This window comes from Kribbella sp. NPDC104218 (assembly GCF_055584105.1).
The window spans coordinates 3,083,311-3,309,775 of record NZ_JBVJMQ010000001.1; the positions used below are offsets into that span (position 1 = coordinate 3,083,311).

At 69.5% G+C, this 226,465-nt stretch carries 204 protein-coding genes (2 of these 204 running past the window's edge); 125 read left to right on the forward strand and 79 right to left on the reverse strand.

Annotated elements, in window-relative coordinates; translation table 11 throughout:
* The 5 genes from ACZ6ZD_RS14500 to ACZ6ZD_RS14520 form a co-directional block, all read right to left on the reverse strand.
* Positions 1-1,161: the 5' portion of a CAP domain-containing protein gene (locus ACZ6ZD_RS14500; protein ID WP_465671967.1), read on the reverse strand. Its footprint begins 414 nt before the window's first position; only the first 1,161 of its 1,575 coding nucleotides appear in the window; it begins with the start codon at positions 1,159-1,161; its stop codon lies off the left edge, out of view.
* Between the two features lie 167 nt (positions 1,162-1,328).
* Positions 1,329-2,306, reverse strand: a complete 978-nt coding sequence (locus ACZ6ZD_RS14505; protein ID WP_465671969.1) for a CAP domain-containing protein — start codon at positions 2,304-2,306, stop codon at positions 1,329-1,331.
* 156 nt (positions 2,307-2,462) lie between these two features.
* Entirely contained in the window at positions 2,463-3,269 is an 807-nt protein-coding gene (locus ACZ6ZD_RS14510; protein ID WP_465671971.1) for a CAP domain-containing protein, read from the reverse strand.
* An 85-nt stretch (positions 3,270-3,354) separates the two neighbouring features.
* Positions 3,355-4,014 carry a GNAT family N-acetyltransferase gene (locus tag ACZ6ZD_RS14515; protein ID WP_465671973.1) on the reverse strand — a complete coding sequence of 220 codons (660 nt, stop codon included), beginning with the start codon at positions 4,012-4,014 and terminating at the stop codon, positions 3,355-3,357.
* Between the two features lie 78 nt (positions 4,015-4,092).
* Positions 4,093-5,220 carry a GNAT family N-acetyltransferase gene (locus ACZ6ZD_RS14520; protein WP_465671975.1) on the reverse strand — a complete coding sequence of 376 codons (1,128 nt, stop codon included), beginning with the start codon at positions 5,218-5,220 and terminating at the stop codon, positions 4,093-4,095.
* A gap of 79 nt (positions 5,221-5,299) precedes the next feature.
* Between ACZ6ZD_RS14520 and ACZ6ZD_RS14525 the strand changes: the two genes are divergently transcribed.
* Positions 5,300-6,112 (forward strand): DeoR/GlpR family DNA-binding transcription regulator, encoded by an 813-nt coding sequence (locus ACZ6ZD_RS14525; protein ID WP_465671977.1) that lies wholly within the window; start codon positions 5,300-5,302, stop codon positions 6,110-6,112.
* The gene (locus ACZ6ZD_RS14530; protein ID WP_465671979.1) at positions 6,109-7,314 is read left to right on the forward strand and encodes an MFS transporter; all 1,206 of its coding nucleotides are present in this window, start codon (positions 6,109-6,111) and stop codon (positions 7,312-7,314) included. The genes ACZ6ZD_RS14525 and ACZ6ZD_RS14530 overlap by 4 nt, the downstream gene beginning before the upstream one ends.
* On the opposite strand, the gene ACZ6ZD_RS14535 is transcribed toward ACZ6ZD_RS14530, so the two are convergent.
* The 3 genes from ACZ6ZD_RS14535 to galT all read right to left on the reverse strand — a co-directional run bounded on the left by ACZ6ZD_RS14535 (position 7,298) and on the right by galT (position 10,392).
* On the reverse strand, positions 7,298-8,110 hold the full coding sequence (locus tag ACZ6ZD_RS14535; protein ID WP_465671981.1) for a M23 family metallopeptidase: 813 nt from the start codon (positions 8,108-8,110) through the stop codon (positions 7,298-7,300). The two genes, ACZ6ZD_RS14530 and ACZ6ZD_RS14535, sit on opposite strands and share 17 nt — an antisense overlap.
* A 111-nt stretch (positions 8,111-8,221) precedes the next feature.
* Positions 8,222-9,349, reverse strand: a complete 1,128-nt coding sequence (gene galK / locus ACZ6ZD_RS14540) for a galactokinase (protein WP_465671983.1) — start codon at positions 9,347-9,349, stop codon at positions 8,222-8,224.
* Positions 9,346-10,392, reverse strand: coding sequence for a galactose-1-phosphate uridylyltransferase (gene galT / locus ACZ6ZD_RS14545; RefSeq protein WP_465671985.1), 1,047 nt, complete (start codon positions 10,390-10,392; stop codon positions 9,346-9,348). Before galT ends, galK begins: the two co-directional genes overlap by 4 nt.
* A gap of 132 nt (positions 10,393-10,524) precedes the next feature.
* Here galT and ACZ6ZD_RS14550 point away from each other — a divergent pair, with 132 nt between their 5' ends.
* A complete protein-coding gene (locus tag ACZ6ZD_RS14550) occupies positions 10,525-11,862 on the forward strand; it encodes a hemolysin family protein (RefSeq protein WP_465671987.1) in 1,338 nt (445 codons plus the stop codon).
* On the opposite strand, the gene ACZ6ZD_RS14555 is transcribed toward ACZ6ZD_RS14550, so the two are convergent.
* The 4 genes from ACZ6ZD_RS14555 to ACZ6ZD_RS14570 form a co-directional block, all read right to left on the reverse strand.
* Positions 11,795-13,087 (reverse strand): MFS transporter, encoded by a 1,293-nt coding sequence (locus tag ACZ6ZD_RS14555; protein WP_465671989.1) that lies wholly within the window; start codon positions 13,085-13,087, stop codon positions 11,795-11,797. The two genes, ACZ6ZD_RS14550 and ACZ6ZD_RS14555, sit on opposite strands and share 68 nt — an antisense overlap.
* A gap of 2 nt (positions 13,088-13,089) precedes the next feature.
* The gene (locus ACZ6ZD_RS14560) at positions 13,090-13,671 is read right to left on the reverse strand and encodes an ArsR/SmtB family transcription factor (protein WP_465671991.1); all 582 of its coding nucleotides are present in this window, start codon (positions 13,669-13,671) and stop codon (positions 13,090-13,092) included.
* A 162-nt stretch (positions 13,672-13,833) separates the two neighbouring features.
* Complete coding sequence (locus ACZ6ZD_RS14565) at positions 13,834-14,676, reverse strand: alpha/beta fold hydrolase (protein WP_465671993.1); 843 nt, start codon at positions 14,674-14,676, stop codon at positions 13,834-13,836.
* 79 nt (positions 14,677-14,755) lie between these two features.
* The gene (locus ACZ6ZD_RS14570; RefSeq protein ID WP_465671995.1) at positions 14,756-15,793 is read right to left on the reverse strand and encodes an N-acetylglucosamine kinase; all 1,038 of its coding nucleotides are present in this window, start codon (positions 15,791-15,793) and stop codon (positions 14,756-14,758) included.
* 208 nt (positions 15,794-16,001) lie between these two features.
* Here ACZ6ZD_RS14570 and ACZ6ZD_RS14575 point away from each other — a divergent pair, with 208 nt between their 5' ends.
* The 5 genes from ACZ6ZD_RS14575 (at position 16,002) to ACZ6ZD_RS14595 (ending at position 21,257) form a co-directional block, all read left to right on the forward strand.
* Positions 16,002-16,790 (forward strand): sugar isomerase domain-containing protein, encoded by a 789-nt coding sequence (locus tag ACZ6ZD_RS14575; protein ID WP_465671997.1) that lies wholly within the window; start codon positions 16,002-16,004, stop codon positions 16,788-16,790.
* Between the two features lie 22 nt (positions 16,791-16,812).
* Positions 16,813-18,234 carry an N-acetylglucosamine/diacetylchitobiose ABC transporter substrate-binding protein gene (ngcE, locus tag ACZ6ZD_RS14580; protein ID WP_465671999.1) on the forward strand — a complete coding sequence of 474 codons (1,422 nt, stop codon included), beginning with the start codon at positions 16,813-16,815 and terminating at the stop codon, positions 18,232-18,234.
* Positions 18,231-19,238 (forward strand): carbohydrate ABC transporter permease, encoded by a 1,008-nt coding sequence (locus ACZ6ZD_RS14585; protein WP_465672001.1) that lies wholly within the window; start codon positions 18,231-18,233, stop codon positions 19,236-19,238. The genes ngcE and ACZ6ZD_RS14585 overlap by 4 nt, the downstream gene beginning before the upstream one ends.
* Positions 19,235-20,101, forward strand: a complete 867-nt coding sequence (locus ACZ6ZD_RS14590; RefSeq protein ID WP_465672003.1) for a carbohydrate ABC transporter permease — start codon at positions 19,235-19,237, stop codon at positions 20,099-20,101. The genes ACZ6ZD_RS14585 and ACZ6ZD_RS14590 overlap by 4 nt, the downstream gene beginning before the upstream one ends.
* A gap of 118 nt (positions 20,102-20,219) precedes the next feature.
* Positions 20,220-21,257 (forward strand): iron-siderophore ABC transporter substrate-binding protein, encoded by a 1,038-nt coding sequence (locus tag ACZ6ZD_RS14595; RefSeq protein ID WP_465672005.1) that lies wholly within the window; start codon positions 20,220-20,222, stop codon positions 21,255-21,257.
* On the opposite strand, the gene ACZ6ZD_RS14600 is transcribed toward ACZ6ZD_RS14595, so the two are convergent.
* A complete protein-coding gene (locus ACZ6ZD_RS14600; protein ID WP_465672007.1) occupies positions 21,254-21,478 on the reverse strand; it encodes a hypothetical protein in 225 nt (74 codons plus the stop codon). The two genes, ACZ6ZD_RS14595 and ACZ6ZD_RS14600, sit on opposite strands and share 4 nt — an antisense overlap.
* 600 nt (positions 21,479-22,078) lie before the next feature.
* Here ACZ6ZD_RS14600 and trpS point away from each other — a divergent pair.
* Genes trpS through ACZ6ZD_RS14615 form a run of 3 tightly spaced genes read left to right on the forward strand, consistent with a single transcriptional unit; the run spans position 22,079 to position 24,724 of the window.
* Positions 22,079-23,128, forward strand: coding sequence for a tryptophan--tRNA ligase (trpS, locus tag ACZ6ZD_RS14605; protein ID WP_465672009.1), 1,050 nt, complete (start codon positions 22,079-22,081; stop codon positions 23,126-23,128).
* Positions 23,125-23,637: a 2'-5' RNA ligase family protein gene (locus ACZ6ZD_RS14610; RefSeq protein WP_465672011.1), complete on the forward strand. Its 513-nt coding sequence runs from the start codon at positions 23,125-23,127 to the stop codon at positions 23,635-23,637. Before trpS ends, ACZ6ZD_RS14610 begins: the two co-directional genes overlap by 4 nt.
* A 28-nt stretch (positions 23,638-23,665) precedes the next feature.
* Positions 23,666-24,724, forward strand: a complete 1,059-nt coding sequence (locus tag ACZ6ZD_RS14615; RefSeq protein WP_465672013.1) for a YihY/virulence factor BrkB family protein — start codon at positions 23,666-23,668, stop codon at positions 24,722-24,724.
* 111 nt (positions 24,725-24,835) lie between these two features.
* Here the strand turns inward: ACZ6ZD_RS14615 and ACZ6ZD_RS14620 are convergent, their stop codons facing one another.
* The 3 genes from ACZ6ZD_RS14620 to ACZ6ZD_RS14630 all read right to left on the reverse strand — a co-directional run bounded on the left by ACZ6ZD_RS14620 (position 24,836) and on the right by ACZ6ZD_RS14630 (position 28,726).
* Entirely contained in the window at positions 24,836-25,939 is a 1,104-nt protein-coding gene (locus ACZ6ZD_RS14620; protein ID WP_465672015.1) for a D-alanyl-D-alanine carboxypeptidase family protein, read from the reverse strand.
* A 67-nt stretch (positions 25,940-26,006) separates the two neighbouring features.
* Positions 26,007-26,948 carry a zinc metalloprotease gene (locus tag ACZ6ZD_RS14625; RefSeq protein WP_465672017.1) on the reverse strand — a complete coding sequence of 314 codons (942 nt, stop codon included), beginning with the start codon at positions 26,946-26,948 and terminating at the stop codon, positions 26,007-26,009.
* 176 nt (positions 26,949-27,124) lie between these two features.
* Positions 27,125-28,726, reverse strand: coding sequence for a M4 family metallopeptidase (locus tag ACZ6ZD_RS14630; protein ID WP_465672019.1), 1,602 nt, complete (start codon positions 28,724-28,726; stop codon positions 27,125-27,127).
* A 246-nt stretch (positions 28,727-28,972) separates the two neighbouring features.
* On the opposite strand from ACZ6ZD_RS14630, the gene ACZ6ZD_RS14635 reads away from it, so the two are divergent.
* From ACZ6ZD_RS14635 to ACZ6ZD_RS14670, 8 genes are all read left to right on the forward strand, one after another.
* Positions 28,973-30,328, forward strand: a complete 1,356-nt coding sequence (locus ACZ6ZD_RS14635; protein ID WP_465672021.1) for a glutamine synthetase family protein — start codon at positions 28,973-28,975, stop codon at positions 30,326-30,328.
* A complete protein-coding gene (locus ACZ6ZD_RS14640) occupies positions 30,309-31,025 on the forward strand; it encodes a gamma-glutamyl-gamma-aminobutyrate hydrolase family protein (RefSeq protein WP_465672023.1) in 717 nt (238 codons plus the stop codon). The genes ACZ6ZD_RS14635 and ACZ6ZD_RS14640 overlap by 20 nt, the downstream gene beginning before the upstream one ends.
* The gene (locus ACZ6ZD_RS14645; RefSeq protein ID WP_465672025.1) at positions 31,022-32,356 is read left to right on the forward strand and encodes an aldehyde dehydrogenase family protein; all 1,335 of its coding nucleotides are present in this window, start codon (positions 31,022-31,024) and stop codon (positions 32,354-32,356) included. The genes ACZ6ZD_RS14640 and ACZ6ZD_RS14645 overlap by 4 nt, the downstream gene beginning before the upstream one ends.
* Positions 32,357-33,136, forward strand: coding sequence for a 3-oxoacyl-ACP reductase (locus tag ACZ6ZD_RS14650; RefSeq protein WP_465672026.1), 780 nt, complete (start codon positions 32,357-32,359; stop codon positions 33,134-33,136).
* Between the two features lie 9 nt (positions 33,137-33,145).
* Entirely contained in the window at positions 33,146-33,865 is a 720-nt protein-coding gene (locus ACZ6ZD_RS14655; protein WP_465672028.1) for a FadR/GntR family transcriptional regulator, read from the forward strand.
* Positions 33,866-33,927: 62 nt separating this feature from the next.
* The gene (locus tag ACZ6ZD_RS14660; protein WP_465672030.1) at positions 33,928-35,451 is read left to right on the forward strand and encodes an amino acid permease; all 1,524 of its coding nucleotides are present in this window, start codon (positions 33,928-33,930) and stop codon (positions 35,449-35,451) included.
* A 197-nt stretch (positions 35,452-35,648) separates the two neighbouring features.
* On the forward strand, positions 35,649-38,405 hold the full coding sequence (locus tag ACZ6ZD_RS14665) for a helix-turn-helix transcriptional regulator (protein WP_465672032.1): 2,757 nt from the start codon (positions 35,649-35,651) through the stop codon (positions 38,403-38,405).
* Between the two features lie 25 nt (positions 38,406-38,430).
* Positions 38,431-38,670: an SCO4848 family membrane protein gene (locus tag ACZ6ZD_RS14670; protein WP_171677868.1), complete on the forward strand. Its 240-nt coding sequence runs from the start codon at positions 38,431-38,433 to the stop codon at positions 38,668-38,670.
* Here ACZ6ZD_RS14670 and ACZ6ZD_RS14675 read toward each other — a convergent pair.
* Complete coding sequence (locus ACZ6ZD_RS14675) at positions 38,642-39,415, reverse strand: AraC family transcriptional regulator (protein WP_465672034.1); 774 nt, start codon at positions 39,413-39,415, stop codon at positions 38,642-38,644. The genes ACZ6ZD_RS14670 and ACZ6ZD_RS14675 overlap by 29 nt on opposite strands.
* 37 nt (positions 39,416-39,452) lie before the next feature.
* Between ACZ6ZD_RS14675 and ACZ6ZD_RS14680 the strand changes: the two genes are divergently transcribed.
* Entirely contained in the window at positions 39,453-40,277 is an 825-nt protein-coding gene (locus ACZ6ZD_RS14680; protein ID WP_465672036.1) for a M55 family metallopeptidase, read from the forward strand.
* Positions 40,278-40,331: 54 nt separating this feature from the next.
* Positions 40,332-40,757, forward strand: a complete 426-nt coding sequence (locus tag ACZ6ZD_RS14685; RefSeq protein ID WP_465672038.1) for a DUF2000 family protein — start codon at positions 40,332-40,334, stop codon at positions 40,755-40,757.
* Here ACZ6ZD_RS14685 and ACZ6ZD_RS14690 read toward each other — a convergent pair.
* The 6 genes from ACZ6ZD_RS14690 to sdhC form a co-directional block, all read right to left on the reverse strand.
* Positions 40,754-41,986 (reverse strand): WD40/YVTN/BNR-like repeat-containing protein, encoded by a 1,233-nt coding sequence (locus ACZ6ZD_RS14690; RefSeq protein ID WP_465672040.1) that lies wholly within the window; start codon positions 41,984-41,986, stop codon positions 40,754-40,756. The genes ACZ6ZD_RS14685 and ACZ6ZD_RS14690 overlap by 4 nt on opposite strands.
* Positions 41,979-42,470 carry an RNA polymerase sigma factor gene (locus ACZ6ZD_RS14695; RefSeq protein ID WP_465672042.1) on the reverse strand — a complete coding sequence of 164 codons (492 nt, stop codon included), beginning with the start codon at positions 42,468-42,470 and terminating at the stop codon, positions 41,979-41,981. Before ACZ6ZD_RS14695 ends, ACZ6ZD_RS14690 begins: the two co-directional genes overlap by 8 nt.
* A 78-nt stretch (positions 42,471-42,548) precedes the next feature.
* Complete coding sequence (locus ACZ6ZD_RS14700) at positions 42,549-43,253, reverse strand: succinate dehydrogenase iron-sulfur subunit (protein ID WP_167217328.1); 705 nt, start codon at positions 43,251-43,253, stop codon at positions 42,549-42,551.
* Positions 43,253-44,995, reverse strand: coding sequence for a succinate dehydrogenase flavoprotein subunit (gene sdhA / locus ACZ6ZD_RS14705; protein ID WP_465672045.1), 1,743 nt, complete (start codon positions 44,993-44,995; stop codon positions 43,253-43,255). Before sdhA ends, ACZ6ZD_RS14700 begins: the two co-directional genes overlap by 1 nt.
* Positions 44,996-45,025: 30 nt before the next feature.
* Entirely contained in the window at positions 45,026-45,481 is a 456-nt protein-coding gene (locus ACZ6ZD_RS14710; RefSeq protein WP_465672047.1) for a succinate dehydrogenase hydrophobic membrane anchor subunit, read from the reverse strand.
* Position 45,482: 1 nt separating this feature from the next.
* Positions 45,483-45,860, reverse strand: a complete 378-nt coding sequence (gene sdhC / locus ACZ6ZD_RS14715) for a succinate dehydrogenase, cytochrome b556 subunit (RefSeq protein ID WP_465672049.1) — start codon at positions 45,858-45,860, stop codon at positions 45,483-45,485.
* A gap of 206 nt (positions 45,861-46,066) precedes the next feature.
* On the opposite strand from sdhC, the gene ACZ6ZD_RS14720 reads away from it, so the two are divergent.
* Positions 46,067-46,882, forward strand: coding sequence for an MBL fold metallo-hydrolase (locus tag ACZ6ZD_RS14720; protein WP_465672051.1), 816 nt, complete (start codon positions 46,067-46,069; stop codon positions 46,880-46,882).
* Positions 46,883-46,975: 93 nt separating this feature from the next.
* On the opposite strand, the gene ACZ6ZD_RS14725 is transcribed toward ACZ6ZD_RS14720, so the two are convergent.
* Together ACZ6ZD_RS14725 and ACZ6ZD_RS14730 are read right to left on the reverse strand one after the other, a co-directional pair.
* Positions 46,976-48,115, reverse strand: a complete 1,140-nt coding sequence (locus tag ACZ6ZD_RS14725) for a glycosyltransferase (protein WP_465672053.1) — start codon at positions 48,113-48,115, stop codon at positions 46,976-46,978.
* Positions 48,112-49,236, reverse strand: a complete 1,125-nt coding sequence (locus tag ACZ6ZD_RS14730; protein WP_465672055.1) for a glycosyltransferase family 4 protein — start codon at positions 49,234-49,236, stop codon at positions 48,112-48,114. The genes ACZ6ZD_RS14725 and ACZ6ZD_RS14730 overlap by 4 nt, the downstream gene beginning before the upstream one ends.
* A 222-nt stretch (positions 49,237-49,458) precedes the next feature.
* Between ACZ6ZD_RS14730 and ACZ6ZD_RS14735 the strand changes: the two genes are divergently transcribed.
* Complete coding sequence (locus ACZ6ZD_RS14735) at positions 49,459-51,039, forward strand: acyl-CoA mutase large subunit family protein (protein ID WP_465672057.1); 1,581 nt, start codon at positions 49,459-49,461, stop codon at positions 51,037-51,039.
* Between the two features lie 119 nt (positions 51,040-51,158).
* Here the strand turns inward: ACZ6ZD_RS14735 and ACZ6ZD_RS14740 are convergent, their stop codons facing one another.
* From ACZ6ZD_RS14740 to ACZ6ZD_RS14750, 3 genes are read right to left on the reverse strand one after another with little or no spacing between them, the layout of a single operon-like run.
* Entirely contained in the window at positions 51,159-51,605 is a 447-nt protein-coding gene (locus tag ACZ6ZD_RS14740; RefSeq protein ID WP_465672059.1) for a hypothetical protein, read from the reverse strand.
* 55 nt (positions 51,606-51,660) lie between these two features.
* Positions 51,661-52,242, reverse strand: coding sequence for a helix-turn-helix domain-containing protein (locus tag ACZ6ZD_RS14745; protein ID WP_465672061.1), 582 nt, complete (start codon positions 52,240-52,242; stop codon positions 51,661-51,663).
* 37 nt (positions 52,243-52,279) lie between these two features.
* Positions 52,280-53,461, reverse strand: coding sequence for an amidohydrolase (locus tag ACZ6ZD_RS14750; protein ID WP_465672063.1), 1,182 nt, complete (start codon positions 53,459-53,461; stop codon positions 52,280-52,282).
* Positions 53,462-53,722: 261 nt separating this feature from the next.
* Between ACZ6ZD_RS14750 and ACZ6ZD_RS14755 the strand changes: the two genes are divergently transcribed.
* The 6 genes from ACZ6ZD_RS14755 to ACZ6ZD_RS14780 all read left to right on the forward strand — a co-directional run bounded on the left by ACZ6ZD_RS14755 (position 53,723) and on the right by ACZ6ZD_RS14780 (position 60,589).
* Entirely contained in the window at positions 53,723-54,802 is a 1,080-nt protein-coding gene (locus tag ACZ6ZD_RS14755) for a BMP family lipoprotein (protein WP_465672065.1), read from the forward strand.
* Positions 54,803-54,892: 90 nt separating this feature from the next.
* Positions 54,893-56,443, forward strand: coding sequence for an ABC transporter ATP-binding protein (locus tag ACZ6ZD_RS14760; protein ID WP_465672067.1), 1,551 nt, complete (start codon positions 54,893-54,895; stop codon positions 56,441-56,443).
* Complete coding sequence (locus ACZ6ZD_RS14765; protein ID WP_465672069.1) at positions 56,444-57,628, forward strand: ABC transporter permease; 1,185 nt, start codon at positions 56,444-56,446, stop codon at positions 57,626-57,628.
* Positions 57,625-58,911, forward strand: coding sequence for an ABC transporter permease (locus tag ACZ6ZD_RS14770; protein WP_465672071.1), 1,287 nt, complete (start codon positions 57,625-57,627; stop codon positions 58,909-58,911). The genes ACZ6ZD_RS14765 and ACZ6ZD_RS14770 overlap by 4 nt, the downstream gene beginning before the upstream one ends.
* Positions 58,912-58,925: 14 nt before the next feature.
* Entirely contained in the window at positions 58,926-59,318 is a 393-nt protein-coding gene (locus ACZ6ZD_RS14775) for a cytidine deaminase (RefSeq protein ID WP_465672073.1), read from the forward strand.
* Entirely contained in the window at positions 59,315-60,589 is a 1,275-nt protein-coding gene (locus tag ACZ6ZD_RS14780) for a thymidine phosphorylase (RefSeq protein WP_465672075.1), read from the forward strand. The genes ACZ6ZD_RS14775 and ACZ6ZD_RS14780 overlap by 4 nt, the downstream gene beginning before the upstream one ends.
* On the opposite strand, the gene ACZ6ZD_RS14785 is transcribed toward ACZ6ZD_RS14780, so the two are convergent.
* From ACZ6ZD_RS14785 to ACZ6ZD_RS14805, 5 genes are all read right to left on the reverse strand, one after another.
* Positions 60,542-61,201, reverse strand: a complete 660-nt coding sequence (locus tag ACZ6ZD_RS14785; RefSeq protein WP_465672077.1) for a DUF998 domain-containing protein — start codon at positions 61,199-61,201, stop codon at positions 60,542-60,544. The two genes, ACZ6ZD_RS14780 and ACZ6ZD_RS14785, sit on opposite strands and share 48 nt — an antisense overlap.
* 76 nt (positions 61,202-61,277) lie before the next feature.
* Positions 61,278-61,916: a hypothetical protein gene (locus tag ACZ6ZD_RS14790; protein ID WP_465672079.1), complete on the reverse strand. Its 639-nt coding sequence runs from the start codon at positions 61,914-61,916 to the stop codon at positions 61,278-61,280.
* A 39-nt stretch (positions 61,917-61,955) separates the two neighbouring features.
* Positions 61,956-62,561 (reverse strand): uridine kinase family protein, encoded by a 606-nt coding sequence (locus tag ACZ6ZD_RS14795; protein WP_465672081.1) that lies wholly within the window; start codon positions 62,559-62,561, stop codon positions 61,956-61,958.
* A gap of 111 nt (positions 62,562-62,672) precedes the next feature.
* Complete coding sequence (locus ACZ6ZD_RS14800; RefSeq protein ID WP_465672083.1) at positions 62,673-63,461, reverse strand: phosphotransferase; 789 nt, start codon at positions 63,459-63,461, stop codon at positions 62,673-62,675.
* Entirely contained in the window at positions 63,454-64,410 is a 957-nt protein-coding gene (locus ACZ6ZD_RS14805) for a sugar-binding transcriptional regulator (protein ID WP_465672085.1), read from the reverse strand. Before ACZ6ZD_RS14805 ends, ACZ6ZD_RS14800 begins: the two co-directional genes overlap by 8 nt.
* Positions 64,411-64,677: 267 nt before the next feature.
* On the opposite strand from ACZ6ZD_RS14805, the gene ACZ6ZD_RS14810 reads away from it, so the two are divergent.
* The 9 genes from ACZ6ZD_RS14810 (at position 64,678) to ACZ6ZD_RS14850 (ending at position 72,747) form a co-directional block, all read left to right on the forward strand.
* Positions 64,678-66,042 (forward strand): ABC transporter substrate-binding protein, encoded by a 1,365-nt coding sequence (locus ACZ6ZD_RS14810; protein WP_465672087.1) that lies wholly within the window; start codon positions 64,678-64,680, stop codon positions 66,040-66,042.
* A 12-nt stretch (positions 66,043-66,054) separates the two neighbouring features.
* Entirely contained in the window at positions 66,055-67,005 is a 951-nt protein-coding gene (locus tag ACZ6ZD_RS14815) for a carbohydrate ABC transporter permease (protein ID WP_465672089.1), read from the forward strand.
* Positions 67,002-67,847, forward strand: a complete 846-nt coding sequence (locus ACZ6ZD_RS14820; protein WP_171677919.1) for a carbohydrate ABC transporter permease — start codon at positions 67,002-67,004, stop codon at positions 67,845-67,847. The genes ACZ6ZD_RS14815 and ACZ6ZD_RS14820 overlap by 4 nt, the downstream gene beginning before the upstream one ends.
* A complete protein-coding gene (locus ACZ6ZD_RS14825; protein ID WP_465672091.1) occupies positions 67,844-69,304 on the forward strand; it encodes a mannitol dehydrogenase family protein in 1,461 nt (486 codons plus the stop codon). Before ACZ6ZD_RS14820 ends, ACZ6ZD_RS14825 begins: the two co-directional genes overlap by 4 nt.
* A 122-nt stretch (positions 69,305-69,426) precedes the next feature.
* A complete protein-coding gene (locus tag ACZ6ZD_RS14830) occupies positions 69,427-70,842 on the forward strand; it encodes an FGGY family carbohydrate kinase (protein WP_465672093.1) in 1,416 nt (471 codons plus the stop codon).
* A gap of 27 nt (positions 70,843-70,869) precedes the next feature.
* The gene (locus ACZ6ZD_RS14835; RefSeq protein ID WP_465672095.1) at positions 70,870-71,292 is read left to right on the forward strand and encodes a hypothetical protein; all 423 of its coding nucleotides are present in this window, start codon (positions 70,870-70,872) and stop codon (positions 71,290-71,292) included.
* Positions 71,282-71,788: a DUF3592 domain-containing protein gene (locus ACZ6ZD_RS14840; protein WP_465672097.1), complete on the forward strand. Its 507-nt coding sequence runs from the start codon at positions 71,282-71,284 to the stop codon at positions 71,786-71,788. Before ACZ6ZD_RS14835 ends, ACZ6ZD_RS14840 begins: the two co-directional genes overlap by 11 nt.
* A gap of 14 nt (positions 71,789-71,802) precedes the next feature.
* Positions 71,803-72,249, forward strand: coding sequence for a DUF3592 domain-containing protein (locus ACZ6ZD_RS14845; protein ID WP_465672099.1), 447 nt, complete (start codon positions 71,803-71,805; stop codon positions 72,247-72,249).
* 93 nt (positions 72,250-72,342) lie between these two features.
* Positions 72,343-72,747 carry a DUF3592 domain-containing protein gene (locus ACZ6ZD_RS14850; RefSeq protein WP_465672101.1) on the forward strand — a complete coding sequence of 135 codons (405 nt, stop codon included), beginning with the start codon at positions 72,343-72,345 and terminating at the stop codon, positions 72,745-72,747.
* A gap of 3 nt (positions 72,748-72,750) precedes the next feature.
* Here the strand turns inward: ACZ6ZD_RS14850 and ACZ6ZD_RS14855 are convergent, their stop codons facing one another.
* Both ACZ6ZD_RS14855 and ACZ6ZD_RS14860 read right to left on the reverse strand, forming a co-directional pair.
* A complete protein-coding gene (locus ACZ6ZD_RS14855; RefSeq protein WP_465672103.1) occupies positions 72,751-74,007 on the reverse strand; it encodes a sensor histidine kinase in 1,257 nt (418 codons plus the stop codon).
* On the reverse strand, positions 74,004-74,699 hold the full coding sequence (locus tag ACZ6ZD_RS14860; protein ID WP_465672105.1) for a response regulator transcription factor: 696 nt from the start codon (positions 74,697-74,699) through the stop codon (positions 74,004-74,006). Before ACZ6ZD_RS14860 ends, ACZ6ZD_RS14855 begins: the two co-directional genes overlap by 4 nt.
* A gap of 125 nt (positions 74,700-74,824) precedes the next feature.
* Between ACZ6ZD_RS14860 and ACZ6ZD_RS14865 the strand changes: the two genes are divergently transcribed.
* The 6 genes from ACZ6ZD_RS14865 to ACZ6ZD_RS14890 all read left to right on the forward strand — a co-directional run bounded on the left by ACZ6ZD_RS14865 (position 74,825) and on the right by ACZ6ZD_RS14890 (position 79,606).
* Entirely contained in the window at positions 74,825-75,094 is a 270-nt protein-coding gene (locus ACZ6ZD_RS14865; protein ID WP_465672107.1) for a hypothetical protein, read from the forward strand.
* Positions 75,091-76,098 carry an AAA family ATPase gene (locus ACZ6ZD_RS14870; RefSeq protein WP_465672109.1) on the forward strand — a complete coding sequence of 336 codons (1,008 nt, stop codon included), beginning with the start codon at positions 75,091-75,093 and terminating at the stop codon, positions 76,096-76,098. Before ACZ6ZD_RS14865 ends, ACZ6ZD_RS14870 begins: the two co-directional genes overlap by 4 nt.
* 2 nt (positions 76,099-76,100) lie before the next feature.
* Complete coding sequence (locus tag ACZ6ZD_RS14875) at positions 76,101-77,039, forward strand: DUF58 domain-containing protein (RefSeq protein ID WP_465672111.1); 939 nt, start codon at positions 76,101-76,103, stop codon at positions 77,037-77,039.
* Positions 77,036-77,974 (forward strand): VWA domain-containing protein, encoded by a 939-nt coding sequence (locus tag ACZ6ZD_RS14880; protein ID WP_465672113.1) that lies wholly within the window; start codon positions 77,036-77,038, stop codon positions 77,972-77,974. The genes ACZ6ZD_RS14875 and ACZ6ZD_RS14880 overlap by 4 nt, the downstream gene beginning before the upstream one ends.
* A gap of 14 nt (positions 77,975-77,988) precedes the next feature.
* On the forward strand, positions 77,989-78,936 hold the full coding sequence (locus ACZ6ZD_RS14885) for a S1C family serine protease (protein ID WP_465672115.1): 948 nt from the start codon (positions 77,989-77,991) through the stop codon (positions 78,934-78,936).
* 190 nt (positions 78,937-79,126) lie between these two features.
* Positions 79,127-79,606: a YkvA family protein gene (locus ACZ6ZD_RS14890; RefSeq protein ID WP_465672117.1), complete on the forward strand. Its 480-nt coding sequence runs from the start codon at positions 79,127-79,129 to the stop codon at positions 79,604-79,606.
* Here ACZ6ZD_RS14890 and ACZ6ZD_RS14895 read toward each other — a convergent pair.
* Both ACZ6ZD_RS14895 and ACZ6ZD_RS14900 read right to left on the reverse strand, forming a co-directional pair.
* Entirely contained in the window at positions 79,536-79,832 is a 297-nt protein-coding gene (locus ACZ6ZD_RS14895; protein WP_465672119.1) for a hypothetical protein, read from the reverse strand. The genes ACZ6ZD_RS14890 and ACZ6ZD_RS14895 overlap by 71 nt on opposite strands.
* The gene (locus ACZ6ZD_RS14900; protein WP_465672121.1) at positions 79,829-80,566 is read right to left on the reverse strand and encodes a sulfite exporter TauE/SafE family protein; all 738 of its coding nucleotides are present in this window, start codon (positions 80,564-80,566) and stop codon (positions 79,829-79,831) included. Before ACZ6ZD_RS14900 ends, ACZ6ZD_RS14895 begins: the two co-directional genes overlap by 4 nt.
* A gap of 88 nt (positions 80,567-80,654) precedes the next feature.
* On the opposite strand from ACZ6ZD_RS14900, the gene ACZ6ZD_RS14905 reads away from it, so the two are divergent.
* From ACZ6ZD_RS14905 to ACZ6ZD_RS14915, 3 genes are all read left to right on the forward strand, one after another.
* Positions 80,655-81,536, forward strand: a complete 882-nt coding sequence (locus tag ACZ6ZD_RS14905; RefSeq protein ID WP_465672123.1) for a LysR family transcriptional regulator — start codon at positions 80,655-80,657, stop codon at positions 81,534-81,536.
* A complete protein-coding gene (locus ACZ6ZD_RS14910) occupies positions 81,533-81,892 on the forward strand; it encodes a hypothetical protein (RefSeq protein ID WP_465672125.1) in 360 nt (119 codons plus the stop codon). Before ACZ6ZD_RS14905 ends, ACZ6ZD_RS14910 begins: the two co-directional genes overlap by 4 nt.
* A 61-nt stretch (positions 81,893-81,953) precedes the next feature.
* Entirely contained in the window at positions 81,954-83,246 is a 1,293-nt protein-coding gene (locus tag ACZ6ZD_RS14915) for a S28 family serine protease (protein WP_465672127.1), read from the forward strand.
* Here ACZ6ZD_RS14915 and ACZ6ZD_RS14920 read toward each other — a convergent pair.
* A complete protein-coding gene (locus tag ACZ6ZD_RS14920) occupies positions 83,233-83,769 on the reverse strand; it encodes an RNA polymerase sigma factor (RefSeq protein ID WP_465672129.1) in 537 nt (178 codons plus the stop codon). The two genes, ACZ6ZD_RS14915 and ACZ6ZD_RS14920, sit on opposite strands and share 14 nt — an antisense overlap.
* Before the next feature lie 47 nt (positions 83,770-83,816).
* Between ACZ6ZD_RS14920 and ACZ6ZD_RS14925 the strand changes: the two genes are divergently transcribed.
* A complete protein-coding gene (locus ACZ6ZD_RS14925; RefSeq protein ID WP_465672131.1) occupies positions 83,817-84,833 on the forward strand; it encodes a serine/threonine-protein kinase in 1,017 nt (338 codons plus the stop codon).
* Positions 84,834-84,877: 44 nt separating this feature from the next.
* On the forward strand, positions 84,878-85,498 hold the full coding sequence (locus ACZ6ZD_RS14930) for a hypothetical protein (RefSeq protein ID WP_465672133.1): 621 nt from the start codon (positions 84,878-84,880) through the stop codon (positions 85,496-85,498).
* 28 nt (positions 85,499-85,526) lie between these two features.
* Here ACZ6ZD_RS14930 and ACZ6ZD_RS14935 read toward each other — a convergent pair whose 3' ends face one another.
* Genes ACZ6ZD_RS14935 through deoC form a run of 3 tightly spaced genes read right to left on the reverse strand, consistent with a single transcriptional unit; the run spans position 85,527 to position 88,788 of the window.
* The gene (locus tag ACZ6ZD_RS14935) at positions 85,527-86,402 is read right to left on the reverse strand and encodes an aldehyde dehydrogenase family protein (RefSeq protein ID WP_465672135.1); all 876 of its coding nucleotides are present in this window, start codon (positions 86,400-86,402) and stop codon (positions 85,527-85,529) included.
* Entirely contained in the window at positions 86,392-87,828 is a 1,437-nt protein-coding gene (locus ACZ6ZD_RS14940) for an aldehyde dehydrogenase family protein (protein WP_465672137.1), read from the reverse strand. Before ACZ6ZD_RS14940 ends, ACZ6ZD_RS14935 begins: the two co-directional genes overlap by 11 nt.
* A gap of 3 nt (positions 87,829-87,831) precedes the next feature.
* Positions 87,832-88,788 carry a deoxyribose-phosphate aldolase gene (deoC, locus tag ACZ6ZD_RS14945; RefSeq protein WP_465672139.1) on the reverse strand — a complete coding sequence of 319 codons (957 nt, stop codon included), beginning with the start codon at positions 88,786-88,788 and terminating at the stop codon, positions 87,832-87,834.
* A gap of 46 nt (positions 88,789-88,834) precedes the next feature.
* Between deoC and ACZ6ZD_RS14950 the strand changes: the two genes are divergently transcribed.
* The 4 genes from ACZ6ZD_RS14950 to ACZ6ZD_RS14965 all read left to right on the forward strand — a co-directional run bounded on the left by ACZ6ZD_RS14950 (position 88,835) and on the right by ACZ6ZD_RS14965 (position 91,952).
* On the forward strand, positions 88,835-89,395 hold the full coding sequence (locus tag ACZ6ZD_RS14950) for a PH domain-containing protein (protein WP_465672141.1): 561 nt from the start codon (positions 88,835-88,837) through the stop codon (positions 89,393-89,395).
* 4 nt (positions 89,396-89,399) lie between these two features.
* Positions 89,400-90,299, forward strand: coding sequence for an alpha/beta hydrolase (locus tag ACZ6ZD_RS14955; protein ID WP_465672143.1), 900 nt, complete (start codon positions 89,400-89,402; stop codon positions 90,297-90,299).
* A gap of 112 nt (positions 90,300-90,411) precedes the next feature.
* The gene (locus ACZ6ZD_RS14960) at positions 90,412-91,338 is read left to right on the forward strand and encodes a neutral zinc metallopeptidase (RefSeq protein WP_465672698.1); all 927 of its coding nucleotides are present in this window, start codon (positions 90,412-90,414) and stop codon (positions 91,336-91,338) included.
* A gap of 167 nt (positions 91,339-91,505) precedes the next feature.
* Entirely contained in the window at positions 91,506-91,952 is a 447-nt protein-coding gene (locus ACZ6ZD_RS14965) for a hypothetical protein (protein WP_171677949.1), read from the forward strand.
* A gap of 1 nt (position 91,953) precedes the next feature.
* Here the strand turns inward: ACZ6ZD_RS14965 and ACZ6ZD_RS14970 are convergent, their stop codons facing one another.
* Both ACZ6ZD_RS14970 and ACZ6ZD_RS14975 read right to left on the reverse strand, forming a co-directional pair.
* Positions 91,954-93,582 carry a phospho-sugar mutase gene (locus tag ACZ6ZD_RS14970; RefSeq protein WP_465672145.1) on the reverse strand — a complete coding sequence of 543 codons (1,629 nt, stop codon included), beginning with the start codon at positions 93,580-93,582 and terminating at the stop codon, positions 91,954-91,956.
* Positions 93,583-93,595: 13 nt separating this feature from the next.
* Positions 93,596-94,057 (reverse strand): gamma-glutamylcyclotransferase, encoded by a 462-nt coding sequence (locus tag ACZ6ZD_RS14975; RefSeq protein WP_171677951.1) that lies wholly within the window; start codon positions 94,055-94,057, stop codon positions 93,596-93,598.
* A 31-nt stretch (positions 94,058-94,088) separates the two neighbouring features.
* Here ACZ6ZD_RS14975 and ACZ6ZD_RS14980 point away from each other — a divergent pair, with 31 nt between their 5' ends.
* The 8 genes from ACZ6ZD_RS14980 (at position 94,089) to ACZ6ZD_RS15015 (ending at position 100,524) form a co-directional block, all read left to right on the forward strand.
* Complete coding sequence (locus tag ACZ6ZD_RS14980; protein WP_465672147.1) at positions 94,089-95,468, forward strand: NAD(P)H-quinone dehydrogenase; 1,380 nt, start codon at positions 94,089-94,091, stop codon at positions 95,466-95,468.
* A gap of 147 nt (positions 95,469-95,615) precedes the next feature.
* A complete protein-coding gene (locus tag ACZ6ZD_RS14985) occupies positions 95,616-96,125 on the forward strand; it encodes a hypothetical protein (protein WP_465672149.1) in 510 nt (169 codons plus the stop codon).
* Between the two features lie 78 nt (positions 96,126-96,203).
* Positions 96,204-96,983, forward strand: coding sequence for an ABC transporter ATP-binding protein (locus ACZ6ZD_RS14990; RefSeq protein WP_465672151.1), 780 nt, complete (start codon positions 96,204-96,206; stop codon positions 96,981-96,983).
* Complete coding sequence (locus ACZ6ZD_RS14995; protein WP_465672153.1) at positions 96,980-98,251, forward strand: hypothetical protein; 1,272 nt, start codon at positions 96,980-96,982, stop codon at positions 98,249-98,251. Before ACZ6ZD_RS14990 ends, ACZ6ZD_RS14995 begins: the two co-directional genes overlap by 4 nt.
* Positions 98,248-98,841: a hypothetical protein gene (locus ACZ6ZD_RS15000; protein ID WP_465672155.1), complete on the forward strand. Its 594-nt coding sequence runs from the start codon at positions 98,248-98,250 to the stop codon at positions 98,839-98,841. The genes ACZ6ZD_RS14995 and ACZ6ZD_RS15000 overlap by 4 nt, the downstream gene beginning before the upstream one ends.
* A gap of 18 nt (positions 98,842-98,859) precedes the next feature.
* A complete protein-coding gene (locus ACZ6ZD_RS15005; RefSeq protein ID WP_465672157.1) occupies positions 98,860-99,216 on the forward strand; it encodes a hypothetical protein in 357 nt (118 codons plus the stop codon).
* A gap of 124 nt (positions 99,217-99,340) precedes the next feature.
* Complete coding sequence (locus ACZ6ZD_RS15010) at positions 99,341-99,676, forward strand: sigma factor-like helix-turn-helix DNA-binding protein (RefSeq protein ID WP_465672159.1); 336 nt, start codon at positions 99,341-99,343, stop codon at positions 99,674-99,676.
* Positions 99,673-100,524 carry a PASTA domain-containing protein gene (locus ACZ6ZD_RS15015; RefSeq protein WP_465672161.1) on the forward strand — a complete coding sequence of 284 codons (852 nt, stop codon included), beginning with the start codon at positions 99,673-99,675 and terminating at the stop codon, positions 100,522-100,524. Before ACZ6ZD_RS15010 ends, ACZ6ZD_RS15015 begins: the two co-directional genes overlap by 4 nt.
* On the opposite strand, the gene ACZ6ZD_RS15020 is transcribed toward ACZ6ZD_RS15015, so the two are convergent.
* Positions 100,525-101,208, reverse strand: coding sequence for a hypothetical protein (locus ACZ6ZD_RS15020; protein ID WP_465672163.1), 684 nt, complete (start codon positions 101,206-101,208; stop codon positions 100,525-100,527).
* A gap of 153 nt (positions 101,209-101,361) precedes the next feature.
* Complete coding sequence (locus ACZ6ZD_RS15025; protein ID WP_465672165.1) at positions 101,362-102,171, reverse strand: hypothetical protein; 810 nt, start codon at positions 102,169-102,171, stop codon at positions 101,362-101,364.
* A gap of 161 nt (positions 102,172-102,332) precedes the next feature.
* Here ACZ6ZD_RS15025 and ACZ6ZD_RS15030 point away from each other — a divergent pair, with 161 nt between their 5' ends.
* From ACZ6ZD_RS15030 to ACZ6ZD_RS15040, 3 genes are all read left to right on the forward strand, one after another.
* Entirely contained in the window at positions 102,333-103,886 is a 1,554-nt protein-coding gene (locus tag ACZ6ZD_RS15030) for an N-acetylmuramoyl-L-alanine amidase (protein WP_465672167.1), read from the forward strand.
* Entirely contained in the window at positions 103,883-105,103 is a 1,221-nt protein-coding gene (locus ACZ6ZD_RS15035; protein ID WP_465672169.1) for a SpoIID/LytB domain-containing protein, read from the forward strand. Before ACZ6ZD_RS15030 ends, ACZ6ZD_RS15035 begins: the two co-directional genes overlap by 4 nt.
* A 77-nt stretch (positions 105,104-105,180) precedes the next feature.
* Positions 105,181-106,356, forward strand: coding sequence for a glycoside hydrolase family 76 protein (locus ACZ6ZD_RS15040; RefSeq protein ID WP_465672171.1), 1,176 nt, complete (start codon positions 105,181-105,183; stop codon positions 106,354-106,356).
* Positions 106,357-106,407: 51 nt separating this feature from the next.
* Here ACZ6ZD_RS15040 and ACZ6ZD_RS15045 read toward each other — a convergent pair whose 3' ends face one another.
* Positions 106,408-107,280: a peptidylprolyl isomerase gene (locus tag ACZ6ZD_RS15045; protein WP_465672173.1), complete on the reverse strand. Its 873-nt coding sequence runs from the start codon at positions 107,278-107,280 to the stop codon at positions 106,408-106,410.
* A gap of 12 nt (positions 107,281-107,292) precedes the next feature.
* Complete coding sequence (locus ACZ6ZD_RS15050) at positions 107,293-109,209, reverse strand: CASTOR/POLLUX-related putative ion channel (RefSeq protein ID WP_465672175.1); 1,917 nt, start codon at positions 109,207-109,209, stop codon at positions 107,293-107,295.
* A 142-nt stretch (positions 109,210-109,351) separates the two neighbouring features.
* Here ACZ6ZD_RS15050 and ACZ6ZD_RS15055 point away from each other — a divergent pair, with 142 nt between their 5' ends.
* Positions 109,352-109,735: a hypothetical protein gene (locus ACZ6ZD_RS15055; RefSeq protein WP_465672177.1), complete on the forward strand. Its 384-nt coding sequence runs from the start codon at positions 109,352-109,354 to the stop codon at positions 109,733-109,735.
* A 45-nt stretch (positions 109,736-109,780) separates the two neighbouring features.
* Here the strand turns inward: ACZ6ZD_RS15055 and ACZ6ZD_RS15060 are convergent, their stop codons facing one another.
* Positions 109,781-111,553: an acetyl/propionyl/methylcrotonyl-CoA carboxylase subunit alpha gene (locus ACZ6ZD_RS15060; RefSeq protein WP_465672179.1), complete on the reverse strand. Its 1,773-nt coding sequence runs from the start codon at positions 111,551-111,553 to the stop codon at positions 109,781-109,783.
* A gap of 152 nt (positions 111,554-111,705) precedes the next feature.
* Here ACZ6ZD_RS15060 and ACZ6ZD_RS15065 point away from each other — a divergent pair, with 152 nt between their 5' ends.
* Positions 111,706-112,635, forward strand: a complete 930-nt coding sequence (locus tag ACZ6ZD_RS15065; protein WP_465672181.1) for an SMP-30/gluconolactonase/LRE family protein — start codon at positions 111,706-111,708, stop codon at positions 112,633-112,635.
* On the forward strand, positions 112,628-114,985 hold the full coding sequence (locus ACZ6ZD_RS15070) for a helix-turn-helix domain-containing protein (protein WP_465672183.1): 2,358 nt from the start codon (positions 112,628-112,630) through the stop codon (positions 114,983-114,985). The genes ACZ6ZD_RS15065 and ACZ6ZD_RS15070 overlap by 8 nt, the downstream gene beginning before the upstream one ends.
* On the opposite strand, the gene ACZ6ZD_RS15075 is transcribed toward ACZ6ZD_RS15070, so the two are convergent.
* Positions 114,972-116,405 (reverse strand): Nramp family divalent metal transporter, encoded by a 1,434-nt coding sequence (locus ACZ6ZD_RS15075; RefSeq protein ID WP_465672185.1) that lies wholly within the window; start codon positions 116,403-116,405, stop codon positions 114,972-114,974. The two genes, ACZ6ZD_RS15070 and ACZ6ZD_RS15075, sit on opposite strands and share 14 nt — an antisense overlap.
* A 174-nt stretch (positions 116,406-116,579) precedes the next feature.
* On the opposite strand from ACZ6ZD_RS15075, the gene ACZ6ZD_RS15080 reads away from it, so the two are divergent.
* A complete protein-coding gene (locus ACZ6ZD_RS15080) occupies positions 116,580-119,306 on the forward strand; it encodes a glycosyltransferase (protein WP_465672187.1) in 2,727 nt (908 codons plus the stop codon).
* 4 nt (positions 119,307-119,310) lie between these two features.
* Positions 119,311-121,752 carry an excinuclease ABC subunit UvrA gene (locus ACZ6ZD_RS15085; protein ID WP_465672189.1) on the forward strand — a complete coding sequence of 814 codons (2,442 nt, stop codon included), beginning with the start codon at positions 119,311-119,313 and terminating at the stop codon, positions 121,750-121,752.
* Here the strand turns inward: ACZ6ZD_RS15085 and ACZ6ZD_RS15090 are convergent.
* A complete protein-coding gene (locus ACZ6ZD_RS15090) occupies positions 121,718-122,161 on the reverse strand; it encodes a YdeI/OmpD-associated family protein (RefSeq protein WP_465672191.1) in 444 nt (147 codons plus the stop codon). The genes ACZ6ZD_RS15085 and ACZ6ZD_RS15090 overlap by 35 nt on opposite strands.
* Positions 122,158-124,305, reverse strand: coding sequence for an MMPL family transporter (locus ACZ6ZD_RS15095; RefSeq protein WP_465672193.1), 2,148 nt, complete (start codon positions 124,303-124,305; stop codon positions 122,158-122,160). The genes ACZ6ZD_RS15090 and ACZ6ZD_RS15095 overlap by 4 nt, the downstream gene beginning before the upstream one ends.
* A gap of 169 nt (positions 124,306-124,474) precedes the next feature.
* Here ACZ6ZD_RS15095 and ACZ6ZD_RS15100 point away from each other — a divergent pair, with 169 nt between their 5' ends.
* From ACZ6ZD_RS15100 to ACZ6ZD_RS15140, 9 genes are read left to right on the forward strand one after another with little or no spacing between them, the layout of a single operon-like run.
* Positions 124,475-125,833 (forward strand): MFS transporter, encoded by a 1,359-nt coding sequence (locus ACZ6ZD_RS15100; protein WP_465672195.1) that lies wholly within the window; start codon positions 124,475-124,477, stop codon positions 125,831-125,833.
* Positions 125,830-127,926 carry a molybdopterin oxidoreductase family protein gene (locus ACZ6ZD_RS15105; protein WP_465672197.1) on the forward strand — a complete coding sequence of 699 codons (2,097 nt, stop codon included), beginning with the start codon at positions 125,830-125,832 and terminating at the stop codon, positions 127,924-127,926. Before ACZ6ZD_RS15100 ends, ACZ6ZD_RS15105 begins: the two co-directional genes overlap by 4 nt.
* A complete protein-coding gene (gene nirB, locus ACZ6ZD_RS15110) occupies positions 127,923-131,726 on the forward strand; it encodes a nitrite reductase large subunit NirB (protein WP_465672199.1) in 3,804 nt (1,267 codons plus the stop codon). The genes ACZ6ZD_RS15105 and nirB overlap by 4 nt, the downstream gene beginning before the upstream one ends.
* Positions 131,723-132,076 carry a nitrite reductase small subunit NirD gene (gene nirD, locus ACZ6ZD_RS15115; RefSeq protein WP_465672201.1) on the forward strand — a complete coding sequence of 118 codons (354 nt, stop codon included), beginning with the start codon at positions 131,723-131,725 and terminating at the stop codon, positions 132,074-132,076. The genes nirB and nirD overlap by 4 nt, the downstream gene beginning before the upstream one ends.
* 31 nt (positions 132,077-132,107) lie before the next feature.
* Entirely contained in the window at positions 132,108-133,193 is a 1,086-nt protein-coding gene (locus ACZ6ZD_RS15120; RefSeq protein WP_465672203.1) for a uroporphyrinogen-III synthase, read from the forward strand.
* Positions 133,190-133,876 (forward strand): sirohydrochlorin chelatase, encoded by a 687-nt coding sequence (locus ACZ6ZD_RS15125; protein WP_465672205.1) that lies wholly within the window; start codon positions 133,190-133,192, stop codon positions 133,874-133,876. Before ACZ6ZD_RS15120 ends, ACZ6ZD_RS15125 begins: the two co-directional genes overlap by 4 nt.
* Before the next feature lie 47 nt (positions 133,877-133,923).
* Positions 133,924-134,526, forward strand: a complete 603-nt coding sequence (locus tag ACZ6ZD_RS15130) for an RNA polymerase sigma factor (protein WP_465672207.1) — start codon at positions 133,924-133,926, stop codon at positions 134,524-134,526.
* The gene (locus ACZ6ZD_RS15135; RefSeq protein WP_465672209.1) at positions 134,519-135,550 is read left to right on the forward strand and encodes a hypothetical protein; all 1,032 of its coding nucleotides are present in this window, start codon (positions 134,519-134,521) and stop codon (positions 135,548-135,550) included. The genes ACZ6ZD_RS15130 and ACZ6ZD_RS15135 overlap by 8 nt, the downstream gene beginning before the upstream one ends.
* Before the next feature lie 57 nt (positions 135,551-135,607).
* Positions 135,608-136,870, forward strand: coding sequence for a hypothetical protein (locus ACZ6ZD_RS15140; protein WP_465672211.1), 1,263 nt, complete (start codon positions 135,608-135,610; stop codon positions 136,868-136,870).
* Here the strand turns inward: ACZ6ZD_RS15140 and ACZ6ZD_RS15145 are convergent.
* Positions 136,838-137,245 carry a MerR family transcriptional regulator gene (locus tag ACZ6ZD_RS15145; RefSeq protein ID WP_465672213.1) on the reverse strand — a complete coding sequence of 136 codons (408 nt, stop codon included), beginning with the start codon at positions 137,243-137,245 and terminating at the stop codon, positions 136,838-136,840. The genes ACZ6ZD_RS15140 and ACZ6ZD_RS15145 overlap by 33 nt on opposite strands.
* 55 nt (positions 137,246-137,300) lie before the next feature.
* Between ACZ6ZD_RS15145 and ACZ6ZD_RS15150 the strand changes: the two genes are divergently transcribed.
* Together ACZ6ZD_RS15150 and ACZ6ZD_RS15155 are read left to right on the forward strand one after the other, a co-directional pair.
* On the forward strand, positions 137,301-138,464 hold the full coding sequence (locus tag ACZ6ZD_RS15150) for an acyl-CoA dehydrogenase family protein (protein ID WP_465672215.1): 1,164 nt from the start codon (positions 137,301-137,303) through the stop codon (positions 138,462-138,464).
* 7 nt (positions 138,465-138,471) lie between these two features.
* A complete protein-coding gene (locus ACZ6ZD_RS15155) occupies positions 138,472-140,001 on the forward strand; it encodes an acyl-CoA carboxylase subunit beta (RefSeq protein ID WP_465672217.1) in 1,530 nt (509 codons plus the stop codon).
* On the opposite strand, the gene ACZ6ZD_RS15160 is transcribed toward ACZ6ZD_RS15155, so the two are convergent.
* Entirely contained in the window at positions 139,998-140,879 is an 882-nt protein-coding gene (locus ACZ6ZD_RS15160; protein ID WP_465672218.1) for a phosphotransferase family protein, read from the reverse strand. The genes ACZ6ZD_RS15155 and ACZ6ZD_RS15160 overlap by 4 nt on opposite strands.
* Positions 140,880-140,902: 23 nt before the next feature.
* Here ACZ6ZD_RS15160 and ACZ6ZD_RS15165 point away from each other — a divergent pair, with 23 nt between their 5' ends.
* The gene (locus tag ACZ6ZD_RS15165; protein WP_465672220.1) at positions 140,903-141,652 is read left to right on the forward strand and encodes an HpcH/HpaI aldolase family protein; all 750 of its coding nucleotides are present in this window, start codon (positions 140,903-140,905) and stop codon (positions 141,650-141,652) included.
* Here the strand turns inward: ACZ6ZD_RS15165 and ACZ6ZD_RS15170 are convergent.
* A complete protein-coding gene (locus ACZ6ZD_RS15170) occupies positions 141,649-142,710 on the reverse strand; it encodes a CobW family GTP-binding protein (RefSeq protein ID WP_465672222.1) in 1,062 nt (353 codons plus the stop codon). The two genes, ACZ6ZD_RS15165 and ACZ6ZD_RS15170, sit on opposite strands and share 4 nt — an antisense overlap.
* Before the next feature lie 114 nt (positions 142,711-142,824).
* Here ACZ6ZD_RS15170 and ACZ6ZD_RS15175 point away from each other — a divergent pair, with 114 nt between their 5' ends.
* The 7 genes from ACZ6ZD_RS15175 (at position 142,825) to ACZ6ZD_RS15205 (ending at position 149,458) form a co-directional block, all read left to right on the forward strand.
* Positions 142,825-143,709 carry a helix-turn-helix domain-containing protein gene (locus ACZ6ZD_RS15175; RefSeq protein ID WP_465672224.1) on the forward strand — a complete coding sequence of 295 codons (885 nt, stop codon included), beginning with the start codon at positions 142,825-142,827 and terminating at the stop codon, positions 143,707-143,709.
* 104 nt (positions 143,710-143,813) lie between these two features.
* Entirely contained in the window at positions 143,814-145,208 is a 1,395-nt protein-coding gene (locus ACZ6ZD_RS15180; protein ID WP_465672226.1) for a proprotein convertase P-domain-containing protein, read from the forward strand.
* A gap of 99 nt (positions 145,209-145,307) precedes the next feature.
* Positions 145,308-146,012, forward strand: coding sequence for a DUF4129 domain-containing protein (locus ACZ6ZD_RS15185; protein ID WP_465672228.1), 705 nt, complete (start codon positions 145,308-145,310; stop codon positions 146,010-146,012).
* Complete coding sequence (locus ACZ6ZD_RS15190; protein WP_465672230.1) at positions 146,009-146,593, forward strand: hypothetical protein; 585 nt, start codon at positions 146,009-146,011, stop codon at positions 146,591-146,593. The genes ACZ6ZD_RS15185 and ACZ6ZD_RS15190 overlap by 4 nt, the downstream gene beginning before the upstream one ends.
* A gap of 6 nt (positions 146,594-146,599) precedes the next feature.
* Complete coding sequence (locus tag ACZ6ZD_RS15195; protein WP_465672232.1) at positions 146,600-147,592, forward strand: AAA family ATPase; 993 nt, start codon at positions 146,600-146,602, stop codon at positions 147,590-147,592.
* 16 nt (positions 147,593-147,608) lie between these two features.
* Positions 147,609-148,913: a DUF58 domain-containing protein gene (locus ACZ6ZD_RS15200; protein WP_465672234.1), complete on the forward strand. Its 1,305-nt coding sequence runs from the start codon at positions 147,609-147,611 to the stop codon at positions 148,911-148,913.
* A complete protein-coding gene (locus ACZ6ZD_RS15205; RefSeq protein WP_465672236.1) occupies positions 148,910-149,458 on the forward strand; it encodes a hypothetical protein in 549 nt (182 codons plus the stop codon). The genes ACZ6ZD_RS15200 and ACZ6ZD_RS15205 overlap by 4 nt, the downstream gene beginning before the upstream one ends.
* Before the next feature lie 2 nt (positions 149,459-149,460).
* Here the strand turns inward: ACZ6ZD_RS15205 and ACZ6ZD_RS15210 are convergent, their stop codons facing one another.
* Entirely contained in the window at positions 149,461-150,006 is a 546-nt protein-coding gene (locus tag ACZ6ZD_RS15210; RefSeq protein WP_465672238.1) for a TetR/AcrR family transcriptional regulator, read from the reverse strand.
* A 56-nt stretch (positions 150,007-150,062) separates the two neighbouring features.
* The gene (locus ACZ6ZD_RS15215; protein WP_465672240.1) at positions 150,063-151,664 is read right to left on the reverse strand and encodes a hypothetical protein; all 1,602 of its coding nucleotides are present in this window, start codon (positions 151,662-151,664) and stop codon (positions 150,063-150,065) included.
* Between the two features lie 211 nt (positions 151,665-151,875).
* On the opposite strand from ACZ6ZD_RS15215, the gene ACZ6ZD_RS15220 reads away from it, so the two are divergent.
* Positions 151,876-153,294 (forward strand): MFS transporter, encoded by a 1,419-nt coding sequence (locus tag ACZ6ZD_RS15220; RefSeq protein WP_465672242.1) that lies wholly within the window; start codon positions 151,876-151,878, stop codon positions 153,292-153,294.
* Here the strand turns inward: ACZ6ZD_RS15220 and ACZ6ZD_RS15225 are convergent.
* Positions 153,280-156,480, reverse strand: coding sequence for a discoidin domain-containing protein (locus ACZ6ZD_RS15225; RefSeq protein ID WP_465672244.1), 3,201 nt, complete (start codon positions 156,478-156,480; stop codon positions 153,280-153,282). The two genes, ACZ6ZD_RS15220 and ACZ6ZD_RS15225, sit on opposite strands and share 15 nt — an antisense overlap.
* A 132-nt stretch (positions 156,481-156,612) precedes the next feature.
* On the opposite strand from ACZ6ZD_RS15225, the gene ACZ6ZD_RS15230 reads away from it, so the two are divergent.
* The 5 genes from ACZ6ZD_RS15230 (at position 156,613) to ACZ6ZD_RS15250 (ending at position 162,753) form a co-directional block, all read left to right on the forward strand.
* Positions 156,613-156,939 (forward strand): MmcQ/YjbR family DNA-binding protein, encoded by a 327-nt coding sequence (locus tag ACZ6ZD_RS15230; protein ID WP_465672246.1) that lies wholly within the window; start codon positions 156,613-156,615, stop codon positions 156,937-156,939.
* A 41-nt stretch (positions 156,940-156,980) separates the two neighbouring features.
* Positions 156,981-158,669, forward strand: coding sequence for a DUF885 domain-containing protein (locus ACZ6ZD_RS15235; RefSeq protein ID WP_465672248.1), 1,689 nt, complete (start codon positions 156,981-156,983; stop codon positions 158,667-158,669).
* Entirely contained in the window at positions 158,666-159,928 is a 1,263-nt protein-coding gene (locus ACZ6ZD_RS15240; protein ID WP_465672250.1) for a Maf family nucleotide pyrophosphatase, read from the forward strand. Before ACZ6ZD_RS15235 ends, ACZ6ZD_RS15240 begins: the two co-directional genes overlap by 4 nt.
* Positions 159,921-161,399 carry a peptidase M16 family protein gene (locus ACZ6ZD_RS15245; protein WP_465672252.1) on the forward strand — a complete coding sequence of 493 codons (1,479 nt, stop codon included), beginning with the start codon at positions 159,921-159,923 and terminating at the stop codon, positions 161,397-161,399. Before ACZ6ZD_RS15240 ends, ACZ6ZD_RS15245 begins: the two co-directional genes overlap by 8 nt.
* 97 nt (positions 161,400-161,496) lie before the next feature.
* Positions 161,497-162,753, forward strand: coding sequence for a hypothetical protein (locus ACZ6ZD_RS15250; protein WP_465672254.1), 1,257 nt, complete (start codon positions 161,497-161,499; stop codon positions 162,751-162,753).
* On the opposite strand, the gene ACZ6ZD_RS15255 is transcribed toward ACZ6ZD_RS15250, so the two are convergent.
* Positions 162,739-162,945: an acyl-CoA carboxylase epsilon subunit gene (locus ACZ6ZD_RS15255; protein WP_465672256.1), complete on the reverse strand. Its 207-nt coding sequence runs from the start codon at positions 162,943-162,945 to the stop codon at positions 162,739-162,741. The genes ACZ6ZD_RS15250 and ACZ6ZD_RS15255 overlap by 15 nt on opposite strands.
* On the reverse strand, positions 162,945-164,522 hold the full coding sequence (locus ACZ6ZD_RS15260; RefSeq protein WP_465672258.1) for an acyl-CoA carboxylase subunit beta: 1,578 nt from the start codon (positions 164,520-164,522) through the stop codon (positions 162,945-162,947). The genes ACZ6ZD_RS15255 and ACZ6ZD_RS15260 overlap by 1 nt, the downstream gene beginning before the upstream one ends.
* 80 nt (positions 164,523-164,602) lie before the next feature.
* Here ACZ6ZD_RS15260 and ACZ6ZD_RS15265 point away from each other — a divergent pair, with 80 nt between their 5' ends.
* Together ACZ6ZD_RS15265 and ACZ6ZD_RS15270 are read left to right on the forward strand one after the other, a co-directional pair.
* The gene (locus tag ACZ6ZD_RS15265) at positions 164,603-165,025 is read left to right on the forward strand and encodes a hypothetical protein (protein ID WP_465672260.1); all 423 of its coding nucleotides are present in this window, start codon (positions 164,603-164,605) and stop codon (positions 165,023-165,025) included.
* A gap of 1 nt (position 165,026) precedes the next feature.
* Entirely contained in the window at positions 165,027-166,046 is a 1,020-nt protein-coding gene (locus ACZ6ZD_RS15270) for a hypothetical protein (RefSeq protein ID WP_465672262.1), read from the forward strand.
* 6 nt (positions 166,047-166,052) lie between these two features.
* Here the strand turns inward: ACZ6ZD_RS15270 and ACZ6ZD_RS15275 are convergent, their stop codons facing one another.
* Positions 166,053-166,532: an SCP2 sterol-binding domain-containing protein gene (locus ACZ6ZD_RS15275; protein WP_465672264.1), complete on the reverse strand. Its 480-nt coding sequence runs from the start codon at positions 166,530-166,532 to the stop codon at positions 166,053-166,055.
* A gap of 72 nt (positions 166,533-166,604) precedes the next feature.
* Here ACZ6ZD_RS15275 and ACZ6ZD_RS15280 point away from each other — a divergent pair, with 72 nt between their 5' ends.
* The 3 genes from ACZ6ZD_RS15280 to ACZ6ZD_RS15290 all read left to right on the forward strand — a co-directional run bounded on the left by ACZ6ZD_RS15280 (position 166,605) and on the right by ACZ6ZD_RS15290 (position 170,774).
* Positions 166,605-167,231, forward strand: a complete 627-nt coding sequence (locus ACZ6ZD_RS15280) for a TetR/AcrR family transcriptional regulator (RefSeq protein WP_465672266.1) — start codon at positions 166,605-166,607, stop codon at positions 167,229-167,231.
* A 100-nt stretch (positions 167,232-167,331) separates the two neighbouring features.
* Positions 167,332-169,959, forward strand: coding sequence for a phosphoenolpyruvate carboxylase (locus ACZ6ZD_RS15285; RefSeq protein ID WP_465672268.1), 2,628 nt, complete (start codon positions 167,332-167,334; stop codon positions 169,957-169,959).
* Positions 169,959-170,774 carry a biotin--[acetyl-CoA-carboxylase] ligase gene (locus ACZ6ZD_RS15290; RefSeq protein ID WP_465672270.1) on the forward strand — a complete coding sequence of 272 codons (816 nt, stop codon included), beginning with the start codon at positions 169,959-169,961 and terminating at the stop codon, positions 170,772-170,774. The genes ACZ6ZD_RS15285 and ACZ6ZD_RS15290 overlap by 1 nt, the downstream gene beginning before the upstream one ends.
* Here the strand turns inward: ACZ6ZD_RS15290 and ACZ6ZD_RS15295 are convergent.
* The 3 genes from ACZ6ZD_RS15295 to ACZ6ZD_RS15305 are packed head-to-tail and all read right to left on the reverse strand — an operon-like array spanning position 170,750 to position 172,767.
* A complete protein-coding gene (locus tag ACZ6ZD_RS15295; protein ID WP_465672272.1) occupies positions 170,750-171,238 on the reverse strand; it encodes a hypothetical protein in 489 nt (162 codons plus the stop codon). The two genes, ACZ6ZD_RS15290 and ACZ6ZD_RS15295, sit on opposite strands and share 25 nt — an antisense overlap.
* 30 nt (positions 171,239-171,268) lie before the next feature.
* Entirely contained in the window at positions 171,269-171,376 is a 108-nt protein-coding gene (locus tag ACZ6ZD_RS15300) for an MFS transporter small subunit (RefSeq protein ID WP_420323406.1), read from the reverse strand.
* On the reverse strand, positions 171,373-172,767 hold the full coding sequence (locus ACZ6ZD_RS15305) for an OFA family MFS transporter (protein WP_465672274.1): 1,395 nt from the start codon (positions 172,765-172,767) through the stop codon (positions 171,373-171,375). The genes ACZ6ZD_RS15300 and ACZ6ZD_RS15305 overlap by 4 nt, the downstream gene beginning before the upstream one ends.
* Before the next feature lie 109 nt (positions 172,768-172,876).
* On the opposite strand from ACZ6ZD_RS15305, the gene ACZ6ZD_RS15310 reads away from it, so the two are divergent.
* Positions 172,877-173,470 carry a PH domain-containing protein gene (locus ACZ6ZD_RS15310; RefSeq protein ID WP_465672276.1) on the forward strand — a complete coding sequence of 198 codons (594 nt, stop codon included), beginning with the start codon at positions 172,877-172,879 and terminating at the stop codon, positions 173,468-173,470.
* Positions 173,471-173,497: 27 nt separating this feature from the next.
* Here ACZ6ZD_RS15310 and ACZ6ZD_RS15315 read toward each other — a convergent pair whose 3' ends face one another.
* The gene (locus ACZ6ZD_RS15315; RefSeq protein WP_465672278.1) at positions 173,498-174,046 is read right to left on the reverse strand and encodes a GtrA family protein; all 549 of its coding nucleotides are present in this window, start codon (positions 174,044-174,046) and stop codon (positions 173,498-173,500) included.
* A gap of 142 nt (positions 174,047-174,188) precedes the next feature.
* Between ACZ6ZD_RS15315 and ACZ6ZD_RS15320 the strand changes: the two genes are divergently transcribed.
* The 3 genes from ACZ6ZD_RS15320 to ACZ6ZD_RS15330 all read left to right on the forward strand — a co-directional run bounded on the left by ACZ6ZD_RS15320 (position 174,189) and on the right by ACZ6ZD_RS15330 (position 177,167).
* Positions 174,189-175,361 carry a 5-(carboxyamino)imidazole ribonucleotide synthase gene (locus ACZ6ZD_RS15320; RefSeq protein WP_465672280.1) on the forward strand — a complete coding sequence of 391 codons (1,173 nt, stop codon included), beginning with the start codon at positions 174,189-174,191 and terminating at the stop codon, positions 175,359-175,361.
* A 27-nt stretch (positions 175,362-175,388) separates the two neighbouring features.
* Positions 175,389-175,874: a 5-(carboxyamino)imidazole ribonucleotide mutase gene (gene purE, locus ACZ6ZD_RS15325; protein WP_465672700.1), complete on the forward strand. Its 486-nt coding sequence runs from the start codon at positions 175,389-175,391 to the stop codon at positions 175,872-175,874.
* Between the two features lie 75 nt (positions 175,875-175,949).
* On the forward strand, positions 175,950-177,167 hold the full coding sequence (locus tag ACZ6ZD_RS15330; protein WP_465672282.1) for an MFS transporter: 1,218 nt from the start codon (positions 175,950-175,952) through the stop codon (positions 177,165-177,167).
* Here ACZ6ZD_RS15330 and ACZ6ZD_RS15335 read toward each other — a convergent pair.
* Positions 177,164-178,501, reverse strand: a complete 1,338-nt coding sequence (locus ACZ6ZD_RS15335) for a UDP-glucose dehydrogenase family protein (RefSeq protein WP_465672284.1) — start codon at positions 178,499-178,501, stop codon at positions 177,164-177,166. The two genes, ACZ6ZD_RS15330 and ACZ6ZD_RS15335, sit on opposite strands and share 4 nt — an antisense overlap.
* A 134-nt stretch (positions 178,502-178,635) precedes the next feature.
* Between ACZ6ZD_RS15335 and ACZ6ZD_RS15340 the strand changes: the two genes are divergently transcribed.
* The 7 genes from ACZ6ZD_RS15340 to ACZ6ZD_RS15370 all read left to right on the forward strand — a co-directional run bounded on the left by ACZ6ZD_RS15340 (position 178,636) and on the right by ACZ6ZD_RS15370 (position 188,826).
* The gene (locus tag ACZ6ZD_RS15340) at positions 178,636-179,799 is read left to right on the forward strand and encodes an acyl-CoA dehydrogenase family protein (protein WP_465672286.1); all 1,164 of its coding nucleotides are present in this window, start codon (positions 178,636-178,638) and stop codon (positions 179,797-179,799) included.
* Between the two features lie 257 nt (positions 179,800-180,056).
* Positions 180,057-181,076, forward strand: a complete 1,020-nt coding sequence (locus ACZ6ZD_RS15345; protein WP_465672288.1) for a hypothetical protein — start codon at positions 180,057-180,059, stop codon at positions 181,074-181,076.
* The gene (locus ACZ6ZD_RS15350; protein ID WP_465672290.1) at positions 181,073-181,966 is read left to right on the forward strand and encodes an alpha/beta hydrolase; all 894 of its coding nucleotides are present in this window, start codon (positions 181,073-181,075) and stop codon (positions 181,964-181,966) included. The genes ACZ6ZD_RS15345 and ACZ6ZD_RS15350 overlap by 4 nt, the downstream gene beginning before the upstream one ends.
* A 68-nt stretch (positions 181,967-182,034) precedes the next feature.
* Positions 182,035-184,629, forward strand: coding sequence for a class III lanthionine synthetase LanKC (lanKC, locus tag ACZ6ZD_RS15355; RefSeq protein ID WP_465672292.1), 2,595 nt, complete (start codon positions 182,035-182,037; stop codon positions 184,627-184,629).
* Between the two features lie 722 nt (positions 184,630-185,351).
* Positions 185,352-186,788, forward strand: a complete 1,437-nt coding sequence (locus ACZ6ZD_RS15360) for a S8 family peptidase (protein ID WP_465672294.1) — start codon at positions 185,352-185,354, stop codon at positions 186,786-186,788.
* A 20-nt stretch (positions 186,789-186,808) separates the two neighbouring features.
* Positions 186,809-187,870 (forward strand): zinc-dependent alcohol dehydrogenase, encoded by a 1,062-nt coding sequence (locus ACZ6ZD_RS15365; protein ID WP_465672702.1) that lies wholly within the window; start codon positions 186,809-186,811, stop codon positions 187,868-187,870.
* Positions 187,871-187,920: 50 nt separating this feature from the next.
* Entirely contained in the window at positions 187,921-188,826 is a 906-nt protein-coding gene (locus ACZ6ZD_RS15370; protein ID WP_465672296.1) for an SAM-dependent methyltransferase, read from the forward strand.
* 6 nt (positions 188,827-188,832) lie between these two features.
* Here ACZ6ZD_RS15370 and ACZ6ZD_RS15375 read toward each other — a convergent pair whose 3' ends face one another.
* Positions 188,833-192,441, reverse strand: coding sequence for a glycoside hydrolase domain-containing protein (locus ACZ6ZD_RS15375; RefSeq protein ID WP_465672298.1), 3,609 nt, complete (start codon positions 192,439-192,441; stop codon positions 188,833-188,835).
* Between the two features lie 83 nt (positions 192,442-192,524).
* A complete protein-coding gene (locus ACZ6ZD_RS15380; protein WP_465672300.1) occupies positions 192,525-193,304 on the reverse strand; it encodes a CPBP family glutamic-type intramembrane protease in 780 nt (259 codons plus the stop codon).
* Positions 193,305-193,380: 76 nt separating this feature from the next.
* Between ACZ6ZD_RS15380 and ACZ6ZD_RS15385 the strand changes: the two genes are divergently transcribed.
* A complete protein-coding gene (locus ACZ6ZD_RS15385) occupies positions 193,381-194,835 on the forward strand; it encodes a purine-cytosine permease family protein (protein ID WP_465672302.1) in 1,455 nt (484 codons plus the stop codon).
* Positions 194,836-194,891: 56 nt separating this feature from the next.
* Here ACZ6ZD_RS15385 and ACZ6ZD_RS15390 read toward each other — a convergent pair whose 3' ends face one another.
* The gene (locus tag ACZ6ZD_RS15390) at positions 194,892-195,026 is read right to left on the reverse strand and encodes a hypothetical protein (protein ID WP_465672304.1); all 135 of its coding nucleotides are present in this window, start codon (positions 195,024-195,026) and stop codon (positions 194,892-194,894) included.
* A gap of 133 nt (positions 195,027-195,159) precedes the next feature.
* Between ACZ6ZD_RS15390 and ACZ6ZD_RS15395 the strand changes: the two genes are divergently transcribed.
* Entirely contained in the window at positions 195,160-195,999 is an 840-nt protein-coding gene (locus tag ACZ6ZD_RS15395; RefSeq protein WP_465672306.1) for a helix-turn-helix transcriptional regulator, read from the forward strand.
* On the opposite strand, the gene ACZ6ZD_RS15400 is transcribed toward ACZ6ZD_RS15395, so the two are convergent.
* Positions 195,994-197,331 (reverse strand): TIGR01777 family oxidoreductase, encoded by a 1,338-nt coding sequence (locus tag ACZ6ZD_RS15400; RefSeq protein WP_465672308.1) that lies wholly within the window; start codon positions 197,329-197,331, stop codon positions 195,994-195,996. The genes ACZ6ZD_RS15395 and ACZ6ZD_RS15400 overlap by 6 nt on opposite strands.
* A gap of 115 nt (positions 197,332-197,446) precedes the next feature.
* On the opposite strand from ACZ6ZD_RS15400, the gene ACZ6ZD_RS15405 reads away from it, so the two are divergent.
* Entirely contained in the window at positions 197,447-197,809 is a 363-nt protein-coding gene (locus ACZ6ZD_RS15405; protein ID WP_465672310.1) for a ribosomal maturation YjgA family protein, read from the forward strand.
* On the opposite strand, the gene ACZ6ZD_RS15410 is transcribed toward ACZ6ZD_RS15405, so the two are convergent.
* Entirely contained in the window at positions 197,776-198,516 is a 741-nt protein-coding gene (locus tag ACZ6ZD_RS15410) for a GntR family transcriptional regulator (protein ID WP_465672312.1), read from the reverse strand. The genes ACZ6ZD_RS15405 and ACZ6ZD_RS15410 overlap by 34 nt on opposite strands.
* A 99-nt stretch (positions 198,517-198,615) precedes the next feature.
* On the opposite strand from ACZ6ZD_RS15410, the gene ACZ6ZD_RS15415 reads away from it, so the two are divergent.
* Genes ACZ6ZD_RS15415 through ACZ6ZD_RS15440 form a run of 6 tightly spaced genes read left to right on the forward strand, consistent with a single transcriptional unit; the run spans position 198,616 to position 205,155 of the window.
* Positions 198,616-199,890 carry an ABC transporter substrate-binding protein gene (locus ACZ6ZD_RS15415; protein WP_465672314.1) on the forward strand — a complete coding sequence of 425 codons (1,275 nt, stop codon included), beginning with the start codon at positions 198,616-198,618 and terminating at the stop codon, positions 199,888-199,890.
* A complete protein-coding gene (locus ACZ6ZD_RS15420; RefSeq protein WP_465672316.1) occupies positions 199,887-200,756 on the forward strand; it encodes a carbohydrate ABC transporter permease in 870 nt (289 codons plus the stop codon). The genes ACZ6ZD_RS15415 and ACZ6ZD_RS15420 overlap by 4 nt, the downstream gene beginning before the upstream one ends.
* The gene (locus ACZ6ZD_RS15425) at positions 200,756-201,598 is read left to right on the forward strand and encodes a carbohydrate ABC transporter permease (protein ID WP_465672318.1); all 843 of its coding nucleotides are present in this window, start codon (positions 200,756-200,758) and stop codon (positions 201,596-201,598) included. The genes ACZ6ZD_RS15420 and ACZ6ZD_RS15425 overlap by 1 nt, the downstream gene beginning before the upstream one ends.
* Entirely contained in the window at positions 201,582-203,246 is a 1,665-nt protein-coding gene (locus ACZ6ZD_RS15430) for a glycoside hydrolase family 9 protein (protein ID WP_465672320.1), read from the forward strand. Before ACZ6ZD_RS15425 ends, ACZ6ZD_RS15430 begins: the two co-directional genes overlap by 17 nt.
* Positions 203,247-203,260: 14 nt before the next feature.
* A complete protein-coding gene (locus tag ACZ6ZD_RS15435) occupies positions 203,261-204,289 on the forward strand; it encodes an SIS domain-containing protein (protein ID WP_465672322.1) in 1,029 nt (342 codons plus the stop codon).
* A complete protein-coding gene (locus tag ACZ6ZD_RS15440; RefSeq protein ID WP_465672324.1) occupies positions 204,286-205,155 on the forward strand; it encodes an N-acetylglucosamine kinase in 870 nt (289 codons plus the stop codon). The genes ACZ6ZD_RS15435 and ACZ6ZD_RS15440 overlap by 4 nt, the downstream gene beginning before the upstream one ends.
* Here the strand turns inward: ACZ6ZD_RS15440 and ACZ6ZD_RS15445 are convergent.
* The 4 genes from ACZ6ZD_RS15445 to ACZ6ZD_RS15460 all read right to left on the reverse strand — a co-directional run bounded on the left by ACZ6ZD_RS15445 (position 205,152) and on the right by ACZ6ZD_RS15460 (position 208,278).
* Positions 205,152-206,957 (reverse strand): ABC transporter ATP-binding protein, encoded by a 1,806-nt coding sequence (locus ACZ6ZD_RS15445; RefSeq protein ID WP_465672326.1) that lies wholly within the window; start codon positions 206,955-206,957, stop codon positions 205,152-205,154. The two genes, ACZ6ZD_RS15440 and ACZ6ZD_RS15445, sit on opposite strands and share 4 nt — an antisense overlap.
* Positions 206,954-207,478 (reverse strand): TlpA family protein disulfide reductase, encoded by a 525-nt coding sequence (locus ACZ6ZD_RS15450; RefSeq protein ID WP_465672328.1) that lies wholly within the window; start codon positions 207,476-207,478, stop codon positions 206,954-206,956. Before ACZ6ZD_RS15450 ends, ACZ6ZD_RS15445 begins: the two co-directional genes overlap by 4 nt.
* A 13-nt stretch (positions 207,479-207,491) precedes the next feature.
* Positions 207,492-208,025 carry a MauE/DoxX family redox-associated membrane protein gene (locus ACZ6ZD_RS15455; RefSeq protein ID WP_465672330.1) on the reverse strand — a complete coding sequence of 178 codons (534 nt, stop codon included), beginning with the start codon at positions 208,023-208,025 and terminating at the stop codon, positions 207,492-207,494.
* A 61-nt stretch (positions 208,026-208,086) separates the two neighbouring features.
* A complete protein-coding gene (locus tag ACZ6ZD_RS15460; protein WP_465672332.1) occupies positions 208,087-208,278 on the reverse strand; it encodes a hypothetical protein in 192 nt (63 codons plus the stop codon).
* Between the two features lie 174 nt (positions 208,279-208,452).
* Here ACZ6ZD_RS15460 and ACZ6ZD_RS15465 point away from each other — a divergent pair, with 174 nt between their 5' ends.
* From ACZ6ZD_RS15465 to ACZ6ZD_RS15475, 3 genes are all read left to right on the forward strand, one after another.
* Complete coding sequence (locus tag ACZ6ZD_RS15465) at positions 208,453-208,938, forward strand: S26 family signal peptidase (protein WP_465672334.1); 486 nt, start codon at positions 208,453-208,455, stop codon at positions 208,936-208,938.
* Between the two features lie 176 nt (positions 208,939-209,114).
* Positions 209,115-209,309: a CsbD family protein gene (locus tag ACZ6ZD_RS15470; protein ID WP_465672336.1), complete on the forward strand. Its 195-nt coding sequence runs from the start codon at positions 209,115-209,117 to the stop codon at positions 209,307-209,309.
* Between the two features lie 72 nt (positions 209,310-209,381).
* Positions 209,382-210,173: a maleylpyruvate isomerase N-terminal domain-containing protein gene (locus tag ACZ6ZD_RS15475; protein WP_465672338.1), complete on the forward strand. Its 792-nt coding sequence runs from the start codon at positions 209,382-209,384 to the stop codon at positions 210,171-210,173.
* 15 nt (positions 210,174-210,188) lie between these two features.
* Here the strand turns inward: ACZ6ZD_RS15475 and ACZ6ZD_RS15480 are convergent, their stop codons facing one another.
* Complete coding sequence (locus ACZ6ZD_RS15480) at positions 210,189-211,718, reverse strand: molybdopterin-dependent oxidoreductase (protein WP_465672340.1); 1,530 nt, start codon at positions 211,716-211,718, stop codon at positions 210,189-210,191.
* A 53-nt stretch (positions 211,719-211,771) separates the two neighbouring features.
* Positions 211,772-215,821, reverse strand: coding sequence for an RICIN domain-containing protein (locus ACZ6ZD_RS15485; RefSeq protein WP_465672342.1), 4,050 nt, complete (start codon positions 215,819-215,821; stop codon positions 211,772-211,774).
* A 184-nt stretch (positions 215,822-216,005) separates the two neighbouring features.
* Here ACZ6ZD_RS15485 and ACZ6ZD_RS15490 point away from each other — a divergent pair, with 184 nt between their 5' ends.
* Positions 216,006-222,323 carry an RHS repeat domain-containing protein gene (locus ACZ6ZD_RS15490; protein WP_465672344.1) on the forward strand — a complete coding sequence of 2,106 codons (6,318 nt, stop codon included), beginning with the start codon at positions 216,006-216,008 and terminating at the stop codon, positions 222,321-222,323.
* A gap of 28 nt (positions 222,324-222,351) precedes the next feature.
* Positions 222,352-222,648, forward strand: a complete 297-nt coding sequence (locus ACZ6ZD_RS15495; RefSeq protein ID WP_465672346.1) for a hypothetical protein — start codon at positions 222,352-222,354, stop codon at positions 222,646-222,648.
* Here the strand turns inward: ACZ6ZD_RS15495 and ACZ6ZD_RS15500 are convergent, their stop codons facing one another.
* From ACZ6ZD_RS15500 to ACZ6ZD_RS15510, 3 genes are all read right to left on the reverse strand, one after another.
* Positions 222,649-223,527: a bile acid:sodium symporter family protein gene (locus ACZ6ZD_RS15500; RefSeq protein WP_465672348.1), complete on the reverse strand. Its 879-nt coding sequence runs from the start codon at positions 223,525-223,527 to the stop codon at positions 222,649-222,651.
* Positions 223,528-223,593: 66 nt separating this feature from the next.
* Positions 223,594-224,691, reverse strand: coding sequence for a VanZ family protein (locus ACZ6ZD_RS15505; protein WP_465672350.1), 1,098 nt, complete (start codon positions 224,689-224,691; stop codon positions 223,594-223,596).
* 34 nt (positions 224,692-224,725) lie between these two features.
* The gene (locus ACZ6ZD_RS15510) at positions 224,726-225,631 is read right to left on the reverse strand and encodes an NADP-dependent oxidoreductase (protein WP_465672352.1); all 906 of its coding nucleotides are present in this window, start codon (positions 225,629-225,631) and stop codon (positions 224,726-224,728) included.
* Positions 225,632-225,683: 52 nt separating this feature from the next.
* Between ACZ6ZD_RS15510 and ACZ6ZD_RS15515 the strand changes: the two genes are divergently transcribed.
* Positions 225,684-226,465, forward strand: the 5' portion of a protein-coding gene (locus ACZ6ZD_RS15515; protein ID WP_465672354.1) for a HEAT repeat domain-containing protein. 22 nt of this gene lie beyond the right edge of the window; only the first 782 of its 804 coding nucleotides appear in the window; its start codon is at positions 225,684-225,686; the stop codon falls past the right edge of the window.

Consider the following 226,465-nt stretch of genomic DNA (forward strand, 5'->3'; position numbering starts at 1 on the left):
GGGGGGTGGGGTTGTCGGGTTCGTGGTTGGGTCGGTGGGGTTGGGGGGCGGCGGGACGGTGGGGTTGGTGCTGGGGCCGCCTGTGGTGGGGGCCGTGGTGGGGCCGCCGGTGGGTGGGGTGGTGGGGGTGACGCCGTCCGTGGGGGTCGCCGTGGGCGTGGCCGACGGCGTGGGCGGGGGAGTCTTGGGTGGGGTGGCCGGTGGGGTGGTGGGGTCGTTGACGGGCCGGGTGGTCGGGGTGCTGTAGCGGTCGTCGGTGCTGGTGACGATCGGGATCGACGAGTCGACCTGGTCCTTGTTCGGCTGGTGGACCAAGAGCCACGTGATCGGCGCGCCGACCAGCAGGACCACGAGCGCGGCTACGCCGACCCGCTTCTTCCCACCCGGCCCCTTCGCAGCCCGAGCCCCGGCCCGCCCGCCGCCGTTCCCAGACCCGCCCCCACTACGCGCGCCAACTCCCGACGTCCGAGGCCCGCCCAACGCAGTACTCCCGGCCCGAACCTCAACCGGCGCACTAGCCCGCGCAGCCGCAGCCGCCGACCGAGCAAACTCCCCAGCATCCGCCGGCACCCCCTCGTCCTCAATCACCCGCCCAACCTCAGGCGCCAACGCACTACTCCCCGCCGTCCCCAAGTACTCCCCGCCACCCCGCACCCCCGCCGTACCCGCGGTCGTGCTGCTGTTCGGCTGTTGGGGTGGGGTGGGGGTGGCCCAGGTGCCTAGGCCGGCTAGGTCTTCGGCGGCGGCTGTGGTGGTGCGGGAGCGGCGGCGGGAGGGTTTGGCGGTGGGTGGGGTGGACCAGTCGGTGGGGTGGGTGGTGGGGGTGGGCATGCCGGGGACCGGGGTCGGGGCGGCGGGCGTGAGGTTGCCCGTCGTCGGTTGGGTGACCCAGCCGCCGGTGGTGGCGGGGCGGGGGGCGTACTGGGGGGTGGTGTCGGAGCGTGGGGCGTCGAGGTGGGTGTCGGCCCAGGCCTGCGGGTCGGTGCGTGGTTGGGCGTTGGCCCAGAACGGGGAGCCGTCGCGCGGTGCGTAGCGGGGCGGCTCGGGCGGTGGCGCCGGGACCTCCGCCTCGGACGGACGGTCGTTGAACCGGGTGCCGCGGGCGGCGCGGGTCGCCTTCCGGCGTGGTTTCTGCCGGCTGCTGCCGGACTCGGACGACATTATGTCGTTGTTCCCTTCACTGTCTCGCCCCCAAGACGTGCCTCATCAAACGCCATGACAAGGACGGATCTACCCGCGGTGACCGGCCGGAAATCGACCGGACGTTGTGGCATCGGAACAACGTCTGCGCCACACTCGGTGTGCTGGGCACAATGACGCCGCAACCGTCAGTTGCGGCCGAAGTCCTGGACCCAGCTGCCGGGGCCCCAGTCCGGTTTCACGCGACCGTCGTCGTACCCGATACCGATGACCGTGAAGCGGCAGTTGAGGATGTTCTTGCGGTGGCCCTCGCTCTTCATCCAGGCGGCCACCACCTTCTGCGGGGTCGGGTAGCCGGCGGCGATGTTCTCGCCCCAGCTGGAGCCGCTGTACCCGGCGGCGCGCATCCGGTCGCCCGGGTCCTGTCCGTCGGGGTTGGTGTGGTCGAGGTAGTGCCGGCGGACCATGTCCGACGCATGCCGGCCGGCCGCCTCGACGAGCGCGCTGTTCAGCCGCAGCGGGCTGCAGCCGGCCTGCTCGCGGTACTCGTTGGTCAGCTCGAGGACCTCGCGCTCCTGCGCGTTCGTCCCGCCGCCACCGGACGGCGGCGGCTCCGGCTCGTTGGTCGGCTCCTGCGTCGGCTGGGTGGGCTGCGTCGTCGTCCGGGTCTTGGTCGGCGTCGGCCGGCTGGGCTTCGGATCGCTCGGGCGCCCGTCCGGCGTCTTGGGGTTGCTCGGGTCGACCGTCACCGTCGTCACGCCGGTGGTCGGCGCGGTCGGGGTGGTCAGGCCGTTCGTCGGGGAGCCGCTCGGCGGCGTGCCGCCCGGGGTGGACGGCGTGGACGTCGTCTCCACGCCGTTGGCGCCGGTGCCGATCACGGCCGTCGTCACCTTGCCGTTGGCCAGGGTCTGGGTGACGGTCTTCAGCGGGCCGGTGCTCGAGTTGCCGACCAGGGAGCCGCCGGAGTTGTCGCGGGTGTCCTCGGAGACGTTCAGGACCTTGGTCGCGTCGTTGACCGTCGAGTTGTCCCGCGACATCAGATAGATGACCGGGCCGATGGCGACCAGGACCGAGAGCGCACTGGCGATCGGGCCGACCAGACCGCGCTTACGCTTCGTCGCGCGTCGGGTACCGCGGTGCCGCCGGGGGGTAGGCGCATCCGTCATGAGTGGGCGAATCCTCTTCGTGTGCGTCGTTCCGAGTACGTCGTTCCCCGCGGTGCTTGCCAGGTCCCCCCTGGTTACCGAACAGCGACCTTAGCCGACACGGGCGGTCACCGTTACAGTTTCGCGACGCGACTTAACACTTCCTGAAGGTTCGCCTCAGCCGCCGAAGTTCTGCACCCAGGATCCCTTACCCCATTCGGGTTTGACCTGTCCGGAGCTGTAACCGACACCGAGCATTGTGTAGTCGCAGTTGAGGATGTTCGCGCGGTGTCCGGGGCTGTTCATCCAGCCTTTCACGACCGCCGCCGGGCTGGTGTAACCGACCGCGATGTTCTCGGCCATCGCGCCGCCCTTGAAACCCGCGGCCTTCATCCGGTCGAACGGCGAGCGCCCGTCCTGGCTGTCGTGCGCGAAGTAGTGCTTGACCACCATGTCGACCGCGTGGCCCTCGGCCGACCTCGTCAGTGCGCTGTTCGCCCGCAGCGGCCCGCACCCCTTCTTCGCGCGCTCGGCGTTCGTGAGTGACAGCACCTGCGCCTCCGGCGCGCCCGAGCCGCTGCTCGGCTTCGGGTCCGGTTTCGGCGTCGCGGTGTGACTCGGCTTCGGCGTGCTCCGGGTCGGCTTCGGCGAACGGGTGCCTTCACGGCTCGCCGTCGTCTTCGAGCGGGTCGGCGTCGCGGACGGCGTCTTGCTCGCGGTCCGGGTCGGCGTCGGAGTGGCCGTCGTCCGCCGCGGAGTCGCCGTCGGTGTCGCTTTCCGTTCCGGAGTGGCCGTCGGCGTGATCGAGACGTCGTCCGTCACGGTCGGCGCGGTCAACGGCTCGGACTGCCCGGTCACCTTCTGACCGCCGTCGAGGTCGCGCAGGACGAACCAGCCGATCCCGGTGAGCAGGACCAGCGCGGACAGGGCGGCAAGCAGGGGACCGGCGACGGCGCGGCGTCGGGACCCCTCATGGTTCGTCATGGTGAGCAGCCTTGCCCACCCCGTGCCGACCTGACTCCACTAACCGGAGTGGCTTAACGCACGTCTGATAGTTCAGGTCGTGTACTTAGGGCCGGGCGGATACGACGTCCGCGATCACTTTCCAGCCCAGGCTGCGATACAGGCGAAGGCCGTCGATCGAGGCGATCAGGATGCCGCGTTTGGCGCCCTGGGCCGCGGCGGTCTCGACCAGCGACGCCATCACGGCACTGCCGAGGCCGCGCCGGCGGTGCGCCGGATCGGTCTCGATCCGGTCGGCGACCGCGTCCGCGCCGACGACCGCCATCCGGCCACTCGACACGACGCCGCCGTGCAGGGTGGCGCGGGTGATGATCAGGTCGGACTCGAGCTCGGTGTGCAGTGCGTACCGCTCGTGCAGTTTGAGGGCCGGCTGCTCGGACAGCTGGATCGTCATCAGCCAGTCCTGCTCCGGCTGCACCTCGAGGCCGAGATCCTCGAGCTGGTCGATCCGGGCCTCCTTGTCGTCGGTGGCCAGGGTGATCCAGCCCGCGCCGCGCTCGTTCCCGGCGGCCCGGGCCAGCTCGGCGGCCCGTTCGACGCGTTCGGGTTTGTCGTCGGCGTCCAGGACGACGTACTCCATGGCGCGGTTGTCCTCACCCGCGCGGACGGTCAGAATGCCGTCGTTGTCGTCCTCCACGGTGGTCCAGCCCCTCGAAACCGACCACCCGGCCTGCCAACGGCGGACGAGCTCCTCACGATCTCTCACCTGTCGATTCAACCAGCCGAATGCCGAGACGGCGAGGGGAACGGTGTCGCCTGACACCAACTCGCCGTCTCGATGTGGTCACGGACGCGGATCATCGGCCAGCAGATCGAACATCACCGAGTCGTCGCGCGGCCGGTCCCGGGTCGGCGCCTCGCCGCGGGCGATGCCGATCCGCCGCATCCCGTTGGCCTCGGCGATGTGCACCGACGCGCCGTTCTCGACGGCGGCGAGGAGGATCAGCCGGTTCCGCCCGAGGCCGCCCTGGTCGATCGGCGTGAAGGCGTGTTCGATCAGCAGCCGGACGGCGCTCGTCATCACCTTCCGGCCGCGGGCCGCTGGGTGCATCCAGTACCCGATCTCGCCGTGGCCCTCGTTCAGCCGGTGGTTCATGTCGTACAGGCTGACGCAACCGAGCAGCTCGTCGGTGACCGAGTCGGCGATCGCGAAGGTGACGCCGGCGCCCGCCGCTGCGGCCGCCTGACGGCTGTCGATGAAGGCCTCCGCGTCGTGCAGCTCGTACGGCGAAGCCAGGTCGGCCAGCCAGTACTGCGTCCGTTCGTCGCTGCACGCCTCCTGCACCCGCTGCGCGTCACTCGGTCGGAGCGACCGCAGCCGGAACGTGCCGCCGTCCAGCTCGGGCACGGCCCACCAGTTGTTCTGCGGCTCGAGCTCCTCGTCGCGGGCGACGGTCGCGACCCAGTCGTCGTACCGGACGCCGCGGGCCAGCCCTTCGCCGGGGACGGTGACGAGGCCGCGGAAGCCGAGCTTCCACGCGACCCGCCGCGAGGCCCAGTTACCGACGTAGGCGCGCCAGATGACCCGCTGCCAGCCGAGGTCGTCGAACGCGTGCCGGATCGCCAGCCGCGCGGCTCGGGTCATCACGCCGCGGCCGCGCACCCAGGGCGCGACCGAGAACCCGATCTCACCGACGCCACCCTCGCCGCCGTGCATGCTGACCGAGCCGCTGAACCGCCCGTCCACCTCGATCGCCCAGGCTCGCTCGTTCCCCGAGCGCCACCCGTTCGGCACCAGCTCGGTCAGGAAGAATTCGGCGTCGGAGCGCTCGTACGGGACCGGGATCACGGTCCAGCGCTGCATGTCCGGATCCTGGCAGAGCGCGTACAGGTCGTCGAAGTCATCGGCACGGTGCGCGCGGAGCCGGACCAGGTCATCGGCCAGCTGCGGCACGTCCTCGGGGAATCGCATGCTCCAGGGTGACAAGGCCTCCCCGCCCGGGCAACGGCATTTCCCTGACAGCATCACGATCTTTGTCTAGTCTTGACCCGTGAATCAGACCGGAGGCGAGCCGCCACGCGGCCGGGGTGGCCAGCTGGCCGCCCAACGGCAGGCCACGATCGTTGCCGAGGTCAACAGTCGGGGCGCCATCACGGTCGCCGAGCTGGTCGAGCGGTTCGGCGTGTCGGACATGACGATCCGCCGCGACCTGGACGCGCTGGACTCCAGCGGCCTGCTGCACAAGGTGCACGGCGGCGCGACGTCGGTGGGGTTGCGCAGCGCGCACGAGCCCGGCTTCGACGCCAAGCTGACCCAGGAGTCCGGCGCCAAACAGGCGATCGCCGCCGAGGCCGCCCACCGCGTCCAGCCCGATTCCGCGATCGGCATCGGCGCCGGGACGACGACGTACGCGCTGGCCCGCCAGCTGCTCCGCGTCGAGAACCTGACCGTCGTGACGAACTCGGCCCGGATCGCCGACGTCTTCCACGGCAACGCCCGCTCGGACCGGACGGTCGTGCTGATCGGCGGCATCCGGACGCCGTCCGACGCGCTGGTCGGCCCGATCGCGACCGCCGCGCTCGGCTCGCTGCACCTCGACCTGCTCTTCCTCGGCGCCCACGGCGTCGACGCCGAACACGGCCTGAGTACGCCGAACCTGATGGAGGCCGAGACCAACCGGTCGTTCATCGCGGCCAGCCGTGAGGTCGTCGTGGTCGCCGACCACACCAAGTGGGGGACGGTCGGGCTGAGCACCTTCGCGACCTGGGCCGATCTCGACGTGATCATCACCGACGACGGCCTGTCCACCCCGGCCCGCAAGGCGATGCGTGACACTGGGTGCGAGCTAGTCATCGCTTCGTGAAGTCCGAGCCGCTGGGGCGGCCCTACTGGGTGTTGTGGGTCGCGGGGGCGGTCTCGTTCCTCGGGAGCGGGATCATGTTCGGCGCGCTGCCGCTGCTGGCCGCGTCGATGAGCCGCGACCCGCGGATCGTCTCGCTGTCCGAGGCGGTCGCGGGCCTGGGCTGGCTGTTGCTCGGGCTGGTCTCCGGCGTGCTGGTCGACCGCTGGCGGCGGACGTCGACGATGTGGATCGTCGACGCGATCCGCGCGGTGATCGCCGGCGGGTTCGCGACCGCCGTCCTGCTCGGTCACGAGAGCATCCCGCTGCTGCTCGTCACCGGTTTCCTGCTCGGCATGCTGGCGCCGTTCTTCGACAACGCGTCGTCCGCGATCATCCCGGACCTGGTCCGGCCGGCCGCGCTCGAACGGGCCAACGGCTACAACCAGGCCGCGCTGCTCCTGCTGTCGAACCTGATCGGCCCGCCGTTCGGCGCGGCCCTGTTCGTGCTGCACAAGGGCCTGCCGATCCTCGTCGACGCGATCTCGTTCGGGCTGGCGGCCGTCCTGGTCTTCGCCGTCCGCCGCGCCGCGCCGGCCCGCGAGCTGTCACCGGACCGCCACCTCGGCCGCGAGCTCAAAGCCGGCCTCGCCTATCTGTGGCGGCACAAACTGCTGCGCTCGATGTGCCTGCTGCTGATGGTCTCGAACGCGGTCGGCTCCGGCATCATCGCGATCCTCGTCCTCTACGTCCTCGATGCGCTGCACCTGCCGGAGGCCTGGTTCGGCTGGCTGGTCGCGATCTACGCCGTCGGCGGCATCGCCGGCGCGGCCCTCGCGCCCGCGCTCGCGCGCCGCTTCTCGACGTCGGTGAACCTGATCGTCTCGATGCTCGTGCTGGCGGTGGCGACCATCGTCTTCGGTCTGTTCGGCACCCTGGCCGCGATCATCCCGGGCGCGATCCTGATGGGGTTCGGCGGCACCTGGTGGAACGTCGTCTCGATCACGCTGCGGCAGCGGATCGTCCCGGCCGAGTTGCTCGGCCGGGTCACCGCCGTCTACCGGATGGTCGCGTTCTGCGCGGCGCCGCTGGGCGCGATCGGCGCGGGTTTCCTTGCCCACCGCACCGACCTGCGGACGCCGTACCTGGTGATGGGCGTGCTGCTGTTCCTCGCGACCCTCGCCTACGCGCCGCTGATCCGGCGCGAGCTCAGGACTTCGCCTTGACCGTGTAGGTCTTGCCGAACAGCTTGTGCGCCTGTTTGAGCCCGATGTTGCCATCGGCCCCGACACTGCCCGGAACGCAGCCGTCCTTCTGGATCTGCCACTTGGTGGCCTCGTTCTTGGTGTCGATGTCGTAGTTGCCGCTCAGCTTGAGGTTCCGGCCGTCCTTCAGCTTGATCCCGTTCAGCACGAACTGCAGCCGCTTCACGCTGTCGGAGTTCGCCGTCCCGAACCGGAGCTTGTCGACGAAGACGAGCCCGGAGGCGAGGACGGTCGCCGCCGCCATCAGCCGCTGCGGCGCGCCCGCGCTGAACACCAGCGACGGCGGGAAGATACAGATCTCGTTGGACGCCGTACCGTCGCCCGGCACACCCTCCTTCGAGCCGATCCCCTTCAGGTAGTCGTACCGGCCGGCCCGGTCGCGGTGGCCCCACATCGCGGCCAGGTGCAGGTGCGGGCCGGTCGCGTTCCCCGAGCTGCCCGAGTCGCCGAGTTTCTGCCCGGCCTTGACCTTCTGCCCTTTCGTCACGTCGATCCCCGGCGACAGATGCTGGTACAGCACCGAGGCCTTCCGGCCGGCGTGCGTGATCCCCAGCAACACCCAGTTGGACGGCGCGCCGGTGACTTGTTTGGGCTTGTTGGTCACGCCGTCGTTGCAGTCCAGGACGACGCCGTCCGCGACCGCGAAGACCGGCGTACCGGTCACCACGGGATAGTCGAACGCCGCGTGCAGACCGCCTTTGGAATAACGCCATCTGGTGCCGACCGTCAGTTTTCCGGCAGGCAAAGGCTGGGCCATCGCCCCCACCCCAATCCCCCTGTAGTCCTTCCCCTTAAGGGGAAAGTACGCCGGGAGAGGGCCCTTGCCCAGACCTCGGAACCGCCTTCGCCCGAACGGGCAGGCGATCAATCAGTTGATTCTCGACGCTCCGTCCGAGGGGGTTGCAGCGAGTGCCGTCGGGGCCGTGAACCCCTGCTCCGCAAAGGCTTTCTCGATCGCGGCGAGGACGGCGCTCGCGTCGTCGGACGGGACCAGCGCGATGATGCAGCCGCCGAATCCGCCGCCGGTCATCCGGGCGCCGATCGCCCCGGCGGCGAGCGCGGTGTCGACGGCGACGTCCAGCTCGGGCACGGTGACCTCGAAGTCGTCGCGCAGCGAGACGTGTGAGGCGGTGAACAGCGGGCCGACGTCCCGCAGTCGGCCGGCCTTGAGCAGCGCGATCGCGTCCTCGGTCCGCTTGATCTCGGTCACCACGTGCCGGACGCGCCGCCGGTCCACCTCGTCGTCGAGTCGCGCGAGCGCGGCGTCCAGGTCGGCGTCCGCGATCGAACGCAACGCCGGGACGCCGAGCTGCGCCGCGGCGTGCTCGCAGCTCTTCCGGCGGGCGGCGTACTCACCGTCGGCATGCCGGTGCGGGGCCTTCACATCGACCACCAGCAGCGTCAGGCCGTCGGCCTCGGGGTCGAACGGGATCTGGTCGAGCGCGCCGGAGCGGATGTCGAAGGCGAGCGCGTGACCGGCCGTGCAGCACATGGACGCCGTCTGGTCCATCAGGCCGACCGGGGCTCCGACGTACTGGTTCTCGGCGCGCTGGGCGAGTTTGGCGACCTCGGCCGGGTCGACCTCGACGTCGACCAGCCCGAGCAGCGCGATCTGGGTCGCGCAGAGCAGCGCCGCGGACGACGACAGCCCCGCGCCGGAGGGCAGGTCGGACTCGAACAGCAGATTCGCCCCGCCGATCGGGTAGCCGGCCTCGCGCAGCACCCAGGCCGCGCCGGCCGGGTACGCCGCCCAGTCGCCGACCGACTTCGGCGCCAGCTCGTCGATCGCGAACTCGATCACGCGCTGGTGCCCGGCCGAGGAGACGGCGATCCGGCCGTCGGCGCGTTTCGACGCCGTCACGACGATCTGGTTCGGCAGCGCGATCGGCAGGACGACGCCGTCGTTGTAGTCGGTGTGCTCGCCGATCAGGTTGACCCGGCCGGGCGCGCGCCAGCGGCCGGCGGGCGGCGTCCCGAAAACGTCCTCGAAGCTCACGAGCCCACCTTTCGCAGGGTCTCGGCCACGTCCTCCGGCCGGGTGTCGCTGATGAAGGCGCCCATCCCGGACTCCGAGCCGGCCAGGTACTTGATCTTGTCGGCAGCGCGGCGGATGGAGAGCACCTCCAGGTGAAGGTAGCCCAGCTCGCGATCGATCCGGACCGGGGCCTGGTGCCAGGCGGCGATATAGGGGAGCGGATCGCCGTACAGGCTGTCGAAGCGGTTCAGGACGTCGAGGTAGAGCTGCGCGAAGTCGTCCCGCTCGCCGATCGAGAGGTCGTCGATCCCGGCCACCTGGCGGTGCGGGTACAGGTGCACCTCGACCGGCCAGCGGGCCGCCTCGGGGACGAACGCCGTCCAGTTGCCGTTCTGCGCGACGACGCGGGCGCCGTCCTTGCGCTCGGCGGCCAGGACGTCGGCGAACAGGTTGCTCCCGGCAACCTGCTGGTGGGCGCGGGCGCGGTCCATCAGCGTCCGCATCCGCGGCGGGATGAACGGGTAGGCGTAGATCTGGCCGTGCGGATGGCTGAGCGTGACGCCGATCTCGCGGCCGCGGTTCTCGAACGGGAACACGTACTGGACGTCGTCCCGGGCGCTCAGGTCGGCGTTCCGGTCCGCCCAGGTGTCGACGACCAGGCGGGCCTGGCCCTGCGAGAGCTGGGTGAACGAGCCGTTGTGGTCGCTGGTGAAGCAGACCACCTCGGTGCGGCCCGGGCCGGCGAACGACGGGAACCGGTTCTCGAAGACGGCCACGTTGTAGTCGTGGTCGGGGATCTCGGTCGCGTTCTCCGGCTTACTGGCGCACAGCGGGCACTGGTCGGCCGGCGGCAGGTACGTCCGGGTGTTGCGGTGCGTGGCGTAGGTGATCACGTCACCGGTCAGCGGGTCCGTCCGCAGGTCGACCTGCGGCTGCGGCGCGGGCAGGCCGCGCGTGTCCGCGAGCGGGACGCGCGCCGGAGCGTCGGCCGGGTCGTAGTAGAAGAGCTCCCGGCCGTCGGACAGCCGGGTATCCGTTCGGCGCGCACCACGCGGTGTGTTCACGCTAATCATCGTAAACCAACAAACTCGAACATGCATCGTGAGACCTGCCACCGGTACTCTTGACGGATGGACGACTACGCCCTACGCCCGCCCTCTCGCCCAAGACCGAGAGGGCTCTAGGAACTCCCAGCTATGAACGACACCCTGCTCAATATCGTCTTGATCCTGGTCTTCGTGCTGATCGGCGGCGTCTTCGCCGCGGCCGAGATGGCCCTGGTCTCGCTGCGTGAGTCGCAGCTGAAGGCCCTGTCGCAGCGCGGCCGCCGCGGCGCGATCGTCGCCAAGGTGGCCGCGAACCCGAACCGCTTCCTGTCCGCCGTGCAGATCGGCGTGACGCTGATGGGCTTCCTGTCCGCGGCGTTCGGCGGCGCGACCCTGGCCGACGCCCTGTCGCCGCACCTGCAGGATCTCGGCCTGCCCGAGGGCGTGGCCGACACCGTCGCCCTGGTGCTGATCACCGTGATGATCTCCTACGTCTCGATCGTGCTCGGCGAGCTCGCGGCCAAGCGGCTGGCGCTGCAGCGGGCCGAGACGTTCGCGCTCGGCCTGGCCCCGCTGGTGGACCGGATCGCCTCGGTCGCCCGCCCGGTGATCTGGCTGCTCTCGAAATCCACCGACCTGGTCGTCCGCGCGCTCGGCGGCGACCCGAACGCGAACCGCGAGGTGATGTCGGACGAGGAGCTGCGCGATGTCATCTCCGCGCACGAGTCGCTCGGGGAGGAGGAGCGCCGGATCGTGGACGACGTCTTCGAGGCCGGCAGCCGCCAGCTCCGCGAGCTGATGCTGCCGCGTACCGAGGTCGACTTCGTCGATGCCGAGATGCCGGCGTACAAGGCGGTCAAGTTCGCCTCCGACCGGCCGCACTCGCGGTACCCGGTGATGAACGGCTCGGCCGACGACATCGTCGGGTTCGTCCACGTCCGGGATCTGTTCGACCCCGCGGTCGCGTCCCGCTCGGTCCGGGTCGGCGACCTGGCCCGCGAGGTGCTGATGCTGCCCGACACCGCGAAACTGCTGCCGACGCTGACCGAGATGCGCCGCCGCAGCACGCACCTCGCGATCGTCCTCGACGAGTACGGCGGCACGGCCGGCATCGTCACGCTGGAGGACCTCGTCGAGGAGCTGATCGGCGACATCCGCGACGAGTACGACGAGGAGTCCGCCGAGACGACCCGCTTCCGCGGCGGTGACATGGAGGTCGACGGCCTGCTCAACCTCGACGACTTCGCCGACGAGACCGGTCTCGAGCTGCCCGACGGCCCCTACGAGACCGTCGGCGGTTTCCTCGCCGCCCAGCTGGGCAAGGTCCCGGCCATCGGCGACGAGGCCCGCGTCGACCATCACACGATCACCGTCAAGGAGATGGACGGACGCCGGGTGGCGCGCGTCCGCGTCCACCGGGTCAGGCCGGAGACGGAAGACCAGCAGCCGGATCTTCCGCTCGAGTCTCCAGCAACCGTCGCCGACTGAGGATCACGACCCCGCCGCCGACGTACCCGAGACCCTGGAAGATCAGCAGCGGGATGATCCCGACCACCTCGCCGAGCAACCCGGCGGCGGCGATCCCGATCAGTACGGTCAGGCCTTTGGCGGCCAGCACGGCGCCGAAGACCCGGCCGCGGGTGCCGTCGGCGGTGAGCCGTTGCAACACGGTCATCATCCCGGCGACCGCGAACGCCCCCGGCAACCCGACCGCGACCATACAAACGAACGCGGGCACCAGGCTGTCCCACAGCAGCGGGTAGCAGAACAGCACCAGATCGATCAGCCCGAACCACAAGGCGCCGACGCCCCACATAGTTGCCGCGCGCAACCGTGTGCCCAGACTCGCGGCCACCAGCCCACCCGCGATCCCGCCCACGGCCTGCGCCGAAACGATCAGCCCGTAAGCCTTCCCGTCCCCGCCGAGCTCACTCGACACGAACGGCGCGAACAAGGTGCTCATCACCCCTTCGCCCAATCCGGTCACCAAGCAGAACACGAAGAGCAGCCGCATCGCCGACCCGCCAACACACAACCGAAGTCCCTCGGCCCACTCCTGCCGCAACCGCACCACCGCTGCCCCCACGCGTCCGCCCTTCCCTCCCCGCATCCGGTCACCCGCCGAGACGCGAGTGGAGCGATGTCGGACAGCACTCAGCAGTGCTGCGGCGACCAGCAAGGCAGCTGTATCCGCGACGGCCAGCAGCGGCAGCCCGCCGGCGGCGGCGAGGAGACCGCCGAGGGCGGCGCCGATGAGGCGGGCGACGTCGCGGATCTGGCTGTTGAGGGCGTTCGCGGTGATCAGCTGATCGCTGGAGACGAGCAGTGGGATGACGGACTGCTCGGCGGGCTGGAAGAACTGTTGCAGGCAGGCCTGGGCGAGGACGGCGGCGTACACGATCCACAGCGCGCTCGCGTCGCGCACGAACAACAGAGGCAGCAGGACGGCCGCGTTCAGCAGGTTCGCGATGATCATCGTGCGGCGCTGGTCCCAGCGGTCGACGAAGACGCCGGCGAGCGACCCGAGCAGGACGGTCGGCGCGAACGACGCGAGCAGCAGACCGCCCGATGCGAGGGTCGAGCCGGTCAATACGTAGACCTGGAAGGCGAGGCCGGTGCGCAGCAGCCAGTCGCCGGTGAGAGAGATCAGCCCGGCGCCCAGCACCAGCCGGTAGTCGCGCTGCCGCGCGAGCACGCCCCACAAGTCCTTCATCGCTACTCCTCCGGCGAGACGGTGACGATCTGGGTGATGGAGACGTGTCGGCTGCCGGGCGGTCGCGTCGTCTTGTCGTCGATCGGCCGCTCGGCGACGTATCGCTTGATCAGCGCGTCGATCTGGTCGGTCAGCTCGGCGAACTCGGCGCCGGTCAGATAGATGCCGCTCTGGCCGATGCCGGCGTTGTCGCGCCAGATCGGCTCCTCGTCGAGGCGCTGCTGCTGCCACTGCCCGAGGGAGTCCAGAGCGCGCTCGGCCAACAGCTGTTCGAGGACGTCGGCCGCTGCGGCGCCCTCCGGCGTCCGGGCGGCGTCCCGCCAGGACTGCGACGTCGACACCAGTCGCCACGGCCGCTCGCGGTTGTCCTTCCCCGGTGCCGGCTCGACGAACTGGTACTTCGCCAACTGCCGCAGGTGATGCGAAGCCAGCGCCTGGCTGATCCCGAGCCGGCGCGCCGCATCCGCCGCCGTCAGCGGACCTTCCCGCCCGAGCAGCGCCTGCAGGTCGAGCCGCACCGGATGCGCCATCGCCCGGATCGCCAACGGGTCGTCGAGCAGCCGCGTTCGCTTCTCCAAAGACATGCTTGGAATATCCGCCGACCAGCAGCAGATGTCAAGCCCTTGCTTGGAATCCCGGCGATGCGCCGACGAACGGGTAGTAGTCGGCGGACGGCTTTCGGTTTGCGCTGGGCGGGGGCGGCGCGGGGGAGCGGGGCGCCACCTTTACCCGTTCGTCGGTCCGGATCAGTCGGTGTGGTCGCGGATCCATTCGAGGGCGGGTTCGGCCTGGGTGAGGATCGAGATGTGGGTTTCGCGGGGGTGTAGGGCGAGGGTGGCGCGGGGGAGGTGTGCGGCGAGCCAGCGGGCGTGGGTGCTGGGGACGATGCGGTCGGCTTCGCCGTGACAGAGCAGGGTGGGGGCTTGGACGGCGGTTGGGTCGCAGCCCCAGGGGCGGACGTACGAGCAGTCGTCGTCGATCAGGCCGTCCGGGCCGGCGGGCATCGATTGGTCGCCGGCGACCGAGCCGAGCCAGCCCCAGGGGCCGTCGAACATGGCCAGGTCGGTCGAGGTGAACTCGAGGTCGTACTCGGGGCCGGAGGTCTCGTGGTGGAGTTTCGCCTCCCGGCCTGCGGCTGCGGCGCGGAGCGAAATCCGGCCGGAGTCGAGCATGCCGTCGTACCAGTCGAGTCCGGCGGCGGCGTACGGCGCGATCGCGGCGAAGGTGGCGACTGCCTCGACCCGCTCGGGGAGCAGTGCGGCCGCGCCGAGCGCGAACGTGCCGCCGCCGGAGTAGCCCATCAGCGCGAAGGTGTCGATCCCGGCGGCATCGACGACCGCGGCCAGGTCGGCCGCGACCGTGGCGACGCCGCGCCCCGGAGCGGCGGTCGAGCCGCCGTAACCCGGGCGGTCGAACGAGATCCAGCGGACGCCGAGCCAGTCGCCGGCCTCGAACAGCGGGACCGGCGGCGTGCCGAGGTTCGGCGTCCCGTGGCACCAGACGACCGCCAGCCGGGCGTCGTCACACGGCGCGCTGTCATAAGTGCGCAGGACGCGCCCGTCCGGCAGCCGGAGGTCGGTCTCGTACATGGTGCTCACCTTAAGAAGAGGAACCTGCCCTGGTGAGCGATACGTCGGAGCCGTCCCGTTCGGCTCGACAACCCGCCCCCTAACTGAGCAGACGGGTGTGGTTACCGCGGGTAGCCAGTGTCGGGTCGAGGACGCCGAGTGCGAGCCAGGTGGCGCCGCTGACGCCGTCCCGGGCGGTCAGGATCTCCCCGTCGAACTGCTGGTGAAAGGCCTCCCTCAGCAACAGACCGACCGGAGATTGTTCACCGGCGACACTGCCGGCCAGCACCAGCGGGGTGTTGTCCTTCGTTGTCCGGATCCTTCCGACCGTTGCTGTGAGCAATTCGGCTGCGCGTTTCACCAGGGCCTGCGCGGTCTGGTCGCCCTGCTCGTACGCCGACACGACCGTGCGGGCCAGCTCGGCCAGCAGGACCGGTGGCCGCCGGTTCACCTCGCGAATCAGCTCGTCACGCACGATGTCGTACCCCTCACGGCGTGCAATCAGGGCCTCGTCGCGGTCCGGCAGCAGTTGCTGCAGAACGGCGTCCTGCAGGAGCCCGAGCGGCTCGCCCAGATCGAACGCGAGCAGCAGACTGCGCACCGCCTCGCGGCCGAGCCAGAACCCCGAGCCGTCATCGCCCAGTAACCATCCGTGACCATCCGCGGTCCGGACCAGTTTGCGGTCTCGGATCAGGCCGGCCGCGCATCCCGTGCCCGCAATCAGCACTGTTCCGTCCGCTTCCGGCGTACCGGATGCGAAAGCGACCTCGATATCGCCGATGAACTCCGGTTCCACGGTCAGGCCGGCGCCGTACCAGGCCGCGTCGAACTCGGCCCGGACGTCCGGCCGGGCCAGCGCCGAGCCGCCGGCCGCGCCGATCACGGCGGCCTTCACAGCGGCCGGATCGACCCCCGCCACGGCGGCCTGCAGGGCCTGACCGAAGTTGGCCGCGGCACTCACCGGATGGCTGATCGGATTTCCCCCGGCGGCGGCCCCTCGGCCGACTACGTTGCCCTCATGGTCCGCGATCACGATCCGGGTGGAGGTGCCGCCGAGATCGCCGCCCAGGACCAGCGAGCCGGCGGGCTTCCAGACCAATGTGTCCACAGGTTCCGGCAGCGGGCGTTCTACCGACATACGCAATGCTCCAAACTGCTCAAAAGAGGCCTTTATGGACATCAGTGGACAAGGTCACACAACGGTCCCGATCTGGGGGCCGGAGTGAGATGAGCCTTGACTTTAGCTGCCACTTGAGAAAAGTTCTGTCCAGCAAACCGCAAACTTGCGCAGTTGTCGGCATGAAGAGTGTCGCAGCGAACACATTATTTAAGGGGTGGGGCCGATCATGGCCAGCAGTGACCAGAGCGGACCGGGGGAGAACATGGCGGTGAGCGCGCAGAGTTTTGTTCACGCGCTGACCCCGATCCTGGCTGCCGTCACCGAGCAGATCGACGGTCCGATCCAGCAGGCGGCCGACCTCTTCGTCACCTCCCTGCGCGCGAACGGCGTCATCCAGGCCTTCGGCTCCGGGCACTCCGAAGCCCTCGCGATGGAGATCGCGGGGCGGGCCGGCGGCCTGATCGCCAGTAACCGGATCGCGTTGCGCGACCTGGTGCTGCTCGGCGGTGAGCCGGCCGAGCTGCTGCGCAGCGCCGAGCTCGAGCGCGACCCGTCGTACTCCCGCAAGCTCTACGAGCTGTCCGCCGCGCGGCCGGGCGATCTGTTCGTGATCGCCTCGAACTCCGGTGTGAACGGCTCGATCGTCGAGCTCGCGAAGGTTGTCAAGGACAACGGTCACCCGCTGGTCGCGATCACCTCGCTGCAGCACACCGCGGGCGTCGACTCCCGGCACCCGTCCGGGAAGAAGCTGATCGACTTCGCCGACGTCGTCCTCGACAACCACGCGCCCTACGGCGACTCCGTACTGGACCTGCCCGGTGGCGGCAAGGTCTGCGCCGTGTCCTCCATCACGGCAGCGCTGATTGCGCAGATGCTGGTCGCGGAAGTGCTCCGCCGGTTGACCGACGCGGGCGAGACCCCGCCGGTCTACCTGTCCGCGAACATCCCGGGCGGCGACGAGCACAACCACGCCCTTGAAGCCCAGTACGCCGGCCGGATCCGGCGTACTGCCTGAAACACACTCGGAAGGCGGGACCATGACCACTCCCAACCCCCTGTCGCGGCGGCTGTTCCTGCAGCGCGCGGCGGTCGGCACCCTGCTCGCCACCGGCGGCAGCACGCTGCTGGCGGCCTGCGCCGGCAGTGGTAGCAGCAACGACAGCGGCAACAGCGGCGGTGGCGCCGACAAGACCGCGGACAACCCGTTCGGGCTGGCGGAGAAGGCGACCGTCGAGGCGATCATCTTCAACGGCGGTTACGGCTACGACTACGTGACGTTCGCGGCCGACATCGCGCAGAAGAAGTGGGCCGGCTCGACGTTCAAGGTCGACCCGTCGACCCAGATCGCCCAGCAACTGCAGCCGCGCTTCGTCGGCGGCAACCCGCCGGACCTGATCGACAACTCCGGCGCGAACCAGATCGGCTTCAACACGATCCTGGACCAGCTGACGCCGCTGGACGACGTCTTCGAGGCCAACAACTACGAGGGCACGAAGATCGCCGACACCCTGTACCCGGGGGCGAAGGTGCCGGGGACCTTCGACGGCAAGTTCGTCGCGATGAACTACGTCCTGACCCTGTACGGCGTCTGGTACTCCGACAGCCTGTTCAAGGAGAACGGCTGGGAGCCGCCGAAGACCTACGAGGGCCTGCTCGAGCTCGGCGCCAAGGCCAAGGCCAAGAACAAGTACCTGTTCGTCTGGGGCAAGGAAGCCGCCACCTACTACCACACGATGGCCGTCGACGGCGCCATCAAGGAGGGCGGCGACGAGGTCCGGCTGGCGCTGGAGAACCTCAAGGAGAACTGCTGGTCGATGCCGCAGTTCCAGGGCATCTTCAAGGCCCTGGAGACGATGGTCAAGAACGGGTACTTCGTGCCCGGTGGCGCCGGTACCCAGTTCACCGCCGCCCAGGCCAAGTGGAGCAACGACCAGCAGGCGCTGCTCTACCCGTCGGGCTCGTGGATCGAGAACGAGATGAAGAAGGCCACCAAGGCCGGCTTCGACATGAAGGGCGTCCCGGAGCCGACGCTGACCGACGCGCCGAAGCTGCCGTACGAGTCGCTGCGCAGCGCGGCCGGCGAGCCGTTCATCATCCCGTCCAAGGGCAAGAACGTTGCCGGTGGCAAGGAGCTGCTCCGGGCCATGCTGTCGAAGGAGGCCGCGACCAACTTCGCCAAGACCCGGCTCGCCCCGACCATCGTCAAGGGCCTGGTCCCGGCCGACGGCTTCGGCTCGACCGCACTGCAGTCGCAGACCGCGATGCTGGACGCGGCCGGCACGAACATCTTCGACTACCAGGTCTTCGGCCTCTACGGCATGAACACCGACCAGCTCGTCGTCTGGAACTCGTTCCTGTCCGGCCAGCTGGACGCCGCCGGCCTGGCCAAGGGTCTGCAGCAGATCACCGACAAGGTGCGCAACGACAGCTCCGTCAAGAAGATCCCGGTCACCAAGTGACCACAACGCACGAGGCCGTGCCGGGTGAGGGTCCGCAGCAGCGGACCGTCACCCGGCGTCGCCGGCCGTTGACCTTCGATCGCGTCAGCTTCATGGTCGTGTTCCTCGGCCTGCCGCTGACGGTCTTCGTGATCTTCGTCGCCTCGCCGTTCGTGCAGGCGTTGTACTACTCGCTGACCGACTGGTCCGGGTTCAGCTCGGGGATGAACTTCGTCGGCCTCGACAACTACGTGAAGCTCTTCAACGACGACATCTTCCTCAAGGCCGTGCGGAACAACGTGCTGCTGGCGATCGTCGTCCCGGTCGTGACGATCGTGCTGGCGCTGACGCTGGCCACCCTGGTCACGATCGGCGGCTCGGGCACCGGGACCGTCCGCGGTCTGAAGAACGCAGGGTTCTACCGGATCATCTCGTTCTTCCCGTACGTGATCCCGGCGATCGTGATCGGTCTGATCTGGGCGCAGGTGTTCACGCCGACCTCCGGCATCCTGGACGCCGTCCTGAATCAGATCGGCCTGACCGGGTTCAAGGACTTCGCCTGGCTCGGTGACGCGCGGACCGCGATGCCGGCCTCGATGTTCGTGATGATCTGGGGCGCCGTCGGCTTCTACATGGTGCTGTTCATCGCCGCCATCCGGGGGATCGACCCCGAGGTGTTCGAGGCGGCCCGGATCGACGGCGCCGGCCGGTTCCGGACCGCGACCCGGATCACCGTGCCGCTGATCCGTGACAACGTGCAGACGGCGTACATCTACCTCGGGATCGCCGCCCTCGACGCGTTCGTCTACATGCAGGCGCTGAACCCCGGCGGTGGCCCGCAGAACTCGACCCTGGTCATGCCCCAGCAGCTGTTCACCACAGCCTTCAGCAAGGGGCAGTTCGGTTACTCGACGGCGATGGGTGTGGTGCTCGCCGCGGTGACGATGCTGTTCGCGCTCATTGTCTTCACGGTGAACGCACTGACCGGTGGCCGTGACCCGCGGAAAGTGAAGGTACGCCGATGACGACACTCGCTGCCGGGCCCCGTTCACGGGGCGCCAAAGAAGGCCGTGGGGTGGCGACGATCGCGCATATCGCGCTGATCATCTGGTCGCTGCTGGTCATCCTGCCGCTGCTGTGGACGCTGCTCTCCTCGTTCAAGTCCACGCAGGAGGTGCTGGGCAACCCGCTGTCGCTGCCGGGCAAGCTGCACTTCGAGAACTACGCCAACGCCTGGACGACGGCCGGGATCGGCCGGTACTTCCTGAACACGGTGATCGTCGTCGGTACCGCACTGGTGCTGGTGATGGTGCTCGGCGCCATGTGCGCCTACGTGCTGGCAAGGTTCACCTTCCCGGGGAACCGGCTGATCTACTACTCGATGCTGGCCGGTCTGACCTTCCCGGTCTTCCTGGCGATCGTGCCGCTGTTCTTCGTCCTGAAGAACCTGGCGCTGCTGAACACGCTGCCCGGGTTGATCATGACCTACGTCGCGTTCGCGCTGCCGTTCACGGTCTTCTTCCTGCACAGCTTCTTCAAGGCGCTGCCGGGGGAGATCTACGAGGCGGCGCAGATCGACGGCGCCGGTGAGTGGCGCTCGTTCTTCGCGGTGATGTTGCCGATGGCCCGGCCCGGGATGGCGTCGGTCGCGATCTTCAACTTCCTCGGGTTGTGGAACCAGTTCCTGCTCCCGGTCGCGCTGAACACCGACTCGGACAACTACGTGCTCTCCCAGGGCATGGCGTCGTTCGCCTCGCAGGCCGGTTACGCGGTGGACTTCGGCGCGTTGTTCGCGGCCGTGATCATCACCGTGGCCCCGGTGCTGGTGGTCTACATCATCTTCCAGCGTCAGCTGCAGGTGTCGGTCACCCAGGGCGGCGTCAAGTAACAGCTCCGCCGTCGGCCTGGATCCGCCGGATCCAGGCCGACAGGTGTGACCAATTCTCACTGAGAGTGAATGGGTTAGCTTAGGGTTTCCTAACCTTTTCACTTCCTGTGAGGTCTCGATGCGCAAGTTCTTGCGCCCTGTGGTGCTGCTCGTCGTCCCGTTGCTCGGTCTGGCCGCTGCCTGTGGCAGTGGTGAACCGACGGACAGCCCGGCCGCGGCGTCGTCCCAGGGCGGCGTCGAGGACGGCGCGTTCCCCGTCACGATCAAGAACAAGTGGGGCGACGCCGTCATCAAGGAGGCGCCGAAGCGCGTCGTCGTGGTCGGTCTGATCGAGCAGGACGCGCTGCTCGCGCTCGGCGTCGCGCCGGTCGGGACGACGGAGTGGTTCGGCGACAAGCCGGGCGCGTTGTTCCCGTGGGCGAAGGAGAAGCTCGGTGACGCGCCGCTGCCGACGGTGCTGTCGGACAAGGACGGCATCCAGTTCGAGAAGGTCGCGGGTCTCGCGCCGGATCTGATCATCGGGCTGTACTCGGGCATCACGGCCGCTGACTACAAGAAGCTCGAGGCGATCGCGCCGACCGTCGCGCAGCCGGCCGACGGCGGCGCCGACTACAGCGTCACCTGGCAGACCGCGACCAAGACCGTCGGCCAGGCGGTCGGCAAGCCGAAGGCGGCCGCCGAGCTGGTCGCCGGGATCGAGAAGAAGTTCGCCGAGACCCGGGCCGCGCACCCCGAGTTCCAGGGCAAGACCGGGCTGATGGCGTCGCCGTGGGAGGGCTACTTCCTCTACGGCCGGCAGGACCCGCGCTCCAAGGTGCTCGCCGACCTCGGCTTCACGCTGCCGCCGGAGATGGACAAGATCGTCGGCGACAAGTTCGGCGCGAACCTGAGCGCCGAGCGGATCGCCCTGGTCGACCAGCAGGTCCTGGTCTGGTTCCCGGCCAAGGACGGCACCGCCAAACTCAAGGCCGACCCGCTGCTGAAGAACCTCAAGGCGCGCGCCGAAGGTCGCGAGATCTTCATCGAGGAGAACTACGACGACGAGTTCTACGGAGCCACCAGCTTCGTCTCCGTCCTCAGCCTCCCCACCGTCCTCGAGCATCTCGTCCCCAAACTCACCGCCGCCCTCGACGGCGACCCCGCCACCACCGCCTAAGGCCACACCACCTCGTCCAGAAAATCCTCCACCGCCGTCGCCACCCGCCCCAGCACGGCGGCCGACGCCGCGAGCCGGCCCGGGACGTACATCCCGTGGCCGGCCCCCGGCACCTCCAACACATAAGGCGTCAACTCCCGCGCCAGCCCGCCGTCCCAAGCCGCATCCGCCGTCCCGCCCACCAACAAGAACGGCGCCCGCGCCCCCCGCAACCCCTCCACCACCCAACCGCTACTCAAAATCGGACTCAACCAAACCCCCGGCACCCCCCAATCCCCCACCACCGCACTCGCATAACCCCCCAAAGACCGCCCAACCACCAAAACCTCCCCACCCGCCGCCCCACCCTCCCCAACCACCGGAGACGGGCCTGGACGAACTACGGCAGACGTGGGACCGCCGGGCCCCACCTCCCCAGGCGCCGCGCGACCCTCCCCAACCACCGGTGAGGGGCTTGGGTGAACTACTTCTTGCGGCCGCCGGCTACCTGACCACTGGGAAAGGTGTTCGGCCGCGACAGCGGACGTGGGACCGCCGGGGCTTGCAAGCCCCGCCAGCGCGAGCTCGACTCGGCTGCAGACCCAGGGGCCGCGCTCGGGTTCGGTGAGGGTGAGGGGCTCGTCGGGGTCGTCCCACCAGATGCGGTGGATGTGGGCCCCACGCCGTTCGGCGGCGTCCGCGGCGTACATCGGTAGCGGCGCGGTCGGGCCGTTCTGGCCGCCGGGGACGATGATGGCGGTGCGGGAGGTCATAGTGCGGACTGTATGGCGCGGGGGCGACCCGGTGTGAGCGAGGACCGGGACGCTGGCAGAATCGGGGGTATGTCCCTCGCTGCGTCTGACCCCTCCGCAGCCGGAACCGAGCGGCGCCCGCGGGTGCTGTCCGGGATCCAGCCGACGGCGGACTCGTTTCACTTCGGCAACTACCTCGGCGCGGTGCGGCAGTGGGTGGCCCTGCAGGACGACCATGAGGCGTTCTACTGCGTGGTCGACCTGCACGCGATCACCGTCGAGTACGAGCCGAAGGCGCTCCGCGAGCGGACGCGGCGGTCGGTCGCCCAGCTGCTGGCGGCCGGGATCGACCCCGAGCGGTCGACGCTCTTCGTCCAGTCGCACGTCCCGGAGCACGCGCAGCTGGGCTGGGTGCTCGGCTGCCTGACCGGCTTCGGCGAGGCCAGCCGGATGACGCAGTTCAAGGACAAGTCCGCCAAGGGCGGCGCGGACCGGGCGACCGTCGGCCTGTTCACGTACCCGATCCTGCAGGCCGCCGACATCCTGATCTACCAGGCCGACCGCGTCCCCGTCGGCGAGGACCAGCGCCAGCACCTGGAGCTGACCCGCGACCTGGCCGGCCGCTTCAACCACCGCTTCGGCAAGACCTTCCGGCTGCCCGAGCCGTACATCGTCAAGGAGACCGCGAAGATCTCCGACCTGCAGGACCCGACCGCCAAGATGAGCAAGTCCAGCTCCTCGCCGGCCGGCATCATCGACCTGCTCGACGACCCGAAGGTGAGCGCGAAGAAGATCCGCTCCGCGGTCACCGACTCCGGCCGGGACGTGATCTTCGACCCGGAGCAGAAGGCCGGCGTCGCCAACCTGCTGACCATCTACTCGGCCCTGACCGGTAAGAAGATCAGCGAGCTCGAGGACGAGTACGCCGGTCGCGGCTACGGCGACTTCAAGAAGGACCTGGCCGACGTCGTCGTCGAGTTCGTCACGCCGTTCCGGGAGAAGACCCTCGGCTACCTCGACGACAAGGCCCAGCTGGACGCGATCATGGCGGCCGGCGCCGAGCGCGCCCGCGCGGTCACCGAGCGGACGCTGACCCGCGTCTACGACCGGCTCGGGTTCGTCCCCGGCAGCCCCCGATGACGACGATCGGCGTCGCGATCCCGATCGCCGAACCCTACGGCTCGGAGCTGCAGAAGCACCGGGCCGAGTTCGGCGACCCGATGGCCGCCTCGATCCCGACCCACGTCACGCTGCTGCCGCCGACCGACATCCCGGACGGCGACCTGGCCGCGATCGACGAGCACCTGCTCGCGGTGGCCGCGCGGTTCCCGCGGTTCCGGATCCGGCTGCGCGGGACGGCGACGTTCCGGCCGATCTCGCCAGTGGTCTTCGTCCCGCTGGCCGAGGGCATCTCCTCGTGCGAGGTCCTGCAGTCGCAGGTCCGCTCCGGGCCGCTGCAGGTCGACCTGCGGTTCCCGTACCACCCGCACGTGACGGTCGCCCACGACCTCGACAAGGCCGCCCTCGACCGCGCGTACGACACGCTGTCGGAGTACGACTGCGCGTTCGACGTCGACGCCTTCAGCCGGTACGAGCACGGCGCGGACGGCGTGTGGCGCCCGCAACGCTCGTTCCCCCTGGCAGGCTGAGCTTCCTGCTTCGGGGTACAGGAGTGTTATGAACATCAAGGCTGTCTGGGCGCGGTTCGCACGGACCCAGATCTGGCGGGCGTGGCAGCGGTACGGCGATCGCCGGGGCAACCGGTTGGCCGGGGCAACGAGTTTCTTCGGCTTCCTGTCGCTGTTCCCGCTGATCGTGCTGGCCGCCGCCGTCACCGGGCCGCTGCTCGGCAGCGGCGCCGTCCAGAGCCTGAAGACGGCGCTGAAGACGAACCTGCCCGGGATCGGCGACAAGATCGACATCGACGCGCTGATCGCCAACGCGGGCACGATCGGCCTCGTCTCCGGCATCTCGCTGCTGTTCACCGGCCTCGGCTGGATCGACTCCCTGCGCGCGTCGATCCGCTCCATGCACGAGCTCGACGATCAGCCCGGGAACGCCGTCCAGCTCAAACTGATCGACCTGGGCGCGCTGATCGGCCTCGGCCTGATCGGCGCCGTCGGCACCGGCGCCTCGTCCATCCTGACCGGCGTCTCCGAGCGCATCGTCGCCGCGGCCGATCTGGACGGCAGCTGGCTGGCCAACTGGGGTCTGGATCTGATCAGCCTGGTCCTGGGTATCGCCGCCGGCGCGCTCCTCTTCGCCTACCTCCAGACAGCCCTCCCGCGGATCGTCCTACCCCGCAAGGTGCTGCTGATCGCTGCCCTGGCCGGCGGAATCCTCTTCTACCTGGCCCAGAAGCTCGGCAACGTCTACGTCAAGCACGTCCTCGGCTCCAACGCCGCCTACGGCGCCCTGGCCCTCCCGCTGGCCCTCCTGGTCTGGATCTACCTGATGACCCGAGTCATCATGCTGATCGCCGCCTGGACCAAAGAAGCCGCCCTGGACGCCGAAGCCCGCGCGGCCTCCGACGAATCCCGCCTCCGGATCGCCGAGGCTCCCATCCCGCCGCACGAGCCGCTCCTCCCCGGCCCGCCCGGCAAGCGCTACAAGGTCGTCCCCATCCCTCAGAAGAAGGCCGACACCGTAGCCGTCACCGCGGGCGCCGTCCTCGGCATCGCCGCCACCACCATCGCCCTCCATCTCACCAAAGCCGCCCGCTCCCTCCGCCGCTGAACACGCGCACGAAGGACAGGACGTAGGCGTCTACGTATAGGCCCGGCTCACGCCTGGAGGTCTGCCCGCCGCGGCTCGGCCCGGCAGGTTCCTCCTGTCGTTCGTGCCGGGCTAGTGGCGGCGTCGGCGGGGACGCTTGAGGAACAGCCCCAGCAGCAGCACCGCGGGCGCGGCCCAGAGCCAGGCGGGGATGCTGAGGAACGAGTTGACCGTACGGACGGGGGTGTCGACGGTGCGGGTGGTGGGGAGCGGGCCAGCGGCTTGGGGTTTGTCGTCGTCGGCGGTCGCGGGCGGCGGGGGCGGCGTGGGCTTGGCGAGTGTGCCGACCGGGGTGAGGTCGTCGTAGTGCTGGAAGGCCCAGGTGAGGAGGGTGGCGGCGTCGGTGGTGATGCCGTGCGGGGAGTCGAGCATGGTGACGACGAGGGTGTGGTTGTTCCGGCGGGCGGCGCCGATGAAGGTGTTGCGGGCGAGAGTGGTGTAGCCGGTCTTGATGCCGAGGGCGCCGTCGTAGCTGAAGAGCAGCTTGTTCTGGTTGGCGACCTGGTAGGTGCCTTTCGTGGCCAGCGGGAAGTTCGTGTACTTCGTGGCCGCGTACTTCGCGAAGTCGGGCCGCTTGAGCCCGGCCTGGGCGAAGAGGGCCAGGTCGTAGGCGCTGGACAACTGCCCGTCGGCGTCCAGCCCGGTCGGGTCCGTGACCCGGGTGTCGAAGGCTCCGAGCTCCTTCGCCTTGGCGTTCATCCGCTGGATCGTCCCCGCGACGCCGCCCTCGTCATGCTCGCAGAGCGCGTTCACGGCATCGTTCCCCGAGGCCAGGAACATGCCCTCGAAGAGCAGATCGACCGTGTACTTCAGCCCCGGCGACACCCCGACCTTGCTGCCGACGATCCCGGCGTCCTCGTCGGTCCCGATCACCCGGTCGGTCTTCTTCAGCCGCGGGAGCAGCACCAGCGCGGTCAGCGTCTTGAGCGTGGACGCCGGCCGCAGCTTCGCGTGCGGCGCCTTCGCGACCAGCACCTCGCCGGTGTCGACATCGGCCACGACGTACGCCGACGACCGGACGACCGGCGGCGTCGCCCCCGCGGCGACCACCGTCGGCTTCGCGGTCAGCAGCGCGCCGCCGACCGGCCCGTGCGGGCTCCGGTCGACGGCAGTCGCTGTCAGCGGCTGCGCGACCACCAGTGCGGTGGTCGCGCAGGCCGTCAGAAGCAAACGCATCGGCGGCACTCTAGACGTCGGAAGGGGCAGGAGTCATCTGACCTGCCGATTCCGGTCAAGCCCAGAATCAGGCTCGGTATGCCGTCCACATGTTGCTGATCCGGGTGCTCTGCCCCGGGGTGAACTGGTTGTAGCAGGAGTCGTAGGAGTAGTCCATGTAGTTGTGGATCGGGTCCACGCCCGGCAGCGAGCAGGAGTTCCGGCCGGTCGGGCACCCGCTTGACGCGCTGCCCTGGGCGGGCGTGTCGGCGACCGAGTCGTTCGTGCTCGTGCAGCCGCCCTGGAAGGTGTGGTAGAGCCCGAACCAGTGCCCGGCCTCGTGGGTCGCGGTCTTGCCGAGGTTGAAGTTCGTCGCCGAGCCGCCCGGCAGCGAGGTGTACTGCACCCGGATGCCGTCGATCCCCGGGTTGCTCGAGTAGTCCCACGGGAAGGTCGCGATCCCGAGGTAGGAGAAGTTGACCAGCCAGATGTTGAGCGCGTTCTTCCCGCCCTTGCGGGTCTGCGACCGGTACGTCGTGCTCTGGCCGTCGGTGTGCCAGGTGCTGTTGTTGTACCGGTACGTCCCGGCCAGCGTGAACGTGAAGCCGGTGTTCGCCGCCTGCGACGACTCGCCGCCGGCGAAGTTCTGGTTCAGCTCGGCGATCTGCTGGGTGATCTGGGCGTTGGTGACGTCACCGCCGCCGGAGTTGTTCCGCATCACGTGCACGTAGACCGGTACGTTCGCCGCGGCCAGCTTGCCCGGCGCGGGCGCCAGACCGCGGGCCCGCTTGGCCTTCAGCAGCTCGGCCGTCTTGGCTTCGATCGAGATCTGCTCGGCCTTCGACAGCTCCCGGTGGTCGGCCCCGTGACCGCCACGGGCCTCCGGGCCGGCGGCCGGCTGAATACACGGGTTCCCGGTCTGGCTGGCCGGCAACTGCGCGGTCGCCGTCCCGCCGAGCGGGCTGAACGCGAGCGCTCCACCGGCGACGAGTACGGCGAGTGCACGGGGACGAGTGATGAAAGATCGCATATAGCGTCCTCCAGAAGATGGGCCGCTATGGGCGGTGCGGCCGAATCCCCCCGATTTTCCGCGTCACTCCGCGATACGCAACCTGTTACCTGACCACGCAGTGCCACGGCACCACCACGCCGTGCCGCCGACCGCCCACCCGGCGAGACCGGGTGGGCGGCGGTCAAATGCTTGGTTCAGCAGGCCGGCTCGCCGGGCTGGGCGCCCAGGCTGACGGCGTTCCAGGCGGCCTTGACCTTGTTGTACTTGGCGCAGGTCGGGTCCAGGTTCTTGGCGGCCTGGAGGGTGTTGACCCGGTACTTGCCGTACGTCATGCCGCTGGTCTTCATCAGCATGGCGTTGTAGAAGATCCGGCCGGCCTCCTGGATGCCGATACCGGTCATCGTGGTGCCGTTACAGGTCGGGCTGACCGGCTGGCCGTTGGTCGGGTTCGAGCCCTCGGCGAGCAGGTAGAACCAGTGGTTCATCGGGCCGGCCGCGGCGTGCACCGAGGTGGGCAGGCTGGTGGACCAGCAGTTCGGGTGGCCGGACACGTTGTTCGGCTTGTACATGTGGCGAATCGGTCCCTGGCCGACCAGGTTGACCTGCTCGCCGACGGTGTAGTCGGGTGCGTCGTTCGGGTTGTTCAGGTAGGCCTCGGTGATCGCGCCCCAGATGTCGGCGACGGCCTCCTGGGTGCGGCCGCCGGAGATGCCGCTCGGGGTCAGGGCGTCGAGGCCGTGGCCGTACTCGTGCGCGACGACGTCGGTCGCGGTGATCCACTGGTTCTGGTTGTTGTAGCCGAAGGTCACGCCGCCCGGGTTGGCCGAGTGGTTCCAGAACGCGTTGACATCCGGCAGCCCGACCTCGGCGTCCGCCCAGCTGCCGCTGCCGTTGAGGCCGTTGCGGCCGTACCAGTTCTTCAGCAGGTCCCACTCGCCCTTGGCGACGTACATGACGTCGACGCAGCCGGAGACCTTGTCGGTCCGGCTGGCGCTGCCCCAGACGTCGTCCGCGTCGGCCATCACGGCGTTGGTGCTGTAGTCGATACACGACAGGCCCGGCCGGGCCGGGTCGGTCATCCGGTAGGTGCCGCCGGAGAGGGTGGTGCCGAAGGAGAGTCCGGTGCGGTTCCAGATGCCGGTTCCGGTACCGGACGCCGTCATCTCGGAGTTGTACGCGACGCGGCCGGTGGTGGCGTCGACGTACACGAGCTCTTGGGTGTCGCCGGTGCCGTGGTCGTGACCGGCGTGCTTGGCCTTACCGGACACCGGGACCCGCCAGGCCAGGATCGGCCGCGGCTGGTCGACCACCAGGACGACGAGCTCCGGCTTGCCGGTCGCCGCGACGCTGGTGAACGAGCCGCGGGCCGCGGTGGTCGCGGCGGCCGCGGCCAGCTTCGGAGTGGTCGAGACGGTGATCGGCGCCTTGGAGGCGACCATCGTGGACAGGACGTTTCCGGCGGCGTCCGTCGAGACGACCGCGTCGCCACCGACCACCGGGAGTCCCTGGTAGGTCTTGTCGTAGTTCACGTAGAACAGGTCCTGGCTGGTGGCGTCGCCGCCCTCGACGACGCCGAGCCGGACGAACTGCTCAGCCGAGCTCTTCTTCAGGCCGAGGGCGTTGACCGCCTTGTCGGCCGCGGCGACGGCGGTCGCGGTGGCGTCCGGCGGGGTGCTCTGCTCGGCGGGGGTCGCGGCAAAGCTGGTATTGGCCAGGCTCGCGCCGACCAGGGCGACGGTCAGACCGCTGGCGGCAGCCAGCCGGACGGCACGCCGATGGGCAGGAAAATTCCTCACGGTGGTGCTCCTCACGGGGCGGTGGGGCGGGAAGCGGGCCGGCCCCCTCACTGGGGCGACCTTGGGGAAAACCATCGGGAATTCCGGTCTACCAAGCAAGGGAAAGTCGCTCTCGGTCTCACTCCGATGACGCACCGCAAGGGTTTGCCTTCGCCCGGACGCCGGGATTCCGCGCCGCCGGCGTTGACACGGCGGCCTAGGATTGACTCAATGGATCGTCGGTAGACCATTGAGTGAGGAGCCGCCGTGACCGGTCTGTTGGGTGTTCAGGAGCTGCGGGACCTGGTGGCGAGCGGCGAGATCGACACCGTGCTGGTGGCGATCACCGACATGCAGGGGCGGCTACAGGGCAAGCGCTGCGGCGGCCGGTACTTCGTCGAGGAGGTGCTCGGCCACGGCACCGAGGGCTGCAACTACCTGCTGGCCGTCGACGTGGACATGAACACCGTCGACGGGTACGCGATGTCGTCCTGGGAGCGCGGGTACGGCGACCTCGTGATGGCCCCCGATCTGGACACCCTCCGCCTGGTCCCCTGGCTGGAGGGGACGGCGATGGTGCTGTGCGACGTGCAGTGGCTCGATCGGACGCCGGTCGTCGCGTCGCCCCGGCAGGTCCTGCGCAAGCAGCTCGACCGGCTCGCCGAGCGCGGCCTGAAGGCGTACGTCGGCACCGAGCTGGAGTTCATCGTCTTCGACGACACCTTCGAGGCCGCGTGGGACAAGCGCTACCAGGGCCTGACTCCGGGCAACCAGTACAACGTCGACTACTCCCTGCTCGGCACCACCCGGGTCGAGCCGCTGCTGCGCGCGATCCGCAACGGCATGACCGGCGCCGGCCTGTACGTCGAGTCGGCCAAGGGCGAGTGCAACCTCGGCCAGCACGAGATCGCGTTCAAGTACGACGAAGCTCTCAAGACCTGCGACAACCACGCGATCTACAAGACCGGAGCGAAGGAGATCGCCTCCCAGCACGGCAAGAGCCTCACGTTCATGGCGAAGTACGACGAACGCGAGGGCAACTCGTGCCACATCCATCTCAGCTTCCGCTCGGACGACGGCGCCGCCGTCCTGGCCGGGGACCGGGAGCACGGCTTCTCGGAGCTGATGGAGCAGTTCATCGCCGGCCAGCTCGCCTGCCTTTCCGAGTTCACCTACCTGCTGGCGCCGAACATCAACTCCTACAAGCGGTTCCAGAAGGGCAGCTTCGCGCCGACCGCGGTCGCGTGGGGTCTCGACAACCGCACCTGCTCGCTGCGGGTGGTCGGCCACGGCCTCTCGCTGCGCGTCGAGAACCGCCTCCCCGGCGGGGACGTGAACCCGTACCTCGCCGTCGCCGCGATCATCGCCGCAGGGCTGCACGGGATCGAGAACGAGCTCGAGCTCGAACCCCTCCTCGAGGGCAACGCCTACGAGTCCGACAAGGAGCACGTCCCGGCCACCCTCCGCGAGGCCGCCGCCCTGTTCACCGGCTCCAAGCTGGCCCGCGAGGCCTTCGGCGACGAGATGGTCGACCACTATGCGAACGCCGCCCGCGTGGAGCTCGACGCGTACGACGCCGCCGTCACCGACTGGGAGCGGATCCGTGGTTTCGAACGCCTCTAAGCCCCGGATCGGTATCACCACCTACCTCGAACCGACCGTTTGGGGAGTGTGGGAGCGCGAGGCCGCGCTGCTGCCCCGCGTCTACCTCGACGCGGTCGCGCGCGCCGGCGGCGTACCGCTGCTGTTGCCGCCGGTCGGCACCGACCCGACCGTCCTCGACGTCCTCGACGGCCTGATCATCGCCGGTGGCTGCGACGTCGACCCCGGGTCGTACGACGCCGTCCCGCACGCGGAGACCGTCGACACCAGGCCGGGCCGGGACGAGCACGAGGCGATCCTGATCCGGGCCGCGCTCGACCGCGACCTGCCGCTGCTCGCGATCTGCCGCGGCCTGCAGATGCTCAACGTGACGCTCGGTGGCACGCTGCACCAACATCTGCCCGATTTGATCACCAGCGACGAGCATCGTCCGTCCCCGGCGGTCTTCGGGCGCACCGAGGTCAAGCTCGAACCGGACAGCCTCACCGCGCGCCTGCTCGGCGACCGCAGCAGCGTGCACTGTTACCACCACCAGGCCCTGGACGCCGTCGCCCCCGCGCTCCGCGTGACCGCCCGCGCCGCGGACGGAACGGTCGAGGCCGCCGAGGTCGACGGGTACGACTTCGCGCTCGGCGTCCAATGGCATCCCGAGGAGAACGCCGAGGACCTGCGGCTGTTCACCGCACTGATCGATGCATCCAGGAGACGGACCGCATGACGTACGACGTGATCAACCCGGCCACCGAGAAGGTCGTCCGTACGATCGAGCTGGCGACCGAGGCGCAGACCGACGAGGCGATCGCCCGGGCCGCGAAAGCCTTTGAAACTTGGCGAAACGTCACGCCCGCCGACCGTGGCCGACTGCTCAGGAGGTTCGCGGACGCCGTTGATGCGGACCTCGAACACCTTGCCGCGCTGGAGGTCGAGAACGCCGGGCACACGATCGGCAACGCGCGCTGGGAGGCCGGCAACGTCCGCGATGTGCTGACCTATTACGCCGCCGCGCCGGAACGCCTGTTCGGCAAGCAGATTCCGGTTGCCGGGGGCATCGATGTCACGTTCCAGGAGCCACTTGGCGTGGTCGGGATCATCGTCCCGTGGAACTTCCCGATGCCGATCGCCGGTTGGGGTTTCGCGCCGGCGCTTGCCGCCGGCAACACTGTGGTCCTGAAGCCCGCTGAGCTGACGCCGCTGACCGCGATCCGGCTCGGTGAGCTGGCCCTGCAAGCGGGCCTGCCCGCGGATGTCTTCCAGGTGCTCCCCGGCGCCGGCCAGGTCGTCGGCCAGCGGTTCGTGACGAACCCGGCCGTCCGGAAGGTCGTTTTCACCGGCTCGACCGCGGTTGGCAAGCAGATCATGGCCGGTTGCGCCGAGCAGGTGAAGCGCGTGACGCTGGAGCTCGGCGGGAAGTCGGCCAATATCGTCTTCGCTGACGCGGATCTGGAGAAGGCGGCGGCCCAGGCGCCGTCCGGCGTCTTCGACAACGCCGGGCAGGACTGCTGCGCGCGATCGCGGATCCTGGTCGAGCGGACGGCGTACGACCGGTTCCTCGAACTGCTCGAACCGGCGGTGAAAGCGTTCCAGGTCGGCGATCCGAGCGACCCGGCGACGGAGATGGGCCCGTTGATCTCGCGGCAGCAGCTCGACCGGGTGGCGTCGTACGTCGAGCGGCCGGCCTTCCAGGGCAGCGCGCCGTCCGGGCCGGGGTTCTGGTTCCCGCCGACCGTGCTCGAACACGTCGTCCCGGCGGAGATCTTCGGGCCGGTGGTCAGCGTGGTCCCGTTCACCGACGAGGCGGACGCCGTCCGGCAGGCCAACGACTCCGAGTACGGCCTGTCCGGCTCGATCTGGACGCGGGACGTCGGTCGCGCGCTCCGCGTCAGCCGGGGCGTCGAGGCCGGCAACCTGTCGGTCAACTCGAACTCGTCGGTGCGGTACTCGACGCCGTTCGGCGGTTACAAGCAGTCCGGGCTCGGCCGTGAGCTCGGACCGGACGCGCTCGACGCGTTCACCGAGACCAAGAACATCTTCATCAGCACGGAGGACTGAATGACGGACGTGAAGGCACACCGGCTCGAGGGTCGCGTCGCGGTGGTGACCGGCGGCGCGAGCGGGATCGGTCTGGCGACGGTACGCCGGTTCGCCGCCGAGGGCGCCAAGGTCGTCGTGGCCGATATCGACCCGGCCACCGGGAAGGCGGCCGCGGACGAGGTCGGCGGGCTGTTCGTCACGGCCGACGTGACCGACAAGACCGCGGTCGACAACCTGTTCCAGCAGGCCTTCGACACCTACGGCAGTGTCGACATCGCGTTCAACAACGCGGGGATCTCGCCGCCCGAGGACGCCTCCATCCTGGACACCGACCTGGAGACCTGGCGCAAACTGCAGGAGGTCAACCTGACCTCGGTGTACCTGTGCTGCAAGGCCGCGATCCCGTTCATGCAGCGGCAGGGCAAGGGGTCGATCATCAACACGGCGTCCTTCGTCGCGGTGATGGGCGCGGCCACCTCGCAGATCGCCTACTCGGCCTCGAAGGGCGGCGTCCTCGCGATGAGCCGCGAGCTGGGCGTCGAGTTCGCCCGGCAGGGGATCCGGATCAACGCGCTCTGCCCGGGGCCGGTGAACACGCCGCTGCTGGAGGAGCTGTTCGCCAAGGACTCCGAGCGTGCGCAGCGCCGGCTCGTGCACGTGCCGATGGGTCGCTTCGGCGAGCCGGAGGAGATCGCCGCCGCGGTCGCCTTCCTGGCCAGCGACGACGCGTCCTTCATCACCGCCAACACGTTCCTCGTCGACGGCGGGATCTCCGGCGCCTACGTGACACCCCTCTAGGCTTGGCTCATGGTTGCCCAGGCAGATGACGCCGTGTTCCGGCCGGTCCGGACCGGTAACCCGTTCGAGGAGACGGTCGAGCGGTTGCTGCAGGCAATCAAGCTGGGCGTGGTCGCACCGGGGGAGCGGCTGCCGGCCGAGCGGGATCTCGCGACCCGCCTGAACGTCAGCCGCGTCACCCTGCGGGAAGCGATCCACGCCCTCACCGAGGCCGGGTACGTCGAGTCCCGGCGCGGCCGCTACGGCGGCACATTCGTCAACGAGCAGCTCCCGAAACCCCGCCGTACGCCGGCCCGCCGGATCGCCCGCGAGCTCGGCGACGGCCTCGAAGACGCCCTCACCCTACGCGCCGCCCTCGAGATCGGCGCCGCCGAAGCCGCCGCGGCCCGCGACCTCTCAGCTGCTGAGATCGACCACCTGCAACGCTGTCTGGCCGACACCGCCACCGCCAACCTCACCGACTACCGCCGCTTCGACTCCCGCCTCCACCTGGCCATCGCCGAAGTCACCGGCTCCCCCTCCCTCACCTCCGCCGTCGCCGACGCCCGCATGCGCCTCAACGAACTCCTAGACGCCATCCCCCTCCTCGCCCGCAACATCACCCACTCCAACGACCAGCACCAAACCATCGTCCAAGCCATCCTCACCAACAACCCACCCGCCGCCCGAGCCGCCATGACCCAACACCTAGCCGGCACCGCCACCCTCCTCCGAGGCTTCCTCACCTGATCCATTGACACTAATGGTCTTCGGGCAGACCATTGGGGGATCTTTCGGCGCGAGGAGGATCCGTGAGCGAGCAGAACACTCCGATGTCCGATGACGAGAAGCGGCTGCATCAGCTGGGGTACGCGCAGGAGTTGTCGCGAACGATGTCGGGGTTCTCGAACTTCGCGGTGTCGTTCACGATCATCTCGATCCTGTCCGGCTGTTTGACGCTGTACGGGTTCGGGCTGAACACCGGCGGCCCGGTGATGATCGTGTGGGGCTGGCCGTTGGTCGGCTTGATGACGTTGTTCGTCGGCCTCGCGATGGCCGAGGTGTGTTCGAGTTATCCGACCGCCGGCGGTTTGTACTACTGGGCGGCGAAACTCGCCCCGTCGAACGGCGCCGCCTGGTCCTGGTTCACCGGGTGGTTCAACTTCCTCGGCCAGGTCGCGGTGACGGCCGGGATCGACTTCGGCGCCGCGTTCTTCCTGAACGCGTTCCTCGACCTGCAGTTCGGCTTCAGCGCCACCCCCGGCCACACGATCCTGCTGTTCGGCATCATCCTGCTCGTCCACGCCCTGCTGAACTCGCTCGGCGTCAAACTCGTCGCGAAACTCAACGACATCAGCGTGTGGTGGCACATCGTCGGCGTCCTGTTCATCGTCGGCGCGCTGGTGATCATCCCCGACAAACACCAGTCGGCCGGTTTCGTCTTCGGCCACTTCGTCAACAACACCGGCTGGGGCTCCACCTTCTACGTCGGCCTGCTCGGTCTGCTGCTCGCGCAGTACACGTTCACCGGGTACGACGCCTCCGCGCACATGACCGAGGAAACGCACGACGCGGCCCGCTCCGGCCCGCGCGGCATCGTGATGTCGATCCTGGTCTCGCTCGGCGCCGGCTGGGTCCTGCTGATCGGCCTGACATTCGCGATCCAGAGCTACGACGGCGCGCTCGGCAGCGAGACCGGCGTCCCGCCCGCGCAGATCTTCATCGACGCGGTCGGCCTGGTCCTCGGCAAGATCCTGCTGCTCGTCGTGATCGGCGCCCAGCTCTTCTGCGGGATGGCGTCGGTGACCGCGAACTCGCGGATGATCTACGCGTTCTCCCGGGACGGCGCGCTGCCCGGCTCGTCGATCTGGCACAAGATCAACAGCAAGACGCGGACGCCGACCAACGCGATCTGGCTCGCCGCCGGCGGCGCGTTCGTCCTCGGTCTGCCGTACCTGTGGAACGCGACGGCGTACGCCGCGGTGACGTCGATCGCGGTCATCGGGCTCTACATCGCCTACGTCCTGCCGACGCTGCTCCGGCTGCTGCAGGGTGACAAGTTCCAGCCCGGCCCGTGGTCACTCGGCCGCTGGAGCCGGCCGGTCGGGATCATCGCGATCACCTGGGTCTGCTTCATCACGATCCTGTTCATGCTGCCGCAGGTCAGCCCGGTCACCGGTAGCACTTTCAACTACACGCCGGTCGCCGTCCTGGTCGTCCTCGGCTTCGCGACCACCTACTGGTTCGTCTCCGCGCGCAAGTGGTTCACCGGCCCCAAGGTCCAGGGCAGCGAGGCCGAGCTGGCCGCCATCGAACGCGACCTCGACGTCATCTAAGTCACTCTCTGTCATCGATTGTGTCGGGTCGCCATCTGGTGCCCCGGCACTGTCGTGCCGCTCCGAGCGCTCTGATCACCCCAGGTTCGGGTGACAGGATGGTGTCGAGACGGTTTCCTCATGTGACACTCGCCGTGTCGGACGGTCTTCGGCTGTTTTAATCAGCAAGGGATAACCTCCGAGGAGCTAAGTGATCGATGACTGACGACGAGCTGGTAGGCCGGGGCGCGCTGGTCGAGCGTGCGCGCAAGCAGCTCGAGACCAGCGGGAGCGTGCTGCTCTACGGTCCGACCGGTATCGGCAAGTCGGCCCTCGGCCGCGCCCTGGTCGCGGACCGGGCCAAAGCCGGCTACCGGGTCCTGAGCGCGGCGCCGTCGCAGAGCGAGGCCGGGCTCCCGTACGTCACTCTCCTCGATCTCCTCTCCAACCAGCTCGAGCTGGCGTGGCAGGTCCTGCCGGACCACCTCCGCCAGCCGCTAGAGGTCGCTCTGCTCAAGGCGAGCGCTCCGGACACCGTCCGCGATGAGCTGGCCGTCCGCCTCGCCGTCCTGCACGTGCTGCGCCGTCTGGCGGCGCAGGGGCCGGTGCTGCTGGTCGTCGACGACATCCAGTGGGTGGACCCGTCCAGCCTGGAGGTGCTCACGTTCTGTGCTCGGCGGCTGTCTGAGGGCGTACACATGCTCTCCACCGAGCAGGTCGCCGACGGAGACCTGCCAGTGATGGCCGAGGCCTGTCCGGAGCCGGTGCTCCAACTCGAAGTGCCGCCGCTGACCGAAACCGACGTACTCAGCCTCCTCCGCCAGCGGCTCTCCAGCCCGCTGCCTGTCCGTACTGCGCGCCGCATCTTCACCGCGAGCGCCGGGAACCCGTTCATGGCGCTGGAGCTCGGCCGCGCCGTCCTGCGGCACCCGCAGGGGGTCTCGCCCAACGACCCGCTCCCGGTGTCGAGCCGGCTCAAGACACTGCTCGGCGACCGCCTGTCCGACCTGAGCGACGGCGCACACGAGCTGTTGCTCCATGCGGCGTCCTCACCCCGTCCCACCACCACTCAGCTCGCGCAGTCCCTCGGCCGCACGATCGAGACCGAGCTGGCCGAGGCCGAGGCGCTGGGCCTGGTCGACATCGCCGCCGAGCGGCTGCGGTTCGCTCACCCGCTACTCCGCGAGTTCGTGTACGCCGAAGCGACCTCAGCGGCCCGTCGGCAGGCGCACGCCCAGCTGGCCGCCGTCGTCGAGGAACCGGTCGAGAACGCGACCCACCGAGCCCTGGCGACCCAGGAGGCGGACGCCGAGCTCGCAGTGGCCATCGAAGCGGCTGCCGCGGTGGCCGCCGGCCGTGGCGCGCCGGGCGCGGCCGCGACGCTGTGGCGGCTGGCTGCCGAGCGGACGCCGAGCAGCCTGCCGGACGACCGCGCGCGCCGCCTGACCAGCGCCGCGGACGACGCCGCAGCCGCCGGGCACCTGGCCGAATCGGCTGACATGGCGCGCCTCGCCGTCCAGGCCGCGACCCAGCCGGGCACCAAGGTGCCTGCCCTGCTGCTCCAGGTGGACGCCGCCTGGCCGGACCGGGATCGCCGGGTCGAGCTGCTGAACGAGGCGTTCGAGGCGGCTCAGGGTGACGACCGGCTCGAGGCGCGGGTGCGGATCATGCTCAGCCACAGCGCGTACTTCGACCGTCGGCTCGAAGATGCCCAGGAGCACGCTCGCGTGGCCGAGGAGCTGGCCCGAGCATCCGGTGACACCGAAGCGCTGGTGGATGCGCTGAGCGCGACGAGCTCGGTCCTGATGGCCTGGGACGCCGGCCAGAGTGCCGACTCGCTCCTGCAGCAGGCTGCCGAGCTGGCTCGCGATCTGCCGCTCACCAAGGCCGTAGTCAACGCGCGGCAGATGGCCGCGATGCAGGAGCTGTTCCGCGGCCGGACAGCAGAGGCGATCACCGCGATCAGCACGCTGGTCGAAGAGGTCCGTGACGGCGGCGCTATGCGCTGGCTCGCCTCGGTGCTCATTTCGGCGACGGCAATCTACGAGCGCAGCGGCCGCGGTGCGGACGCCGTAGCCGCCGGTCACGAGTGCTACCAACTGATGCAGGACATCGGCGAAGAGGCCGAGGTCGGTCTGATCGTCGCGAGCCGTTCGGAGTGGGCCGGCGGTACGGCGGCCATGGCGCGTCAGCTCGCCGACGCCGCGCTGGAGGGGGTCCGGCTGGTCGGCAACGACGAGTGGACCGGTCCGGCGCTGGCTTCGCAGGGCCTGATCGGCGTCCTGACCGGAGACCCGCAGCGCGCGGTCGAGGCGTTCGACGCGATCGCAGAGTCCGGCGAAGCAGCCATGCCGTTCGATCCGGCGATCATCCCCTGGCACGCGGACTACGCCGAAGCGCTGGTCGCCGCCGGCCGCCTGGACGACGCAGCCCTGCTGATCGCCGACATCCGCTCCCGCGCCGAGACACTGGACCGCGCGGTGATGAAAGTCGGCCTAGCGCGCTCCGAAGCCCTCCTGATCGCCAAACAGGGCGACCCGGCCGCAGCCCTCGACCTACTCGACAAAACCATCAGCACAGCCGGCAACCGCGTCTACCCCCTGGACCTGGCCCGCTGCGAACTCACCCGCGGCCGCGTAGCCCGCCAAGCCCGCCGCCGCTCAGTAGCCCGCACAGCCTTCCTGGACGCCATCGAACAGTTCGAGACCTACGGCGCCCCCGCCTGGCGCGAAGTAGCCGAAACCGAACTGGCCCGCCTCGACGTCCCCAGCCGCAGCCGCCAACCCTCCGAACTCACCGACAACGAGCAACAAATCGTCGCCATGGTCCGCGACGGCTCCACCAACCGCGAAATCGCCGCCGCCCTCTACCTCTCCGTCAAAGCCGTAGAGTCCCAACTAACCCGCCTCTACCGCCGCTTCGGCGTAGCCAACCGCACCCAACTCCTCCGCACCGTAGACCGCCCGCACTCCTGATTCGGGGGCGCTCCACAATGGTGGGGTGAAACTTGAGCGGAAGCATGCGGTGGTTTTGTTGGGGATCGCGGTGTGGAACGTGGTGACTTATCTGCGGTTCATCAAGGCGTTGGTGGAGACGCCGGAGGATCGGCCGACGGGGTACTACGTGGCGCACAGCATCTTGATTGTGGTGAACCTCGCGATTGCCGGGGTGTTGGGGACGTGGGGTGTGAAGGCTTACAAGGCGAGCAGGGTCAGCGGCGGGCGAAAGCCGACGGTGTGACGCCGAGGAGGTTGCGGAAGTGGCGGGTCAGGTGGGACTGGTCGTAGAAGCCGGAGAGGGTGGCTGCTTCGGCGGGTGGGCGGCCGGCTAGTAGGTGGCGGCGGGCCAGGTCTACTCGGCGGCCGGTCAGGTAGCGGTGGGGTGGTATGCCGTAGTGGCGGCTGAAGGAGCGGACGAGGTGGACTGGGTGCGCCTGGATGATGCGGGATGCCTCGTCGAGGGTTAGCCCTGCTGGCACTTGGGCGTCTAGTAGGTCGCGGAGTTGTTTGGCGATGCCGGGGTCGCGCTGGTGTGGCGGATCGGTGATGTGGCGGTGCAGGTGTTGCCGGAGGCGCTCTTCGATCAGAGTCAGGCGGCTCTGGGCTTCCAGGTCTTCTGTTCCGTCGACCAGGACGCCGTGCAGTTGGTGGATGCGGTGGCGGAGCGTGGCGTCGGCGTACTCGGGCTGGTCGACGGCTGCGCCGATCAGGTCGGCATCCAGGCGATCGCTCTCCAGGTAGAGGACGCGTTTGCGGAAGCCGCCGGGGCGGACGGAGCGGCCGTCGTGAGCTACGTGCGGTGGCAGTAGGGAGACCTGCGCTTGGGCCAGGCCGTGCTCGCGGTGGTCCAGGTCGTACCGGACGGCGCCTTCGTCGACGATCAGGACCGTCCAGGCGTCGTGGGTGTGGCTTGGGTAGGCGTGTGACGGGAAATGGGCGTGCAGGACCTCGACGACGCCGCTGAGCGCGGGCCGCCATGCCTTCACACTCGGTTGCACACCTCCAGAACATACGCTTCTCGGCGTGAAGGTCTACATCAGCGCAGATATGGAAGGCATCACCGGGCTGGTCGACGCGGAGGACGTGCAGCCGCCGGGCCGCGACTACGAGCGCGGCCGGGTGATGATGACCGAGGACGTGAATGCGGCGATCCGCGGTGCGTACGCGGGTGGTGCGACCGGCGTCCTGGTCAACGACGCGCACGGCCCGATGCGCAACCTGCTGCCGGAGCTGCTCGACCCGCGCGCCGCGCTGATCAAGGGCCGCCCGAAGCCGATGGGCATGATCGAGGGGCTGACGAGCGAGTACCACGCCGTCCTGTGCGTCGGCTTCCACGCCCGGGCCGGCGTCCTCGGCGTCCTCAGCCACAGCTTCATGGGCCACGAGATCGAAGACATCTGGCTCGACGACCGCGTCACCGGCGAGATCGGCTTGTTCCACGCGACCGCGGCGGCGTACGGCGTCCCGGTCGCTCTGCTCACCGGCGACGACACCGCCTGCGCCGAGATGACCGCCTGGGACGACGCCGTCCGCACGGTCGCGGTCAAACACGCCAAAGACCGTTTCGCCGCCCAACTCGTCCCGGTCGCCGAGGCCCGCGCAGCCATTGAGACGGCTGCCTCCGCCGCGCTCGGCGCGCTCCCCATGGTCGCCCCGCAAGGCGAGCACACCCTCGCCGTCCGCTGGCAATCCGCCTCCGTCGCGTCGCACCTGACCGCGATCCCCGGCGTCGCCCGCCGCGACGACCGCACGGTCACGCTGACGGCCGACATGCTCCAGCTCTACCGAGTCTTCAACCTCTTCCTGCGCGTCGCCACCGCGGTCACCTCGAACCCGCCGTACTGCTGAGGGAGGTTCAGAACGTACAAGACCGGCTGGAGGCGGCCGACTGAGGATGAGCGGGTGGACAACGAACCGATTCGCTTCGAGACCAAGATCGCCGTCCTCTTGCGGGAGGACCTCCCGACCTGGCAGCGGCTCAACGTGACCGCGTTCCTGGTGAGCGGGATCGCGGGTACCCACCCCGAGGTCGTCGGGGAGCCGTACGAGGATGCGGACGGCGTCCGCTACCTGCCGATGTTCCGGCAACCGGTGCTCGTCTTCGAGGGCAGCAAGGAATTCATGGCGACCGCTCACCAGCGCGCGCTCCAGCGCGGCGTCGAGCACTCCGTCTTCACTCAGGAACTGTTTGCCACCGGCAATGACCGGGACAACCGCGCCGCCGTCCGGGCGGTCGCCACCGAGGCCCTCGATCTGGTCGGGATCGCCTGCTACGGCCCGAAGAACGCCGTCGACAAGACCCTCAAGGGCGCCCGCATGCACCCCTAGCGCGGCGTGAAGTAGCTCCAGCTCTGGCCGCGGTCGGTGCTGAAGGCGACTCTGGTGAGGGTGGCTGACGGTTTCTCGACGGTGGTGCCGTAGATGAGCATGGTGTTGCCGTCCAAGCCGGCCAGCACGTGTGGCGCGGCTTTGAGCAGGCGGACTTCGCCGTCCGTGATGCTGTAGAGCGACGACACGGTGGCACCGGGGTTGCGGCCGGCCATGAGGACGGTGCCGTCCTCCAGCGCGACCGGCTTCCCATCGATCGCGTACGGCGTTTTCTGGACGACGCGCCAGGTGGTTCCGCCGTCGGTGGAGACCTTGGTCGTCGCCAGCCGGTCCAGTGCGTCGGAGGCCGGCTTCGAGGAGGTCGCGACGACGGTCGCGCCGCTCGGGCTGACCGCCAGCCAGCGGCCCGCGTCGCGGTCGTCGAGCGGTTCGTGCTTCCAGGTCTTTCCGCGGTCGAGAGTCCAGAAGATCGTGTCGAACGACTGGCCGCCGAGGACGTACACGTTGCCGGCCAGATCCCGGACCGGCCGCCCGGGCGTGCCCACGGCGTCCGGGAGCTCCAGGCGGCGCAGGGTCGAGTTTCGCAGGTTCAGGACGGCGAGCAGACCCGGCCGGCCCAGATCCGTCACCACCTCGTCCGAGTCGAAGGTCGGCGACGGCGGCGCGTAGTTCAGCCCGGATTGCAGCGAGCCCTCACTGGCCGTGAGCTTCACGAACATGGCGTCCGTCCAGCCGGGGCTGTCCTGCTCCAAGGTGAGGTCCGACGTGTAGAGGGCGACCGGGTCGCCGGCGACCATCAGCGTTCGCCACGGGTTCGGCCGGGTCGGTGTGAAGGCCATCGCGCCTTCGCTGCCGAGCGCGGCGGCGAAGCGGCACTCGCCTTGCGGGCAGGCGTTCCAGCTGGACACCCAGCGGGTCGGGCCGGTCGCGGCGACCGCCAGCAAGCTCGCGCCGGCGCCCTGGACCAGATCCTCGCCGCTGGCGGGATCCGTTACGGAGTCGGGGCCGGGGGTGTTGAGGCTCGGCTGGGGGGCGATCGGGACTTTGGGGCCGTCTCCGCCGGGGAGGTTGAGGAGCAGGAAGACCATGGCCACGACGGCGGTGACCGCGACCAGCAGCGACGTCCGGCGGCGGGTGCGGCGTCCGGCGGCGCGTCGGGCGAGGGATTCGAAGGGCGGGGCGTCGGTGACTTCCTGGACGGAGAAGGCCAGCTCCTTGAGATCAGACATGATCGACCTCCTCGGCGAGCTCTTGCAGGTACGGCGCGAGCCGGGCCCGGCCGCGAGCCAGGCGGGCCTTGACGGTGCCTTCGGGGATGTTGAGCTGGACGGCGATCTCGCGGGTGGGGAGATCGACGATGTGGTGCAGGGTGATGACTTCGCGCTGGTCCCAGGGCAGGCGGCGGAGTGCCGCGACCAGGGCGACGTGGTCCGGGGAGAGGCCGGGGACGGATTCGGCGGGCGGGCCGTTGCGGCTCATCAGCCGGTGGAAGGTCGAGGCCCGGCGGAACCGGCTGCGGGCGACGTTCAGCGCGACCATCCGCAGCCAGGCCTCGGGGTTGTCCACCTGGGCGAACCGGCGCGGCTTCTCGATCGCGCGGACGAAGGCCTCCTGGACGGCGTCCTCGGCCTCCGCGTGGCTGCCGCACAGGGCGTAGAGCTGGCCGACGAGGCGCCGGTAGCACCCGTCGTACACCTCGCGCAGGTTTTCCATCCGACCCCCAGTCAGCAATCAGCCTCTGCCCCGCACGACTCCTGAGGGGCAGAGGCTGGTTGCCTGATGTGAGCTAGCTCACACGCGACGGAAGATCAGCGCTCGTTTCACTTCCTGGATCGCCTTGGTGACCTCGATCCCGCGCGGGCAGGCGTCGGTGCAGTTGAAAGTCGTCCGGCAGCGCCAGACGCCCTCCTTGTCGTTGAGGATCTCCAGCCGCTGCTCGGTGCCCTCGTCGCGGCTGTCGAAGATGAACCGGTGCGCGCCGACGATCGCCTGTGGGCCGAAGTACTGGCCGTCGGACCAGAACACCGGGCAGGACGTCGTACAGGCCGCGCAGAGGATGCACTTCGTGGTGTCGTCGAAGCGGTCCCGGTCGGCCTGGGACTGGATCCGCTCGCGGGTCGGCTCGTGGCCGCTGGTGACCAGGAACGGCATCACCGAGCGGTACGCGTCGAAGAACGGCTCCATGTCGACGACCAGGTCCTTGAGTACCGGCAGGCCCTTGATGGGCTCGACGGTGATCTCCTTCTCCGGGTTCAGGTCCTTGATCAGGGTCTTGCAGGCCAGCCGGTTCCGGCCGTTGATCCGCATCGCGTCCGAACCGCAGACGCCGTGCGCGCAGGAGCGCCGGAAGGTCAGCGTGCCGTCCTGCTCCCACTTGATCTTGTGCAGCGCGTCCAGGACCCGGTCGGTCGGCTGCAGGGTGACGGCGTACGTCTTCCACTCGGCCTCGTCGACGACCTCGGGGTTGTACCGGAGGATCTTGACCTTGACGTCCATCAGTACTTCCGCTCCATCGGCTTGTAGCGGGTCTGGATCACCGGCTTGTAGTCCAGGCGGATGTTGATGTTGCCCTCGGCATCGAGCTCGCGGTAGGCCATCGTGTGCCGCATGAAGTTCACGTCGTCGCGCTTGTCGTAGTCCTCGCGGAAGTGCCCGCCGCGGGACTCCTTACGGGCCAGCGCGGAGACCACCAGCACCTCGGCCAGGTCGATCAGGAAGCCGAGCTCGACCGCCTCGAGCAGGTCGGTGTTGAACCGTTTGCCCTTGTCCTGCACGGAAACCTGCGCGAACCGCTCCTTGAGCCGCTCGATGTCGACCAGCGCCTGCTTCAGCGAACCCTCGGTCCGGTACACCTGGGCGTTCAGGTCCATGGTGGCCTGCAGGTCGTTGCGGATGGCGGCCACCCGCTCCTCGCCGGTGGCGTTCCGCATCCCCTCGATCAGGTCGACGACGAACGTCTCCGGCGCCTCCGGCAACTCCTCGAAGACGGCGGTCTCGGCGTACTCCGCGGCGGCGATGCCGGCCCGGCGGCCGAAGACGTTGATGTCGAGCAGCGAGTTCGTGCCGAGCCGGTTGGCGCCGTGCACGGATACGCAGGCGACCTCGCCCGCGGCGTACAGGCCGGGGATGACGTCGTCGTTGTTGGCCAGCGCCTCGCCCTTGATGTTGGTCGGGATGCCGCCCATCGCGTAGTGCGCGGTCGGGAAGACCGGGATCTGCTCGGTGTACGGCTCGACGCCCAGGTACGTCCGCGCGAACTCGGTGATGTCCGGCAGTTTGGCGTCGATGTGCGCGGGCTCGAGGTGGGTCAGGTCGAGCATCACGTACGCGCCGTCCGGACCGCAGCCGCGGCCCTCGCGGACCTCGTTGGCCATCGCGCGGGCGACCATGTCGCGCGGCGCGAGGTCCTTCACGGTCGGCGCGTAGCGCTCCATGAAGCGCTCGTTGTCCTTGTTCCGCAGGATTCCGCCCTCACCGCGGGCCGCCTCCGAGAGCAGGACGCCGAGGCCGGCCAGGCCGGTCGGGTGGAACTGGAAGAACTCCATGTCCTCCAGCGGCAGGCCCTTGCGCCAGACGATACCCATCCCGTCGCCGGTCAGCGTGTGCGCGTTGGACGTCGTCCGGAACACCTTGCCGAAACCGCCGGAGGCGAACACGATCGACTTCGCGCTGAAGATGTGCAACTCGCCGGTGGCCAGCTCGTAGGCGACCACGCCGGTCGCCTTACCGGCCACCATCAGCAGGTCCAGGACGTAGAACTCGTTGAAGAACTCGACGTTCTGCTTGATGCATTGCTGGTAGAGCGTCTGCAGGATCATGTGGCCGGTGCGGTCCGCGGCGAAACAGGACCGGCGGACGACGGCCTCGCCGTGGTTGCGGGTGTGCCCGCCGAAGAAGCGCTGGTCGATCTTGCCCTCGGCCGTCCGGTTGAACGGCAGACCCATCTTCTCCAGGTCGAGGACGGCGTCCACGGCCTCGCGGCACATCACCTCGGCGGCGTCCTGGTCGACCAGGAAGTCACCGCCCTTGACGGTGTCGAAGGTGTGCCACTCCCAGTTGTCCTCCTCGACGTTGGCCAGCGCGGCGCACATGCCGCCCTGGGCCGCGCCGGTGTGCGACCGGGTCGGGTAGAGCTTGGTGAGCACCGCCGTCCGGGTCCGCTTGCTGGACTCGAGGGCGGCGCGCATCCCCGCGCCGCCGGCGCCGACGATGACCACGTCGTACTGATGCCGCTGCATCTGTGAACCTCTCCTAAAACTAACGCAGTCCTACTGGCAGACCGACAGCGTGCTGTGCGGGTCCAGGCAGGGATCGAAGGTGAAGATCACCAGGGTGCCGAGGACGACGATCACGATCGAGGCCGTGACCAGCAGACTCTTCAGCCAGAACCGGGTCTGGTCCTTCTCGGCGTAGTCGTTGATGATCGTCCGCATCCCGTTGGTGCCGTGCAGCATCGCCAGCCACAGCATCAGCAGGTCCCAGACCTGCCACAGCGGGCTGGCCCACTTACCGGCGACGAACGCGAAGTCCAGGCCGTTGATCCCGTCGCCGAGCATCAGGTTCGTGAACAGGTGGCCGAGGACCAGGACGACCAGCGCGAGGCCGGACAGCCGCATGAACAGCCAGCTGTAGAGCTCGAAGTTGGTCTGGCCGGAGCGGTTCCGGCCGCCGCCCTTGAGGTTGCGGGCGCGGGAGCTGGAGCGCGGCGCCGCGATGTCGCTCATCTCAGCCTCCGAAGACGTGGGTCAGGTGGCGGGCGACGAACGGGACGAACAGCGCGATCCAGACCACGCCGACGCCGATCATCAGCTTGCGCTGGTTCCGCGGGCCCTTGGCCCAGAAGTCGACCAGGATCAGCCGGATGCCGTTGAACGCGTGGAACAGGATGGCCCCGACCAGGCCGACCTCCATCAGGCCGACGATCGGGTTCTTGTAGGTGCCGATGACCTCGTTGTAGGCCTCCGGCGACACCCGGACCAGCGCGGTGTCGAGAACGTGGACGAGCAGGAAGAAGAAGATTCCCACGCCGGTGATCCGGTGCGCGACCCATGACCACATGCCCTCCCGGCCACGGTAGAGCGTGCCGGCTGGTTTGCTGGGCAAACCGATCCTCCGATCGGATCTCGGATTCGAGAGCCGGTGCGGCTGCCGCGATCTCGGCTCGGCCCGGTCGGAAACCGCGCCGGTTCGATGGTAGTCCCGCCGTTCGGCGGCTTTTGTCCTGACAGGTGTGACATCGCTCTCGCGACCGGTTGACCTCAACCGGTCTTTAACCTCCAGGCTGAAGATCCGAATGAGGGGAGATCACGGTGAGTTTCTGGATCTGTGCAACCTGTGCCGTCGAGCATGCCGAGCAGGTCGAGGTGTGCTTGATCTGCGCGGACGAGCGGCAGTGGGTGCCGTCCGACGGCCAGCACTGGACGACGCTCGACGAGCTGGCCGCTGCGGGGACGACGGTCGCGATCGAGGAGGTCGAGCCGGGCCTGTACGGCGTCACCTCCAAGCCGCCGGTGGGGATCGGCCAGCAGTCGATGCTCGTGACAACGGCCGAGGGCAACCTGCTCTGGGATCCGATCGGCTTCGTGGACGACGCCGCGGTCGCCCGGGTCCGCGAGCTCGGCGACGTGGTGGCGATCGTTGCCAGCCACCCGCACATGTACGGCGTCCAGGTCGAGTGGAGTCACCGGCTGGGCGACGTCCCGGTCTACGTCTCCGAGGCGGACGCCGAGTGGGTCGCCCGGCCGGATGCGGTGATCCGGCCGTGGTCCGGTGAGCTCAACCCGCTGCCCGGCGTCACGCTGATCCAGCCGGGCGGGCATTTCCCGGGGAGCGCGGTCGTGCACTGGGCGGCCGGTGCCGAGGGCAAGGGCGTGATCCTGTCCGGCGACACCATCTTCGCCAACCCGGACCGGACGTCGGTGAGCTTCATGCGCAGCTACCCGAACCGCATCCCGCTGTCCGGCGGCGTCGTCGACCGCGTCGCCCGGGCCGTCGACCGGTTCGAGTTCGACCGGCTCTACAACAACTTCGGCTCGGTCATCCCGGTCGACGCCAAGGCCATCGTCCGCCGCTCCGCCGACCGGCACATGGCCTGGACCAGCGGAGCCAACGACCACCTGACCTGAGCGTCGCTAACGACATGAGGTAGTACGCCGCCGGCGCCGTTCGCACGCTCAGCGCCGCCTGAGCAGCGCCGGATCCGGCGACTACCTCATGTCCTAAGCGGCGAGTCTCGCGCTGGCGAGGCGGTGGTGCAGGGCGAGCATGTGGCGGATGCAGGTCGGCCAGTCGTAGCGTTCGGCGCGTCGACGGGCTGCCGCGCGGCGTCCGGGGAGCTGAGCGAGTTCGAGTACGGCGTCCGCCAGGGCAGCCGGGGTGGCGGGGGCCCAGCGGCCGCAGGAGGCGTCGACCAGCTCACGAGCGCCGCCGGTGTCGGCGGTGACGACCGGCGTCCCGGCGGCGAGCGCCTCCAGGACGGCCAGGCCGAAGGTCTCGCCGGGGCAGACGGACAGTGCGACGTCCGCCTCGGTGAGGTGCCTGGCCAGGTTGCGGCGGCCGTCGACGTACCCGTGGAAGGTGATCGGCGCGTCGCCGGCGATCGCTTCTAGCTCGTCGAGGTGCGGGCCGGAGCCGTAGACGTCCATCCGGAGCGGGACGCCGCGGCGGTGCAGCTCGACCGCGGTCGCGACGGCCAGGTGCGGGCTCTTCTCGCGGGAGAGCCGTCCGGCGTGCACGAGCTTGAGGACGCCGTCGTCCGCCGGCTCGCCGAGCTCGGGGTGGAAGGTGTCCAGGTCGACGCCGAGCGGGATCCGGACCAGGGGAGTGGTGACCTCGTCGAACTCGGCGGCGGCGTACCGGGAGGTGACCACGACGGCGTCGTACGTCCGGCTGAGCAGGCGGTAGAGCGCGCTGACGCCGGTCGCGACGCTCGGCCGGTACTGCGCGCCTTCACCGCCGAGGCTCTTCGGGCGGGCAGTCCGCAGCGAGAGCATCGCGTCCAGCCGCTCATGGCTGAACAGGACCGACCCGATGTCGTTACGCCGCGCCCAGCGGGCCACCGGCAGCAGGGTCGACTTGTCGGAGATCTCGACCGTGGTCGGGCCGAACTTCTCCAGCGTGTCGATCACCTTCCACGGGTCGGTGATGAGTCGGTAGCCGCCGCCGACCTTGGGCGCCTTGATCCGGACGACGGTGCCGAACTCGGTCTCCAGGACGACGTCCCGCTCGCCCGGCGTGATGACGATCCGCTCGGCGCCGGCCGCGACGTACCCCTGGCCGACGTGCTCGATCGCCGTCCGCATCCCGCCGGAGGTCGGGCCGACGAAGTTGGCCAGCTGGGCGATCCGGAGGCCGTTCACGCGACCCGCCGGACGGCCGCGGCTTCGGCCAGGACCTCGGCGTAATGCCGGTCGACCAGGTCGTCGACGACGGCGGGCCAGGTCCGGGTCTGGACCCGCTCCAAGCCCTTCGCCGCCATCCGGGCCCGGGCCTCCGGATGGTCGATCAACGTGCTGACGGCTGCCCGGAGCGAGCCGGGTTTACCCGGTTCGAACAGCAGGCCGTTCTCGCCGGGGTGGATCAGGTCGAGCGGGCCGCCGGCGGCCGGGCCGACCGTGGCGACGCCGGAGGCCTGCGCCTCCTGGATCGTCTGGCAGAACGTCTCGTGCTCACCTGTGTGCACGAACACGTCGAGACCGGCGAAGATCGACGCCAGGTCGGCGCCCCGGCGCATCCCGAGGAAGGTTGCCGTCGGCAACGCGTGCTCCAGGGCCGCGCGATCGGGGCCGTCGCCGACGATGACGAGCCGGCAGCCCAGGTCGGTCAGCTCAGCGAGCCGGCGGACCTTCTTCTCCGCGGCCAGCCGGCCGACGTACCCGACGATCGGCTGACCATCCGGGGAGATCTCCCGGCGCCAGGCCTCGTCACGGTGCTTGGGGTCGAACAGGTCCAGGTTCACGCCGCGGCCCCACAGATGCACCCGCGGGACGCCGCCCTGCACGAGCGCGTTCACCGAGGCGGACGACGGCGCCAGCGTGCGGTCGGCGCGGCCGTGGGTCCGGCGTACCCAGCGCCAGATCCCGCGGTCCGCGGCGGCGAACCAGGGGTACTGCCGGGCGAAACCGGCGATATCGGTCTGGAAGATCGCCACCGTCGGCAGGCCGAGTTTGCGGGCCGCCCGCAGTCCGTAGGCGCCGATGATGAACGGCGACGCGAGATGCACCAGATCCGGCCGGAAATCGGCCATCGCCCGCTCGATCGACGGGTCCGGCAGGCCGACCGGGAACTCCTTGTACCCCGGCGTCCGGAAGCTCCGGGCCCGGATCACCGGGACGTCGCCGTACCGGTCGGGCCCCGGCCCGGGCGCGATGATGAGCAGCTCGTGCCCGCGGGCACGGAGCCGGTCGGCGACGTGGCGAGCCGTGTTCGCCACGCCATTGATCTGCGGCAGGAAGGTCTCGGCAACCATCACGATTCGCACCCTTCGGAGGTTCCGGGTCGCGTGTGAACCCTCGGCGACGACTCCGTGACACGTGGTCGATGCCCTGTCGACGCCTTCAAGGCCGCTTGATGTCTGCCCGGTGACCGGGCGGCGTCGGCGGGCGGCAGCCAGGCGAACAGCGCGTGGTTACGGACCGGTAGTGCTCGATCTCACCCGGGTACTGCATACCTGTGCCGGGGTGGTTCGGCCTACGGTGGTCAGATGAGTCATCGCAGTGAGTCCGGGTTCGAGTTCGCGCCGGTGTACGACGCGGACGCGCTGGCCGGGTTCGACCCGGCGGCGAAGCTGGGTGAGCCGGGGAAGTTCCCGTTCACGCGGGGCGTGTACCCGACGATGTACACCCAGCGGCCGTGGACGATGCGTCAGTACGCCGGGTTCGGGACGGCCGCGGAGTCGAACCAGCGGTACCACCAGCTGATCGAGGCCGGGACGATGGGCCTGTCGGTGGCGTTCGACCTGCCGACCCAGATGGGCTACGACTCCGATGCCCCGATCGCCTCCGGCGAGGTCGGCAAGGTCGGGGTGGCGATCGACTCGATCGACGACATGCGGGTGCTGTTCGACCGGATTCCGCTGGACCAGGTGTCCACCTCGATGACGATCAACGCGCCGGGGTCGGTGCTGTTGCTGCTGTACCAACTGGTCGCCGAGGAGCAGGGCGTCACCGGTGACAAGCTGACCGGGACGATCCAGAACGACGTCCTCAAGGAATACATCGCGCGCGGGACGTACATCTACCCGCCGAAGGAGTCGCTGCGGCTGATCAGCGACATCTTCGCGTACTGCAAGGCGGAGCTGCCGCGCTGGAACACGATCTCGATCTCCGGCTACCACATGGCCGAGGCGGGAGCGACACCCGCGCAGGAGATCGGCTTCACGCTCGCCGACGGGATCGAGTACGTGCGCGCCGCCGTCGCCTCCGGGCTGGACGTCGACGAGTTCGCGCCGCGGCTCTCGTTCTTCTTCGTGGCGCGGACGACGCTGCTCGAGGAGGTGGCCAAGTTCCGCGCCGCCCGGCGGATCTGGGCCCGGGTGATGCGGGACGAGTTCGGCGCCAAGAACCCGAAGTCGATGATGCTGCGCTTCCACACCCAGACGGCCGGCGTCCAGCTGACCGCGCAGCAGCCCGAGGTGAATCTCGTCCGCGTCGCCGTCCAGGGCCTGGCCGCCGTCCTCGGCGGGACGCAGTCGCTGCACACCAACTCGTACGACGAAGCGATCGCCCTGCCCACCGAGAAGGCCGCCCGCCTCGCCCTGCGCACCCAGCAGGTCCTCGCCTACGAGACCGACATCACCGCGACCGTCGACCCCTTCGCCGGCTCCTACGTCGTCGAGGCCCTCACCGACAAGGTCGAAGCCGAGGCCGTCGAGCTGATGAACCAGGTCGAGGAGTACGGCGGCGCCGTCGCCGCCATCGAGAAGGGCTTCCAGAAGCAGGAGATCGAGCAGTCCGCCTACCGCATCTCCCTCGAGATCGACGCCGCCGAACGCGTCGTCGTCGGCATGAACAAGTTCAAGATCGCCGCCGAAGAACCCTACGAACCCCTCCGCGTCGACCCCGCCATCGAAGCCCAGCAAGTAGCCCGCCTCGCCACCCTCCGCGCCACCCGCGACCAGGCCGAAGTCGACGAAGCCCTCGCCGACCTCACCAAAGCCGCCCAAAGCTCCGACAACTGCCTCTACCCCATGAAACGCGCCCTCAAAGCCCGAGCCACCGTAGGCGAAGTCTGCAACACCCTCCGCGCCGTCTGGGGCGTCTACGTCCCAGCCGACACCTTCTAGCCCGAACCCCCACCACTCACCAACTCACCCGACACCATCCACCGGCCGGCTCCCCACGCTCAACCGACCGCCGCCACCAGCTACTCCGCACAGTTGGTGAGTGCGGCAGATCCGCAGGTTCAGCGTTCGATGCCCTCGGCCGGGCCTGATGGGCGACGGGGTGGGATTGCTTCGTGCTGTGTTGGAGGAAGGCTTGGCGTCGGACTGTGGTTCGACAGGAGTCGTTCGGCTCGGGCTGCCAGCAAGCGGAGTTCGCGGCCCGGGTCCGTGCCGTCGAGGATGAACTCCAACGAGTCCTCGTCGGTGTAGTAGCGCGCGACGAGCTGTTCGAGGTCGTCTGCCGAGGCGTTCAGCAGGTTGAGACGCTTGGCGAGCGTGACGATGTCGCCGGAGTCCTTCCTGCGCTGGGCGACAAGTTTGGTGGCCAGCAGGTATTCGTCACTGGCATAAGTGATCCGCAGCCCAGGCGTCTCGCCGTGGTTCAGCGCGCCTTCGGGGAGCGGCGGCATCCAGGCGCTGGCTCGGGTGTTGAGCCAGTCCTCGGGCAGCTTCCGCTGAGCTGCCATCCTGCAGGCCTCGTCGAGTACGACCTCGTCGCGGTGAACTCGTTGGGTGCAGAGCTCATGCTGTGACCAGGTCGCGGGCGGGGACGTAGATGTTGAAGTGGGCCAGGTAGTCCGGGGTCTTGGCGATGATCTCGTCCTGCGTCAGGAACGGGTGTTCGGGGATCCATGGGTCGGGTAGAGGATCGACAGTGCTCCACGTCGGCGGGTCTTGGCCGGCGTCTTCGAACTCATGAGCGGCGAGGACGGCGAGGAGGGTGTCGAATCCGGGATGTCCGGTTGATGCCGGTGCTGCTTCCCAGGCGGCTTCGGAGCCGTCGTGGCGGTTCAGAAGTAGGCGTAGGTGATCGCGGCCTTGAAGCAGCATTCGCCAGGCCCACTCACCGTCACTCGCGTCGCGGATGGCTGTCGCCGTGCCGGGTGCGGTCATGATCCGGTGCGTTCGCGCCGCGTGCAGGGCGTGGGCGATTCGGCCCGCCCGCAGGAAGAACTGCGCCGTGGGCTTGGTCTTCCCCGACCGGTACGTGGAGAAGCGGGATGCGGAGGTGCCGAGGGCCATCGCGAACGCGGCCTGGGACAACCCGCTCTCGGCGAGTGCGTGGTTGAGCCCTGCGACCACCGCTTGACTGTCCCTGTCCATCGCAGCCTCCTGAATTATCTGATCAGATAATACCTGATCAGTCGAGGAGGGCGGTGGAGGTCAGGAGGGTGGTGGCCAGGGAGATGGACTCTTCGGAGGGGTCGAAGGTGGGGGTGTGGAGGTCGCCGGTGGTGTCGAGGGTGGGTGGGCGGACGCCGAGGCGGGCCATGGCGCCGGGGACGTGTTCGAGGTACCAGGCGAAGTCTTCGCCGCCTAGGGACTGGTCGGTGGGGGCGATGGCGCTGGCGCCGAGGGTTTGGGTGGCGGCGTTGCGGAGGGTTTCGATGGCGGCGGGGTCGTTCATGACGGGTGGGACGCCGTGGGTGACCTCGGTGTCGACCTGGATGCCGTAGGGGGCGACCAGCTGGTTGGCCAGTTTGGGGATCAGGTCGGCGGCTTGGCGCCAGGCGTTGACGTCGAGGCAGCGGAGGGTGCCTTCGGCCTCGCCTCTCGAGGGGATGGCGTTGGCGGCGGAGCCGGAGGTGATGCGGCCCCAGACGAGGGACATGCCGGCCCGGGGGTCGACGCGGCGGGAGAGGGCGGCCGGGAGCTCGGTGACGAGGGTGGCCAGGGCGTAGACGAGGTCGCCGGTGAGGTGCGGGCGGGAGGTGTGGCCGCCGGGGCCGCTGAGGCGGACGAGGATGCGGTCGGCCGCGGCGGTGAGCGCGCCGACGCGGAGGCCGATCTGGCCGACCTGGAGGCGCGGGTCGCAGTGGACGCCGTAGATCCGGCGGACGCCGTCCAGTCCGCCGGCGGCGATGACGCCGAGCGCGCCGCCGGGCATCACCTCTTCGGCCGGCTGGAAGATGAGCCGGACTCGCCGATCCAGGACGCCGTCCCGCGCCATCCCGGCCAGGACCAGCCCGGCGCCGACGAGGCCCGCGGTGTGGATGTCGTGGCCGCAGGCGTGCGCGACGCCGTCGATCGTGGAGCGCCACGGCGCCTCGACGCCGTCCGGCACCGGGAGGGCGTCGATATCCGCGCGGAGCGCGACGCAGGAGTCGCCGGAGCCGATGTCGCAGATCAGCCCGGTCCCGGTCGGGAGGATGCGCGGCGAGAGGCCGGCGTCCTTCAACTGGCGCTCCAGGAGCTCCGTCGTCCGGACCTCGTGCCAGCCGAGCTCGGGGTGCGCGTGCAGGTCCCGGCGCAGCTCGACCGTGGTCTCGCGAACCTCCTCGACCCGGGCGAGGACGTCGGCGACCAGCAGCTGATGACTCATGCCCGCGATTGTGACACGAGGCCTGAATCGTTCACTCACCGTCATACCAGTGCCACCAGAGGGCTTGCGCACGGTGACCACTACCAGGCTGACCGTGAGCGTGCCGCAGGAGTTGCGGAAATGTGACGAAAGTGCCGGTCACTTTCCGGTATCGAGGCCAACTTGGCGTTCAAAGAAGCACTGGCCGCACCTATAGTCTGCGGATGGCACGCAGGGGCAGGCGTGTCGGCAAACAGACTGGTACGACGAAGGAGACGTCCGGTGAAGAAGTTCGTGCGGGGAACCGCGATCGTGGGCGTGCTGACGCTCGCCGTGGCGGCTTGTGGCAGCAAGCCGACCGAAAGCGGGTCGGGCGGCGGCTCGGACAACAAGGCCTTCAAGGCGTGCATGGTCTCCGACTCGGGCGGTTTCGACGACAAGTCGTTCAACCAGACGTCGTACAAGGGGCTGCAGGACGCGGTGAAGGCCAAGGGCCTGACCGAGGTCAAGGCGGAGTCGAAGTCGGACAACGACTACCCGACCAACATGACCGCGATGGTCAACGCCAAGTGCAACGTGATCATCTCGGTCGGCTTCAAGCTCGAGGACGCCACCGACGACGCGGCCACCAAGAACCCGGACGTCAAGTTCGCGATCGTGGACTCCGCCCCGGCGAAGCCAATCGCCAACGTCAAGCCGCTCGGCTTCAACACCGCGCAGTCGAGCTTCCAGGCCGGCTACCTGGCCGCGGCGATGTCGAAGTCCGGCAAGGTCGGCACCTTCGGCGGCGTCAAGATCCCGCCGGTGACCATCTTCATGGACGGTTTCGCCGAGGGCGTGAAGTACTACAACAAGCAGAAGTCGAAGAACGTCGCGCTGCTGGGCTGGGACGAGACCAAGCAGGAGGGTCTGTTCACCGGTGACTTCGAGGACAAGGCCAAGGGCCAGAACAACGCCCAGAACCTGATCACCCAGGGCGCCGACATCATCTTCCCGGTCGCCGGTCCGGCGGGTCTGGGCGGTCTGCAGGCGGCCAAGGCCAGCAACGGCAAGGTCAACGCGATCTGGGTCGACACCGACGGCTGCGAGTCCGCCGCCGAGTACTGCTCGGTGCTGCTGACGAGTGTCAAGAAGGGCATGGACGTCGCCGTCCAGGACGCGATCGTCTCCGTCGTCGACAACAAGTTCGACAACTCGCAGTTCATCGGCACGCTGGAGAACGGCGGCACCTCGCTGGCGCCGTTCCACGAGTTCGACTCGAAGATCCCGGCCGAGCTGAAGACCGAGCTGGAGCAGCTCAAGACCGACATCGTCGGCGGCAAGATCACCATCGAGTCCAAGGCGCAGCCGAAGGCGTCCTGAACCACCGCGTAGTACGGTGCGAGCCAGGAAGGCAGACCGACAGGTCACGCCTTCCTGGCTCTCGCTACGAGAGGTCCGAGAGGGAAGCGCATGCATCTCGAGCTGTCCGGCCTGACGAAGAGCTTCGGCTCCCTGGTCGCCAACGATCACATCGACCTGGTCATCGAGCCGGGTGAGATCCACTGCCTGCTCGGTGAGAACGGCGCCGGCAAGAGCACGCTGATGAACATGCTGTACGGGCTGCTGCAGCCCGACTCCGGCGAGATCGTCATCGACGGCCAGAAGGTGACCATCACCTCGCCGAGTGACGCGATCCGGCACGGTATCGGCATGGTCCACCAGCACTTCATGCTGGTCCCGGTGTTCACCGTCGCGGAGAACATCATGCTCGGCCGGGAGAACACCCACCCCGGCGGCGTGCTGGACCGCAAGAAGGCGAACGCGCTCGTCACCGAGCTGTCCGAGCGGTACGGGTTCGAGGTCGACCCGGAGGCGCTGGTCGAGGACATCCCGGTCGGCGTCCAGCAGCGGGTCGAGATCATCAAGGCGCTGACGAACGACGCCAGCGTGCTGATCCTGGACGAGCCGACCGCGGTGCTCACCCCGGCCGAGATCGACGAGCTGATCGCGGTGATGCGCCAGCTCAAGGAGAACGGCACCTCGATCGTCTTCATCACCCACAAACTCAAAGAGGTCAAGGCGATCGCGGACAAGATCACCGTGATCCGCCGCGGCAAGGTGGTCGGCCAGGCCGAGCCGTCGGCCACCGAGGAGCAGCTGGCCGAGCTGATGGTCGGCCGCGCGGTCGACCTGGTCGTCGACAAGGAGCCGGCCCAGCCGCAGGACGCCGTCCTGCAGGTGCGCGGCCTGACCGTGATCGACGAGCGCGGCTTCACCGCCGTGGACGACGTCGACCTGGAGGTCCGGGCCGGTGAGATCCTCGCCGTGGCCGGTGTCCAGGGCAACGGCCAGACCGAGCTCGCCGAGGCGCTGCTCGGGCTGACGCCGATCGCCGCCGGCAGTATCACGCTGAGCGGCGAGGAGCTGACCGGCAAGTCCACCCGGCACCGCCTGGACGCCGGGATCGGCTACGTCCCCGAGGACCGCGGGCACGACGGTTTCGTCGGCTCGTTCACGGTCGCGGAGAACCTCGTCCTGGACCTGTTCCGCAAGGCGCCGTTCGGTAACGGCCTGGCGCTGAACACCGACGAGATCGACAAGAACGCACACGCCCGGGTCGAGGAGTTCGACATCCGCACCCAGGGCATCGACCTGACCGTGTCGTCGCTGTCCGGCGGTAACCAGCAGAAGGTCGTGCTGGCCCGCGAGCTGTCCCGGCCGCTGAAGCTGCTGGTCGCCTCGCAGCCGACCCGCGGCGTGGACGTCGGCTCGATCGAGTTCCTGCACGGCCGGATCGTCCGCGAACGCGACCAGGGCACCGCCGTCCTGATCGTGTCCACCGAGCTGGACGAGATCGCCGCGCTGGCCGACCGGGTCGCGGTGATGTACCGCGGCAAGGTGGTCGGCGTCGTCCCGGCCGACACCCCGCGCGACGAGCTCGGCCTGATGATGGCCGGCGCCTCCAGGACCGAGGCGCACGACGTCGCGATCGAGAACCCGACCACGTTGGGAACCATCTAGATGAGCACAGCAACTGCCACCCCGCCGGTCGCGAAACCGGAGCGGTCCGGGCTGCCGTCGTGGGCGATCCAGGGCCTCGTCTCGGTCAGCGCGATCGTGCTCGCGCTGCTGGTCGGCGCGATCCTGATCATCGTCGGCGACGACGACGTGAAGACCGCGATCGGGTACTTCGGCGCCGCGCCGATGGACACCATCTCGGCCGCCTTCTCCGCGGTCGGCGAGGCCTACAAGGCGCTCGCGGTCGGCGCGCTCGGCGGGATCACCCCGATCAGCGAGTCGCTGACCCAGGCGACGCCGCTGATCTGCGGCGGCCTGGCCGTCTCGCTGGCGTTCCGTACCGGTCTGTTCAACATCGGCGCCCAGGGGCAGCTGATCATGGGCGCGATCCTGGCCGGGTACGTCGGGTTCGCCTGGCACCTGCCGCCGGTCCTGCACCTGGTCGTCGCGATCGTGGCCGGCCTGATCGGCGGCGCGATCTGGGGCGGTGTGGTCGGCCTGCTCAAGGCGCGTACCGGCGCCCATGAGGTGATCGTCACGATCATGCTCAACTACGTCGCCATCTACCTGCTGCAGTGGCTGCTGACGACGTCCACGTTCCAGCGCCCCGGTCGCGCCGACCCGATCTCGCCGATCGTCGACGCGAACGCGCAGTACCCGCAGTTCGGGGACACCCGGCTGCACGTCGGCTTCCTGCTCGCGCTGGTCGCGGCGGTCTTCGTCTGGTGGCTGCTGAACAAGTCGACCATCGGCTTCGAGCTGCGCGCCGTCGGTGCGAACGCCGACGCCTCCAAGACGGCCGGGATGTCGGTCGGCCGCGCGTACGTCGTCGCCATGGTCGTGGCGGGAGCCCTGGCCGGTCTGGCCGGCAGCCAGCAGGTGCTCGGCACCGACCTGCCGCTGACGGACGGCGTTGCGGCGTCCGTCGGGTTCGACGCGATCACGGTCGCGCTGCTCGGCCGCGGGACGCCGCTCGGCACCGTGCTGGCCGGCCTGCTCTTCGGCGCGCTGAACGCGGGCGGTCTGCAGATGCAGCTGATCACGCAGACGCCGCTGACCCTGACGACGGTGCTCCAGGCAACGATCGTGTTGTTCGTCGCCGCGCCCGCGCTGGTCCGCTCGATCTTCCGGTTCCTGCCGAAGGATCGCGGATCCGGCGCCATCCTCGCGAAAGGCTGGAACGGATGAGCGACGTGACGGTTCAGGACACGGTCCCGGCCGCCGCTCCGGCGGCGATCGAGGCCCCGGCCGACCGGGTCCGCCGGTTGCGCGTCGGCGGGCTGATGCTGGTCTTCGCGCTGATCGGTCTCGGCCTGGCGATCTTCACCAAGGGCGGCAAGGCGACCTTCCAGCTCGTCTCCGGCGACCTGGAGAACAACCTGCTCGGTCTGCCCGCGCAGCCGGTCGCGCTGCTGCTCGGCGCGCTCGGCGTGCTGGCCGCGGTCGCCTACGTCCTGCGCCGGGTTCCGCAGAAGTACTCCGGCTGGCTGGCCGTCGTCCTCGGGGTCTGCTTCATCGGCGCGTTCCTGTGCTGGGCCGCGGCGGGCAAGACCTTCCCGCTCGCCAACCAGTTCCAGGGCACGCTGAACTTCGCCACCCCGCTGATCCTCGGCGCGCTCGCCGGTGTGCTGTGTGAGCGGGCCGGCGTCATCAACATCGCGATCGAGGGCCAGTTCCTGGTCGGCGCGTTCACCGCGGCGGTCGTCGCGAGTACGACGGGGAGCGCGGTCGCGGCGCTGATCGCGGCCGCGGTGTCCGGCGTCCTGATGGCGTTGCTGCTCGCGGTGTTCTCGATCAAGTACCTGGTCAACCAGGTCGTGCTCGGCGTCGTGCTGGTCGTGTTCGCGACCGGTGTCACCGGGTTCCTGTTCGATCAGTTCCTGCAGGAGGACGCGGCCAAGCTGAACACGCCGGACGTGCTCTCCGCGGTGAAGATCCCCGGGCTGGGCGACATCCCGTTCATCGGGCCGATCCTGTTCAACCAGACCGCGCTGGTCTACCTGACCTACATCGCGGTCGCCGTCGTCACCTTCGTGCTCTTCCAGACCCGTTGGGGCTTGCGAGTGCGGGCGGTCGGCGAGCACCCGAAGGCGGCCGACACGGTCGGCATCCGGGTCAAGCGGGTCCGGTACTCCGCCGTCCTCTGGGCCGGCGTCCTGGCCGGTCTCGGCGGCGCCTTCTTCACCGTCGGCTACGCCGGTTCCTTCACCAAGGAGATGACCGCCGGTAACGGCTTCATCGCGCTGGCCGCCCTGATCATGGGCCGCTGGCACCCGATCGGCGCCATGGTCGCGGCCCTCTTCTTCGGCTTCGCCACCCAGCTCCAGTCCCAGCTCCAGATCATCCAGACGCCCATCCCCGGCGAGCTGTTGCTGATGGCCCCTTACCTGGCCACCATCATCGCCGTCGCCGGTCTGGTCGGCCGGGTTCGCGCTCCCAAGGCAGATGGCGAACCGTATGTGACCGAATGATGGACACTGGCCGGGTGGATGTCGATTGGAAGCAGCTGCGAGCTGTCGCGGTGGATGCGATGCGCCGTGCCTACGCCCCGTACTCCGGGTACGCCGTAGGCGCGGCCGGGGTCACGGACGACGGCCGAGTCGTTGCCGGGTGCAACGTGGAGAACGCGTCGTACGGGTTGACGTTGTGCGCGGAGTGCGGCCTGGTGTCGGAGTTGCACCGGACCGGCGGCGGCCGCTTGGTCGCGTTCACCTGTGTGGACCACAACGAGGAGTTGCTGACGCCGTGCGGACGGTGCCGGCAGTTGTTGCACGAGCACGGCGGGCCGGAGTTGCGGATCGAGACCGCGACCGGGAGCCGGCCGTTGCGGGAGTTGTTGCCGGATGCGTTCGGCCCTGAGTTCCTGGAGGAGAAGTGAGCTTCGACGCGGTCGACGTGATCCGGACCAAGCGGGATCGCGGTGAGCTGAGCGACGGGCAGATCGACTGGGTGATCGACGCCTACACCCGCGGCGACGTCGCGGACGAGCAGATGTCGTCACTCGCGATGGCGATCCTGCTGAACGGGATGAACCGCCGCGAGATCGCCCGCTGGACGGCGGCGATGATCGCCTCCGGCGAGCGGATGGACTTCGCGAGACTGTCCCGCCCGACCGCCGACAAGCACTCCACCGGCGGCGTCGGCGACAAGATCACGCTGCCGCTGGCGCCCCTGGTCGCGGCCTGCGGCGTCGCCGTCCCGCAGTTGTCCGGGCGCGGCCTCGGCCACACCGGCGGCACGCTCGACAAGCTGGAGTCGATCTCCGGCTGGCGCGCCGCGCTCTCGAACGACGAGATGATGCGCCAGCTCGAGGACGTCGGCGCCGTGATCTGCGCCGCCGGCGACGGCCTCGCCCCGGCCGACAAGAAGCTGTACGCGCTGCGCGACGTGACCGGCACCGTCGAGGCGATCCCGCTGATCGCCAGCTCGATCATGAGCAAGAAGATTGCCGAGGGCACCGGCGCGCTCGTCCTGGACGTGAAGGTCGGCTCCGGCGCCTTCATGAAAGACCTCGCCGACGCCCGCGAACTGGCCGAGACGATGGTTGCGCTCGGCACCGATGCCGGCGTGAAAACCGTTGCCCTGCTCACCGAGATGTCCGTCCCCCTCGGCCTGACCGCCGGCAACGCCCTGGAGGTCCGCGAATCCGTCGAGGTACTGGCGGGCGGCGGCCCGGCCGACGTCGTCGAGCTGACAGTCGCGCTCGCCGTCGAGATGCTGAACGCTGCCGGCGTCACCGACGTCGACCCGGCCGAGAAGCTCCGCGACGGTACGGCGATGGACGCGTGGCGCTCGATGATCGCGGCCCAGGGCGGCGACCCGGACGCCGAGCTCCCAGTCGCCCCCGAACAACATGTCGTGACGGCGTCGGAGTCCGGCGTCCTCTCCAAGCTGGACGCGCTCGCCGTCGGCGTCGCCGCCTGGCGCCTCGGCGCCGGCCGCGCCCGCAAGGAGGACCCGGTGTCCCCGGTCGCCGGGATCGAGCTGCACGCCAAGCCAGGCGACACCATCACCGCCGGCCAGCCCCTACTGACCCTGCACACCGACGACCCAACCCGCTTCGACCGCGCCCTGGAGTCGCTGACCGACGCAGTCGCGGTCTCAGCGTCGTACCAGGCCGGCCCGCTCGTCATCGACCGGATCGGTTAAGAACAAGCGGAAACCGGCCATGGCGAGCCAGATTGGGATGCCGTAGGCGGTTACTCGTTCCATGCCGCCGGTGCCGAGGCCGAGGCCGGTGCCGGTGAAGTGCAGGAACATGGCGGTGAGGCCGAGGAGGCCGAAGGCGAAGCTCCACCAGCGGAGCTTCGCCAGTGGTCCGGTTCGGAGGAGTGGGGCCAGGAGCAGGGCCAGGTTGCCGCAGGTGAAGATGACGAAGGCGCCGCCGACTACGTGGAGGTTCTCGTCCACGTCGGCCGGGAACAGGCCGGCGATCATCCAGCCGATGCCGGTTGCTGTTAGCAACAAGCGGATCAGCCAGCTGCTCACGGTTCGCGGCCAGGCGGCGTACGTCAGGATCGTGCCGAGGATGATCAGTACGCCGCCGGTCGTGAACGACACGTTCATCAAGGTGTGCAGGGGTGAGCAGACGTAGCGGCCGCCGAAGTCGCCGCAGTGCACGTTGCCCAGGTCGCTGATGTTGTTGTCTGCCCAGCTGTACGGCGTCGTCCAGGCGAGCTCGACCAGTGTCATCACCAGGAAGAACTGCACTGCGCCGACGAACCAGCCGACCGCCCCGCTCAAGGTTCCTAATCGCTTCACCTACAGCACGTTATGAACCGAACGGGCGGAGCGAACTACCCCGCAGGCTCCATCACGGGTAGCCCGGACGCGACCCTCAGCTGGATTTGCTGGTGAGTCGAGCCCGCTGCTGGGCGACGAGGGTGGTGATCAGCGCGGTGTCCGGCCGGACGTCAGTGCCGAGGGGAGCTGAGCCGTGGACGGACAGCTCCGCGACGAGCGAGCCGACGACGAAGCTCGCCTCGGCGACGGCCTCGTTCCGCCCGCGGCTGCCGTCGTACCCGGATTGGGTGTCGCTGAGCGCTCCTGGGACACGGAACGGGTGCTTGCGGGCGCTCTGGTACCAGCGACCCTCTTGCAGGGTTTTGGCCTTCGCGGGGCTGGCGGCCTTGAACAGTTGGACGACGTACCGCTGCTTCTTGTCCGGGCTGAGCCGGCTGGCGCGGTAGCCCTCGACGAAACCGGCGTTCAGTAGCAGGGCTCGGTCGAGCGCGGGGTCGGCGGAGTGTTCCGCCAGGAAGCTGGTGGACGTGAACGGGCCGGGGGTGCTCTTGGCGTCGGCGACGTAGCCGCGCGGGAGGACGACGAGCCCGGCCAGCGGGCTCTTGACCGGCGTCACGCTCGGCTTCGGCGGCTCGGCTGGACGCACCGCAGCCCCCGCGTCACTGCCGCAGCCGGTCAGGCCGAGGAGCAGGGCGGTCACAACAGCGGCGATACCTGGCGCCGTGCGGTTCACGTGATCACGCAATCAGGGCCAGGTGAACAGCGGCCGACGTCAGGTTTGTGCTTCGGCCAACAAGGCGTCGATCCGGCGGCGAGCGGCCTTGGGGCGCAGCGGCTCGCACCCGGCCTCGACACAACGCCGAACCACCTGCGGATCGTCACGTAACAACAGCAGACCGCGACGCAGCAGCGTGAACGGCGGTTTGCGGTGCTCGCGCAGGTCACGCTGGAAGCGGCGGAGGAACGTCACCACCCGGTGGTGGTAGACGCAGAACGCGGCCGCCAGCAGGCCGCGATCCCTGAGCGCGCTGGTGATCTGGTCGGCGAAGATGCCCTCGGCAATGATCAGCTGGGCCGCGCCGATACTGAACTCCCGGTGCCCAACCGTCCCGTCGGCGGCGATCTCGTAAATGGGCAGATCCGCGGACCCCGTCGTACAGAGCTCCTCCAGCGCGGCCACTGCGCGCTCACCGTCCCAGGAAGCGGGGTCGTCCCAGTCCACGATGCCGAGCGGCGACCGCGGCATCGCCTCGTCGTCCCCGTCCCGGTAGAAGTCGTCCAACCGGACGACAGGCAGCCCCGTCAGCTCGGCCAACCGAGACTTCCCAGCCCCCGAAGGCCCCGCCAGCAACACCACACGCGCACTCACCCGCCCCATTCTCCGACACGAACAACAGGAGGTACCCCCTGGGGACCGCCCCTCCACCCCGAGCGCCCCGCTCCCGGGCCGCTCTACGCAGCCGACTACGTCCTGTCCTTCGGGCCGTGACTACTGCAACAGGGCGGCCTGGAGGGTTGGGGTTTGGTGGGTGAACCAGGTGTTGGTGCGGGTGGTGAGGTCGGATTCGCCGGTGGTCCAGCGTTGGTGGAACCAGGGGTGGCCGGTTTCGGCGCCGCGGCGGACGTAGTCCATGCACCAGAGGTGGTTGGCGGCTGTGGCTTCGACGAGGCGGAGGCGGTCGGCGTCGTCCAGGCCGTAGGTGTCGGCGAAGCGGCGGAGGCGGCTTAGGGTGTGGCCGCGGCGGGGGTCGTGGATGTCGGCGTCCGGGCGGAGCGGGGCCCAGAGGCGGACGGCGGCGGCGACGTCCCAGAGGGCTGAGCCGGGGCCGGCCAGGTCGAAGTCGATCAGCGCGACCGCGCGGCCGTCGCGGAAGACGATGTTGTCCAGGTTCGGGTCGTTGTGGCTGATCAGGCCGTCGACGTACGCCGGGGGCACGGGCTCGAGCCAGCTGAGCCCGTCGGCCGGGAAGCCGGCCACGGCCGCGTGGTACTCGCGGAGCAGGATCGCCACGCTGTCGAGTGCGGCGTCCGTCATCGCCCAGTCGGGGTACGGCGGTGTCACGGTCTCGCCGGGGACGTAGGAAAGCACTTCCCGGCCCTGCGCGTCCACGTCCAGGAACCGCGGCGCGCCCTCGAACCCGACGTCGTGCAGGTGCCGGAGCACGGCATGGACGGCCGGGCTGCTCGGCCGGATCGGTCGCCGGACCGTGTCGCGCACCCGGACGACCAGGCCGCGGTTGGCGGTACCACCGAGCAGCGGAGTCTCCACCTCATCCATTGTGTGCGTCGAGCAGCGCCCGGGCGAGCGGACTGTGCGTCACCAGGCCGTTCACCAGCCCGCTGCGGACGGCGGCGTGGACGGCGTCCACCTTCGCCAGGCCGTACGGGATCGCGATCACCTCGTCGATCGCGTTCATCTGCTCAGCGTTGATCGCGATCACCCGATCGGTGACCTTGCTCTGCACCGGTACGCCGTTCGCGTCGACGAAGACACCGGAGATGTCGGCAACGACCCCGCGCTTGCGGAGCTGCTCACACGCGGTCTCGTCCATCGCGTCGTACAGCGTGGATTGGCCGGCCGCCCACGAGCCCAGGCCGACGACAGCCTTCGTCACCACGTCGAAGTGACTGATCGCGTCGGCGACCTCGGGCTGTTGCCGCAGGGCGCGCGCGGTGGTCGCGTCCGGCACGACGAGCGGGGCGTAGAAGAGGTACGCCGGACCGCCGGACAGCCGGGCCGTGTGCCGGACGAGCTCGACCGAGTTGGCCTCGACGTCCGGCCGGGTGAGGGCGCCGGTGAGCTGGACGACGGGGACGGTCGCGAGCGAGGTGAGCTGGTCGGTCATCGCCGTCACCGCACGCGCCCAGGCCAGGCCGAGGACGTCGTCCGCGGTGACGATCTCGGTCAGCAGCTCGGCCGCGGCCTTACCCAGCTGGAGTCTGAGCGCGGCCGGGTCGTCCTCGGGGGTGTCGACGACGATCGCGCGGCGCAGGCCGAAGGTCTCCTGCAGCCGCGCGGACAGGTCCAGGTCGACGTTGCCGGGATGGCTGATCTCGATCCGGACCAGACCGCTGCTGCGGGCCTGGTCGAGCAGCCGCGCGACCTTGAACCGGCTGAGCCGGAACTCGTCCGCGATCTCGACCTTGGACCGGCCGTCCACGTAGTACCGGCGCGCGATCGACGCCGTCAGCACCAGCTGTGCCGGTCCGCCCGCGATGGGCTCCATCCCGCCTCCCCATGAATGCGCCGCTCATATGAGCGGGTACCTGCACAGTGTGGCACAACCTCTTGACAGGTCAACCCCCACTCCGCTTCACTCGTGCCCAGTGAGCGGAGGCATGCTCAAATGAGCAAAGGCAAAGGCAACGGCCAACGGCACCGCCTCGCTTCGCTCGGCGGGATGGGAATTCGCGACAGCGCCGGATGTTCGGCGGGATGGGATTCGCGGCCGCGGTGGGTGGTCGGCGGGTGGGTTTCAGCGGAGGAGTGGTTCGTGGTGAGATCGAGTAAGCGGGTCGGAGCGATCGCTGTCGCACTTGTGGTGGGTGCGGCGAGCGGGTGCGCCGGCTGGGGCGGCGGGGCCGGCGGGGGTGGGGCCGACAGCATCAACGTGCTGATGGTGAACAACCCGCAGATGGTCGACCTGCAGCAGCTGACCGCCGACAACTTCACCAAGCAGACCGGGATCAAGGTGAACTTCACCGTGCTGCCCGAGAACGACGTCCGGGACAAGATCAGCCAGGAGTTCTCCAGCCAGGCCGGTCAGTACGACGTCGCGACGCTGAGCAACTTCGAGATCCCGATCTACGCCAAGAGCAAGTGGATCGCGCCGCTGTCCGACCACATCGCGAAGGACGCCGCGTTCGACCAGGACGACATCCTGAAGCCGATGACCGAGTCGCTGTCCGGTGAGGACGGGAAGGTGTACGGCGAACCGTTCTACGGCGAGTCGTCGTTCCTGATGTACCGCAAGGACGTGCTGGAGTCGAAGGGCGTCACGATGCCCGCGAAGCCGACCTGGGCCGAGGTCGCGGACATCGCGGCCAAGGTCGACAAGGCACAGCCCGATATGCGCGGGATCTGCCTGCGCGGCCAGCCCGGCTGGGGGCAGCTGTTCGCGCCGCTCACCACGGTCGTGAACACCTTCGGCGGTACCTGGTTCACCGAAGACTGGCAGGCCCAGGTGAACTCGCCGAAGTTCACCGAGGCGACCAAGTTCTACGTCGACCTGGTCCGCAACCACGGCGAGGCGGGCGCGCCGCAGGCCGGCTTCACCGAGTGCCTGAACAACCTGATCCAGGGCAACGTCGCGATGTGGTACGACGCGACGTCGGCCGCCGGTTCGCTGGAGGCGCCGAACTCGCCGGTCAAGGGGAAGATCGGGTACGCCCCGGCGCCGGTCAAGGAGACCGACTCGTCCGGCTGGCTGTACGCGTGGGCCTGGAGCATCCAGCAGGCCAGCAAGAAACAGGACAACGCCTGGAAGTTCATCTCGTGGGCCTCCAGTAAGGAGTACGAGCAGCTGGTCGGCGAGAAGCTGGGCTGGTCCCGCGTCCCGGCCGGTAAGCGGGCGTCGACGTACGAGAACCCGGCGTACCTGCAGGAGGCCGGCTCCTTCGCCGCGCCGACCAAGGCGGCCATCGAGACCGCGGACCCGCGCAACCCGGGCACGCAGCCGCGGCCCGCGATCGGGATCCAGTTCGTCGACATCCCGGAGTTCCCGGATCTCGGCACCCAGGTCAGTCAGGACGTGAGCTCGGCGATCGCCGGCCGGATGAGCGTCGACGAAGCGCTGAAACGCGGGCAGGTGCTCGCCGACGACGTCGCGGAGCGGTATCGCTCGCGCGCGGCGAAGTGAGGGGAGTGAGCCATGTCCGTTGACACCAAGCCGCCGGCCGCGAAGCCGAAGCACTCGGGCGGTCAGAGCGGTTCGATGATGCGTAAGACCGGCGACTGGGCGCGGCGGGCGCCGCTGCTGCCGGCGCTGATCTTCATGATCGTCGTGACCCAGCTGCCGTTCGTCGTCACGCTGATCACCTCGTTCATGGACTGGAACGCGTACTACCCGGACGAGCGCGGGTTCGCCGGGATCGACAACTTCCGCCGCGTGCTGACCGATGCGAACACCCGGAGCGCGATCTGGGTGACGATCCTGCTGACGGTCGGCGTCGTGCTGATCAGCCTCGTGCTGGGGTTGATGATCGCCCTGCTGCTGGACCGGAAGTTCCGCGGCCGGGGCATCGTCCGGACGATGATGATCACGCCGTTCCTCGTCGTCCCGGTGGCGGCGGCGCTGCTCTGGAAACACGCGCTGTACAACCCGTCGTACGGGCTCTTCAACGGTTTGCTCAAGGGCGTCTTCGGCGAGAACGCACCCCAGCCGGACTGGATCAGCAATCAGCCGTTGTGGTCGATCATCTTCGCGCTGGTCTGGCAGTGGACGCCGTTCATGATGCTGATCCTGCTGGCCGGGCTGCAGAGCCGCCCGCTCGACGTCATCGAAGCGGCCGGGATCGACGGCGCGAGTCAGTGGGACATCTTCCGCTACATGACGCTCCCGCACCTGCGGCAGTACCTGGAGCTGTCGGCGCTGCTCGGCTCGATCTACGTCGTTCAGAACTTCGACGCGGTCTTCACGATCACGTCCGGCGGTCTCGGCACCGCGAACCTGCCCTACACGATCTACCAGACCTTCTACACCGCCCACGACTACGGCCGCGCCTCGGCCGCCGGCGTGATCGTGGTGATCGGCACGATCCTGATCGCGACCTTCGCGCTGCGGTCGGTGTCGTCGCTGTTCCGAGAGGAGACCGGACGATGAGTGGGCAGGTCACGATTGTGACTGGCAAGAAGAATCGGGGCGGCGGGTTCGCGCTGACCGGGCTGGCCTGGGTCGTCGGCCTGCTGTTCGTGATGCCGGTGTTGTGGATGCTGCTGACGTCGTTCCACACCGAGGAGGACGCGGCGAAGAACCCGCCGGACTTCGGGGCGCCGCTGTCGCTGGGCGGGTACAAGGAGTTCTTCGCGACCGGGCCGTGGCCGTCGCTGGCGAACTCGCTGACCGCGAGTGTGCTGTCGACCGCGCTGGTGATCCTGCTGGCGTTCCCGGCGGCGTACGCGCTGTCGATCCGGCCGGTGCGGAAGTGGACGGACGTGCTGTTCTTCTTCCTGTCCACGAAGATGCTGCCGGTGGTGGCCGGTCTGCTGCCGATCTACCTGTTCGCGCAGTCGGTCGGGTTCCTGGACAACATCTGGCTGCTGATCATCTTGTACACCTCGATGAACCTGCCGATCGCGGTCTGGATGCTGCGCAGCTTCCTGTCCGAGGTGCCGACCGAGATCCTCGAAGCGGCCTCGGTGGACGGCGCCTCGCTGACCCGGACGCTGCGTTCCGTGGTCGCGCCGGTGGTGACGCCGGGCATCGCGTCGGCGGCGCTGATCTGCTTCATCTTCAGCTGGAACGAGCTGCTCTTCGCCCGTGTACTCACCGGCACGGTGGCGCAGACGGCGCCGGTGTTCTTGACTGGGTTCGTGACCAGCCAAGGATTGTTCCTCGCCAAGGTGTGCGCCGCCTCGATCGTCGTCTCGCTGCCGGTGCTGATCGCCGGTTTCGCGGCCCAGGACAAGCTCGTCCAGGGGTTGTCGCTGGGGGCGGTCAAGTGACGGCGCTGGCGACCGGCGTACTGGGTGCTCTGGGCAACGAGGTCGCGGCCCCGGCGTACGACCGGACGGCGGTGACGCCGGGGATCGTGCACTTCGGGGTCGGCGGCTTCCACCGCGCCCATCAGGCGATGTACCTGGACGCGCTGATGAACGCCGGCAAGGCCCTCGACTGGGGGATCGTCGGCGTCGGCGTCCTCCCGCAGGACCAGCGGATGGACGACGTCCTGGCCGCGCAGGACCACCTGTACACGCTGGTGGTCAAGCACCCGGACGGGACGCTCGAACCGCGGGTGATCGGCTCGATCGTGGACTACCTGTTCGCGCCGGACGACCCGGACGCCGTCCTCGACCGGATGGTCGACCCGGCCACCCGGATCGTCTCGCTGACGATCACCGAGGGCGGTTACCACGTGAACCAGGTGACCGGGGAGCTGGACACGACCGGTCTCGAGGCCGACCTGGAACCGGACGCGACACCGGGGAGCGCGTTCGGTTTCGTGGTCGAGGCGCTGGCCCGGCGGCGGGCGGCCGGGATCCCGCCGTTCACGGTGATGTCGTGTGACAACATCCCGGGCAACGGGCATGTCGCGCGGAAGATGCTGGCCGCCTTCGCGCGGTTGAAGGATCCGGCGCTGGCCGATCATCTGGAGAACGAGGTCCGGTTCCCGAACTGCATGGTGGACCGGATCACGCCGGTGACGACCGACGGTGATCGGGCCGCGCTGTCGGAGCGGTTCGGGATCGAGGACGGCTGGCCGGTGGTGTGTGAGCCGTTCACGCAGTGGGTGCTCGAGGACGATTTCGGCGGCGAGCGGCCGGCGTACGAGGAGGTCGGCGTCCAGATCGTCGAGGACGTGGAGCCTTATGAGCTGATGAAGCTGCGGCTGCTGAACGCCTCGCACCAGGCGCTCTGCTACCTCGGGTATCTGTCGGGTTACCGGTACGCGCACGAGGTCTGCCAGGACAAGCTGTTCGTGGACTTCCTGCTCGGCTACATGACCGAGGAGGGGTCGCCGACGTTGCCGCCGGTGCCCGGGGTCGATCTGGACGAGTACCGGCACCAGCTGATCGAGCGGTTTGCGAACCCGGAGGTTCGGGACACGCTGGCGCGGCTGTGCGCGGAGAGTTCGGACCGGATCCCGAAGTGGTTGGTGCCGGTCATTCGCGAGCAGCTCGCGGCCGGTCGGGAGATCAAGCGGTCGGCGCTCGTGGTCGCCTCGTGGGCCCGGTACGCCGAAGGCGTCGACGAGCAGGGGGAGCCGATCGAGGTGGTCGACCGGCTCCGCGACAAGCTGATGGCGCGGGCGCAGCAGAACGTCGACGACCCGTTGGCGTTCATCGCCGACCCGGACCTGTTCGCGGATCTCGAGCGGAACGGGCGCTTCGTCGCCGAGTACGCCGCGGCTCTCGACTCGCTACACGAGATCGGCGCGCGAGCAACGCTGGAACGGCTTTAGGCTGGGCGCGGACCGCCACCACCTCACAACTCACTTTCCGGGGCCGGGCTCACGCTCAGCTGAGCCTGAACGCGGAGGTTGTGCAGTGGCTGGGGTCCGCCGTCCAGCGAGAGGGAGCTTGAATGTCCGAGCCGAGGCTGGTGGCCGGGGTGGACTGTTCCACCCAGGCGACCAAGGTTGTGGTGTGCGACGTCGAGACCGGGGCCGTGCTCCGGGAAGGGCGGGCTCCGCATCCGGATGGCACGCAGGTCGACCCCGGCGAGTGGTGGAAGGCGTGGGAGAGCGCGTCGGCCGGGCTGCTCGACGGCGTCGAGGCGATCTCGATCGGCGGTCAGCAGCACGGGATGGTGCTGCTCGACGAGGCCGGCGACGTCGTCCACCCCGCGGTCTTGTGGAACGACACCAGCTCGGCGGAGGCGACCGCTGAGCTGATCGCTGAGCTCGGCGGCCCGGAGGCCTGGGCCGAAGCTGTCGGTTCGGTCCCCGTCGCCTCCTTCACCGTCACCAAGCTCAGGTGGATCCGCGAGGCGGAGGCTGCGAAGCGGGCGGCCGCGGTGGTGCTGCCGCATGACTGGATGACACACCGGCTCGCTGCGGACCGGAGTGGGATCGACGGCATCACGACCGACCGAGGAGACGCTTCTGGCACCGGTTGGTGGTCGCCGGCCACCAACCGTTACCGCGAGGACCTCGTCGTCCGCGCCTTCGGTCGTTCCCTCGCCTTGCCGCGGGTTGCCGGTCCGGGCGAGATCGTCGGGCGGACGGCGTCCGGCGCCGCGCTTGCTGCGGGCACCGGCGACAACGCCGCGGCCGCGCTCGGCCTCGACCTGCAGGTGGGCGACGTCGCGGTTTCGCTCGGTACGAGCGGGACGGCGTTCGCCCGCTCCAGCCACGCGACCGCCGACACCTCCGGCTTCGTGGCCGGCTTCGCCGACGCCACCGGCGAGTACCTCCCGCTGGTCTGCACGCTGAACGCCGCCCGCGTGATGTCCGCGACCGCACAGCTCCTCGGCATGTCACTGGCCGAATTCGACGAAGCCGCGCTGGCGTCGTCCGGCAGTCAGGGTCTCGTCCTGCTCCCGTTCCTGGACGGCGAACGCACGCCCGACCTCCCGCACTCCACCGGCCTCGTCTACGGCCTCACCCGGGCGACCGCCAACCCCGAGACGATGGCCCGCGCCGCCGTCGAAGGCCTCCTCTGCGGCCTGGCCGACGCCGTCGACGCGCTCCGCGCCCAGTCCATCCCCGTCAACCGCATCCACCTCCTCGGCGGCGGCGCCAAGTCCCGCGCCGTCCAAGCCCTGGCCCCCGCCCTCCTCGGCGCCGACGTCATCCTCCCCGACCCCGCCGAGTACGTCGCCCTCGGCGCCGCCCGCCAAGCCGCCTGGGCTCTCACCGGCACCCTCCCCACCTGGCCCGTCCCCACCGCCAAACCCGAGCCCGCCATCCCCCTCGACCCCACCCCCATCCGCACCAACTACGCCCAAGTCCTCACCAACACCCGCCCCCTCCTGGCCACCCCCTACAACGGGAACTGACCGCTACCGGACGACGTCGAAGTCGGCATGACTCACTCGGCCCAGCCCGCCCCGAAGCCTCGCTTCGGCCGCGCGGCGGTGTTGATGCTCGTCCTGCCGCTGCTCATCGCCGTGCCCGCGGCGATCCACGGCGCGGGCAAGCTCGCGCTGATCCTGCGGGCCGAGACCGCCACCGGGGTCGTCGTCTCCGGAGCTCCGGGCCAGAAGACGAAGTCCGTCGACGTCACCTTCACCACCCGCGCCGGCGAAACCGTCGCCGCCGGTCTCACCGCGGCCAACGCGTACGCCAAGGGCGACTCGATCGACCTCGTCTACGACCGCGAGAACCCCACCCGGCTCAAGGACGCCGACATCCCCCTCTGGAGTGACGCCGTCTTTGCCCTCGGCGTCCTCTTCCCCGCCCTCTTCATCATCGACGCCGTCCGCCGGATCCGCCGCCGTGAGCCGTAGACAGGGCCGGGCGAGGAAGAAGCGACGTCGTCAGCGCCGGGCGGAGAACGCGGGAATCCGCCGGCGCCAGGCGCGGGAGCGCCGGCCGCAGCGGGGCTGGGGGTGGAACAAAGAGGGCGCCGTCTTGTTGCTGTGCGCGCTGGTAGTCGTCGGCATCGCCTACTTTGAGGTCAATGACCTGTACTGGCTGCGACACCGCGGCGAAGTCGTCACCGGCACGGTCGTCGATCGCGAGGACGGTCGATCACCCTGGATCGAAGTCCGCTACACCACCCGCGCGGGCGAGACCGTCACCGAGTCGACCTCGAACGCCTACGACGTGAGCAAAATTCGCGTCGGCGCCCAGCTCGACGTCATCTACGATCCCGAGCAACCCGACCGCATGCAAACCGCCGACTTCACCCGCAGCTACGGCTGGCCCGTCATCGGCCTGGGCATCGTCAGCCTCGCCTTCGCCGCCGGTGGCCTCGCCTACCTCCGCGCCGCGCGCTACTGACCAGGGAACTGAGCATGGACGGCGTTCGTCGGACTCGCATGGCGGTGGGGCGGGGAATCAAGCTGGGCGGCGCGATGGCGGTTGCCGTGGTGCTGATCGTCGGCATCGTGTTTGCGCCGGTCTATGACCAGTACTGGTTGCGGCAGCGCGGCGAGGTCGTCACCGGTACGGTCGTCGACCGCCGTGAGACGCGCAACGAGCACTACATCCAGGTCCGCTACACGACGCGTGGCGGCGAGACCCGGATCGAGGAGACCGAACATGACGAAGACCTTCCGGTCGGCGCCCAGGTCGAGATCATCTACGACCCCGAGCAGCCCGACCGTATGCAACCGGCCGCCCGAAGCCTCGATTACTGGTCGCTCGCCGGCATGGGCCTGATCAGCCTCGCCGCCGCTTACGGCGCTTTCGCCTTCCTCCGCGCGATCCGCTTCGGCGCCGGAGATCAACGGGAGCCGTAGCCGGAGGGCCTGTGGGCCGGGTGCGCGCTCGGCGGCGGGGCCTAACGCGGGCGTCCGCGGAACTGAGTGGGGGGTTCGGCCGTCACAGGGGGCGTGGAGCGTAGATGGCGGTTCGGGCTGGCTAGTGGGGTGTTGTTGGCTGGGGCGCTGGCGAGTGTGCTGGCGGCGTGGTTGTGGGTGCACACCCAGCAGGGGCTGCAGGAGCGGGGCGAGACGGTCACGGGCACCGTGGTGAAGGTTGACGACACCGGTAAACACCAGAGCATCGAGGTCCGCTACACGACACGGGACGGCCGGACGATCACCTCGAAGACCCGAAACTTCCGCCAGGCGACCAAGGGCCAACCCATCGAAATCGTCTACGACCCCGAACACCCCAACCGCATCCAGACCGCCGACTGGGGCTACGACACCAAGACCCCGACCTACACCTCCGCCGGCGTCGCCCTCCTGTTCCTACTTGGCTCCATCGCCTCCATGCGCCGCCAGCCGACCTGAGGCTCAGAGGCGGGGGCCTAGGGGGTCGTGGGTGGGTGGGGTGGGGGTACGGCGGATGTCGTCGGTCAGGGAGCGGTCGGGGAGCCAGAGGATGAAGGTGGAGCCGATGCCCAGTTCGGAGTGGAGGGCTACGGTGCCGCCGTGGGATTCGGCGATCTGGCGGACGATGGCGAGGCCTAGGCCGGCTCGGCGTTGGCCGGTGGAGGGGACGGTGGCTGGGGGTTGGGGGCGGCCGGCTCGGTAGAAGCGGTCGAAGACGCGGTCGGCGTCGTCGGCGGCGATGCCGGGGCCTTCGTCGCGGACGGCGATCCAGGCCCAGCCGTTCTGGCTGCCGACGGCCAGGACCAGCTGGCTGCCGCCGCGGGCCAGGCGGACGGCGTTCGAGAGCAGGTTGTCGACCGCGCGGCGGAGGGCGGAGGCGTCGCCGGCTGCGACGGGGCCGGGGGACAACCGTCGGACGACGTTCAGTTCGCGGTCGGCGGCGATGAGTTCGTACTCCTCGGCGGCTTCGCCGGTGATGGCGGCCAGGTCGACGTCGGCGTCGACGAAGGCGGGGGAGGAGCGGCGGGCCGAGGCGAGCAGGTCTTCGACGAGTCGCGTCATGCGCTGGATGGCGCGGCTGACGATGGCGGTCGCCTGCGCGCGGTCCTCGGACGGCGTGTCGTCGTGCGCGAGGACGGCGTCCACGTTCGCCTGGATGACGGCGAGCGGGTTGCGCAGTTCGTGGGAGGCGTCGTCGACGAGCTGGCGCTGCGCGACGAAGGCCGATTCGAGCCGTTCGAGCATGTCGTCGACGGTGTCGCCCAGGTTGCGCAGCTCGTCCCGCGGGCCTTCGAGCGCGATCCGCCGGGACAGGTCGGTGGCCGAGATCTCCTGCGCGGTCGCCGTGATCTGCCGGACCGGCCGGAGCGCCCGCCCGGACAGCCACCACCCCGTCCCGAGGCTGACCACGAACAGCGCGCCCATCCCGGCCACGGAGTACGTGCGCAAGATCTCCAGCGTCTGGAAGTTGACCGCCGATTGGATCGTCGAGATCTCGGCCGCCTCGATCGTCTTCCCCGGTTTGATGTGTACCGTCCCGCTGGAGTCCTTGTAGTACTTGTTGACCACGATCGGGCTCAGCGGCTTCGGATCCAGGTAGGCCTTCAGCGCGAAGTAGACCCCGCCGAGCATCAACGCCGACAACGCGATCAGGACGGCGGAGTACGTCAGCGTCAGCCGGAAGCGGATCGTCTGGGCCCAGCTCGGCAGTCTGCTCACGTTTCCTCACCTCGAAGCCGGTAACCCCGTCCGATCACGGTCTCCAGCACCGGCTCCTCGCCGTCCTGGGTGAGCTTGCGGCGCAACGTCCCGACGGTCACCCGCACACTCTGGGTGAACGGATCCGCGTTCTCGTCCCACACGTGTTCGAGTAGCTCCTCGGCCGACACCACATGCCCCGGCCGCGACATGAGATACCGCAGGACGCCGAACTCCTTCAAGGTCAGCGGGAGCTCGCGGCCGTTCCGCGTCGCCAGGTGCCGGGACGAGTCGAGCACCAGATCGCCCACGTGCAGCTGTGTGCTGCCGTTGGTCACGTCGCGCCGGAGCAGCGCGCGGATCCGCGCGAGCAGCTCGACGAGCGCGAACGGTTTGGTCAGGTAGTCGTCGGCGCCCTCGTCCAGCCCGCGGACCCGGTCGGCCAGCGATGCGCGCGCGGTCAGCATCAGCACCCGCAGCTCCCGCCCCGAGGCGACCTCGATCTCCCCGCGGCGGACGGCGCGGCACAGGTCGAGCCCGCTGGTGTCCGGCAGCGTGATGTCCAGGATCGCCAGGTCGTACGCCGTCGTCGCGAGCTTCTCCACCGCCTCGGCGCCGTTCAGCGCCGTGTCGACGGCATAGCCGGCCCGGCCGAGTCCCGAGCGCAGCGCGCTGACCAGGCCTTCCTCGTCCTCCACCACCAGTAGTCGCACGACACCAAGGTAGCGGGCGGAGCGCGCGCCGCCGTCCTGCTCTTTCGGTGGACTTTCGATCGGCTTTCCGGTCGTTTTCGCACCCAGTTGATGAGGTGGGGACCACTCGACACGAAGGAGCTTTCATGAACATCCCAGGCAAGCGGATCCTCCTCGGTACGGCGGTCGCCGTGGCGGCCCTCGGCGTCGGCGGTTTCGCGTACGCCGCGAACGGCGACCCGGCGCCCGAGCAGGGCTACGTCACCGTCGAGGAAGGCACTCCGCAGCCGAGCAGCGGCGCGCCGCAGCAGAGCGACGGCACGGCGGCGCGGGACGGGCGCGACTGCCCGGACAAGCAGGGCGGCCAGGCACAGCCGACACAGCCGGATCAGAACAGCCCGGCCGGTAACGCATGACCGAGACCCACGTCGCGCGTCCCGGCGTGACGGCCGCTTCCCTCGAACACGCGTTGTTCGAGGTGAAGCGGGTCGTCGTCGGGCAGGACCAGCTGGTCGAGCGGATGCTGGTCGGGTTACTTGCCCAGGGCCACTGTCTGCTGGAAGGCGTGCCCGGGGTCGCCAAGACCCTCGCGGTCCGGACGCTCGCCGAGGTGATCGGCGGCCGGTTCGCCCGGCTGCAGTTCACCCCCGACCTGGTCCCCGGTGACATCATGGGCACCCGGATCTGGCGTCCGTCCACCGAGGGTTTCGACACCGAGCTCGGCCCGATCTTCGCCAACCTGGTGCTCGCCGACGAGATCAACCGCGCGCCCGCCAAGGTGCAGTCGGCGTTGCTGGAGGCAATGGCCGAGAGTCAGGTCAGCATCGGCGGTACCAGCTACCGCCTCCCCGAGCCGTTCCTGGTGCTCGCGACGCAGAACCCGATCGAGTCGGACGGCGTCTACGCGCTGCCCGAGGCGCAGCGGGACCGGTTCCTGCTGAAGATCACCGTCGACTACCCGAGCCCGCTCGAAGAGCTGACGATCCTGCAGCGGATGAGCGCCCGCCGGCCGCACGCGAACGCCGTACTCACGCCCGAGCAGGTCCGGCAGTTGCAGTTGGCAACGGAAGAGGTGTTCGTCCACAACGCCGTGGCCGAGTACGTCGTCCGGCTTGTGCATGCGACCCGGGAGCCGCAGCAGTACGGGCTGGCCGACTTGGCCGGCGTACTGGAGTTCGGCGTCAGCCCGCGGGCGACGCTCGGTCTGGTTGCTGCCGGTCGGGCGCTGGCGCTGCTGCGCGGGCGGGACTACGTACTCCCGGCCGATGTGTACGACGTCGCGATCGACGTGATGGCGCATCGCTTGGTGCTCACCTTCGATGCGCTGGCGGACGGGATCGACCCGCGGTCGGTGATCGCGCGCATCCTGCACACGATCGAGCAGCCGCACGTCGTCCCGTCCGACACCGCGGCGGCCTGATCATGAGCAGCCCTGACCTACTGGCCGGCCGCGAGCGTGCGCTGCGCGCGCTCGAGCTGACCGTGAAGCGGAAGCTGGAAGGCTTCCTGCACGGTGAGATCACCGGGCTGCGCAGCGGGCCCGGCAGCGAGCCGAACGAGGCGCGTCCGTACCAGGCCGGCCAGGACGACGTCCGCCGGATGGACTGGAACGTCACGGCCCGCTCGCTCGACGCACACGTCCGTGCGCCGCTGGCCGAGCGGGAGCTCGAGACCTGGGCCCTGCTCGACGCGTCGGCCAGTATGGACTTCGGGACGGCGCTCAGCGAGAAGCGCGATCTGGCGATCGCGGTGGTCGGAGCCGTCGGTCTGCTCGCCGCCGGACCTGGCAACCGGCTCGGCGTCCGGGTCGCGATCGGCGACGAGCTGCGCAGGCTGCCGGCGGCCGGTGGCGGGGTCCAGCTCCGGCGGTCCCTGCGCACGCTGCTCTCGTTGCCTAGGGCAACACCAGGTGAGTACCCGCGGACCGACCTCGGTCGCGCGCTCACCCGGCTGAACCGCGAGCACCCGCGCCCCGGCCTGCGGGTGGTCGTCTCCGACTTCCACGACGACGGCTGGGCGGATCCGCTCCGCCGGCTGTCCGCCCGGCACGAAGTTCTCGCGGTCGAAGTACTCGACCCACGCGAGCTGGAGCTGCCCGAGGTCGGGCTGCTCACGCTGGTCGATCCGGAGACCGGCCGCCGTCGCGAAGTGCAGACCGGTAGCAAGAAGCTGCGCCGCCGGTACGCCGAAGCGATGGCCGCGCACCGGTCGCGGACCACCCAAGCCATTCGCGGCGCCGGCGCCGCGCACCTGGTGCTGCGCACGGACACGGACTGGGTCCGGGACGTCGCCGCCTTCGCAACAGCCCGCCGTCGGGCCAGTACTCGGCGGCACCCGATTTCGAGGACCGGTATCCGATGAGATTCGAGCAACCCCTGTGGCTCTGGCTGCTGGTGCTGGTTGCGGCGCTGGTCGCCGCGTACCTGGTCGTCCAGCGCCGGCGCACGAAGTACGCCGTCCGGTTCGCCACGCTGCCGATGCTGGAGAAGGTGGCGCCGACTCGGCCTGGTTGGCGCCGGCACGCGCCGGCGGTCGCTTTCCTGGCGGCCCTGACTGTGCTGGCGATCGCGATCGCGCGGCCGGTGGCCGACGTCCGGGTGCCGCGCGAGCGGGCGACGGTGCTGGTGGCGATGGACGTGTCGAACTCGATGGCCGCGACGGATGTCGCGCCGAACCGGTTCGAAGTGGCGAAACAGGCCGCGACCGAGTTCGTGCAGGAGCTGCCCGAGCAGTTCAACGTGGGGCTGGTGTCGTTCGCGCGGACGGCGACCGTGGTCGCGCCGCCGACGACGGATCACGAGGCGACGGTCAACGCGATCAGCAGCCTGCAGCTCAGTAACAGCACCGCGATCGGGGACGCCGTCCTCACCAGCCTGCAAGCCGTCCGCGGGATCGACCCCGAGGACCCGCCGCCCAGCCGGATCGTCCTGATCTCGGACGGCGGCAACACCGCCGGCAGCCCGATCGACGAGGCCGCGGCCGCCGCGGTCGAGGCCGGCGTCCCCGTCTCCACCATCGCCTACGGCACCCCCGAAGGCACCGTGAACCTGGACGGTCGCGACGTCCCCGTCCCGGCCGATACCGAGGCCCTGCAAACCCTCGCCGACGCCACCGACGGCTCCTTCTACTCCGCCGAGAGCGACGAGCAGCTGCGCAACGTCTACTCCGACCTCCAGTCCTCCATCGGCTGGACCACCGAGCCTCGCGAGATCACCAACTGGGTAGCCGGCCTCGCCTTGGCGGTAGCGCTCCTCTCCGCCCTCGCCTCTCTTCTCTGGTTCTCCCGCCTCCCGTAGTAGGAGCCCTCCACATGACCCCACACCTAGGCACCCCCTTCCGTGGCCCCGACTACGTCCCCGGGCCCCCGCCGTCCGGCCCGGTCGAGACCACTCCGCCGCAGTCCGCTCCCGCGGCGTCGTCCACCTTTCCGTTCTCCGTCACCCCGGCCTCCGCTGCGCCACTGGCTCCCCCCTCTCTGGTGGCGCCGGCACCTCAGGCCGGGGTGACGGGTTCCAAACGACGTGTCGGGTTGGTCCTCGGCACGTTGGCCCTCTCGCTGGTGACGGGCGGTCTGGCCGGCGCCGTCACCGGCGGGTGGGATCGCAGTCCGGCCGGGCCGGTGGAGCTGCCGCAGGCGGCGGCTCCGCCCGCCGCGGCGCAGGGGTCCATCTCGGCCGCGGCGGCGAGCGTGCTGCCGGGCGTGGTGTCGGTGCGGGCCGGGCGGGCGACCGGGTCCGGGTTCGCGATCGACCAGGACGGGCACGTGGTCACCAACGCGCACGTGGTGGAAGGAGCGAGCAATGTATCCCTGGTCCTGTCGAACGGCCGCCGGGTCGACGCGGAGGTGCTCGGCGTCGACGCGAACAACGACCTCGCCGTCCTCCGGGTCGCGCCGAGCCAGGCCGAGGGACTGCGTGCGCTCACGCTCGGCCGGTCCGCACAGCTCCGCGTCGGCGACCCGGTCCTGGCCGTCGGTTCACCACTCGGCCTCGAAGGAACCGTGACCGCCGGCATCGTCAGCGCCGTCGACCGCCAGGCCCGCTTCGGCGACAACAACACCCGCCAGACCGCCATCCAGACCGACGCCGCCATCAACCCCGGCAACTCCGGCGGCCCCCTGGTCAACGCGGCCGGCCAGGTCGTCGGCGTCAACACCGCCATCGCCACCCTGGGCGCCTCCCGCTCCGGCAACATCGGCATCGGCTTCGCCATCCCCGTGGACCGCATGACCACCATCGTTCGCGGCCTGATCGACTAAAACACTGTCTCGGTCTCTAAAACACCGTTTTACCCCAGTCCATCCCGGCGGCCGGGCACTTCGCCGGTGGTCAAGTCCCCGGCGGCCGCAGGAGGTGGTTCGTGGTGCCTTCAGCTGCTTGGCGGGAGGCGCGCGTGTGCTTGCTTGCGCGAGGGCGGGGTGGCGGGGTGCGGCGGCTTAGAGTTGGGGGATGGTGTATTTCGGCGGGTTGTTGGCGGTGCTGGGGCTTGGGACGGTGTTGTTCCGGGACGGCGATGTGGTCGGGTTGCCTGCTGTGGGGGTTGGGGTCGGGTTGTTGGTGATCGGCGGTGCGGCTTCGGCGTTCGGGGTGGTTCGGCGGCGGAAGGTCCGGGCGCGGAAGATCGCCAAGGGGGAGCCGGTGCCGGTGGGGGATGTGATCGAGCGGGCGAAGGCGTTGCCGCGGTTGGTGCGGGCGGCTCGGCAGGGGACGTACGGGGAGCTGCCGAAGAGCCGGATGGCGTTGTGGGTGTTCGCGCTGATCTACCTGGTGTCGCCGATCGACATCCTGCCGGACCTGTTGCCGATCATCGGGGTGACCGATGACGCCGGGGTCGTGGTCTGGCTGTTGACGAGTGTTTCTACGGCCGCGGGGTTGTACCTGAATCACGAGCGGAAGCAGCAGCTGGACGACGGGCCAGCCAGTCGGTGACGTCGTCAGCCGCTTCGTCGGGGTGTTCGTAGGCGAAGAGCTGGAGCGGGTCCGCGGGTGCCGCGGGGTCGTCGAGGCGGACGGCGGCGGCGACCAGGAGCTCGGCCGCGGCCAGGACGCGGTGGGCGCGTTCGAGAGCTTCGGCGGGGCAGGCGGTGACGGCCTCCTGGGCCAGGTCGGCCACTTCGCAGGCCTGGTAGGCCATCGCCAGCTGCGCCCTGTTCATCCGAAGGCCCGGACGAAGAAGAGCACGGTCATCGCGACCGCCGTGGTGAGGACCAGCACCCGCAGGACGACGGCCGGCAGCCGGCGCACCAGGTGGGCGCCGACGTACCCGCCGACCATCGCGCCGACGAGCATCGCGAGCAGGTGCCGCGGCTGATCGAGGACTCCGGCCGCGAAGACGAAGATCACCGCCGCGGTCAGGAACACCGCACCGACCTGGATCACCCGCAACGGCGTCCCACGAGCGGTGTCGAGTGACGTCGTCGCCGTCCAGAACGCCAGCATCATGACGCCGACCGCCCCGCCGAAGTACCCGCCGTAGATCGACAGCAGGAACTGCCCGGCCAGGATCACCGCCGGCCCCGGCGCACCCAGGCGGATCGCCCGGTTCAGCTGCTTGCCAAAGGCAAGCACCAGCGTCGCGAACGCGAGCAGCCACGGCACCGCCGCGTCGAACGATGCCGACGGCAACCACAACAGCAACCCCGCCCCGAGCGCCCCGCCGAGCACGCTCGCCAGCGTCAGCCGCAGCGTCGACACCTGCTCGAACACGTGCACCTGCCGCCGGTACACCCACGCGCTGGTCGCGTTCCCCGGTAACAACGCCACCGTCGACGTCGCGTTCGCCAGCACCGGCGGCATCCCGCCCGCGACGAGCGCGGACAGCGCGACGAAGCTCCCGCCCCCACCCACGGCGTTCAGCGCGCCCGCGGCCACACCCGCCAGAAGAATCATCAGCACTCTTCGAGGATCAGCGCTCGCAACAGACTCCACAATGCGCGATCTCCGTAGTCAGCCTAAGGCTCAGGCATAGGCTAGAGCCATGCGGTACGACCTGGACGACCTTCGCCTCTTCACCCACGTCGCGAGCGAAGGCTCGATCACCGGCGGCGCCCGCGTCATGCACCTCAGCCTGCCTTCGGCCAGCGCGCGGGTCAGAGCCCTCGAAGCCCAGGCCGGCGTCCCCCTCCTGATCCGCGAGCGCCGCGGCGTCCGCCTCACCCCGGCCGGCGCCACCTTGGCCCGCCACGCGCGCGAGGTGCTCGCCGAGACCGTCCGCCTGGACAGTGCCGTCGCCTCGTACGCCGTCTCCCGCGCGGAGCCCATCCGCCTGGTCGCCGGCGGCTCGGCGATGCACCTGCTCGTCCCGGCCGCGCTCGCCACCTTCCTGCGCGACCACCCGGAGTACGACGTCAACGTCAAAGAACGCCGTACCAACCGCAGCGTCCGCATCCTCGCCGCCGGTGAGGCCGACCTCGGCGTCATCCTGGACGACGAGCCGACCGCACTCCGCACCGAGCCGCTCGCCGACGACTCGCTCGTCGTGATCGGCCAGGCCGGCGGCGTCCTCGCCGGTCGGGATTCGATCGCGTACGCCGAAGTCGCCGAACACCCGCTCGTCGCCCTCGATCGCGGCACTCCGCTCGCCCTCTGGATGGAGGAGCGCCTCGGCCCGCAGGCGCCCGTCCCGCGCTACCGAACCCTCGTCCCGACCCTGCACACCCTGATCACCCTCGCCAGCGCGGGCGCCGGCCTCGCGATCGTCCCGCGCCGGGCCGTCGACACGATCCCCTCGATCGACATCTGCCCACTCCAGGACGCCTGGTCCACCAGAGCGCACCTGCTCTGCTACGCCGCCCGAGCGCCCGAGGCCGCCCACCTCCTCGCGCAGCACCTGCGCGCGGCGGCTAGCGTGCAGGCATGACCGATATCCCCTTGGCCGCGTACAGCGCGCTGCTGCACAGCGACAACGTCGCCACGGTCTGCCGAGCGCTGAACATGTACCAGGTCGCGGCCGCCTACACCCAGCTGAGCGGCGGCAACCCCCTGGAGGAGCTGGCCGACGACACCCGCCAGGTCGCACTCCAGATCCTCGCTCGCGCACCAGCCCCAGGCGACGCCGACGTACCAGCCGGCTTCGACCACGTGAGCGCCCTCAACGTCCTGACCACTCTCGCCCGACCCGAGGACGCCGAACCTGTCGCCGCGGCCGGGGCCGCCGCCGGCGATCCCCAGATCCATGCGCTCGTCCGGCTGATCCAGGAGAAGCTCGGCGCCTGAGGTTGACAGCTCAGTTAGTCTGATCACGCAGAGTGTCGGCCTGAGCCCGAGGAGTCACCCTATGCGATCGCTGCGGTTCCTGCTCGTGCTCGGGTTCCTGCTCAGCCCGACCGTCCCGGCCACCGCGGCGGACTCCGTCGCCGTCGTCCGCGCCAAGCTGGAGACGATCGCCGGGCTGCGGGTCGAGAGCGGCCGGCTGATGAACGGCCGGCCGTTCTTCGTCCTCCAGTACTCCCAGCCCGCGGACCACGACGAACCCGACGGCGAACGCTTCGAGCAGCGCATCACCTTGTGGCACAAGGGTTTCGACCGCCCGACAGTCCTGCACACCACCGGCTACGAAGGCGTCGCCGGCGCGTTCGCCGCCGAGCCGACCCGCCTCGTCGACGGCAACCAACTCAACGTCGAGCAACGTTTCTTCGCCCGCTCGACCCCGGCGAGCAAGGACTGGTCGACCCTCGACATCCGCCAGGCCGCCACCGACCACCACCGGATCGTCGAAGCCTTCAAGGCTCTGTACGCCGCCAAGTGGCTCTCGACCGGCGCCAGCAAAGGCGGCATGACCTCGGTCTACCACCGCCGCTTCTACCCCGCGGACGTCGATGCCACCATCGCCTATGTCGCACCCCAGGACGTCGTCAACGAGCAAGACACCTACGTCGACTTCATCCAGCAGGCCGGCACCGACGACGCCTGTAACGAGTCCCTCCGCGGCCTGCAGCGCAACGCCCTCTACCGCCGGGCGACGCTCCTCCCGATGCTGGTGAAACGCGGCGAGAAGTACACCTCCGCCTACGGTTCCGCCGACCGCGCCTTCGAGGCGGCCGTCCTGGAGACGCCGTTCAAGTTCTGGCAGTACAAAACCCAAGCGAGCTGCTCGAGGATCCCCGGCCGGACGACGACCGACCAGCAGCTCTTCACGTTCATCGACCAGATCGTCGACTTCTCGTCGTACTCCGATGCCGGGATCGCGCCCTATCAGGCGTACTTCTACCAAGCCTCCGGTCAGCTCAACTGGCCCGATGTCTCGGCCGGGACGACCTGGCTGAAGGGCCTGCTGCACTACCCCGAAGCAGCCGCTGCCCCCGCCACCATCCCGAACCCGCCGCCCCACGACGGCGATGCGATGGCGGACGTCGACGGCTGGGTCAGGTCGGCCGCGACCCGGATCCTGTTCGTCTACGGCGAGAACGACCCCTGGAGCGCGGAGAAGTTCGAGCCCGGCCCAGGCAGCGCGGACTGCCACTGGTTCACCGTCCCGGCCGGCAACCACAGCGCCGCGATCGCCGACCTGCCGGCCGCGCAACGCGCGACCGCGACCGAGCTGCTGAAGCGTTGGGTCAGCGCACCGTGAGCCGCTCGGCGACGGCCTTCCGCGCCTGGTGAATGCGGGCCTTGATCGTCCCGAGCGGTACGTCGAGCTCGTCCGCGATCTCGGCGTACGACAGCGCCCCGAGATCGCGCAGCACCAGCGGCTGCACCAGCTGCGGATGCTTGGCCTCGAGCTGTTCGAGCGCCTCCAGCAGGTCGAGCCGGGAGCCCGCGATGACGGACGTCGTCCGCGGGTCGACCGACTCGGGCAGGTACTCCGTGGTCTGCTCGGCCGAGCGGCGCTTGAGCGAGCGGTAGGTCTGCCGGGCCTGGTTGGTCGCGATGATCGTCACCCAGCCCGCGAAACTGCCGGTGCCCTTGAAGGTGTCCAGCTTGCTCGACACCTGGAACAAGGTGTCCTGGACGGCCTCCTCGGCGTCCTCGCGGTACGGGAGGAACTTCGCGACCCGGCGCTGCACCATCGGCCGGATGGCCTGCAGCAGCTCCGGCATCTCCGAGCGGTCCGCGATCACCCGCGCCGCCAGCGACTCCAGTTCCTCGTTCATCGTGCCCCAGTCCGCAGTGAGCTCATCTTTGGTCGACAATAGCCGGGATGGATGTCATCGGACGGTACAGACTGCGGGACAAGATCGGCGCGGGCGCGTTCGCGACGGTCTGGCGCGGGTACGACGACGACCTCGACGTGGACGTCGCGGTCAAGGTCCTCGCCGACAACTGGGCGTCGCGGGCCGACGTCCGGGAGCGGTTCCTGTCCGAGGCGCGGCTGATGCGCCGGATCTCCAGTGACCGGGTGGTCCGGGTCTTCGACCTCGGCCGGCTGCCCGACGGGCGCCCGTACTTCGTGATGGACTACGTCGGCGGCGGGACACTCGGCGACGTCCTTCGCGGCGGCACGATCGAGCCGGTCGACGCGCTCTGGTGGGGTGCGGATCTGGCCCGGGCGGTCGCCGCCCTGCACAACGAGGGCGTCGTACATCGCGACGTCACCCCGGCGAACCTGCTGCTCCGCGAGAACCAGGGCGTCGAGTCCGGCGGCGGGACGCACCGGATCGTGCTCGCCGACCTCGGCCTGGCCAAGCGCGCGGCCGAGGCCTCCGGGCTCACCCAGGCGGTCGGCACGCCGGCGTACATGGCGCCCGAGCAGGGCCGCGGGGACGGCGGCTTCGACGAACGGGCCGACATCTACGCGATCGGCGCCGTCACCTACGCGCTGCTCACCGGGCATCCGCCGTACTCCGCGGGCTCGATCGGCGACGTGCTGAACCGCGACCCCGAGCTGCCGCCGCCGAGCCTGCGCCCGGTCCTGCACGACGCGGTCGGCGCGCTGGACGACGTCCTGGCCCGGGCGCTCGCCTACAACCCGGTCGACCGCTTCGAGCGGGCCGAGCTACTGGCCGAGCGGCTGGAGGCCGAGGCCTACCGGCTGGAGCAGGAGGCGCCGCTGCGGGCCCAGGAGCGGACGAGCATCACCTCCGACGAGGTGTCCACGACCGTCGCCGCGAACTCGCCCGGACGCCGACGCCGCCGCCTGTGGGTCTGGTTCGCGGTGTCGCTCCCGCTGTTCTTCGTCGCCGCCGGAGCCGGTGGCTGGTACCTGTTCGGTCAGTGAGACGAGGGTCCTCAAGACCCGATCTGACTGCATAGGGTAGCGGCATGGCTACTCACCGCAATGTGTTGATCCTCGGTGCCGCCGTACTCCCACTCGTGACCGGGACTGGTATCGCCGCGGCCGCGCCGGTCGCGAGCTACGCGTGCCGGGCGAACACCAAGTTCGGCAAGCATCTGCTGTCGCTGCGGCAGGGCGTCGACGCGAAAGCGCCCGCGACCGTCAAACCCAACCACCGCTTCTCGATCACCGTCGACCTCAAACCCGGCTCACTGCCCGGTGAGGTCAAAGGCTTCAAACTCAAAGAGGTCCGGGACCTCGCGCTTCGCGTCCCGATCCCGGCCAACTCGTCGTACGTCAGCGCCACGCTGCACGGCGGCTCCGGCCTCAACTCGACGCCGTCCGTCCGCCTCGAAGGCCGGGTCGTGGTCATCTCGGTACCCGGCCCGATCGCCGGCGGCGCCGGCTACCAGCTCCCGACCCTCACGGTCCGCCTCAAGGCCGGCCGCCGCGGCGCCGTCATCGAGACCCGCCTCAAAGGCACGTCGTACGACGACCCGGGGCTGACGCTGACCGCGAAGATCAAGTGGAAGTTCGTCACGATCAACTCCCCGGTCAGCTGCTACCCCGACCCCAACCCGGCCCTCACCCGAACCAGCATCAAGTAGCCGGCCGAGCTCCCGGCGCTGCGGTAGGTCAGACGCCGATCGGGTGCCAGACCGTCTTCAGCTCGAGGTACTGGGTGAGGCGGGACAGGCCTGGCGACTCGGCCCAGTCTTCGTCGGCCGGGCGGCGGACGCGCTTGAGGTTCCCGGCGGCGGCCGCTTCGAGGTCACGGGCCTCGTCGAGGTCGTCGATACCGGCCAGGTCGATCGCGTTCACATCGAGGTGCGAGGCCAGCCAAGGACCGATCTCGGACGCCGAGCCGGTCAGGATGTTGACCACTCCGCCAGGCAGGTCGGACGTCGCCATCACCTCGCCGAGCGTCACCGCGGGCAGCGGGCGCTCGAACGACGAGACCGCGACGACCGTGTTCCCGGAGACGATCGCCGGGGCGATCACCGAGGTCAGGCCGAGCAGGCTGGACTCCTGCGGCGCCAGCACCGCGACCACACCGGTTGCCTCCGGCAACGAGAAGTCGAAGTACGGGCCGGCCACCGGGTTGCTGGATCCGACGACCTGGGCGATCTTGTCCGCCCAGCCGGCGTACCAGACCCAGCGGTCGATCGACGCGTCCACGACCGCGCGGGCCTTGGCGATCGACAACCCCTCGGAGGCGGCGACCTCGGCGCTGAACTGCTCGTGCCGGCCCTCCATCACCTCGGCGATCCGGTACAGGATCTGGCCGCGGTTGTACGCCGTCTTCGCCGACCAGCCGCCGAACGCCTTCCGGGCCGCGACGACGGCGTCCCGGGCGTCCTTGCGGGAGGCCTGGGACGCGTTCGCGAGGAACTTGCCCTTGGCGTTGTTCACCACGTACGACCGGCCGGACTCGCTGCGCGGGAACGCGCCGCCGACGTACAGCTTGTAGGTCTTGCGCACCTCGAGGCGCGCGTTGTCCTTAGTGGGCAAGGTAGGCCTCCAGGCCGTGGCGGCCGCCCTCGCGGCCGTAACCCGACTCCTTGTAGCCGCCGAACGGCGAGGTCGGGTCGAAACGGTTGAACGTGTTGGCCCAGACCACGCCGGCGCGCAGCTGGTTGGCCATCCAGAGGATCCGGGAGCCCTTCTCGGTCCAGATCCCGGCGGACAGGCCGAACGGCGTGTTGTTCGCCTTCTCGACCGCCTCGGCGGGGGTGCGGAAGGTGAGCACCGACAGCACCGGGCCGAAGATCTCCTCGCGGGCGATCCGGTGCGCCTGGGAGACGCCGGTGAAGACGGTCGGCGGGAACCAGTACCCCTGCGCCGGCAGCTCGCAGGCGGGCGACCAGCGCTCGGAGCCCTCCTCCTCGCCGATCTGCGCCAGCTCGCGGATCCGGGCCAGCTGGGCGGCGGAGTTGATCGCGCCGATATCGGTGTTCTTGTCCAGCGGGTCGCCGACCCGCAGCGTCTCCATCCGGCGCTTGAGCCGGCCCAGCACCTCGTCGTACACGCTCTCCTGGACGAGCAGCCGCGATCCCGCGCAGCAGACGTGGCCCTGGTTGAAGAAGATGCCGTTGACGATGCCCTCGATGGTCTGGTCGATCGGGGCGTCCTCGAAGACGATGTTCGCCGCCTTGCCGCCGAGCTCCAGCGTGACCGCCTTGTCGGTACCCGCGACGGACTTCGCGATCGCGCGGCCGACCGCGGTCGAGCCGGTGAAGGCGACCTTGTTCACGTCCGGGTGCTCGACCAGGGCCTGGCCGGTGCGGCCGGCGCCGGTGACGATGTTCACCACGCCGGGCGGCAGATCCGCCTGCTGGCAGATCTCCGCGAACGCGAGCGCGGTCAGCGGCGTCGTCTCGGCCGGCTTCAGCACGACGGTGTTCCCGGCGGCGAGCGCGGGGGCGATCTTCCAGGCCAGCATCAGCAGCGGGAAGTTCCACGGGATGACCTGGCCGGCCACGCCCCACGGCCGTGGCTCCTCGCCGGCGCCGGCGTACTCGAGTTTGTCGGCCCAGCCCGCGTAGTAGAAGAAGTGCGCGGCGACCAGCGGGATGTCGACGTCACGCGACTCCCGGATCGGCTTGCCGTTGTCGAGCGACTCCAGCACCGCGAGCTCCCGCGCGCGCTCCTGGATCAGCCGCGCGATCCGGAACAGGTACTTGGCCCGGTCCCGCCCGGCCATCGGGCCCCAGACCTTCTCGAAGGCCTTCCGGGCCGCGCGAACGGCCTTGTCGACATCGGCCGGACCGGCCTCGCTGACCTCGGCCAGCACCTCCTCGGAGGCGGGGCTGACGGTCTTGAAGGGTTTGCCGTCGGTCGCCTCGACGAAGGCGCCGTTGACGAACAGCCCGTACGACGACTTGATGTCGACGATGGCCCGCGACTCGGGGGCCGGTGCGTACTCGAATCTGCTCATGCCTCAGTCCAGCGTGAAGTAGTCGGGGCCGGGGTAGTGCCCGGTGGCCAGCTTGGTGCGTTGCATCAGCAGGTCGTTCAGCAGACTGGAGGCGCCGAAGCGGAACAGCTCCGGATCCAGCCAGTCGGGGCCGGCGGTCTCGTTGACCGTGACCAGGTACTTGATCGCGTCCTTGGCCGTGCGGATCCCGCCGGCCGGTTTGACGCCGATGTGCAGGCCGGTGGCCTCGTGGTAGTCGCGGACCGCCTCGAGCATCACCAGCGTCACCGGCAGCGTCGCGGCCGGGGAGACCTTGCCGGTCGAGGTCTTGATGAAGTCCGCGCCCGCGAGCATCGCCAGCCAGGACGCGCGCCGGACGTTGTCGTAGGTGACCAGCTCGCCGGTCTCCAGGATCACCTTCAGGTGCGCGTCGCCGGCGGCCTCGCGGATCGCCAGGATCTCGTCGAAGACCAAGCCGTAGCGGCCGGACAGGAACGCGCCGCGGTCGATCACCATGTCGACCTCGTCGGCGCCGGACGCGACGGCGTCCTTGGTGTCCTGGATCTTGATCGCCAGGCTCGAACGCCCGCTGGGGAAGGCGGTTGCCACGCTCGCGACGTTGATACCGGTGCCCTTGAGCTCGTACTTCGCCGTCGCCACCAGGTCCGGGTAGACGCAGACCGCGGCCACCTGCGGGGCGGTCGGATCGGCCGGGTCGGGCCGTTTGGCCTTGGCGCACAGGGCGCGCACCTTGCCCGGGGTGTCCTGGCCCTCCAGCGTGGTCAGGTCGATCATCTGGATCGCCAGGTCGAGCGCGTACGCCTTTGCCGTGGTCTTGATCGACCGCGTGCTCAGCGTGGCGGCCCGGGCCTCGGCGCCGACCTGGTCGACGCCCGGCAGGCCGAGCAGGAACCGGCGCAGCCGGTCCTCGGACGAGGTCACGTCGGCCAGTGTGTCGACCCCGCTGTCGGTTGTTGTCACCCTGGCGAGTCTAGTGCTGTTCCAGGGCCCCCGTTACCTTGTGCACGTGAAGTCGAACGCAGCCGACAGCGAGCGGTACCTGTCCACGTCCAACCGGATCACCGGGGTGATCGTGATGTTCATCGGCGCCCTCGGGCTGCTGGACATCGTGCTCGAATGGCGGACGGTCACCGGTCTGCTGGTCGGCAGCCTGATCGCGATCGCGATGATGCTCACGTACGTCGGGCTGATCCGGCCGTCGGTCACCCTCGGCCGCGAGGACGTCCTGCTGCGTAACCATCTGCGCGACCACCGGATCCCGTGGGCCAAGGTGACCGGGGCCGATATCACCGACATCCTCCGTGTGCACACGGAGAACGACCGGTTCCGGGCGCCCGGTGTCCAGCTGGTGATGCGGGATCTGCGCAAACAGCGGATGGGGCGCGACAAGGCCGCCAGCGAGAACTCGATCTCCCGCGCCGACCTGGTCGTGGACCGGATCGAGACGCATATGAGCCAGTACGGCAAGCAGGCCGGCGGCGAGGTCCGGACGTCGTGGGCCGGGCCCGAGCTGATCGTGATCGGCGTCCTGGCCGTCGTCGCCGTCGTGGCCGCGATCCTGCGCTGACCACGTGGTCGAGCGGCGGACCATCCTGCGCGCCGGTGGCGCCGCGATGGTCGTCGGTGCGACCGCGGGCGTGGTCGGGCTCGAGACCGGGCTGATCCCCGGCCGGGCGCGAGTGCACGACCTGCTCGGGCTCACCGGTCCGGACGGCGTCGTCCCCGAGGTGCCGGCCGGCCCGGCCGTGTCGGGGAGTTTCGAGTCCTTCGGACGCCGGACGACGGTGCGCTACTCGGTGCTCTACCCGGACGGGTACGAGCCGACCGACCCGCTGCCCGTCGTCCTGGTGCTGCACGGGCGTGGCGGTGATCACACGTCCGCGGTGCGCGACCTCGGGATCGACCGCTACCTGACGGCCGCCGTCCGATCCGGGACGCCGCCGTTCGCGCTCGCGACCGTCGACGGCGGCGCCGACACCTACTGGCACCGGCGGGTCACCGACGAGGACCCGGGTTTCATGATCGACCAGGAGTTCCTGCCCCTGCTGGCGAAACGCGGTCTCGACACCGCGCGGTACGGCGTCCTCGGCTGGTCCATGGGCGGGTACGGCGCACTGTTGCTGGCGGCCCTGCGGTCGTGGCAGCGCCGCGTCCGGCCGGGCACCCGGGCCGTGGCGGTCGGCGCGCTCAGCCCGGCGATCTGGCGCTCGTACGCCGACGCCGCACCAGGGGCCTTCGACAACCAAGAGGACTTCGACGGCGGTCAGCTCTTCGGCCGCCGGGTCGGACTCCAAGATGTTGCCGTCCGCATCGATTGCGGACGCGACGACCCGTTCGCCGAGGCCGCCGCCGACCTGCGGCGCGAGCTGCGCGCGGCCGGCGGTCAGCAAGCCGGTGCGCACACGCCCGGTTACTGGCGGCGGATGCTCCCGGCACAGCTGGAGTTCCTCGGCGAAAATCTTCGCGATTAGTGGGAACTGGGACGAAATCGTTGACGTCGGAGTCCGTGTCCAGGTCGGGCGGTGAACCCCCGGCCAGCCCAGGATGGTCCCGACAGTCCCCAAGCTTTCGAGAGTGGAGCTCATGGTCAACCTCTCCCGCACCACCCGGCTCGGCATGGCCGGCGTCGCCGTACTGGCCGGTCTCGCGGTCGTCGCGCCGACCGCCGCGCAGGCCGATGTCACCGGCAACCGGCCGCTGCCGGTCACCGAGAAGGCGGCCGAGTCGGAGCACGCGCACGTCGACGCGGCCCCGGTCGCGCTGGCCGGTTACACCGGCCCGTCCGCGCTGAAGATCGTGCGGTACAACAAGCTCTACAAGACCAAGCCGATCCCGGCCTCGCGCTGCAAGGAGGTCAACGTCTCGATGCGGACGACGGCCGGCGTCCAGCAGTACGTGAACCAGCTCTACAAGTGCATGTACGCCGCGTGGAAGCCGATCCTGGCCCAGGCCGGCGCGAAGTCGACCGCCGGGCCGAAGCTGCACGTCACCACCGCGGCCCGGGCGAACACCCCGTGCGGCGTCGTCCAGCTCAGCCGCGCGTTCTACTGCGAGAACAACATCTACTTCCCGGCGCAGGTCGTGGTGAACTTCTGGAAGACCGCGAGCCCGACGTACGCCCGGGTCTACGCGACCAACACGATGGCGCACGAGTACGGCCACCACATCCAGGAGCAGACCGGCATCATGGACGCGTCCTGGTGGCGGCAGCGCGCAATGAAGACCAACTCCCAGAAGCTCGAGGAGAGCCGCCGGCGCGAGCTGCAGGCCTCCTGCCTGGGGTCGGCCTACATCGGCGCCAACCGGCGCTTCTACCCGATGACGGGCGCGCTCTACAACGAGTGGCGCTGGCTGGTCACCCACTCCGGTGACGTCAAGGGCTACCCGCGCGACCACGGCTCGTTCGCCAACCACGGCTGGTGGTCGGAGCACGGCTTCTTCGCGACCAGCTCGACGACGACCGCGGCCCGCTGCAACAGCTACGAATCCGCGCCGGCGCGGGTCTCCTGATTGCTCCTGATCCGCACGTAACTCAGCCGCCTGGTACGCGTTGCCGTACCAGGCGGCTGTTGCGTTTTGGCGACAACCACACGATCTGCGATCGTGTGGTTACTTGTTTCGGATCCGCACGCCCTACAGTTCTGAGTCGAACGGTCGAACGGCAGGAGTCAAGGACAGTGAACTACGACGAGTTCAACACCGAGTACGCGAAGGTGCTGGACAAGATCAAGAGCGGTCGGGCCACCTGGTCGGAGCTGTCCGGGCATGTCACCCGGCTGCGCCAGGCCACCGGCGGGATCACCGCGCCGGTGGAGCGGACGCAGATCGACAGCGACCTGGCCGCGCTGAGCCAGATGGTCGACATGTCGCGGCGGACCAACGACAAGGAGGACGTCTGGACGGTCACCTCCGAGGCGATCCGCCGGGCGAGCAGCCAGGAGGGTTCGGTCGCCGACCGGATCAGCCGGATCGAGGGCGCGATCAACGACATCACCAGCCTGGCCTCCCGCAACCCCGACGAGCGGGACGCGCTGATGCAGTCGACCAGCACCCTGCGCATCCTGCACTCGTCGCTGCAGGCCTCGTTGCGCGCCGAGCAGGCCGAGGCCGCCGCCGCGCACTGACCTACAGCCCCAGGGCTGTGGAGAGCGCCTGTTTGATACCGGCGAGGTCGTCGGCCGCGGTGGTTCTCGCCGCGGCGACATCCCCGTTCTGCACGGGGACGACGACCTCCAGGTAGCACTTGAGTTTCGGCTCGGTGCCGGACGGACGGACGACGACGCGGGCGCCTTCGGACAGCGTGTACCGAAGGCCGTCCGTCGGCGGCAGCTCCGCCGAACCCTCGGCCAGATCGTCGACCCGGACGACGCCGTGCGTCCCCAGCTCGGTCGGCGGCGTCGCGCGCAGGTTCGCCATCGCGCTCCGGATCAGGCTCAGGTCCTCGACCCGCACCGACAGCTGATCGGTCGCGTGCAGCCCGTACTTCACCGCCAGCTCGTCGAGCAGGTCGACCAGCGTCTTCCCGTCGGCCTTCGCCCGAGCGGCCAGCTCCAGCACCCGAACCAGCGTCGACACGCCGTCCTTGTCCTTCACCGCGGCCGGATCGACGCAGTACCCGAGCGCCTCCTCGTACCCGAACACCAGCTCCGGCACCCGCCCGATCCACTTGAACCCGGTCAGCGTCTCCACGTACCGCACCCCGTACGCCGCCGCGATCTTCCCCAGCAACGACGAAGAAACAATCGAACAAGCCGCCACCCCCTCAGGCCTGCCCGACAGCAAAAACTCCCCCAGCAACGCCCCCAACTCATCCCCCCGCAACATCCGCCAGCCCTCCGGCGTCGGCACGGCGACTGCGCAGCGGTCGGCGTCCGGGTCGTTGGCGACGGCGATGTCGGCGCCGATTGCTCGTGCGAGTTCGAGCGCGGCGTCGATTGCGCCCGGCTCTTCGGGGTTGGGGAAGCTGACGGTGGGGAAGTCGGGGTCGGGGTCGGCCTGGGCGGCGACGACGGCGGGGACGGCGAAGCCGGCGCGGGTGACGGCGTCCTCGGCGAGTAGGCGTCCGACGCCGTGCAGGGGCGTGTAGGCGACGTTGAGGTCGCGCGGGGCATCGGAGGGCACCAGCTCGGCAATGCGGTCCAGATAGGCGTTCAGGAGCTCGTCGCCGATGGTCTGCCAGTCGTCGCCGCGCGGTACCGACGCCAGCGGGCCGACCGCGGCGATGGCCGCCGCGATCTCGGCGTCCGCCGGCGGGACGATCTGCGAGCCGTCGCCGAGGTAGACCTTGTAGCCGTTGTCCTGCGGCGGGTTGTGCGAGGCCGTCACGACGACGCCCGCCACCGCGTTCAGGTGCCGGATACCGAACGCGACCACCGGCGTCGGCGCATGCCGATCCAGCAACACCGCATCCAGCCCCGCACCCCGGATCACCGCGGCCGTGTCCTGCGCGAACACATCGGACTTGTGCCGGGCGTCGTACCCGATCAGCACCGGCCCGTCGGTCAGCCCCTTCGCCTTCAGGTACGCCGCCAGCCCGGCCGCGGCCCGGATCACCACGACCCGGTTCATCCGGTTCGGCCCGGCGCCCACGGCTCCGCGCAGCCCCGCCGTCCCGAACTCCAGCGTCCCGGCGAACCGATCAGCCAGCTCGGCGGTTTCACCCGCCGCCAGCAACGCCGTCAGCTCGGCGCGGGTGTCGGGGTCAGGATCTTCACTCAGCCAAGCCTCGGCGGCGGCACGCAGCTCATCGGTCACTACCGCAGGTTAACTAATGTCCGGACGACTGGCAGGGGCGCGAGCGGATCTCGGCGACGTAGTCGTCGGGGGCGCCGGCGGCTTCGGCCGCCTCGGCGAGGATGCCCAGGTAGCGGGCGGAGGGCAGACCGCCCTCGTAGGCGTTCAGGACGTACATCCAGGCCAGCTGCTCGCCGTCCAGCGTCTGCACCCGGACCTGGATCTTGCGGTAGACGCCCTGGTCGATCCACTCCCACTCGTCCAGGCGCTCGATGTCCTTGGGGTGGATGTCGTAGAGCGCCACGAAGACCTGGTTACCCGGGTCGGCGGCGTCCTCGACGACGGTGGCCATGGCGCCCTCCCAGCCGAGCTCCTCACCGCCGAAGGTGAGGCGCCAGCCGGCGATCCAGCCGGTGCCGCGAAGCGGTGAGTACGGGCACCGCTCGGACATCAGGTTCGGGTCGAGATTCGACGCAAAAGCGGCGTACAGGCTCACGAGAAATCAGGATACGGAACAATAGCCTCTCGTGGCGCGAGTTGTGATCATCGGTGGCGGTCCTGGCGGGTACGAAGCGGCGAGTGCGGCCGCCCAATTGGGAGCGGAGGTGACGGTCGTCGATTCCGACGGAATCGGCGGGTCTGCGGTACTCACCGACTGTGTTCCGAGCAAGACCCTGATCGCCACCGCGGAGCTCATGACCGAGGTGGAGGAGGCGGGTGAGCTCGGCGTCCGGGTGGACGACGGCGACGACGACCCGGCGAACTCCGTCCGCGTCGATCTGTCCGTCGTGAACCGGCGGGTCAAGGCGCTCGCGGCGGCCCAGGGCGAGGGGATCGAGCGCCGGCTCGAGTCCGACAAGATCCGGATCGTCAACGGCCGCGGCCGCCTCGACGGGCCCGAAACCGTCGTCGTCGGCGACGAGCGGCTGAGCGCGGACGTCGTCCTGATCGCCACTGGAGCAAGGCCGCGCGTACTCAAGGGCTCCGAGCCCGACGGCGAGCGGATCCTGACCTGGGAGCAGGTCTACGAGCTGACCGAGCTGCCCGAGCGGCTGATCGTCGTCGGCTCCGGCGTGACCGGCGCCGAGTTCGCCAGCGCGTACGACGCGCTCGGCAGCGACGTCGTCCTGGTGTCGTCCCGGGACCGGGTCCTGCCCGGTGAGGATGCCGACGCGGCCGCCGTCCTGGAGGACGTCTTCAAGCGCCGCGGCCTGACCGTCCTGAGCAAGTCCCGGGCCGAGTCGGTCCAGCGGCGGGGGGACGGCGTCGTGGTCACCCTGACCGACGGCCGCACGGTCGAGGGTTCGCACGCCCTGCTCGCCGTCGGATCGCTCCCCAACACCGACGAAATGGGCCTTGTCGAGTCGGGCGTGTCGCTCACCGACGGCGGCTTCATCCAGGTCGACCGGGTCTCCCGCACCTCCGCCCGCGGCGTCTACGCCGCCGGCGACTGCACCGGCGTCCTGATGCTCGCCTCGGTCGCCGCGATGCAGGGCCGGATCGCGATGGCCCACGCCCTCGGCGACGCCGTCGCCCCCCTCGACCAGTCCACCGTCTCGGCCAACGTCTTCACCGCCCCCGAGATCGCCACCGTCGGCCTCACCCAGGCCGCCCTCGACGCCGGCGGCTCCACCGCCCTGGTCGTCAAGGTCCCGCTCGCCGACAACGCCCGCGCCAAGATGCAGGGCATCCGCGACGGTTTCGTCAAACTCTTCTGCCTCCCCAACACCGGCATCATCGTCGGCGGCGTCGTCGTCGCCCCCCGAGCCTCCGAGCTCATCCACCCCATCGCCCTCGCCGTAGCCGCCCGCCTCACCGTCGACCAGGTAGCCGCCTCCTTCACCGTCTACCCCTCCATCTCCGGCTCCATCGCCGAAGCCGCCCGCCGCCTCCACCTCCGCAACTGAGCGGGCGGCAGCTTTTCAGGCGAAAATTGCACTTTCCTGCAGCTGATCTCCGTGGCTGGGCAGTTCGACAGTGGCCTAGTGTCAAAGGCAATACACCACCGTCGAACTGAAGGGGGAATTGTGAGGCGAATTCTCAACCGATTAGGTTTGATCACACTTGGGGCCGGGCTGCTGATCGGCACCACGGCGGCCGGCGCCGGCGCGTATCAGATCGTCCGGTACTCGGGGCTCTACGTGTACAACGGCTCGACGCTGGTCGGCGAGATCGACTACACGACCAAGACGAACAACAAGTCCGAGAAGGTCGACAACGACCCGCACGGTGACCGGCTCAAGATCACCGCTCCGTACCGGGACCGGGCCTCGGGCAACGGTCGGGCCGTGTACACCCAGGTGAACTGGGCGCGAAACGGTACGTACTGCTACGTCAGCGGGATCGGCGAGGGCGCCCAGGCGAGCTGCGGTTCGGGTTGGACGGGGTACGGCAAGGAGACCAAGTCGACCTATATCCAGGACTCCTCCTGGTGGTTCTCGTACCACCAGCGGGGTTACCACCTGCAGTCCGACAGTATTCGCGGTCAGTTGAAGATCTGCGAGGATGTTTCCCGCGCGACCGACCCGTGTTCGGGTAATCGCTTCCTCGGAATTAGCTACTGAGTCAATAATTGCGCTGTGCGTTCCCGGCTTTCCGGGTGCGCACAGTGCGCTTTTCGCGAACAGATCGGACAAAACCGCGTGCCGCACGACTGGACCACTGTGGGCGTCGAAGATCTCTCGGTCACCTTCGGCGACATCAAGGCGCTGACGCAGGTGAGCCTGCGGATCGGCGACGGCGTCACCGCGCTGCTCGGCGAGAACGGCGCCGGTAAGACGACCCTGCTGCGGGTGCTGACGACCCTGTTGCGTCCGACCGCGGGCAGCGTCCGGATCGACGGCGAGCCGGTCGGCTCGGCCCGGGAGGCGCAGGCCTACCGCCGCCGGATCGGCTACCTGCCGCAGTCGGTGCCGGTGCAGCGCCACCTGACCGTCCGTCAGTACCTGGAGTACTTCGCCTACCTCAAGGAGTGCGAGCCGGCCGCCGCGAAGCGGCAGATCCCGGAGCTGCTCGCCCAGGTCCGCCTGACCGACAAGGCGAAGGCACGGACGCACACCCTGTCCGGCGGGATGCGCCGGCGCCTGGGGCTGGCGGCCGCGCTCCTCGGCGAGCCCCGGGTGCTTCTCCTCGATGAGCCGACCGCCGGGCTCGATCCGGTCCAGCGGATCGACATGCGCGAGCTGATCCAGGCCTGTGGCGTGGATCGCCCGGTCCTGCTCAGCACGCATCTGTCCGAGGACGTCCTGGCGCTGGCCGACCACAGCGTCGTCCTGCACCAGGGCAGCGTGCTCTTCGACGGCACTCTCGACGAATTGGTCGGCAAGGCCCGCTCCGGCGCGGCCGCCGCCGAGGCCCCGACCGCGAACGATGTCGAACGGGCCTTCCTGGCGCTCGTGCGGCCGGGGGTGATCGCCTCGTGACGAGGATCGCCGTCCTGCCCCGGATGTTGTGGTGGACGCCGGTGAAGTACCTGGTCCCGCTGTTGCTCGGGATCGAGGTGGCCGGGGTGCTCGACCGCCGGCCGATGTGGAGCGGTGAGACCGCCTGGGCGATCGACTGGGTGGGCTCGACGGTCCTCCTGGTCGGGCCGGTCGTCGCGGGGATCGGGGTCTGGCGGGCCGTGTCCTCGCGGGCGAAGCTCGGCGAGCTGGTCGACGCCGTCGGACGTCCGTACCGGGCGCAGGCCGCGGAGCTCGTCGGGCTGGTCGGCTGGGCGTGGATCGTGCATCTGCTCGCGGTCGTCGCCGCGCTGGTGATCAGCGTGCGCGCGGGCGCGACCGGCGTCCCTGATCTGTTCCCGCTGTTTCCGCAGTTCCTCCTGCTGGCCGGGTACGCCGGGCTCGGCATGCTGCTCGGCGTCCTGGTGCCGAACAACCTGATGGCCGCGGTCGTCACCGTGTTGTTGCTGGTGGCAACCACGCAGTTCTCGTCCGGCGCACTGCCGGAGGTCTGGGTCCGGGTCGGCGGGGCGACGGCGAGTCTGGCCGGGTTGCGCTACGTGCCGGCCGTCGCGCTCGGGCAGAGCCTGTTGGGTCTGGGGCTGCTCCTGCTCGGCGCCGGCGTCCGGCGGACGATGCTCGGCCGGCTCGATCTCCGGCGGGTGATCGGCGTGCTCGCCGTCCTGCTGACCGTCGGGTCGGCAGGCTGGCTCGCGACCGGGAACCGGACCACGCTCGAAGTCGATCCGCGCCCGGTCGCGCTCACCTGCCTGGGCTCTGCTCCGGTGGTCTGCGTCCGGCCTGAGAACAAGCAGGCGGCCGCGCCGCTGGAGGCGGCCTTCCGTGCGCTGTCGGAGCAGGCGGCCGCCTTCGGCGCGAAGGCGCCGGAGCGCTTCGAGCAGGTCGTCGCCGCGCAGTCCGCCCCGAGCAGCGGTCGCGCGTTCGTGCTGAACCCGGGAACGGTCGTCGGCGACCAGGTCGACCCGACCGTCCTGTCCCGGTACTTCGTCATCAACCGGCGCTGCCTGCTCGGTGACGCGCCGCCGCCGACGGAGCCGATGCGCAGCCTCGAGCTCGTGGCCGACTTCCTGTCGGTCAAGGGCGGGCTGATCGCCGGCGCGAGTGTCGCCGACCCGCGCTTCGACCGGGCCCTGGGCGCGCCGAAGGCCGCGCAGGAGACCTGGGTCCAGGCGGCGCTGACGGCCGGTGACGCCTGCCGCTTCGAGGGTGTCGTGGGGCCGCCTTCGTGATCCTGTACGCGCGGTCCCGCTTGCTCGCGGCTTCGCTGCTGCTGCTCGCGCTCGGCTGGTTGGTGGTCGCCGCCGCCAGCCGTAGCGTGCTGCACGTTCCGTTCGCCCCGGACGTGATCGTCGTGAAGGCCGTTCTGCTCGCGCCGATCCTGCCGGTGCTGATGACCTCGATCACCCTGTCGGCCGGGATGCCGGCGCTCGAGGACGTCCACCCCGAGATGATGCGGCGGCTCCGGCTGGCGCACGGCGCCGTCCTCTGGGCGGCCACCGGTCTGGGCGCGGTCGTGGCGGCGCTCCTCGGCCCCGAGGGCCTGCTCCCCAGCCTGGTGCGCAACGCGGCGATCCTGCTCGGTCTGCTGCTGCTCAGCGTGGTCGTCGTCGAGCCGGAGCTGGCCTGGCTCACCCCGGTCCTGCTGACGGCGGCCTGCTTCTTCGGCGGCACCGATCGCTACGAGGGCACCGCCCACGCGTGGTCGATCCTGACCGTCGACATCGATGGCCGATCGGTACTCATTGCTGCGCTGATCGTCGGGTTCGGCTCGCTAGCGTTCGTGCTGCGAGGCCCGCGCCGGAACAACAACGCCGCCTGACCTGTCTGGAGCTCACTCATGACGACCGTGACATCGCCGACGCGTCCGAAGACCCTTCCGCTGGTGCTCGGCATCCTCGCCCTGCTGGCGGCCGCCGCCGTCGGCTATCTCATCGGCGGCCGCACCACCGACACCGTCGAGCCCGTTCAGTTCACGGGCAAAGTCGCGTCGCTCTACCCCGACGGGAAGGGCGGCTGCGTCCAGGCCACCGCCGGCCAAGGCGTCGAGACCGCTCCCGACGCCAACTGCGGCCCGCTCTACGTCCAAGGCGGCGCACCCGTCCGGATCGGCGACGAGGTCGACGTCCGCCGCGTCACCCTCCGCGGTCCCGACCAGGAAGACTGGTCGGGCCTCATCATCCTGAAACGCACCTAGGCCCCGCGGCCGGAACCATCCGCCGGAGCCAGCCTGTCTTCAAGGGTGTGGGCTCCGGAAGGGATCAGATGGTCGACGACTCCGACTTCACCGCGTACGTCGCGGCGCGGTGGGGTGCGTTGGTGTGCTGCTGGGGTGTAGTGATCCGGAGGCCGAGGATCTGGTGCAGACGGTGCTGGAGCGCTGGACCGGGGAGAAGCCGGTGGCGGTGTTCCCAGAGCGCTCGGTGCCGGACGAGACCGTGGGGGTCGACACCACGGATGCGGTGATGCGGGCGCTCGAGCGATTGGGTCCTGATCAGCGGGCGGCGGTGGTGTTGCGGTACTACGCGCATCTGACCGATGAGCAGGCGGCTGCGGCGCTCGGGGTCGCGGTCGGGACGGTGAAGAGTCGACTGTCGCGGGCCTCGAAGATCCTCGCGGCGGATCCGGGGCTGGCGGAGATGCGAGGGGCACGATGACGGAACCGAACTTGAGCGACGTCCTGGATCGCGCGGTGGCGGACAAGGTCGTCGGGCCGCCGCGGTTCGACGCGATTCGATCGGGGGCGGCGCGGATCCGGCGTCGGCGTCGGGCCGGCGTTGTCGGCGCGGTGGCGGCGGTTGTTGCGGTGGCTGGTGGGACGGCGTTCCTCACCCAACGGCCGGAGGTGACGCAGCCTCCGGTGGCGGCCGATCCGCCGGCCGGTGCGATGCGGCTGGTGGGGATCGGGCAGGTGGCGGTCGCCGTGCCGGCGAACTGGGGGCGGAACGTCTTGGAGTGCGGGACGCCGGTGCGGGACACGGTGGTGGTCGACCTCCGCGCGATGACTTACTGCATGCGGCCGCGGCCCAAGGGGGTCGAGAGCGTCGAGCTCGCCAGTGGGCAGCCGAAGCAGTTCGGGTTCCGGTCCGACGAGGTGGTCGAGATCGGTGGGGTTCGGGCCGAACGACAGCGGACGACGTGTGATTCGGGTGTCCTGAACGGAGACGAGGTCTGCTCCGGAGCGGTCTACTTCCCGACCCTCGACGTGACTGTGCGGGCGGCGTCCAGTACGGATGCCGCCGAGGTGGACCGGCTGCTCGCGCGGGTCAGCGTGGTCACCGACGTGGTCGGCGTCCCCGAACCGCGTTTCGAGGATGCGAAGAATCCGGCGTTCCGCTCCGTGCCGAAGTACGTCGATCAGCTCAAGGCGCTCGGTCTGCAACCCGTCGTCCAGACCAGGAAGGCGCCGGGCCACCTGGCCGGCGAGATGCTCGGCATCACGCCCGCGCCGGGCACACTGCACGTGCCCGGCGCGAAAGTGACGATCGTCGTCGCCGGTTCCTGATCAGACCCGCTTGGTCGCGGAGTAGGCGTACCAGACGGTCTGGCTGGAGGGGACGTAGACGCGGTAGTCGCGGGCGCGGTTGGTGGTGATGACGAAGCTGGCGGCGCCGGTCTTGGAGTTGGGGTAGGCCCAGCCGAGGTCGGTCCAGGTGGACGAGCCGACGTCGCGCTTCTGGAAGAGGACGCGACCGTGGTGGCGGGCGAAGGTGTTCGTCTTGGTCGCGTAGTAGGTCGCTCGCGCGGAGAGGGTGGTCTTGGTGCCCTTTCGGACGCCGGTGAGGCCGATGGCGGCGGCGCACTTGGTGGTGGAGGTGGCCGGTAGCAGGGTGGCGACATTGCGGCCGGCGCTGTCGCGACCGTAGCCGTCTGGAGTCCAGCGCGTGAGCACGCCGATCGGCGTCTTGTTCACCGGGATGCTGACGCTGTCGTACGGACCGCCGACGCCGAGGTTGTAGGTCCCGTCCGGACGCACAGCCCACCAGTTGGTGTCCTGGACGGTCTTGGGACAACCGCTGCCGAGCTTGAGGCTGTAGACCCAGGTGTCGGGCGAGTTGATGGTCAGCTTCGCGGGCACCGGCAGCGAGCACTTCGGCAGTGCCTGCGGTGCGGCCGTGGCGGGCGCCTGGCCGGTGAGTACTCCGGCGGCGAGGACGGCGAGCGCGACGGTGAGGGAGCGGTAATACATGGCGGGTCTCCTTGGGGAAGGCGACCGCACCCCGTGGTCGCGCAGGCGGAGATTACCGCTCGGGGGAAGACCTTGTCAGCGGAGCTGGATTGCAGGTTGATGCAAAAGGCCCCGGCGGACCGTGGTGGTCGCCGGGGCCTTTTGGGGGGATGACTAGAAGTCGCCGCCGCCGAAGTCGCCGAAGTCCCAGCCGCCGGCGTCGCCGCCGCCCATGTCACCCATGTCGCCGCCCATGTCGCCACCACCCATGTCGCCGCCCATGTCACCGCCGGCGAAGTCGCCGTAGGCGCCGCCGGCGAACATGCCGCCGAGCATGGTGCCGAGGAACATACCGGTCATGACGCCGCCGAGGGCGCCGAACATGCCCTGGGCGTAGGGGGAGTAGGCCGGGCCGGCCTCCCAGTACGGGACGCGCTGCGGGCCGACCATGACCTTGCGGACGTCGGGCTCGGCGCCGGCCCGGACGCGCTCGGCGTCCGCGGCGCAGGCCGGGACCTCACGCGGGGCGCCGCCGGCCGGCGACCACATCACGTCGACGACCGATGGGCCGTGCTGCGGGTTGAAGAAGCAGGACGGACGACGCTGCGGGAGCGGCTCGCCGTTGACCCGGGCGCGGACGCACGCGGCGGCGTACCGGCCGTCCTCGAGGATCTCGATCACGTGCTTGATCTGGTCGGCCTCGGTGACCTGGCCGACGGCCTGCTTGGCCGACTCGTAGGAGTCCAGCGCGCGCTGGTAGTCCTGCCGGGCGCCGTCGCCGAGGTCCTTGCCGACCATCTCGAGGTCGAGGTCCTGCAGCTCCTCGCCGAAGCGGGTGATGTCCTCGTCGGCGGTCCGCTTGACCGACTCGATCTCGGCCGCGGTGATCTCGTGCTGCTTCTTGGTCTGCAGCTGGGTCCGACGGTACGAGCGGTACGCCAGCACCGCGATCACCACCACAGCGATGATCAGGATGTATGTCATGTCGGGCCTCTTCAAATTATCGGGCTTTACGGCGAGCTTATCGAACCCCGCAAACCCGGCACGCCACGCAGGGTGGGTAATCCGCGGATTGCGGTCACTCAGCGCGCATAATCGATTACCGCCGCCCAGCGACCGCATCACCTCCGCCGGAAGGCTGTTCGATGAGCCAGACCCTCCGACTCGGCATGCTCGTCCTGACCGCACTCTCGCTGACCGCGCCGCAGGCCTTGCCGGGCGCCGAACCCCAGGCCGTCGCGGCTGCCGACGACAGCTACCAGGAGCTCGCGATCACCGGTCCGTCGGTGGCTGCGGAGACGAAGCCGTTCGCGATGCTCGGGGTGACCTGGCCGGACGGCGTCACCGGCGTCCAGGCCAAGGTCCGCGTCAAGAGCGCCGGCCAGTGGACGGAGTGGCAGCCCCTGCTCGTCGAGGACGATCACGGCCCCGACGTCCCGGAGGGCCGGCCGGGTACCGAACCGCTCTGGGTCGGCGCCGCGGACGGCGTCCAGGCCAGCGCGGTGGACGCGAGTGGTACGACGGTGGCGGGGGCGAAGGTCACGCTGATCCAGCCCGGCGTCCGGTCCGGAGACGGCGCTGAATCGCCGACCGCGCAGGGCGTCGACCCGGCGGCGACGCGGGCGCCGTACCCGATGCCGAACATCTGGAGCCGCAAGCGCTGGGGCGCCGACGAGCGGTTGCGCGGTCACAACAAGGACTGCGGGCGGCCGAAGTACACGAAGACCGTGCTGGCGGCTTTCGTCCATCACACGGCCGATCGCAACGACTACACGCGGGCGCAGGTGCCGGCGATGGTCCGGGCGATGTACGCGTATCACGTGAAGAGCCGGGGCTGGTGCGACCTCGGGTACAACTTCCTCGTCGACCGCTTCGGTCGCGCCTTCGAGGGCCGGTACGGCGGCGCCGCGCTGCCCGTGCTCGGGGCGCACACCGAGGCCTTCAACGCGAACTCGTTCGGCGTCTCGCTGATCGGCAACTTCGACAAGGTCGCGCCGCCGACTCCGATGCTGGAGGCAACGGCCCGGGTGATCGCGTGGAAACTCGACGCGAACTACCGCTCACCGTCGGCCAGTATCGTGCTGGCCGGGCACAAGATGCACACGATCTCCGGGCATCGCGACACCAAGGCGACCGCATGCCCTGGGCAACAGCTCTACGCCAAACTTCGGTGGCTGAAGCAACGGGTCAACACGTTGATGGGCGGCACGGTGACGACGCCGATCTACCGGTTCGCCAAGAAGATCGGCTTCCGGACGCTGGGCCAGCCCTACTGGGGTGAACACGCGACGCGGACCGGCTGGGCGACGTACTTCGGCACCCGGGACGTCTTCTACTCGGTCTCCACCGGCGCGCACTCGACCGCGGGCGTCTTCCGGAACCGCTATCGCCGGATGGGCCCCGACGTCCGGCTCGGCCTGCCGACGACCGAGGTACACAACGGCCGCGTCCCGGGGACGCGCGTGCAGTCCTTCCGCGACGGCGGCTTCTACTGGGCGCGCCCGTACGGCGTCCGCCCGGTGACGGGGCTCATCTACCGCAAGTACGTCGCGCTCGGCGCCGAGCGATCGCGGCTCGGGCTGCCGACCACCGACATCTACAAGGTGCGGGACGGCTTGCGGCAGAACTACCAGAACGGCTCGCTGACCTACAACGCGCGCCGGCGTACGGTGCTCGTCCAATACCGGAGTGGCTCATGAGAAAACGTGTCGTCGTTGCCGTGGTGATCGGCTCCACGTTGGTCAGCGCGACGGCGCAGGCCCGCGAGATCGAGCCGGAGGCGGCCAAGGAGACCACGATCTCCGGTCGCGGGTTCGGGCACGGGCGCGGGATGTCGCAGTACGGCGCCCAGGGCGCGGCGATCGCGGGGAAGTCGGCGCAGCAGATCCTCGACTTCTACTACCCGGGCACCACCCGGGGGAAGGCGACCGGAAGCGTCCGGATCCGGATCAGCGCGGACACCACCGACGGCATCCGCGTTGCCGCGGTCAACAATCTGAAAGTTCGGGACCTGGTCCGGAACAAGGTCTTCGTGTTGCCGAAGGCATCGACCCGGAACCAGTGGTCGATCGACCCGCACGGCGACCACGGGACGAAGGTCAGCTCGTACAACACCAAGACGAAGAAATGGACGTTGTGGAAGACGTTCAGCTCGATGACGCAGTTCGAGGGCGCCGCGGTGACCAGCCTGATCCTGCCGAGCGGCGCCGTCCGGCGGTATCGCGGCGGACTGCGGGCGATCGATGTCCCGGGCAAGCATCTCGACACCGTCAACGTGGTGTCGCTGGAGCACTACCTGCGCGGCGTCGTCCCGCGGGAGGCGCTGTCGACCTGGAAGCCGGCCGCCCTGCAGGCGCAGTCCGTTGCCGCGCGCACCTATTCGGTCTTCCACCGGAGCCGGAGCGCCAAGCGGGCTTACGATCTGTGCGACACGATCGCCTGTCAGGTGTACGGCGGGTTCGACTCGGAGAAGTCGGCGACGAACGCCGCGATCAAGGCGACGACCGGGCAGGTGCGGCTCTACAAGGGCAAGCCGATCATCGCCGAGTTCTCGTCGTCCAACGGCGGCGCGACGGCGGCCGGGAAGGTCCCGTACCAGGTGATGAAGGTCGACACCTGGGACGGCTACCCGGGGAACGGCAATCCCAACGTCACCTGGACGGTGACGCGATCGGCCGCCGACGTCCAGGCCGCCTTCGACGTCGGGTCGATCCGGACGCTGCGAGTCAAGACGCGGACCGGCATCGGGCCGAGCGGCGGGCGCGCCGTCCGCGTGGTCGCGGTCGGCTCCAAGGGGACGCGCGAGCTGAGCGCGGACAAGCTCCGCGGCCGGCTGCATCTGCGGTCGGCCTGGCTGGCCTTCCCGGCGGCCGCACTTGATATGACAACTCTGTCGGCGGACGTCGCCGGCCGCTGAGCCATTGACGGAATTCCCCTGTGCCGGTTAGAACATGACATCGATGTCAACCGCCACCGCTCAAGAGGAGCCGGTCGATGCTTGGAAAATTGGGTATATCAACTCGAATCGCGGCGGGGCTGCTCGCGGTCGCGGTCGTGGGCTCACTGCAGACCGGGCCGGCCGCGGCCGGGACGGCTGAGGCCGTGACCGGACCCGGGACGAACGCGGCCCGCGCGAAGGCGTCGTACGACGCGATCAACAAGTACTTCAGCGCCGGGCCCGGCCTGCTGCTGGAGGAGTACCCGAACACGCACTCCAACCCGTACTCGTACATCTGGCCCTACTCGCAGGCGGCCGTCGCGGCCGAGAACATCGCGGGCATCCCGGGCGCCGGTCACAAGGCGTCGGCCGAGGCCGAGCGCCGGATCGACGCCTACGCGCCGTACTGGAACGCGACGACGACGCCGAAGGGCTACGACTCCTACGTACGCGCGCCGCTCGGGCAGGGCGGGGACAAGTTCTACGACGACAACGAGTGGATCGGGCTGCACCTCGTCCAGCACTACAAGCGCACCGGCGACCGCGCCGCCCTGGCCCGCGCGCGGGAGATCTTCGCGCTCGTCATCCACGGCTGGGACACCGACCCGAGCCACCCCTGCGCCGGCGGCGTCTACTGGACCCAGGCGCCCTGGAGCCAGGACCGCAACACGATCTCCAACGGCCCCGGCGCCGAGCTGGGCGCCCACCTCTACCTCCTCACCCGCGACCGCACCTACCTGACCTGGGCGAAGCGGATGTACAAGTGGGCGCAGGACTGCATGCTCGCCCCCAACGGCCTCTACTGGGACCACATCGATCTCGCCGGCACCATCGAGAAGACGCAGTGGACCTACAACCAGGGCGTCATGCTCGGCGCCGGCGTCCTGCTCTACAAAGCCACCGGCGATCACCGCTACCTCCGCGACGCCAAATCCGTCGCGAACGCCTCCCTCGCCTTCTACAACACCCGCGAGCTCCTGGCCAAGAACGGCGCCGCCTTCAACTCCATCTGGTTCAAGAACCTCTTGATCCTGGACACCGTCGCCCCGGACCCCCGCTACCGCAAAGCCATGCAGTCCTACGCTGACGACACCTGGAACACCCTTCGCGACCCGGCCACCAACCTCTACAAATTCCGCGAAGGCCCCGTGGAACTCCTCCAGCAATCCGGCATCACCCAGATCCACGCCCTCCTCGCCTGGCCCCGCTCCAAATACGGCCTCCTGGCCTGACAACGAAACAGCCGCCGCCGGAGAGTCTCCGGCGGCGGCTGTTTGTTTGTACTAGGCGGCGCTGGTGGCCGTGTTTATCTTGACGGGGGTGGCGGGGGCGCCGTCGGTGGGGCCGTTCTGGGGGGTGACGCCGGCCTGGGCGACCTTGTCGAGGATCTTGAGCGAGGGCTCGTCGATGGTGCCGAAGGCGGTGTACTGCGGGCCGAGGGCGGAGGCGTCGCCGTAGACGATGAAGAACTGGCTGCCGTTGGTGCCGGGGCCGGCGTTGGCCATGGCGACGATGCCGCGGCCGTACTTGAGGGTCGGGTAGACCTCGTCGGCGAAGCTGTAGCCGGGGCCGCCGGAACCGGAGCCGCTCGGGTCGCCGCACTGGAGGACCTGGAGGCCGTCGCCGACGGTGAGCCGGTGGCAGCTGGTGTTGTCGAAGTACTTCTGGCCGGTGAGGCTCAGGAAGCTCTTGACGGTGCAGGGGGCGAGGGCGCTGTCGAGGCTGAGCTGGAGGTCGCCGACCGAGGTGTTCAGGCTGACCTTCGTCGTCCCGGAGGCCTTGGTCTTGCCGTTCTCCGGGGCGTTCACCTTCTTGGCGGGCGCCTCGCCCTTCTTGTACGAGCAGTCGACCTCGGCCGGGAGCGGCTTGTCCCGCTTGGGCGCGGCTGCGAGGGCGGTCGGGATGCTCTTCGGCTTGTTGTCCGCGCCGGTCGGCTGCTCGTTGGTCGGGGGCGGGGTCTCGCCGCCGGCGGCCGGGGTGTCGTCGCCGCGGGTGCCGAAGACCACGAAGACCCCGACCAGCACGGCCACCACCGCCACCACGGCGGTCACCGTGATCGCCAGGTTGCGGCGCTGCTTGGACCGCTCAGCCTGCCGCTCGGCCTGCCGTTTGGCCTTCCGCGCCGCGAGCTGCTGCTCATGGGTCTTCTTGGACATGCAAACCCTCCCTCACCGTGATGTCTGCAGGGAACTTACAGCGTCAACCTGAGAACTGTCTGTTAATCCGGCCGAACTGTGATCAGCCAGCACCACCACCCGATCACCCGCGCCGAGCGTCACCGGAGCGTCCGGCGCCGGGTTCAGGACGACGCCGTACGCCGGGGGCCGGTGGAAATCGGCATGCGTCCGGTAGCCGATCGCGGTCTCCCCGCGCCGCCGGGCCGCCTCGGCCAGCGTGGCGAAGTTCGCCGGCGCGCCCGGGACGACGTAGTCCGCGGCCGGGTTCAGGTAGATCTCGGCGCCGTCCGGGCTGAGCAGCTCGGCGAAGACGCCGGCCAGGTTCCGGTTCTCGGTCAGCTGGGTGAGCAGCAGACTGATCAGCTTCTCGCTGACGACGAAGTCGTCGGCCCGGGTGACCTGGGCGATCTCGCGGTTCGCTTCGTCGTTGATCTCGCTGACGATCGAGTACGGGTCGCCGAGCTGCTGCTCCAGATCGCGCAGGTGCAGCAGTGTCAGCAGCGTGCGCGCGTCGGCCTCCTGGCCGCTGCGGCCGTCGGCCGACAACACGATCACGTGCTGGTACGTCGCGACGTCGAGCGCCTCCAGCTCGGCGCGGTTCGTCGGATCGCAGTACGTCGTCCCGACGGTGAGATGCGCGTAGGAGCCGAGCTGTGTCGGGTCCGGCCCGGCGACCTGCAGGTGCGAGCCGGGCGCGGCGAACTCGTCGAGCAGCGCGACGATCTTCGGGGCGCGCTTGTTCCAGCCGATCATCAGCGTCCGCGCGGGCTCCGGCGTCCGCCGAACCACGGGCGCGATCGCCTCCGCCCGGAACGGGACGGCGGTGTGCGCGCGATGGATCAAGCTGTCGTCATCGGCGAGCACGATCAGCTCGTCGGTCGCGTCGACGATCCGATCGGACGGCGGGTTGAGCGCGATCCGGCCGTCGGCGGCGCGGAGTCCGACCGGGATGCCGCGGTCGAACGTCCGGCTCACCTCACCGAACGCCTGCCCGGTCGCGGAAGCCTCGGCGCGCAGGTAGAACTCCGTCCCGGCGAACGCGAGCAGATCGGTGCACACCGCGGACAGCCCGGACTGCCGATGCGCCTGGACGATCAGCCGGACGGCGAGATCGTCCGCGCCGACCAGTTGCGTCCGCGGCCCGCCGGCCAGCTGGGCCGCGGCGAGGTTGTCGGAGTCGTTGACCGCGGCCACGACCTGCGGGCCGCCGCCGGCGCCCGACCGGTCGCCGAGCGCCAGCAGGATCTTGATCACCTGGATGTCGGCGTCCTCGACCGGCGGCGGCAGCACCATCACCGACCGGGCCTCGGCCAGGTTGACCAGGTCGAGGTCGGCCGGGCGCAGCGGGTTCCCGGTCCGGCAGACGACGACCGTCCGGCCCAGGTCACCGACGCGGGCTCGGAGCGCGTCCTCCATCTCGACCTTGTCCTTGTCGGCCAGGATCGCGATACACGACCGCCGCTGGCTGTGGTTGGCCTGCACCAGCTCGGCCACCACCGTGAACACCTGCTCGGACCAGCCCAGGACGACGGTGTGTCCGCGCTCGACCACCTTCGACCGGCCCTTGCGCAGGTCCGCGATCTTGCCCTCGAGCCCGGTCGTCAGCACGCCGATGAACGCGCTCACCACGAAGATCCCGCCGACCGTGATGGCCAGCATCAAGAACATGAACACCGGACTCCCGGAGTCCCCGCTCACGGTCCCCGCGTCGATCGCCCGCATCAGCGTCAGCCAGAACACATCCGGCCACCCGCCGTGCTGCTGAACGTCCCCCGGCACCAGCCAGATCACCAGCACCGACACCACCAGCACCAGCAAAGTCGATGCCAACCCCAACCACCCGACCAGCGCCGGCGTCCCCCGCGACATCGTGCTGTCGAACCAGTACCGCGCCCGCGCCCGCCACATATTCCACTCCTCAGCCTCACTCGAACCCGGTGACTATAGGCGAGCCCGGGGCAACTGCCCGAAGTGAGAGTGGCGGGTGGACCTCGCGTCGTGCATACTGAGTATCTAGATACTGAGTATGCACACTACGAAGAGGGGTTACATGATGCGGATTCGGCTGATCGGGGCGGCACTGGGTGTGGCGATGCTGGCGGCGGCGCCGGTGGCGGCGCACGCGGCGCCGGGGAAGGCGCAGACGTCGCAGCCCTACACCCATCTCGTCACTGGGAAGAACTGGAGCACCGGTGGGACGTACATCGCGACCGGTGGTGACATCAAGCTGGACCTGACGACGCTGGAGAAGAACACGCAGGTGCTCGTCGAGGAGTGTGACGGGCCGGATCTGGGCGACGTCAAGAAGTTCACGAAGAAGGCGTCCAGCCACACGCTGGCCACGGGGATCGCGAAGGGGACGTGCTTCCTGGTCCTGCTCTCGCCGGTGTCCGGCAACGGCGGCTACCTGGTCAAGGGCACGCTGAGCTACTGAGTGGGCCGGGCGCCGCGGCTTTGCAGGTCCGCGGCGCCCGCGGCCTCAGTCCTTGATCTCGCAGAGGACGGCGCCGGCCGAGACGGTGGCGCCGACCTCGGCGTTCAGGCCGGTCACGGTGCCGGCCTTGTGCGCGTTCAGCGGCTGCTCCATCTTCATCGCCTCGAGGACGACGATCAGGTCGCCCTCGGCGACGGTCGCGCCTTCCTCGACGGCGAGTTTCACGATCGTGCCCTGCATCGGCGAGGTCAGCGAGTCACCGGACGCCGCCGCGGCCTTGCCGGACCCACCGGCCCGCCGCGCGGGCTTCTTCTTCGCGGCCGCGCCACCGGCGGCAGCGCCGGACCCGACCCCGAGACCGGCCGGCAGCACGACCTCGAGCCGCTTCCCGCCGACCTCGACGGTCACCGACTCCCGCTCGCCTGCCTCCGGCGCTTCGCCGACCGGGCCGTCGTACGGCGTCAGCTGGTTGTCGTACTCGGTCTCGATCCAGCGCGTGTGCACCGTGAATCCGGCGTCCCCGACGTACGCCGGGTCCGACACGACGGCCGCGTGGAACGGGATGACGGTCGGCATCCCCTCGACGACGAACTCCTTCAGCGCGCGCCGCGACCGCTCCAGCGCCTGCGTCCGGTCCCGGCCGGTGACGATCAGCTTCGCGACCAGCGAGTCGAACGCGCCGGGCACGGTCTCGCCCTCGTCGTACCCGCCGTCGATCCGGACGCCGGGGCCGCTCGGCGGCTTCCACTTCGTCAGCGTGCCGGGCGCGGGCAGGAAGCCGCGCCCGCCGTCCTCGGCGTTGATCCGGAACTCGATCGAGTGCCCCGACACCTCCGGGTCGTCGTACCCGAGCTCCTCGCCCTGCGCGATCCGGAACATCTCCCGGACCAGGTCCAGCCCGGTGACCTCCTCGGAGACCGGGTGCTCGACCTGTAGCCGGGTGTTCACCTCGAGGAACGAGATCAGCCCGTCCTGCCCGACCAGGAACTCGCACGTCCCGGCGCCGACGTACCCGGCCTCGCGCAGGATCGCCTTGGACGACGTGTACAGCGTCTCCAGCTGCTCCGGGGTCAGGAACGGCGCCGGCGCCTCCTCGACGAGCTTCTGATAGCGGCGCTGGAGTGAGCAGTCCCGGGTGGAGACGACCACGACGTTGCCGTGCGCGTCGGCCAGGCACTGGGTCTCGACATGCCGCGGCTTGTCCAGGTAGCGCTCCACGAAACACTCGCCGCGGCCGAAGGCGCTGACCGCCTCACGGGTCGCCGACTCGAACAGCTCCGGCACCTCGTCGAGCGTCCGCGCGACCTTCATCCCGCGCCCGCCGCCGCCGTACGCCGCCTTGATCGCGATCGGCAGGCCGAACTCCTCGGCGAACGCGACCACCTCGGCCGCGTCGGCCACCGGGTTCGGCGTGCCGGGGACCTGCGGGGCGCCGACCTTCTCGGCGATGTGCCGGGCCTTGACCTTGTCGCCGAGCGAGTCGATCGCGGACGGCGGCGGCCCGATCCAGATCAGCCCGGCGTCGAGCACGGCCTGGGCGAAGTCGGCGTTCTCGGCCAGGAAGCCGTAGCCGGGGTGGACGGCGTTCGCGCCGGAGCGCGCCGCGACGTCCAGGATCTTGGCGATGTTCAGGTAGGAGTCGGCCGGAGTGGCGCCGTCCAGCGCGTACGCCTCGTCGGCCAGCCGGACGAACAGCGCGTCCCGGTCCTGATCGGCGTACACGGCGACGCTGCCCAGGCCGGCGTCTGCGGCCGCCCGGACGACTCGTACCGCGATCTCGCCGCGGTTGGCGACCAGTACTTTGGTGATCTCGGACAAAGCACGACTCCCTTCAAGCCTGGGCCCACTCTAGAGTCCAAAGTCTGGACAGTGGGGAGGGCGTTGATCACATCCGGTGCCGGGCGCGCCGCCGAACAGCGACGGAATAGGGTCAAGGACCTGCAGTACGCCGCTGAGTCGAGGGAGTCGTGATGTCGGGGATTCTGGAGCCGCTGGCGGGAACCGTGCCGGCGGTGTGGGAGAAGCTGGACGACCGGTTCGACGGGATCCGGGGCGACCACCATCTCGAGCGGCTGTGGACCGGCGGCCGGTGGCTGGAAGGACCGGCGTACTCGCCGGCCGGGCGCTACCTGGTCTGGAGCGACATCCCGAACGACCGGATCCTGCGCTGGGACGAGACGTCGTACCAGGTCTCCGTCTTCCGGCAGCCCGCCGGCTACACGAACGGGCACGCCCTCGACCAGCAGGGCCGCCTGGTCAGCTGTGAGCACGGCAACCGCCGCGTGACGCGGACCGAGCACACCGGCGAGGTGACCGTGCTGGCCGACCGGCACGAGGGCAACCGGCTGAACAGCCCGAACGACGTCGTCGTCCAGCGCGACGGCTCGGTCTGGTTCACCGACCCGGCGTACGGGATCGACAACGACCTCGAGGGCTACCGGGCCGAGATCGAGACCGGCGGCTGCCACGTCTACCGGGTCTCGCCCGAGGGCGCGCTGACCCGGGTCGCCGACGACTTCGACCGGCCGAACGGCCTGGCCTTCTCACCGGACGAGTCGCTGCTCTACATCACCGACACCGAGAACGCCACGATGCGCGTCTTCACCGTCGAGGGCGACCGGATCACCGGCGGCGAGCTGTTCGCCGAGTGCGGGAACGGCGCCTTCGACGGTATCCGCGTCGACACCGCGGGCCGCGTCTGGGCCTCCGCCGCCGACGGCGTCCACGTCTACCACCCGGACGGCACCCTGCTCGGCAAGCTGCTCGTCCCGGAGATCGTCTCGAACCTCACCTTCGGCGGCCCGAAACGCAACCGCCTCTTCATCACCGCCACGACCTCGGTCTACTCCCTCTACACGACCGTGAACGGCGCGGCGCCGCCGTACGCCGCCCATGGCTGACTTCGGGCCGGTCCTGCGGAAGTTCCGTAAGGCTGCCGGGTTGTCGCAGGAGCGGCTGGCCGAGGCGGCCGGCGTCAGCGTGGAGGCGATCAAGACGCTGGAGGCGGGCCGGCGGCGGTATCCGCGATCAGCGACGCTCAACCGGCTGGCCGACGGGCTGGGCCTGACGCCCGAGCAGCGGGCCGAGCTGGCGGCCGCGGGCGACCGGACGCAGACGCGGGTCAGTGTGCCCCGGCAGTTGCCGGATGACCTCGACGAGTTCGCCGGTCGCGACCAGCAGGTCGCCGAGCTGGAGCGGGTGTTCGCGGGCCAACAGAACCGGCCGGGCGTTGTGGTCACGTCGGCGATCGCCGGGATGGGCGGGATCGGCAAGACCGCGCTCGGTGTCCACGTCGCGCACCGTGTGGCCGACCGCTTCCCCGACGGCCAGCTGTATCTGAACCTGCGCGGCTTCGGCCCGGGCGCGCCGATGACGGTCGAGGAGGCGCTCGGCCGGCTGATGGAGAGCCTCGGCCTGCAGGCCGCCGACGATCTCGCGGACGTCGGTGAGGCGGCGGCCCGCTATCGGTCGGCGCTGGCCGGACGCCGGGTGCTGTTGCTGCTGGACAACGCGGCCGACGCGGCCCAGGTGGCGCCGTTGTTGCCCGGGGCATCGACCTGCGGAGTGCTGATCACCAGCCGGCGCGGCCTGACCGAGTTGCCCGGCGTAGCTCATCTGACGTTGGACGTCCTGCCGGACCGGGACGCCGTCCGGATGCTGGCGGTCGTCGTCGGCGACGACCGGATCGCAGCCGACCCGGCGAGCGCGCTGAAGATCGCCCGGCTCTGCGGCGGGCTGCCGCTCGCGCTCCGGATCGCCGCGGCCCGGCTCGCCGACGAGCCGACCTGGACGGCGGCGGAGCTCAGCGACCGGCTGGACGCGGCCCACCGTCGTCTGGACGAGCTGTCGATCGCGGACCTGGATCTGCGGGCCAGCATCGAGCTCTCGGTCGCTGCCGCGGCCGATCGCGACCCGGAGACGATCGCCGCGTTCCGGCTACTCGGCCTGCACGACGGCGACGAGCTGGACGTCGAGGTCGCGGCCGCGCTGCTCGACCTGCCGGTCGCCGCGACCGAGGAGATCCTGGAGCGCCTGGTCGACCTGCACCTGATCGACTCGGTCGCGCCACGGCGCTACCAGCTGCACGACTTGATCCGCAGCTTCGTCCAGGAGACGACGGCCGAGCTCGTCGACGAGGCGGGCCGGGAGGCCGCCCGGATGCGGGTCCTGCGGCTGTACCGCGCGATCGCCTGGCGGGTCCGCTCGTTCGACTTCCTCGACTGCCTGATCGACGACTGGATGGACGCCGACTGGGTCGCCGGCGCGGAGGACCGCACGCTGGCCGAGGGCCTGGCCTGGCTGGACGCGGAGGCCGACGAGATCATCGGCGCGATCCGCCGGGCCGCGACCGCCGCGGCCACCAAGTCCGAGCGGGTCCTGGTCGGTGAGCTGGTGGCCGGCCTGCTGCCGTACTTCCACCTCCGGCGCCGGTACTCCGACGGCGTCCTGCTCGGCACGATCGCGGTCGTCACCGCGGATGCGATCGCCAACCCGCTCGCGGCCGCCGTCCTGCCGTTCGAGCTCGCCCAGCAGTGCGGCGCGGCCGGCCACTACTCGTGGGCGCTCGGCTACATGACCACCGCGCTCGCGGCGCTGCAGGCGCTCGACTACGAGATGAAGACGCTGGAGGCCGAGGTCCACCTCGGCGAGTACCTCGTCGAGCTCGGGCGGTACGACGAGGCGCGGGCCTCGGCCGCGCGCGCGGTCGCGGGCGCCGTCCGCGGGAAGTACGAGATCACCGAAGCCGACGGGCGCCTCATCCTCGGCATCATCGCCGGCCGGGAGGGCCGGACGGCGACGCAGGACGAGGAGTTCGGCCGCGCCGTCGAGCTCGTCCGCCGGGCCGGCACCCCGAACGGCCGGCAGTGGGTCCTGAACACGGTCGGGACGTCGTACCTGGAGACCGGCCGCTACGACGAGGCCCTGCTCTACTTCGAGGAATGCCGGACGACGGCGCTCGGCGCCGGCCACGAGTTCGGCGTCGCCGAGGCCCTCGAAGGACTCGGCCGGATCGAGCTGGCCCGCGGCGTCCTCGAGGTCGCCGAGGAGTACCTGCGCGCGGCCCTCGCGGTGATGGAGGGCACCTGGCAGCCGGAGGTCGGCGTCCGCGAGCACCTCGGCCGCGTCCTGGCCGCCGCCGGGCGCCACGAGGAGGCCGCCGTCCAGTGGCGGATCGCGCTCGACCTCCTGGTCCGGCACGGAGCACCGGACCAGGAGCCGATCAGAGCGTTGCTGCTTACAGCTTCTTGAGCTGGTCGATGACGGTGAAGACCGCGAGGAAACCGAAGGCCAGGAAGGCGAACCCCAGGACGGCGGTCCGTAGCCGGGTGATCCGGATGGCCTTCGGAAGCGCGCGGGAGTTCATCCACCAGAGCAGGCCGGAGTAGACGAACATCATCGTGCCCGCGGTGCAGGCGGAGATGACCAGCAGCACCAGCGGCTGGGTGAGCCCGGCCAGCAGCACGATGATGCCGAAGGCAACGAGCCCCCAGACCAGGCCGAAGTACAGCTTGGACTCGGTGACGGTGGACGTCCGCAGGTAGCGGGCCTTGATCATGTCGGCGGTCAGCCGGGACGTGTAGTCGACGATCCCGGCGGCCGCGGCGAACAGGGAGAACGCGCCGATCGCCCAGAACAGGTAGCCGAACCAGCCGCCGACCAGGGTCTGCAGCGTGATGCCCTCGATCTTGAGGAAGCTGATGTTGTTCTTGACGTCGGGATTACCGAACAGCGTCGCGTGCGCGAGCATCGAGGTGAAGGCGATCGTCAGCACGGTGATCGTGACGAAGGTCGCCGCCTGCTCGATGTTGGCGAACTTCCACCAGCGCCGCCAGCGGGCCAGGTTCGCGTCGTTCGGCGTGAACACGTACCCGTTCGCGGTCGGGTCGGCCTCGGACTCGCCGGTCACCGGTGAGGTCAGCCGGGGGACGTGGATGCCCTGGGCGAAACCCTTGTCCCGGATCCAGTTGCTCTGCACCAGGTTCTGGCCGCCGCCGGCCCCGGCGTACGCGATCGCGCCCATCATCAGCGCGAAGCCGAGCTGGTCGACCGGGAACTCCGGGTGCGTGACGGCGTCGCCGAGGGCGTTGTACGTCTTGGCCCGGATCGCGAAGATCAGCGCCAGCACGACCAGCAGCCCGACGGCCAGGATCTTGACGAAGATCAGCCGTTCGAGCATCACGTAGACGACCGGGGCGAAGGTCAGGATGAGGCCGATCGACGCCAGGATGCCGATCGCGATCCAGCGCGGGTCGCCGCCGCCGAACAGGTAGGTCAGCATCGAGGCCGAGCTGGTCGCCCAGCCGGGCCACATGTTCGCGAAGTACGTCATGATCGCGAAGAACAGGCCCCAGTGCTTGCCGTACCGGTTGAAGCCGGTCAACGCGGTCTCACCAGTGGCCAGCGTGTACCGCTCGATCTCCATGTTCAGGAACCACTGGATCACCACGCCGACCAGGGCGCCCCAGAGGAACACCAGGCCGACCTGGCTCGAGATGTACGGCCACAGGATGAATTCGCCCGACGCGAGCCCGACGCCGGCGCCGACCATCCCCGGACCGACGATCTTCCAGGTCTTGGCAGGCGGCTCCGGGAGATCCCGGACCTGAGGGGCGGGGAGGTTCTTCGTCGGCAGTGCGAACGTGCCGTGGTCCGTCGATGTGTCAGCCATGCGGGCTCCTCACGTCTCGACCGTTTACCGGAGGTTAGCGGTTCTGGAGCGCCTCGAACCACTTCTCGGCGCAATGCAACGGATTCGGCCGCCAACGGCGCTTCTTCAGTACAAGGAGCCGGCGGTCGAGAGGACGACAGCGTGGTGGGGAAAGCAAATGGGAGTGACAGACCCGTGCCGCCCAGTGGAATGCCGGACCGATTGGCGGCGCCGGTCCGGCTGCTGATCGGCCCGGCGAACTTCGCCGGGCAGGGCACCCGGTGGGCCCGGGCACTGGAAGAACACCGCGCCGGGGTGCAGGTGACCTCCTTCGCCTACACCAACGGGGTTATCGACTATCCGACCGACTACCAGGTGTCGGCGAGCACCTACCGGCGGCATCGGCGCTGGCAGCTGGAGTTCTACCAGCATGCGCTGGCCAACTACACGCACGTGCTGATCGAGGCCGGGCGCCCGCTGTTCGGCGTCCTGCACGGGCCGGACTCGGCCGGGGATCTCCAGCACCTGTTGAGGAACGGGATGCAGGTCGGGCTGCTTGCCCATGGCACCGATGTGCGGATCCCCAGCCGGCATGCGGAGACCGAGCGGTGGTCGCCGTTCCCGGACCTGGCGGACGAGACGGTCGAGACCCTGGAGCGAAAGGCGATCCGGACCGGCGAGTTGTTCGCGTCGTACCCGGGGCCGGTGTTCGTCTCCACACCTGACCTCCTCGACTACCTGCCCGACGCGGTCTGGTGTCCGGTGGTGGTCGAGGCCGACGCCTGGCGGAGCGACGCCCCGGTCCTCGAGCGTGCGCGGCCGGTGGTGGCCCACGCGCCGAGCAAGGCGGCGATCAAGGGTTCCGATCTGATCGACCCGATCCTCCAGCGGCTGGATCGCGACGGGTTCATCACCTATCGCCGGGTGGAAGGCGTCGATCCGGCGGACATGCCGGCCGTCTACCGCGACGCCGACATCGTCCTGGACCAGTTCCGGATCGGGAGTTACGGCGTGACGGCTTGTGAGGCGATGGCGGCGGGCCGGATCGTGGTGGGCAACGTGTCGGCGGACGTCCGCGACCGGGTGCACGCCGCGACCGGGCTCGCACTGCCGATCGTCCAGGCGACGCCGGACACGATCGAGCAGGTCCTGATCGGCCTCGTCACGGATCCGGCCCGGGCCCGGGAGATCGCCGCGCTCGGCGCGCCGTTCGTCGCCGACGTCCACGACGGACGACGCTCGAGCCAGGCGCTGGCCACCTTCGTCGAACGGCCGACCGGCGTCCCGGCGGACTGGCAGCCGCCGTGGATCAAGCGCAAGGTCGTGATGCTGGCCGGGAACGAGATCGTGATCGACTCCCGGGTCCTCAAGTACGCGCAGACGGTGGCTAGCTGGGACCTCGACGTCACCTGCATCGGGATCGCCGGACGCCGGCAGCGGGGCACTCGTCAGTACGGCAAGGTGCAGGTGATGTGCCCGCCCGTCCCGCTGCGTGCGCGGCTGACAGGCTGGCGGGCGCGACTGGTCGCCCTGAAGCCGTGGTTCAGCACCGAGGCCGAATACACGCTGGCCGAAGGTCGCTGGCAGTACGCGAGTCGCGAGCTGCGCGGAGATCGCGGGCGTGACCTTCGGGACCGCTCGCGGGACGGCGCCGCCCCGCGGTCACGCGTCGATCGACTCCGCCGGGCGCTGCGCTGGCGGGTGCTGCGACTGCAGCGGGCGGTTCTGGAGGCCCGTGCCGTGCCGGTCCGGCGTGCCGAGCGCAAGAACGATTCGGGTGTCGGCAAACGCCGGGCGCGACTGCTGGCACTGCATCGGCTTCTCCCGTCCGGGCGCTGGCGGCGGGTCCTGCCTGAGGTGCTCGATCAGGAGCTGTCGATCGGCCCGCTGCTCGACCGGATGCAGATGGAGGTCATTCACGTCCATGACGTGTTCATGCTCGGTATCGCGGCGCGGGCGGTGCATCGGGCGGCCCTGGACGGGCGGACCGTCAAGGTCATCTACGACGCCCATGAGTACATCCCGGGGCTACCGATGGTGGCTCCGCGCCGGGTCGCGGCGTACAGCGATCTCGAGCGCGAGTTCCTCGGTGACGCCGACCGCGTCATCACGGTGTCCGAGCCGCTGGCCCACTGGCTGCAGCGCGACCACAAGCTCGCCGAACTGCCGGACGTCGTCCTGAACGCCCCGATCGAACCTGCTTCGGACGCCGAGGTCATCGAACTGCGTGAGCAGCTGCAGCTGGCTGCTGACGTGCCGTTGCTGGTCTATCTCGGCGGCGTCCATCGGGCCCGTGGGGTCGGTACTGCGGTCGAGGCGCTGCCGCAGCTGCCCGGCGTCCAACTCGCGGTCGTTGCCCGGATCAACAGCGTCACCGCGGAGTTGCAGTCCCGGGCCGCCGAGCTGGGGGTGGCCGACCGGCTGCACGTCGTCCCGTTCGTCGCCGCCGACCTCGTCCCGCGGTACGTCCGCTCGGCCACCATCGGGCTCAGTCCGTTGCTGCGGGCGCCCAACCACGACATCGCGGTCACCAACAAGTTCTGCGAGTACATCGCCGCGGGGCTGCCGATCGTCACCAGCGACACCCCGGCGCAGGCTGACCTGGTCACCGAGCTCCGGCTGGGCGCGGTGCACGCTGCCGGTGACGTGGACGATTTCGCCCACGCGATCCGGACGGTCCTTGCCATCCGCGACCGGATCTCCGAGCGCATCCTCGGCGACGCCGAGTTGCGGCATCGCTTCTCCTGGGCGGCGCAGGCCGAGGTCGTCCGGTCGGTGTACGCCGAGGTGCTGGGCAAGCTGCCGGATGCCGCGTGGGCCCCGGGCGCGACCACCGTCCGGGAGTTGTTGCCTGGCGCACCGGAATTGCCGCCGACCGAGTGGCGGGCCTACCGGGAGCGGAAGAGGCGCGAGCTAGCCTGACCGTATGCACTGGGGCGAGCAGGTGGCGGTTCGTGGGGCCCGAGTCCACAACTTGAAGAATGTGGACGTCGACGTCCCGCTGCGGCAGCTTGTCGGGCTGACGGGCGTGTCCGGCTCGGGGAAGTCGTCGCTGGCCCTCGGCGTCCTGTACGCCGAGGGCTCGCGCCGATACCTCGAAGCGCTGTCGACGTACACGCGTCGGCGGCTGTCGCAGGCGGCGCGGGCCGATGTGGACGCCGTCGACGGCGTACCGGCCGCGATCGCCCTGCACCAGCGGCCGGCCGTGCCCGGCGTCCGGAGTACGTTCGGGACGGCGACCGAGCTGCTGAACTCGGTCCGGTTGATGTATTCGCGGTTGGGGACGCACAAGTGTCCCAACGGGCACCCGGTGCCGGCGAGTATCGAGATTGCCTCGACCGGGCATCTGACCTGTCCGGTCGACGGGGAACGGTTCGCGGTGCCGGGCGCGGAGGACTTCGCTTTCAACGGCGATGGGGCCTGTGAGACCTGCGGCGGGACGGGGGAGACCCGACAGGTCGACCAGGCGGCGCTGGTGCCGGACGAGTCGCTCTCGATCGACGAGGGCGCGGTGGCGGCGTGGGGTTCGATGGGTGCGAGTCTGCTGCCGCAGGTGGTCGCCGCGCTGGACGTACGCACCGACGTACCGTTCCGCGAGCTCACCGATGCCGAGCGGGAGATCATCTTCCATGGGCCGGAGACCAAGCGGCTGGTGATCGTGACGAGCCGGAAGGGCAACGTCTTCGAGCTCAATGCGACGTACCGGAACGCGAATCGGGTCGTCGAAGATGCCTTGGGCAACGCTCAGAGCGAGAAGACGATGACCCGGCTCGACCGGTTCGTCCATGTCGCGGAGTGTCCGGCCTGCCACGGGTCGCGGTTGAACGAGCGGGCGCGGTCGGTGCTGCTGGACGGCGTACCGCTCGACGAACTGTCGACCTGGACGCTGGATCGGGTGACCGCGTTCCTGCAGGCGTTGACCGTTCCGGAGTCCCTGAGCCGGATGGCGGCGCAGATCGTTGCCGCGTTCACCCCAACGGCGTCCCACCTGCTCGGGCTCGGGCTGGGGTATCTCTCGCTCGGGAGGGCCTCACGGACGCTGTCGACGGGGGAGCTGCAGCGGGTCCAGCTGGCCCGGACGCTGCGGAGCAGCGCGACCGGATTGCTCTACGTGCTGGACGAACCGTCGGTCGGGCTGCATCCGAGTAACGTCGACGCGCTGATCGACGTCGCCCGCCGGCTGGTCGAAACGGGGAACTCGGTGCTGCTGGTCGATCACGACGTCCGCGTGCTGCGGCAGGCGGATTGGCTGATCGAGATCGGCCCCGGCGCGGGTGCGCACGGCGGCACAGTTGTTGCCGCTGGCACCGTTTCCGAGTTGGCGGCGACGGAGGACTCGCTGATCGGCGGCTTCCTGAGCGGGGTCGAGCCGGTCGTGGTCCGGCCGCGGGTCGCGGATGTCTTCGAGCACGGGCGGATCCGGATCGAGACCGGTCCGCGGTTCACGCTGAAGCCGCTGACGGCGGAGTTCCCGGTCCGCCGGTTGACGGCGGTGACGGGGGTGTCCGGCTCGGGGAAGACCACGCTCGTCCTCGACAGTCTCGCGGCCGAGCTGATGAGCCCCGGCAGCGCTCCGCACGTCCGCAGCGTGGACGCCGGCGGGATCGAGCGGACGGTCGTCGTGGACGCCGTCCCGATCGGCCGCAACGTGCGCTCCACGGTGGCGACGTACAGCGGCGTCCTCGATGAGCTGCGCCGCGCCTACGCGGCCGCCGGCCCGCTTTCGGCCGCCGACTTCTCCTACAACACCGGCAGTCTGCGCTGCCCGCAATGCGACGGTACCGGCCAGATCTCCCTCGACGTCCAGTTCCTCCCCGACGTCGACATCCCTTGCCCGCTTTGTGGCGGTACCCGCTACGGCCCCGACGCGGACGCCGTCACCCTCGACGGCCTCACCATGCCGCAGGCGCTGTCACTCACCGTCCAGCAAGCCCGTACGCACTTCAAGAAGCTCCGTAAGATGCAGGCCCGCCTGCGCACCCTCGACGAGATCGGCCTCGGCTACCTCCTCCTCGGCGAAGCCACCCCAGCCCTGTCCGGCGGCGAAGCCCAACGCCTCAAACTCGTCACCGACCTCGAGAAACCCCAGACCGGCACCCTCTTCATCTTCGATGAACCCAGCGTCGGCCTGCATCCCGCCGACATCCGCGTCCTCCTGTCGGTCTTCGACCGCCTCATCACCGCCGGCGCCACCGTCATCGTGATCGAACACGACCTCGACCTGATCGCCAACGCCGACTACGTCCTCGACCTGGGCCCCGGCGGCGGCACCGAAGGCGGCCGCATCGTCGCCGCCACCACCCCCGAGCTGCTCCCCGGCGTCCCGGAGAGCATCACCGGCCGCTATCTAGCATCTCCAACGCCTTAGCGATCCGCCGCGCCCGCGTCTCGGCCTTCTTGGCGTTCTCGATCGCCTGCACGTGCTCGCGCCGGTGGCTGTAGCTGAGCTGGTCGAAAGCCGCCCGCAGCCCAGCCGCCGCCAAGGCCGCGGCCAGGTCCTCCGGCACTTCGACGACCCGCTCGGCGGTGTCGCGCTCGACCGTCACAGTGACGGTGTCACCGCCGCCCTTGCCCAGCTCCGCGCGGATGCCTTTCAGTACGCCGAGCGCCATGCAGCCGCCCATCGACACGACCGACCCGCGATAGGCGACGCCGTCGAAGGTCGCGGCGACCGGGATTCGGCGTCCGCCACCGAGCTCGGCGAGCACCGCCGCCGGCACCTCGACCCACGCGCCGCCGCCGTCGTCGGTCTGGATCGCGGCTTCGAAGGTCGTCATGAGGTGCGCGCCAGTTTGCTGGGCCACCAGACTTTCTTGCCGAGGTCGTGGGCGAGGGCGGGGACGAGGAGGGAGCGGACGATGGTGGTGTCGAGGAGGACGCCGAAGGCGACCAGGAAGGCGGTCTGGACGAGGAAGAGGATGGGGAGGACGGCGAGGGCGGAGAAGGTGGCGGCGAGGACGACGCCGGCCGAGGTGATGACGCCGCCGGTGACGGCCAGGCCGGTGAGGATGCCGGGGCGGGTGCCCTGGCTGATCGACTCCTCGCGGACGCGGGTCATCAGGAAGATCGAGTAGTCGATGCCCAGGGCAACCAGGAAGACGAAACCGTAGAGCGGGATTGCGGGATCGGCGCCGGGGAAGCCGAACAGGTGGTTGAAGACCAGGGCGCTGACGCCGATGGTGGCGCCGAAGGAGATCACGTTCGCGACGACCAGCAGGACGGCGGCGACGATCGAGCGCAGCAACAGCATCAGGACCAGGAAGATCACGGCCAGGATGGTCGGGATGATGACGCGCAGGTCGCGCTGGCTGGCGTCCAGGACGTCGAGGTTGATCGCGGTGGTGCCGCCGACCAGGATGTCCGGGCTGACCTTGTCGAGCTCGGCGCGCAGGTGCTCGACGACCTTGGTCGCGTCCGGCGAGTCGGCCGGCACCGTGAGCGTCGCCTGGACCAGAACCTTGCCGTCGACAACCTTCGGCGGCTGCCCGGGAACGGGCGAGGCGGACGCCGCACCGACGCCGTCCACCGCGGTCGCCGCCCGGACGACGTCCTCGCCGCGATCGGCCGGGGTGAGGATCTGCACCGGCGTCCCGGCGCCGGCGTCGAAGTGCTTGGCGAGCTGCTCCTGCCCGGTGACGGACTCGACCTTGTCCAGGAAGAGGTCCTCCTGGGAGATCCCGCTCGCCTGGAACGTCGGCAGGAACGCGCCGCACACCAGCAGACCGAGCGCGCTGAGCACCCAAACCCGGCGCGGATGCCGGCCGACCAGACCGGAGACCCGGCCCCAGAGCTTCCGGCCGCCGACCTGGTCCGCCGCGTGCACGTGGTCGACGCGGGGGATCGACGGCCAGAAGATCCGCCGTCCGAAGGCGAGCAGGATCGCCGGCAGGAATGTCATCGAGGCGATCAGCGCGCCCGCGATGCCGATCGCGCCGACCGGCCCGAGGCCCTTCGTACTGCCCAGCTCCGACAGCAGCAGGCAGAGCAGACCGAGGATGACGGTCGCGGCGCTGGCCGCGATCGGCTCGATCGACGCCCGCCAGGCGATCCGCATCGCGTCGTACTTGCTCGTGTAGTCGTGCAGTTCTTCCTTGTAGCGCGAGACCAGCAGCAGCGAGTAGTCGGTCGCGGCCCCGACGACCAGGATGAACAGGATGCCCTGACTCTGCCCGTTGAGCTCGATCACGCCGTTCTTCGCCAGCGGATAGACGACCAGCGCGGCGAGCGCGAGCCCGAAGACCGCGGTCAGCAGGACGGCGATCGGCAGCACCGGACTCCGGTACACGATCAGCAGGATCACGAAGACGACCGCGAGCGCGACCCCGAGCAGGATCCCGTCGATCCCGCCGAACGCGACCACGAAGTCCGCGAAGACGCCGCCCGGCCCGGTCACGTAGACCTGCAGACCGGTCGGCGTCAGATCCTGTTTGATCGTCTGGCGCATCGTGTCGGCGGCCGCGAACAACACGGTCTCACCCTCCGCGACGACCTCGTCCGCGCGTTCGCCGTCCAGCTCGACGGTGAGCAGCAGGGCCTTCTTGTCCTCCGACGGGACGACGGCCTTCGGCGCGGTGGTCAGGTAGTCGCCGAGCTTCTTCCCGCCGTGCAGCTCCAGCGACGGCACCTTCGCCAGGAAGGCCTGCGCGGCGGTCAGGTCACCTGGAGTGATTCCACTGTCACGCTCGATCAGGACGAAGTACGGCAACGCGGCCGAGTCGACGAACTTGGCCGACTCGTTGCTGACCAGCGTCGATTCGGCCTGTTTCGGCAAGAAGTTGGCGTTGTCGTTCTCCTGGACCTCGCTCAGCTTGCCCACGGTGGGCCCGCCGATCCCGCCCAGCACCAGCCAGCCGATCAGCACCAGCGCGATCGCGCTCCGCCACGCCCAGCGTCCCCGCGGCTTCCCGCTCTGCTCGTTCACCGTTCCGTCCCCTCCGTCGGTAGAGGCACAGTACCCACTGTCCTCTCACCGTCCCGCGAGCGGTGTGCGGTAGCCGTTTCGGCGGCGTAACAACGAGATGACCACGTGGAAACACCCCGGTCATAGCGTCCTGGCCTAATCAGTGAGGTCGGACGAACGGAGACGCACGATGACGCTCGAGGCAGGACCGGAGGTCACCGCCGGCCGGACCGGGACGGTGGGCACGGTCGAGGCGCCGCGGCGCGGGCGCTGGATCGACGTGTGGGATCCCGAGGACGCGACGTTCTGGGCCGGCAAGGGCCGTGCGGTGGCCCGGCGGAACCTGTGGCCGTCGATCTTCGCCGAGTTCCTCGGCTTCTCGGTCTGGCAGCTGTGGAGCATCGTGGTGGTCTCGATGCCGCGGGCCGGCTTCACCTACAGCACCGATCAGCTGTTCTGGCTGGTCGCGCTGCCGAGCCTGGTCGGCGCGACGCTGCGGCTGCCGTACACGTTCGCCGTCCCGCGGTTCGGCGGCCGGAACTGGACGATCGTCTCGGCGCTGCTGCTGTTGATCCCGACGTCGAGCCTGGCCTTCTTCATCAGTCGGCCGGAGACGCCGTTCTGGGTGATGGCGCTGGTCGCGGCGACCGCGGGCGTCGGCGGCGGCAACTTCGCCAGCAGCATGACCAACATCTCGTTCTTCTACCCGGAGAAGGAGAAGGGGTTCGCACTCGGTATCAACGCCGCCGGCGGCAACCTCGGCGTCGCCGTCGTCCAGCTGCTGGTGCCGGTGGTGATCGTCGCGGGCGCCGGGCTGACGCTGAACCGCGCTGGTCTGTTGTGGTTGCCGCTGATCTTGCTGGCCGCCGTCCTGGCCTGGCGGGTGATGGCCAACCTGTCGGTCGCGACCTCGTCGTTCCGGACGTCGGTCCGCGCGGCGAAGCGGCCGCACACCTGGATCATCTCGTTCCTCTACATCGGCACGTTCGGCTCGTTCATCGGGTTCTCGGCGGCGTTCCCGCTGCTGATCAAGACGACGTTCCCGTCGGTGACGATCGGGATCGCGTTCCTCGGCGCACTGGTCGGCTCGGTCGCCCGGCCGTTCGGCGGCAAGCTGGCCGACCTGGTCGGCGGCGCCCGGGTGACTGTCTACGCGTTCGTCGTGATGGGACTGGGGATCCTGGCTGCGGTCTTCGCGTTGCAGGCGGGCAGCTTTGCCGGGTTCCTGATCAGCTTCCTGTTTCTGTTCGTTGCCAGCGGTGCGGCGAACGGCTCGACGTACCGGATGATTCCGGCGGTGTTCCGGCTGACCACGCCAGGTGACCCCGGGCGGGCTCGTCGTGAGGCGGCCGCCTGTATCGGGATCGCCTCTGCGATTGGTGCGTACGGCGGCTTCCTCGTCCCGCGCGGCTTCGCAATGTCGACAAGTACCTTCGGCTCCTTGATCCCGGCGCTCTACGTGTTCTGCGGCTTCTACGTGGTCTGCCTGGCTGTTACGTACTTCTGCTACCTGCGCAAGGGCAGCCTGCTCAGCCAGGAGCGCGTGTGACGGCAGTCCCGACACACTGCCCGTACTGCGCGCTGCAGTGTGCGACCACGCTGCACCCGGTCGACCGGCCGGGGGCAGTAGAGGTGCGGCCGCGGGAGTTCCCGACCAACCGCGGTGGGCTGTGCCGGAAGGGCTGGACGGCACCGGAGGTGCTCACCGTGCCGGACCGGCTCACGCAGCCGCTGGTGCGTGACGCCGCGGGTGAGCTGGTCGCCACCACCTGGGACTACGCGCTGGACTTCGTTGCAGACCGCATCTCGGCGCTGCAGCGCGCACACGGGCCTGACACCATCGCCGTCTTCGGTGGTGGCGGTCTGACCAACGAAAAGGCCTACGCGCTGGGCAAGTTCGCCCGGGTGGCGCTGCGGACGTCGAACGTCGACTACAACGGCCGCTTCTGTATGTCGTCGGCCGCAGCGGCGACGAATCGCGCCTTCGGCATCGACCGCGGCCTGCCGTTCCCGCTGACGGATCTTGGCGGTGCGGACGCCGTCCTGCTCGTGGGTAGCAACATTGCCGAGACCATGCCGCCGGCGGTTGCGCATCTGGAGAAGGCTCAGGTGCTGGTGGTGGACCCGCGGCGGTCGGCCACGGCGGCGCTGGCGGGTGCGCTGCACCTTCAGGCGACGCCGGGTACCGATCTGGCGCTCGTACTGGCGCTGACGCACGTCGTCCTGCAGGAAGGGCTTGCTGACACCGCATACCTCGCAGAGCGGGTGGACGACGCCGACGCGCTCTACCGCTCGACTGCGGCTTGGTGGCCCGAGCGGGGTGAGCGGGTGACCGGCGTACCGGCTGCGACGATTCGGCGGGCTGCGCGGCTGCTGGCGGCAGCTGCGCCAGCACATGGGGGTGCTGGGGCGTTCGTGCTGACCGGTCGGGGTGCTGAGCAGCACAGCAAGGGCACCGACACCGTCACCGCGTGCATCAACTTGGCTCTGGCGTTGGGTTTGCCGGGTCGGGTTGGCAGTGGCTACGGCTGCATCACCGGGCAGGGCAACGGCCAGGGTGGTCGTGAGCACGGTCAGAAAGCCGACCAGCTGCCTGGCTATCGCAGCATCGCCGATCCGGCCGCCCGGGCACATGTGGCTGGGGTGTGGGGTGTCGACCCGGCCGAGCTGCCCGGGCCGGGGCGGAGCGCGGTCGAGCTGATCAACGCGCTCGGTACTGCTGACGGTCCGAGGGCGATGCTGGTGCACGGCAGCAATCTGTTGGTCTCAGCGCCGAACCTCGCCTCAGTGCGCGAACGTCTTGCTGCGCTGGACTTACTCGTCGTCGCCGACGTAGTGCCCTCTGAGACCGCACTGCTGGCCGACGTGGTTTTCCCGGTCACACAGTGGGCTGAGGAGGACGGCACGATGACCTCTCTGGAAGGCCGCGTACTGCGCCGCCGGGCCGCTGTGACACCCCCTGGTGAGGTGCGCAGCGACCTGGCGGTGTTTGCGGGGTTGGCTAATCGCCTTGGTGTTACCGGGTTCTCGACCGATCCGGCCGAGGTCTTCGAGGAGCTGCGGCTGGCCAGCGCAGGTGGGAAGGCGGACTACTCCGGGATCACCTGGGCGCGTCTCGACGCGGAGGCGCTCTTCTGGCCGGTTCCGCACGAGGACCACCCCGGTACGCCGCGGCTGTTTGCCGACCGGTTCGGTACGCCGGACGGGCGCGCACATGTGGTCCCGGTCGACCACCGCCCGGTGGCGGACGATCTGAACGCCGGTGCGCCGATGTACCTGGTCACTGGGCGGCTGCTGCAGCACTACCAGAGCGGGGCGCAGACGCGGCGGGTGCCAGAGTTGGCCGAGGCGGAGCCGGAGGTGTTCGTCGAGATCCACCCCAGGGTCGCGGCGCAGCTCGGGATCGCGGACGGGCGGCCGGTCCGGCTGCGGACCGCTCGGGGCTCGATGGTGTTGCCGGCTCGCGTGACGACCGACGTCCGTCCGGACACCGTCTTCGTACCGTTCCACTACGGCGGTGCGGATGCAGTCAACGAGCTGACGAACGACGTCCTCGATCCGGTATCGCGGATGCCGGAGTTCAAGGCCTGTGCGGTCGAGGTGACCGCTGCTGCGCTGCCGGTGGCAGGGGTGTCCGCATGACCGAGCGCGTGGTGATTGTCGGCGGCGGAATGGCCGGACGGCGGTTGGCGCAACTGCTGCCGTCGTACGACGTGACTGTGCTCGGCAACGAGGTCTCCTACCCCCGCCACCGGCTGACCGAGTACGTCGCCGGCCGCGCACCCGCACCGGTGCGGGGAACCGAGCCGTTGACGACTGTGGTCGCAGTCGACCGCGATCGACGAGTGGTGACGGACTCTGCCGGTCTGGAGTGGCCGTACGACCACGTGGTCTTCGCAACCGGCGCCGAGCCCGTAGTACCCGTTCGTGGGCAGGTCTTGCGGACTGCGACGGACGCTGAGGCGGTGTTGTCGATGCAGACCGTGCTGGGCGGCGGGGTCCTGGGAGTCGAGACTGCGACGGCGCTGCGCGAGCGTGGGCAGGCAGTGACCTTGGTCCACGACGGCGCGACCTTGCTGGACAAGCTGTTGCCGGCCGCGGCCGGACGACGGGTGGCGCGCGCATTGCGGCGCATGGGTATCCAGGTGGTACTCAACACCCGTTCTGCCGTGGACGCGGTTGTTGCCTGCGGCGTCCGGCCGCGGACTGAGCTGGCCGCCGGAGTGACTGTGCGCAGCGGGGTTGTGGTCGACCAGACCATGACCAGCCCGGATGACCCACGGGTGCACGCGATTGGGGACTGTGCGGAGGTTGACGGTCGGGTCAGCGGGACTGTGGCGTCGGCGTGGGCTCACGCGGAGGCATTGGCCGCGTGGCTGGAGGGTGGGACGCGGACCGAGCTCGCACCGGAGGTGATCCGGCTGACCGCGGGGGCGCTCGACGTACTGGTGCTGGGCGACCAGGACGCCGAGGGAGAAGAGGTCCGGCTCGAGGACGGCGAGCGGTGGGTTCGCGCTGTCCTGAAGGACGGAGTGGTGCGGGCCGCGGTGGCTGTCGGCGCACCGGAGGTTGCGGCCGAGCTGGTGCTGCTGGCGGACCGCGGGACGCCGGTGGTGGCCGAGGGGTTGTTGGCGGACCCCGTCGTACCGCAGCAGAAGGCGGTCACCGTGTGCCGCTGCAACGGAGTGACCAGGGCGGCTCTTGAGGCGGCCTGGCGTGGAGGTGCCGACAGCGTCGCCGGCATCGCCGCTACGACCCGGGCAACGACCGGGTGCGGCAGCTGTACCGGCGCTGTCGGTGAGCTGCTCGACCGGTTCCGCCGCGGCGAGACCGAACCAGTACCGGCCAGGAGGGCGACGATGACAGAGCTGAGCAAGGCTCGGCACGTTGTAGTGGTGGGCGGCGGGATGGTCGCGCACCGACTGGTGGAGGCGCTGCGAGCCCGCGACACCGGTGTGGAATGGCGCATCACCGTGCTGGCCGAAGAGCCGCGGCTTCCGTACGACCGGGTCGCACTGACCAGCTACTTCTCCGGACGCGACCCGCACGACCTGGCGCTCGGTGACCCTGAGCTCTGGAACGACCCAGCCGTCGTACTGCGCAAGGGCACGCAGGTGACTGCGATCGACGTCGACGGCCGTACTGTCACCACTGCGCGCGGAGAGCAGATCGCTTACGACGAACTGGTGTTGGCGACCGGCTCATCCGCCTTCGTCCCACCCGTGAAGAACAGCGACGCACAGGGTTGTTTCGTCTACCGGACCATCGACGACGTGGCCGCCCTGCGTACGTACGTCGAGCGGCTGCGTGGCGAACGCGAGCAGGTCACCGGTGTGGTCGTGGGCGGCGGTCTGCTCGGTCTGGAGGCCGCTGGCGCGCTGCGCGCACTGGGTGCTGCGACCACCGTGGTCGAGTTCGCACCGCGGCTGATGCCGTTGCAGGTCGACGAAGGCGGCGGTGCGGCGCTGGCTCGGCTGATTCGCGGTCTGGACGTCGACGTCCGGACTTCGACGCAGACAACGCGAGTCAAGCTCACCTCGCAGGGTGCGGCGCGGGCGATGGCGGTTGCCGACGGGCCGGATCTGCCGGCCGATGTGGTCGTCTTCGCTACCGGCGTCCGGCCGCGGGACGAGCTGGCTCGGGCTGCTGGGCTGGCGATCGGCGAGCGTGGTGGCGTCGTGGTCGACGAGGCCTGCCGGACGTCGGCGTCCGGTGTCTGGGCGATCGGTGAGGTGGCCTGTATCGAGGGGCGCGTCTGGGGGTTGGTTGCACCCGGCAACACGATGGCCGAGATCGTCGCCGATCGGCTGCTCGGCGGTGCGGCGACGTTCCCGGGGGCTGATACCTCGACCAAGCTGAAGTTGCTCGGAGTGGACGTCGCGAGCTTCGGTGACGCATTCGGTGCGACCGAGGGCGCGCTCGACATCGTGTACGCCGACCCGGTTGCCGGTGTCTACAAGAAGCTGGTGCTGTCCGACGACGCACGTACTCTGCTCGGCGGCATCCTGGTTGGCGACGCTTCGGCGTACTCAGGACTGCGGCCGATGGTGGGGCGCGAGCTCGGAGCGGACCCGGCCGGTTTCCTGCTGCCTGAGGGCGCAGCGCCGGTTCAGTTCGAGCTACCGGACGATGCGCCGGTCTGCTCGTGCAACAACGTCGCTGCGGGTGCCATCCGCTGTGCGGTGCGCGACGAGGGATGCGGTGATGTGAAGTCGGTCTGTGGGCGGACCAAGGCTGGGACGAGCTGCGGGTCCTGTCTGCCGATTGTGAAGACGCTGGTGAACGCTGAGCTGCTGAAGGCCGGTGTCGAGGTCAGCAAGGCGCTCTGCGAGCACTTCACCCAGTCGCGGGCTGAGCTGTTCGACGTGGTCAGAGTGACCGGGCTGCGCACCTTCAGCGAGATCATCGAGCGGCACGGCAGCGGACGCGGCTGCGACATCTGTAAGCCGGTGGTCGGATCCATCCTGGCCAGCATCGATCCGGCCGGGCACGTCCTCGACCGCGAGCGTGCGCCGCTGCAGGACACGAACGACCATGTGATGGCCAACATGCAGAAGGACGGCACGTACTCCGTCGTCCCGCGTATCCCCGGTGGTGAGATCACACCGGAGGGGCTGATCGCGATCGGCGAGGTGGCGCGCGACTTCGGGCTCTACACCAAGATCACCGGCGGTCAGCGGGTCGACCTGTTCGGGGCGCGGATCGAGCAGCTGCCGGCTATCTGGAAGCGGCTGGTGGATGCGGGGTTCGAATCGGGTCACGCGTACGGCAAGGCGTTGCGGACGGTTAAGTCCTGTGTCGGGTCCACCTGGTGCCGCTACGGCGTACAGGACTCGGTAGGGATGGCTATCGCGCTGGAGCTCCGCTATCGCGGACTGCGGTCGCCGCACAAGCTCAAGCTCGGGGTGTCCGGTTGCGCACGTGAGTGCGCCGAGGCGCGCGGTAAGGACGTCGGCATCATCGCCACCGAGAACGGCTGGAACCTGTACGTCGGTGGCAACGGAGGCATGACCCCGCGGCACGCAGAGCTACTCGCTTCTGACCTGTCGGATGCCGAGCTGACCCAGGCGATCGACCGATTCCTCATGTACTACGTGCGGACGGGCGACCGGTTGCAGCGGACGTCGGTGTGGATCCGGGAGATCGAAGGCGGCCTGGACCACGTGCGAGACGTCGTCCTGAACGACAGCCTCGGTATCGCCGCCGATCTGGACGCCGCGATGGCCGAACACGTCGGTGCGTACGTCGACGAGTGGCGGGCCACGCTGGACGACCCGGAGAAGCTTGCGCGCTTCGTGTCGTTCGTGAACGCGCCGGACCAGCCGGACGAGGACCTGCGCTACGTGGTCGAACGCAACCAGCCGCGCCCGGCCACTCCGGCCGAGCGCGGACAGCTGGAGCCGGTGCTGCTCGCCGGCCCCCGATTGGAGGTACGTCGATGAGTGTCGTGGCAGTGGGGACGACAGTGGTGTGCCGGTACGACGTACTGCTGCCGGAGCGTGGGGTCGCGGCTTTGGCCGGCGGGGTGCAGATCGCGCTGTTCCGTACTCACGACGGATCGGTGTACGCGACCGGCAACCAGGATCCGTTCAGTGGGGCGAACGTGATGTCGCGCGGAATCGTCGGGGACCGCGGCGACGTACCGACGGTGGCGTCGCCGATGTTCAAGCAGGTCTTCGATCTGCGCACCGGGGTGTGTTTGGACGACCCGACGGTGGCGCTGCCGGTCTATCCGGTCGAGGTCGTCGACGGGATGGTTCGGGTGGGGGAGAACGGTGACAGCGAACAGTAGGCCGGGTCCGCTCAGCGGGTGCACGATCGCGGTGACAGCGCACCGGCGGGCGGATGACCTGATCGCGTCCTTCGAGCGGCGCGGCGCGAAGGTGCTGCACGCGCCGACGCTGCAGATCGTGCCGGTCGCCGACGATCACGCCCTGATCGAGGCGACCCGCCGGGTGATCGCCAACCCGCCGGACGACGTCGTCGTCACCACTGCGGTCGGATTCCGCGGCTGGGTCGAGGCTGCGGACACTGCGGGCCTGGCGGCCGATCTGCTCGGGACGCTGGAGCAGACGCGGTTGCTGGCCCGCGGTCCGAAGGCGCGGGGTGCGATTCGCGCTGCTGGGTTGGTGGAGCACTGGTCGGCGCGGTCGGAGACGACGGCCGAGGTGGTCGAGTGGCTCCGCGCTCAGGGCGTGCAAGGCCGGAAGATCGTCGTCCAGCTGCACGGTCTGTCGGATCCGGGCCTGATGGATGCGCTGCGGGGTTCTGGCGCGTCGGTGCGGGGGCTGGAGGTCTATCGCTGGGGCGCGGCGCCGGACCCGGTTGCGGTCGAGCGCATGATTGGACAGGTCTGCACAGGTGCAGTCGACGCCGTCGTCCATACCTCGGCGCCTGGTGCGCAGGCGATGCTCGACGCCGCGGCCCTCACCGGCCAGTACGACGCTCTGGTCGCGGCCCTCCGTACCGGCCGCGTCCTAAACGCGTGCGTCGGCCCGGTCACTGCCGGCCCTTTCGTGAACCTGGGGCTCGAGCCTCTCGTCCCTGACCGCTACCGCCTCGGCGCGCTGATCCGCATCGTCACCGACCGCCTGACCGACGAGAACGCCCGCTCGATCGAAACCGAGTTCGGCCTCCTCGTCATCCGCGGTGGCGCCGCCGTCCTGAACGGCGAAGTCCTCCCTCTGGGCCCCGGCCCACGAGCCGTCCTGGCCGCCCTCGTAGCTGCTGGCGGCGACGTGGTCTCCCGCCCTGACTTGTTGGCCGTGCTCCCCGGCGCCGAAGACGTCCACGCCGTCGAGGTGACCGTCAACCGCCTCCGAACGGCCGTAGGCCGCCCTGAACTGGTCCGCACCGTCGTCCGCCGCGGCTACCGCCTCTCAGCCCACCCTGCCGGAGTCTCCACATGAGTGTTGATCTGATTGCCGTGGCCCACGGGACTGCGGACCCGCGCGGTCTGCGGGTCGTCCACGACCTCGTCCGCCAGATGGCTCGACTGCGACCGGAGCTGTCGGTTTCACTCGGTTTCGTGGATGTGGTCGCGCCCGCGCTTCCAGAGCTCGTCCAGCGCGTTATGACCGACACCTCGGACGCTGTGATCGTTCCGCTGCTGCTGTCCGCCGGCTATCACCTGCACGTCGACATCGCCGCGCAGACGGCGCAGTACCCCACCCATCTCGCCGCCGCCCCGGCACTCGGACCGCATCCGTTGCTGGCCGCCGTACTGGCTGATCGGCTCGGAGACCTGAGCCGCACTGACCACGTCGTCCTCGCGGCAGCTGGGTCCAGTGATCCGCGCGCTCAGGCTGACTGCGAGCGTACGGCGGCCCTTCTGCACGCCCGCATCCAGCGACCGGTCTCCGTGGCGTACCTGGCCGGGCGTGGGCGACGACTGCCGGCTGTCCTGGCTACTACCCCTGGTCGCCTGGCGGTGGCGAACTACCTCCTTGCCCCCGGCTACTTCTCCGACCGCCTCCGTCGGCAGGCCGGGCCGCACCGCGTCACAGCGCCGCTCGGAGCCGACCCACGCCTCGCCCGGCTGGCGCTCAGCCGCTACGACGCGGCGCTCCGCGGTGTACCCCTGGCGGTCTAGCCTGCAATTGGCGTGAACGTCCCGGGCGCCAGCGGGCAACCAGGGGTATGACATTGACCGAAACGACCGATTCCGTGGCCGCGGAGCTGCCACCGGAGCTGGTGGGTGACCGTCCGCAGCTGGACGGGCCGGCGGTGGCGGAGGAGTTCGCCCGGCTGTTCGACCTGCATGCCGCGCCGATGCACCGGTATCTGGCCAGGCGGGTTGGGACCGAACACGCTCATGACCTGGTGAGCGAGACGTTCCTGGCCGCGTACCGGCAGCGGGAGACCTACGACCCGGCCCTGGCCGCGGTGAAGGCCTGGCTGTACGGCATCGCCACCAACCTGGCCCGGCGACACGTCCGGCAGGAGGTGCGTGGCCTGCAGGCCAGCGCCCGCGCCGTCCGCCGGGAGCCGGACGAACTGGCCGCCCACGACGGCCGGATCGCCGACCGGGTGGACGCCGAGAACCTAGCCCGCCAGATCGCCCCCGCCATCGCGGACCTGTCCGAAGGTGACCGCGACGTCCTCCTGCTGACCTGCTGGGCCGGCCTGACCACGGTCGAAGTGGCCGACGCGCTCGGTATCCCTGTCGGGACCGTCCGCTCGCGCCTGCACCGGGTCCGCCGCCAACTCCGCACCCTGACCGAGGGAAACCACCATGCCTGACCTGCACTCCACCGACGACCTCGACCGGGCCCTTTCCGCCCTGAACGACGACGTCCAGACCGACCCCGTACGCCTCGAGCAGACCCGCGCCGCCTTCCTCGGCGCCATCACCCAGGAGCCCCTGATGACGACCGCCGCCAAGCCGCACCGCCGCCGTCGCTGGCTGATCGCCTCTGCCGCAGCTCTGGCTCTCGTCGCCGGCGGCTCCCTCTACAGCACCACCCTGGCCGGCGGCTCGGCCGTCGCCGACGAGCTGGACAGCACCGCCTCGCACATCACCTCGGCGTCCGACCCGGTCGTCCCGGCTGGCAAGTACAAGAAGCTGACCGGCCGGGCCTGGGGGAGTGTCTACTCGGAGCTGCGCGGTGGCGGCGGCGGCCTGCAGTGGATGGAGGAGACGATGACCGAGGTCTGGATCCCCGCCGACGTCCGCGGCACTTGGTACAAGCGCGAGACCAAGACCGGCCGCCACCAGTGGATCGACGGCAACGACGAGCTGGCCCGCAAGAACGGCGAGTCCTTCAAGCCCTCCTCGACCACCGCCACCGCCAAGTGCGGCGCCTTCTACGGCGGCGGCCTCTGCGGCTCCGAAGGCCGCTGGCAGGACCCGTCCCTGACCTGGCTCGATGGTCTCCCCAAGGACTCCAAGGCCCTCTACAAGCTCCTCGACAAGGACGCCCCCGGCAAACTCGAAGGCAACGACCGCGGCGAGACCGAACTCCTCGTCTACGCCAACGACGCCCTCCGCTCCGGCGTCGTCCCCGCCGAAACCCGCGCCACCCTCTACCGCGCCCTGGGCAACCTCAAGAACCTCAAGATCACCGACCGCGCCGCCAACCTCGACGGCCGCACCGGCACCGCCTACTCCAGCGACGACGGCTCCGAGCGCCTCGAAATCATCATCGCCCCCAAAACCGGCGAATACATCGGCTCCCGCCAAGTAGCCACCTCCGGCCCCCGCAAGGGCCAAACCACCGGCTACACCTCCCTGACCACCTCCCTGGCCCCCGCCCCCTGGAAGTAGTCCACCTGCCCGGAAAGAAAGAGCCTCCAGGAGACTCTTTCTTTCCGGGCAACTCCTATGGTGGGTAGCGACCGCACCTGGGCTGAGATCGCCGCTATCTCGGCCGATGCTCGCACCTTCGACCGCATCGTCCTGAACCGAATCGCCAACCTCTGGGACAACAACAACACCAGCGCCCTTTTCGGCGCCGCTTGCCTGCGCGGTCGCTCCCGGCGCGAGGAGTACGCACGCCGCTGCATCCAATGGATGGCCGACTTCGAGCCCAGCCGCTACGGCTGGGCCCTCGAACACGTCTACCACCCACCCGGCTGGCCCCCACCGACCGCCCACGACGACGGGCCGTTTCGGGACCACATCGGCCGGATCAGGCCCTCGGCGCAGGTTGCGTCCGCAGCGACCGTCGCCGACCTGGCGGTGGACTACGACCTGGCGTCCGCGACGGTCGACGTACTGCGGGTCGAGCGCTCCAGAGGGCGGCTGGAATGCCACGTCGGTCTTCGTGTCGAGCGCCGGTTCGCCGCCGAGCAGGACCAGGCTGACGTCGGCTTGGACTTCTGGGGTGTCGAGGACCTGCAGTTCGATCAAGGAGATCGGCGTGGCGTCCGGTTCGACTGGCAGGACGGACGTCCCACGATGTGGTTCGGCGCGCAAGGGATGGTTCAGGCCGAGAGCGCCGGTCTCGAGATCCTGGATGCCGTTTGGCACCTGTCGACAGCAGGCCGTGCGCTCGATGCCATCGTCCCCAAGGGCATCCCGAAGCGGCCCTCGGGTTGGGACGCCGAGCATCTGCCGCGCCGGCAGTGGGAAGGAAAGTATCCGGCGGCCCGCCAGGCGGCCGAGTTGATGCGGGACGCAATGATCCAGATTCGTAGCGTTTGGGCGTTGAGCATGACAGCGACCGTGCCGGTTCACGAGTACGCGCGTGCGTTCGCCGGTGCGGGGAGCGACGTCCTGGCAGCTGGTACGTCGTTCCGGCGTGAGGCCGCGTTTCGCCGGCTGATCGAGCGATGGCGAGATGCGGGTGGTGAGCTGCTGGCTCCCTACTTCAGCGAGGGCTCGTTGGACCTGCCCGAGCCTGAGGGACCGTTGGACCCGCGGTCGGAGTTGCTGGTAGCTGGTTACTCGGCCGGCGGTCTCATGTTCGAAGGCCCGCCTGGCACCAGCGTGGTGCTCGCATCGCCGGGTGAGCCGTGGGTGCGGCGGAGGGTGCACGCCGAGCGGCCGGTGCGGTTTGTGGTGCGGGCGGGGGCGTTCGGGACCGACTTGGGGACGGCTGAGCGGGAGGGGTTACTGACGCTGCCGGTTGCGGAGGGCGGTTAGGTCGGCTTGGCAGCGGGCTTCTACTTCGGCTAGGTCGGTGAGGGTTTGTTCGAGGTCGGAGCGGCGTTGTTCGAGGTCGGCTCGGCGGTGGGCGATTTGGGCGAGGAGGTAGGTGAGTTGGCCTTCTTCGCCGGGGGCGGTGTCGTACATGTCGACGATGGTGGCGATCACGTCGAGGGAGAAGCCGAGGCGTTTGCCGCGCAGGATGAGGGCCAGGCGGACGCGGTCGCGGGGGTGGTAGACGCGGACGGTGCCGCGGCGTTCGGGGGTGAGCAGGCCGCGGTCCTCGTAGAAGCGGATCGTGCGCAGGGTGACGTCGTACTCGGTGGCGAGTTCGGCGATCGTCCAGGTTTCGGCCACCTGGATATTGTGCATGGCACTTACTGTGCTTTACGTTTACGTAAGCGTCAAGCACAGAGGAGTGCGTTCAATGTTCGAGCTGTCCGCGGAGCACCGCGAGTTCCGGCGCAGTGTGCGCGATTTCGCCGAGGCGGAGATCGCGCCGCACGCGGCCGAGTGGGACCGCAAGCACTACTTCCCGGTGGAGGTCGTGCAGAAGATGGGCAAACTCGGCCTGTTCGGGCTGACCGCGCCCGAGGAGTACGGCGGTTCCGACGGTGACTTCACGAGTCTGTGCGTGGCGATCGAGGAGATCAGCCGGGTCGACCAGTCGATGGGGATCACGCTCGAGGCGGCGGTCGGGCTCGGGATCAACCCGATCCTGACGTACGGGACGGACGAGCAGAAGCAGCGCTGGCTGCCGGAGCTGGTGGCGGGCGAGAAGCTGGCCGGGTTCGGGCTGACCGAGCCGGACGCCGGGTCGGACGCCGGCGCGACCAAGACCCGGGCGACACTCGACGGCGGCGAGTGGGTGATCGACGGCTCGAAGCAGTTCATCACGAACTCCGGCTCGGCGATCACCTCGTGCGTGACCGTGACGGCCCGCACCGGCACCCGCGAGAACGGCAAGCCGGAGATCTCCACGATCATCGTCCCGAGCGGGACGCCTGGGTTCGTCGCCGAGGCGGCGTACGACAAGCTCGGCTGGCACGCGAGTGACACGCATCCGCTGGCGCTGACCGGCGTCCGCGTCCCCGAGGCGAACCTGCTCGGCGAGCGCGGCAAGGGATTCGCGCAGTTCCTCGCGACTCTGGACGACGGCCGGGTCGCGATCGCGGCCGTGGCGCTGGGCTGTATCCGCGCCTGCCTGGAGATGTCGGTCCAGTACGCCGGGGAGCGGCAGACCTTCGGCGGCCCGATCGGCCGTAAGCAGGGCGTCGCGTTCCAGATCGCCGACCTGAAGGTGATGGCGGACGCGGCCGAGATGCTCGTCTACAAGGCGGCCGCGATGAAGGACGCCGGCGCCTCGGTCCAGGACTTCAAGCAGGCCGCGTCGGTGGCCAAGCTGTACGCGACGGAGTCCGCGGTGACCGCGACCCGGATCGCCACCCAGGTCTTCGGCGGCTACGGCTTCATGGAGGAGTACCCGGTGACGCGGTTCTACCGCGACGCCAAGATCCTCGAGATCGGCGAGGGGACGTCGGAGGTTCAGCGGATGCTGATCGCCCGGGGCCTCGGCCTCCCAGTGGAATGATGCCTCTATGAGCCGGGATCACTGGACAGAGGTCAAGGTCGCTCGCGAGGCGACGCTCACCCCGCCGGACAAGGCGAAGGCCAAGCTCGACAGCCAGCACAAGTTGTACGTCCGCGACCGGATCGCCCTGCTCGTCGACGAGGGCAGCTTCGTCGAGGAGGCGCAGCTGGCCAATGCGCTGAAGTCCGGTCTCCCGGCGGACGGCGTCGTCACCGGCCGGGCGCTGGTCGACGGCCGGCCGGCGCTGATCGTGGCGAACGACCCGACCGTCAAGGCGGGCTCGTGGGGCGCCCGGACGGTCGAGAAGATCGTCCGGATCACCGAGATCGCACTCCGCGACGAGCTGCCGATCTTCTGGCTGATCGACTCCGCGGGCGCCCGGATCACCGACCAGGTAGACCTGTTCCCGGGCCGCCGCGGCGCCGGGCGGATCTTCCACAACCAGGTCGCACTGTCCGGCAAGGTGCCGCAGATCTGCTGCCTGTTCGGCCCGTCCGCGGCCGGCGGTGCGTACATCCCGGCGTTCTGCGACATCGTGATCATGGTCGACGGCAACGCCTCGATGTACCTGGGCTCACCGCGGATGGCCGAGATGGTCGTCGGCGAGAAGGTGACGCTGGAGGAGATGGGCGGCGCCCGGATGCACACCAGCGTGTCCGGCTGCGGCGACCTGCTCGCCGCTGACGACACCGAGGCGATCGAGCTTGCCCGGCAGTACTTCTCGTACCTCCCCGGTTCGTGGCGCAACCGGCCCCCGGCGTACGACGCCGCCCCGCCCGGCCGCGATTTCACCCGCGATCTGGTCCCGGCCGAGGAGAGCGTCGGGTTCGACATCCACGACGTGATCGACGCGGTCACCGATGCGGACAGCTTCTTCGAGATCAAACCGACGTACGCGCCGGAGCTGGTCGTCGGCTTCGGTCTGCTGGCCGGGCAGGTGGTCGGTATCGTGGCGAACCAGCCGGCCGTCAAGGGCGGCGTCCTGTTCGTCGACTCCGCGGACAAGGCGGCCCGATTCATCTGGCTGTGCGACGCGTTCAACGTGCCGCTGATCTACCTCTGCGACGTGCCCGGCTTCATGATCGGCAGCGAGGTCGAGCGGGCCGGCATCATCCGGCACGGCGCGAAGATGATCACCGCGGTCTCCGAGGCGACCGTCCCGACGGTGTCGGTGATCGTCCGCAAGGCCTACGGCGCCGGCCTGTACGCGATGTGCGGCCCCGGCTTCCAGCCGGACGCGTGTATCGCGCTGCCGACCGCGAAGATCGCGGTGATGGGCCCGGAGGCGGCCATCAACGCCGTCTACTACAACAAGATCCAGGAGATCGCCGACGAGACCGAGCGGGTCGAATACGTCTCCAAACTCCGCGAGGAGTACGAGACCGATATCGACATCCTCCGCCTGGCCGCAGACCTGGTCATCGACGCCATCGTCGAACCCGAGGACCTCCGCACCGACCTGATCGCCCGCCTCGGCGCCGCCCAGACCAAGGACCGGCACTTCTCCACCCGCCGCCACGGCGTCCCGCCGGTCTAGGTCAACCGGGCGGTCAAGTACGTCGCCAGCCCCGTCCGCCAGCCGATCGCCCGCGGCTGGAGGGCGGGGTCGAGCTCCTCCCACTCCTCGAAGTCCCCACTCGCGAACCAACCGATCGCCCCGGTCAGCCGATACAGATCGACCGTCGGGCCACGGACGCCGTACGTCGCGTAGAACGCCGCCGGCAACTGCCCCGACCGGTCGACCAGGTAGAGGTGCTCCTCCAGCGCCGCGATCTCCGCCGCCGGATCGCCGACCCGCGGTTCACCCCAGTCGATCAACTGCGCGGTATCCGCGCCGACGATGATGTTCGCCGGGTTCACGTCGAAGTGCACCACCACCGCCGGACGCCGAAGCTCCGCCGCCAGCTCGTCGATCAGCGCATGCACTCGCGGCAGCCCCGGCACGACCGCAGGCAGATGCTCGGCCAGATAGCGCTCGTCGACGGCCAGTTGCTCGTGCAATGCCTGCACCCGGTCCGCCGGCGCCGGCTCGACCATCCCTGCCGGGAGATCCGACGCCGGGATCGCATGCAGCCGCTGGAACGCCGTCCCGACCGCTCGCCAGGTGTCGTCGGTCGCGCGCCCCTCGCGGACGACGGTCAACAGCATCTCGCCCTCGGCGTACTCGTACAGCGTCGCCTCCGAGTTGCCGCCCAGCAAAGCCGGCGCCGGTACGCCGTGGGCCGCCAGCAGCGCAGCCTGGTCGACAGGTAGCGGCCGCGGGTGTGACGCGCGGTGGCGGAGGACGACGCGGCGGTTGTCGGCGAGGGTGGCGACGACGATCGTGTGGTCGAAGCCGTGGCCGGTGATCGGCGTCGCGTCGCGGACGGCGGGGAGGCCGGCAGCTGCGACCAGTTCGCGGAGGAGGGCGTCCATGCGACGCAAGATACGGTGATCCGGTGACCTTCGCGCAGCAATTACGGGACCGGGAACAGCTCGTCGGCTACTGGATCACGATGGATGCGCCGCCGGCGACCGAGCGGATCGCCCGGGTCGGGTACGACTACGTCGTGCTCGACGGGCAGCACGGGTTGATCGGGTACGAAGGCCTGCTGACGGGACTGCTCGCGATTGACGCGGGTGGGTCGACCGGGTTGGTTCGGGTCGAGGCCAATGACCCGACGCCGATCGGGCGGGCGCTGGATGCCGGTGCGGCGGGGGTGATCGTGCCGTTGATCGACACCGCGGACGACGTGGCGCTCGCGGTGCGGGCCGCGAAGTATCCGCCGGTCGGACGGCGTTCGTTCGGGCCGATGCGGTCCGCGTTGCGGTTCGGGCCGGAGCCGGCCAAGGCGAATGCGGAGACCGTTGTGTTGGCCATGATCGAGACCGCGCAGGCGTTGGCGAATGTCGAAGCCATCTGCGCGACTCCGGATCTTGACGGCCTGTACGTCGGTCCGGTCGACCTGAGCCTGGCGCTCGGGGCTCGCTACCCGGGTGACCCGGAGATCGCGGGCGCGTTCGAGGACGCCGTCGCGCGGATTGCGGAGGCGGCCGCCGCAGCGGGTATTGCGGCCGGCATCCACACCTTTGACGGTGAGAATGCCAGCCGCCGCCTCAAGCAGGGCTACAGCTTCGCCACGGTCTCCTCCGACCTCAGTCACCTAGAGGCGATCGCAGCCGAGCACCTCCGTGTTGCGCGCGGTTAGAGCACTCCCGCGAACGGATCTTCGAGGTGCTCCCAGTCCATGCCGGCCAGCTCGGACTCCGTGAGCAGACAGGCGTCCAGCACCGACTGCAGCTTCGCAGGGTCGAGGCCCATGCCAGTAGCCACGACAGTGCACTCAGCCAGGTGTTCGGTGTCTGCCCACTCGCCTAGCGTGCCCAGCGACGCGCTGTAGCCCGCCGACTCCCAGCGGACGCGTTGCGTCGGCCGGTTCGCCAGCCAGACCACACCGCGACTGCGGACGACGCCGTCCACGATGTCCTCAAGCGCGTCGTTCAGCCGGGCCGGATGGAGTGGTCTGGTCGACCGCCACAGCACCGTGGTCACGCCGTCCGCGCTTGGCTGCAGTCGATCGGACGCTGCGAGGTCGCCGGCCCACGCCTCGGCCGCGTCGAAGTCGAAGCGCCCGGTCCGCGCGACTGGACCACCCGGTACGCCGGCTGGGTCAGCTGCGACCACCGTCGTCCGCGGGTTGAGGTGCACGAGCAGGTTCTGCAGGCGCTCTGGCGCTTTGCCGCGGTGGGCGTTCGCCAGTACGCACACATCGGCATACTCGATCTGTCGCGCGGTCAACTCAGCCACATTGCGCCGGTCCGGCGGGCCGAGCGCCAGACCGCGCTCATCGAGCAGTTCGTCGCCGGAAAGCTGCTCCACGAGCAGTACGGCGTCCACTACACAGGTGACCGTGTCGACGACCACCTCTGGCAGTAGAGCGACCAGACTGCTCGCGAGCGGCCGCGCCTCCATCGCAGGTGGGGCCGACAGCACGATGTGGTCCCAGTGCCCGCGGGCGACCAGCGTCTCCAGCAGCGGCAGCAGGGACTCGATCAGCTGACACGCGCCGCAGTCGTCGGCCACGGTGAACTCACCGGAGTCGATCGGCCCGGCGGCGTCCAGGACGCGCCAGTTCAGCACGCCGCGCGCCTGCAGGTCGTCCTGATCGACCACCACGGCCACGGTCCGGGCGTCGATCATTGCCTCCAGCACTGGTTGCCGCAGTGTCGTCGACAACCCGCACAACAGGGAGAGAGGAGCGGTCATGGCATCGAGTATATGAAAATGGTTTTCATCAGCACAACTCCAGTCCGTTGTCCTGTTAACAGTTAAGCGCGTGAACCCTGGTCGCGCATGGCCAGTCGTGTCTAGGGTCCAGCCATGGGTGAGCGCGAGTTTGCCGACGTGCTGCGCGCGGCCATCCAGGCGCGAGGGCTAGGCCTGGAACGGATCCGCGAGCGCCTGCTGGTGCAGGGCGTCTCGGTCAGCATGGCGACGCTCAGCTACTGGCAGTCCGGCCGTTCCCGCCCTGAACGCCGGGATTCGCTGGCTGCGGTCGCCCTGCTCGAAGAGGTGCTGGAGCTCCCCGCCGGCACGCTCTCTGCGTCGCTGGGTCCGCCCCGACCCCGTGGCCGCTGGCTGAGCACGGTCCCGGACCGACCGGACGTCGCTGCCTACTGGCCGCGCCCTGATGCGGTCGAAGCGGCCGTCAGTGAGGTGGACATCCACTGGGACGAGCGGCTGACCCGCATCAGCCAGCATGACCGGGTGTCGATCGCCGCCGACCGTGGCGAGCGTTCGTACCACTCTCGCCAGGTGCTGCGAGCCGAAGCAGACGGCCCCGACCGTTGGGTGGTGATCATGCACCTCGACGAGCACGACCGGCCGCTACCGGCTATCCGGCCGCTCCGACACTGCTCGCTCGGCCGGACCGTACGCCGACCCGCGGACGGCCTCCTGGTCGCAGAGCTGCTCTTCGACCGCCCGCTGCGTAAGGGCGAGACGATCATCACCGAACACGAGCTGGTCAACGTCGCGCCCTATCCGCCCGCGACGAACTACGAACGCAAGTTCCGGCTCCCAGTGCGCGAGTTCGTCCTGGAGGTCTGTTTCGACCCCGACGTACTCCCTGCGACCTGTACGGCGTTCTCACTGCTGGACGACGGCGCCGAACAGGCCCGTGCGGTCGCGGTCGCCCCTGAGGTCCACGACGTGGTGCTCAACTTCGGCCCCGGCCGGCACGGCTTCCGCTGGACCTGGGTGTGAACTGTTAACGCCGGACTCTTAACTGTGAAAGGCGTTCTGCCGATTTTCACCCGCTGTTCGCGCTCCTACGGTCAGGGCACCCGTCCCAACCCTAGGAGTGCACCATGCGAAGGAAAGTCATAGCGGCGGTCCTGCTCAGCGGAGCCCTGCTTGTCGCCCCCGTCCGCGCCGGCGCTGAACCCCCTCCGGATTCTGCCGGTTTCGCCGGCCGCTGGATCGAGAACGGTCGCCTGAAGGTCGCAGTCACCACGGACGCCGCCGCTGCGCGGGTGCGAGCCTCCGGTGCGACCCCGCAGTACGTACAGCGCGACCAGCAGCAGCTCGACCAGCTGATGGCGAAGGTCGACAAGATCGCCCGACAGCAGAGCAACCTGCGGAGCTGGGGTATCGACCCGATCAGCAACCAGGTGGTGGTGAAGGCGCTCGGTGGTACGGACGCCTTCCGCGGAATCGACGGAGTCCGGGTGGAGTCGGTCAAGACGCGGTTCCGGCAGCAGGCGGGCGAGGTGAACCCAGGTGACCCGTGGTGGCCGGGTAGTGAGTCCAACTGCTCGGTCGGCTTCCCAGCGACCGATGCGCAGGGCAACAAGCACTTTCTGACCGCAGGGCACTGCACGAATGATGCGAACCAAGCGGCGTACGGCGCCAGCGGCCAGAGCAACCGGCTCGGCACGTCGAACGTCGGCGGCAGCCGCAGCGTCAACGCCCGCGAGGGCGACATGGGCGTGGTCGCGGTCACCGAGTCCGGCTGGACGACCTCCCCGAAGGTCAACACCTGGGGATCACCTGCCGTCACCGTCACCGGTGCGGCGGACGCGATCGTCGGCGACACCGTCTGCCACTCCGGCAACACTGCGCCGAACTGGGAGTGCGGAAAGGTCAGTGCGGTCAATCAGACCATCAACTACGGCAACGTCGTGATCGAGGGGCTGACGACGACCAGTGCCTGCTCACAGGGTGGTGACTCCGGTGGCGCCTGGCTGCGCGGTGACAAGGCCGTTGGTCTGCACTCCGGCGGTAACTCGTCCTGCGTGACCGGGGACCAGGACAACTCGATCTTCCAGCCGGTCAGCGAGGCCCTGGCCAAGTGGAACCTGACGCTGCTCACCGGAACCGGCGACCCGGATCCGGACCCGGATCCCGACCCCGAGCCCGGCCCGCGCACCTTCGCCAACCCGACCGACTACCCGATCCGCGACTTCCAGGTCGCGGTCAGCACGGTCAAGTCGACCGCCACCGGCCGGACCGCCAGCCCGCTCAAGGTGACGGTCGAGGGCAACCACACCTGCCTCGAGGACCTGAACATCAGCCTGGTCTCCCCGAGCGGCCGCTGGTACTACCTGCAGCGGTACGGCGGCAGCACGTGCCACCCGCTGCCGGCGTCCAAGACGTACAGCGTCCCGGCCGACGAGACCGCGACCGGCACCTGGACGCTGCGGATCGGTGACAACGGGCCTGGTGACACCGGCACGCTGACGGGCTGGTCGATCACCGTCTGACCGTTCGGAGGTGGGCCTCTCGCGGGGGAGAGGCCCACCTTTTGGCACAAAGGGGAAACCCTTACCAACACACGCCCCTTAATCGGTTAGCCTGCCCAGATGCCGATCCAACGCCGAGGCACGTGGATGCTGGTGGCCGTGTTGCTCCTCGGAGCCGCCGGCGCCGGCTTCGTCGTCCTCGCGTCGGCCGGTGGCTCGGTCCGGCCGCTCAGCGACAGCACTCTGACGCCGAAGCCCGGGCCGGAGCGGACGGTGGAGGTCAACACCCCACCACCGCGGCCGTCGATGACTCCGCCGCCGGAGCGGAGTATCGAGACCCGCAAAACGCCGGAGTGGATCCAGGGCCTGTTCGAGGCCGTCGTCTACCTGATCGCCGCCGTCATCGTGGTGCTGATCGGGCTGCTGCTCTACCGGATCCTCCGCAAGGTTCAACTGCCGGATGCGCCACCTGCTGATCCGGACTGGGAGCGCGTGGCGACCGAGAAGCTGGCCGAGGCGATCGACTCCGGTCTGGCCCTGATCGACACCGGCCATGCAACCGACGCGGTGATCGCCTGCTGGGTCGCGCTGGAGCAGGCCGCCGCTTCTGCCGGTGTGACCCGCGATCCGGCCGAAACGCCTGCCGAGTTCACAGTGCGGGTGCTGGGCGTCGGGGGCGTCTCCGAGCCCGACCTGACTCGGCTGGGTGAGCTCTACCGCGAAGCGCGGTACTCCACGCACGGCTCGACCGAACAGTCCCGGGACGAGGCCCGCGCGGCCCTCCTGCGGCTGCGCACGCAGCTGGCGGCGGTGGTACCCGAATGACGTCGTACAAGTGGACACCGCTGGAGGACGACGAGCGGACGCCGCAGCCGAAGGTCCGGTCGATGCGGCTGAACAAGGTCATCGTCCAGTACGTCGGTGGCGTCGTTGTGCTCAGCTTGCTGCTGGTCGCCATCTTCGGTGCGGCCGGGATGGCGCCGCGGCCGCTCTGGTTCGTGGCGACGGCGCTGGCGATCGGCTTCGGCGCGGTCGCGCTGCGGCTGATCGCTCCCCAGCTCCTGCTGACGAACTGGCCGGCTCGGCACGACGAGGAGCTGGCGGCCAGGCGTGGTCGCAACAGCGACAACCGGACGCAGTTCCTGGCCACCTGGCTGCAGGAGTCCAGCCGCGAGCGGCGGGCCGGTGAGGGCTCGCAGACCTTCGTACGCCGAATCCAGCCGCTGCTGCTGGAGCTGACGACCGACCGGCTCGTGCACCGGCATGGCGTCGACCCGGAGCTGGAGCCGGAGCGGGCCCGGGAGATCACTGGTGAGCAGCTGTGGCAGCTGGTCACCGCAGACGAGAAGCGCACCGCGAGCCTCCGCGAGATCGAGGCCGCGATCCAGACCATCGAGAACCTGTGAGGAACTGTGACCGACTCTGTGACCGCCACCCCGACGACGGACCTCTCGCCGGCCGACGTGTCGGAGCTGAGCCGGCAGGTGCTGGCCCGGGTCGGGCAGGCGGTCGTCGGTAAGGCTGAGGCGCTGGAGCTGGTCCTGGCCGGCATGCTGGCCGGCGGCCACGTCCTGCTGGAGGACTACCCCGGTCTGGCCAAGACGCTGGCGGCCCGCTCGTTCGCCCAGGCGCTCGGGCTGGAGTTCCGCCGCGTGCAGTTCACCCCGGACCTGCTGCCGTCCGACGTCACGGGCGCGTTCGTGTACGACCAGAAGGACTCCGAGTTCGTCTTCCGGCCGGGCCCGATCTTCACCGGTCTGCTGCTGGCCGACGAGATCAACCGGACCCCACCGAAGACGCAGGCTGCGCTGCTGGAGTCGATGCAGGAGCATCAGGTGACGGTCGAGGGTCAGACCTTCCCGCTGCCGACGCCGTTCCACGTGCTCGCCACTGCGAACCCGGTCGAGTACGAAGGCACCTATCCGCTGCCTGAGGCTCAGCTCGACCGCTTCATGCTGCGCATCGGTTTCGGCTACCCGACCGCGGCCGAGGAGTGGGAGGTGCTCCGGCGCCGGATGAGTCGGCGTACCGAAGACCAGAAGGTAGAGGCGGTCACGGACGCGGCCGGTCTGCTCGCAGCACAACGCGCAATCGATACGGTCACTGTCGACGACACCGTTGGCCAGTACTGCGTCGACCTGGCCGCTGCGACTCGGCGGGACTCGCAGGTCCTGGTTGGTGCATCACCGCGTGGTTCGCTCGCCCTACTGCTGGCCGCCCGTGCGTACGCCGTGATCAAGGGCCGGGACTACGTCGTCCCGGAGGACGTCAAGGCGGTCGCTGTGCCGGCGTTGGCGCACCGGATCACCGTGCGGCCAGAGCTGTGGCTGCATGACGTGACTGGCGCGACTGTGGTGAACACAGTCCTCGGTGCGGTGCCGACGCCGCCCACTGTGGCGCGTTGAGCCGGGGGAGCGCGACGTGAGTTGGCAGCCGACCCATGCGCAGGTGCGTGCGATCGGCATCGCCGCAGTGCTGCTCCTGGTGGCAGTCATTGCTCGGCGGCCGGACGCCGCGGTCATCGGGCTGCCCTTCGCGTTCATCGCGGTCTGGGGCCGGTTCTTCCGGCCACGCGAGCAGCCCGACGTAGAGACTGAGCTGGACGCCGATGTGCTGTTCGAAGGGCAGGCAACGACGTACCGGCTGCGAGTGGCTGGGGACGCCGACCCTGATATCGACCTCGTCGTTGCGGCGTTACCGCGGTCGCAGTGGTTCGACTACGCGCCGGCACAGGCGGCAATCGCCGAAGAGGTGCACAACGGGGATGCCGTGCGGCTGGAGGTCGGCGTCCGATCGAAGCGTTGGGGGCAACGAGCTCTGGAGCGGCCGACAGTTGTGGCCACGTCGGTGCTCGGTGCCTACCGGACGCGGGTGACCTCGGCCAAGGCGCTTGCTGTGACGACGCTGCCGCTTCGCGAGGGTTTCGAGGCTGTTGACTCGGTACCGCGGCCCGCTGGGCTGGTTGGTCTGCACCGGTCGCGGCGTCCTGGCGAGGGGACGGAGCTGGCCGGAGTACGACCGTTCCGAACCGGAGACCGGTTGCGACGGATCAACTGGGCAGTGTCGGCGCGCACGCGCGAACTGCACGTCACGTCGACCTGGTCGGACCGGGACACCGAGGTGGTCATCCTGCTCGACACCGGCGGCGAGATCGGTATCAGCGAAGGTATCGACGGCCGATCGAGCAGTCTGGACACCGCAGTGCGTGCTGCGGCCGCGGTGGCTGAGCACTACCTGCGGCATGGCGACCGGGTGCGCCTGATCGACACCGGCGGCCTGATCCGCGGCGTCCGCTCCGGTAGTGGGCGCGGACACCTGCGCAGGATCCTGGACGCCCTGGTGCATGCCGATCGCCGTGGTCGGCAGCAAGATCAGGAGCAGCTCGCGCAGCGGAACCGCATCCGCTCCGACAGCCTTGTCATCGTGCTCAGTCCGCTGCTGCGCCCAGTGGTCCTCGGGTACGTCGTCACGCTCGTCCACTCTGGCTGCACGGTGATCGCGGTGGACACGCTGCCGCCGGACATCGGTGACGTCGTCGAGGTCGAGGAGCACGACGCCCGCTCCTGGCCACTCGCATGGCGGCTCCGCCTCCTGGAGCGCCGCCGCGAGCTGGACCGGCTCGGCGACCTTGGCGTGCCGACTGTGCCCTGGCGGGGCCCGGGCACCCTCGACGAGGTACTCCGAGACGCCGCCCGACTCGCCTCCGCACCGAGGATCCGCTCATGAGCATCGCCGAGAGACTGACCCTGTGGCTGGCGCAGCTGCGGGTGACCGGCCGGGCGGTCGTGCTGGCCCGGCTGCTGATCGCGGTCGCCGGGACGGTGGCCATCGTGCTACCGGGCGCGCTGCCGTGGGATCAGCTCGACCTCATCCCGATTCTGGCCGTTCCGTTGCTGATAGCCACGATTGTCATCCCGGACTCGCTGACGGCGCTCCTGTTCGTGCTGGTGGTGCTCATCGGTTGGCTGATGCGTGCTCCGGCCGACCTGGGCTGGGGCGTGGTGGTGACCGGGATCGCCTTGCTGCTGGTACATCTGGCCACAGCCTTCACCGCGCAGCTGCCGTCGTACGTGCGGGTGGGGCGCAAGGCGCTCCGGCGCTGGCTGGTGCCGGGAGCGGTCGCAGCGCTGATCGGCCCGCTCGTCGCGGTCGCGGCGGCGCTCGTGCGTGGTGCCGACGTACCAGGCTCGTTGCTGGTCACGGTCGGCGCGCTGGTGCTGGCGACGGTCACGGTCTGGTTCGCCGCCGGCCAGCGGCTCGGGCAGGACTGAGCTCAGATCTCGGCGTTGAACGTGCCGGCGATCTCCTCGGCCCAGCCCGCGGGGAACGCGTCCGGACCGGTGACCTGCATGGCCGACATCACGGTCAGCAGCATGCCGGTCGCGAAGAACTCCCGGACCTCGGTCGGCGACGCGCCGGTGGCCTCGCGGACCAGCTCGTAGATGCTGCCGAACCCCTCCCGGACGGCGGCGCCGATGGTCGGGTCGGCGCTGGCCGCGAAGCCCTGGAGGAGCACGAGCAGGACCTCGCGCTCCTCCGACAGCTTCGTGTAGCCACGCGCCAGACTGGCCAGATCCGGCGAGTCGGCCGCGGCCTCGGCGAAGACCTGCTTGATCCGGTCGCAGACCGACCGCACCGCGGCCAGGAACAGCTGCTGCTTGGTGCCGAAGAGCCGGATGACGTACGGCTGCGAGACGCCCGCGATCCGGGCGATCTCGTCGGTCTTGGTGCCCTCGTAGCCCGAGGACCCGAAGGCGACCACGGCAGCCCGCAGCACCTCCTCGCCCCGCTCGGCCGCCGTCAGCCGCACCTTCGTCATCGTCACTCCTCCGCTGATCGCCTGAGCCTATGTTATCAGTCGATGCATACTTTCGATCAGCGGTGCCGGTCCAGGTACTGGGCCTGGTACAGCGACGGCGGGAACAGGCCGGGCCGGTTCGCGCCCTCGATGAACCCCGCCGGGTTCGGGAACGGGCCGTCGCCGGTGATCACGCCCTTGCCGCCGATCGCGTAGTTCTGCGCCGTCGGCGGCTTCTGGACGACGAGCCGCGCCGTCCCGACGTCGCAGTTCCAGCCGACCGAGTGCGAGGTCGCCCAGCCGTGGCCGGTGCCGTAGTCGCCGCGGTTGTAGATGCCGAGGACGAGGTCGACCTTGGGTGCGATGTCGCGGTGGTTGTCCCAGAGCAGGCCCTGGCTCCAGCGCCGGTGGCCTTCGCTGGAGGCGAGCGCGCCCTCCGACGTACCGCGCAGGAAGACGATGCCCGAGGCACTGCTGGCGCCGTTCGAGATGAACGCGTGCCGGGCCTTGGTGGCGTGGCAGTCCACGAACAGGATCTGCTGCGAGAACGCCTCCGAGTTGAAGTTGTAGCGCAGGCCGCCGGTGACGACGGACGCCGGATCGAGTGCCTTGCAGTTCCGGACGGTGACCCGGGTGGCCTCGGTGGTCTCGACGCCGGCCTTCGCGAAGTGCAGGAACGTGCTGTCCCGGACCCACGCGTCCTCGACCTGGCGAACCTTCACGCCGACCCAGGCATGCGCCTCGTCGACGTCCGGATCGCCGGCGAACTGGATGTCGATCCGCAGGTTCTCGACACCGACGTCGGTCACCAGGCCGGCGCGGTCCCAGACGTACAGGTAGGACTGCGAGCGCGCGCGACGCAGGTGCTCGAACAGCGGTACGTCGACGGTCACGGTGTTGCCGCGGATCGACTTGATGTAACGGTTGTAGGTGATCGGCTGGCTGTCGACGACCCAGCCGGCGTCCTTCGCCGTCCCGCCGTAGTCGACCGACGCCAGCCACGCCTCGGTGCAGGGGTGGATCAGGATGATGTTGTCACCGCGCTTCAGCCCGCTCGCGTCGGCGACCTCGAAGGACTTCGACCCGACCTGGACCCAGTCGCTGGTGATGTCGGTCCGGGTGCCCGGGACCTCGCCGCGCCAGCCGGTGCTGACCGAGCCGCCGAGGACGACGACGTCCCGGGAGACCGGCGTGTTCCCGGTGGCCTGGATGATCGTGTGCCGGGCCGGGTCGGCGCCGTCCCCGGAGCCGCGCAGGACGACGCCGGACCGGTTCACCCGGAGCGTGCCGGCGACCGGATAGTTGCCAGGAGCAAGCAGTACGGCGCCGCGGAAGCCGTTCCGGTCCGGGGTGCGGGCGCCGACCTCGTCGATCGCGGCCTGCAGGTGCGCGGTGTTGTCACCCTCGATCGGGCGGACGGTCTTGGCCGTCCGCACGTGCGGGATCGGGCTGTCGCCGTACTTGTAACCGGCGTAGCTGAAGTCGGGGATCCGGTTGCCCTCGGCATCGGCGGCGTAGACCAGCCGGTAGCGCGAGTCGTAGCGGACCTTCTCCGACTGCCAGAGCCGACCGGTCCCGGACGCGGCGGCCTGGTTCAGGCCCAGGGAGCCGAGGGTGGCGGCGCCGGCCACCGCCCCGCCGGCTCCGAGCACGCTGCGTCGGCTGAAGAGGTTCGTCATCGAGCACCTTCCTGATGGCGGGATCAGGAGGTCATCATGCGGTCCGCCAGGAGCCGCTGGCAAGCGTTTACCGAGCATTCTGAACCGATTCCCGTCAGGTGGAACTCGGCGCGGTTCCGGCCCATTTCGGGGCTGGCTTGACAAGTTATCAGTCAATGCATACTTTGATCGGGACGTTAGTTATCAGTGGATTACAACAAGGAGTTGCGAGATGACTTCGACCGCTCTCGAGGAGCCGGCCGTCGCGGCGCCCGGCCGTCGGTACGGGGTGGGCGCCGTGCTGGCCGCGGTGGGGATCCCGACCTTCATGGTCACGTTGGACAACCTGGTCGTGACGAACGCGCTGCCGGTGATCAAGACCGAGCTCGGCGCCTCGCTGTCCGACCTGCAGTGGTTCGTGAACGCGTACTCGTTGTCGTTCGCCGCCCTGCTGCTGACCGCGGCAGCGCTTGGCGACCGGCTCGGCCGCCGTCGGCTGTTCCTGGCCGGCATCGCACTGTTCACGCTGGCTTCCGCGGCCTGTGCGCTGGCGACCGAGCCCTGGATGCTGATCGGCGCCCGGGCGATCCAGGGTGTCGGCGCAGCCGCAGTCATGCCGCTGTCGCTGACTCTGCTGGCCGGCGCCGTACCGGACAAGCAGCGCAGTGCCGCCATCGGCGTCTGGGGTGGCATCTCCGGCCTCGGTGTAGCGGTCGGCCCAGTGGTCGGCGGTGCAGTGGTCGACGGCCTCAACTGGCAGTGGATCTTCTGGCTGAACGTGCCGATCGGCGTGGTCGCCGTCGTACTGGCTGCTCGGGTGCTGTCCGAGTCGTACGGCGTCAAGCAGCGGCTCGACCTGCTTGGCCTGCTGTTGTCGAGCACTGGTGTGCTGGGGATTGTCTGGGGTGTGGTGCACGGTGCTGACGACGGTTGGACGTCGGCCGGCGTACTCGGCGCTCTGATCGCCGGCGTCGTCCTGGTGGTCGCCTTTGTCGGCTGGGAGCGCCGTACGCCGACGCCGATGCTGCCGATGCGGCTGTACCGCGTCCGCTCGTTCAGCGTGGTGAACGCGGTCTGGTTCACCTTCTCGCTCGGTGTCTTCGGTGCGGTGTTCCTGCTGGCGCAGTTCTTCCAGGTGGTGCAGGGCTACAGCCCGCTGGAGTCCGGCGTCCGGACGATGCCATGGACGATGGCCCCGATGGTTGTCGCGCCGATCGCCGGTCTGCTCGTCGACCGGGTCGGTCCGCGGGTGCTGGTCGTCACCGGCCAGGTGCTGCTGCTGATCGGGCTGGCGTGGATCGCGTTGGTCACCACGGCCGACGTCGCCTACAGCGAGTACGTCGTCGCGTTCGTCCTGGCCGGCATCGGGATGGGCCTCACCTTCGCGCCGCTGGCGAGTGTCGTGATGGGCGAGATGCCGGATGCGGATCGTGGTGTCGCGTCGGGGACGAACAACACGATCCGCGAGATCGGCGTCGCCATGGGCGTCGCAGTCCTGGCCTCGGTCTTCGCTTCGGCCGGTTCGTACGAGAACCCGGTGCGGTTCGTCGACGGCCTGGTGCCCGCAGTCTGGGTCGGCGCCGCGGCCGTAGCCGTCGGCGCCGTCCTTGCTCTGCTTCTCCCAGGCCGTCGTCGGCTAGCGAACCGTTAGTTCGGCCAGCTGCATGCGGTAGTCGTTGGCTGGGCCGGGATCGAGTTTGGTCCCGGCCACCCGCACATAGCGGGCTGTTGTGGTTCCGAAGGTCAGCTGCACCGGCTGGAGCGGCTGCGGTTGGGCGGTGCGACTGGCAACCGTGGTCCAGGTGTTGCCGTCCGGCGATACCTGAATCGTGTAGTCGATGGGGAAGCCGGCCTGCATGTCGGACCGCGGGGCCAGAGTGACCTGGCTGATCCGGGTGGCGCCGCCCAGGTCGACAGTGGCCGAAGCGGTCCCGTTCGCCGGGCCGGCCTCGCTGCTCCAGCCCATCGAGTAGCTGAGGTTGGAGGTGGTGATGCCATCCGTCAGCGCGCTACGCCGCCAGCCGTTGTCCAGGTACTCAGCCGACGTCGAAGCCGTGACCGGCCGACCGGCCGCGTAGTTGCCGCCAGCGACCTCTACCTCGGCCAGCTGCATCCGGTAGGCCCCGAACGGGTCTTTGCGCAGGTTGGTGCCGTTGATGCGGACGTAGCGCAACTGCTGCGCCGCGAAGTCGACGGACTGCGCGGCTTGGGCTGCTCCGGTCCGGCTGGCGACCGTAGTCCACGCGGAGCCGTCTACGGAGACCTCCACGGTGTAGTCGACCGGGAAGCCGGCTGCGGAGTCGGTGCGCGGGTAGAGGTCCACCCGGCCGGCCGAAACCGCCTTACCGAGGTCCACTGTGACTGTCTCAGTGTGGTTGGCCGCAGTGTTCGCGTCACTGCTCCAGCCGTTGCTCTGTGCAGAGGAGCCGCGGTTGCCATCCGTCAGCGCCGCCTTGCCCCAGCCATCGGCCTCGTAGGAGCTGGACGCCGTCACGGTCCCACCGGCAGCCGGATTGATGCCCGGGTTGATCCGGACGTTGTCGAACCGGGATGCGGTGCCGCCTGTGACTAGTCCGGCCGATCCGGCCGAGTAGAAGTCGTCGGTGACGGTGATCAGCGGAGTCTGCGTCGTACCGGCGTACACCCGGAGCTTGGTGCCCTCCGCGATCAGCCGCAGATGCGTCCACTGCCCGGCCCGGTAGCCCGGAATGGTTGCCTTGCCCAGCGTGGCGCCGCCCCGGTAGAGGAAGACCTCACCGTTGTTGCGGATCGCTGCCAGGTAACCGGTCTGGTAGTCGGTGCCGTTGATGGTGCGCAGCGTGACACCGGCCCAGTTGTCCTCGCGGCCGCCCGTTGCGGTGATGCGTAGGTCGGCGTCGACGACGGCGTCCCGGTATTTGCGGCCCTCGACGGCTGCGGCCGAGGTGATCCAGTCGCCGACGTACGACTGGACCAGCTCGCCGTTCTGGACGCTCCACTGCCCAGCAGGCTTGTTGACTTCCCTGTTGACGCCGAAGCGGAAGTTGTCGGCCCCGGTTGCGAAGTCGTCGCTGAACGCGGCGCTGCCGCTGTCGTCCGGCACAGTGGACGCAATGGCCTTCAGGAGCTGCCGGTGCCGGTCCGTGACGGTCGCACCGGACCGGTCGTAGACCGAGAAGTCGGTGACAGCGGACTCCGCGATCACCTGGGCCGTCAGCGGCTTGGTCTTGGCCAGCAGCGCCAGCAGTTCGAAGTCCTCCTGGCCGTCGCGCTGGGCCTCGCCGCGGATGCTGTCGTACACGTCGTACGCCGCCTTGTTCGGCCGGACGATGTAGTTGTCGCCGCTCTGCTCCGCGTTGAACGTGTCGTAGACGCGTTCGTTGTCGCCGGTCGAGCGGTGCCAGTAGTTCCAGCCCCAGTGCAGGAAGCCCTTGCCGCCGATCTTCCAGACCAGCCAGGGCAGCAGTCGGGTCTTGGCCAGCGGCTCACCGATCAACCGGTTCATGTGCCGGTGTTGCGGGACGATGCACGTGTAGAGCCACAGCTCCTTGCCGTCTCGGCGAGCCTGCTGCCAGTAGCCGGCGTGGTCCTCGTAGTTCTCGGTGTACGGCGTCATCGTGGTGATGTTCTCGGCGGCGTCCGGGAGGAACGTGTAGCCGTGCGCCTCGTTGGTGAGCGGCTCGGGGAAGTAGTCGTCGTAGACGTCGTACAGCCAGCGGGCGGCGACGGCCTGGTTCGGATGCGTCGGCTCGTCCAGTGCGCTCATGTAGAACCGGTCGGTCCAGCCCTTGGCATCCAGGTGCGCTTTGAGCGCGGGGAAGACCTTGCGCAGGTACGCCGTGCTCTCCGGCGTGTTCGGCTGCACCAGCACCTTGGTGGTGACGCCGTTGACGTTCTTCAGCATCTCCAGCGCCGGATTGGCCGCGTCCGGGTTCGGTTCGAGCAGAGTGGGTGTGTAGAGGTACTGCATCGCACCGGCGTCCACGAACAGCTGGACGAAGCGGTCGAAGTTCGTCCAGTCGAAGGTGTAGTTGCCGGCCGCGTCGATCTTCGTGCCCTGGATCAGCAGGGCCTGGAAGTCGGCGTACACGACGTTGTTGCGCTGTTTGGCCTGCAGCTTGGCGAAGTTGCCGATCACCCGCCACCAGTTCGGTGAGTACGCCGCTGCGTTGTCGTACTGGAACGGGATGGCGCGTTCGGTGCCGGTGTAGTCCCAGCCGACAGAGGTGAACCAGTTGTTCATCTTGAACTCGGACTGGTTGGCCGGCGGCACAGTCACGTTGTGCACGGTCAGCCGGACCGGAACGGTGATGTCACCGGCACTGCTCCGGACGACGACCGAACCGGTGTAGAGGCCGGGCGCCTGCCCAGCCGGAACGGCAACGCTGTAGTGGAAAGCCTGCGTGTAGTTCGCGGCGACCTCTACCGCGGTGTTGTCGACGAGTGCGTCGTAGTAGTTGCGGCTGCCGTCCGGCGGCAGCTGTGGGTCCTGTAGGCCGATGCCGCCGCTGTTGATCAGGATGTTCGGGTGGTTGTACTGGCGGCGGACGGTGATCGCGCCGGCCGGGAGCTGTGCGCCGCCAGGACCGGTCAGCGCCTGCGGCGTACCCAACTGGACGCCGGTGATTCGGCTGTCCGGCCGAATCAGCACCTGGGCGCCCTCGGCCTCACCGCGGGCGGCGTCCAGGTCGACGGCGGCTGTCGCGCCGGCCGGCCGCGGGGACGACGAGAAGACGTGGTCGGCGTTGTTCACCACCCAGACGACCGGCGGGGCCGCGCCGGCCGGTAGGGCCTGGTGGGCGCCGAGTAGGGACAGGGCAACGACGCCGACGGCCGTCAGTAGGCCGGGAGATTTCATCGCACGCTCCTCACTGTTCGATAGTGCTTACAGTGGGCGCGGAGTGCGCAGCTAACAACGCTTTTCGCGGCTGTCGAAGGCGCTGACCGGATCCGGTCGAACAGCGCTCCCCGGGTTTGAGAGGGTGTTACCGTGCTGGACGCTGACGACGTACGACGGATCGCGCTGACCCTGCCGGAGACGGTGGAGAAGCAGCGTTGGGGGCACCCGACCTTCGACGTCGCCGGGCGGATGTTCCTGACCGTGCCGGACGACCAGACGTCGTTCGCGGTCCGCTGTCCGCGGCTGGAGCGCGACGAGCTGATCCTGGCCGAGCCGGACAAGTTCTGGGTGCCGCGGCACGAGGCCGGGTCGAACTGGGTCCGCGCCCGGCTGGCCGCGCTCGAGGACGACGCCGAGCTGCGCGACATCCTGCTCGACTCGTGGCGGCAGGTGGCGCCGTCCGAACTCGTCGATTGACCAGCTGAGCGCGGATCCGGCCGCGAGGTAGGGTCGGCCGGGTGACCGACAGCGCGCCGAACAGCCCGATCGACCAGCTCTCCGAGCGGTACCTCGAGGACCTCGTCACCTTGGATCCGATCGAGGCGACCTCGATCGGGATCGCGGGCCACGACCACGAGTTCCCCGACTTCAGCCCCGACGGGTTCGACGGCCTGGCCGAGCTGGCCCGGGTGGCCGTCGCCGAGGCGGGGGAGATCGAGCCGGGCAGCCCGCGCGAGGAGGTCGCCCGGGACGCGTTCGCCGAGCGGCTCGGCCTGATCGTGGCGAGCCACGCGGCCGGCGTCCCGCAGCATCAGCTGAACGCGATCTCGTCGGTGCCGGCCCATATCCGGCGGGTCTTCGACCTGATGCCGACCGGCACCCAGGAGAACTGGGAGACGATCGCGATCCGGCTCAACCAGGTCGGCACGGCGCTCGACCAGTACCGGGGCACGCTGCTCGACCAGGCCGGCCGCGGCCGGGTCTCGGCGTTGCGCCAGGTCGAGGACCTGGCCGGCCGGATCGCCGGCTGGACCGACCCGAAGGGCGACAACTTCTTCGGCGGCCTGGCCGCTCAGGCGCCGGACGGCCCGGTGAAACCCGCGGTCGAGGCCGCGGCGGCGTCCGCGGCCAAGGCGTTCCAGGAGTTCGGCGGCTGGCTGACCGCGGAGCTGGCGCCGCGTGCCCCGCAGCGGGACGCCTGCGGTCGCGAGGTCTACGAGCTGGCCTCGCGGGAGTTCCTCGGCGCGGCGGTCGACCTCGACGAGACCTATGCCTGGGGCTGGCAGGAGCTGGCCCGGATCGAGGGCGAGATGGCCGCGATCGCAGCCGAGCTGAACGGCGGAGACCGCGACATCCAGGCCACGGCCGCGTTGCTGGACGCCGATCCGGCGCGCAAGATCCGCGGCAAGGAGGCCTTCCGGGACTGGATGCAGGAGCTGTCCGACACCGCGGTCGCGGAGCTGGCCGGTACGCACTTCGACATCCCGGAGTCGATCCGCACGCTGGACTGCCGGATTGCGCCGACGTCCGACGGTTCGATCTACTACACGCCGCCCAGTGAGGACCTGACCACCCGGCGCGGCGCCATGTGGTGGGCCGTGCCGGCCGGGATCGAGGACTTCGCCACCTGGCGCGAGGTGACCACCGTCTACCACGAGGGCGTCCCGGGGCATCACCTCCAGTGCGCGCAGACGATGCTGCGCGGCGACTTGCTGAACCGCTGGCAGCGCGTCGGCTGCTGGGTCTCCGGGCACGGCGAGGGCTGGGCCCTGTACGCCGAACGTCTGATGGCCGAGCTCGGTTACCTGGACGACCCGGGCAGCCGCTTCGGCATGCTGGACGCGCAGGGCTTCCGGGCCGCGCGGGTCGTCGTCGACATCGGGATGCACCTGGAGCTGGAGATCCCGAAGGACAACCCGTTCGGCTGGCGGCCGGGGGAGCGCTGGAACGCTGACCTCGGCTTCGAGTTCCTGCGGGCGCACGCTGGGCTGGAGACGGCGTTCCTGAAGGCCGAGCTGAACCGGTACCTCGGCTGGCCGGGCCAGGCGCCGTCGTACAAGGTCGGCGAGCGGATCTGGCTGCAGGCGCGCGAGGACGCCAAGCAGCGCAAGGGATCCGCGTTCGACCTGCGGCAGTTCCACTCCGACGCGCTGAACCTCGGCTCGATCGGCCTGGACCCGCTGCGCCGGGCGCTGGCGAAGCTGTGAGGTTCGTGCTCGCGTCGCAGTCGCCGGCGCGCCTTCAGACCCTGCGGAGCGCCGGGATCGAGCCGGAGGTGATCGTCTCCGGCGTCGACGAGGACAACGTCACCGCCGAGAGCCCGGCCGAGCTGGCCCGGCTCCTGGCGGCGTTGAAGGCGCGCGCCGTCGTCGCCACCCTCGACGAGCACGCGACCGTCCTGGGCTGCGACTCCGTGCTCGAGATCGACGGCGTCGCCTACGGCAAACCCGGGACGCCGGAGATCGCCCGCGAACGCCTCCGCGCGATGCGCGGCCAGGTCGGCATCCTGCACACCGGCCACACCCTCTTCGACACCGAATCCAAACAAGAGCTCCGCGAACTGGCCTCCACCAAGGTCTTCTTCGCCGACCTCACCGACGCCGAGATCGACGCCTACGTAGCCACCGGCGAGCCCCTCGTCGTCGCCGGTTCCTTCACCGTCGACGGCCTCGGCGGCGCCTACGTCACCCGCATCGAAGGTGACCACCACAACGTCGTCGGCCTCTCGCTCCCCCTCCTCCGCACCATGCTCGCCACCGTAGGCATCGCCTGGCACGACCTGTGGACACCCCGCAAGACCCGCCTCACCTACGACAAAACCGAAGCCGCCCGCTACGACGAAACCCGAGGCGGCGACCAACGCGCCCAAGCCGCAGCCCAAGCCGTCCACAGCCTCCTGACGGAGGCTCCCACCTCCTCCCAGAGCCAGGAGGCGGCGTCGCCCTCCTCCGTTGTGGTTCCGGCGGCGCAGTCGTCGGGGTTCTCCCGGGTGGTGGAGTTGGCGGTGGGGACGGGGATCGTGGGGGCGGAGTTGGTTGCTCTGGGCCACCTTGTGCACGGGTTCGACTTGTCGGCGGACATGCTTCAGTACGCGAAGGTGCGGTTGCCGGGGCATGTGGCGGTGGGCAATGCGGTTCGGCTGCCGGTGGGGGATCGGCGGGTGGATGCGGTGGTGGCGGTCTGGCTGCTGCATCTGGTTGATGACAGCGAGGCCGTGCTGGGGGAGGTGAGCCGGGTGTTGCGGCCGGGTGGGGTGTTCGTGACGACAGTGGAGAAGATGGAAGCGAGCCGGTTCGCGGACGGGCGTGGGCCGAACGACGTGCGGTCGCAGGACGGGTTGGCGCGGTTGGTGGCGCGGGCGGCGGCGTACGGGCTGGTGCTGGACGGGGCGACGTCGTTCGTCGGTCCGGGGCGCGGTACGGGCGCGGAGCCGGTGTATCCGGTCGTAAGATTCCGGCGTGCCTGAGTACCTCGACGGCGTCCGGGTGCTGCGGCATCCGAGTACGCAGACCCACACCGAAGCCACCCTCACGTTCGCCGTCGGCGCGCGGGACGAGACGCTCCGGACGATCGGCGTCGCGCACGCCCTCGAACACCTCGTGATGAGCACCGTCCGCCGGATGCCGATCGAGATGAACGCCGAGGTCGACGTCCTGACGACGTCGTTCATGGCCTCCGGCTCACCCGAGCGGGTCGGCGAGTTCCTCGAACAGGTCTGCCGCGGCATCACCGCCCCGCCGGTCGACCGGCTCGCGCTGGAGGCAGGCGTCCTCGCCGCCGAGGACGGGCACGTGGCGCACCCGGTCGTCGCCCTGCTCCTCTACGTGAAGTACGGCGCGCAAGGCCCCGGCCTGGCCTGGCTGGAGGGCCCTGGGTACGACGGCCTCACCGCCGACCACATCACCGCACTGACCAACCGCTGGTACGTGAAGTCGAACGCCGTCCTGCAGGTCACCGGCCCGCTCCCCGACACGCTCCGCTTCGAGCTGCCCGCGGACGCCGTCCCACAGCGCTCCTACCCGGCCGGACGAACGTTCCCCAATCGGGTCGTCATCGAGTACGCCGCCCCGGCCGCCGGCGTCCTGCTCACGCTGCCGCCCGAGGACGCCGTCCGCCGCTCCTCGCTGGCCGCCGAGATTCTCCGGCAGCGGATCGAGGAGCAGTGCCGGCACGTCGGCGGCCACAGCTACGAAGTCGGCGGCGACTCGGTCTCCACCACCTCCGGCGCGGCTGACTTCATCGTGTACGCCGAGGCCCGCGAAGGCACCGAGGAGTCGGTCGCCCGCGCCGTCGTCGACAGCCTGCTCGACCTCGCCGCGAACGGTCCGACCGACGACGAGCTCAGCTACCAGGTCGACCGCTACCTCGAGCGCCTGAAGACCGAGCCCGAAGGCCTCCGGCACGAGTACAACAACTTCGTGGGCGGCCTGTTCGGTGAGCCCGCGATCGACCCGTTCGACGTCGACCAGCTCCGCGCCCTGACCCCACAGGACATCGCCGCCCTGCTCGCCGACGCGCTACCCACCGCCATCGCCTACACCCCCGACGGCACGGGCGCGATCTGGGAGCCCTTCGGCTTCACCCCCGGCTCGACCTGCCCGGTCATCGCCGAACTCCCCGCCGGCCGTCTCTTCAAGCCCCCGCTCTTCGCCCGCGCCCTCATCCGGGACGCCCGCAGCCTGCGCTGGGTCCGCACCGACGACGCCCTCGCCATGCGCGACGACGACGGCGTCCACCAGATCCGCTGGGACGAGGTCGCCGGCATCATGCGCGGCTCCGACGACAACCCGACCATCGTCTTCGGCGCCAACGGCTGCTCGATCCCCGTCTCCACCGAGATGTTCAGCGGCGCCGACGACATCCTCACCGAGCTACGCCAACGCGTCCCCGTCGCCCTCTGGTACGACGAGTCGAAGTTGCAGCCCGGGTCGGACTGAACGCGGGATGAACTGTTGGTAAGGGCGGCTTCAACGCGGCCCAGATGACCCGTGGCGACTGTGAGGCTGGCGGTACACAGCCTGCTGAGGAGTCGTAATGGTCTCAGGTCCTTTCGATACCGGTCCGACGAAACCGCGAGGGCCGTTCGCGCGCTTCTACACGTTGCCGCTGGCCCACGAACGCGTATGGGACCTGCTGCGGCACATGCAGGCGTCGATGCGGATCGTCAGCGCGGACCTCGGCGCCGGGCATCCGAATCGGACGATGATGCAGCAGCCGCGGGTCGACATGCACCGCAGCGGCGTCCTGACGGCCGCGCCGGGAAGCCTGGCGACCCCGCTGTACGGCGAGCAGGAGCACCGCACGCTCAAGGAGCTGGTCGCACCGAACGCGGCACAGCGGGTCGGCCGCCGGTTGCGTGGTCCGGAGTCGCCGTCCGTCGAGCAGCGGGAGGCTCGGCGCACCGCACTGGTTGGATCGCTGCGGGCGGTCGCGGACCTGGCCGAGTCGGCTGAGTACGACAACCCGTACCGTCCGAAACACGGCGTCCTGAGCGCTAAGCACGGCTGGACGCGGGACCGCCAACTCGCCTACTCCGGCATGCGGTCCACGCTGAAATCGATGGACGAGACTGTCGCGGAGTCGGTGGCCGGAGTGCAACCGCAGTACGGCGGGCTGCAGGAGGCGGTCGCGGGCGCGTGGACCGCCGCGCACTACGACCAGGTGCTCGCCGACCTCGAGAGCCGTGGGCATCTCCCGGCCGGCTCGACACAGGACTACGCGCTCGGCTGGGAGTCCGCAGACGCCCAGCAGCGACAGCAGATTCTGGCCCAGGTGCATCGCAACGCCCCGGCCGGCTACGCGTTCGCCGAGGCAGTTGCCGAGCGCACCGGTCTGTCGGCGGAGCAGGCGCTGCACCGGATGAACAACGCCCCGCTGCACTGGACGCCGGATGTCGCAGCCGGGCTGTTGATGAGCAGCTCCCCGCAGATGCGCGCGCTCGCTGAGCAAAACCCCTCGGAGTACGCCGTCGCCGAGGGCGAGGTCGCCGAGCTCGTCCGCGGTGAGTTCGAGAACCTGAGCCACGTCAAGAACACCGGCCTGACGAAGCTTGGCGCCGTCGACCCGGTCGCGCAGTCGGCCAATGGCGGCCGGCGGACGGCGGCCGCCGCGTTCGAGCTGATCGCCCAGCAGGAGCAGGGCATCGAACAGCCGGTCAAGGAGGCCGGGATCGCGTTCGACCCGCGGGTCGGCCTCACTCCGCCGACCGGCGGCGTCGCACCGACGGCCCCGCCGCCAGCGACCGCCAAACCGGTCGGCCAGAACCGCAACCCAGGGTTAGGGGTGGGCTGAGGCCCGCCACTGGCCGGGGCCGGCGTGGAAGGGCTGACGGGCGTTGCGCCAGTAGGAGGCCCAGTTGCTGGCGCGGTCGGGCTCCGGGGCGTCGGCCGGGGCCGCAGCGCGAGCGGCCAGGACGGCGACGAGCGCGGCGAGCTCTTCGGGGGTGGGGTCACCCTTGCGGATCTGCATGTCGGTGGCTCCCATCAGAGCGGAATGTTGCCGTGCTTCTTGGGCGGCAGGGTGTCGCGCTTGGTGCGCAGCAGACGCAGGCCGCGAACGATCTCGGCGCGCGTCCGGCTCGGCTTGATGACGGTGTCGACGTACCCGCGCTCGGCCGCGATGTACGGGTTGGCGAGGTGGTCCTCGTACTCGGTGATCAACTGCTGACGGCGGGCCTCGGGGTCCTCGGCGCCGGCCAGCTCGCGGCGGTAGAGGATGTTGACCGCGCCCTGGGCGCCCATCACCGCGATCTGCGCGGTCGGCCAGGCGATGTTGATATCCGCGCCGAGGTGCTTGGAGCCCATCACGTCGTACGCGCCGCCGTAGGCCTTGCGGGTGATCACGGTGATCATCGGGACGGTCGCCTCGGCGTACGCGTAGATCAGTTTGGCGCCGCGGCGGATGATGCCGTTCCACTCCTGGTCGGTGCCGGGCAGGAAGCCGGGGACGTCGACGAAGGTGAGGATCGGCAGGTTGAACGCGTCGCAGGTGCGGACGAACCGGGCCGCCTTCTCGGAGGCGTCGATGTCGAGCGTCCCGGCGAACTGCAGCGGCTGGTTCGCGACGACGCCGACCGGGCGGCCCTCGACCCGGCCGAAGCCGACGATCATGTTCGGCGCGAACAGCGACTGCACCTCGAGGAAGTCGCCGTCGTCGACGACCGCCTCGATCACGGTGTGCATGTCGTACGGCTGGTTCGGCGAATCCGGGATCAGGGTGTCCAGCGCGAGGTCGGTCTCGCTCGGCTCCAGGTCGGCCGGGGCGTCGTAGACCGGCGGGTCCTCGAGGTTGTTCTGCGGGAGGTGCGCGACCAGCGTCTTCACCCACTCGATCGCGTCCTCCTCGTCACTGCCGAGGTAGTGCGCGTTCCCGGACTTCGTGTTGTGCGTCCGGGCGCCGCCGAGCTCCTCCTGGGTGACGTCCTCGCCGGTGACGGTCTTGATCACGTCCGGGCCGGTGATGAACATGTACGACGACTCGTCCACCATCACGGTGAAGTCGGTGACCGCGGGGGAGTAGACCGCGCCGCCCGCGCACGGGCCCATGATGAGGGAGATCTGCGGGATCACCCCGGACGCGCGGACGTTGCGGCGGAAGATCTCGCCGTACAGCCCGAGGCTGACCACGCCCTCCTGGATCCGGGCGCCGCCGGAGTCGTTGATCCCGATCAGCGGGCAGCCGATCTTCATCGCCAGGTCCATCACCTTGACGATCTTCTCGCCGAAGACCTCGCCGAGGCTGCCGCCGAAGACGGTGAAGTCCTGGGCGAACACGCAGACCTGGCGGCCGTCGATCGTCCCGTAGCCGGTGACCACGCCGTCGCCGTACGGACGGTTGGCGTCCAGGCCGAAACTCGTCGACCGGTGCCGGGCGAACTCGTCCAGCTCGGCGAACGACCCCTCGTCGAGCAGCAGCGCGATCCGCTCGCGCGCCGTCTTCTTCCCCCGCGCGTGCTGCTTCTCCACGGCCCGCTCCGACCCGGCGTGCGCCGCGTCGTCCAGCCGCTGCTCCAGATCCGCGAGCTTGCCGGCGGTGGTGTGGATGTTCACCGTCTCTCCCATGCCAGCACCCTACGCGCCAGTAGACCCCGCTGCCTGTGACCTCGGCCGCAACGACCCCTCGCGTGCGCGATGATCCGCGCATGGAGTACGCCGACTTCGATGCGGAGAACCGCCGCATCACCAGCGCCTACGGCCGGGAGACCACCGACCCCGAGCTCCTCCAGGCCGCCGCCGACCGGCTCCGCGCCCAGGCGGCGACGATCGAGCCCGACCACGACCGCGCCAAGGCCTTACGGCACCTCAGCCTGCTGGACGAGTTCATCGACGGCATCCGCAATCCCGAGCCCCACAGCGCGACCGTCTGGGCCGCCAACGACGTCATGACCCAGGCGTCGAAGGCGAGTGGGACGCCGGCCGAACGCCGGGCCTGGGCCGTGGCCGGAATGGCCGAGATCACCCGGATCGCGGAGTCTGCGCCGACGGTGGCCGAGCGCGACGCCGCGCTGGAGCTGAACGGCGTCCTGGCCGAGGTCATCCGCGTGATCGACGGCGAAGCGCGCTGAGATGACCGTCGTACGGAGGCCGGACAGCGAGATCCCGGACGTCGGCAACGGGCTCTGGGAGCGGATCCGGGACGCCGTCCAGGCGGAGTCCGGCGCCGACATCTCGCTCTGGAACGGGCAGCTCGACTACACCCACGACGCGAGCCGAGGCGCGGCTTGGGACGACGGCCGGCTGTGCCTCAACCGCAAAGAGGTCGTCGAGCCGCTGCTGGAGATGTACGCGACGGCCGGCCAACCTGCCACTCAGGAACAGTGGATCAAGCGCCGGAACGCGCTGAAGACGGTCATCCACGAGTTCAGCCATCTGACCGCGCACGACGGGCACACGCACGCCGACCGGAAGACGGAGCTGACCAGGGGGTCAGGGCGCCCGGTCGAAGAGGGCGTCACCGAGGCGTGGAGTCAGGATGTGGTCGATCGGATCGCCGATCGGGTGCTTCCGCCGGAGATGGCGGCCCAGATCAAGGCGGTCCGCGACGTGCGCGGGCCGCACAGCTATCCGGCCTGGGAGCCGGCGGCGCGTTCGTTCGCGGGCCGGGTCGGTGCCGAGGTCGGCCTCGAAGGCAGCGAGGTCCTGCGTCTGATGTCGGCGGGAACTCAGGAGAGCAAGGCGCGGATCGTCGCGGATCTGCTGTACGACGCGTCCGACCTGCCGCGGGTGGTGCCCGCCTCGGAGGAGGAGACGGCCCGAGAGGAGATCGCCGAGGAGATCCAGCAGAAGTTCGCCCGCCTGGAGGCCCTGTACTGGGATCCGCGGGCCGACCGCGACGTTGTCTCGAAGCAGCGCGGCCTGGAGATCGCCGATGCCGCGTTGGACGTCGTCCGATCGGCGGAGAAGTTCTACCGCAGCTGGGAACAACCTCAGCTGGCACCGGCGGAGCTCAAGGCGCTGCAGGGCGTCCTGGCCGGTCAGGAACCAGCTGCCGACGCGCCCCGCATCGCGCACGGCGACGCGGCCCAGGGGCGGCGTCCTGATCAGTACGCCGGTCGTACTCGCGCCTCCGACGTCCCTGCGCGCTGAGGTCGGCTAGGAGGCCGGGCCGACGGCGAAGAGTTTGGTGAGGCGGGCGGCTAGGGCGAGGTCGCCGCGGACGGAGAGGTGCTGTTTGAGGACGGCGAGGACCGGGTCCTCGTTGCCGGTGACGATGCGCAGCAGCGTGGCCGGGTCGGTGCGGATCGAGATGTCCGGGGCGTGCGGGTGCGCGGGCAGGACGGTGCACTGGCCGCCGGCGATGTGCAGCCAGTACTCGTCGACGGATCGCCCGTCCACGCCCGCCCCCGTGATCAGCCAGGCGACGACAGCGTCGAAACCGGCCGCGCGGGCGGGCCGGAGATACTCCGGCATCCGGCGAAAGATCTCGCGCAACGCGACCTCTCGCACTCCCCCGATGAGTCGATGCCGAAGCTCCCGCTCCGATGTCCGGTCGACCAGCCGGGCCAGCTCACTCGCGTCCAGGGACGTCAGCCGGTCCGATTCGAGCCAGACTGCGTTCCCACGTTCGGTCATCGAGCCCACCACCCCCGCGCGGCAGTTCCTACCAGACCGTAGGAATTTCCTATGATCTGATAGCTTTGTCAAGTGGTGGAGGGGGTCGACAAGCGTCGCCGAGCGGCGCACCTGGGCCCGGAGCGCCGGCGGCCGATGTTGCTGGACGCCGCCCTCGAGGTGTTCTCCACCAAGGGCTACGCCGGGACGACGATGCAGTCGGTCGCCGATGCGGCCGGGGTGACCAAGCCGGTCGTCTACGACTCGTTCGCCAACCGCGACGAGCTGCTGCTGGCCCTGCTCGCCCGCGAGGAGCAGCATCTGGTCGTCTCGATCGTCGCCGCGCTCCCGGCCGATCCGACCGTCGGCACGCCCGAGGAGCATGTCCTCGAAGGTCTGACGGCGTTCCTCAGCACGGCCGCGCAGAACCCGCAGTCCTGGCGGATCGTCTTCGGCGCCCAGTACGGCGCCGCCCCGGCGGTCGCCGAGCGGGTGCTGGCCGCCCGGGCGTTCCTGGTCGAGGGCCTGCGCCTCACGCTGGTCAAGTCGCTCCCCGGGGTCACCGCGCCCGACGCCAACCTCCCGGTGCTGGCCGAGCTGCTCGCGTCGATGACGGAGTCCTGCGCGCGGATGCTCGTCGTCGACGGCACCGACCGGACGCCGTCCGAGCTGGCCAAGGTGGTCTCCCAGGTCGTCGGCGGCGGTTTCGGCAACGTCTGAGTGACGTACCGTGAAGTAGCGTGAAGAACGGTCACGATCAGCATCCACTTGGCGGACTTCGAGGGGTGTCGGTGGGGTCGGCCCGCTAGGGTGGGCGAACGTGACCGAGACCGGTAGTGAGACCCGTACCCGCGCGCGGTTCGAGGTGCCCGAGGAGTTGCGCGCCGACGTCCGACTGCTCGGCGAGATCCTCGGGAAAGTGCTGGTCGAGTACGCCGGTCAGCCGCTGCTCGACGACGTCGAGAAACTGCGTGAGCTGACCATCGCCGGGGACGGCGAGGGCGCCGAGCAGCTGGTCGCGTCGTGGCCGGGGGAGCGGGCCGAGGACGTCGCCCGTGCGTTCGCCTGCTACTTCCACCTGACGAACCTCAGCGAGGAGCTGCACCGGGCCCGGGTGCTCCGCGAGCGCGACCGGGTCGGCAACGCCCCCGTCACCTCGGAGCTGGCGCAGGCCGTCGAGCAGATCGCCCGCGACAGCGGCGAGCAGCAGGCCCGCGCGCTGCTGAACGGGCTGGAGTTCCGCCCGGTCCTGACCGCGCACCCGACCGAGGCCCGCCGTCGCGCCGTCCTGGCGACGATCCGGCGCATCTCCGCCCTGCTGGAGGAGCGGCACGACCCGCGTGCCGGCGACAGCGAGCTCTCCGAGAACCAGCGCCGGCTGGTCGAGCAGGTCGACATCCTCTGGCGGACGGCGCAGCTCCGGGAGAACCGGCCGTCCCCGCTGGACGAGGTCCGCTCCGCGATGGCCGTCTTCCAGGAGACCCTGTTCGACGTCGTCGGCAACGTGTACCGCCGGCTGGACGACGCTCTGGCCGGTGACGGCGCCGGTCTGCGCCAGCCGGTGGTGGCGCCGTTCGTCCGGCTCGGTTCCTGGATCGGCGGCGACCGCGACGGCAACCCGAACGTCACCGCGGCCATCACCCGCGAGGCGATGCAGATCCAGGCCGACCACGTCCTCCGGGCGCTGGAGCGGGCGACCGACGTCCTGGGGCACACCCTGACGCTGGACGCCGCGACCACGCCGCCGTCCGCGCCGGTCCGCCGCATCCTCGAGGACGCCCGGGCGGTGAATCCGGAGCTGATTGCGGACATCGAGACCAGGTCGCCGTCCGAGCCGCATCGGCAGCTGCTGCTGCTCGCAGCGCGCCGCCTGGCCGCGACCCGCTCCCGGGACGCCGACTTCGGCTACCCGCGGGCCGCTGACTTCCTGCACGAGCTGAAAGTGCTGCAGGACTCGCTGGTCACCGCAGGCGCGCCCCGGCAGGCGTACGGCGACCTCCAGCAGCTCATCTGGCAGGTGAACTCGTTCGGCTTCCACCTGGCCGAGCTGGAGGTTCGGCAGCACTCCTCGGTGCACGCCAAGGCTCTGGAAGAGGTGCTCGGCGGCGGTGAGCTGTCGGAGCAGACTGAAGAGGTGCTCGCCACGCTGCGGGTGATCGGTCAGATCCAGCAGCGCTTCGGTCCCGAGGCCTGCCGCCGGTACGTCGTCTCGTTCACGCGGAACGCGGGCGACCTCGCAGCGGTCTACGAGCTGGCCGATGCGGCGCTGGACGGCCGTCCGATCGAGCTGGACGTCGTACCGCTGTTCGAAACCGGCGAGGACCTGCAGAACTCGGTCGACGTACTGGACAACGCGATCCAGCTGACCCGGGTCCGGCACCGCCTCACGGCGAACGACCGGCGCTTCGAGGTCATGCTCGGTTACTCGGACTCTGCCAAGGACGTCGGCCCGGTGTCGGCGACGCTGGCCCTGTACGACGCGCAGGCGCGGATCACCGCGTGGGCGCAGCGAAACGCGATTCGGCTGACTCTGTTCCACGGCCGCGGCGGCGCGCTCGGCCGCGGTGGCGGCCCGGCGAACCGCGCAGTGCTGGCGCAGGCCCCTGGCTCGGTGGCTGGTCGGTTCAAGCTCACCGAGCAGGGCGAGGCCATTCCGGCGCGCTACGGCAACGCACCGATCGCGCAGCGGCACATCGAGCAGGTGACCGCGGCGACGCTGCTCGCCTCCACTCCGGCGATTGAGGAGCGCGCGGCCATCGCGGCGGAGCGCTTCGCGGTGATGGAGAAGACGCTCGACGAGGCGGCGCGGACGGCGTACCACCGGCTCGTGAAGGCCGAGGGCTTCGCGGAGTGGTTCGGCCGGGTGACTCCGCTGGAGGAGCTCGGTCAGCTGCCGCTGGGGTCCCGTCCGGCCCGCCGCGGGGTCGCAGTGTCCTCGCTGGAGGACCTGCGGGCGATCCCGTGGGTCTTCGCCTGGTCGCAGGCGCGCGTCAACGCCCCTGGTTGGTACGGGCTTGGCTCCGCGCTCGCAGCGGTCGGTGACGTCGCCGTACTGCGTGATGCGAACCAGAACTGGCCGCTCTTCCAGGTGATGCTGGAGAACGCCGAGATGTCGCTGGCGAAGACGGACCGGCGCATCCTCGGCCGCTACCTGGAGCTGGGCGACCGCAGCGACCTGACCCAGCTGATGCTCGACGAGCACGCGCTGACCACGGAGTGGGTGCTCAAGGTCCTCGACCAGGAGCGTCTGCTCGCCGGGCGCCGCGTCCTGGGCCGTGCGGTCGAGCTGCGCAACCCGTACGTCGATGCCCTCAGTTACCTGCAGTTGCGGGCCCTGCGTACGCTGCGTACTGATGACACCCTCACTGAGGAGCAGATCGTGCGCACCCGGCGGTTGCTGTTGCTGACCGTTTCGGGCGTTGCTGCCGGCCTGCAGAACACCGGCTGATGTTCGGCGACCTGGAACGGCCGCCACTCGACGCACGCTTTCTGAGTGGGCGGCTGGTGCGTCCCGGCTCCCTGTGGACGCAGATCGACGTACTCACCGAGACGCCGTCGACGAACGCCGATGTGGCGCGCGCGGCGGCCGAAGGTGCGGCTGAGGGCCTGGTAGTACTCACCGAGTACCAGTCGGCAGGTCGTGGCCGGCTGGGCCGTACCTGGACGACGCCGCCGCGCTCCGCCCTGCTGATGTCGGCGCTGCTGCGCCCGACCGCCGTCGGCCCGGAGCAGTGGCCGTGGCTGGGGCTTCTGGTCCCGCTGGCGGTTGCGGCCGCCGTACGACGGGTGGCGGAGATCCCGGCCCAGGTGAAGTGGCCGAACGACGTACTGGTCGAGGACCGCAAGCTGGCCGGCATCCTGCTCGAGCGGATCGACGGACCGGCCGTTGTGGTGGGCATCGGTCTCAACGTGACCCTGCGCGAGTCGGAGAAGCCGCACCCCGCCGCGACCTCGCTGGTCCTGGAGAAGGCGGCCACGACCGACCGCGTCACCGTGGCGGCCGCAGTCCTGCGCGAGCTGGAGACCCGCTACCGGAGTTGGCTCGACAACCCCAGCTCGCTGCTCCCGGAGTACAGAGAGCTCTCGGCCACGCTAGGCCGCCAGGTCCGAGTAGAACTACCGGACGGCACCTTCCTCGAAGGAACCGCCCGCGATCTGGCCACTGACGGCCGCCTGATCGTGGACACGCCCGGCGGCGAGCACGCACTCGCCGCCGGCGACGTCACCCACCTCAGGGCTCAGCCGAACAGCGCCGCCGAGTAGCCCAGCACGAACATCACTGCCGAGGTGATGACGGCTCCTTTCATCGACAGCTTTCGCGCGATCAGCATCGCCAGGAAGATGGCGCCGATCGCGCAGAACCAGCTGAACGCGAACTGATTCATCGTCGCGCGCGCGGCCGGATCGAACTCCGCCGCCGGCCCCAGCGGCAGCAGCAGGACGCCGCTGAGGCACCAGAGGATCAGACCGACGCCGAGGACCCGCCGGGCCACCGGGTGGATCCGGTCGCCGAACACCAGCAGCAGGATTCCGAGTGGCGCGGGCAGGAGGCCCCAGAAGAATCCGAGGTGGCGGGCAAGCGTCTCGCTGTTGCCGAGCAGAGGCGCCACCGCGCCGGCAATGGACGGTCCGCCCTGGAGCGCGGCCACGAAGCAGAGGACCATTCCGATCAGGCCCAGACAGCCGACGCGGCCGACGCTCTTCCCGAGATTCTCGTAGGCAGTCACGCCGCCAAGTCTCTCGATGGACGGGTTCAGTCAGTTCGTGAACAGTTTGGCTGCGGTGATCAGGGTTTGGATGATGCCGTAGCCGAGGAGGACGGCGACGAGCAGCCAGGAGATCACCAGGCGTGGGGTCTGGTTCATTGCGCTGCCTCCACGGTCGATGCGGACTTCTCATGGAACTTCGCCGCGACCGGGCGGATCAGCAGGTTCGCGATGAAGCCGAGCGCGAGGACGCCGACCATCGTGAACAGCGCCGGCCGGTAGGCCTCGGCGGTCAGGGTGCCCGGCTTGCCCTCGCGGTCCAGGAAGCCGTTGATGATCAGCGGGCCGACGACACCGGCCACCGACCACGCGGTCAGCAGTCGGCCGTGGATCGCGCCGACCTGGTAGGTGCCGAACAGGTCCCGCAGGTACGCCGGGACGGTCGCGAAACCGCCGCCGTAGAAAGACAGGATGACCGCCGCCAGCAGGACGAAGATCGCGGTGCTGTTGTGGCCGACCGTGGCGAGCAGGAAGTACGCGACGATCCCGACGCCCAGGTAGACGGCGTAGATCGGCTTGCGCCCGATCACGTCGGACGTCGACGACCAGACGAACCGGCCGGCCATGTTGAAGATCGACAGGACGCCGACGAACCCGGCGGCCGCCGCCACCGCGACCGTCGACTTGCCGTCGCCGCCGCGGAAGAAGTCCTGGATCATCGGGCTGGCCTGCTCGAGGATGCCGATCCCGGCGGTGACGTTGCAGAGCAGGACCACCCACAGGCACCAGAACTGCGGCGTCCGGATCGCGTTCGCGGCCGAGACGTTCGAGGTGGTGACGAGCGCCTTCTGCTTGACCTTCGACGGGTCGAACCCGGCCGGCGTCCAGCCCTCGGCGGGGACGCGGATGTTGAAGACGCCGAACATCATGATCACGAAGTAGCCGAGGCCGAGCGTGACGAACAGCCCGACCAGGGCGCCGCCGCTCGCGACCGAGCTGCTGACATTCGGGTCGTACGCCGAGTCGTACATCCCGAGCAGCTGGCGCGACAGCGGGCTGGCGACCAGCGCGCCGCCGCCGAAGCCCATGATCGCCAGGCCGGTGGCCAGGCCCGGGCGGTCCGGGAACCACTTGATCAGCGTGGAGACGGGGGAGATGTAGCCGATCCCGAGACCGATTCCGCCGATGACGCCGTACCCCAGGTACAGCAGCCAGAGCTGGCCGGTGCCGATGCCGAGGGCGCCGACCAGGAAGCCCGTGGCCCAGAAACAGGCCGAGACGAACATCGCCTTCCGGGGGCCGCTGCGCTCGACCCAGGTGCCGCCGATCGCGGCGGACAGGCCGAGCATCACGATCGCGATACTGAACACGACGCCGACGGAGGTCAGACTGGCGTCGAAGTGCTTCACCAGCGACGTCTTGTAGACGCTGGTCGCGTACGCCTGGCCGATACACAGGTGCACCGCGAGCGCGGCCGGCGGAATCAGCCACCGGCTGTACCCCGCGGGCGCTACGGTGTGTTCCCGATCGAGAACGGACAAGAAGGTCATGTCCGCATCTTTCTCCGATCGTATGCAATTTGTATAGACTTGTACTAGTCGCTTTGCCCAATCGTGTCGGGACGGGACAACCGGCCCCGGCGCCTGTGAGACTGGGGTCATGGCGATCTCGGCGAAACTGTTGGGCGAGGACGAGTACGTCGTCGTCAGCACCCGCACCCACTGGAAGGCGCTGATCTTCCCGGTCTTCGTGCTGCTCCTGGTGGCCGGCGGCGGTGGCTTCCTGGCGGCGATCATCCCCGCCGGCGACCTGCAGACCCCGGGCCGGATCGCGATCCTCGCGGTCGGCCTCGTCCTGCTCCTGACGTTCGCCGCCAAACCGTTCCTGAACTGGTTCTTCTCCACCTACACGCTGACCAACCGCCGCCTCATCACCCGGCACGGCATCCTCACCCGCACCGGCCGCGACATCCCCCTGATGCGCATCAACGACGTCTCCTACGAACACCACCTGATGGACCGCATCCTCGGCTGCGGCACCCTGCACATCGAGTCAGCCGGCGAACGCGGCCAGGTCGTCCTCCCCGACGTCCCCCACGTCGAACACGTCCACCTCCAGATGTCCGACCTCCTCTTCGGCGGCCCCGAAGGCCGCCCCGGCGACGGCATCCTCGACGACGAACAACCCCCAACCCACATGCGCCGCAAACCCACCGACCCCGAAGACGGCGAAACCCTCTTCACCTCCAACTGACCCCAGCGGGCAGGTGCGGAGAGGGAGTTAGCGGACGGCGGGGAGGTCGCCGGTGGTGTCGGGGTCGGCTACTGGGGGTTTGTGGTGTTCGGCTTCGTCTAGGAGGATTTCTTCGCGGAAGACGAAGCGGCGATAGGACCAGAAGCGGAAGAGGGTGCCTAGGCCCAGGCCGACGAAGTTGGCGGCTATGTTGTCGGAGAGCCAGCTGTGCAGGTCCAGGACGTAGCGGGAGAAGGCCAGGCAGCCCCAGGCGATGATCAGGCCGATGCCGTTGAGGACGAAGAAGAGGACGTACTCACGGTGCAGGCCGGAGCGCTCGCGGTGCCGCCACGTCCAGTAGCGGTTGCCGAAGTACGTCGCCAGGGTCGCGACCGTGGTCGAGATCAGCTTGGCGGTCAGCGGCTTGTGGTGCAGCATGCCTTCGCCGGAGTCGGCCAGGACCAGCGGGTTGTTGAAGACGAGCCAGTTGTAGATCGGCAGGTCGACGACCAGACCGAGCAGACCGACCAGACCGAATTTGGCCACTTCGTGCACCAGGTGCTCGACCTGGCGGTACAACTTGGTGAAGAGCTTCAACGGTCTCCGGCACTTTCTGTGATCACGCCGCAACAAACAGAGGAACTACCACGGTACCCGCCGATCGGCCCCGTCCCGAAATCGCCAGCGCGCCCCGGTAGCCGCCGTCCGCCGGGTGTAGTAGTGCAATTAGGCTCCGTTCGTGAAGTTTTCCCGAGATGAGTTGCCGGTCGGTACGCCGGTGGTCGGTATGGTCGGCGGCGGTCAGCTGGCCCGGATGACGCAGGAGACCGCGATCGCGCTCGGCGTCCAGCTCCGCGTCCTGGCCGAGGGCCCGGCGGTTTCCGCAGCCCAGGCGGTCGCCGACGCGCCCGTCGGCGACTACCGCGACCCCGAGACGGTCCAGCGGTTCGCCGCGGAGTGCGACGTGATCACGTTCGACCACGAGCACGTCCCGACCGACCTGCTGCGCGCGCTCGAGGCCGCGAACGTAAAGGTTTTCCCCGGCCCCGACGCGCTCGTCCACGCCCAGGACAAAGCCGTCATGCGCCGCCGCCTGGACAGCTTCGACGCGCCCTCCCCGGCGCACCAGGTGGTCGAGTCCCCGGCCGACGTCGCGGACTTCGCCAAACGCGTCGGCGGTTTCCCGATCATCCTGAAGACCACCCGCGGCGGGTACGACGGCAAGGGCGTCTGGTTCGTCGACGGACCGGAGGACGCCGACATCGCGGTCGCGTTCGGCAGCGGCGTCCCGATCCTGGCCGAGGAGAAGGTGGACTTCGTCCGCGAGCTGTCCGCGATCGTGGCCCGTTCGCCGCACGGCCAGGCGGTCGCCTACCCGATCGTCGAGTCCGTCCAGGAGAACGGCATCTGCGTCGAGGTCACCGCGCCCGCGCCCGGCCTCGACCCGGAGCGCGCCGCGCAGGCCCAGCAGACCGCGCTCCGGATCGCCGGTGAGCTCGGGGTGGTCGGCGTCCTCGCGGTCGAGATGTTCGAGGCCCGGGACGGCCGGCTGCTCGTCAACGAGCTCGCGATGCGCCCGCACAACACCGGTCACTGGTCGATCGACGGCGCGGTCACCTCGCAGTTCGAGAACCACCTGCGCGCCGTCCTCGATCTGCCGCTCGGCTCCCCGGCCGCGCGGGCGCCGTACACCGTGATGATGAACGTCCTCGGCGGCGACGTCGCGGATATGCACCGCGGCCTGCTGCACTGCCTGGCCCGCGACCCGGGCCTGAAGGTCCACTTCTACGGGAAGTCGGTCAAGCCGGGCCGCAAGGTCGGCCACGTGACGGCGTACGGCGACGATCTCGACCAGACCCGCGAGCGCGCGCGGCACGCGGCGGCGTACCTGACCGGCACGATCGACGAGTAAGGAAATCCAGCTGTGATTGGCATCGTGATGGGGTCGGACTCGGACTGGCCGACGATGAAGGCGGCGGCCGAGGTCTGCGCCGAGTTCGACGTGCCCTTTGAGGCAGACGTGATTTCGGCGCACCGGATGCCGGCCGAGATGATCGACTACGGACGGTCAGCGCACGAGCGGGGTCTCAAGGTGCTGATCGCCGGCGCCGGCGGGGCCGCGCACCTGCCCGGGATGCTGGCGGCGGTGACGCCGCTGCCGGTGATCGGCGTCCCGGTGCCGTTGAAGTACCTGGACGGGATGGACTCGCTGCTCTCGATCGTGCAGATGCCGGCCGGGGTTCCGGTCGCGACGGTGTCGATCGGGAATGCGAAGAACGCGGGCCTGCTCGCGGTCCGGATCCTGGCCGCGAGTGACGAGAAACTGCGGGACCGGATGATCGCGTTCCAGGAGTCGCTGGCCGAGATGGCCCGGGCCAAGGGCGCCACGGTGCGTGACGGCGCGACAGAGCTCCGTAAATCGTGACCTCCGGCCGGTTTTTCACGGCCTCCCCGGGGTAGTCGTCAGATCCCACCCGTTTGTCGTCTAAGGTCGTCGATCGTGACTCCGCCCGCTGATTCGGATACGCAGCGCATCCCGGTCCGGTACTGGATCTGGCTGTTCGGCGCTGCCGTGTCCCTGCTCGGCGATCTGACGATCACTTTCGCGATCGGCTGGTCCGCGAGTAAGCACGGCGGCAGCGTCGCGGGTCTGATCCTGCTGCTCGCCGCCGCGCCGCGGGCCGCGTTGCTGCTGATCGGCGGAGCGATCGGCGACCGGTTCGGCGCGCCCCGGGTCTTGCTCGCGAGCTGTACGGCGATGTTCGTCGTCACCGCGGCCCTCGTCCCGGCCACGCTGGCCGCCGGTGAGCCGGTCTGGCTGCTGGTCTGTCTGGCGCTGGTCGTCGGCGTGATCGACGCGTTCTTCCTGCCGTCGTCCCGCTCGATGCCCCGGCTGCTCGTCCCGCCGCAGCAGGTCCCGCGGGCGCTCGCCAGCTTCCAGGTGGTCGGCGTCGTCTTCGCCGTCACCGGTACGGCGGTCGGCGGCGTCCTCGTCACCTGGGCCGGGCTCACCGCGGCCGCGGGCTTCGACGCGATCACGTTCGGGATCATGATCGTCGTCCTGATCGTCCTGCGGAAGACGGTCGCGCCGCCCGGCCAGATGGTCACCGGCATCCTGCGCTCGATCGGCGACGGCGTGAAGATGGCCTTCGGCCGGCCGCTGACTCGCGCGCTGCTGATCACGATGACCGTGGCGGCCGGGCTGCTGATGCCGCTCGACGCCCTGCTCTTCCCGCTGCTCGCCCGGTCACACGGCTGGAACGCCGCCACCGCCGGTCTCCTGGTCGCCAGCCGCAGCCTCGGCGTGGGCATCATCGCCCTGCGCATCCTGCTCCGCGGCGCCTTCCCCCGGCCCGGCATCTTCGCCGCCGTCGGCCTGATCGTCGCCGCGGCCGGCCTCTTCGGCCTCTCCGTCTTCGAGCCGCTCCCGCTCGCCTTCGCCGCCGGCGTCCTGAGCGGGATCGGCGTCGGCACCTTCACCGGCCACGTCCTGCCGCTCCTGATGAACTCCGTCGAACGCGAGTACCAGTCCCGCCTGCAGTCCGTCGTCGTCCTCTGCCAGAACCTCGCCCTGGTCGTCATGAACCCGGTCCTCGGCGCCCTCGCCGACCTGGACGCCGTCGGCATCACCGGAGTCTGCCTGGGCATCTCCGTCGTAGCAGCCCTGGCCGGGGCGGTCGTCCTGACCCGCCCCGTCCTCCGCCAGGCGACTGTCTAGGGCTTGCCGGGGGCTCGGTAGGTCCAGCCGGCGGCGCGCCATTTGGCGGCGTCGAGGAGCAGGCGGGCGTCGATGACGACCGGGTTCTCGACGGTGCCGCGGAGGGTGGCCGGGTCGAGTTCGCGGAACTCGGGCCATTCGGTCAGGTGGAGGACGGCGTGGGCGCCGGCGATCGCCTCGGCCGCGGTGGCGGCGTACTGGAGGGTCGGACGGACGCGGCGCGCGTTCTCCATCGCCTCGGGGTCGTAGACGGTGACGGTCGCGCCGTGCAGCGAGATCCGGCCGGCCACGTCGAGCGCGGGCGAGTCGCGGACGTCGTCCGTCCCGGCCTTGAACGCGGCGCCGAGGACGGCGACGTTCTTGCCGACCCAGACGCCGCCGAGCAGCTCGTGGGTGAGGTCGACCAGCCCGGCGCGGCGGCGCTGGTTGATGTCGTCGACCTCGCGGAGCAGCGTGATGACCTCTTCGACGCCGAGCTCACCGGCGCGGTGCATGAACGCGCGCAGGTCCTTCGGCAGGCAGCCGCCGCCGTACCCGGGACCGGCGTACAGCATGCCGCGGCCGATCCGCTTGTCGTGGCCGAGCGCGTCGGCCAGCTGGGTGACGTCGGCGCCGGTCGCGTCGGCCATCTCGGCGAGTGCGTTGATGAACGAGATCTTCGTGGCCAGGAAGGCGTTCGCGCCGCCCTTGACCAGCTCCGCGGTCGGGAGGTTGCAGACGACGACCGGCGTCCCCTCGGCGATCGGCGTCGCGAACACCTCGCGCAGCCGCGCCTCGGCCGCCGCCGACTGGACGCCGAACACCAGCCGATCCGGGTGCAGCGTGTCGTCGACGCCGTGCGCCTCGCGGAGGAACTCCGGCTGCCAGGCGATCTCGATCCCGGCGCCGGCCGGGGACTCGGCGTGGAAGCGCGCCTCGACGTGTTTCGACGTCCCGACCGGGACGGTCGAGCGGCCGACCACCAGCACCGGGCGGGTGAGCAGCGGCGCGAGCATCGAGACGACCGAGTTCACCTGGGTCAGGTCGGCGGCGTCGCTGCCGTCGACCTGCGGCGTCCCGACGCAGATGAAGTGGACGTCGGCCCAGTCGGCGATCTCGCGGTAGTCCTTGGTGAACCGCAGCCGGCCGGAGTCCACGTGCTTCTTCAGCAGCGGGTCCAGACCCGGTTCGTACAGCGGGGCCTTACCGTCGTTCAGCAGCTTCAGCCGGTGCTCGTCGATCTCGACCCCGATCACGTCGAAACCGAACTCGGCCATCCCGGCCGCGGTGTTCGCGCCGAGGTAATTGGTGCCGATGACGGCGATCCGCAGCGGGCGGGAGGTCGCTTCACTCATGCCGGGGACTCTACCGACCGCGGTTATCGGCCGGTGACCGGCTCATGGCCAACCGGGTTCCGGACCGTGCGGACTTCGTCACTTTCGGCGTCCGGGAACTCCCCGCGGCCGGGCGGACGCCGTACTGTGAACTCGTGAGTAACTCATTCGACCTGTACGCGCTGTCCGAGGAGCACGACGCCATCCGGGCCGCGGTCCGCGACGTCTGCGACGCCAAGGTCGCGCCGAACGCCGGCGATGTCGACGAGCTGGCCGAGTTCCCGAAGGCGTCGTACGACGCGCTGAAGGCCTCGGACTTCCACGCTCCGCACATCCCCGAGCAGTACGGCGGCGCCGGGGCGGACGCGCTCGCCACCGTGATCGTGATCGAGGAGGTGGCCCGCGCCTGCGCGTCGTCCTCGCTGATCCCCGCGGTGAACAAGCTCGGCTCGCTGCCGCTGCTGCTGTCCGGGTCGGACGACGTCAAGCAGGCCTACCTGCCGCCGGTGGCCGCCGGTGACGCGATGTTCTCCTACTGCCTGTCCGAGCCCGAGGCCGGCTCGGACGCCGTCTCGATGAAGACCCGCGCGGTCCTGGACGGCGACCACTACGTGCTGAACGGCGTCAAGCGCTGGATCACCAACGCCGGCGAGAGCGAGTACTACACCGTCTTCGCGGTCACCGACCCCGACGCCCGCTCCCGCGGCATCTCCGCCTTCGTCGTCGAGAAGTCCGACCCGGGCGTCTCCTTCGGCGCCCCGGAGAAGAAGCTCGGCATCAAGGGCTCCCCGACCCGCGAGGTGTACTTCGACAACGTCCGGGTCCCGGCGTCCCGCCTGATCGGCGACCCCGGCACCGGCTTCGCCACCGCGATGGCCACCCTCGACCACACCCGCGTCACGATCGCCGCCCAGGCCCTCGGCATCGCCCAGGGCGCCCTGGACTACGCCCTCGGCTACGTCCAGGAGCGCAAACAGTTCGGCAAGGCCATCGCCGAGTTCCAGGGCCTCCAGTTCATGCTCGCCGACATGGGCATGAAGATCGAAGCCGCCCGCCAACTCACCTACGCCGCCGCCGCCCGCTCCGAACGCAACGACCCCAACCTCACCTACTTCGGCGCCGCCGCCAAATGCTTCGCCTCCGACGTAGCCATGGCCGTCACCACCGACGCCGTCCAACTCCTCGGCGGCTACGGCTACACCCACGACTACCCCGTCGAACGCATGATGCGCGACGCCAAAATCACCCAAATCTACGAAGGCACCAACCAGGTCCAACGCATCGTCATGGCCCGCCAACTCCTCAAAGGCCTCGCCTGAACAACCCCGCCTCCGAGCTCGATCACGGCGTTGTGCGGTGAGCTTGAAGTGGTAGTGGAACGGGCTGGTGATCGGGGGGTGTTGCGGGGGAGGGTTTCGCCGGTCGGCGATGGGGAGCCTCGCCGAGCTCGGTTGTGAGATCGGAGAGGGACGAGATGCGATTCCGCCTGCTTGTGCTTGTTGTTACGGGTTTGCTGGTGGTGGTTGTGGGGGCTGACGCTCACGCGGCTGGGGGTGTGCCGGCGGGGGTTGTCGCGGTGGTTGACAGTGATGGGGACTCGCTGCCGGACAGTTGGGAGACGGACGGGTACGACGCTGATGGTGACGGCGTTGTGGATGTGGATCTGCCGGCGATGGGGGCTACGCCGGACAAGAAGGATCTGTTCGTCGAGATGGATTACATGGAGGGGCGGCTGACGAGTGCCGCGGCTCTGGATCGGATCGTGGAGACTTTTGCGACTGCGCCGGTCCGCAATCCTGATGGGAGCTCCGGGATTCGGATCCATCTGGACGCCGGGCCCGCCCGAGGGGCGGCGTACGACTTGGGCGGGGGCAACCAGGTGCCGTACGACGAGAACCTCGAGCCGGCTGAGGAGGAGACCGACGCGATCAAGGCGACGAACTTCGCTCCGGAGCGCCGGGCTGTCTTCCACTACATGCTCTGGGCCGACGATCACGGGTCCACCTGTAGTAGTGGGATCTCGTTCGCGATTCCGAACGACACCTTCATCGTGACGCTGGGCCGCTGCTGGACGGTCACCGACGATCGAGCGGTGGGAACGTTCATCCATGAGCTCGGCCACGACCTCGGACTTCGGCACGGCGGCGGCGATCACACGAACTACAAGCCGAACTACCTGAGTGTGATGAACTATCACTTCCAGCTGGACGGCGTACCGCGCGTGGCTGGGCCGGCGTCGTTCGGCTATTCGGAGTCCACGCCGTTGACCCTGGACGAGCTCAACCTGGCGGAGCCGGCCGGAATCGGCAGTACGGTGGCCGGGTGGCGGACCAAGTGGAAGTGCCCGGACAACTCCACCCGGACGTCGGAGTCCGCAGCCTTCGGGATCGACTGGAACTGTGACGGCGCGCTCAACGACGCGGTGCCGGCCGACATCAATCACGACGGCCGCATGTCGACATTGACCACGCAGAACGACTGGGACGCCCTCGTCTTCGGCGGCGGCGAGGTCGGCGCCGGGGACGCACACGCCACCGCGACCCCCGCCGACGAGCTCCGTGAGCTGACCGAGCAGGAGTACGAGAACCACAAATGAACCGCATGAAGATCGCGGTCCTGATCGCGACGATCGGCTTGCTGGCTGCCTGTTCGGACGACGGTGATCCGACGGGCAGCCCGCCGAGACCCCAGGTCACGAACGACGTCTCGGCCGGACCGCCGTCGAGGACTCCGAGCGCGCGGGTCACCCCGACCGTGCGGCCCAATCCGCCCGCGTCGTACCGGCCGGCCTGGCCGCAGGGGACGGTGAAGACGAAGGCCGGCTACCTGGTGAATTCCTGTGTTCCCAGGTCTTTGCACGGAAACGTCATCTCGATCACGGACGTCGACGGCGTCCGGCTGTCGGCGCTCGTGCTCGGCCGGGGGACGAACGGGGTCGTGCTGTCACATGAGCAGGGATACAGCATCTGCTCATTTCTCGAGCTCGGTCAGCAGTTGGCACAGCGCGGATTCCACGTGATCATCCCGGAGTTCCGTAACCACGGAGCTTCGGAGAAGTCGCCCGACAACGACAACATCGACCGTGACGGCGCGGCGGCGCTGAAGGAGTTACGACGTCGAGGTGCGCAACGGATCTTCGCCGGAGGCGCCTCGTGCGGCGGCACGGTCTCGGCCCGGATCGGGGCGACCGATCCGGGTCTCGTCGGGCTGCTGATCATGTCGTCCCCGGCGAAGTGCGGCGTCATCGACGGGCTGGGCCCGGTGGCGCGAATCACCGAGCCGACGTTGATGGTGGTCTCGCCGGGCGACATGCTGGGCGCGGTCGAGCGTGAGGTGCGCAAGCTGTTCAAGGCTTCCGCTGACCGGAACAAGCGCCTGATCGTCAACCAGAGCGGCTACCACGGGACGGACCTGTTCCGCGAGGCGCCGGACGGACGGAAGCTCCAGAAGACAGTGCTCGACTTCATCGTCGCGTCCTTCCGGTAGGTCCGCGACCCGAGAATGGGCGCGGATCGAACTGTCGAATGGATGGTGACCGCGGGCAGCATCCGGCCATGGATTTGCGCTACGTCCACTTCAGCGCCGTGGACCCTCTCTTCTACGAGGACCCAGCTCGGGAGGGTCGGTCGGATACTCGTTTCGCGGCCGCGGACAGGGCGGTTCCCGAAGGGTGGTCGCGGACGTCGGCCGGTCCGTGGGTCGTCGTGTCGAGGACGGACGCGACCCTGCCCGACCAGGGGTGGAAGATCCACGTCACGAGTGTCGCCCACAGCGCGGCACGCGTCGTCGACGAGGTGTCGGATTACTGCACGAAGCGAGGGACGGCGTACAAGTTCCTGCGCGGGCCGGACCTGCATCGAGAGTTGAACGGCAAGTACGCCGATCGGCGGACGAGCGGCAAACTCGTCACGATCTACCCCCGGGACGACGAAGAACTCCGTGCGGTTCTCGATGAGCTGGACACCCGGCTGAGCGGCGTCCAGGGGCCCTATGTGCTGACCGACTTCCGTTGGGACGCCGGCCCGCTGTCGATCCGGTACGGGGGATTCGCCGAGCTGTACTGCACCGACGAGGACGGCGAGCAGGTTCTCGCCGTACGTCGTCCTGATGGCGTACTCGTTCCGGATCGGCGGGCACCCGTCTTCGAGTATCCCGACTGGGCGCCGGTTCCGGCCTTTGTGCGGCGGCGGATCACCGCCGAGCAGGGGAACGAGACCGAGTTCCCGTTCCGGGTCGTCAAAGCCCTGCATTACTCGAACGGCGGTGGCGTCTACCTGGCAGCTGAGATCCGGACCGGCGACCAGGTGATCCTCCGCGAGGCGAGACCGCACGCGGGTGTCGATCCTGACGGCAACGATGCGGTCGTTCGGCTCCACCGGGAGGCGGAAACGCTGCATCAACTCGAGGACCTGAAGTTCGTCCCCTCGCTGCGGGACGTGGTGCAGATCTGGGACCACCACTTCCTGGTCGAGGAGTACTTCGACGGGCGCACACTCGAGGCCGAGTTCGGTTCCAGGTTCGGCCGGCTGGTGGCGGACCCGAGCTGGCAGACCACCGTCGCCCACACCGACTGGGCCCTCGGCATCGTCGAGCGGCTGACGCGCATGGTCGAGCAGCTGCACGAGCGCGGGTTCGTCTTCGCCGACCTGCATCCGAGCAACATCATGGTTCGCCCCGACGGAGAGCTGGGCCTGATCGACTTCGAGGCGGCGTACCGCTTGGACGGCGGGACGCCGGTCAGCCTGGGTGCACCGGGCTTCTACTCGTCAGCAGCGCGGGAAGGTATCGAACCGGACCTCTTCGCGCTGGCCTGCCTCCGGATCTGGCTCTTCGTCCCGCTCCAGGTCCTGCTGGATCTCGACCCGAACAAGGTCGACGATCTCCTGGAAGAGATCGGGAGCCGATTCCCTGTCCCGCCTGGCTTCCTCGTCGAGACCCTGGACGCCTTCGAGCGTTCGTGGGGCCTACCGCGGCCGCGTGGCCAGGTGATCCCCGGCGCCGCCGTCCCGTCCTGGCCGATCGCGTCGGACGACGTCGTGGACTGGAAACCGATTCTGGACTCGATAGCCGCAGGCATCGTCGCCACGGCCACCCCAGAGCGGACTGATCGGCTCTATCCCGGCGACGTCGCGCAGTTCGACCGGCACGGTGGTCTGGGCTTGGCACATGGCGCAGCCGGCGTGCTGCACGCGCTGGCCGCCTGCGGCTACGGCCTGGACCCTCAGCACGTCGCCTGGCTTATCGAGCGCGGCGCCGCGGCGGATCTCGAACCTGGCCTGTACGACGGTCTGCACGGTCTCGCCTGGTTCTTCCACCGGCACGGGTATCGCGATGAAGCGGCCGAGGTACTCGATCGCGCAACGGCCGCGCAGTCCCGGCTGACGAACATTGGCGTGGAAACCGGGCTGAGCGGCGCTGCTCTCAATCTGTTGTGGTTCGGGCGTTTCAGCGAGGCCGCGCTGATCGGCGAGCAGCTTGCGGCGAAGCTGACCGGCAGCGGTACGGCCGTAGCGAAGCTGGCTGAGCCGATGACGCTCGGCCTGATGGGCGGCTGGTCCGGTGCTGCTTTGCTCTTCATCGGTCTGCACGAGCAGGACCAGGACTCCGACTGGCTGAAGCTCGCTCTCCGGGCGCTGCTCCGTGATGCGGATCGGCTCCAGCGGGCGGATGGTCAGCTTCTCCTGCCGGATCGATCGGGCAGATCGCTGCCCTACCTTGCCGAAGGCACCATTGGCCTCGGTCTCGTCGCCGATCGACTTCGGCGACTCGCTCCGCACCCGGCGCTCACTTCTTTGGTACGAGCGTCGGATCAGATCGCCCAAGGCCCGTTCTGCTACGCCCCCGGCCTGTTCGAGGGAACCGCCGGCCTGATCCATTACCTCGCGGCCCGAGCAACAAGCCCGGACGGTCCGTCGAGGGCCCTCATCGATCAACAGATCAGCGGACTTTCCCGTCATGCCCTGTCCCATCGCGGTCAGCTGGTCTTCCCCGGACGGCGGCTCCTGCGCTTGTCGACGGATCTCGCGACCGGTGCGGCGGGCATCCTGCTCGCCCTGAACGCGGCGATCACCGGTGTCGACGACGTACCGCACCTTGCTTCCGCCGGCCGACGGCCCGCGGATTCCACCGATCCGAAGGGAGCCGGCTGAACCTCACTTTCCGACCAGGACGTACCGATATGACCACCAACGAAACGGAGTTGTCATGAACACCATTCTCGGACTGCAGGGCCTCGAGGTCGCTACCGACGCCGAGCGGATCAACAGCTTCTTCAGCAGCAACCGGCACATCAAGGCTGCGCATGAGGTCGTTACCGAGGACTGATCTCCGGTAACCCGAGGAGCCCCCGCCGGAGCACTACGGCGGGGGCTCCCCGGCTGTCCGGGACTGTTTCCGGCCACCCGCCGGTGAGCGGGATCTGAACGCTGAACGGGCTGTTGAGCGGGCCGTACCGGCCGGGATACTTCCACAGTCGGCGACGGAGTCTCAGTGGTGACGGCTCCGTCTCAAACCAGCCGGCCGCCGCCGGGCCCGGCTACTCGACCTCCAGGACAGTGTCGGCCCGGCGGCACCCACCGGCGAAGGGGGCCGAGCATCTACCACTCGAAGAGGCGTCGTCGCTGGATCGAAGGTTTCCGCCGGTGGCGGCGAGCCAAAGTTCGCCCCGCCGGCGAGGAGCCGGCGACCGACCCGGTGTTCCCGGTTGCGCCGGACGGCAACGAGCAGTGGAGCGGCCTGAACGTCCGCTGACGGCAGATGCCGATCGGTGGTCGCGCCCTTGCTGAGCCGAAGGTGGACAGGAAACGACCTTCACTTCGGCTGGAGATCCCGGCCATCGTGCTGGGTCTGTCTTCGTGTGAGGAGCGAGAGAATGCGACGATCCTGGTGGATCCGGCTCACGGCGTTGTGCCTGAGCACGGCCGCGGTGTCGATGAGTTTGTCCGGTGGCCCCGCCGTGGCGGCCCCGCAGTACAACTTCGTGGTCAACGCCAAGTCGGGTGCGGCAGCCTTCGCGGCCGCGCGGTCGGCTGTGGTGGCAGCGGGCGGCGTCGTCAAGATGGCGTACCCGCAGATCGGTGTGCTGGTGGTGACATCCGACAGCTCCGCGGTGGCGAGCGCCGTCCGGAAGTCTTCGGCAGTCAGCTCGGCGGGCGCTACCCGGACGGTTCCGGTCGCGGCCGCGTCCGGCGAGGAGGTTGGCCCGCAAGGCTTGGCGATTCAGGACCCGCTGGAGCCGAAGCAGTGGGGGCTCCGCGCGATCAAGGCCGACCAGGCGCACGAGGTGACGCGCGGCCGGCGCGACGTCCTGCTGTCCGTGCTGGACAACAGCATTGACGACACGCACCCCGACCTGGCGCCCAACTTCGACAAGTCCGCGTCGGCGAACTGCGTTGGCGGCGTACCGGATGCGACCGAGGGCAGCTGGCGACCGCCGTCGCTGACTTCGGCGCACGGAACGAGTGTGGCCGGTATCGCGGCCGCCGCCTACAACACGGTCGGGATCGCGGGTGTGGCGCCGGGCGTCAGCCTCGCCGGGGTCCGGGTGGCCTCGGGCGGTCTGTACACGACCGATTCTGTCGTGTGCGGGTTGGTGTGGTCGGCCGAACACGGGGCCGACGTGGTGAACATGAGCTTCTACACCGACCCGTGGTACTTCAACTGCGTCGACGATCCGGACCAGCGCGCGCTGGTCGAATCGGTGCAGCGGGCAACGAAGTACGCCGGTTCCAAGGGCACGGTCCTGGTCGCCTCCGCGATGAACGACAACTTCGACCTGGCCGCGCCGACGCTGGAGGACCGCAACAGTCCTGGCGACGGTACGCCGACCCCGCGGGTCGTCGATCGCTCGAAATGCATCACGACGCCCGCCGAGCTGCCCGACGTGATCGCGGTCTCGGCCACCGGCGCCCACAACCTCAAGTCGTCGTACTCGAACTACGGGCTGGGCGTCGTCGACATCGCCGCCCCAGGCGGCGAAGCGGAGAACTACCAGCAGCCCGAGCCGCCCGCGGAGAGCAACCAGATCCTCGCGCCGATCCCCGGCGGCAAGTGGGACTACGTCAGCGGTACGTCGATGGCCGCGCCCATGGTCTCCGGCGTCGCGGCGTTGATCCGGTCCGTCCACCCGAACGCCTCGCCCAGCGAAGTCCGGGCCCGCCTGTTCGCGCAGGCGACCGACCTGCCGTGCCCACCGTCGTACGACTTCGACCAGGACGGCAAGGTTGACGCCGTGTGTGCTGGAACCACCGCGAAGAACGGTTTCTACGGCCACGGTCTCGTCAACGCCCTGGCAGCCGTCACCCGCTGAATCGGAGTAGCGCCGTGAAGATGAATGCCGCCGTCTACCACCGGCCGGGTGAAGTCCGTCTGGAGCAGGTGCTCGTTCCGCAACCAGCTGCGGACGAGGTCCTGATCCAGGTGCACGCGGCCGGCGTCTGTGGGACGGACAGCAGCGAGTTCGCGGACCGCCGAACGATCCCCGAGGGACAGCCCGTCATCCTCGGGCACGAGTTCGCCGGTGAGGTCGTCGACGTCGGGCGGGGATCGGCCGCGAGCGCCAGATCTCTGCTCGGGCAGGTCGTTGCCTGTGGCGCGGGGGTCAGCTGCGGCGCGTGCCGCGCGTGTCGGGCCGGCCGAACGAACCTCTGCGTGCACAGCCGCCTGATCGGCATTCATCAGCACGGCGGCCTGGCGGAGTACGCCGTCGCCCCGGCCGCGATCTGCGCACCGATCGGGGCGCGGGGCTTCGGATCGGACGTCGCCGCGTTGGCCCAGCCGATGTCCATCGCGGTCCACGCCAGGAATCGCGGCCGGGTACGGGACTACGACCGGGTCCTGGTCGTCGGCGCGGGCAGTATCGGTCTGTTCATCGCCCGTGCCTGCGTCGCCGTCGGTGCTCGGGTAGCGGTCGCGGCTCGCTCCGACGACCGGTTGGCGATCGCGTCGCGGCTCGGCGCCGAGCTGGTGATCGACACCAGGGTTCAGTCCCCGGCCGACGTACTGGCGGCGGACGGCGGTCTCGCCGATGTCGTCTTCGAAGCTGTCGGTAGCCCGGCGGCCGCAACCTTGTGTTTCGACTCGGTCGGTCGGGGCGGCAGAGTGGTGCTCACCGGGTTGCCGACCAGCCCGTACGCCGAGAACGTACGCCGCTGGGTCGCGAACGAGCTCGATGTGCTGGGCACGGTCGGGCACCAGGCGGCCATCGACCTTCCGGAGGCGATGGACCTGCTGGACGGCCGGTCGTGGCGTGATGTCGCGCCGACGGTCTTCCCGCTCGACAAGATTGTGGCCGAAGGCATCGGTCCCCGGTCCGGCGAGGCCGCCCACCGGGCCAAGACCCTCTTCGATCCGCGGGCGACCGCGGCCCGGCCGCTGACGAACAGTAAGTGAACCAGGTCTGGACTGTTCTTCGAATCGGTGTGGCTGCGAGGCTCTCGAGCATGATCCCCGAACCACATCTACCGGACGGTTCCGGTTTGCTGGCGGTGGTCGCGGCGTACTTCCGCGCTCAGGAGACGAAGCGACCGGACCGTTTGTTCACCGATCCGCTGGCGGCCTCGTTCCGGCCTGACACCAATCGCGAACTGGTCGAGTTGCTCGACAGGATGGCCGGCCGCGGCGTCCGCCCTTCGGCGCTGTGGCGTTCGCTGGCCGCCAGGATCGCCGTCCGGACCCGGTACTTCGATCGCGAGATCCGGATCGCGGTCGCGGACGGCTGCCGCCAGGTCGTCCTCCTGGGCGCTGGGCTGGACACCCGGGCGTTCCGGATGGGTCCGTTGCAGGGAGCAACGGTCTTCGAGATCGACTCCGCGGTGGTACAGGCCTACAAACAACAGGTCCTGCACGACGCCGGAGCACGCCCGATGGCGCAGCGGGTGACGATCGCCGCGGACCTGCGCGGAGCCTGGGTCGAGGAGCTGATCGCTGTCGGCTTCTACCCCGGCGAACGATCGATCTGGGTCGCAGAAGGCCTCCTGGACCACCTCACCACGGCCGAGCTCGACACGCTCCTCGCCAGGATCGGCTCGATCGCGGCAACCGACAGCCGGCTGGCGATGGACCACCTGTCCCGTCGAATCCGACGGAACGACCTGGTGACCGAGACCCCGGACGACGACCTCCTGGCCGACCTACTGGCCGACATGATGCGAGCCGGCCAGATCGGCGACCTGACACGATCCCCGTCATCCGCAGCCTGGGCCTTCCGCGGCCAAGACCTGACCGCCGAAGCCCAACGCCTCGGCCGCGACACCCCCGACCTACCCACGACACCAGGCACGTCACCCCCCAGATCCGTCCTCGTCCGAGGCCTGAAAGACAGGATCCCCGCCCCGGTGAGTGTCTGAGGATGTTCAGCCGAGCTTGATCGAGCCGCCCCAGTCGTCGCGTTGCAGTCCGGTCGGGTCGATCTTCCAGTGGCTCAGGGTATTGGCGGCGGACTGGGCGAAGATGTGTTGTTCGTTGGCGTAGACGGAGGCGGCCGGGTCGGAGTGGGCTTGGCCGCCCTGGTTCGCGAAGGTCAGTTTGGTGGTGGGCTGGTCCCACCACCAGTGGTAAAGGGTGTCATCGGCGCCGCGGGCCACAACGTGTTGCTGGGAGCCGTAGCGGTAGGCGGCAGGAGTGCCTTTGAAGGCGGCCGGGGCGCCGGCCCATTTGTCGGTGTGGAGGCCGTCAGCTGGGTCGGCCCACCAGTGGAAGAGCTGGCCGTCGGCGGCTCTGGCGAAGGCGTGGATCTGACCGTCGTAGCTGAAGGTGGTCGGGTCGGAGTGCGCCTCACCGCCCCACGGCTCGACCTGCGGGCCGGGCTCGCCGGCCTTCCACCACCAGTGGTAGAGACGGTTGTCGGTGCCGCGGGCAACTACGTGGAGTTCGTCGCGAGCGGAGAAGGCGGCGGGGCGGCTGGTGATGGCGACCGGCGCTTTCGGCCAGCTGGTGACGCGCCCGGACTGCCAATGGGTGAGACCGCCATCGGCGGATCGAGCGAAGGCGTGCAGGTAATTGCCCCAGACAACGGCTGCGGGATCGGAATGTGCGGCGCCGCCCAGGTCGGCTGACCGGACCGACGCCTCACCTTCCGTCCAGGACCAGCTGAGCAGAGTGTTGGCAGCGCTGCGGGCAAGGATGTGTTGTTGATTGCCGAGGGCGGCGCCGACCGGTTTGCCCTGAACCGGGCCGTTGGCCCAGACGTCCCGTTCGACGCCGATCCCCGGCGTCCACCACCAATGCTCGAGGGCGCCGGTGACCGATGGCGCGAACATGTGGTTCTGGTGTTTCCATGCGAATGCCGCGGAGGCGGCCGGTTCCTCCGGCCCGACGGCCGAGCCGGCGCCGTACACCTCGAGCTCGTCCATGAAGGTGACAGTCGCCTTGTCGGTGCCGCGCTTCTTGAACGACACCCGGACCCACCGGGCCTGGACGGCGGGGAACGCGAGGTCGTACCAGATCTTCGACTGGCCCTCGGGACGATCGCCGGAGACGGTCTTCCGGGCGGTGAAGGTGGATCCGTCGGTGCTGGTCAGCACGGTGATCTCGTCCGGCCGGTAGTACTGGTACTCCTCATAGGCGTGCACCTTGACCTCGGCCACGCGCTGCGCCGAACCGAGGTCGATGGTCAGGTCGGTGTACCGATCGGAGCCCTGGTTCGTCTTCCAGCCGACCGAGCGGTTGTCCGACCAGGCGTCGCCGAGCTGGCCGTCGGTGAGTTGCCGCCCGGTCTCGTCCGGGTGGCTGTCCGGCGCGGGATTGAGCTGATACGCCTTGCCGGCCGCGAGATTCGGCAGGACCTGGGGATGTCCGGAGACCTCGATCGAGTTCAGCTGGTAGCCAGGGCTCCCGTTGGTCACCTCGATCCGCAGCTGGCGCGCTTTACCGACGAAGCCGACGAAGTCGTCATCGCCGTTGCCGCTGGAGGTGACGTTCGCATCGACCCAGTTGACCCCGTCGTACGACGTCCGCACCCGGTAGTTCTGTGTCGTGGCGGCGGCCCACTTGAGGTGGACGCCGTCCAGCCGGCTCTGCTGCCCGAGGTCGACCTGCAGCCATTGGGTACCCGAGCTGCTCGCCGGGCGCCAACCGGTGGTGGCGTTGCCGTCGACGGCCTTGTCGGCCCCGAAGCCGGCCGCGGCGGCGGAGCTGGTGGCTGTCTTGGCGCGTGCGTAGTCCTCGGCGATCACCGGGAGGCCGGCGGCGGCGTCCAGCGCGATCCGGCGGATGCGCTGTTGGTAGGTGACGTCCATGGCGTAGGTGTCACCGGCTTGGGCCATGCTGGCGGCGAGGTCCTTGGCCAGGCCGGGGTTGCGCTTGCCGAGAAGGTTGAGGACCTCCCAGTCCTCGATCCCGTCCCGCAGCGACTCGTAGCGAGGTGACGACTCGAAGGTCAGGCCCGCCGTGTCGGGCCGGACGATGTAGCCGTCGCCCTTACCTGGCTGGTCTTTCATGTCGTACTGCCAGTTCATCCAGGCCCAGTGCAGGTAGCCGGTCACATTGCGCGAGTACGCGTACCACATCGTCATCCGCTGATGCCATTGCGGCTGGTCGACGAACCTGTTCAGGAAGTTGCCGGCCGGGCCGATGCAGTTGTACAGCCACAGCTCCTTGCCGGCAGCGCGCTGCGTGTCGAAGGCAGCCCGGTTCTCGTCGTACAGGTTCAGGATCGGGATCACGATGTCGGCCTTCTTGGCCTGGTCCAGCCCCATCTCGCCGATCAGCGCGTCACCGATCTTCACCTCCGGCCAGCGGCTGCGGATCCGCTGCTCCAAGGCGTACCAGGCCGCGCCGCCGGCGCTGTGCCCGGCCTCGTCGCCGATGTGGTGCCACCACAGGCTCTCCCACCCCTTCGCCCGGAGATGGTCCCGCAGGGCCGGGAAGAACTGGTCGATCCACTTGCCGGCCTGGGCGGAGTCCCAGTCGATCCAGCTGAACGAGGCTTGCCCGGTCGCGGCGTCCGGCCGGCCGAGCACCTCGGTCAGCCACTTGCCGTTCGGCCGATTCGGGTCGTACCAGGGTGATTGCGAGGTATGGGTGCCGGACATCGTGAAGCCCTCGAGCCGCTTGATGTGCCCGGCCGCCATGATCCGCTCGACCACCTGGTCGAACCGCGTCCAGTTGAACTGGTAGTTGCCGTTGGCATCGACGCCGCTACCGCCTTCGCGGAGCAGGTGGATGACCGGGAGCTGCAGGCTGTTACCGCGGTACTTCTTGTGCATGGCCGCGAAGTTGTCGATGACCTGCCACCAGCGCTCGTCGTACCGCTTGACCCCGAACGTCAGCTCGCCGGTGTCGCCCTTCATGTGGTCCCAGGACGCCGGCCCGAGCATGTTGTGCCACAAGACGTTGGTGAACTGGCTGTCCTTCGTCGGCGGGATCAGCACGTCGCGGACGTTCACCGACACCGGGACCTGGATGTTCCCGGCGCTCGTCCGAAGTGTGGCGCTACCGGTGTAGACCCCGCCCCGGGCTTCGGCCGGCACGTACGCGCGGACCCAGACCGACTGCGTGCTGTTCGCGGCGACCGCCATCGACCTGTCGTTACGCAGTCGATCCGGAAACAACCCGGGCGCGTTCCGCGTCACCGGAGTCACCTCGCGCCAGCCCTCGGTCGAGTTCTTGTCGAGGTGCTCGTAGTCCACGAAGTTGTAGCTCAGATCGCTCGCGGCGATGCTGCCCGCCGGCCCCGACAACGCGCTGAACTCGACCGCGTCGATCGTGAACGCCTGCGGACGCCGCACCACGACCTGAGCGCCCTCGTACTCGGCCCGCGCACTGTCCAGGCTCACCTCCTGCCCGGCCTCGTCCGACGGGCCGCTGTCCCGGAATACCGAGGTATATGCCGATTCGGTCCACACCGAGACCCCGCCTGCCGACGGCCGCGCCGCCTCGGCGTCCAGGCTGGGCGGGCCGATCGCGACCACCAGCGAACTCGCCAGCAACCAGGCGACGTACTTCCAGGGCCGACGAGTCACGCTACCTCCAGCGATCGGGCGGAGCCTCGATCATGAAATGCCCGAGGCGTCGCTGGCCACTTATTGCCTTAGACCTCTGGCGCTCAGAGGCCCGGTGGGAGGAGGTTGAGGGCGAGGGCGGTGATGCCGGCGGCGGTGGAGAAGAGGGTGGAGCCGACGTGCATGGTGATGGAGAGGCGGATGTCTTGTTTCTTCCAGACGAGCCAGGGGCCGGGGAGGAAGAAGACGAGTTTGGAGAAGAAGGTCCAGGGGGCCCAGAAGTGGTAGAGGGCGAAGAGGACGGTGTTGAGGATGGGGGCGGTTTTGCCGAGGTGGGCGAGGCGGGGGAGGAGGAAGCCGCGGAAGTAGAGCTCTTCGATGAGGGGGAGGGAGATGCCGGTGAGGGGGAGGCAGATCGCGAGGGTGGTGATGATCGCGGCGCGGCTGTGGCCGTCGAGGTAGGTGGTGGCGCTGCCGCCGGCCTCGGCGTACGGGAGCCAGGTGAAGAGGTGCTCGAAGACGAAGTTGTCGAGGGGGATGAGGGCGGTCGAGACGATCATCATCCAGAGGAACAAGGGGATGCCGATGGCAGCCACCTTTGCTTTGGGCAACGGCTTGTCGGTGTAGTGCAGGACGCCGCGGAGGCTGAGCCGGCCGTTGCGGCGGCGGCCCAGCCAGTACAGGCCCGCGAGCAGGGGGAAGAGGATCAGACAGAGCGCGATCGCCCAGCCGAGGAAGACCGGGGCGCCCAGGGCCAGGACGAGCGGCTCGGCAATCAGTAGGTAGGCCGCGACGATCAGGACGCCGGGGATCAGGTGGAGAGCGACGGACAGGGGGAGCGAGTGACGATCGGCCAGCAGGCGGTCGGCGATTCCTGGTCTCATGGGGACGACGGTCGCCGGATCGTCTGACACGGCCCTGACGCCGCCCTGACACGGTGGCACCGCCTATTGTTCGGACATGAAGAACACGGTGGAGGTCAACGGGGTCAATCCGGTGCCGGACGCCGAACGTCGGGGGCGGCCGCGGGGGTTGTTCGCGGTCTGGTTCGCGTGGAACGTGTCGATCCTGGGTATCAGCTACGGGATCTACGTGTTCGGGATCGGGCTGAACGTCGGGCAGACGATCGTCGCCGGGACGCTGGGGTATCTGATCTCGTGCGGACTGGTCGGCGTCCTCGCGGTCGGCGGCCCGCGGACGGGACTGCCGACCTTGGTGCAGACCCGGTTCGCGTTCGGGATCCGCGGCAACATCGTGCCCGCGTTCTTCGCCTACCTGTCGAACATGGGCTGGAAGGTCACGATCATCACGCTGGCCTCGACGACCGGGGCGAATCTGTTCGGCACGCTCTGGCCGGCGCAGTTCGCGGCGGCGGACGGCAGACCGGCCGACCGGACGGTCGTGGTCTGGTTCGTCGTCGTGCTGGTGGCGACGATGGCGGCGTCCGTGCTCGGCCATGCGTTCATCATGCGGATCGAGGTGTGGATCTCCTGGGGGACCGGGCTGATGACGCTGGCGTTCCTCGGCTTCGTGCTGCCGGAGGTCGAATGGTCGCGGCTCGGCGACACCCCGGCCGGCGGTCCGCTGGCGTTCGTCGGCGGGACCATCATGGCGATGACGCTGGTCGGCCTCGGCTTCCTCAACTACGGCGGCGATTTCGCCCGGTACCTGCCGCGGGACACACCGGCGCGGGCCGTGATCGGGTGGACGACCAGCGGGCTGGCGATCCCGGTCGTCGTCCTGCTGATCGTCGGCGCGCTGCTGGTCGGCGGCGATCCGGCTCTGGGAGGCGCCGCGGCGAGTGATCCGATCGGCGCCCTGACTGCATTGCTCCCGCGCTGGTTCTTCGTCCCGTTCTCGATCGTGATCGTGATCTCGCTGATGTCCGCGGCGATCACCGGGATCTACAGCTCGGGCCTGGCCCTCGGCGCGGTCGGCGTCCCGCTGCGTCGTTCCACCGCCACCGCCCTCAACGCGTTGCTGATCGCGGCCGGCGCGTTCTACCTGCTCTTCGTCTCGACGTCGTTCCTCGCCACGTTCCAGTCGTTCCTGTCGCTGATCGCGGTGATGATGGGCACGATGGGCGGCATCCAGCTGGTGGACTTCGTCCGCCAGCGCCGCCTCGGCTGGAACACCGACCTGGCCAACCCCAAGGGCTACGGCGGCCGCACCGGCCGATGGACCGCCCTGACCAGCCTCGGCCTCGGCACGATCGTCGGCCTCGGCACGGTCACCAGCGCCGACCCCAACTTCGCGCCCCTGACCGGTTTCCTGCTCACGGACGCGGCCGCGGACGGCGTCATCGGCGCCAGCAACCTCGGCGTCGTCATCGCCACCGTGCTCGGCGCCGCGTCGTACGCCGTCCTGACGTTCGTCCTGAAACTCGACCCCCAGCCCGACCGTTCCAAACTCTGACCGGCCTGAAGGGCCCCGCCTGAACCTGGTCGGGGCCCTCCAAGGTCAGAAGCCGGTTACCAGGCGGGGCACTGGCGACAGAGGACGGCGGCGGTCGGGACGTCGGGGGTGGGGGCGGACTGGAGGGCGAGGCCGGTGACGGCGGCTGCGCCGAGGAGGGCGGTGATGACGGCCTTCTTGAAACGGGTCATGGGGAGGACTCCCTTTCAGGGCGGTTGGTAGTACCGAAAGGCTAGGGCGGTCGGGCTGGTACGCCGTCGCCGTCACTTGCCTAGGAATGCTGGTCCTACCTTGGTGCGGTGGCGGGGCGGCATACTGGGCGGCGTGGCTCATCCGTACGCGCGCGAGCTGGGTGAGTTTCTTCGGGCTCGGCGGGGGCGGTTGCGGCCGGAGGATGTCGGGCTGGAGCCGGGTGGGCGGCGGAAGGTCGCTGGGCTGCGGCGGGAAGAGCTGGCGTTGCTGGCGGGCTTGAGTACGGACTACTACCAGCGGATGGAGCAGGGGCGCGAGTTGCGTCCGTCCGATGAGGTGCTGACGGCGTTGGCCGATGCACTCGGGCTGGACGCGGCGGAGAGCCGGCATCTGTTCACGTTGGCGCGTGCGGCGCGGCGTCCGATGCCGGTGCCGGTGGAACGGGAGCCGGAGTCGGTGCCGGCGAGCACCCGACGGTTGCTGGCGGCAATGGATGCACCGGCGATCGTGCTTGGCCGCCACCTCGACGTCCTGCATTGGAACCGGATGGCCGAGCTGCTCCTCGGCGACTTCACCGCAATCCCACGCGATCGGTTGAACCTGTTGCTGCTGGTCTTCGACGAGGTGCAGGCGGCCGAGTGGGGCTGCCCGGAGTGGGAGCGGCATGCCCAGGACTACATCGCCATGATGCGCGCCTCGATCGCCACCGATCCGGCCCACCCACGGGCGACGGAGCTCATCGGCGAGCTGAGTATCCGCAGCTCCGCCTTCCGCACCCTCTGGGCCCGCCACGACGTCGGCGCCACCACCAGCGGTACCCGCGTCTACTTCTCACCCGAAGTCGGCGAGATCACGCTCGACTGGGACACCTACCCCCTCCCCGGCAGCCCCGGGCCCGTCATGCTCGTCTTCACGGCCGAGCCAGGCACCGCCGACGCCGACCGCCTCCGCCTACTCGCGCACCATTCATGACGTCGGCTTGCCTAAGAGGTGTCGTAGGGCTGGCTCGAGGGTGATGTAGCGGTAGGTGTGGCCGGCTGCGGTTAGTCGGGCTGGTAGCACGCGCTGTGAGGCGTTGGCGAGCTCCCGGGCCCCCTCTGCGCCCAGCAGCAGTTGCGGTCCGAGCGTTGGCACCGGAAGTAGTGCGGGACGGTGGAGAACCCGCGCCAGCGTGGCGGCGTACTCGCGGTTGCGTACCGGGTTCGGAGCGACGGCGTTGAGCGCTCCGGACAACTGCTCGTCCCAGAGCGCACGGTGGTAGATGTCGAGCAGATCGTCGATCCCGATCCAGGCCTGCCACTGGTCGCCGGACCCGAGCCGCCCGCCGAGGCCTGCCGCGAAGAGCGGGAATTGCGCCTTCAGGACGCCGCCGGCCGGCGTCTGTACCAACCCCGTGCGGATGTGGACGACGCGCAGACCGCCGTCGCGCGCGGGAGCAGCGGCCTCCTCCCAGTCCGTGACGAGGTCGGCGAGGAAGCCGTCGCCGCGCTCGCTGTCCTCGGTCAGGACGTCGTCCGCACGGTCGGCTCCGTAGTAGCCGATCGCCGAGGCGCTCACGAACACCTTCGGCCCGTTGGACGCCGCTGCCGCGACCGCGGCCAGCGCCCGGGTCGGTTCGATTCGGGACGCGCGCAGTTTCGCCTTGTGTGCCGGAGTGAATCGCCCGGCGATCGATGCACCGGCCAGATGGATCACAGCGTCGACGTCGTCCAGCAGCGTCGCATCCGGCGCGGCAGGATCCCAGCTGCGTTCATCAGGAGCCTTCGCAGCCCCTCGAATCAGGCGTACGACGGTATGCCCCGACGTGCTCAGCAGCGCGGCGAGCGCCGTACCGACCGTCCCGTGCGTGCCGGTCATCGCGACCGTCAGCGGGCGCATCCCGCCGCTGCGCGCCCGGCCCAAGGCGGCGAGATCGTCGGCCAGCTGGCGATGCCGGTACTCGAGCATGGAGCGCAGCAGGAAACCCGGCACGGTGCTGTCGATCTCGTCGGTGATCTCGGTGGCGTCCGGACCCACAGCCGCGAAGCTGTGCGTATGCCGCCATTTCACGACGTTCCGGACGACCGCGGTGTCGAACTCGTCGACGAATCGCTCTGGGGCCCGCGCACCGCTGTGGCGGGCAATCCAGTCGAACCCGAGCGGAAAACCGAGCACCGCGACACCTCCGGCGAGATCCTCGGCTTCCTGCTTGATCCGGACCGGCATCCACGGCGGAGTCAGCCGGACGACGGCGCCCGCGCGCTCGTGCCACGCGTAGACCTCGGGCCGGGGCGCGGCCACCACACTCGAGCGTTTCAGACTCATCTACCGCAAACCTCCACTTGCCGAACGAGCAGAATCCCAGGCGACCGGATCGGCGGTGACCACCAGGTTGTCACGGTACCCACCGGCATCCCTGAATCGCGCCTAAGCTGTCGCGATGCGCCCCTGGCTGGCAGTCCCGCTGATCCTGGCCCTGGGCCTCGCCGTCCGCGCGTTCGCCGCGGGTGACTTCGCGAAGTACGCCGGTGTCGCGCTCTATGCGACCTTGATCTACGCCCTGCTCGCCTTCTGGTTGCGACCGCTCTGGGCTGCGGTGGGCGCCACCGGCTTCAGTTGGGCGGTGGAGTTCTTCCAGCTCACCGGCATTCCCGCGGAGTTGTCCGAGCGCAGCGTGATTGCCCGGCTGGTGCTCGGCTCGACGTTCAACGCGCCAGACCTCTTCTGGTACGCCGTTGGCGCGGGGCTGGGGGTGCTGATCGTGCGCGGTCAGCGCGGGCGGAACGTCGTCCGGAGCCGGTAGCGGTCACCGCTGTACTCGACGGTGGACAACAGGATCGGACGGTTGTCGGCGTCGTAGATGGTCTGGTCGAGGAGCAGGATCGGCTCGCCGGCGCCCAGGTGGAGTTTGGCCGCTAGCGCGGCGTCCGCGATCCGGGACTCGATGGCGGTTTCGGAGCGATCGAGGACGACGCCGCGGGCGGTCAGCTCCTCGAAGAGGGACGCCGCTGCGAAGTCGACGTCCGCCAGGCCGGGGGCCAGGGCGACGGGCAGGACGGCGTGGTCCAGCGCCATCCGGACGTCGCCGAGGAAACGGACCCGTTCGAGGACGAGGAGCGGGGTGCCGGCTGGGACGGCGAGGGCGTCGGCCTCGTCGAGGGTGGCCGGTCGGATGACCTGTTCGAGGACTTCGGAACGGGCGGGGAGGCCCTTGCGGCGGGCAGTGGTCGTGAACGACTCGAGGTCGTTGGGCCACTCGCGGACGGTCGAGGGCGTCGCGACGAACCAACCGCGGCCGTGGGACGACGTGACGAGGCCGCGGTCGAGCAGGTGACCGAGGGCTTTCCGCAGCGTCACGCGGGAGATGCCGAAGCGGGCGCAGAGGTCCCGTTCGGTGGGGAGCCGCGCGCCGGGCGTGAGGCCGTCGCGGGTGATCTGCTCGCTGATCAGCTCCGCCGCCTGCGCCCAGAGGGGCTCAGGCCGGTGCTCGCGGCTCGGCGTCTCGGTCATCGAGCGTGACGATACCACTGCGACGCAGATCTAAGACAACTATTGACCACTTGGCGATCCACTGCATACCTTTTGCGCACGGATGACGAGGAGGAAGCCATGCAGCGACTGGCTCGATGGAGTGTCGGCGTCGCGGGTCTGTTGGCCCTGACCCTGACCGCGGCGTGCGGCGGTAGCGATGCCGGCCAGGCGGTGGACGCGAATGAGCTCACCGTCCAGACGAACTGGACCAGCGGGGGACAGGAGAGCGTTCCGCTGAAGGCGGCGCTGGAGGCCTTCACGGCGGAGACCGGCGTCAAGGTCAAGCTGCTGGAGAGCGGCGACGATCTCAACCAGGTCTACGAGACCGCGCTGCTGGCGAAGAAGGAGGCCGACGTCCTGCTCGTCGGTCTGCTCGAGAAGCAGCTCGACTGGGTGAAGAACGGCGCGGTCATCCCGGTCGAGCAGTACGTCGACCAGTGGGGTCTCACGCTCCCCGCCACCGCCCTGGCCGACTGGAAGGACGGCGACGGTCATCTGCGCGCCTTCCCGTACGCCGGTTTCACCTGGCCCTGGTGGTACAACAAGGCGCTCTTCGAGCAGCACGGCGTCCCGCTCCCGAAGACCGTGGACGAGCTGATCGCCGCCGTCCAGAAGCTGTCCGCGAAGGGCGTCGGCGGGGTCGCGATCGGCGGTAACGACTGGTCCGGCCAGAAGATCTTCCTGCAGATCCTGGAGAGCTACCTGACGCCCGACGCGGCCAAGGAGATCTTCGCCAAGGGCGGTCTGTGCGCGAATCCGCAGGCCATGAAGGGCGTCGACCTGTTCGTGAAGCTCCGTGACGCCGGGGTCTTCGTGAAGGGCACCGAAGGACTGACCGCCGACCAGGCGACCGCGCTCTACATGAGCGGTAAGGCCGCGATCGCGCCGATCGGCTCCTGGAGCTACCCGACCGCCGACAAGGCCGTGGTCGGTACGACGACCCTCGGCGGCTTTCCCGTCCCGGACGGCGGCACCTACGCCAAGCCGACGGCGTACAACGGCTCGACGTCGGCCGGCTGGTGGGTCAGCCCGAACGGTCAGCAGAAGCTGTCCTCGGTCGAAAAGCTGATCAAGTTCATGTACCGGACCGACGTCCTGAACTCGATGCTCAAGGGCGGCGTCGTCCCGGCCGCGATGGAGGGCGTCGACTCGTCGGCCGTCACCGTCCCGCTGCTCAAGCAGTCGGTCGACGCGCTGCCCAAGGCCGTCGACTTCACCGTCATGCCCGATCTCTACGTCCCGGCGGACGTCGGCAACCCGATGTACCGCGCGACGTCGATCGCCTACACCCCCGGCAACGACGCGCAGAAGATCTGTACGACGATCGACGCGGTCTACCAGGCAGCGAAGTGAGGCGCAGGCGGGAGCTCGCGCTGCTCGGGTTCACCCTGCCGGCGCTGGGCTGGTTCCTGGTCTTCACGGTCGGCCCGCTGGTCAGCCTCTTCTACTACTCGATGACCGCCTGGCGCGGGCTGATCGCACCGCGCACCTTCGTCGGCGGCGACAACTTCCGCCGGCTGGCCGAGGACCCGGTCTTCCATCACGCGATCCGCAATTCCCTGCTGCAGCTGGTGATCACGCTGCCGATCGTGATCGTCGGCGCGTTCATGATCGCGTACTACCTGTCGCTCCGGCCGCGCGGGCACCGGATCGTCCGGGCCGTCCTGTTCACCCCGGTGCTGCTCTCGGCGCCCGCGCTCGGCATGGTCTTCCTCGGCGTGTTCGCGCCGTCCGGTCTGGTCAACGGCTTCCTCGACGGCCTCGGCCTGGGCGCGCGCAGCCGCCCCTGGCTGGCCGAGGGGACGACGGCCGGGATCGCGATCCTGGTGGTGATCATCTGGTCGTCGATGTCGGTCTCGGCCGCGATGCTCGCCTCGCGAATGAACGCCGTACCGGACGAGCTGTTCGAGGCGGCCGAGCTGGACGGGTGCGGGCACTGGCGACAGCTCTGGCAGATCGCCTGGCCGATCTGCCGCGAGTTCGTCGGCGTCGTGACGATGCTGCAGTTCCTGTGGACGCTGTTCTCGTCCGCCGCGGTCGTTCTGCTGCTGACCCGCGGCGGGCCCGGGACGTCGACGGTCAACCTGTCCTTCCTGGTCTACGACTACGCGTTCAACCAGTCGAAGGTCGGCTACTCGCAGGCCATCGCCGTCCTCCTGTTCGGGGTCGGAGTCCTTGGCCTGTTGGGCATCCGCCGACTGTTCCGGGCGGATTTCTGATGAGCCGCGCGATGCGTGGCGCCGGGCGGTTGCGGCTGTTCGCCCACGTCGGCGTCTGGGTGTACGTCCTGCTCCTGCTGGTCCCGCTGTACTACCTCGCGATCTCGTCGGTGAAGACGAACACCGCCATCCTGGACGCGCCGTTCAACCCGTTCCGGGGTCTGCAGTTCGACAACTTCGCCCGGGCCTGGGAGGGCGGCAGCCTCGGCCGCGGCCTGCTCAACCAGGCCTACATCACGGTCGCGGCCAACCTCCTCACGCTCGTGCTCGCGATCCCGGCGGCGTTCGCACTGGCCCGGACCCGCGGCCGCGTCGGGCGGATCGTCGAGCGGATCTTCGCGCTCGGCTTCCTGGTCCCCGGCTTCGCGGCGCTGGTTCCGACCGTCCTGCTGGCGATCCGGCTCGATCTGTTCCACACCCGCGAGTTCCTGATTCTGTTGCTGCCGGCAAGTGCCTTGCCGCTGTCCGTCGTCCTGCTCACCCAGGCGATGCGGACGGTGCCGGCCGAGCTGGAGGAGTCGGCGATCATCGACGGCGCCGGGCCGCTGCGGGTGCTGACCTCGGTGTACGCGCCGCTGACCCTGCCGACGCTGACCGTCGTCCTGATCCTGAACTTCCTGTCCTTCTGGAACGAGTACTTCTTCGCGCTGGTGATCGCCGGCCCCGACCCGGCGGTCCGGACGGCGCAGGTCGCGCTGCCGCTGCTGTCGATGGCCAACGCCGCGCAGTACGGCGTCCTCGCGGCCGGCATCGTGATCACGCTCGTGCCCGTGTACGTGGTTTACGTTCTGTTCGCCGACAAGATGGAAGGGGCGGTGTTGTCCGGTGCGCTCAAGGGCTGAGGGAATCCTGGTCAGTCAGGTCGGATACGGGATCGGCGCGGCCAATGCGGTCGTCGCCGTGCTGCCGGACGCCGGGGGCCCGGTGGTGGCCGAGATCGTCGACGGGCCCGCGCTCGAGCCCGGGCCGGTACAACGCGTCCCGGGCTGGACGACGGCGCCGTACGTGCGGATCCCACTCCCGGCGGAGCTTGCCGAGGGCACCTATCGGGTCCGGGTCCGGGCCGGCGGCCAGGAGCTGATCTCGGAGCCGATCGTGATCGCGCCGTCCCGGTTGCAGCGGCAGACGCTGTCCGACGTCCTCAACTATTTCAAGGCGATGCGCTCCAGCGGCGAGATCGATCGCAAGGACCGGACGGCGAAACTCTGGGCGGACGACTCGGGCCGGACGGTCGACGCGCGCGGCGGCTGGCTCGATGCGAGTGGCGACACCAGTAAGTTCCTCTCCCATCTCACCTACACGTCGACGATGAGCCCGCAGCAGATCCCGCTCTGCGTCTGGGCGATGTCCGCGGCCCGCGATGCGATCGCGGCGAACCATCCCGACCTGGTCAAGCCGGTCTCGACCCGGTTGCGTGACGAGGCCTTGTTCGGCGCGGACTTCCTGGTCCGCTTCCGCTCGGCCGAGGGCTACTTCTATACCGGGATCTTCGACGCGCTGACCAAGGATCTGGACGAACGGTTCATCAACGCGCCGCTGCAGAACAGCGTCCGTACGCCGCGTTACCAGGCCGGCTACCGGCAGGGCGGCGGTCTGGCGATCGCTGCCCTGGCGCGCGCATCGACCCTTGACGACGACGGCGACTTCCCGCGGACGACGTACCTGGAGGTCGCCGAGCAGGCGTTCCACCATCTCGAAGCGCACAACCTGGAGTACCTCTTCGACGGTGAGGAGTCGGTGCTCGACGATTACACCGCGCTGCTCGCCGCCGCCGAATTGGTTGCGGCTGGCATCGAAAGTGCGGCACCAGCGGCGGCCCGGCGGGCAGCGGCCCTGATCGACCGGTACGCCGACGGCCGGTTCGTTGCCGACGCCAAGGGCCGCCCCTTCTTCCACGCCGCCGAGGCCGGCCTCCCGGTGCTCGCGCTGCTCCGGTACGCCGAAGCTTGCCCGGCGGACGCCGTCCGCGCCCGGGCCACCGCCGTCCGCGCGATGCTCGACCTGCTGGACCGGACGGACGCCGTCCCGAATCCGTTCGGTTACCCCCGGCAGGTCGTGCAGCCGACCGACGGCGAGCCGCACGCGGCCTTCTTCTTCCCACATGCCAACGAGACCGGCTACTGGTGGCAGGGCGAGAACGCGACCATCGCGTCGCTCTCGGCGGCTGCCAGCGCGTGCGCCGCGCTCGACAACCTCGGCCCGGCGGATCGCGCGCGGCTGCGGACTTTCGCCGCCGATCAGCTGCACTGGATCCTCGGCCGGAACCCCTTCGACAGCTCGATGCTGCAGGGCCGCGGGCGCAACAACCCCGAATACTCGGCCGACTTCCCGAACGTCCCCGGTGGGATCGCGAACGGGATCACCTCCGGCTGGACCGATGAGAACGACGTCGCCCTGCTGCCCGCCGACGCGCCGCCGGGCGAGGTGTGGCGCTGGGCCGAGCAGTGGATTCCGCACACCGGCTGGTTCCTGCTCGCCGTCGCCCACTGATTCCAAGGAGACCCATGTCCCGCCTCACCTTCCTGGCCGGCCGCGACGCGCAACCCGCCGCGCTGGCCCGGATCGCCGCCCACGTCACCCGCCAGCTCGATACCTGGCCCGCCGCCGGCGTGCTCACCGGGCGTCCGCTGTTCACCGGGATCGGCGCTTCGTTCGCGGCGCTGGCCGTACCGGTCGCGACCTTGCGAGCGGCCGGCATCGCGTCGCAGCGCGTGCGCGCCGACGAACTGGGCGATCACCCCGGCGGTTTCGACCCCGGCTTCGTGGTCGGGGTGTCGCAGAGTGGCCGCAGCGCGGAGACGCTGGCCGCATTCGAGGGCCTCACCGGCGTTCCGCGCGTCGCGCTCGTGAACGTCGCGCCCTCACCGCTCACCGAGGTCGCCGAGTACGCGCTCGACCTCGGATCCGAACCCGACTCCTACGCCTCCACCGTCGGCTTCACCGGCACCATCGTCGCCCTCGACCTCCTCGCCGGCACCAAGCCGGCCTGGGCCGGGATCGACGACCTGGTCCGCCAGGTCCGGACGGACGCCGTCCGCGTCATCGACCCGATCCGCAGCCAGGCCGCCGCCGTGACCAGCGCGGACGTCGTCGCCGCGGGCGCCTCCCGAGCCTCGGCCGAGGAAACCGCCCTGTTGCTGCGTGAAGTTCCGCGCATCCCCGCCGCGGCGTCCCCGACCCGGACCTACCTGCACGGCGAGATGGAGTCGGCCGGATCGACCCTGCATGTGATCTTCGGCGACGGCCGCGAGCACGTCCTGGCCCGAACGCTCTCGTCCGCCGGTCACCGCACGCTGCTCGTCACTGCCGAGCCGGTCGAACCCACCGCCAACCTCGCGGTCGTCACACTGCCGTCGGTCGCGTCCGCCGTCCGCGTCGTCCTGGAGACTGTCGTCGCGCAGGAGCTGGTCGCGGCCCTGGCCGACGAACGCGGCATCCCCGCCGAGGCCTTCGTCTTCGCCAATGACGACACCAAACGCGGCGGCGTCGACCCGGCCGACTTCAGCCTCGCATCCCCGGGAGGGCTCACATGACGCTGGCAGCACTCGACATCGGCGGTACCAAGACCCACCTCCGCCTGCTCACCCCCGACGGCGCGACCATCGAGGACCGCATCGTCTCGTCAACCGGCTGGTCAGCCACCCCGGTCGCCGAAGCCGCCGACTGGATCATCAACCTCCTGCCCGGCATCGAACTCACCGCACTCGCCGCCGGCGCCCAAGGCTGCGAAGAACGGGCCCACTGCAACGAACTGGCCGCCGAGCTGCACCGCCGGCTCGCGATCCCCGTCCAGGTCGTCAACGACGCCGAGCTCCTCCTCCCCGCCGCCGGCCTCGACCGCGGCATCGCCGTCATCGTCGGCACCGGCGCGATCGCCATCGCGGACGACGGTGCCGGCAACCTCACCCGAGCCGGCGGCTGGGGCTGGGTCCTCTCGGACGACGGCAGCGCGTCCGCCCTGGTCCGCGAAGCCGCCCGCGCCGTCCTCCACCGCGCCGACCGCGGCCACCCGCCCGACCCCCTCGGCACCCTCCTCCTCGCCTCAGTAGGCGTCACCACCATCCCCGACCTCGCCCTCACCCTCAGCTGGGGCACCGCCCCCGAAACCTGGGGCCGCCACTCCCCAGCCGTCATCGAAGCCGCCCGCCAAGGCTCCCCAGACGCCCACCAAGTCCTCGCCGCCGGCGCCCGCGCCATCGCCGACCTCCTCCTGACCCTCCAGTCCCGCGACATCCCCATCACCAACGCCGTCTTCGCCGGCGGCCTGGTAACCAACGTCCCCACCTACTGGCAAGCCATCCGCACCCACCTACCCCCCGAAACCACCCCCACCCTCCTCACCGAACCCCCCGTAACCGGCGCCGCCACCCTCGCCCGCCGCCTCCTAGAGCGCAGCTAGTGGGCGCCCGTATAGCCGGCGGCCTGCAGGTTGAACAGATGAGCGTAAGTTCCGTCCTGGGCGATCAGGGCGTCGTGGGAGCCCTGCTCGGTGATCCGGCCGGCTTCGAGGACGGCGATGCGATCGGCGGACCGAACGGCACCCAGCCGATGGGAGATCAGGACGCTGGTCCGGCCCTGCCGATGAGCAGTGAGGCTGGTGTGGATCTCGTGCTCGGCCTCGGCGTCCAGCCCGGAGGTCGGCTCGTCCAGGATCAGCAGGTCCCGCCGGTCCCGGAGGAAGGCGCGCGCCAGCGCGACCCGCTGCCATTGCCCGCCGGACAGCAACACCCCGGTCGCGGGGTCATCCTTGTCCGCGTTGTCGAGAAACATCCGGGACAGCAAGGTGTCATAGCCGCGTGGTAACTCGGTGAGCGTTTCGTCGATCCCGGCCCGGCCGGCCGCTGCCTCGACCCGCGGCCGGTTGACCGGGTCGAGCTCGTCGGCGCCGTCCACCTCGCCCAAGGCGATGTTCTCGGCGGCGCTCAGCTCGTAGCACATGAAGTCCTGGAAGACCGCGCCGATCCGGCGGCGCAGGTCGGCGATATCCAGCTCGCGCAGGTCGACGCCGTCCCACAGAACCGATCCCTGGGTCGGATCGTAGAAGCGGCAGAGCAGCTTGATCAGCGTGCTCTTACCGGCGCCGTTCGGGCCGACCAGGGCGATCGCCTGACCGAACGGAATGAACAGATCGACGCCACGTAGGACCCACTCGTGCTCGTCGCTGTAGCGGAACCAGACGTCGCGGAACTCGATCCCGTGCCGTAGCTCGGGAGCCGGACGGGCAGCTGCCGGCGGTGCGTCCGACGGGCTCGTCACGGCCTGAAAATGCTCGAACATCAGCAGCGCGTTGTGCGCGAAACCCAGCCGGCCGATCAGCGCCGACAGCGCCTGCTGGACGCCGGCCACCGCGGCGATGAAGACCGCGACGTCGCCGAGACTGATCTGCCCGCGGCCGGCCGCGACGATCGCCCAGATCAGACCGCCACCGGAGATACCGGCGGCCAGCGCGGCGAGCGCGCCCTGAATCAGCAGATCGCGACGGTCGAGCCTGCGTTTGGCGGCGTTGGCCGCACGCAGCTCGGTGAGCATCCGCCGCCGGAACAGTCGCCCCAGCCCGAGCAGCCGGATCTCCTTGGCGGCGGCCAGACCGAGGATCAGTTCGGAGTAGAAGTACTGGCGACGTTCGGTGGGGCTCAGCCCGGTCATCAGCGCGGCCCGCCGCCGGCTGAGCTGAACCTCGGCGTACAGGCCGGGAACCGCGGCGGCCAGGACGACGAGCACGATCCAGGGACTGATCGTGATCAGCGTGACCGTGAATCCGGCCAGGGTCAGCACCGACTGCAGACCGCCGACCAGCGCTTCGAGAATCGTCATCGGCCCGGTTTGGCTGTGCTGTTCGGCCAGCCGCATCCGGTCGCGGTGGACCGGATCCTCGAGCTTCGCCAGACCCGTCAACCGGTCCGTCGCCGTGTACAGACGATCGCGCGACAGCACGGTCACCCGCCGGGACAACTCTGCGGACAGATACTTCCCGAGCTCGCCGAACAGCGCGACGGCCAGACCGGTCGCGGCCAGACCGATCGCCAGCAGCGCGACCTGCCCGCCGCCGGCCAGCCGATCCAGCGTCAGCTTCATCAACCAGGCTGCTGCCACCGGCGCCAGCCCGCTGCCGACACTCGCCAGCAGATAGCCGGCGAGCGTGACCGGCGCCGCCCGCCAGGCCAGCGCAAGCGAAGCGCCGGCACCCGACTGCAGGCTCATACCGCCAGCTGATCGGCTCGGTAGCCGCTCGACATCACCCGCAGATTGTCGTCGAGGACGACGAAGGTCGGCATCGCACTCACCCCGACCGCCCGGGTCACCGGTCCGTCATCGGCCTCGATCACCACCTGGGCGACCTTGGCCAGCTGCGTCTTCAGCTCGGTCACCGCGGGCTCGGCGCCGTGGACGACCGCGATCACCCGCTCGCGGCCGAGTGGTTCGGCGTACGCCAGGAAGCCCGGCAGGCTCTCCGCGCAGGTGCTGCAGGTGGTGGAGAAGAATCCGACCACCGTGCCACCGGCGGGCGTGACCTCGAGGCCGTCGGTCGTCGTCGCGACGAACGGCGCGATCGGCGTGCCGACCGCGAGCCGGCCCGGGGCCGGGCCGCGGTCCTGCGGAGTCTGGAGCTTGCTGAGGTGGTCCGCGTGGACCCGGAGCCGCTTGACCAGCCCCAGGTTGATCAACAGGTTGAGCAGGGATACTGCCGCGAGCAGTACGACGGCGACCGTCAGGATGGCCAAGACCTTCTCCTTGCTAGGCGAACAGATCGACGAGGTCGTCGAAGCGAGTGAAGAGCAGACCGGCGACGACGCCCGCCGCGGCGGCGAGCAACGCTCCCGACAGCTCCACCGGGGTGGAGCTGCTCAGTGCTGCCGCGAGGCCCACAGCGGTTGCTGCAAGCAACAGAATGTTCCGGACGAGGTGCACCCCGGTCAGTGGAGCGGTGCTGGCGCCGAAGCATCTACAGGGTTTGCGGACTCCTCGACGGAGCGCGATCAGCACTGCGCCGGTGAAGGCGAGCAGGAGTAGGGCCGACAACGCGAAGCCTGTGGTGGCGACGAACCGCAGGCCCGGTGCGAACGCTCCGACCAGCAGGGCTGCCGCGAGTAAGGCCTCGGCGGCGACGACCACAACGGCGGCCGGTAACCGCAGACGGCTCGGCAGGACTTCGAGCGGGCCCGCGGTGGCGACGAACTCCCGCACCGCGCCAGGTCGGAGCTTGCCGACGGCAGACAGCCCGAAGACGTAGGCCAAGCAGAGACCGCAGGCGAGCATCAGATAGGCCATCGTCGTTCCTCGGGAGTCGGAGCGGTGCCGGCGCGTCCGCCGGCACCGCGAGCTGTTCGGGCTAGCAGGCGCCGATGACGTAACAGTTACCGCACAGGCTGCCCATGCAGATCCGTTCCTTGCGGACGTAGCCGGGTGAGTCCCAGGAGCAGCCGCAGCTCTCCTTGCGTTCGTGCCCAAGGGCCTCGGCCGTGACCTCCGGGACGAACCTGCTCACGATGTGATCGCCCATGCGCTGGAGGGTTTTCAGCATGAATCCTCTTTTCGTTGCCGGGGATGGTGGGCAGGACAGTACGTTTCGGGCGCCGTTCTTGACGAGGGTTTCGTGGAAACGCTGTTGGCAAGATCCGGACACCGGCGGGTCTGTCCGGAGGCCGCCAAATCCGGGGGTTGACGGGAGAAAGCCGCATGCATTTAGGTGGCCGTCATGGTGGAGCCGATCGGTGCTGCGCTGCTGCTCGGCGCGGTCGGTCTGGTCGCGGCGGGCAGGCTGCTGACCGTGGTGCGGGTAGCGGGCCGGAGTATGGAGCCGACGCTCGCCGATGGGGACCGATTGCTTGCCTGGCGGCGATCGCGGCGACTCCGGGTCGGTGATGTCGTCGTCCTCGAGGCGCCCTATCCGGTCGGCGTCGTACCGCATCTGAGTGGCCGTGAGCTCAGCCCGGCGCCCTGGTCGTCACCGCCGCCCGGGCCGCGGGAGCTGGGCCGGCGCTGGATTGTCAAGCGCGTCGTCGGATTACCGTCGGACGTGGTACCAATTTCGGTTGCCGGACGCCTGGCGGCCGGTGAATTGGTACCAAGCGATTCGTTGCTGGTGATTGGCGACAATCCGGACCACAGTTACGATTCGCGGCACGTCGGATTTGTCCCGGCCGAGCGCGTACTGGGTCTCGTCATTCGCCGGCTGAAATGAATGTCAAACAATTCGAATGGGGTCGAAAAGGCCGGTCCTGGACGCCGCACGCCACGGTGGCCCGGAGTGGCGATCGTCACAGTGACGATCGGGGGTGGGCGGGGTCTTAACGGTGTTGCTGCTTCGAATGGGGAGCGGTGGGCACTGGTGGGACGTCGATGAAGAGGAGATGCGTAATGGGTATCGCGGACAAGGCCAAGAACGCTGCTGAGGAGCTGGCGGGGAAGGCCAAAGAGGCCATCGGTGACCTGACCGGGAACAAGGATCTGAAGGCTGAGGGACAGGCGGATCAGACCGAGGCCGGGCTGAAGAACGCGGGCGAGCACGTGAAGGACGCGGGGCAGGATGTGAAGGACGCGTTCAAGAAGTAACGGCGGGAATAAGTCGGGGTGCGGCGAGGCTCACTGTGGTGACGGATCAACTCGCGTTCCTGGAGGCACAGTTTGAGCACCGCCGACGGCGTTATCGCCGCACTCCGCACCGGTTACGACCGGCTCGCGGACTTCGTGAAGGAGTACGACGACGAGGCGCTGGCCGGTCCGTCGGCCGCGACCGAGTGGGATGTCGCGCAGGTGCTCAGCCACCTGGGCAGCGGCGCGGAGATTATGCTCCACGTCCTGCAGCGGGCGATCGATGAGACGCCCGGGGCTGCGGGCGGTGACTTCTACCAGAGCGTGTGGGCGCGTTGGGACGCGTCGTCCCGGCGCGAGCAGGCTTCCGGGTTCGTCGAGTGGAACGAGAAGCTGACCGCGCTGTTCGAGTCGTTGACCGCCGATCAGCACGACACGCTCCGGGTTGACCTTGGTTTCCTGCCGGCCCCGGTGGACGTCGCTACGTTCGGCCGGATGCGGCTCAGCGAGCTGACCCACCACTCGTGGGATGTTCGTAGCGCCGCCGACTCGACGGCCACTCTCGACCCGGAGGCCGTGGTCGAGCTCCTGCAGACCGAGGGGGACGTCAGCCGGATCGCGAAGCCGGCCGCGCTCGATGGTCAGACCGCTGTGCTGACGGTCAGCACGACCGACCCGGCCAAGGAGTTCACTCTCCGCTTGGCCGACCCGGTCAGCATCGACGCCGCCCCGGCTGAGGCCGCGGACGGCGTCCTCACGCTGCCGGCCGAGTCCTGGCTGCGCCTGAGCGCCGGCCGCCTGGACCCCGACCACACCCCGAAGGACGTCGAGCTGACCGGTCCGGTCACTCTCGACACCCTCCGGGCCGTCTTCGCGGGGTACTGAGTCAGGGCTACTGAGTCACTCGACCATGAAGATCGTGTTGTGCAGGCCGGAGGAGCCGTTCGGGCGGGGCGGCGCCGCGGTCGCGGTCTGGAGGTTGCCCTCGGCATCGGTCGCGCGGACGGTGAGGCGATGGTTGCCGGGGGTGGCGTCGAAGCGGAAGGTCCACTGGCGCCAGGTGTCGATGGTGTCCTGAGTCGCCAGTTGGGCCGGCTTCCAGGGCCCGTCGTCGAGCTGGACCTCGACCTTTTCGATGCCGCGGCGCTGGGCCCAGGCGACGCCGGCCGCGACGGCCGGGCCGGCCTTGACGGTGGCGAAACCCTTCGGGACTTCGATCCGCGAGGAGGTCTTGATCGGGGCTTGTTCGGCCCAGTTGCGGTCGGTCCAGTAGGCGCTGAAGTCGGCGAACCGGGTGACCTCGAAATCGACGATCCACTTGGTGGCCGAGACGTAGCCGTAGAGGCCGGGGACGACCATCCGGACCGGGAAGCCGTGGTCGAACGGCAGCGGCTCGCCGTTCATCGCGACGGCGAAAATGGAGTCGCGGCCATCGGTGAGCGCGCCGAGCGGGGTGCCGATGGTCAGGCCGTCGATACTGGTCGACTTCACCGCGTCGGCGCCAGGCCGGACGCCGGCCTCGGCCAGCACGTCCGCGATCGGGACGCCGATCCAGCGCGCGTTCCCGACGTACGGACCGCCGACCTCGTTCGAGACGCAGGTCAAGGTGATGTCGCGTTCGATCAGCCGCCGGTCGACCAGATCGGCGAGTGACAGCCGCAGCTCCTTGTCGACCATGCCGTGGATCCGCAGCTCCCAGTCGTTCGGGTCGATCTGCGGTACTTCGAGCAACGTGTCGACCCGGTAGAACTTGGCGTTCGGCGTCACGAACCGGCTCATCCCAGGCACGTCCACCTGGACGCCGGCCGGCATCGGAGGCGCCGCCTCGGTCGGCCGCGGCACCTTGAATCGCGCCCGCAGCGCCTCACCCGGCTTCACCGACAGCACCTTGGTCGCGGCGAAGCTCGCGGCACCGGCCACCGCCAACGCCGAAACGGTCACCAGGAACTGGCGTCGGTCGAACCCGGCCGGCTGCTCCGCCGCCGCGCGCTTCGGCCGCCGGACGACCAGCCACATCGCCACCACAGCCACCACCAGCGTCACCACCGAAGGCAGCAGCCGATCCACCACACCGGACGCCGCCGACCGGCTGAACACCGCGAACGCCAGCCCGACCAGCCCGAGCCCACCCGCGAGACCAACAGCCAACCGCTGCGAACGCCGTCCGAGGACGCCGGCCACCGCCGCGACGATCGCCAGCGTCACGCAGATCCCGAACCGCAGCAGCGGCCGGTCCGCCGTCCCGAGCTCGCGCACCGCCCAGTCCTTCACCGGCCCCGGTGCCCAGTCGATCACCTGGACGCCGACCGCGTCGACCGGCCAGGGCCCGCCGGTCAGATCAGCGACCAGGTACCCGATCGCCAGCGCGCTGCCCGCGGCGACCACCCCGCCGAGGGCCGCCGCGAACCGTCCTACCGATGAATCGCTCATACCGGGTCTTCGGACCCGACGGGCGGCCGGATGGGTGCCGGCCGCCCCGAGTCCTACTGCGGTTTGAAGGCCCAGCGCTGGCCCTTACCGCCGTGGTAGAACCACGAGATCACCTCGGCGCCTGTCGCCGAGCTGCCGTTGGCGACGTCCAGCGCCAGGCCGGAACTCACGGCGATCACGCTGTAACTGCCACCGGGGGTCGGCTCGATCCGCCACTTCTGGCACTCGGACGCGCCGTCCGGGAACACGATCATGCTTGCCCTCGGCAACTTCGAACAACCCTTGATCTCCAGCGGCAGCTTGGAGTTGGTGTCGACGAGTTTGTACATGTCGTCACCGAGGCTGCGCAGGTTCCACTTCTGGCAGGCGCTGGACGTCGACCAGGTCCCCATCCGGACCGGGCTGCCCGCCGCGGTGACGCACTTGGGCACCTCGAGGACGGTCGTCGTCCCGACTGCCGCGTCGACCCGGTAGCGAGTGCTGCCGGTGCCGCCGAGCTGCGTCGCGTTGAACGCCGGCCGGAGGATCCACTGCTCACTCGCGGCCTGGCCGCACGGCACCTGCCGAATCAGCGCGTCGTCGTTCAGCGAAGCCTCCGCAACGCCCAGACACTTCCCACTGTGCGCGAACCGCAGGTGGACGACGGTCTCGTACGCGCTCCCGTCGACGTAGTCGAACGTCACCTGCTGCCAGGCCCGCGGCTCACCCAGCCCGCCGCCGCAACTGGACTGGATGACGTCGACGTCGTCCTGCGAGCTGCCGCCGGTGACGTCGAGGCATTTGACCGGCCCGGCGTCGACCGCGGTGTGTACCGGCCGGATGCTGTACTGGTCGGTGCCCGCGATCGGCATCAGCCGGAACCGCTCGTTCAACGCCGTACCCACACAGCGGAACTGGATCAGCGCGGCCTTGTCCGCAACGCTGCTGCCCTTGACGTTCAGGCACTTGCCGCTGTTCTTGTTGACCAGCTCGTACTGCCGGTGCTCGATGTCGAACTTCGGCCCGGTTACCGCGCCGACCGCGCCCGACCAGGTCTGTACCTTGTCGGTGAACGTCGTCCCGGTCGACCGGAGCGTGTAGACCTCACGATCGCCGTCGGCGGCGGCGTACAGCAGGCCGATGTCGTCGAGCCGGTCGCCGTCGTAGTCGCCGCTGACCAGCGTCGTCTTGGCCAGCTCCAAGCCGGTCACCCGCCGCCAGTCGGTCTTGGTCAGCTGGGTCGCGGTACCGCTGAAGACGACCAGCGTGCCGTCGTTGGTGGCGTTCTCGGTCAGGGCCACGAGGTCGTCGCGACCGTTCCCGTCCGGGTCGGCCACGGTGAAGCGGCTCTTGTCCCAGCAGAACCCGTCCGCGCCGGAGTCGTAGATCGTGGACGCCGCGGCGAACGCCGTACCGGTCGAGCGGTACAGGTCAACCGCTGTCCGGCAGCCGGTCAGGTTGCGCACGCTGAGCAGGTCGGACTTACCGTCCTGATCGATGTCGACGAGGAGCGGCGCGCTGCGCGACCAGGTGTTACCGGCCGCCGCCTGCACCCAGCTGACCGGGGTGGCGAAGTCGTCCGCCGCCCGGAACACCTGCGCCTGCCAGTTGTCCCCGGTACCGGCGTTCTGGACGACGATGTCGTCCTTGCCGTCCCCGTCGACATCGCCCGCGACCACTCGCGCCGTGTTCAACTGCCAGGGGCTGGTCTCGGTCGTCCAGACCGCCGGCGGGTTCTGGTACTCGTTGCCGTCCGACGGCAACTTGTACAGGTACATCCGGCCACCGGCGCCGGACCGGAAGACCGCCATGTCGGTCCGGCCGTCCCCGTCGAAGTCGCCTTGTACCGGCTTCACCTTGGCCAGCGAGAAGCCGGTGCCCTCGCCGGTGTCCCACGCCATCGTCCCGGCATTGAAGGTCGCGCCACCCGAGACGATGTTCCAGATACCGGTCCGGCCGAAGCCGTGGTCGAGAACGGCCGTCACGTCCGCGCGCCCGTCGCCGTTGCTGTCCCCGCGCACCTTCGGCGCCGGACCGACCGCAGGCTTCGCATTCAGCTCCCAGGCCTCGCGAGTCGCGCTGCTGTTCCCGGCCCGGTCGACCGCGCGTACGTACAACCGCAGACTCGGTACGCCGGTGACCGGGTCCGGATACACGGTGATCGGGATCGTCGCCGTCCCGTCCGCTCCGGCCTTCACCCGGCTGACCAGCGCATCGGCCTGGAACCCGTAGACGTACTCGTCCAGATCGCTCTCCCCGCCGGCCGGCTTGAACGTCACCTTGCCGGTCTTGCGCGCCTCGATCACCGGATCACCCGCATCCGGGAAGTCCGTCGACTCGATCTTCGGGACGGCGGGCGCCGACGTGTCGATCACGAAGTAGCAGGCCGGCGTCGTCGGGCTGGCCGCGTTCGCGGCGTCCTTGGTGAACGCCGTGTAGCTGTAGACAACGCCCGGGCTGAGCTTGCCGGCCGGCGTCTCCGGCCAGGCGAAGGCCGCGCCGCTGACGGTCGGCCCGACCGCGCTCTCGTGGACGACGGCGCCCGCGGGATCCTTGATCTGCAAGGTGGTCGTCACGTTGTCGCCGAGATCCGGGTCGTCCGCGACCGAGGCCCACTGCGGCTGCGCGGTCAGGACGGGAGTCGGCGCGGACGCCGTACCGCACGGCCGCGGCCGGGTCAGCGCGAGTCCCTTCGGCATCTTCGGCGCGGTGTTGTAGGTGACCGCGAGCGCCGCCGAGCTGGGGACGAACTTCTTCCAGTGGTACTGCGCTTCGGTATTGGTTCCCTCGTTCGGGGAGCGCAGACCGAGGGACAGCGTCGGCTTCCGGCCGTCGGCCACGGACTGGACGAGCGTGCGCAGCTTGCTCGGGGCGTTGAGCGCGCCGAACTCCATCGGCAACGTCTTCTCCTCGGGCCAGGCAGCGCCGTTGCGCGAGTCCAGCTCGGTCTTCCAGTATGTCGCGTTCGTCGTACCCCAGTTGAGCTTCTTGTTCGCGGTGTCGAGATCGGCCAACTGCCAGAGCTCGACCGGTTTCGCCGTCCCCGACGAGCTCCAGTCGAGCGTGATCCGGAACTGCGCGTTCAGGATCGTGCTGCCCGCGATCGCCTGCGCGCCGCTCGTCGTCCGCATCAGGAACATCGACCGGTAGACGTTGGCCGGCTCACCCCAGCGCGGGCCGACCTTGGCGCCACCGGCATCGCGGTCGTAGGTCCAGCCGTCGACCGTGCCGGACTCCTTGTTCACGTGCAGCCAGTTCACCGCGGTCCCCGAGATCGACGGATCGATGTACAGCGGGAACTTCGCGGCCGGATCGGTGAGCAGCTTGCGGTCCGGCGTCAGCACGAACCGGCCGGGCTCCTGCCGGATGCCGAGCTGCGCGCGGCGCGGCTTGAAGTCGCTGGACGCGTCCCACATCGTCGGCCGGTCGGCGGTGAAGGCGAGTTGCCCCTTGCGATCGACCGCGGTCGTCGAGCCGTCCGGCTGAACCTTCAGCGTCAACCCGTCGGCACTGACCGGGAAGTTCAGCGAGGCCAGGGCCGGGTTGGCCGCGGCGGCCCGGTCGCGGACGACGAGCAGCTGGGAGAAGCGATCGACCTCGGCCTTGATCTGCAGGTCGACACCGGGCAGGACCTCGGCGTACGTCGCGATGTTGCCGGACAGCTCCGGCTTCGGGAGTACGCCCGGCCAGCCCAGCCGGATCCGCGACCCGGCGGCGCCGATCGCGACCAGCTCCTGATCGCCGCCGTTGGAAAGCTCCAGTGGGGAAATCGTTGCCACCGGCCGGATCCGCCCATCGGCGTCGAGGCGCAGCGAGGGATCGGGATCGACCCAGTCCCGGCCCTTGCGGACGCGGACCGGCTGCGCGTGCTGCTCCATCGTCTTGGTGCCGTCCGGGTTCGCGAACACCTGGCCGGTCTCGGATCGATGGTCGGTCAGCTCGACGCGCGCGCCGGTGCGCAACGCCGTCGCCATCGCGCGGGCCTCCGGAGAAGCCTCGTCCGGATCCATCGCGCGCGGCGTCTCGACCACCGCCCGCGCCGGCTCGGGGGTGGCCGGAAAGGCCACCAGCCCTGCGGAAACCAGTACCAGAACAGCACCCAAGGCGAAGCGTCGCCGACGCATTCCCCCACCACCTCACGCCAGAGTTCTCCGTCGGACGAGGAAGACAATGACACGTCCGGCGCGCACGCGCGATGGTTTCGAACCCTTTGGTTACTGGCCAATTCCGGAAGTTGTCCACTTCTTACCTGGTGACGACCGACGCGTCGGCGGCAAGCTGACCGGCGTCTACCCAGGAGGCCCGCCCATGCCCTCTCGACGCCTCGTCGCCCGTACGGCAGTCGCCGTCGGCCTGGCTGTCACGATGGTTCTGTCCGCCCAACAACAAGGCATTGCCGCCGCGGCCGCGACCCGGCCCGACCCCAAGTTCAACGCCACCGAGTACGAGTCGATCGACGGCCGGACGGCGAAAGCCGTGCCCAGGAAGGCGAATACGACGACCGCGCGGGAGTTCCGCGGCGCGACCGCCGTCGATTGGCCGGCCGCCGGCTCGGCCGAAGTCGCCGTCCCACAGCCCGCCGCGAACGGCACCTGGCAGCTCGCTCTGAACGGCGGCCGGGTCAATCAGCGTGCCCAGGCAGGGAATCTGCCCGTGTGGGTCGCGCCGACCGCTACCACCGCGCGCGAGGTGTTGTCCAAGGGGACAACGGCCGCGCCGGCCAAAATAAAGATCGATCTGCTCGGACGGCGCGGTGACGCGCTCGAGCTGAAGGTCAGCCGGGCCGACGGATCGGCGAAGTCCGGTCAGGTCACCGTCGGCGTTGACTACCGCGAGTTCCGTGAGACGTACGGCGGCGACTGGGCGACCCGGTTGCGGTTCACCGTCCAGCGGGACGGCAAGACCGTGGTGATCCCGAGCCGCAACAACGGTTCCGGCACGGTGATCGCCGACGTCCCGGTCGGTGCACAGGCGCAGACGTTCGCGGTCGCGGCCGGTGAGTCCAGCGGCGGTGGCGACTACAAGAAGCCTGAGTCCGGCGACGGCAGCTCGACGTGGAGTATCGGCGGCTCGTCCGGCGACTTCGAGTGGCAGATGCCGCTGGACGCACCGCCGGCGATCGGCGGCCCGGAGCCCTCGGTCGCGCTGACCTACTCGTCCGGCGCGCTCGATGGGTTGTCCTCGGCAACCAACAACCAGACGTCGTTGATCGGCCAGGGCTTCACGACGACCGGCGGCGGCTCGATCGAACGCCGGTACCGGACCTGCTCGAAGGACCTGAACGGCAACAACGGCACCCGTAAGACCGGCGATCTCTGTTTCGCCGGCGACAGCATGACCATCTCCGTCAACGGCAAGTCCGGCGACCTCGTCCTGGCCAAGAAGGACGCGAGCGGCGAGGTCTGGCGGATGCGCGGGGACGACGGCGCGATCATCGAGCGGCTCAGCGGCGCGACCAACGGCGACGACGGCACGGCCGCGGCCGACAAGGGCGAGCACTGGCGGATGACGTCACCCGACGGGACGAAGTACTACTTCGGCCTGAACCGGTTGCCTGGTTGGGCTGCCGGCAAGGAGGAGACGAAGTCCGCCTCGACCGTTCCGGTCTTCGGCAACCACTCCGGCGAGCAGTGCCACAAGACGGCGTTCGCCGACTCGTGGTGCCAGCAGGCCTACGAGTGGAACCTCGACTACGTGGTCGACCGGCACGGCAACACGATGAGCTTGTTCTACAACACCGAGACCGACCGGTACGCCCGTAACCTCACCAAGGCCTCGGTCAGCCCGTACGTGCGCGCCAGCGCGGTGAAGCGGATCGAGTACGGCCAGGCCGACGGTCAGGTGTTCACGCAGAAGCCGGTCGGGCAGGTCCTCTACACGATGGCCGAGCGCTGTACGCCGCTGCCGTGCGGGCCGACCCAGAAGGCGACCTACCCGGACACTCCGTGGGACCTGTCCTGCGCAAGCACCACGAACTGCGACAACCACTACACGCCGACGTTCTGGACGCAGCTCCGGCTCGACAAGGTCACCACGCAGGTGTGGCGGGCCGCGACCAGCAAACACGAGGACGTGCACTCCTGGTCATTGCGACAGGAATATCTGCGCGCCGACAACAGCAGTCCAGCGCTGTGGCTGAAGGAGGTCGCACCGACCGGACATGTCGGTTCGACGCCGATCCAGATGCCCACGACCAGCTTCGACGGCATCCCGTTGGGCAACCGGGTCGACACCGGCAGCGACACCGTTCCGCCGCTGGAGTGGTTCCGGATCAACGCCGTCCACGGTGGTACCGGTGGCGACCTTGCGGTGAACTACAGCGGGATCGACTGCCAGCCAACGGGTTTGCCCGCGCCTGACAACAACGACCGGCGCTGCCGGCCGCAGAAATGGTCTCTCCTCGACACCTCACCCGACCGCACCGACTGGTTCCACAAGTACGTCGTCACCTCTGTCCAGGAGACCGACCGTACGGTCGCGGCCAACGACCCGTGGCAGGCTCCCGTCCCGGTCGTCACCAACGTCCAGTACCTCGACAAGCCGGCTTGGCGTTTCGAGGAGCAGGACGCCGGGACCGATCTGAAGGAGTCCACCTGGTCGCAGTGGCGTGGCTTCGGCCGGGTCAAGGTGGTCAAGGGCCGTGCGGACGAACCGCAGTCCGTCAACGAGACGCTGTACTACCGCGGTCTCGACGGCGACCGGACGGCGTCCGGCGGCACGAAGGACGTCAAGGTCAAGGACTCGACCGGCGTCGAGGTCGACGACATCAACGAGTACGCCGGGCAGCCGCGCGAACAGCTCGTCTACAAGGGCGCAACGGTGCTGAACAAGAGCATCGCCGACTACTACCTCTCCGCGCCCACGGCAACAATGACGCGACCGTGGGGAACGCTCACCGCGCGCTACTCGGGTCAGAAGCAGCTGACGCAGTACCAGCCGACCGACACCGGCACCCTGCGGATGGATACCCAGAACGGCTACGACGCGAGTGGGCGCCTGGTCACCAAGGATGAGGCCGGCGATCTCGCCGACACCACGGACGACAGCTGCACGCGGTACACCTACGTCGAGAACCCGACGAAGAACCTCCGTGAGCTGCCGGCCCGGTTGCAGCAGGTCGGCAAGCGTTGCGACCAGCCGTTCACGAACGCCGACGTACTCACCGACGAGCGGTTGTTCTACGACAACGCCACCTCGGTGACCGCGGTGCCGACCAAGGGCCTGGTCACCCGGGCCGAGCGCCTGTCCGGGTTCGACACCGCCGGGCAGCCGAAGTACGAGCTGTCCTACACGGCCAAGTACGACGCGCTGGGTCGGCAGACCGAGACCGTCGACGCGCTGAACCGGCCGACCACGCGGGCGTACAGCCCGACGTACGGGCCGATCCAGAAGATCACCGACACCTCGGCGAACGGCCAGCAGGTGGTCAAGGAGATCGAGCCCGCGTTCGGGTTCGAGACCGCGGTGCAGATGCCGGACGGACGCCGCGGTGCCCGCCAGCTCGACGCGGTCGGCCGGGTCGCGAAGACCTGGGACTCCGGGCACGCGACCAGTGGTCCGGCCGACCTGGAGTTCGAGTACAAGCTGCGCGACGACGGCCCGTCGATGGTCACCACCAAGCGCCGGGTCAAGAGCGGCACGTACGACGTCAGCTACGACCTGTACGACGGTCTCGGCCGGGTCCGGCAGACGCACGAGCAGTCGCCGCGCGGCGGCTGGCTGGTGACCGACAACCGGTACGACTCGCGCGGTCTCGAGGTCAAGGTCAACGGGCCGTACTACACCGCGACCCTGGCCGAGGGCGAGCTGAAACTCGTCGACGAGGCGACGCTGCCCAAGCAGGAGGTCACCACCTGGGACGAGGCGGAGCGGCCGAAGCAGCAGGCGTTCAAGTCGATGGGCGTCCAGAAGTGGGCGATCAACCACGAGATCAGCACGAACCGGCAGAGTATCGATCCGCCCGCGGGGCAGACGCCGACCACCCGGATCATGGATGTCGACGGCAACCTGACCGAGCTGCGGCAGTACCACGGCGACAGCCCGACCGGCGCGTACGACAGCACGAAGTACGCGTACTGGCCGAGTGGCGCGCTGAAGACCGTCACCGACCCGGGCGGCAGCGTCTGGAGTTACAAGTACGACGTCCAGGGCCGCAAGATCGAGGAGAACGACCCGGACAAGGGCATCACCAAGTTCGAGTACGACGCCGCCGACCAGCTCGTGGCGACCACGGACGCGCGTGGCAAGAAGGTGTACAACGACTACGACGTCAACGGCCGTAAGACGGCTACCCGGCTGAATACGCCGGACGGCCCGCTGCAGACCGAGTGGAAGTTCGACACGCTCGCGCCGGGGCGCCCGACGTCCTCGACCCGGTACGTCACGAAGGACGGTAAGACCGAGGCCTACACGACGGCGATCACCGGCTACGACTCGTCCGGCCGGACGACCGGGACGACGGTCACCCTGCCTGCCTCCGAAGGGAAGCTGGCCGGGACGTACACGATCGGCCAGTCCTACACCGACGACGGCAAGGTCGCGTCGCGATCGCTGCCGGCCGCCGGTGGGCTCGGGGCGGAGACGCTCAACTTCGGCTACAACAACCAGGGCCTGCCGACCTCGCTGGCCGGTCAGGACACGTACGTCCGGCAGCTGTCGTACACGCCGTTCGAGGACGCCGACGTGCTGACGCTGGGGACGGCGTCCGGTCCGTTCGTGCAGCAGAAGTTCGAGTACGACCAGATCACCCGGCGGGTCAGCCGGGTGGTGGTGGACAAGGAGTTGTCACCGCGGCGGGTCTCCGACACCCGGTACGACTACGACCCCGGCGGCAACATCAAGAAGATCAGCGACATCGCCCCGGAGAACTCGGGCGAGGCCACTGACACCCAGTGTTTCGACTACGACCACCTGAGCCGTTTGACCCAGGCCTGGACGCCGAAACCGGGTCAGGACAACGGTCCTGGGGACTGCGCGGCCGCTCCGGCGGCGGCTGACCTCGGCGGGCCGGCGGCGTACTGGCAGCAGTGGACCTTCGACAAGTCGGGTAACCGCAAGACCGAGAAGACCACCACGACGGCCGGGACGACGACGAGCAACTACGAGTACGGCAGCGCGAAACCGCACGCGCTGACCGCGGTCACCACCACCGGACCGGCCGGGACGAAGACCAAGACCTTCGGGTACGACGAGGCCGGCAACACGACGCGGCGGACGACCAACGGGGTCGACGAGGTGCTCGAATGGGACGCCGAGGATCGGCTGACCAAGACCACCAAGGGCGCCACCGGTACCTCCGCGGTCTACAACGCGGACGGCCAGCGGCTGCTTCGCCGGGACTCGTCCGGGACGACCGTCTACATCGGCGAGACCGAGCTCCATCTCGACAAGACCGGTCAGACCGTCACCGGTACGCGGTACTACGGATTCGGGGACCGCGTGGTCGCCGTCCGCACCGCGCAGAACCTGAGCTGGCTGCTCGGTGATCTGCAGGGTACGCCGCTGACCGCGATCGACGCGGCGACGCAGGTGGTGCAGAAACGCCGGGTCCTGCCGTACGGCGAGACCCGGGGCGCGGCGCCGGCGTCCTGGCCGGGGCAGCGCGACTTCCACGGCGGGACGAACGATCCGGACACCGGGCTGGTCCAGCTGGGCGCCCGGCAGTACGACAAGAGTATCGGCCGGTTCATCTCGGTCGACCCGATCATCGACCTGTCCGATCCGCGGCAGATGAACGGGTACGGCTACGCGAACCACAACCCGGTCAGCTACAACGACGCCAGCGGCGAGCTCGCGATCGTCGTCGTGGTGCCGGTGCTGATCATCGTGCTGATCGTGGCGCTGATGTTGCAGGCCGCGCTGCAGTCGTACCAGCAGGAAATCCAGATGGTCAGCTTCCGGGAGGAGGTCCAGAACGTCTGGGACGTGCTGAAGTGGGCCTGGAAATCCGTGGTCAAGCTGGTCAAGGTCGTCTGGACGGTCGTCGTCACGCTCTGGAAACTGATCTGGGTCGTGGTGATGTACATCGTCGAGAAGGCGGTGATCATCTACAAGACGATCATCAAACACGTCGCGGACAAGAAGAAACCCAGGAACAACCACACCGCCCGGCGGAACAGCAACAACAACGGCAAGGGCAACAGCCAGGGCCGGGGTAATCAGGGCAACCGCGGCAGCCAGGGCAAACCCAAGGCCCAGGAAGGCAGCCCGGCCAAACCGCAGCCGCCGCGGCAACGGCCGCAGCAGCAACAGCCGCGCAAACCCAAGGGCCCGGCGCAACAGAGCCGGCTCAAGGGCGAGCCCGGGCCGGAGGAGCCGCTCTACCGCGGCGTCGGCAAGGAGCCAGGGGGGAAGAACCCCTGGGAGTTGCGCCCCGGGACCGACTACAAGGTGGACCCGCTCACCGGCATGGTGAAGCCGACGCACGGGATGTCGGTCAACAACAGCCCGGGCGGCCTGCCCGGTACGATGAAACCGTTGCGGATCGATCGGCTCCGGGTCGACAGCGAGCTCATGATCCAGCGGACCGGTAGTAAACCCGGTCACTTCGAGATCATGCCCAGGAACGCGAACCTGTCCGAGGAAGAGTTCCTCGGGCTGATCAGGAAGATCTTCCCGACCCCCTGAGCCCGATCTCTTCGAGCAAGGAGTACCGATGACCCAGGCAGGCTGGCGGCTCGTCCCTCCGGACGGGTTCACCGACGACGAGTGGCTCGTGATGGAGAGCCGCGGCCTGCTGATGGGCGGTCACCTGGCGTACGGCGAGCGCACCTTCCCGGTGATCGTCTACGACCCGGTCCGGATCGCCCAGGACGCCGAGGGGGAGACCGCGAACGGCGGCCTCTTCTACGAGGGCAACGTGATCGTCGTCGAGGAGCTCACCCGAGCGACCGCCGAGGCGGCTGTCAGCCGCCTCGGCGCCGCGGGGGTCTTCGACTGGCTACTGGGCTGACTATTGGGCTGAGGTGACGGTGGCCCGGCGGCTGAGCAGGTAGGCGACGACAGCCGTCGGGAAGAACATCACGATGCCGTAGACGGCGACCGGGATCGACATCTCGCTGTTGTTCAGTAGCGACGGGCTGAGCGCGATGGCCAGTGCGAGTGTCGCGTTGTGGATCCCGATCTCCATCGAGCAGGCGATCGCCTGGCGCTCGCCGAGCCGGGCCGCGCGCGGGACGGCGTACCCGAGGCCGAGGCTGATCACGTTCAGCAGCAGCGCGATCAGGCCGACCGCGGCCAGGTAGTCGAGGAAATTGGCCCGCTCGGTGTAGATCGCGGCGAAGATGACCAGCGCCAGGACGACGGCCGAGCCGATCTTGACCGGGCGCTCCATCCGGTCGGCGAAGCCGGGTTTACGGTTCCGGACCAGCATGCCGAGCGCGACCGGGACGAGCACGATCGCGAACACCTGCAGCATCTTGGCCGGCTGCAGGCCGAGCTGGCCGGTGTCGCCCATGAAGTGCGCGATCGAGAGGTTCACCACGATCGGCAGTGTGATCACCGCGAGCACCGAGTTCACCGCGGTCAGCGTCACGTTCAGCGCGACGTCCCCGCCGGCCAGATGGCTGAACAGATTGGCCGTCGTCCCGCCCGGTGAGGCGACCAGCAACATCATCCCCACGGCCAGCGCCGGCGCCAGCCCGAACAGCTCCACCAGCCCGAAACAGATCACCGGCAACAGGACGATCTGGGTGCCGAGCGCAACCAGTACGGCCTTGGGCATCCGCGCGACCCGCGCGAAGTCGCCGGTCGTCAGGCTCAGCCCGAGCCCGAACATGATGATCGCCAGCGCGATCGGCAACAGCACCGAAGTGAGAACCGAATCGGACAAAGTGCGCTCCCCGCCGTAGACCCCGAACCGTGGAGGAACAGGGTCCTATCCGCACCGGCGGTTCGTCTAGGTGTCGGCTCGGTCGTCGACGACGGTCAGGCCGCTGACGACGCCCGAGAGGCCGGGGTGGGTGCGGGGGCGCCAGGCGAGGATCAGCGCGGCGACGGGGTAGAGCTGGTAGAGGCTCTCGGCAACTGGGAGGTAGTGGGAGATTCCGAACAGGACGAAGTAGCCGAAGGAGCCGAAGAGCAGGGCGAGCAGCATCTTGGCGCCGGCCGGGCGGCCGTCGGGGCGCGCGCGGCGGAGGCGGACGGCCATCTGACCGATCGTCGCCTGGCGAGGGCTGAGGGCCGGCCAGGCGAGCAGGACCAGGGCGGGCAACCAGGTGGTGAGGGCGACGTCCAGGAGTTTGCCGGCCGGGGTGTCGTCGATCCAGATGTCGAAGGCGCTGTGGACGACGAGCGTGACGAAGATGCTGAGGATGGCGCCGGACGCGGTGACGGCGATCAGGTCGACGAACATGCCGAGGAGCCGGCGGCGGGTGGTGACCGGGCGCGGCGTCCCGGGCTGGACGTCGGCCCGCGGTTGGTCGAGGACGCGGAGGACCGGCGCGAACAGCAGACCGATCGCGGTCCCGGCGGTGTTGGTGAGCAGGTCGTCGACGTCGAAGAGCCGGTACGGGCAGTCGAAGAGGAACCAGTTGCCGGTCAGCTGGGTGAGCTCGATCAGCAACGAGATCCCGAGCCCGATCAGCACGATCACCGCCGGGTGCCGCTTCGTGTAGTGCCGCAGGTAGGCGCCGAGCGGGACGAACAGGAAGACGTTGAACACGATCTGCTGGACGGCGGGATTCGCGAGGAACGCGCTGACGCCGAAGCCACGCCGCTCCTTCGCGATGTCGTCGACGAACTGGAACGGGTTCAGCTGCGGGTGCGTGAGCGCCTCGTGCGCCGCACACCAGGCGTCGTCGATCGTCGGCACCGGGAACAGCACGTACGCGACCAGCGCCAGCCCGTAGACCAGCGAGCTGAACGCGAGCAGCGTCGCCCCGAAGCCGAGCTCGCCGCGCCGCCGGTAGCTGCGATAGACGAACGGAGTCAGCAACACCAGGGCGAGCAGCCCACCGAACACAATGGCCAGCACCGCCGGCAGAACCCTCGACACCCCGCTGACTGTAGCTGAATGTGATCGATCAATCTCAGAAGGTGAGCACGACCTTGCCGTTCAGGCCGCCGGCCGCGAACCGCTCCTGCGCCGCCCGCGCCTGGTGGATCGAGTACGTGCTGTCGACGCGAGCGCGCAGGACGCCGTCGTCCACCAGCTTCATCAGCGTCGCGAGCCGCGCGCCGTCCTCGACGACCTGGATGTTCGTACTGGCGATACCGCGCCCCGACAGATCCGGGACCGGGCCGGCCTCGGTCGCGATCGACGCGAGCCGGCCGCCGTCCTTGAGCGCCTCCTCCGGCCGGATGCCGGCAGTGTCGAGAATCCCGTCGTACGCCGAAGCGGACAGCGCATGCGCATCCGTGCAGGCCGTGGCCGCGCCGAGCGCGATCGCTCGCTCGACCTGAGCGTCCCGGGAGACCAACGCATCCACCAGGACGCCGTCCCGGCGGGCCAACTGAACCGCAAGCCCACCGACCGCGCCGACCGCGCCCGTCACCAACAGCCGCTGACCGGCCGAGAGGCCGAGCCACTCGACGGCCTGCGACGCCGTCAGCGCAGGCAACGGCAGCGTTGCGGCCTCGATCAGACTGGCCGCCTGCGGCGCAGGCGCGAGAACCCGCGCGGGCAGCGCGACCAGATCCGCCCAGGTGCCCTTCCCCTCGGCCAACTGCGCGGACATCCCGACCACCCGCTGCCCGACAGCAAACGCACTGCTCCCCGGCTCCACCACCACCCCGGCCACATCCCACCCCAGAACCATCGGCAGCGCCGGCACCCCACCCCGGATCTCGTCCGCCCGCGTTTTCACATCAACCGGATTGAGGCTGCTGGCAACAACCCGCACCAGCACCTCACCCACCCCCGCGACCGGCTCCGGCAGCTCGTCGACGACAACAACCTCGGGACCACCGAACCGACTGACCGTGAGTGCGCGCATTCCGCAATTCTCCGCCCCCAAAGGTGCACCCGAGCCGTCGTACGCTGCGACGATGAGCGGAGGCTGGAAGTCGCACGACGAGATGCTCGAGTGGATCCTGAACGATCCGACGATCGGGGCCGAACGCGCCGCCGTCCTCGCCGCCGACCCGAACTACGTCGAGGGCCGGCGGCTGTACGCCGAAGCCGCGGCAGATCTGTTGCCGCAGCTGCAGTCGCTGATCCCGGAGTTCGGTGCGCTCAACTATCAGGTCCGGCACGTGAGCGACCTGACACAGCGCGCGATCTTCCTCAAGGACGCCACGGGTGAGGTGGTCGAGCGGCGCAAGATTGACTACCGTCCGGCGATCCCGCTGCTGGCCGAATGGTTGCCTCAGGTCACCTACTTCCACCTGGCCCTGGACATCGCGCATGTGCTCAGCCCGGTGGTGGCGCGTAGGTACGCCGTCCCGGTGTTCCTGGAGCTGATCCGGAACCCGCCGCCGGTGGACGACCCCCGCTCCGATTGGGGGATGGCGCACTGGCAGTTCCAGCTCCGCGAGGCGATCTCCGTCGGGTTGGGGAGCCAGGTCACCCCCGCCATCGCGGATGAGGTGATCGAGCTGGTCCAGGACCGCTCCCTCGGTGAGCTCCGGCTCTCGCTGATCGACCCTGGTCTGATCAAGACCAAGGACCCGCGTGTTCCGGGAGTCCTGATGGAACTGCTGTCCGAGCCGGACGAACGCGTTCAGCTCTGGACGTTCTCGGCGCTGAGCAAGCTTCGGCACGAGCCCGCGCGAGCTCACCTGGAGGCGGTGGTCGCCGCGGGTGGGGAGCTCGCGCCGGCGGCGCGGCG

Coding starts and splice junctions, on each gene's coding strand:
- ACZ6ZD_RS14505 (WP_465671969.1), bottom strand. CDS start 2,306: ATGACGGATGCGCCTACCCCCCGGCGGCACCGCGGTACCCGACGCGCG.
- ACZ6ZD_RS14510 (WP_465671971.1), bottom strand. CDS start 3,269: ATGACGAACCATGAGGGGTCCCGACGCCGCGCCGTCGCCGGTCCCCTG.
- ACZ6ZD_RS14520 (WP_465671975.1), bottom strand. CDS start 5,220: ATGCGATTCCCCGAGGACGTGCCGCAGCTGGCCGATGACCTGGTCCGG.
- ACZ6ZD_RS14535 (WP_465671981.1), bottom strand. CDS start 8,110: ATGGCCCAGCCTTTGCCTGCCGGAAAACTGACGGTCGGCACCAGATGG.
- ACZ6ZD_RS14550 (WP_465671987.1), top strand. CDS start 10,525: ATGAACGACACCCTGCTCAATATCGTCTTGATCCTGGTCTTCGTGCTG.
- ACZ6ZD_RS14555 (WP_465671989.1), bottom strand. CDS start 13,087: ATGAAGGACTTGTGGGGCGTGCTCGCGCGGCAGCGCGACTACCGGCTG.
- ACZ6ZD_RS14560 (WP_465671991.1), bottom strand. CDS start 13,671: ATGTCTTTGGAGAAGCGAACGCGGCTGCTCGACGACCCGTTGGCGATC.
- ACZ6ZD_RS14565 (WP_465671993.1), bottom strand. CDS start 14,676: ATGTACGAGACCGACCTCCGGCTGCCGGACGGGCGCGTCCTGCGCACT.
- ACZ6ZD_RS14570 (WP_465671995.1), bottom strand. CDS start 15,793: ATGTCGGTAGAACGCCCGCTGCCGGAACCTGTGGACACATTGGTCTGG.
- ACZ6ZD_RS14575 (WP_465671997.1), top strand. CDS start 16,002: ATGGCCAGCAGTGACCAGAGCGGACCGGGGGAGAACATGGCGGTGAGC.
- ngcE (WP_465671999.1), top strand. CDS start 16,813: ATGACCACTCCCAACCCCCTGTCGCGGCGGCTGTTCCTGCAGCGCGCG.
- ACZ6ZD_RS14590 (WP_465672003.1), top strand. CDS start 19,235: ATGACGACACTCGCTGCCGGGCCCCGTTCACGGGGCGCCAAAGAAGGC.
- ACZ6ZD_RS14595 (WP_465672005.1), top strand. CDS start 20,220: ATGCGCAAGTTCTTGCGCCCTGTGGTGCTGCTCGTCGTCCCGTTGCTC.
- trpS (WP_465672009.1), top strand. CDS start 22,079: ATGTCCCTCGCTGCGTCTGACCCCTCCGCAGCCGGAACCGAGCGGCGC.
- ACZ6ZD_RS14610 (WP_465672011.1), top strand. CDS start 23,125: ATGACGACGATCGGCGTCGCGATCCCGATCGCCGAACCCTACGGCTCG.
- ACZ6ZD_RS14615 (WP_465672013.1), top strand. CDS start 23,666: ATGAACATCAAGGCTGTCTGGGCGCGGTTCGCACGGACCCAGATCTGG.
- ACZ6ZD_RS14620 (WP_465672015.1), bottom strand. CDS start 25,939: ATGCGTTTGCTTCTGACGGCCTGCGCGACCACCGCACTGGTGGTCGCG.
- ACZ6ZD_RS14625 (WP_465672017.1), bottom strand. CDS start 26,948: ATGCGATCTTTCATCACTCGTCCCCGTGCACTCGCCGTACTCGTCGCC.
- ACZ6ZD_RS14645 (WP_465672025.1), top strand. CDS start 31,022: ATGACGTACGACGTGATCAACCCGGCCACCGAGAAGGTCGTCCGTACG.
- ACZ6ZD_RS14650 (WP_465672026.1), top strand. CDS start 32,357: ATGACGGACGTGAAGGCACACCGGCTCGAGGGTCGCGTCGCGGTGGTG.
- ACZ6ZD_RS14655 (WP_465672028.1), top strand. CDS start 33,146: ATGGTTGCCCAGGCAGATGACGCCGTGTTCCGGCCGGTCCGGACCGGT.
- ACZ6ZD_RS14665 (WP_465672032.1), top strand. CDS start 35,649: ATGACTGACGACGAGCTGGTAGGCCGGGGCGCGCTGGTCGAGCGTGCG.
- ACZ6ZD_RS14690 (WP_465672040.1), bottom strand. CDS start 41,986: ATGTCTGATCTCAAGGAGCTGGCCTTCTCCGTCCAGGAAGTCACCGAC.
- ACZ6ZD_RS14695 (WP_465672042.1), bottom strand. CDS start 42,470: ATGGAAAACCTGCGCGAGGTGTACGACGGGTGCTACCGGCGCCTCGTC.
- ACZ6ZD_RS14700 (WP_167217328.1), bottom strand. CDS start 43,253: ATGGACGTCAAGGTCAAGATCCTCCGGTACAACCCCGAGGTCGTCGAC.
- sdhA (WP_465672045.1), bottom strand. CDS start 44,995: ATGCAGCGGCATCAGTACGACGTGGTCATCGTCGGCGCCGGCGGCGCG.
- ACZ6ZD_RS14710 (WP_465672047.1), bottom strand. CDS start 45,481: ATGAGCGACATCGCGGCGCCGCGCTCCAGCTCCCGCGCCCGCAACCTC.
- ACZ6ZD_RS14735 (WP_465672057.1), top strand. CDS start 49,459: ATGAGTCATCGCAGTGAGTCCGGGTTCGAGTTCGCGCCGGTGTACGAC.
- ACZ6ZD_RS14740 (WP_465672059.1), bottom strand. CDS start 51,605: ATGGCAGCTCAGCGGAAGCTGCCCGAGGACTGGCTCAACACCCGAGCC.
- ACZ6ZD_RS14745 (WP_465672061.1), bottom strand. CDS start 52,242: ATGGACAGGGACAGTCAAGCGGTGGTCGCAGGGCTCAACCACGCACTC.
- ACZ6ZD_RS14750 (WP_465672063.1), bottom strand. CDS start 53,461: ATGAGTCATCAGCTGCTGGTCGCCGACGTCCTCGCCCGGGTCGAGGAG.
- ACZ6ZD_RS14760 (WP_465672067.1), top strand. CDS start 54,893: ATGCATCTCGAGCTGTCCGGCCTGACGAAGAGCTTCGGCTCCCTGGTC.
- ACZ6ZD_RS14765 (WP_465672069.1), top strand. CDS start 56,444: ATGAGCACAGCAACTGCCACCCCGCCGGTCGCGAAACCGGAGCGGTCC.
- ACZ6ZD_RS14770 (WP_465672071.1), top strand. CDS start 57,625: ATGAGCGACGTGACGGTTCAGGACACGGTCCCGGCCGCCGCTCCGGCG.
- ACZ6ZD_RS14795 (WP_465672081.1), bottom strand. CDS start 62,561: ATGGGGCGGGTGAGTGCGCGTGTGGTGTTGCTGGCGGGGCCTTCGGGG.
- ACZ6ZD_RS14800 (WP_465672083.1), bottom strand. CDS start 63,461: ATGGATGAGGTGGAGACTCCGCTGCTCGGTGGTACCGCCAACCGCGGC.
- ACZ6ZD_RS14805 (WP_465672085.1), bottom strand. CDS start 64,410: ATGGAGCCCATCGCGGGCGGACCGGCACAGCTGGTGCTGACGGCGTCG.
- ACZ6ZD_RS14815 (WP_465672089.1), top strand. CDS start 66,055: ATGTCCGTTGACACCAAGCCGCCGGCCGCGAAGCCGAAGCACTCGGGC.
- ACZ6ZD_RS14820 (WP_171677919.1), top strand. CDS start 67,002: ATGAGTGGGCAGGTCACGATTGTGACTGGCAAGAAGAATCGGGGCGGC.
- ACZ6ZD_RS14830 (WP_465672093.1), top strand. CDS start 69,427: ATGTCCGAGCCGAGGCTGGTGGCCGGGGTGGACTGTTCCACCCAGGCG.
- ACZ6ZD_RS14835 (WP_465672095.1), top strand. CDS start 70,870: ATGACTCACTCGGCCCAGCCCGCCCCGAAGCCTCGCTTCGGCCGCGCG.
- ACZ6ZD_RS14845 (WP_465672099.1), top strand. CDS start 71,803: ATGGACGGCGTTCGTCGGACTCGCATGGCGGTGGGGCGGGGAATCAAG.
- ACZ6ZD_RS14865 (WP_465672107.1), top strand. CDS start 74,825: ATGAACATCCCAGGCAAGCGGATCCTCCTCGGTACGGCGGTCGCCGTG.
- ACZ6ZD_RS14870 (WP_465672109.1), top strand. CDS start 75,091: ATGACCGAGACCCACGTCGCGCGTCCCGGCGTGACGGCCGCTTCCCTC.
- ACZ6ZD_RS14875 (WP_465672111.1), top strand. CDS start 76,101: ATGAGCAGCCCTGACCTACTGGCCGGCCGCGAGCGTGCGCTGCGCGCG.
- ACZ6ZD_RS14880 (WP_465672113.1), top strand. CDS start 77,036: ATGAGATTCGAGCAACCCCTGTGGCTCTGGCTGCTGGTGCTGGTTGCG.
- ACZ6ZD_RS14885 (WP_465672115.1), top strand. CDS start 77,989: ATGACCCCACACCTAGGCACCCCCTTCCGTGGCCCCGACTACGTCCCC.
- ACZ6ZD_RS14890 (WP_465672117.1), top strand. CDS start 79,127: ATGGTGTATTTCGGCGGGTTGTTGGCGGTGCTGGGGCTTGGGACGGTG.
- ACZ6ZD_RS14895 (WP_465672119.1), bottom strand. CDS start 79,832: ATGAACAGGGCGCAGCTGGCGATGGCCTACCAGGCCTGCGAAGTGGCC.
- ACZ6ZD_RS14900 (WP_465672121.1), bottom strand. CDS start 80,566: ATGATTCTTCTGGCGGGTGTGGCCGCGGGCGCGCTGAACGCCGTGGGT.
- ACZ6ZD_RS14905 (WP_465672123.1), top strand. CDS start 80,655: ATGCGGTACGACCTGGACGACCTTCGCCTCTTCACCCACGTCGCGAGC.
- ACZ6ZD_RS14910 (WP_465672125.1), top strand. CDS start 81,533: ATGACCGATATCCCCTTGGCCGCGTACAGCGCGCTGCTGCACAGCGAC.
- ACZ6ZD_RS14915 (WP_465672127.1), top strand. CDS start 81,954: ATGCGATCGCTGCGGTTCCTGCTCGTGCTCGGGTTCCTGCTCAGCCCG.
- ACZ6ZD_RS14920 (WP_465672129.1), bottom strand. CDS start 83,769: ATGAACGAGGAACTGGAGTCGCTGGCGGCGCGGGTGATCGCGGACCGC.
- ACZ6ZD_RS14925 (WP_465672131.1), top strand. CDS start 83,817: ATGGATGTCATCGGACGGTACAGACTGCGGGACAAGATCGGCGCGGGC.
- ACZ6ZD_RS14930 (WP_465672133.1), top strand. CDS start 84,878: ATGGCTACTCACCGCAATGTGTTGATCCTCGGTGCCGCCGTACTCCCA.
- ACZ6ZD_RS14940 (WP_465672137.1), bottom strand. CDS start 87,828: ATGAGCAGATTCGAGTACGCACCGGCCCCCGAGTCGCGGGCCATCGTC.
- ACZ6ZD_RS14960 (WP_465672698.1), top strand. CDS start 90,412: ATGGTCAACCTCTCCCGCACCACCCGGCTCGGCATGGCCGGCGTCGCC.
- ACZ6ZD_RS15005 (WP_465672157.1), top strand. CDS start 98,860: ATGACGACCGTGACATCGCCGACGCGTCCGAAGACCCTTCCGCTGGTG.
- ACZ6ZD_RS15015 (WP_465672161.1), top strand. CDS start 99,673: ATGACGGAACCGAACTTGAGCGACGTCCTGGATCGCGCGGTGGCGGAC.
- ACZ6ZD_RS15020 (WP_465672163.1), bottom strand. CDS start 101,208: ATGTATTACCGCTCCCTCACCGTCGCGCTCGCCGTCCTCGCCGCCGGA.
- ACZ6ZD_RS15025 (WP_465672165.1), bottom strand. CDS start 102,171: ATGACATACATCCTGATCATCGCTGTGGTGGTGATCGCGGTGCTGGCG.
- ACZ6ZD_RS15030 (WP_465672167.1), top strand. CDS start 102,333: ATGAGCCAGACCCTCCGACTCGGCATGCTCGTCCTGACCGCACTCTCG.
- ACZ6ZD_RS15035 (WP_465672169.1), top strand. CDS start 103,883: ATGAGAAAACGTGTCGTCGTTGCCGTGGTGATCGGCTCCACGTTGGTC.
- ACZ6ZD_RS15040 (WP_465672171.1), top strand. CDS start 105,181: ATGCTTGGAAAATTGGGTATATCAACTCGAATCGCGGCGGGGCTGCTC.
- ACZ6ZD_RS15045 (WP_465672173.1), bottom strand. CDS start 107,280: ATGTCCAAGAAGACCCATGAGCAGCAGCTCGCGGCGCGGAAGGCCAAA.
- ACZ6ZD_RS15050 (WP_465672175.1), bottom strand. CDS start 109,209: ATGTGGCGGGCGCGGGCGCGGTACTGGTTCGACAGCACGATGTCGCGG.
- ACZ6ZD_RS15055 (WP_465672177.1), top strand. CDS start 109,352: ATGATGCGGATTCGGCTGATCGGGGCGGCACTGGGTGTGGCGATGCTG.
- ACZ6ZD_RS15065 (WP_465672181.1), top strand. CDS start 111,706: ATGTCGGGGATTCTGGAGCCGCTGGCGGGAACCGTGCCGGCGGTGTGG.
- ACZ6ZD_RS15070 (WP_465672183.1), top strand. CDS start 112,628: ATGGCTGACTTCGGGCCGGTCCTGCGGAAGTTCCGTAAGGCTGCCGGG.
- ACZ6ZD_RS15075 (WP_465672185.1), bottom strand. CDS start 116,405: ATGGCTGACACATCGACGGACCACGGCACGTTCGCACTGCCGACGAAG.
- ACZ6ZD_RS15085 (WP_465672189.1), top strand. CDS start 119,311: ATGCACTGGGGCGAGCAGGTGGCGGTTCGTGGGGCCCGAGTCCACAAC.
- ACZ6ZD_RS15090 (WP_465672191.1), bottom strand. CDS start 122,161: ATGACGACCTTCGAAGCCGCGATCCAGACCGACGACGGCGGCGGCGCG.
- ACZ6ZD_RS15100 (WP_465672195.1), top strand. CDS start 124,475: ATGACGCTCGAGGCAGGACCGGAGGTCACCGCCGGCCGGACCGGGACG.
- nirB (WP_465672199.1), top strand. CDS start 127,923: ATGACCGAGCGCGTGGTGATTGTCGGCGGCGGAATGGCCGGACGGCGG.
- nirD (WP_465672201.1), top strand. CDS start 131,723: ATGAGTGTCGTGGCAGTGGGGACGACAGTGGTGTGCCGGTACGACGTA.
- ACZ6ZD_RS15125 (WP_465672205.1), top strand. CDS start 133,190: ATGAGTGTTGATCTGATTGCCGTGGCCCACGGGACTGCGGACCCGCGC.
- ACZ6ZD_RS15130 (WP_465672207.1), top strand. CDS start 133,924: ATGACATTGACCGAAACGACCGATTCCGTGGCCGCGGAGCTGCCACCG.
- ACZ6ZD_RS15135 (WP_465672209.1), top strand. CDS start 134,519: ATGCCTGACCTGCACTCCACCGACGACCTCGACCGGGCCCTTTCCGCC.
- ACZ6ZD_RS15140 (WP_465672211.1), top strand. CDS start 135,608: ATGGTGGGTAGCGACCGCACCTGGGCTGAGATCGCCGCTATCTCGGCC.
- ACZ6ZD_RS15145 (WP_465672213.1), bottom strand. CDS start 137,245: ATGCACAATATCCAGGTGGCCGAAACCTGGACGATCGCCGAACTCGCC.
- ACZ6ZD_RS15150 (WP_465672215.1), top strand. CDS start 137,301: ATGTTCGAGCTGTCCGCGGAGCACCGCGAGTTCCGGCGCAGTGTGCGC.
- ACZ6ZD_RS15155 (WP_465672217.1), top strand. CDS start 138,472: ATGAGCCGGGATCACTGGACAGAGGTCAAGGTCGCTCGCGAGGCGACG.
- ACZ6ZD_RS15160 (WP_465672218.1), bottom strand. CDS start 140,879: ATGGACGCCCTCCTCCGCGAACTGGTCGCAGCTGCCGGCCTCCCCGCC.
- ACZ6ZD_RS15170 (WP_465672222.1), bottom strand. CDS start 142,710: ATGACCGCTCCTCTCTCCCTGTTGTGCGGGTTGTCGACGACACTGCGG.
- ACZ6ZD_RS15175 (WP_465672224.1), top strand. CDS start 142,825: ATGGGTGAGCGCGAGTTTGCCGACGTGCTGCGCGCGGCCATCCAGGCG.
- ACZ6ZD_RS15180 (WP_465672226.1), top strand. CDS start 143,814: ATGCGAAGGAAAGTCATAGCGGCGGTCCTGCTCAGCGGAGCCCTGCTT.
- ACZ6ZD_RS15185 (WP_465672228.1), top strand. CDS start 145,308: ATGCCGATCCAACGCCGAGGCACGTGGATGCTGGTGGCCGTGTTGCTC.
- ACZ6ZD_RS15190 (WP_465672230.1), top strand. CDS start 146,009: ATGACGTCGTACAAGTGGACACCGCTGGAGGACGACGAGCGGACGCCG.
- ACZ6ZD_RS15205 (WP_465672236.1), top strand. CDS start 148,910: ATGAGCATCGCCGAGAGACTGACCCTGTGGCTGGCGCAGCTGCGGGTG.
- ACZ6ZD_RS15210 (WP_465672238.1), bottom strand. CDS start 150,006: ATGACGAAGGTGCGGCTGACGGCGGCCGAGCGGGGCGAGGAGGTGCTG.
- ACZ6ZD_RS15215 (WP_465672240.1), bottom strand. CDS start 151,664: ATGACGAACCTCTTCAGCCGACGCAGCGTGCTCGGAGCCGGCGGGGCG.
- ACZ6ZD_RS15220 (WP_465672242.1), top strand. CDS start 151,876: ATGACTTCGACCGCTCTCGAGGAGCCGGCCGTCGCGGCGCCCGGCCGT.
- ACZ6ZD_RS15225 (WP_465672244.1), bottom strand. CDS start 156,480: ATGAAATCTCCCGGCCTACTGACGGCCGTCGGCGTCGTTGCCCTGTCC.
- ACZ6ZD_RS15250 (WP_465672254.1), top strand. CDS start 161,497: ATGGTCTCAGGTCCTTTCGATACCGGTCCGACGAAACCGCGAGGGCCG.
- ACZ6ZD_RS15255 (WP_465672256.1), bottom strand. CDS start 162,945: ATGGGAGCCACCGACATGCAGATCCGCAAGGGTGACCCCACCCCCGAA.
- ACZ6ZD_RS15260 (WP_465672258.1), bottom strand. CDS start 164,522: ATGGGAGAGACGGTGAACATCCACACCACCGCCGGCAAGCTCGCGGAT.
- ACZ6ZD_RS15265 (WP_465672260.1), top strand. CDS start 164,603: ATGGAGTACGCCGACTTCGATGCGGAGAACCGCCGCATCACCAGCGCC.
- ACZ6ZD_RS15270 (WP_465672262.1), top strand. CDS start 165,027: ATGACCGTCGTACGGAGGCCGGACAGCGAGATCCCGGACGTCGGCAAC.
- ACZ6ZD_RS15275 (WP_465672264.1), bottom strand. CDS start 166,532: ATGACCGAACGTGGGAACGCAGTCTGGCTCGAATCGGACCGGCTGACG.
- ACZ6ZD_RS15290 (WP_465672270.1), top strand. CDS start 169,959: ATGTTCGGCGACCTGGAACGGCCGCCACTCGACGCACGCTTTCTGAGT.
- ACZ6ZD_RS15300 (WP_420323406.1), bottom strand. CDS start 171,376: ATGAACCAGACCCCACGCCTGGTGATCTCCTGGCTGCTCGTCGCCGTC.
- ACZ6ZD_RS15305 (WP_465672274.1), bottom strand. CDS start 172,767: ATGACCTTCTTGTCCGTTCTCGATCGGGAACACACCGTAGCGCCCGCG.
- ACZ6ZD_RS15310 (WP_465672276.1), top strand. CDS start 172,877: ATGGCGATCTCGGCGAAACTGTTGGGCGAGGACGAGTACGTCGTCGTC.
- purE (WP_465672700.1), top strand. CDS start 175,389: ATGGGGTCGGACTCGGACTGGCCGACGATGAAGGCGGCGGCCGAGGTC.
- ACZ6ZD_RS15335 (WP_465672284.1), bottom strand. CDS start 178,501: ATGAGTGAAGCGACCTCCCGCCCGCTGCGGATCGCCGTCATCGGCACC.
- ACZ6ZD_RS15350 (WP_465672290.1), top strand. CDS start 181,073: ATGAACCGCATGAAGATCGCGGTCCTGATCGCGACGATCGGCTTGCTG.
- lanKC (WP_465672292.1), top strand. CDS start 182,035: ATGGATTTGCGCTACGTCCACTTCAGCGCCGTGGACCCTCTCTTCTAC.
- ACZ6ZD_RS15360 (WP_465672294.1), top strand. CDS start 185,352: ATGCGACGATCCTGGTGGATCCGGCTCACGGCGTTGTGCCTGAGCACG.
- ACZ6ZD_RS15365 (WP_465672702.1), top strand. CDS start 186,809: ATGAATGCCGCCGTCTACCACCGGCCGGGTGAAGTCCGTCTGGAGCAG.
- ACZ6ZD_RS15370 (WP_465672296.1), top strand. CDS start 187,921: ATGATCCCCGAACCACATCTACCGGACGGTTCCGGTTTGCTGGCGGTG.
- ACZ6ZD_RS15380 (WP_465672300.1), bottom strand. CDS start 193,304: ATGAGACCAGGAATCGCCGACCGCCTGCTGGCCGATCGTCACTCGCTC.
- ACZ6ZD_RS15385 (WP_465672302.1), top strand. CDS start 193,381: ATGAAGAACACGGTGGAGGTCAACGGGGTCAATCCGGTGCCGGACGCC.
- ACZ6ZD_RS15390 (WP_465672304.1), bottom strand. CDS start 195,026: ATGACCCGTTTCAAGAAGGCCGTCATCACCGCCCTCCTCGGCGCAGCC.
- ACZ6ZD_RS15400 (WP_465672308.1), bottom strand. CDS start 197,331: ATGAGTCTGAAACGCTCGAGTGTGGTGGCCGCGCCCCGGCCCGAGGTC.
- ACZ6ZD_RS15405 (WP_465672310.1), top strand. CDS start 197,447: ATGCGCCCCTGGCTGGCAGTCCCGCTGATCCTGGCCCTGGGCCTCGCC.
- ACZ6ZD_RS15410 (WP_465672312.1), bottom strand. CDS start 198,516: ATGACCGAGACGCCGAGCCGCGAGCACCGGCCTGAGCCCCTCTGGGCG.
- ACZ6ZD_RS15415 (WP_465672314.1), top strand. CDS start 198,616: ATGCAGCGACTGGCTCGATGGAGTGTCGGCGTCGCGGGTCTGTTGGCC.
- ACZ6ZD_RS15425 (WP_465672318.1), top strand. CDS start 200,756: ATGAGCCGCGCGATGCGTGGCGCCGGGCGGTTGCGGCTGTTCGCCCAC.
- ACZ6ZD_RS15435 (WP_465672322.1), top strand. CDS start 203,261: ATGTCCCGCCTCACCTTCCTGGCCGGCCGCGACGCGCAACCCGCCGCG.
- ACZ6ZD_RS15440 (WP_465672324.1), top strand. CDS start 204,286: ATGACGCTGGCAGCACTCGACATCGGCGGTACCAAGACCCACCTCCGC.
- ACZ6ZD_RS15445 (WP_465672326.1), bottom strand. CDS start 206,957: ATGAGCCTGCAGTCGGGTGCCGGCGCTTCGCTTGCGCTGGCCTGGCGG.
- ACZ6ZD_RS15455 (WP_465672330.1), bottom strand. CDS start 208,025: ATGGCCTATCTGATGCTCGCCTGCGGTCTCTGCTTGGCCTACGTCTTC.
- ACZ6ZD_RS15460 (WP_465672332.1), bottom strand. CDS start 208,278: ATGCTGAAAACCCTCCAGCGCATGGGCGATCACATCGTGAGCAGGTTC.
- ACZ6ZD_RS15465 (WP_465672334.1), top strand. CDS start 208,453: ATGGTGGAGCCGATCGGTGCTGCGCTGCTGCTCGGCGCGGTCGGTCTG.
- ACZ6ZD_RS15470 (WP_465672336.1), top strand. CDS start 209,115: ATGGGTATCGCGGACAAGGCCAAGAACGCTGCTGAGGAGCTGGCGGGG.
- ACZ6ZD_RS15480 (WP_465672340.1), bottom strand. CDS start 211,718: ATGAGCGATTCATCGGTAGGACGGTTCGCGGCGGCCCTCGGCGGGGTG.
- ACZ6ZD_RS15485 (WP_465672342.1), bottom strand. CDS start 215,821: ATGCGTCGGCGACGCTTCGCCTTGGGTGCTGTTCTGGTACTGGTTTCC.
- ACZ6ZD_RS15490 (WP_465672344.1), top strand. CDS start 216,006: ATGCCCTCTCGACGCCTCGTCGCCCGTACGGCAGTCGCCGTCGGCCTG.
- ACZ6ZD_RS15495 (WP_465672346.1), top strand. CDS start 222,352: ATGACCCAGGCAGGCTGGCGGCTCGTCCCTCCGGACGGGTTCACCGAC.
- ACZ6ZD_RS15510 (WP_465672352.1), bottom strand. CDS start 225,631: ATGCGCGCACTCACGGTCAGTCGGTTCGGTGGTCCCGAGGTTGTTGTC.